The following is a 230,686-nucleotide window of genomic DNA, read 5'->3' as shown; positions in this document are numbered from 1 at the left end:
TGAAGAAGGCCTGACAATATCCCCACGTTCTCGCGACTGGGCGGCTTCGGCCGCCCTTTTCGTTTGCGGGCCGGCGGCCGAAGCGAATAGGCATGGACGTCGCGCGCCTGCACCCCTATCTCGATGTCAGCATCAGAAAGGGAAGACATGGGACAGCTCAACGCAGGCGTCGTGCCGGTCACGCCATTCCAGCAGAACTGCACGATCCTGTTCGACAACGACGACAAGACCGGCGTGGTCGTCGACCCGGGCGGGGACGTCGAGACCATCCTGGCGATCCTCAGCGACAGCGGCATCAAGATCACCGCGATCTGGCTCACCCACGGGCATATCGACCATGCCGGCGGCGCGATGGAACTGAAGGAGGCGCTCGGCGTCGAGATCGTCGGCCCGCATGAGGCCGACAAGCCCCTGCTCGACAACCTCGCGGTGCAGGCCCAGAAGTTCGGCATGGCCGGCAGCGTGCGCAACTGCGCGCCCGACAGGTTCCTGACCGAAGGCGAGACGGTGTCGTTCGGCAGTCACGTCTTCGAAGTTCTGCATTGCCCCGGCCATGCCCCCGGGCATGTCGTCTACTACAACCGCGCCGCCCGGTTTGCCCATGTCGGCGACGTGCTGTTCCAGGGCTCGATCGGCCGCACCGACCTCTATGGCGGCGACCATGAAGCGCTGATCCGCTCGATCAAGGAGAAGCTCTTGCCGCTGGGCGACGACGTCGGCTTCATCTGCGGTCACGGTCCCGGCGGCCGCTTCGGTGACGAGCGGCGCGGCAATCCCTACCTGGTCTGACGGCAGCATGACTCATCGGAAAACGAAAGCGGCGCCACAAGTGGCGCCGCTTTGTGTCTGGGCAGGGAACCCTGGTCGTAAGCGTCAGTTGGCGACGCAGAAATGCTGCTGGCCGTCATAGCCGGTGAACGTGCCGGTGCGCGGCTTGAAGCTGCGGTAGCGGTCCGAGCAGTACTCGTACCATTCCGGGGTCCACGGCTCGACCGACGAGTAGCCGCGGCCGTAGTTCTCGGAATAGATCACGCGCTGCTGCGGCGCCGGGCGGTAGTATTCCTGGCGATAGATGCGGCGCGGCTGCGGCTGGTAATCGTAGTCGTAGTAGTCGTCGTAGACCGGCCGCGAGCGGTTTGCGTTGCCGGCAATGACCGCGCCGGCGATCAGCCCGAGCGCACCGGCGGCGACGATCGCGCCAGTGTTGTCGCGGCGATGCTTGTAGTGCCTCCAGCCGTCGCCGGCCTGGGCCGCGGGCAGGGCGGCAAGGGTGGTGGCGGCAACGGCTGCCGACAGGACAATGGTCTTGATGATGCGGTTCATGTTCGGTCTCCTTCGCCGTCCGGCCCGTATCGAAGGACCGGAGATTGGCGTCGACTAGCTGTCTAAGGGACCCAGCCTGAACGCAAGCTGAACGAATTTACCGACGTTAACGCCGCTCGCCGGAGGCCAAGCGACGCCTCTCCGGCATACCGGTTTCGGACGCTTTACGAACGATCGGCCGGCGCGACGGGCTCCGGCCGCCCCCGGGGTCAGCCAACCGTCAGGTTGACGGCCTTGGGTCCCTTGCCGCGCTTGTCCGGCTCGGTATCGAACGTGACTTTCTGCCCATCCTCAAGACCGGGAAGACCCGACGCCTGCACGGCCGAGATATGGACGAAGACATCCTTCGCTCCGTCGTCCGGCGTGATGAAGCCGAAGCCTTTGGCATGATTGAAGAACTTGACGGTGCCGGTCTGCGGCATGGGAAACTCCTCTGATCCCATAAATTCCAGTCTCCGGGCCGGCAAATGCCCGAAGGTGAAATTTGTCGTTCATTTTTGAGTGATCGGCAAGCGAAACTTTTGCTGGCCGGCGCCGCTCCGAAGCGGCGCCGTTGCCGGGATTTGCGGGCTTCCTGGCCATTCGAAACCGGCTCGCCGGCTCAGTATTCGCAGTAGCGGATCGGGCCGATCTGGATGCAGGTGCCGGGCCGTGGCCGGTAGGGGTCGTAGCGGTCGTAGACCCTGATGCGGCAACTGGAACCGACGTGTCGATGGGTGACGCGCGCACCATATTGCGGCAGGTAGTGCCGCTCGACGCCGCGGTGGCAGTCCCTCACGACCGGTTGCCGAACGATGATCGGCCGGCAGTCGGGGCGGCGGTGCCGGTGCCATGCGGTCCGGCCAATTTCGGGGACGTAGTGGCGCACGACCTCCGGGTGGCAGCCGCGCACCTGCACGACCAGGCCGCTGTCCGACTGCGGCTCGCCTGCCGGCATGGCGGACGCCGGCCCGCCGTAGCCGAGTGCGGCGGCCAGCAGTGCTGCGCCGAGAAAATTCACGAATTTCATTTGTCGGCCTCCTCCTGTGCGGGGGCGGTCTGTGCCCCCGGGCAAACTATGCCATCAAATGGAAGGTTCAGCCAGCGTCGTCAGCCTGTGGTTGTGGCGGCTGCGGGGGAGGTGGTGCAAAGACAAAGGGCGCGGCGGTTGCCCGCCGCGCCCTTCGTTCAAGCGAACAGGTGAAACTCAGGCCGCGCGGAGGTTGACCGCCTTGGGGCCCTTGCCCATGCGGTCAGGCTCGACGTCGAAGGTGACCTTCTGGCCATCGACGAGCGTGCGCAGGCCCGAAGCCTCGATGGCGGAGATGTGCACGAACACGTCCTTCGCGCCGCCATCCGGCGTGATGAAGCCGAAGCCTTTGGTTGCGTTGAAGAATTTTACGGTACCGGTCTGGGCCATTGGGAGAACTCCTTCACCCTATCAGTGGTCTGGACCTGCCGACCGCCTGGCGTCGGCGGCAGATCGGTGGTTTTGCTTGGCGGTCATGCATTCGCGCACGGTAAAACCCCCCGCCGAGTAACGGGGTCGTCAGAGATTCACAGTATCGGGGAAAGGGTCGTGCCAAACGTTCCAGTCTCCGGGACAGCAAATGCCCGAGTAATGCTTGTATTGCATGGAAACGTGTAGGTTGCAAGCTGTCGCAGCAGCCGGCGACGCAGCGCCGGAAGTCGCGATTTCCGGCCTTCCGGGCAAACGCCGTCGGCAACGATGGGGACAAGCCGCGCGTGGGGGTTACAATCGCTGGAAGTCTTGTAAGGATCGTGCCGGCGGCAATCTTTCGCCGGGGGACGGGGGAACGAGGGAGAGTGACATGAGATTTTCGGCAAGCAGATTTGCCCGCAGGGCAGGGTTCCTGCCGCTGCTGGCGGTCGTGGCGGTGGCCTGCACGGTGGTCGTCGACGAAGGGCCCGGACCGCGGCCGCCGCGTCCCGGTCCGGGGCCGCAGTTCTGCACCCGCGAATACGATCCGGTCTGCGCGCGGCGTGGGGGCGAGCGCCAGACCTTCGCCAATGCCTGCATGGCCGAGGCCGCCGGCTACCGCATCATCCGCGGCGGCACCTGCCGGGCGGAAGGCGGCTGGGACGACGAAGGCGGACAGCAGTTCTGCACCAGGGAGTACCGGCCGGTCTGCGGCCAGCGCGGCGGCCAGCTGCGCACCTTCCCCAATGCCTGCGAGGCGGATTCCGCCGGCTTCCGCGTCGTCGACAGGGGCCCCTGCTAGAAGAAGGCGATCCGGCAGGCCTCCCGGCCCGAAGCTCCGGGAGGCGACAGGCCGAAGCGTCAGTTGGGCAGGAACTCGGTGGCGCGCCTGACCTCGCGCACCCGGCAGTCGTCGCCGACGTGGCGGTGGCGCAGCATCAGGCCCTCGATGCGGTGGATGCGGACGTCGCGGTGGCAATCCACCGGCTGGCGGCGCGGCAGGCGGTCGACCTCGACGAGTACCGGCCGGCAGGTCTCCGGAAGATGGTAGTGCGCTGCACGGCGCCCAATCTCCTCGACATAGCCGTCGCGCACGTCGCGATGGCAGCCTCCGACGTTGACGACCAGACCCGGCGTGGCGACCGGCAGCGGCATCGGCGCGGCCGTCGCGGGGAGGGCGCCCAAAACGAGCGCGACCACCAACGGCAAGGACGAGAACTTCATCTTGGCCTCCTGACTGTGGCCCCGACCTATGCACCGGGATCGACGCGCTGCAAGTGCGGCCCGCGCCGGCGGGGCAAATCTGCGGAGTCAGGGTTAGCGCAGGGTTGCCGAGGCAAGGCCCGTACCGCACGCCTTCGTGAGCAGGCCGAGCCTGCATTTCGACGCGCCTGCGGATAAGGTGCGGCCTCGGAACCGGGGACGACTCATGGGCGACAATCTTCATTCGATTTGGCTGAAAGACGCGCTGGTCTTCCTGTTCGCGGCCGGCGTGCTGGTGCCGCTGCTGCGCATGGCGCGGGTTCCCTCGGTGCTGGGCTTCCTCCTGGCCGGGCTGGCGCTCGGTCCCTTCGGCATGGGCGCGCTGGCCGAGAGCTGGCCGTGGCTCGGCCACCTGGCCTTTTCCGACCCGGAAGCCGCCAAGCCGTTTGCCGAGCTCGGCGTGCTGTTCCTGCTGTTCCTGCTCGGGCTGGAGCTGTCCTTCGAGAAGCTCTGGATGCTGCGGCGCCTGGTGTTTGGCGCCGGCACCTTCCAGGCGGTGGCGAGCGTCGCCGCGATCGCGGTCGTACTGGTGTTCGTGGGGCTCGACGGCCATGCCGCCCTGGCGGTGGGCCTGGCGCTGGCGCTGTCGTCGACGGCGATCGTCATGCAGACGCTGACCGAGGAGAAGCGCGCCACCGGGCCGGTGGGACGTTCGGCGCTCGCCGTGCTGCTGTTCCAGGACATGCTCGTCGCGCCGATCCTGATCCTGATCGGCTTCCTCGCGCCCGGCAGGGATGGGGGGCTGCTCGGTGCGCTGCTCGAGGCGCTCATCCAGGGCGGCATCGCGGTGGCGGCGATCCTGCTGTTCGGCCGCTTCGTGCTGAGGGACGCCTTCGGGCTCGCGGCAAGGGCCGGCGGCCGCGATTTCCTGATGGGGCTGACGCTGCTCACCATCGTCGGCGGCGCGGTGCTGACCGCGGCCGCCGGCCTGTCGCTGGCGCTCGGCGCCTTCCTTGCCGGGCTGCTGCTCGGCGAGACCGAATTCAAGCACCAGGCCGAGGTCGACCTCGAGCCGTTCAAGGGGCTGCTGCTCGGCCTGTTCTTCATGACGGTGGGGATCGGGCTCGACCTCGCCACCATGCTGGCCGGACTGCCTGTGGTGCTCGCGGGGCTTGCGGCGCTGCTGGCGCTCAAGGCGCTGGTGGCCGTCGCCGCCTGCCGCGCCTTCGGCGTCCGCCCCGCGCATGCGGTGGAGACCGCCTTCCTGCTGGCGCCGGCCGGCGAATTCGCCTTCGTCGTGGTCGCCACGGCGGCGAGCGGCGGCATCCTCGACGCCGCCACCGCCACCACCGTCACCGGGGTCGCCGGCCTGTCGATGCTTGCCAGCCCGCTGATGGCGCGGCTCGGCCGCAAGCTCGCCGATCGCTTCGAGGAGGCAGCCGGCGCGGATGTCGATCCTGCAACCTTTCCCGACCTCACCGGCCATGTGGTGATCGCGGGCTTCGGGCGGGTCGGCCGTACCATCGCGCACATGCTCGACGCCGAGGCCGCCGACATCGTGGCGCTGGAGCGCGATGCGGCCGTGGTGTCGCGCGAGCGCGCCGCCGGACGCAAGGTCTATCTCGGCGATGCCGCCCGGCCGGAGATCCTGAGCCATGCGGGCGCGGCAGGCGCCAGCATGTTCATCGTCACCGTCGACAATGCCCATGACGCCGCCGCGATGGTGCGGGCGGTGCGGCAGATGCGCCCCGACGCCCCGGTGCTGGCGCGAGCCCGCGACGCCGAGCACGCGCGCGAGCTGCATGCCGCGGGCGCCGACTTCGTCATTCCCGACGCGGTCGAGGCCGGGCTGCAACTCGCCGCCCGCGCGCTTTCCGAGTTCGGCTATGCCAGCGAGGTGCTCAGCGACCGCATCGCCGCAGTGCGGAACGCCGCCTACGGGCGCGCCGACGCGGCGTAGAGTATTTCCGCCTTTCTTCGAATCGCGGAAACGCTCTGTCTCCTTTGTTTTTGCGCAATTCCGGACGGAAAACCGCTGCGCAGCTTTGCTGGAATCGCTCCGGCCTCACCGTCTGCGCCGCTCGCGCGGCCGGCGCTTGACCGGCTCCACGGCGGCGGCCGAGGCTGCGTCGCGCAGCGCCGCCTGGCGGCGCTCGGCCATCATCCAGCCGAGGGCCAGCGCTTCGAAGCCGCCCTCCAGCCGGGCGAGAGCCCCGCCCGACCAGGAGGCGGCGCATGGCGGGCCGCCCTCGGCGATGGTTTCGGCGCGGCAGAGCCGGCCGCGCCGGCACATCGGGTCGGCGCAAAGCTCGGGCACGCCGGTTTCGGTGGCGATGTGGCGCGCCAGCGCCAGCATCTCGGCGCGCGGCCAAGGCGGGGTGGGGAACAGGCCGCCGAGCTGTCCCCGCAGGGTTCTCGCGGTTTCCTCGAGTTCGAGCGAGAGGAGGAATTGGTCGCGGTCGGTCATGGGCTGCATGGGGACTCCTTGGTGAAAAGGCCGGGACCGCGGGGCGTGCCGGTGCGGCACCGCGCCTCCCGCGAGGCCGGATCATGGGGTGGGAAGACGGGCGGTCGGCAGATCGCTCGTCAGTAGTGGAATATGCGGTCCACCGACCGTCCGTCCGGTGTCTGTCCCTCGGTCGGCCGGTCACAGGTCCGTCCCACGGTCTTTTCGTGGCCTGAACCCGCGGCTTCTCCGCACCCTCCGGCACACGCCATCTGCGGCGCGCGCCGGAGCAACGCCGGCCTGTCGACGGGCCCTCGGAGCCACGGCTACCGCAGCCGTGGCGGGAGGTCACCGCCGTCCTCCCTGATACCCGGTGCGCACCAGGTTCCCGCGAGGACAGTGCCGGAAGTATAGGCCGGGCGCTCCAGCCGGTGGAAAAGCCGGCCGAAGATTTTTTTGAAAGCCCAATCAGATCAGGCGCTTGGCGGAGATGGGCGCGGAAATTTATCCCACAGTGCCAGGGGTCCGTTCAGTTCTCCGTCTGGAGCGCCCCTAAAATGAGCCTTGCCCCAAGGGCTCCCATCACGCCGCCCGCGATCCTATCGACCCAGGCCTTGGAGCGCAGGTAGGCCGAGCGTGGTCCGGACGCCGAGAAGGCGACGGCAACGACGGCATACCACGACGCTTCGACGACGAAGACCAACGCGGGCAACGACAAGAGCAGCCATGTCGGTGCAGACGAAGGCAGGAACGCCACGAAGATGCTGGCGTAGACGATCGCCGTTTTCGGATTGCTGAGCTGTGTCGCCAGTCCGATCCCGAACGACCGGAACGCAGAGGAGGGACGCGTCGTGCCCGCGTCAGAAACGTCGAGAGGTTCCGTCGCGCCTCGCCATATGCGGACACCAATGTAGACGAGGTAGAGGCCGCCCAGAACGCGGAGCAGCAAGTACAGCGACTCCACCTGACGAAGGACGGTCACAAAGCCAAGCAGTGCCAAGGTCGCGAAGACCGCGCCGCCAAGGCCCATGCCCAAAGCCGATGCCAGTCCATCCCATCTGGACGACTTTACAGCGATGCGGGAAACGAGGACAAAACTCGGACCGGGGCTGACGGCGCCGACGAGAACCGCTCCAAGAATGCCATGGGCAAGCTCCTTTGATCGAGTGGAGTGCCCAGGCGAGCGGCCTAACGAATGACCCGCGCTCCCCGATGGTGATCCATCTGATTTCGCCAGTTACGCGGATGGTGTAACTCTACTGTCGCCTGCGATCCTGCGCAACAGGCTTCAATGGAGAGATGCGAGAACGACGGCCTTTGACAGAAGCGCACAGCACGCCAAGGCGACGACAGCTGAAGTCCGGGTGACCGTCAATTCTGTTGCTGCCTACGACAACGGAAACGGATGCTCGCCACGGCGAGGGCGAGTTCATGCTGAAGCTTCGCCGACGGCGGGCTTCAGGTCATTCGCCGGTCACGGCCGGACGCGGGAGGCTCGGACCCGCGACATCCGGTGGCTCGACAAAACGAAGCAAGCTGTCGGGAACCGCGCCGGTCGTTCGTCCTTTGGATGCAAAAGCACCATGCAAGAACCCGGAGCCCGCCAATGATCCCCACCATCACGGCCTTCGAACGGTCGCCCGACCGCGGCAGGGGACAGGCGCGCGACATGCGCGTTCGCTGGGCGCTCGAGGAAGTGGGCCAGTCCTATGACGTCCGCCTCGTCTCGTTCAGCGAGATGAAGCAGCCGGCGCATCGCGCGCTGCATCCGTTCGGGCAGATTCCGACCTATGAGGACGGCGATCTCGCCCTGTTCGAGTCGGGCGCGATCGTGCTGCACATAGCGGAGCGCCGTGCGGGCCTGCTGCCGGAGGATGAAAATGCCCGGGCGCGGGCGATCACATGGATGTTTGCAGCACTGAGCACGCTGGAGCCGCCGATCGTCGACCGGGAAATCGCCAAGCTCGTGGAGCGCGACGAGAGCTGGTACGAAAAGCGCCTGCCGATGGTCGAGGATCGCATCCGCGGGCGGCTCGGCGAACTGTCCGCCCGCCTCGGCGATGCCGACTGGCTCGACGGTGCGTTCAGCGCCGGCGACCTGCTGATAGTGATGGTGCTGCGCCGGTTGAACGGATCGGGGATACTGGACGAGTACCCGAACCTCGCCGCCTATGTGGCCCGTGGCGAGGCCAGGCCGGCGTTCAAGCGGGCCTTCGACGCCCAGTTGGCGGTTTTCACCGCCGCGTCAAAAGGCTGATGAGGGTACAGATTTCCGAAGCCCATCGACCGCCGCATTCGATATCGCCGCCGCGCATTGACTACCCATACCCGATTGGCTATGTGTCATCGCATAGCCAATCGGGTATGGGTCATGCCGCAGCTTCAGGATGCAATGTTCCGCGCGCTTGCCGATCCGACGCGCCGCGGGCTGTTCGAGCGGCTCTGCCGCGAGGGGGATACGACGGTGGTGGGGCTGCTCAGCGGGGCCGGCGTGTCGCAGCCGGTGGTTTCCAAGCATCTCAAGGTCCTCAAGGCCGCAGGCCTGGTGCGCGACCGGCACGAGGGCCGCTACACCTTTTACAGCGCCGAGCGCGACGGGCTGAGGTCGCTGATCGACTGGACGAGCCGGATGACCGGCTTCTGGAACGACCGCTTCGACGATCTCGACAACCTGCTCAGGAGGATGGATCAATGACCGAAACGATGGAAACGACGCGCGCGGTCGTGGTCGAGCGCGATTTTCCCTATCCGCCGGAGAAGCTGTGGCGGGCGCTGACCGAGCCGCACCTGATCGCCGAATGGCTGATGCGCAACGACTTCAGCCCCGAGGCCGGCCGCCGCTTCATGCTTTCCGCCGACTGGGGCCAGGTCGACTGCAAGGTCGAGACGGTCGAGCCGAACCGCTCGCTGTCCTACCGCTGGGACACCAAGGACTTGCGCAGCACGGTCACCTGGACGCTCGCCCCCACCGCGACGGGCACGAGCCTGCGCATGGAGCAGCGCGGCTTCACGCCAGAGCAGAAGTCCTATTTCCAGGGCGCGACCGTCGGATGGCCGCGCTTCATCGCCCAGCTGGGCGAGGTCGTCTCGAGGCTGGACTGACCCGATCGAAAACCGGGAGCATCGACATGAACCCATTGATCAGGACCATCCATCGCTGGACGTCGCTCGTCTTCTGCCTGATCGTCGCATCGATCTTCGCCGGCATGGCCGTCACCCAGCTGCCCGAATGGTTCTACTACCTGCCGCTGCCGCCGCTGGCCGTGCTGATCCCGACCGGCATCCATATGTTCTTCCTGCCCTATCCGAGCGGCCAGCCGAAGGGTGTGCCGGCCGCGAAGGGCAATGCCTGATGGCGGGGAGGGATCCTGGCGCTCCAAAACTCCTGTCCGGCGGCAACCCGCAGATCGCCAAGGGCTACGGCGACGCCGTCGTGCAGGCCTATATCGAGGCCATGCCCGGCTGGAAGTCCGGCGTCGGCCACCGCCTCGACGCGCTGATCTCGGAGGCGGTCCCGGGCGTGGCCAAGGCGGTGAAGTGGAACTCGCCCTTCTACGGCGTGGAACAGGGGAGCTGGTTCCTCGGCTTCCACTGCATGACCAGATACGTCAAGGTCGCGTTCTTCAAGGGCGCGCACCTCTCGCCGCTGCCGCCCGGCGCGTCGAAGCAGGCCGAGGTGCGCTATCTCGACATCCATGAGGACCGCCCGTTCGACGAGCGGCAGTTCTCCGACTGGGTGAGACAGGCAAGCGCCCTGCCGGGCGAGAGGACGTGAAGGGCCGGTCGACGGCGCGCAAAGCGCGGTGACATCACTGCGTTGCCGCGCTCAGGCGCTGCGCCTCGTAAGCTTGCATGTTCGCCAGGCTGACCCGCAGCAGCGGGGCGGATACGCCCGCGGACTGCGCCCGCATCAGCATGTCGCCGATGATGTGTTCATGTTCGGTCGGGCCATTGCGCGCCATGTCGCGGAACATCGAGGCGGTTCCTCGAGAGCCTCGTTCTGTCAAAGAGGAGACCATCTGCGCCATCGCCGCCGGGCGCGGCGCGCAGCCGTTGGCCGCGGCGGTTCCGGTGCATTCCGCGAGCATCTCGCGCGTGAGGGCCTCGCCTTCCGCGGCCGCCAGAACGGCGCCAACGGGAGCGCGCATCAATGTCGTCATGCCGGCATAGGTGGCGAGGAAGCTGAACTTTTCCCACATCTCCTGCACGATGGCGTCGCTCAACGAGGGCTCGAAGCCGCCGCGCTCGACGACCTTGTGGAGTGCCGAGGCGGCTTCGATCTGCTCGGGCATGCGCGTGCCGAAGATGAAGCGCTGCAGCGTATTGAGGTGCTGGATTTCTCCGGCTGCATTCGTCGTCACGCCGATGTGGCACAGCCCGCCCAAGACGCGCTCTCGGCCGAAGCGTGCGTCCAGAACGTCAAGCTGACGTATGCCGTTGAGGAGCGGCAGGATCAGCGTCGAAGGCCCGACAGCCGGCACTATGGCCTCCACGGCGCCATCCAGATCATAGGCCTTGCAGGCCAGCAGCACCGCGTCGAATGGCGAGCTCGCCTCCGTCAGCGTTTCGACAGGGATGCGGAGCTCTCCGAGCGGACTGTCGATGACAAGGCCCTGCCGCGCCAGCAGCCCGGCGCGCGCCGGCCTGACCAGAAATCGAACGTTGACACCGCCGGCAGCCAGCTTTCCGCCGAAATAGCCACCGATGCCGCCTGCCCCCAGCACGAGTATCCGCATGGCGCGTCTCCATTGTCATTGGGTCTCATCTACTATAGTAGAGCTGCCGTTCGCGCAATGCGTCGGCTTGTTGACGCGGAAAGCGGCCGATAGGATCGCGGGCAAGCAGACTGCGGCAGGGTGTTTGACAGGTTTGGCGAGACAAGATGAACCGTCTGGTGCGACAGGCCATTCGCCTGACGGTGAGATGTATCTGGCGGGCAATCTCCGCCGGATGCGCCTGGATGCCCGGCTGACGTCGGACCAGCTCGCCGAGCTGTCCGGCGTCAGCCGGGCGATGATCTCGAAGATCGAGCGTGGCGTGTCCGTGCCAACCGCGACCGTGCTTGGCAAGCTTGCGGCCGCCCTGCGGGTCAGCCTCTCGCAAATGCTCGGCGCGCCTCGTCCACGCGAACCGAAGCTGGTGAGGCGGTGCGAACAATCCGTCTTCCGCGACCCCGAAACCGGGTTCGAGCGTCGCTCGCTGTCGCCGCTATTCGTGGATGGAGCCGTCGACCTCGCTTTCAACATGCTGCCCGCCGGGCAATCTGCGTCCTTTCCCGCGCATCATGCCGGCGTGGAGGAGTATCTTGTCGTCCAGGACGGCACGCTGACGGTGTTGATCGACGGCGCGCGGCTTACGGTGGCAAGCGGCGACACGTTGTTCTTTGCATCGGACTGCGTCCATGAGTTTCGCAACGAAACCGACCGGCCCTTGAGTTTCTTCATCGTGATCGACGATCGCTCAAGACGCTAGGCTAGGCCGCGTTGGCAGTGGCGCTCCGTTGGCGGCGTCAGTCGTTGTCGTCGCGGCCGGCCGACTGGTCGCGCTTGCCGAGCAGGATCTCGCGCTTGCCGACATGATTGGGCGTGCCCACGATGCCTTCCTTTTCCATGCGCTCGACCAGCGAGGCGGCACGGTTGTAGCCGATGCCGAGGCGGCGCTGGATGTAGGAGGTGGAGCATTTCTTGTCGCGCAGCACGACCTTGACGGCCTCGTCGTAGATGTTGTCGCCGTCCTCGGCCGCCACCGACCCCTTGTCGAAGACAGGGCTGTCGTCGGCCTCGGGCGCCTCGTCGTCCTCGTCGGCGGTGACGGTCTCGAGATATTCGGGCCGCCCTTGCGCCTTGAGATGGGTGACGACGTGCTCGACCTCGGCATCCGAGACGAACGGGCCGTGGACGCGGGCGATGCGGCCGCCGCCGGCCATGTGCAGCATGTCGCCCTGGCCGAGCAGCTGCTCGGCGCCCTGTTCGCCCAAGATGGTGCGGCTGTCGATCTTGGAGGTGACCTGGAAGGAGATGCGGGTGGGGAAGTTGGCCTTGATGGTGCCGGTGATGACGTCGACCGAGGGGCGCTGGGTCGCCATGATGAGGTGGATACCGGCGGCGCGCGCCATCTGGGCGAGGCGCTGGATGGCGCCTTCGATCTCCTTGCCGGCGACCATCATCAGGTCGGCCATCTCGTCGACGATGACGACGATGTAGGGCATCGGCGCGAGGTCGATCTCCTGGTCCTCGAACAGCGGCTCGCCGGTGCCCTTCTCGAAGCCGGTCTGCACCTGCATGACGACGGTTTCGCCGTTGTCGCGGGCGGCGGCGGCGCGCTGGTTGTAGCCGTCGATGTTGCGGACGCCGAGGCGCGCCATCTTGCGGTAGCGGTCCTCCATCTCGCGCACCGCCCATTTCAGCGCGGTGACCGCCTTCTTGGGATCGGTGACGACGGGGGTGAGGAGGTGCGGGATGCCGTCGTAGATCGACAGCTCCAGCATCTTGGGGTCGACCATGATGAGGCGGCATTCCTCCGGCTTCAGCCGGTAGAGCAGCGAGAGGATCATGGTGTTGATGGCGACCGACTTGCCCGAGCCGGTGGTGCCGGCGACGAGCAGGTGAGGCATCTTGGCGAGTTCGGCGATGACCGGCTCGCCGCCGATGGTCTTGCCGAGGCAGAGCGCCAGCTTGCACGAGGTGTTGCGGAAGCCGTCGGACTCGATCAGTTCGCGGAAATAGACGGTCTCGCGCGTCTCGTTGGGCAGCTCGATGCCGATGACGTTGCGGCCGGGGATGACGGCGACGCGCGCCGAGATCGCCGACATGGAGCGGGCGATGTCGTCGGCGAGGCCGATGACGCGGGAGGACTTGACGCCCGGCGCCGGCTCGAACTCGTAGAGGGTGACGACGGGGCCGGGGCGGACATGGATGATCTCGCCCTTGACGCCAAAGTCCTCGAGCACGCTTTCGAGCAGGTCGGCGTTCTGCTCGAGCCGCTCCTGGGACATGTAGAAGCCCTGGCCCTCCGGCGGCAGCTGCAGCAATTCCTCCGAGGGCAGTTCGTAGGCTTCGCCGGAGCTGAAAGCCGCGAGCTTGCCGGCGATCGGCAGCGACGGCGCCTGGCGCTGCGCCGGCATGGTGATCTCGACGCTCCGGGCGGCGGGAACGGCGTCGTTGGCGGCGACGAGCGGTGCCGGCGCCCTGGCCTCGGCGGGCGTCGCCTCGACAGGCTCGGCCGCGACGGCCGGGGCTGTGACCACCGGCTCGGGGGCAGGGGCAGCCGGGGCTGGCGCGACCGTCGCTGGCGCAATGGCGGGCGTGGCGACCGGGGCAGGGCTTGCGGCCTGTGCGCCTTGCGCCGGCGACGGCCGTTCGATGACGCGGTAGAGCGCGGTGATCTCGGGGCCCGCAACCGGGCGCGGCTCGGGACGGCGGGCCGCCGGCGGCGTCGCCGGGGCGGGAGCGGCAGCCGCAGGAATGCGCCGCGCCTCGGCCGGCCGGACCTCGACGACATAGGGGGCGCCGAATTCGAAATAGGCGTGATCGGACAGATAGGACCAGCGCGTGTCGGTCACCGCGGGCCTGGCCGCGACGGGGGCCGGCTGGCGTGCGGCGGCTGCGGCGCGGGCCGCGGCCATGGCATGGGCGGTCGGCGCGGGCCGCGGTGCGGTGGCGAGCACCTGGGCGCTTTCGACGACGCGGTCGAGCGACGGACGGGCTGGCGAAGCGTTCGGGATCGGAGCGGCGGCTGCCGGGGGCGCCACCGGCGAATCGGGCAGGGCGGGCGCTTCGGCCGGCTGGGCAGCTTCCTCGACGGCGTGCTCGGCATCCTCGGGGCGGATTTTCTTGACCTCGCGGTCGGGCGTTCGGGTGAAGCGCACATTGGGCGCGAGGAAGAAATAGTCCTGCCAGCCCGGACGGGCGAACTCGCCCTCGCTGCCGCCGAAATTCGGGAAGACGTCGCCTTCCCTGGGCCTCATGTAGCTGTGTTCGTTGCCGCGCAGGCTGACGATGCGGCCGGCGAAATCGACCGCGTGGGCCTGGTCGCGCGCGGCCTCGCGGCGGTGCTGCTCGCCCTCCCCAGCTTCCGTGCCCGATAGATTTGCCCTGGGAAAACGCATGGATGCCATACTCAAGACTCGCCGGTTTGAACGCCCCCCGAGCAATAGGAACCGATGGTTAACAGTTCCTTCCGAAAACGCCGCTGGACGAGCCGAACAGACCCGTTTTGGTACAGCCGGCCGGGCACTCCCAAGCATTCCCAAGGGGTTGCCGGGCGAACAATTTTCTCGAGCCGGCCGGCCGGCTGCTAGAGCTCCTCGAGGGCGTCGCCGAAGGCCTCGATGCCCCTGAGCCGGGTGCGGCCCGCGGCCCCGGCACGCTCGATGGCGCGGGTGGCGAGCAGGTGGCAGATCGCCATCACCGCGACATGGTTGAACAGGGGGCCGGGGGCGAGGGTGTGGCAGCGGAAATGCCAGGCGGCGGACTGGCGGTGGGGCACGCCCTCGTCGGTGATGTAGAGGAGCTGCGCGCCGCTCTTTTCGATCGCCGCGAGAATCATGTCCATGCGGGCGATGCGCCGGCGCATGCCGAAGACGACGGCGACGTCGCCCCTGGCGACGCTGACGAGGTGCTCGCCGAGCGTCTGGCCGCCGCCGGGGATGGCGACGATGTTCTCGACCACCTGGGTCATCTGCCACTGCAGGTAATCGGCGAAGGGATGGCTCGAGCGGAAGCCGAGCACCCAGACCTTGCGGGTCGCCAGCATGGCGTCGACGACGGCGTCGATCTGGGCGTCGGTGATGTTGGCGAAGGTGCCCTCGATGTTGGCGATGCCCTGGGCGACGTGGGCGCCGAGCGACTGGGCGGCGGCGGCGTCGGTGGAGGTCGTCAGGAACAGGCGCGAGCCGGTCTGCTTCTCCTCGCGAGCATGGCGGCGCGCCTCCTCGTAGTTATCGTAGCCGAGGCGCTTGACGAAGCGCGACACGGTGGCGTTGGAGACATGGGCGAGGGCAGCGAGCTCCGAGGCCGAATAGCTGGCGAGCTCGCCGGGGAAGTCGCAGACGAAGTCGCCCAGCCGGCGCTCGGCAGGATGGAGGTCGTCCAGGGCTTCCCTGACGCGGAAGAGGAATGACCGTTCCTTGGATGCCATCATGCTGCTTTCGATTCCTTCGCTGCCGCGCAGATTTGCGCGTCTCGGGGCCGCTTCGCAAGTGCGTGCCGGGCGGGACGGCGAGGCGGATCGTTCCAAGCGGGCGCCCATTCGCCCAAGAATCACAAGAACATAGACTCCCGCTCCGAATTCCGGGGATGCCGGACGCGCGGACCCAAGTTCAGGCTATAAAACCTTATTTTCATATGATAGTTTTATGAAAATCAGTTTTCACGTCTGGTTCAGCCAAGGGAGGAGAAACCATGGCAGCGGAAGGTATGGTGCAATCCGGCAAGTCATCGCCGGTCATAAGACAATTGGAAACGTCGCTGAGCCGGATCGGCGTCACCGGCGCGCACAAGCAGATCATCGCGCTGGTGCTCATCGGCGTCCTGTTCGACGCCTTCGAGCAGAACACGATCGGCGTTTCGGGGCCGATGCTGAAGGCAAGCTGGGGGCTGACCGGCGCGGACATCGGCCTGCTCAACACGATCACCTTCGGCAGCGCGGCGATCGGCCGCCTGCTGTCGGGCATCCTCGGCGACCGCTACGGCCGCAGGGTGATGCTCACCTTCAACCTCCTGCTCTTCACCATCGGCTCGCTGGCCTGCGCGCTGGCGCCGAACTTCGCGGCACTCGCCATCGCGCGCGGCATCGTCGGCTTCGGCATCGGCGGCGAGATATCGACCGCGGTGACCATGCTGTCCGAGTTCTGCTCGCCGAAGTTCCGCGGCACCGCCGCGGGCCTCGTCAATGTCGGCGCCGGCGGTTTCGGCAATTTCCTGGCTCCTGCCTTCGGCCTGCTGATCTTCACCATCTTCCCGGGCGATAACGGCTGGCGCTGGCTGTTCGCCGCACTTGCGGTGCCGGCGCTGCTGGTGGTGTTCTACCGCCGCTTCGTGCCGGAGACGCCGCGCTTCCTCGCCTCGCAGGGCAGGATAGCGGAAGCCAACAAGGTGCTGTCGATCCTGGAATCGGGCACGCTGCGGCCGAAGAACCTCGTGGTGCGCGAATATCTCAAGGACGACACCGCGCAGGAAACCCCCACCAAAGGCGCCTGGAAGGAGCTGTTCCGCGCGCCCTTCATCGGCCGCACCATTCCCGTCGCCATCGCCATCCTGATGAGCTACGGCGCCCAGCTTTCGGTGCTCACCCTGATGCCGATCATCTTCGTGTCGATGGGCTACACGCTGCAGGGCAGCCTGCTCTACTCGATGATCATCCAGAGCGGCAGCGTGCTCGGCGCCATCGCCGCCTCGATGTTCGGCTACTACTTCCCGCGCAAGCGGGTGCTGACGGTGGGTGCCGTGTTCGCCTGCCTGGCGGCCATCTCGATCGCCTATCTTGGCACCAACATCTACCTGGTGCTGATGTTCGGCGCGATCTTCCAGTTCTTCGTGCTGCTGCTCAACACCTCGATCTGGATCTATGCGCCGGAACTGTTCCCGACCCGCATCCGCGCCTTCGGCGTCGCCTTCATCCTGGCGACGGGCTCGGCGGCCGGCTCGTTCGTGCCCACCATCTCGGGCGCGCTGTTCGACGCCTACGGCATGATCGGCGTGTTCGGCCTGGCGGCGGCGATGTACGCGGTCTTCGCCGTCTGCATCCAGATGGGGCCGGAGACCTACGGAATGTCCATGGAAGACCTGACGCAGCCGGCAGAGGTGGAAACGCCCGAGCCGTCGGTGCGGCGGGCTGAAGCAAGAGCGTAAATGATGAATGAGACGTCCCACATCCTGCTGATCAACCCCAACAGCTCGCATGCAACGAGCGACATGATGCATGCGATCGCTCGCAAGGCGGCGACAGGACGGATGGCCGTGGCAATCGCCACGGCCACCCGCAACCCGCCGATGATCGTCAACGGCCAGCAGCTCGAAGCCTCGGCCGAGCAGGTGATCGAGATCGGCTGCGAGCACGACGACGCGTGCATGGGCATCGTGGTCAGCGCCTTCGGCGATCCGGGGCTGGCCGCGCTCCGGCAGCGCGTCGGCGTGCCGGTGGTGGGCATCTGCGAGGCCTCGATGATCGAGGCCTCGCGCGGCGGCCGCAGGTTCGGCGTGGCAACCTCCACGCCCGACCTGACAGACGCCATCGCCGGGCGCGCCCGCGACCTGGGTCTCGGGCATCTCTACACCGGCATCCGCTGCACGCCGGGCGACCCGATCGCGGTGGCCGGCGACGAAAAGCTGCTCAGGCAGTCGCTGGGCGAGGCGGTGCGCGAATGCATCGAGCTCGACGGGGCCGAGGCGGTGATCATCGGCGGCGGCCCGCTGGGACAGGCGGCGGAGCAGCTGCAGCCGCTGTTCGAAACGCCCGTCATCGCGCCGATCCCCTGCGCGATCGAGCGGCTCATCGGCATGCTGCCGCAGCGCGCCGAAGTGGCCTGACGAAAGCCGGAGCCCGGTTTTCGAAGCGCGTCGTGGAGACATCCGCGGCGCGCTTTTTTGCATGGGGGCTCGGATCGTGCCGCAGGTCGAATGGACGGCCGCGACGGCTGCCGGCTGCATGCAGGGCGCCATTCTTCCGATGCAAGGGCCATTCCAGCCAGACCGTCGTCACAAATCGTGATCCCGGGCCAGGGACGCATTGGGGGACCGGCGACGTTGGCAGACCGGGTAACTCTGGTGGCAACCCGTCCAGGACACAACCAGAGGAGTAGCACGATGAGACGTTTGTTGATTGCCTGTGCCGCCCTGCTTGCGCTGGGAGGCGTCGCCAAGGCCGACGACCATCTGTTCAATGCGTTGCAGCACGGCCTCAGCCCCGACGGCCAGCCATTCCAGCCAAACCCGGCAGGCCACAGCGGCGATACCGCGGCGGGCCAGGGCAGCCCCTTTACCGGCGCCGACATGCAGACCCCGGCCACGGACAACGAAACGGCGGCCGACCACGCCAACGTGAAGGCGCGGGAAGCGAAATAGCGGCAAACGCTGCCCCGCCGGCGGCGGCCGGCGGGGCCAGTTCCGGACGGTTGCGAGAATGCCTGCCGCCTTCATTCCGCTGCGGACGAGCCGGGGACCGGAAGCGGCGCATGGCCATGGCGGGCGAAATGCGCCTGCAACGTCTTCTCCGACGCCGGCAATGGCTTCAAGGGCACGATCGGCTTCACTGCGGGATTGTAGGCCTTGGACCGGTGCTCGCCTGGGTGGCGCTAGACCCTATGCCCTAGGACGCAAGAGCTACGTCTTTGCGTGCATCAATCGGAGCCCGCGCGTGATAGTCTGCGCGCGGGAGAAACGGCGGCAACGCCAGATGCGCCCGCACGCCTCCGCAATCCAGGGAGGTCGAAATGGCATATTACGTTTACCTGGTGAACTTTACCGACCAAGGGGTGCGTACCGTTAAGGACACGACCAAGCGGGCCGACGCTTTCAGGGCCCTGGCCGAGAAGCTCGGCGGCAAGGTGCATACGCTGCTGTGGACCCTCGGCAAGCATGACGTGGTGACCGTCGTCGAAGCGCCCGACGATGCCGTCGCGACGGCGCTCAGCCTGTCGATATCGGAACGCGGCAACGTCAAGACCCAGACGCTGAGGGCCTTCGATGCCGCCGAGATGGGCAAGATCCTGGCCAAGATGGCCTGAGCCATCTCGCGGGCGGAAGCCGGGTTTTCCCAGGCTTCCGCCGTGTCATTTGCCGCAACGACGATCCTTCCGGCGCGACTTGGACGCCGGATGCGCGCAAGCGGGCGCTTGCGCCCGGCGCCCGTTCGGACGATGGTCCGGCATCCCAGGCGCATGCGGCATCGACTTGAACCATCACAACCCCAAGCACCGGCCCGATCCGGCAGCCTTCATCGCGGCGAACATGCGGATCGCCGCGGTTCCGGCGCTGCCCGGCCTCCGGCTCTACGCGGCGCATCCGGGTAGCGGGCTGCGGCGGCTGGCGGCCGGGCGGGGAGACGACGCCCCGCCGCCCTACTGGGCCTATCAATGGGCCGGCGGGCTGGCGCTTGCACGGCATTTCCACGCGCGGCCCGAAACGGTCGCGGGGCGCCGGGTGCTCGACCTCGGCGCCGGGTCCGGGCTCGTCGGCATCGCCGCGATGAGGGCAGGGGCGCGCAGCGTCATCGCCGCCGAGATCGATCCCAACGCGGTCGCCGCGATCGGCCTCAACGCGGCGCTGAACGGCATCGAACTCACGGTGCTGGCCGACGACATGCTCGGCGGGCCGCCGCCCGCCGTGGACCTCGTCGCGGCCGGAGACGTGTTCTACGACGCCGGCCTCGCGGACCGGGTGACCGGCTTCCTCGACCGCTGCCTGGCCGCGGGCATCGAGGTGCTGGTCGGCGACCCCGGCCGGCCCTGCCTGCCGCAGGCGCGGCTGAAGCCGGTCGCGGAATACGACGTGGCCGACGTCGGCCTGGCCAGCGGGACGGCAACCGTGCCGGGCGTAGTCCATGCTTTCGTCGCCTGACGACGTGGCTTGAACTGGAACTGAGGGCAGCCGCGGCGGGCCGCCCGGCCTGCAACCTTGGATTTTGAGATCGCCGCGCCCATATCTTCGGTATGGAGCTTTGAGCGTGGAACGCGCGCGTATGGCCCTTTTCGCCGCGGCGCTTGGCGTCGCCGCGATCCTGGGCCTCTCTCCCCCGAAAGCGGAGGAGGGCGGCCAGCCCCGGCTCGTGTTGACCGTCGAGATCGACGGCGCCATCGGACCCGCCAGCGCCAGGCTGCTCGATGAGGGACTGGCCGAGGCGAAGGAGCGCAAGGCCGAAGCCGTCATTCTGCAGATGAACACGCCGGGCGGGCTTGTCACCTCGATGCGCGAGATGATCGCCGACATTCTGGCGTCGCCGGTGCCGGTGATCGGCTATGTCGCGCCGTCGGGCGGGCATGCGGCGAGCGCAGGCACCTACATCCTCTATGCGACCCACGTGGCGGCGATGGCGCCGGGCACCAATATCGGGGCGGCGACGCCGGTCGAGCTCGGCGGACTGACGCCGTCGCTGCCCGGCGAGGACGGCAAGGACGCTGGCAAGGACCAGAAGGGGCAGCCCGCGCCGGCTTCGGGCGACGCCATGACGGCCAAGATCACCAACGATGCGGTGGCGCTGATCCGCAGCCTGGCGGAGCTGCGCGGCCGCAACGCCGAGTGGGCCGAGAAGGCGGTGCGCGAGGCGGCGAGCCTGTCGGCGAACGCGGCGCTCGAGCAGCGCGTCATCGAGTTCGTCGCCCGCGATACCGCCGAACTGCTGCAGATGAGCAACGGCAGGATCGTCGAGGCGGGCGGGACGAAGCGGCCGCTGGCGACCAGGGACGCCGCCGTCGAGAAAGTCGAGCCGGGCTGGCTGATCGAGCTCTTGTCGGTCATCACCGATCCCAACGTGGCGGTGATCCTGATGCTGATCGGCATCTACGGCCTGGTCTTCGAGTTCTCGACCCCCGGAGCGGTGGCGCCGGGCGTGATCGGCACGATCAGCCTGCTGCTCGGGCTCTATGCGCTCAACCTCCTGCCCATCAACTATGCCGGGCTGGGGCTGATGCTGCTCGGCCTCATCTTCCTGGTGATCGAGGCCTTCAACCCCACCGTGGTGCTGGGCCTCGGCGGGGTGACCGCGTTCCTGCTGGGCGCGGCGATGCTGCTCAAGGTCGATAGCCCCGGCTTCGAGCTGTCCTGGGTGGTGACGGGCACGGCCGCGGCCCTGTCGCTGGGCCTGGCGCTTTTGACCGGGAGCTACCTCTGGACGGCTCGCAGGCGACCGTCGCGCGTCGGCGCCCAGGCGATGCGCGGGCTGCCGGCCGAAATCCTCGACTGGTCCGGCGGCGAAGGCCATGTGCTCGCGCAGGGCGAGCGCTGGCGGGCGCGCGCCGCAGACAGCTTCGCACCGGGCGACACGGTCGAGGTCAAGGGCGTGAAGGACCTCGTGCTGCAGGTCGAGCGGCGCAAGCTGCGCCAGCCAAGCGACGGAGAACGGCCATGATCATCGGTTATGTGAGCTACCTTGCACTCGCGCTCATCATCGTCACCTTCCTTTCCGCCGCGATCCGCATCCTCAGGGAGTACGAGCGCGGCGTCATCTTCACGCTCGGCCGCTTCACCGGCGTCAAGGGCCCCGGACTCATCATCCTGATCCCCTTCGTCCAGCAGATGGTGCGGGTCGACCTGCGCGTCGTGGTGCAGGACGTGCCGCCGCAGGACGTGATCTCGCGCGACAACGTCTCGGTGAAGGTCAACGCGGTGCTTTATTTCCGCATCGTCGACGCCGAGCGGGCGATCATCCGCGTCGAGGATTTCATGGCGGCGACCAGCCAGCTGGCGCAGACCACGCTGCGCTCGGTGCTGGGCAAGCACGAGCTCGACGAGATGCTGGCCGAACGCGACCGGCTCAACGCCGACATCCAGGAGATCCTCGACCAGCAGACCGATGCCTGGGGCATCAAGGTGACCAATGTCGAGATCAAGCATGTCGACCTCAACGAGAGCATGGTGCGCGCCATCGCCAAGCAGGCCGAGGCCGAGCGGCTGCGGCGGGCCAAGGTGATCAACGCCGAGGGCGAGCAGCAGGCGGCCGAAAAGCTGGTCGAGGCGGGCCGGATGCTGGCGCAGGAGCCGCAGGCGATGCAGCTGCGCTATTTCGCGGCGCTGCACGACGTGGCCGGCGAGCGCTCGTCGACGGTGGTGTTCCCGGTGCCGATGGACCTGCTGGGGCATCTGAATTCGCGGCCGGCGGCGGAGGCACCTAAGCCGAAATGAGAGCCGTTCCGCCGCTGTCGCTGCTGGAGCAGGGAGGCGACTTGCAGTAGAATTCCAAGGCAATATTCACGGAGGTGGTGTCATGAATACCGTCCCTGAATGGCATCTCGTCGGCGACTGGTTCGACATCTGCAGTTGCGACATCCCCTGTCCATGCGAATTCGCCCAGGCACCCACCAACAATGCCTGCCAGGGCATGCTCGCCTGGCACATCCGCGAGGGGCATTTCGGCGATGTCATGCTCGACGGCCTGAGCCTGGTGGCGCTCGGCGCGTTCGAGGGCAACCTGTGGGCCGGCGAGGGCAAGGCGCGCATGGGCCTGTTCATCGACGAGCGGGCGGACGAACGCCAGCGCGAGGCGATCCAGGCGATCTTCGGCGGTCAGGCCGGCGGCTGGCCGGCGGCCTTCGCTTCGAATATCGGCGAGATGCGCGGCGTCGAGTTCGTGCCGATCACGTTCGAGGTCGCCGACGACCTCGCCTACTGGCATGCCGAGGTGCCGGGCCGCGTCATCGGGCGGGCCGAGGCCCTTTCGGGGCCGACCACGCCGCCGGGCATGCGGGTGCAGACCCTGAACCCGCCCGGATCCGAGGTCGGCCCCGGCCAGGTCGCGACCTGGGGCCATTCGACCAAGGTCAGGACCGACGGCTTCGGCTTCGACTGGACGGGCGAGAACCGCTCCAGCAAGCACATTCCGTTCGACTGGACGGGACCAGGTGCGGCATAGGCAATGGCCATGCCGTCGCAGACGGGCTGGCTCGACCGGCTGAGGCAGCTCAAGCGGCGCGGCCGGGCGCCGCTCGGCCTGCTGCTGTCGCTGCTCCTGCTGACCGTCGCGGCATGGTGGCTGACCCTCTACCATGCCGCCAGCATGGACATGTCGATGGGGCTCGCCGTCCGCGGCGGCACCAACGGCATGGCCTCCGGCGGCATGGCCGGCATGGCGATGTCGGGCATCGCCGCCAGCGGCTGGTCCTTTCCGGGCGCTGCTGTGTTCGTCGCGCTGTGGACGGTGATGATGGCGGCGATGATGCTGCCGGCGGCGGCGCCGATGATCTTCATGTTCGCCCAGGCGCAGGCACGGCGTGACCCGTCCGTCTCGGTGCCGACCTGGATCTTCGTGGCCGGCTACATCCTGGTCTGGGCGGCGGCCGGGCTCGGCGTCTACGTGGCGGTGCAGCTCGGCAGCGACGTCGCCACTGCACTTGCCCCCGACGCCAGGGCAAGATGGGCGCCGCTGGCGCTGGGGGCGACGATCGCGGCGGCCGGGCTCTACCAGTTCATGCCGGCGAAGCGGGTGTGCCTCAACCATTGCCGCTCGCCGCTGGCCTTCGTGGCGCTGCACTGGCGCGACGGCAGGCTGGGCGCGCTGCGCATGGGGCTCAGGCACGGCGGCTATTGCTTCGGCTGCTGCTGGGCGCTGTTTGCCGTGCTGGTGGCGGCGGGCACGACGAGCCTCGCCTGGATGCTGCTGCTGACCCTGGTGGTCTTCGCCGAGAAGCTGTTTGCGCACGGGCCGCGCATCGCCTCGGCGGTCGGCGCCGTGCTGATCGGGCTGGGCGTCGCCATCGGCAGCGGCGCGACCGCGATGCCGTGGGTTTCGTAAAGCCGGGGCTCGGGCGTCGGCCGATAGCGCCCATCGTCATGGTTGGCCTCACAGATGCGGCTACAACCATGTGTTCAAGAATATCGTCTATTTCGGGTTCGGCAGGCGGCCGCCCGGTCGATCATCCCGTGGCCGACCTGCGAGACGCCCAAGGGTCGCGCGGATTCGCGCTTGACCGGAAGCCGGTAAAGGATTACGACTGACGAAATTAGAAATTCGTCAGTCGTTAGTTGGACGCCTGGAATGAACGAAGTCGCCGAAAATACCGTGGATCTGGCGCGTCAGGAGACCGTGACGCGCATCCTCGATTCAGCCGAGCGGCTGTTCCGCCACTATGGCTACGCCAAGACCAACGTGGCCGACATCGCCCGCGACCTCGGCATGTCGCCGGCCAACATCTACCGATTCTTCGCCTCGAAGGTGGAGATCCACCAGGCGATCTGCGGCCGCATGCTCGGCGCGGTCTACCAGATGGCGTGCAACGTCCTGCGCGGGCCAGGCAGTGCCGAGGAGCGGCTGCGCCTTTACGTACACCAGCAGCACCAGCTGACGGTCGACACCATGCTCGACCAGCAGAAGGTGCACGAGATGGTGATCGTCGCCATGGAGCGCGACTGGCACGTCATCGAAAAACATGTCGACCGCATCCACGATCTCATGGCGGAAGTCATCGCCGAGGGGATCGCCGCGGGCGAATTCGTCGAACAGGACCCGGCCGTGGCGGCGCGATGTTTCGGCGCCGCGACGGTGACGCTGTGCCATCCGCAGATGGTGGCGCAGTGCCTTGCCAAGGAAAATCGGGCGTCCGCGGCGGAACTCGTCGAGTTCCTGATCGCGGCGCTCAAGAGGAACTAGAAGCGGCCCGCGGGCCATCCACAATCGGACATCATCGGGAGTGCGAACGATGCTTTCGTTCAAAAGCTTCAATACCAATTTGCGTCCTCTCTTCAGTCTCGCGCTCGTTTCGCTGATCGGCGCCGGGCTCGCGGCCTGCTCGGAGGCGAAGACCGAGACGGTCGAGGCGATCCGCCCGGTCAAGGTCGTCGAGATCGCCAAGACCGACACGACCCGCGAACTCAACTATTCCGGCGCGGTGAAGGCCCGTACCGAGATGAACCTCGGCTTCCGCGTCGGCGGCAAGATCACCGAGCGCGTCGCCAATATCGGCGACCGGGTGAAGCCGGGCGACCTGCTCGCCCGCATCGACCCGACCGACTACCAGCTTGCCGTCGCGAGCGCCGAGGCGAACCTTGCCGCAGCCGAGAAGCAGGTCGAGACGGCCAAGCTCGCCGACCAGCGCGCCGAGCAGCTCTTTGCCCGCAAGTTCGCCTCCGAGGCGCAGCGCGAGCAGGCTGCGCTCGCCTACAAGCAGGCGGCCTCGCAGCGCGACGCGGCACTTTCGTCGCTCCGGCAGGCGAAGAACCAGGTCGGCTATGCCGAGCTGCGCTCCGACCAGAGCGGCATCGTCACCGCGATCAACGCCGACACCGGCCAGGTGGTCGGCGCCGGCACGCCGGTGGTGACGGTCGCCGTCGACGGCGAGAAGGAAGTGCAGATCGCCGTGCCCGAGCTCGACATCGGCAAGTTCTCGCCCGGCAAGGCGGTCACGGTCAGCTTCTGGTCGGACGACAAGCTCGTCCTCGACGGCAAGGTGCGCGAGGTGGCCGGCAGCGCCGACCCGCAGTCGCGGACGTTCCCGGTGCGCGTCAGCCTGCCCGACGACGCCCGCGTGCTGCTCGGCATGACGGCGACGATAGCGGCGACGGTCGACAGCGGCGAGACCTTCGTGTCGATCCCGCTCAGCGCGCTCGCCAAGCAGGAGGGCAAGGAGATCGTCTGGGTCGTCGACGCGGCCAACGAGACGGTGCGCGCGCGGCCCATCAAGGTCGCCAACTTCGTCGACGACGGCGTCCAGGTGGCCGACGGCCTGAAGCCGGGCGACCTGGTGGTGGCCGCGGGAACGCAGTTCATGGCCGAGAACCTGAAGGTGAAGGTGCCGGCCGCCGAGCAGCGCGCGGCATCGAACGAAACGAACCACGCGGTTCGCTGAGACCGGAAATTTCGCGGAGCGGCGCGCCGACAGGCGTGCCGCAACCCTTGAACCTGCGCACTCGTGCCGGTCGACGGCCTCGTGCGCCAGATCGGAACCAAGGCCATGGCCAATTCCACCGAGGAAAAGAAGCCCTTCAACCTGTCGCGCTGGGCGATAGGCCATCCGAGCATCGCGCGCTTCCTGTTCGGGCTGATCATCATCGCCGGCGCGCTGGGGCTCATGCGCATGGGCCAGAGCGAGGACCCGGAATTCACCTTCCGCGTCATGGTCGTGCAGGCGGTCTGGCCCGGCGCCTCGATCGAGGAAATGCAGGACCAGGTGGTCAACAAGATCGAGCGCAAGCTGCAGGAGACCCCGCATCTCGACTGGGTAAAGTCCTACACCCGCGCCGGCAGCGCCATCATCACCGTGCAGGTGAAGGGCGACACCGACGCCGCCGAGGTGAAGGACGCCTTCTACCAGGTGCGCAAGAAGGTCGGCGACATCTCGGCCGAGCTGCCCAAGGGCCTGATCGGGCCGTTCTTCAACGACGAGTTCGGCGACACCTTCATCACGCTGCATTCGATCAGCGGCGACGGCTACAGCTATCCGGAACTGAAGAAGTTCGCCATCCAGGCGCGCGACGTGCTGCTGACCACGCCGGGCGTCGAGAAGGCGGTCATCCTCGGCGACCAGCCGCAGCGTATCTACATCGAAGTGTCGTCCAAGGCGCTGGCCGAGCGCGGCCTGACGCTCAACGATCTGCGCAACACCATTGCCGGCCAGAACAACATCGACCCGGCGGGCGCCGTCGACACCGGCACGCGCTCGGTCCGCATCTCGGTCGAGGGCGATCTCAGCAAGGCGTCGGATATTCGCGAACTCAGGCTGCGCGCCGGCACCCAGGTCACCAGGCTCGGCGACATCGCCACCGTGACCCCCGGCCTCGAAGACCCGTATTCGCGCAAGTTCCGTTTCAACGGCAAGGACAGCGTCCAGGTCGGCGTGGTGATGGCCAAGGGCTTCAACGTCACCGACGTCGGCAAGGCGGTGGAGGCGACCTACGAGCGCTTCGAGACCTCGCTGCCCTATGGCGTTGCCGTCGACCAGATCTCCAACCAGCCGGAGGTGGTGACCGAGGCGGTCGGCGAATTCATGAAGGCGCTGGTCGAGGCGCTCTTGATCGTGCTCGTCGTCTCGTTCCTGTCGATCGGCTGGCGCTCGGGCCTGGTCATCGCGATCACCATCCCGCTGGTGCTCGCGGCCACCTTCGCCATCATGTACGAGCTCGGCATCGACCTGCAGCGCATCTCGCTGGGCGCGCTGATCATCGCGCTGGGGCTGCTCGTCGACGATGCGATGATCGTCATCGAGATGATGGAGCGGAAGCTCGAGGAGGGGCTGGTCAAGATCGAGGCGGCGAGCTTCGCCTATTCGTCCACGGCCTTCCCGATGCTGACCGGCACGCTGATCACCACGGCCGGCTTCATTCCCGTCGGCTTCGCGGAATCGACCGCCGGCGAATATGTGCGCTCGCTGTTCTACGTCGTCGGCATAGCACTCGTGACGTCGTGGTTCGTGGCGGTCTATTTCACGCCGTGGCTGGGCAACATGATCCTGAAGCAGCGCAAGCACGCCGGCAGCCATCACGACGTGTTCGACACGCGCTTCTACCGCCGCCTGCGTTCGACGGTCGGCTGGGCGGTGCGGCACCGCATCATCGTGCTGGCGCTGACGCTGGTCGCCTTCTTCGGCTCGCTGTTCGCCTTCCAGTTCATCCCGCAGAACTTCTTCCCGCAGTCGTCGCGTCCGGAAATCCTGGTCGACCTCTGGCTGCCGGAAGGCACCAGCATCACGGAAGTGGAGAAGCAGGCCGAGGCGCTGGAAGCCAGGATGATGGACGATCCGGACAAAAAGTTCATCGCCACCTTCATCGGCGAGGGCGCGCCGCGCTTCTTCCTGCCGCTCGACCAGCAACTGCGCAACCCGAACTACGCCCAGCTGCTCGTGATGGCCAACGACGAGCCGGCGCGCGAGCGGCTGATCACCAAGATGCGGACCATCCTGGCCGAGGACTTCCCCTCAGTGCGCGGCAAGGTCGACCGCCTGTTCCTCGGCCCGCCCACCGGCTGGCCGGTGCAGCTGCGCGTCATGGGCCCCGACCGGGCCGAGGTGCGCCGCATCGCCGACCAGGTCAAGGCGAAGTTCGCCGAGAACCCTCAATTGACCGCCATCCACGACGACTGGCTCGAGCCGGTGCCGGCGATGAAGCTGGTGGTCGACCAGGACCGGGCGCGGGCGCTGGGCGTGACCTCGCAGCGCATCCGCCAGATGCTGCAGGCGACCATGTCGGGCGCGCCGCTCGACGACTTCCGCGACGGCGAGGAGACGGTGTCGATCGTCGCCCGCGAGCCGGAGGCCAACCGGCACCTGCTGTCGGCGGTCGACTCGGTCTACATCCCGACCGACTTCGGCGGTTTCGTGCCGCTGTCGCAGGTGGCCAAGGTGGTGCCGGTGATGGAGCAGGGCATCGAATGGCGCCGCGACCGCCTGCCGACGATCACCGTCAGGGCGACGCTGCCGGACGGCATCCAGCCGAACGACGTGACGATGAAGCTGTTCAGCGACCTCAAGCCGCTGCGCGACAGCCTCGCTGCCGGCTACAAGGTCGAGATCCAGGGCGGCGCCGAAGATGCCGCCGAGAGCCAGGCCTCGATCGCCGCCAAGGCACCGGTCATGCTCCTGGTCATCGTGCTGCTGCTCATGGTGCAGCTGCAGCACTTCGGCAAGTCGATGCTGGTGCTGGCGACCGGGCCGCTGGGCATCATCGGCGCTGCGGCGGCGCTGCTGATCAGCGGCGCGCCGTTCGGCTTCGTCGCGATCCTCGGCGTCATCGCGCTGCTCGGCATCATCATCCGCAACTCGATCATCCTGGTCGACCAGATCGACCAGGACATCGCCGCGGGCATCGAGCGCTCCGAGGCGATCATCGGCGCCGCCGTGCGCCGCTTCAGGCCGATCATGCTGACGGCGATGACGGCGGTGCTGGCGCTGATCCCGATCTCGCGCGGCGTGTTCTGGGGGCCGCTCGCCTATGCGATGATGGGCGGCATCCTGGTGGCGACGGTGCTGACCATCCTGGTGCTGCCCGCCGGCTACGCCCTGTTCTTCGGCCGCGAGCCGAAGAAGGCAAAAAGCGAGCCGGAGGGCGGCGATCGCGGCAACGTCGCCGAGATTCCGCACCGGCCGGCGCTGGCGGCCGAATGATCCAGCCGGCAATCGACAGTTTGGAAAGGCCGCCTCCGGGCGGCCTTTTCATTTGCCGATCCCGGGCGCAGGCATGTGGCGGCCGCCCCCATGCGGCGTCAGCGCCTGCATCGACATGGCGGAGAGGCAGCCGGCCTTCGACGGCGAATTTCCCGGGCGAGACGCGCTCCTACTTCACCGCGACGGCCGCGATATTGGCGGCGAGGTCGGCCGGGCTGATGCCGACCAACTGGCGGTACCGTTCGGGGTCCGTGGCGCCTTCGGTGACGATGAGAAGTGCGCGCGAGCTGGCGTCGAGGCCGATCGCGGCGCGCATTTCGGCATTGCGCGCGGCGCGGAACAGACCCGCCATCCCGGCGGCACCGCTCTCGCCGGCAACGACGACCGGATCGTGGCCGAGCGGACGGGCGAGCCGGTTCATGACCTCGACAGCGTCCTCGTCCTCGACGGTCATGAAGGCATCGGCGGTGCGCGCCAGGATGCGCCAGGCCAGCAGCGACGGCTCGTAGCATTCGAGCATCGCCATGACGGTCGGCTCGCCGTGCTCGATCTTGACCGGGTGGCCGGCACGCGCGGTCTCGAAGATGCAGGCGGCGCGGACCGGGTCGACGACGACGAAAGTCGGGCGCCGTTCGCCGAAGCGGTCCGCGAGATAGGCGGCGGTGGCGGCGGCGATGCCGCCCACGCCGGCCTGGACGAAGACATGGGTCGGCGGCGCGGGCAACTTGTCCAGCGCCTCGCGCATGATCGCGGTGTAGCCCTGCATGACCAGCCCGGGGATGCGCTCGTAGCCCGGCCACGACGTGTCGGAGACGACGGTCCAGCCATTCGCTTCGCAGACGCGGGCGGACTCGGCGACGGAATCGTCATAGGTGCCGGCGACGCGCACCATTTCGGCGCCGTAGCGGGCGATGGCCTCGACGCGGGCGTCGCTGACGCCGCCATGGACGAAGATCACCGAGCGGGCGCCGACCAGCTGCGCGCCTTGCGCGACCGAACGGCCGTGGTTGCCGTCGGTGGCGCAGCCGAAGGTCATCGCCACCGAGATGCTGGCCACTTCGGGGCTGTGCAGTTCGCCGATGCCGACCGGGCGGCCGAGTTCCTTTTCCGCCGCCTCCAGCACCAGGCGGATGACCGCATAGGCGCCGCCGAGCGCCTTGAAGCTGCCGAGGCCGAGGCGGTAGCCCTCGTCCTTGAGGTGGATGGCGCCGATGCCGAGCTCGGCGGCGAGCGCGGGCAGGGCGCGCAGCGGCGTGGCACGGTGGTTGGGCCGGTGCGACAGGAAGCGGGCCACCGTCTCGGCGGCCTCGACGCCGAGGGTTTCGGCGTCTTCCGGCATGAGCGGCTGGCGATGGTCGGGGTGCTGGTTGCGGATGAGCATGGTCTCGGCCTCCTGTGTCGGTGCATTGATATTGCAAGGAGGGTGAGAAAGGCGCTCTATTCCGGTGGTAATCGTGCAAGTTTGTTTCGTGGGGCGGCAATGGCGACGGAACTCGATGCGTTCGACCTGAAGATTCTCTCGATCCTGCAGCAGGACAACGCGACACCGCAGCGCGAGATCGGCGAGGCGGTGAACCTGTCGGCGCCGGCGGTGCAGCGGCGCATCAAGCGCATGGAAGAGGCTGGTGTGATCGCCGCCAACGTCGCGGTGGTCGATCCCGACAAGGCGGGGCGGCCGATCACCATCATCGTCGAGATCGCGGTGGAGAGCGAGCGTGTCGACCTGCTCGACGCGGTCAAGGCGAGCTTCGCCGCAGCACACGAGGTGCAGCAATGCTACTACGTCACCGGCGATGCCGATTTCGTGCTGGTGGTGACGGTGGCGTCGATGGCCGAATACGAGGCGCTGACCAGGCGGCTGTTCTTCGCCAATCCCAACATCAGGCGCTTTCGCACGCTGGTGGCGATGGACCGGGTGAAAGTCGGACTGAGCGTGCCGCTGATGTGAGAACCCGCCCGCCATGGGGCGGACGGGTTCTTGCCACGCTTGCGACGATCGTTATTTCTTGACCGGCGCGTTCATGGCCCAGGCGACGCCGAACGGGTCGCGCAACTGGCCCCAGCGGTCGCCCCAGAACATGACGTCGAGAGGCACGACGATCTCGCAACCTGCTTCGACCGCGCGCTTCCACCAGGCGTCGATGTCGTCGCCGAGGATGAGCTGCATGGTGTAGCCCTGGGCCTTTTCGTGCGGGTGGCCATGCTCGGGATAGGCATCGCACAGCATCAGCGACGAGCCGTTGATGTAGAGATGGCAGTGCATCGTGCGGCCCTGCTCGTCCGGCGGGTAGGCGAAGACCTGCTCGGCACCGAAGGCGCGCTTGTAGAATTCGGCCGCCTTGAAGGCGCCGTCGACCTGCAGATAGGCGATCAGGCCGCCAAGGACCTTCGGGGCAGGGTATTCGACTTTCTGGGCTTCCGACATTTCGTTCTCCGTTCCTCGGTTTGAACCAATCGCCGCAACGCGGCGCCTGTTTCGGGCATCATGGATAGCCGTGGACCGATGCCTCGCCTTGAAGACGAACTACGCCGGCCGAAGCCGACATGGCCGGCAGAACTTTTTTCAGCCGGGTGTGGGTAAGCTGAAGGCGCAAACGATGGCGCCTGCGAATCACCCCCACCCCTAACCCCTCCCCACAAGGGGGAGGGGGACTTGCTGCGTGCTCCCCCTCGCGAATACGTGGCTGCGCTATACCGCCGGGATCGCCTCGCCAGAGTCTCCCTCCCCCTTGTGGGGAGGGGTCAGGGGTGGGGGTGCGTCGCCGCACAAACGGACGAAAACAAATATTGCTTGAGCGCTGATCTTGGCGCGCGTTTGACGCCCCCGGCGGCATAGCGATTTAGAGGGGCCGCGTCCGACCGGCCCTGATTTCTGCAAGCGCCTTTTCAGCCAGCATGTCGAGCCTTCCGGCGGCCGCGTCTTCCGCGATCTGCCGATCCCAGCGTTCAGCCTGCAACTCTGCAAACCATGCGGCGAACTTCTTCAGCTCGTCCTTGGACAGAGCCTCAACGGATTTCTGAAGCTGCTCAAGCTTGGTCATGGGCGGAAGATACCATGGCTCCGGTCATGCGCAATTGATAGCCAGCGGTCTGCAATCACCCCCACCCCTAACCCCTCCCCACAAGGGGGAGGGGGATTTTGCTGCGTTCCCGCCTCGCGAATACATGGTTGCGCTGTGCCGCCGGAATGACCTCGCCAGAGTCTCCCTCCCCCTTGTGGGGAGGGGTCAGGGGTGGGGGTATCCAGCCATGAAATGTCGCGGTGCTACTGCCCCGGCCGTCCCGACTTGCCGGGTTTCTTCCTCTCGCGCGCGGCTTCGGCCGGGTCCTCGTAGGAGCCGGCGCCGATCTTGGCGCGCTTGATCGGCTTGACGCCTTCGACCGGCTTTTCGGTGCGACGCACCGTCATCTCGTCGAGGTCGTTCTTGCGAAACAGCGACTTGTTCTTTTCGCTCACGCTGTCGCCGCTGCGCGGCTCGCTCCGCGGGGGCGCGCCAACAGGCGCGGCGGCCGGTCGGCCGCCCGGGCTTCGCCCGTCGTCAGGCACACCATAATCCGAGCCATGCGCCTCGGCCGCCGACTGCTTCTTGAACAGCGAGCGCGAGACAGCCCCCGCCGGCGTCGCCATGTCGGTGCCGGGGCCCATGTCGTCGATATGCGGCTTGCGGAACAGGTTGGGCCGCGCGGCCTTCGCCGCCTCCTCGGCGGCGCGCGCCTCGTCGAGCTTGCGGAAGCGCTCCTGCTCCTCGGCCGTGCGGTGCTTGGCGACGCCCTTGTTGTGCTTGCCCTTCTCGCGGCCCGAAGCGGGGCTCTGGCCCTCGACTTCACGCGCCAGCGGATCGTCGGAGATGGCGAGCTCCATCTCGCGCAGGCGCTTGATCTCGTCGCGGATGCGAGCGGCCTTCTCGAAGTCGAGGTCGGCGGCGGCGTTGCGCATCTGCTTGTCGAGCGCGTCGAGATGGGCTTTTAGGTTGTTGCCGACCATGGCGCCGGCATCGTCGGTGAACTGCGAGATGTCGGCGCGGACGTGATCCTTCTCGTAGACGGACTCGAGAATGTCGGCGATGCGCGACTTGACGCTTTCCGGGGTGATGCCGTTGGCCTGGTTCCACAACATCTGCTTCTCGCGGCGGCGCGTGGTCTCGGCCATGGCGCGCTCCATCGAGCCGGTGACCTGGTCGGCGTAGAGGATGACCTTGCCGTCGACGTTACGCGCCGCGCGGCCGATGGTCTGGATCAGCGAGGTCTCGGAGCGCAGGAAACCTTCCTTGTCGGCGTCGAGGATGGCGACGAAACCACATTCGGGAATGTCGAGGCCTTCGCGCAAAAGGTTGATGCCGACCAGCACGTCGAAGGCGCCGAGGCGCAGGTCGCGGAGGATCTCGATGCGCTCCAGCGTGTCGATGTCTGAGTGCATGTAGCGGACGCGCACGCCGTTCTCGTGCAGGTATTCGGTCAGGTCCTCGGCCATCCGTTTGGTCAGCACGGTGACCAGCGTCCTGTAGCCGGCGGCCGTCGTCGCGCGGATCTCGCCGACGACGTCGTCGACCTGGGTCTTGGCCGGGCGCACCTCGACCGGTGGGTCGATCAGGCCGGTGGGGCGGATGACCTGCTCGGCGAAGACGCCGCCGGCTTCTTCCATCTCCCAGGCGCCCGGCGTGGCCGAGACGCCGATGGTGAGCGGGCGCATGGCGTCCCACTCCTCGAAACGCAGCGGCCGGTTGTCCATGCAGGAGGGCAGGCGGAAGCCGTATTCGGCCAGCGTCGCCTTGCGACGGAAGTCGCCTCGGTACATGCCGCCGATCTGCGGCACGGTGACGTGGCTTTCGTCGATGAAGACGAGCGCATTGTCGGGGATGTATTCGAACAGGGTCGGCGGCGGATCGCCGGGGCGGCGGCCGGTGAGGTAACGCGAATAGTTCTCGATGCCGGCGCAGGAGCCGGTGGCCTCCAGCATCTCCAGGTCGAAGCGGGTGCGCTGCTCCAGGCGCTGCGCCTCGAGCAGGCGGCCAGCCTTTTCAAGCTCTTGCAGGCGATGCTGCAGCTCTTCCTTGATCGACTTGATGGCCTGATTCAAGGTCGGGCGCGGCGTGACGTAGTGCGAGTTGGCGTAGATCTTCACGCTCTTCAGGTCGCCGGTCTTCTGGCCGGTGAGCGGGTCGAATTCGGTGATCTGCTCGATCTCGTCGCCGAACATCGAGATGCGCCAGGCCGAGTCTTCCAAGTGGGCAGGGAAGATCTCGATGGTGTCGCCGCGGACGCGGAACGAGCCGCGGACGAAGTTGATGTCCTGGCGCTTGTATTGCTGCGCCACGAGGTCGGCGAGCAGCTGGCGCTGGTCGAGCCGGTCGCCGACCTGCATCTGGAAGGTCATGGCCGTATAGGTCTCGACCGAACCGATACCGTAGATACAGGAGACCGAAGCGACGATGATGACGTCGTCGCGTTCGAGCAGCGATCGAGTCGCCGAGTGGCGCATGCGGTCGATCTGCTCGTTGATGGTCGATTCCTTCTCGATATAGGTGTCGGTGCGCGGGACGTAGGCCTCCGGCTGGTAGTAGTCGTAGTAGGAGACGAAATACTCGACCGCGTTGTCGGGGAAGAACTTCTTGAACTCGGCGTAGAGCTGGGCGGCCAGCGTCTTGTTGGGTGCGAGGATCAGCGCCGGACGCTGCGTCTCTTCGATCACCTTGGCCATGGTGAAGGTCTTGCCCGAGCCGGTGACGCCGAGCAGCACCTGGGTGCGCTCGGTCGAGTTCACGCCTTCGACGAGATCCTTGATGGCGGTTGGCTGGTCGCCGGCCGGCTCGAACTCCGACTGCATGACGATCTGGATGCCGCCCTCCGACTTTTCGGGCCGGGCCGGGCGGTGGGGAACCCATATCTCGCCGTTCTTGTGCAGCGGGTTGCCGCTCTCGATCAGCGCCGAAAGCGCCGCCACCGTGGCGGTGACGCCGGAGTTGGACAGCGAGGCCGCGTCTTCCAGCGAAATGTCGAGGCCGGCGACGGGGTTGAGGCCGGCGGCCGCGCGCTCCTTGGCGGAAGCCGCGCCGCCCATCGAGGTGCCGCGCGCCGAGCGGGTGGGGGCGGCGGAGCGCTCGGGGACTTTCTTGGGCGATTTTGCGGCTTGCCCCTCATCCCCCTGCCGGGACCTTCTCCCCGCAGGCGGGGAGAAGGGGGCAGCGTCGGCGCGGGAGCTTCCTCCTTCTCCCCGTCCTTCACGGGGAGAAGGTCCGGCAGGGGATGAGGGGCTGCGCTCGGCTTCCCGCGCGATCTCCTCGGCCCAGTCGGAGATCGAGCCGGACAATGGCGCGCCGGAGAATTCGGCCTGCGGGGCCTCGCCGAAGCCCGGGCGATGCAACGGTTCGGAGGCGTCGAGATAGGCGGTGACGCCATTGCCGCCGCGCTTGCTCGCGGCACGTCCAGAGGTCGCCGAAGGCGCATTCTTGTCGGGAGATTTGGCCATGACCGGAATATGGGCGGAGTTCGCCGAAATGGAAAGGGCGCGGCGCCGGAAAGCCGGCAGCCGCGCCGGCCGTCGGTCGGGTTCCTGACAACAGGTTGTCAGGAAGTGCTGCTCAGCGCGGGCAGGGGAGGCTGGCATTCGCCAAGATCGTGGCTAGGGGCCCGATGTCGTTGTCCTTTATGCCTGCGTACTGGACCGGGCAGGCCGGGCACTACGCGCTGCTGCGGCGATGTCTGTTTTAGTGGCGGCTGATGAATGCTACCTAGGCTCCGTCGTTTCGAGTCGGTGCCAGACGTGATTCCAAGACGTGTGTCGTTCAACCATATGTCGGCTGACATGAGGGCCGCGTGAGGATCGCGCATCTCGTGTCGCATGCCGCGCTGAACGGCGTCGCGACGAGCTCGCGGACGCTGATCCAGGCACAGCTCGACGCCGGGCACCAGGTCCTGCTGGTGCATTCGCGCAGTTCCTGGATCGAACGGCAGTCCTTCACGGGACCCATCGACATGTTGGCGTCGGACTTCGCCACCACGCCGGCGGAACTCCGCCGCGTCGGCTACGCCATCCGGGACTGGGGCCATGAGGTGGTGCATGCGCATGGCAGCCGCGGCAACAAGCACGCCATGGTGTATCGATGCGTGGCCGGAACGCCGATCGTCATGACCGCGCATACCAGGCAGCCGCAGCTGCCCTGGGCCTTCGCGCACGAGGTCATCGCGCCGAGCGCGCAGACGGCCGACTACTACCTGTCGCGCCTGCTGGTGCGGCGCAAGCACATGCATGTGGTGCCACACATGTTCGACATCCGCAGCGTGGAGCCGGCCAGCGACCCGCGACGGGCCGCGGCGCGCGAAAGCCTGGGGCTCAGGCCCGAGGCGTTCGTCATCGGTTCGGTCGGCGACATCTGTCCGCGCAAGAACCAGCTCGACATGGTGGCGGTGCTGTCCAGGCTCGTCGCGGCCGGCATCGACGCGGAGCTGCTCCTGATCGGCCTGTTCGCGGACTCGGCGCGGGAAGGGCTCTGGGGCGGGGCGCTCGGCGATCCGCTGGTGGCCAACCGGGTGCACCTGGTGGGCGAGCGAAACGACGCGGTCGCGCTGATGGGCGCCATGGACGCGTATCTGTGCACGTCGCGCATGGAGGAGGGGCCGATCGCCACGCTCGAGGCCATGGCTACCGAGCTGCCGGTGCTGACGACGGATGTCGGCTATTCGTCGGAACTGATCGTCGACGGCGAGAGCGGCTATCTGTCCGGCCATGGCGACGTGGACGCCATGGCCGGGCGGGCCGCTGTCCTGGCAGGCGATGCCGCCCTGCGCAACGCCATCGGCGCGGCGGCGCGGCGGGCGGTCGCCCGGCTGCAGCCGCCGGCGATCGTGTCGCGGATCGACCAGGTCTACCGGCTGGCGGCGGCACGGGCGCGGCAGAAACCTGCGCAAAAATGACCGTGGGCCGGTCGGGGCCAGCTTGCGGCAATGAATTGCTGCTACTGTGCAATTTTGCGGGACCCGCCCGTCCGTCCAGGACATGAGGTGCCCGATCGAATTGCCGGGCGCCGCGTGTCGAATTATCCGCTCTCCTACAAGATCTCCTGGCCGGCGCGCTTCCTGAAGCCGTCGGCGGCCGGCGATGCCTCCGGCTATCTGCCGGGCGAAGGCGCACTCATGCCGAGGCCGGCAAGATGCGTGCGGCTCGCCTTCGTCGGCGACATTTCGGCGGTGGCCAACAGGCGCGCGCCGGTTTGCGACGCGCAACTCGCCGCGCTTTTGGCCTCGGCCGACCTGGTGGTCGGCAATTGCGAGAGCCCGGTGGTCGGCAAGCCGAGCGCCAGGCTCGGCACGCGGCTCGGCACCCGCCATGCGATGACGGCCGATTTCCTGACCGACGTGCTTGCGGCGACCGGTATCGCGCCCGCGCGCCTGGTCCTGTCCCTGGCCAACAACCACGTGCTCGACCAGGGGATCGAAGGCTACGACGAGACCCGCGCGGCCCTGGCCAGGCTCGGCATCGCGACGATCGGGGCGGCGGCCGGGCTGCTTGCGGTGGCGGCCGGGCCGCTGCGGATCGGCCTTGCGGCCTACACGCAATGGCGCAACGCCGATGCCGCGGCTTTCAGCGGACGCGCGGTCATGGCCGATGCGTTCTTCGCCGCCAGCCGCGGCGGCATCGAAGGTGCGGAGGGCGTCGACCTCGTCTGCGCCGTGCCGCACTGGGACTGGGAGTTCCGTCACTTCCCGCGCGCGGCGACACGCGCCGAGGCGCGGCGGCTGGCGGATCTCGGCGTCGGCCTGGTGGCCGGTCACCATGCCCATGTGGTCCAGCCCCTGGAGCGGATCGGCGGGGCGCTGGTGGCCTACGGGCTCGGCGATTTCCTCGGCACGGCCTTCGCCCGCCAGCCATGGCCTGGGCGGATCGGGGCGATCCTGATGGTCGAGGTGAGCGCCGATGCCGGGACGCGCGGGCGGGTCGCGGGCTGGAGCATGGTGCCGCTGTTTCGCGAGCGGGACGGCGACCGCGAGCGCCTGGTGCCGCTGGAGACCGTCGGCGGGCGCCTCGGCGCCAAGGCGCGGGCGCGATGGGCCGGCCTGTTCGGCTGAGCACTCTGCTTCTCATTTCGATTCCGGTCTTGCGGCCATCCCCTTGTTTCCGAACGATTCCCTGTGGCAGGGTCGCGGCGGCCGGCGATGCGAATGCGGCGGAGCAGCGCCGCGACATTTGCCGAAAAGCCGCTATCATCGGCCGGCCGGGGCACACCGGCATGGGGGAGGGGCGAATGAGCGCAGCCGGTTTCATGCCTGACGAGGCGGTCATCGCGGGCATCAGGCGGGACATCGAGGCCTATGAGGCCGAGCGCACCGCGATCAGGCGTGCCACGATGTGGCGGTTGCCGCTCAGTCTTGGTGGACTGATCGCCGCCGTTGTTGTTTTGGCGCTGGTGCTCAACCTGATTTCGGATGTCAACGAGCAATGGCTTTCGACGCTGCATGTCTATCTCTATGTGGTCGCCTTTATCGCTGCCTTCTTCGTCTACTACCGTGCGAAGAGGCCTGCTGACGCCGCCAACGCGTCGTTTCGCAACAGGCTGCTGCCGATCGCCTTCGGATTCATCAAGAATTTTCGCCATGAGAAGGCGGTGATGCCGCCGTCCTTTGCGGTGCTGCCGAAAGCAACGGTCGGCGAGTACAATGTGATGGAAATCGACGACTCCATTTCAGGTATATTCGACGATTTCTACTTCGAGCTCTACGAAACCCTGCTGATACAGCGGACCGAAAAGTTCGATTCGACCACTTTCCAAGGCGTGATCGTGGCATTCGGACTGGAGAAGCCCTTTCCCGGCATTTTGATTGCGACGGTCCGTACCAATGCGGTCTTGAGCTTTTTCAGCGAGATCTTCGGCGGCGGATTGATGGAGGTCAGGTCGGGCGTGCAAGAACTGGACATGGCCTATGAATTCCGAACCGGCAATGTCGAGGCAGCGCAGCCCTTGGTGTCAGGCCAGATGGCGCAGGCGTTGAATTGGCTCAGGGAGGCCTGGCCGGGCGAACCGGCGCGTATCGCGCTCAAAGGCAAGGACGGTTTCCTCCTGCTGCCGGACAAGAGGAACTTCTTCGAGTTACCGGCCTCGAATGTGCCATTGGACTACAAGGCGCATATCGAGCCGATGATTGCAGACATGGCGACGATGCTGGCGATCACCGCGCTGGTGCGGAAGATGGGCGCCTGAGATCGGGTCTCGACCTCGGGCATATGCTTCAGCCGTATCGCAGCTTGAGGCCGACGATGGCGAGGATGAACACCAGCGTGATCGAGTTGGACAGGATCACCGGCAGCGAGCCGATGGCGACGCCGTAGACGATCCACAGCGAGATGCCGGTGGCAAGTGCCGCGTTGGTGCCGAGCGAGATGTCGCTGGTCTTGCGCTCCCGCAGGATCTTGAGGATCTGCGGCAGCCACGCAAGCGTGGTGAGGATGGCGGCAAGGGCGCCGACGATTTCGAACAACGGGTTCAAGGCAGGGGTTCCGGGCGCACGCGGCGTGCGGCGCGCACCTATGCCAGAATCGCGGCAGCCTGTGAAGCGGCCGCGGTGGCCTGGACCAAGCGTTGGGATGTATCAGATCGTCGCGGGGCGGAGCTGATAAGCTTGCGCCAGAACTTGCCGCGGCAAGTTTTTCCGGCCCGTTCGTGATCGCCCGAAAGCAAATCGGGCGCCGCGATGGCCCCGAGGTGACGGGCGTATGACGGGCCCGAGCCTTTGCGCGACACGGGCTAGCGACGTCCGGCGACCTTCGAAGCGTTCCGTCCATGCTCGGCTGCGTTCGAATGTGGCAGAAATAAGCCTATGATAATATTAGATAATTTCACTCAACGTGATTTGCGTTGCCGGGCATCGGCGGCCAGTTTCCATCTCGTCCGGCGGATACGGCGCCAAACGCCAGGTCCGCGAGGGCGAATACAGAACGGGAGTAAGATGACATGAAGAAGTTCCTTGCAACGACCGTCGCCTCGCTTGCCATCATGGGAGCGGCCTATGCCGCCGAGGTCGAGGGCACGGTCCAGTCGGTGGATCCGGCGACGCGCTCGATCACGCTGGAAGACGGCAAGACCTATGTCGTGCCCGAGAGCATTTCCGTGGAAGGCCTCGCGGCCGGCGCCAAGGTGAAGGTGACCGTGGACGACACCACCGGCGCCGTGACGGCGATCGAAAAGGCGTCCTAAGGACCAGAGCGTTTCCGCTTTGCTTCGAATCGCAGAAACGCTCTATCTCTTTGTTTTTGCGCAATTCCGGACGGAAAACCGCTCCGCACTTTTCCTGGAATTGCTCTAGACGCATGCCTGCTCCGCCGGCCCTGCCATGCGCCGTGCGGAGCGGACTGCGCGACACCTTCCAAGATAAACGCACCTGTACAACTCGGCCGTCTCCTTGGAGGCGGCCGTTTTTTCTACCGACGACGACATAATCGACTTTATGCACGTCGAAGTTGCTCTCCTCCTCTTTTGGATTTTTGTCGAATCACGGTCTATGCTGACAGGTGGTGCGGAGGAGAATGATGGCGATCCATCGCAGGCGGCGGGGGATTTCGCGGCGGCTGTTGCTCGGGGCTGTGGCCATGGGCGGGGCGGTCTACTGGACGGGTACCGCGCTGACGCGGCTTGCCCGCGCTCCCACGGGTCCGAAGAGCCTGGGGCGCATCGCCGATGTCGACGGCATGGCGCTGGCGGCCAAACCGCTCGACGCCGCTCCCGATTTCGACCCGGCTCTGAAATGGCTCGCCAAGGGCGGTGAGGTCAACGACGCCAGCGCGCTCTCGGCGACGCCGGTCTACGGCGTGGTCGAGGTGACGAGCGAGGCCGACGTCGCCCAGGCGCTGGCATTCGCACGCGACAACGGCCTCAAGGTGTCGATGGCCGGCGTGCGGCACTCGATGGGCGGGCACGCCTTCGACGACAACGCGCTCGTGCTGGACATGCGCAAGTTCAACAAGGTGAGCGTCAACGACATCCTGAAGACGATCACGGTCGAGCCGGGCGCCACCTGGCACGACATCCAGAACCTGCTGCATCCGCGCTTTGCGGTGAAGGCGATGCAGTCGACCGACATCTTCACCGTCGGCGGCTCGATCTCCGTCAATGCCCACGGCATGGACCACCAGGCCGGCTCGGTGGCCGGCTCGATCCGATCGCTGCGGGTGATGCTGGCGAGCGGCGAGGTGGTGACCGCCTCGCGCGCCATGAACGAGGACCTGTTCCGCCATGTGGTGGGCGGCTACGGCCTGTTCGGCGTGGTGGTGTCGGCGGTGCTGGAGGTCGTCGACAACGCCGTCTACCGGACCTCGCGCGAGATCATCCGCGCCGAGCGCTTTCCACGCATGTTCGAGCGGCAGATGGAGCCGGACAAGGGGCTGGGGCTGTTCTATGGCCACCTGTCGACGTCGCCGCTGAATTTCCTCGAGGACATGATCGTCTACCGCTACGACCAGGCGGCGGATGCCGCGCCGGCCTCCCAGCCCGCGCTGGGCGAGCCTGAGGGCGTGGAGACCAAGCGGCTGGTGATGAACCTCGCCAAGCAGGGCGGCCTGTTCCAATGGGCGAAATGGCTGGCCGAGAAGTATCTCGAGCCGCGGGCCGAGACCTGCACGGTGGCGCGCACGGCGGCGATGGGCGAGGGCGAGGCGTGCCTGGTGACGCGCAACAACCCGATGCACGATTCGGTGCCCTACCTGTTCAACGACCTCCAGGACGAGACCGACATCCTGCACGAATATTTCGTGCCGCGCGGCGAGTTCAACCTGTTCCTGGCCGCCGCGCGCAGGATCATCGCGGCCCAGCCGCTCGCCCTGCTCAACGCCTCGGTGCGCGTGGTGCATGGGGAGGACGTGGCACTCCCCTATGCGACGGAGCCGGCCTTCGCGCTGGTGCTCTACGTCAACCAGAGCGCGGACGAGGCGGGCAACCAGGCGATGCGGGCGCTGACCCGGGCGATGATCGACCTGACGCTGCGCCATCGCGGCCGCTTCTTCCTGCCCTACCAGCTGCACTATACCGGCCGGCAGCTGCTGGCGTCCTATCCGGAACTGCCGGACTTCCTCGCCCGCAAGCGCAGCTACGATCCGGATGAGCTGTTCACCTCGACCTTCTATCGCGCCATCAAGGCGATGGCCGCCGTCGACTGAGGCTCAGTAGTCGTAGACGTGCTCGAGGCGGGCGCCGGAGGCCGCGAGCGCGGGCAGCACGGTGTCGAGCTTGCGCACGGCCACAAGCAGGCCGGAGCGGCGGGCGGAAGGCTCGGCCGGGAGTTGGTAGGCGAAGAGCTGGCTCGCGCCCTCGGGCGTGGCCAGCGCCTCGCCGCTCAGCACCGTGACGAGGATCTCGTCGTTGCCGCCGATCTCGACGAAGCGCACGCCCTTGCCGACCAGGCGCGGGATCATGTCGGTGAAGACCTGGTAGCGGCGGGTGACGAAGACCGCCCCGTCGTCGCCGAGATCCTTCTCCAGCCGCGTGTCGGGCTCGCCTGCGATCGCTTCGGCAACCGGTCCCTTGGCCCAGACATGGATGTCGAGCAGGGCCGGATCCGAGGTGGCGGAAAGGCCGGCCTTGATGAGGTCGGCATAGGCCTGCTTGACGGAATAGGCGAAACCGAAGGCGAATTTGCGCTCGGCCATGCGTACCGGATCGTCGCCCGGGCCAGCGGCAAGCACCATCAGCCCGGCGCGCTTTTCGGCATAGGGGAATTCGTACCAGGGCACCTGGTCGAGGAAGGCGGCATACTCGCCGGCGGTGCGGGCGAGGTAGCGGTCGGCGGGGTCCGACGGTCCGCCGGTCATGTAGGTGATGCGGCCGACCGTGTTCTCGTAGGCCCACTGGAGGATATGCTCGATCGTGTGGCTGGTGCCGATGACGGCGAGCATCTGGTGGTTGGCGAAGTTGAACGGGTATTCGTCCGAGGCGCGGATGACGGTGGCATAGTCCTGCCAGAAGCGCCCGACATAGGCCCAGTAGGGGAAGTCGCCCGGATTGCCGCGTTCGACGAAGCCGGCGTATTCGCGCGCCGCATAGACGATCGCCCATTCGGGATAGGTGAGGAAGGTCGACTCCTCGGGCCGCTGGTAGCCTAGGATCTCGGCGCGGACCTGGCCGGCGAGCGCCGCGGGCGGGGCGCCTTCGGCGATCCCGGGCAGGGGCTTGCCGTCGACGGCGTCGGTGGTGAGGAAGCCGTAGGCGAGGCCGAGGACCGGGATAAGCAGAATCAGAACAACGACAAGGACGACCGCCTTGACGAGCCGCTTGAGCAGGCGGAGCAGGAACATGCCGGTTCAGGCCGAAGCGAGGGGCGCGCGCACGCGCCGCGACAGCCAGAAGCCGACGAAGACGGCGAAGCCGCCGATCGCCAGATGCGGGGCGTTGGCGAAGAAGCGGGTCGCCAGTTCGATGTCGTCGAAGGAGCGGAAGCCGTTGATGAAGATGCCGCCGTCAAGGTAGCCGGAGCCGGTGACCAGCCCAAGCACGCCGTCGAACAGGTAGACCGCGCCGAAAAGCTTGAAATAGAGCACCGACTGGCGGTGCGACACGAAGGCGGCGACAAGCGCCCAGACGCCGGAGAAGGCATGCAGCAGGTCGTCGTACCATTGCAGCGAGAACAGGCTGAAGAGATTGCCCTCGGCGTCGTTGAAGGCCGGCACGTAGCCGACGGCGACGACGAGGAAAAACAGCGCCGCGTAGGCGACGGCCAGCTTCTGGATCAGCGACATGTACCCGTTCCCCATATTGTGGCGCGATATTAGCCGATTCCCGGGCGAGGTGAACGGGTGGGGGAAAGTCGGCCGGGCTACGCGCTCGCCTCTTGCGCATTTCCTTCGACGGCCAACAATGTGGGGCATCGGCTGCCGGGGAGGGTTTTGGTTCGTGAAGCTAGGGGTGGTCAGGAATCCGGTGGCTGGCGGCGGGCGTCTGGGCGCCCACTGGGCGGAGGTGGCGGCAGCCCTTTCCGACCGCTTCGACGACGTCGAATTCCGCGAGACCGAGGAGCCGGGCGACGGTGCGGTGCTGGCGCGCGACCTGGTGGCGCTCGGCTGCGAGGTCGTCGTCGCTGCTGGCGGCGACGGCACGATCAGCGAGGTCGCCGACGGCATCCTGCAGATGCAGGCTGAAACCGGCAGGGGTGCGGTGCTGGGCGTGCTGCCCTGCGGCACCGGGCTAGACTTCGCGCGCGGGCTGGGCATCCCGGTCGACGCCAAGTCGGCCGTCGACCGCATCGCCGACGGTTCCGACCGGGTGATCGACGCGGGGCGCATCTCCTTCATCGAGGACCACGGCCGCCTGGCCAGCCGGCATTTCGTCAACATCGCCAGCCTCGGCATGTCGGGCGCGACGGTGCGGGCGGTCAACAACGACCGCCGCAAGGGCAGGGTGTCGGCCAAGGCGCTGTTCTTCTGGCGCACGGTGACGGAGTTCCTGCGCTACCGTTTCCAGGACGTGCGCATCACCGTCGACGACGGGGTGCCGGTCGAGGCCAAGGTGGCGCTGGTGGCGGTGGCGAACGAGAGGTTCTTCGGCGGCGGCATGATGATCGCGCCCGACGCCGTGCCCGACGACGGGCTGTTCGACATCGTCATCCTGCGGGCGGCGAGCAAGCTGCAGCTCATCTTCGACATCCGCCTGCTCTATGGCGGGCGCCACCGCAACCATCCGGCGATCACCATCCTGCGCGGCCGCAGGGTGACGGTGGAGCCGCTGGGCGACCCGCTGGCGAATGCGGCACTCGTCGACATAGACGGCGAGTCGCCGGGGCATATCCCGGCGACATACGAGATGGTGCCCAGGGCGCTGACGGTGAGGTGTTGAGCGAGGCGGTTCGGAGGTTGAGTCCGGAAGGCGGCGCAAGGGGCTGATTTTACAGGGGAGAGTGCGGGTCTGCGCCGCTCCCGTCTTGATGGATCGCGATCCTTCCCACCCCCTCTGCCCTGCAGGACCCACAAGGAGGAGATTGGCAGCTTCGGCCCGCCGTTCACCCCCACCCCGGACCTCCGGCCCGACCCTCCCCACAAGGGGAGGGTCAAGGTCGCGTTCACGGGAACAGCGGGTCGGGCGTCATCTCGAGATGCAGCGGGCCGCCGGTCCAGGGATGGGCCTCGCACACCGCCTCGTCGAGCTCGACGCCGAGGCCGGGCTCCTTCGACGGGATGACCCAGCCGTCCTGCCATTCGATCTTCTGCTTCAACAGATCGGCGTGGAAGCCGTCCCAGGTCTTGATCGATTCGAGGATCAGGAAGTTGGGCAGCGTGGCGGCGAGCTGGATGTTGGCGGCGCCGACGATCGGCCCGCAATAGCAGTGCGGCGCCACCTGGACGTGATAGGCCTCGGCCATGGCGGCGATCTTCTTGGTCTCGAGGATGCCGCCGGAGCGGCCGAGGTCCGGCTGCAGGATGGTGGCGGCGCGGTTCTCGATGACGCGGGCGAACTCCCACTTGGTGGTCAGCCGCTCGCCGGTGGCGATGGGGATCCTGGTGCCGCGCGCCACCTCGGCCATGACCTCGGGCATGTCCGGCGGCACCGGCTCCTCGAACCAGAGCGGGTCGTAGGGCTCGATGGCGCGCGCCATGCGCAGCGCGCCCGACGCGGTGAACTGGCCGTGGGTGCCGAACAGGATGTCGGCGGAGGTGCCGACCGCCTCGCGGATCGCCTTCACCATGCGCACGGAGAGGTCGATGTCCTGCAATCGCGGCTGGTGGCCGTCGAAGGCGGTGTAGGGGCCGGCCGGGTCGAGCTTCAGCGCGTTGAAGCCCTGGGCGACATAGGCGAGGGCCGTCTCGGCGGCGAGGTCGGGGTCGTTGTAGACGTTCTTGCTGCTCTCGGTCTCGCCGGGGAAGACGCTGCCGCTCCTCGGATAGAGGTAGGTGTAGGAGCGCAGCCGCTCGTGCACCTGGCCGCCGAGCAGCTTGTAGACCGGCTTGCCGGCCTCCTTGCCGATGATGTCCCAGCAGGCCATCTCCAGCGCCGACACGCAGCCCATCATCGAGATGTCGGGGCGCTGGCTGAACCCGGACGAATAGGCGCGGCGGAAGAAGGTCTCGATGTCGTGCGGGTCGTGGCCGACGAGATGGCGCGCCGCGCAGTCCTCGATCATCCTGGCGGTCACGTCGGGGCCGAAGGTGGCATTGTAGGCCTCGCCGTAGCCGACGACGTTGGAATCGGTGGTGAGCTTGACGAAGATGAAGTAGCGCCCGCCCGTCTGCGGCGGCGGGTTGTCGACCACGAAGGTCTTGACGTCGGTGATTTTCATGCGGGTTCCTCCCGGTGACCTAGGCTCGCCATGCGCTGCCCCTCATCCGCCTGCCGGCACCTTCTCCCCGTAATGACGGGGCGAAGGACGCAGCTCCGGCGTTGACGTCTCCCTCTCCCCGTCTTGAACGGGGAGAGGGTAAGGGTGAGGGGCTGCGCTGACACTCAAACTGCTCACCCCGCGTCCTCCAGCACCATCTCCGCACCCTTCCAGCCGGTCATGATCGCGGCGGCGTTGGTGTTGCCGGTGATGTTGTCGGGAAAGATCGAGGCGTCGATGACGCGCAAGGCCGAGATGCCGTGGACGCGCAGGCGCGGGTCGACCACGGAGGCCGTGGGGTCGGGGCCCATGCGGCAGGTCGAGACCGGGTGGTAGACGGTGCCCGAGCGCTTGCGGAAATCCTGAATCAAGTCGGCGTCGGAAGCGATTGACGGGCCTGGCAAAACCTCCTCCGCAATGACGTCGGCGATGGGCGGCATCGAGGCGAGCCTGCGCAGGAACTTGACCGCGTCGAGCATCTCGGCGACGTCGCTTTCGGCCGAAAACGCATTGACGGTGATGCGCGGGTGAACGGTGGGATCGGCCGCGCGGATCATGATCTCGCCGCGGCTCGCCGGGCGGCAGTTGGACAGACCGATGGAGAAGCCGGGGAAGGGGTCGGGCGTCAGGATCGGCCGCTCGCCGGCTTTGGGCAGGACGGTCGAGAAGACCTGGAAATAGAGCTGCATGTTGGGGCGGGCGCGGCTGCCATCGGTGCGGAAGAAGCCGCCGCCCTGGTTCATGCTCATCGACAGCGGGCCGGAGCGCAGCAGTAGGTACTGCATGCCGGCCAGCGCCTTGCCCCACCACGGGCGCAGCAGCTGGTTGAGGGTGGGCACCCTGGCCTTCCAGGTGTAGTTGATGCCCTGGTGGTCCTGCAGGTTGCGGCCGACATGCTCGCCGGCGTGGACGACGCCGATGCCGAGATCGCGCAGCAATGCGGCGGGGCCGACGCCGGAAAGCTGCAGCAGTTGCGGCGTGTTGACCGAGCCGCCGCAGAGGATGACCTCGCGGCCGGCGCGCACGGTCTTCGCCCGGCCGTTCTGCAAATACTCGACGCCGATCGCGCGCTTGCCCTCGAACAGGACCTTCGTTGCGAGCGCATGGGTCTCGACGCGGAGGTTGGCACGCTTCATCGCCGGGCGAAGGAAGGCGCGGGCCGCGGACATGCGGCGGCCGTCCCTGGTGGTGATTTGATAAACGCCGGCGCCCTCTTGGGCCTCGCCGTTGAAGTCCTGATTCAAACCCAGGCCCGCCTGCTGGGCTGCCGCGAGGAAGCGGAGGGTGAGCGGATGCACCTTCTTGCGGTTGTCGGTGACGTGCACCGGGCCGCCGGTGCCGCGCAGCGCGTCGCCGCCGGCCTCGTTGTCCTCGATCGCCTTGAAGGCGGGCAGGAGGTCGTCGAAGCCCCAGCCGGGATTGCCGGCGTCGCGCCAGTCATCGAAGTCCTCGCGCGCGCCGCGGATCCAGACCATGGCGTTGATCGAGCTCGATCCACCGAGGATTTTTCCACGCGGCCAATGGTCCTTGTTGCCGGCAAGCCCGGGGTCGGGCTCGGCGGCATAGTTCCAGTTCACCGCCGGGTCGAAGAAGGTCTTGCCGTAGCCGAGCGGCATCTGGACGAAGAAGCGGCGGTCGGTGCCGCCGGCCTCCAGCACCAGCACCGAATGGCGGCCGCTCGCCGACAGCCTTTCGGCGACGACGGAACCGGCCGAGCCCGAGCCGACGACAATGAAATCGAAAGTCTGCATGCGGGCCGTGGCCTGTCCTGTGTGATCGCTCGGCCAGACTATCCCGTGACGGGACGGCGACGGCGGCGGTTCCGGCATGGCCTGTGAAAAATGCGACCGGCGTCGCTTTCGCGATGTTTCGTTGACGCAGCGGCGGCTGCGACGATACGGGTGGGACGAGAACGAATCCAGGGAACGCAGATGGTGCAATATGCCGACGGCAGGCCGCAGGGCGAACTGACGCTGAGGACGCTCGCCATGCCCGCCGACGCAAACGCGGCCGGCGACATCTTCGGCGGCTGGGTCATGGCGCAGATGGACCTTGCCTGCGGCATCCGAGCCGCCGAGCGGGCCCGCGGCCGCGTGGTGACGGCGGCGGTCAAGGAGATGGCCTTCGCCAAGCCGATGAAGGTCGGCGACACGCTGTGCATCTACACCCATGTCGAGCGGGTGGGGCGGACCTCGATGACGCTCAAGGTCGAGGCCTGGGCGCAGCGCTACCTGTCGGAACTGATGGAGAAGGTGACAGACGCCGACTTCATCATGGTGGCGCTGGACGGGCAGGGCCGGCCGAAGCCGGTGCCGGCGGAGTAGGCTTCACTCTGATTTCGGAAGCTGGGCGCAGGTTGAAACAAGCAGCTCGTTCAGCTTCTCGGGGAAGGGCTGGCCAGGGCCATGGGCGAATTCGAAGATATCGGTCCTACCTTCATGTATCCGATAAAATTCGTACGAGTCGTCGAATATCTCTACCGATATCGGGGGTGAGCAGTCCCATCCGAGCTGGAGCGTTGGCCAATACCCCGGCCCGATATGCTCAGGCGGTGCCAGTCGCACTCTCGCATGTACGATGAAATCCTCAGCGTTTCTGATCGTCTCTGGCGAGAACTCGCGTTCCTTTGACCGGTACAGTTGATGCACGGCTTCCGACACTTCATTCCATCCGAGCCGCATGGCGATTCCGTTCACTGTGCCGTGGCGTCGAACTTCATCCGTGCCTCTGCCACGCGGCCCTGGTTGCTGCGCGCCCATTCGCCGAGCGCGTTGACGGGCACGAGGAGCTCACAGCCTAGCTCGGTCAGCTCGTAGTCGACGCGCGGCGGGATGGTCGGGAAGACGGTGCGGGTGACGAAGCCGTCGCGTTCGAGCCCGCGCAGGGTCGTGGTCAGCATCTTCTGCGAAATGCCGCCGACCGCATGGCGCAGCTCGTTGAAGCGCATCGGCCCGGCGCCGAGCTTGCCGACGACGAGCACGGTCCACTTGTCGCCGACCCGCTGCAGGATGTCGCTGACGGCCCGGCAGTCCTCGGTGCGGTGCGGGTGCCTCGGTTTCAAAAAAGTGCCTCCTTGTGCAGGCGTTATCCGGTTACCAATATAGTGTCGGTATCAATCAGATACCAGTTCCGCACCGGATACCAAGTTTCATACCGAAAGGTTCCTGCCATGTCCAAACCCAAGATCGCCATCGTCGTCGGCTCGACGCGCGCCGCCCGCTTCGCCGACGTGCCGGTGGAATGGTTCGCCAAGATCGCGAAGACCCACGCCGACGCCGAGTTCGAAGTCGTCGACCTGCGCGACTACCCGCTGCCCTTCTTCGACGAGGTGGCCTCCTCGGCCTGGGCGCCGTCGCAGAACGTCGTGGCGCAGCGCTGGCAGAAGAAGGTCGCCGAGTTCGACGGCTTCATCTTCACTGCCGCCGAATACAACCACGGCCCGACCGCGGTGCTGAAGAACGCGCTCGATTACGCCGCCAAGGAATGGAACAAGAAGCCGGCCGGTTTCATCGGCTATGGCGGCGTCGGCGGGGCGCGCGCCGTCGAGCAGCTGCGCATGCATGCCGTCGAGCTGCAGATGGCGCCGACCAAGGCCGCCGTGCACATCGTCTGGGCCGACTTCCTGGCCGTCCGCCAGGGCGAGAAGCAGCTCTCCGACTTCGAGCATCTCAACCAGTCCGCCAACGGGCTGATCGAGGAGATCACCTGGTGGGCCAGGGCGCTGAAGCTTGCCCGCGAGGCCGACCTCATCGCCGAAGAGGCCAAGGCCGCCTGAGCGGCGAATTCCTGAAATTCCTCCCAGGGACTGGGGCGGCGCAAGCCGCCCTTTTCTTTTGGGCCGATGCCAAGATCTGCCCCTCACCCCGTACCCTCTCCCGCAGGCGGGGAGTGGGGGCGTCAGCGTCGGCGCTTCATCCTTCTCCCCGTTCACGGGGAGAAGGTGCCGGCAGGCGGATGAGGGGTAGTTTTCGTGAGGTGCGGACGCTTCCTACCGGGCTCCGCGGTGCGTGCCGGGCAGGCGCGAGGCCAGCACCTTGTCGATGCGGCGGCCGTCGAGGTCGACCACCTCGAAGCGCCAGCCCTGGGCATCGACGCATTCGCCGGTCGCGGGCAGGTGGTGCAGGTGCGACAGCACGTAGCCCGCCACCGTCTCGTAGTCGCGGTTCTCGGGCAGGTCGATGCCGAGCAGGTCGGCCATCTCGTCGGCCTGCATGTAGCCGGCGAGCAGCCACGAGCCGTCCTCGCGCTGCACGGCGGTGTCGGCCTCGTCCTCGTCGAGGTCGGAACGGAAGACGCCGGTGATGGCTTCGAGGATGTCGGCGGGGGTGACGATGCCTTCGAAGTGGCCGTATTCGTCATGGACGAGCGCCATCGGCACGTCGGATTGCCTGAGCGTCGCGAGCACGTCGAGCGCGTCGGCCTGGTCGTGGACGATGGGCGCGGTGCGCACATGTTTGCGCGGGTCGAAGGCGCGGCCGGCGAGCAGGGCCGCGAGCAGCTCGCGGGTCTGCAGCACGCCGACCATGGCGTCGACGGAGCCTTCGCCGGCCGGCAGGCGCGAATGCTGGGTCTCCATCAGGAGCTTGCGGACGGCCGCCTCTTCGGCCTGCAGGTTGATCCAGTCGACTTCGGTGCGCGGGCTCATCACGGCGCGGACGGCGCGGTCGCCGAGCCGCATGACGCCGGCGATCATGCGGCGCTCGTCCGATTCGATGGTGCCGTGATGCTCGGCCTCGGCGACCAGCATCTTGATCTCCTCGTCGGTGACCTTTTCCTCGCTCTCGCCGCGCTGGCCGAGCAGCCAGAGCACGGATCGGCCGGAAATGTCGAGCAGCCAGACCAGCGGCAGGGCGATCCGGGCGAGCATCGCCATGGCCGGGGCGACGCGGACGGCGACGCCTTCGGGGTCGCGCAGGGCGATCTGCTTGGGCACGAGCTCGCCGATGATCAGCGAGGCATAGGTGATGATGGCGACGACGATGCCGACGCCGAGCGCGTTGGCGGCGCCGGCGCTGATGCCGTTGGCGGCGAGAACGCCTGCAAGGCGTTCGCCGAGCGTGGCGCCCGAGAAGGCGCCCGAGAGCACGCCGACCAGCGTGATGCCGATCTGCACGGACGACAGGAATTTGCCCGGGTCGGCGCCGAGTTCGAGGGCGCGTCCGGCACCACTGACGTTGCGGTCGATCATCGCCTTGAGGCGCGCCGGACGGGAAGAAACGATGGCAAGTTCGGACATTGCCAGGAGGCCGTTCACACAGATGAGGACGACCACGATACCGATTTCAGCGTAAAGCATAGCCGCCGCTCAATAGCATCTCGCCGGCAGGCTCGAAAAGATGCCTCGCACAACTCTTTCGGCGCAGTGCCGCTACTTGGCCGGGGCAAGTACGGCCACGACCATCTTGCCGTCGGTGAAATAGGGGTCGCCGGCGCCATTGCGGCCGTTGCGGGTGAAGCCGCTGCCGGGCTCGGTTCTCGACGACAGGATGCGGCCGGCGACCGAAAGGTCGGAAATCACCAGGCTGCGCTCGGCGTCGATGTCGGCGGCGATGTGGTGGGTGATCTCGGCCGTGTCGTGGCTGACGCCGACGCCGCGGTCGAAGGTGGCAGAGCCGTACCAGGTGGGGCGGCCGCTCTGGCTGCTGACGAAGGTGCGCCAGAAGCGGACATGATGGCGGGTGTCCGGGCTCTGCCCGGCGGGCTTCTCGAAGGCGAGGTCCTGGGGGCGGCCGTCGAACAGCAGCGTGCTGACCGGCGCGTCATGGTAGGGCCTGTCGAGCACGACGCTCTCGCCGATCTCCAGCGAGGATCCCAGCGACAGCGCGTCGGCACGGCTCCAGCCGGCGGCGATGAAGGCATCGATGACGTCCTGTTCCGAGCCGACCAAGGCGATGTTGATCGGGTCCCCGGGAATGCCCTGCGGCGTGGTCGTGACCAGGACGGGCGGCTTGATGCCGTCGCGCAGGATGCGGAAGGACCAGAATTCGGGAGCCGCGAAATAGGCGAGCCCGATATAGCTGGCGCAAAGGGCCGCGAACCACAGAGTGGCCTGTCTGTGCAGTTTGCCCCGAGCCATGGAATGCCGCCGCCAAGTTGCACCCCATTGTAACTCCGAACGGGTACGGGGTGCAAATCTTCGGATGTAGCGCGCTTTACAATGCGCCCATAGGTTGTTGGTAAGTGGTGCCGCAACGATGGGTCAGCGGCAGGCGCGATAGCCGTTGCGGCGCTGCTTGATGTCGAAATGGAAATGGTCGCGGTGGTCGTAATTGTAGCCGGGGCCGAGCACGGTGTTGAAGTAGTTGCAGCCGTCGGCGCGGATGGTGTTGAGGAAGCCGCGGGTGCGGAAGGCGAACAGCCCCGGCTTCTCGACGTCGATGTCGCGGCCGCTGTTGAGCTCGATGCGCATGATGTCGAGCGCGTTGCCCTTGCCGTGTTCCGACAGGGTCCGCGTGCCGGCGATCTTGCGGCAGGAATAGCTCGACCCCTGGTGGATGGTCTTGACGCCCGAGAAGTAGCGCAGGCGCGCGGCGGGCACGAGCTCGCGCTTGGTCCAGGCGGCGAAGCTGGCCGCCATGGCGCAGCTGACGGTGGCGGCGGGCTGCATCTTGACCGATCCGATGGCCGAAACCTTGACCGGATAGTCGATGCCGCAGGCAGCACCGTCCTGGATCGTCGGCAGGTCCTGGTATTTCACGCCGAGTTCCCTGAGATCGCTGCGGCACTGGACCTCGTCGGCCGGCATGACGGCGGGCACGCGCGGCTGGGGGGCCTGCGGCAGGGCGGAGGGGTCGTCGAGGCGCGGATAGGCGACCATCTGCGGATTGGACGGAACCAGCGTCTGCAGCCCCCGGGCGGGCACCAGCGAGGCGGTCTGGACCGGCGGCGGCGATTCGGCCGTGATCTCACCCATCTCCGCGGCCTGGGCGTCGAGCGTCGGTTCGACAGGCTGCGCATCCGGCATCGGATCGAGGCCGGCCTGGGGCGCGGACATCATCGCGCCCTCGGGCTCCGCGGCTACCGCGGCCGGCTCGGGCGCCACCTCGACGGGCGGCAGCGAGGCTGTCTGGGTGCCGACGTCGACCGCCGGCTTGAGGGCAAAGACGTCGCCGGTGGTGCAGGCCGCGACGACGACGCCGGTGAAGGCAAGGGAGGCCGCCAGCCGAAATGCGCGCGCGCGCACCAAGCTTCTCGTTTCGCCGGCGAAGGTGGCGATCGCGCGAAGATTTGCGGCCATGTTGGGCTCCTGTCCCCCTAAACCCCGAGCCTAACCGGCAAGGGTAAAGGAAAGATCAGCGTCGCAATTTACGGCTGGGGCCGAAATGCGGCCGGCCCTGTCCGGGCTCTAGTTTACTGGAAGCCCGGATTTGCCCGCGCGCTATTGGCAGAAGATGCCGCCGTTGCGGCGGGGGGCGAGATCGAGGTGCAGGTGGCGCGCGTGGTCGGCGTCGCTGCCCGGCCCCAGCACGGTCTTGAACCGGCCGCAGGCGGCCTTGCGGACCAGCATCAGGAACTTCGCGTTTTCCTCCGGCGGGGCAGGCTCGACAGCGATGGCCTTGCCCTTGGCCAGGGCGAAGCCGGCGATGTCGAGCGCGTTGCCGAAGGCGTGCTCCGAAAGCTTGCGGGTGCCGTTGCGCGGGCGGCAGACATAGGCCGAGGCCTGGACGATACCGGCGAGCTCCTGGCCGAAGGTGGATTTGGCGGCGGGCGCGACGATATCGGTGGCGAAGCGGGCGGTGGCTTCGGCGGTGGCGCAGTTGACGATGGCATCCGGCTCGACGTCGACCGACTTGGACAGGCGCGACAGCTTTATCGGGAAGGGCAGCGCACAGCCGTCGGCGCTGACCTCGGGGGCCGCCTCGTCGAAGGCGGCGCCGAGCGCCTCGAGGCGGCCGCGGCACGCGACTTCGGCCGGCGGCATCCTGGCGGGCCTGACCGCGCCGGAGCGCGGGTCGGGCAGCATCTTCGGCGGTGCCGGCGGGCCGAACGGCTCACGCGGCCTTTGCGGCAGGCGGTCGGCGCGCGGAGGGCGCGGCTGCGGGATCGGGATGGCGCCCTGCCGCACGCCGCCGGGCCTGGGCTCGGGCGGCGGAGGGGTGGGGGCGGCGCTCGGCAAGGGCGCCGTTTCGGGAAGCTCGACCGCAACGGCCGACGCCGGCAGCGGAACGCTCGCGACCGCGAAGCCGGCGATAGCGAATGTCAGGACCGGCAGAGACGGGGGGAAAGGCTTGCGGAAATGCATCGCCGACAACGGCGACCTGGCGGAAGGGTTGCCCGGGAACGCGCCGAAGGCGATCACATTCGGTGACGCACTTGTCACCGGAGCGGGAGGTGATGCCGGGTCAGGCGCCGAGCGCCTCGAGGCCTTCCTCGAGATAGGCGCCGAGCATCGGCATGCCCAGCAGGTATTTCGCGGTGCGGCGGTTGCCGCGAAGGCGGGCTTCGGCGACGGCGTCCGTCCACTCGGTGGCGTCGAAATCGCCGCGCCCCAGCCAGGCAAGTGCCACGAGCTCGGCCGCTTCGTCGACATTGAGGTCGTCGATCAGCTCGCGCAGCTCCTTCTCGGTGAGGTCTTCTTCCTCTTCCTCGGCAAGGCCGTCGTGATGGTGGTTGTCGCGCACGTCGCCGTCGAACTCGATTTCGTGCTCGGAGCCGTCCTCGTAGTCTTCGTTGACGGCGGCACTGATGGCTTTGGCCTTGAGGATGAACAGCCTAACGGTGTCCGGGCCGATGGCCAGTTCCCAATCCTTCTCGCGCCGCTGCTGCACGACCGTGCTCCAGGTATCGCCTCAGGTCTGCCTCCCGCGCAGATGATAGCGCATTTGGCCGCTACGTCATCAACTCGTTGTTTCGGGTGGAACCCGCATCTTGACATGGCCTCGGAGAGGGCGGAAAACCGCGCGCCCTTCCCCCAATGCGGACTTTCACATGGCTATGCTGCTGTCGCCGAAGATCTTTCCGGTGCTGATGCTGATCGCGTCCAATGTCTTCATGACCTTCGCATGGTACGGCCACTTGAAATTCAAGGCCGCACCGCTCTATGCGGCGGTCATCTTCAGCTGGCTCATCGCCTTCTTCGAATATTGGCTCGCCGTACCCGCCAACCGCGTCGGCCACGAGGTCTACTCGGCGGCCGAACTGAAGACGATGCAGGAGGTGATCACGCTCAGCGTCTTCGTCATCTTCTCGGTCTTCTACCTCAAGGAAGGAATCACCTGGAACCACGTCGCCGGCTTCGTGCTGATCGCCGGCGGGGCGGGGCTGATCTTCCGCGGCTGAGGCCGGACGAAACCGCGCCTCCCATGCGTTTGCCTCGCAGGAAAACGCATGGTGGAGGTAGCAATGCAGTCCCGTTATCTCAAGCTCATCGCAGGTGCGCTCGTGTCGCTGCCGCTGTTTGCAGCGCCCGTATTCCCGGCCGATAGCGGCGGCGGTGGCGGCGGAGGCGGTGGAACGTCGGGCGGCGGTGGCGGAAACGACGGCACCCAGGTGAAATGCCGCACCGGCCTCGTCTACAACACCCGCACCAAGAAGTGCCAGAAGCCACAGTCCGGCATGATCGACGACAACAGCCTCTATCTCGCCGGCCGGGCGCTGGCCATGGACGGCAAGTACGACGAGGCGATCAAGGTTTTGACGCTCGCCGCCGACAAGACCGACCCGCGCATCCTCAACTATCTCGGCTATTCGCACCGCAAGGCCGGACGCGTGCTGGTCGGTCTCGGCTACTACCAGGAGGCGATCCTCAACGATCCCGACTACATGCCGGTGCGCGAATATATGGGCGAGGCCCACCTGACGCTCGGCGACGTCGCCGGGGCCAGGCTGCAGCTGTCCGAGATCGAGAAGCGCTGCGGCAAGGGCTGCCGCGAATACGGCCTGCTTTCGGAGCAGATCGAGACCTATCTGCGTGGGTAAGGGAGTAGGGGAGTAGGGGAATAGGGGAGTAAGCGGCGACAATGTTTCGTTCCGCCCTCCATACTCCCCTACTCCCTTACTCCCCTGCCAACTTCGCGCCTCGAAGCTCCGGATGAAATCGCCTTCCCGTTGCGTTAATCTGCTTGGGCAGATCTCAGGAGGTGGCGATGCAGTCCCGATTTGCGAAGTTGCTTGCCGGCGCGACGGTGTCGCTGCCGCTGTTGGTTGGTCCCGTCCTCGCCGCAGGCGAGAGCGGCAGTTCGAACGCTCCGCCGAAATGCCGCACGGGGCTGGTCTACAACAGCAAGACCAAGAAGTGCGAACCGCCCAAATCGGGCATGCTCGACGACAACGACCTCTATCTCGCCGGCCGGGCGCTGGCCATGGACGGCAAATACGACGAGGCGATCAAGGTACTGACGCTCGCCGCCGACAAGACCGATCCGCGCATCCTCAACTATCTCGGCTATTCGCACCGCAAGGCGGGACGCGTGCTGGTCGGCCTCGGCTACTATCAGGAGGCCCTGCGCAACGATCCAGACTACACGCTGGTGCGCGAATATATGGGCGAGGCGCAGCTGATGCTGGGCGACGTGGCGGCCGCGCGCGTGCAGCTGTCCGAGATCGAGAAACGCTGCGGCAAGGGCTGCCGTGAATACGGCATGCTGGCGGAGCAGATCGAGGCCTATCTGCGCGGGTAAGGGAGTAGGGGAGTAAGGGAGTAGGGGAATAGGGGAATAGGGGAATAGGGGAATAGGGTGGACCGTCTGGCCGCCCTATTCCCTTACTCCCCTACTCCCTTCTTTCGACGTTCTCTAACAAATTTCGAATATGTAGTGTTGACTCAACCATAAATAGTATTAGCCTGCCTGCAATAATCCGGGGGCGGGGCGATGACCAGTCGTAGTCGATTGAGTCATTGGGCATTTTTCATTGCAGCAATTTTGGGCGTGGCTTCATGTGCCGCGCTGCCGCAGGACGACGACGTCAAAACCTTTGCCAATGCGGCGTCGGTGTCTTCGTCTGCAATGCAAAATGCCCTCGAAACAAATCGCATGCTGGCGGTCGGCGTCAGCCGCGAGCGCGAGAGCCTGGCGTATGCGTCGGGCAATCAGAACTACCAGCTGCGGTTGAAGGACCAGGACGCGGCTTTGATCGTGACCGCCGACAAGCAACTGGCCGTGCTCGCGGCATTGGGCGCCTATGCCAGGGCGCTCAGCCGGGCAGCGGACCAAGGCGTGACTGCGGAACTGGCAAGCGCCGCCAAGGAGATGACGTCGGCCGCGGCCGGCCTCGCGGCCGCGGCGTCGCCCTCCGCCGCCCCGATCGTCGAGCCGGCATTCAATCTCGGCGGCAACCTGATCGGGCTGGGCCTGAAGGATCGATACGCCCGGTCGATCCGAAACGTGATCAGGCAGTTTGACCCCGCGGTGCAGGATCTCGCAAAGAGGATGCCGGAAAGCCTGCGGACGGTTGCGCTCGAGACAAGAGGTCTGACCGAAAGGTACGAGACAATGCGGTTGGAGACGCTGGCTTCGATCAAGCGGGACCGGCGAATCGACCGGCTGCGACTCTACAAGGAGTACCTGGTCGCCCGCAGCGATGTGGACGGTGCCTTTGCCTTGCAAGAAAAACTGGAAGGCTTGGACGACGTGTTTTCCGGTCTGGCGGCCGCCCACAAGGCCTTGGCGACCGGCGAAGGCGACCCCGGCGAGCAGGTCCAGGCATTCGCGTCGGTGGCGAATGATCTCGCCGCCCTCATCAAGGCCGTAAACGAGGCGAGGTCAAGCAGATGAACTCGGACGAAATAGGCAGGCTGATAGCCAACCGGAACCGAAAGATACGCCGGTTGCTGTCGCACGGTGTCAGCGTGGCGCCCCAGGCGTTCGAGGCCGCCACGGGGCATGCCCGCGCCGTGGCGCTCAACCTGGTCGTCGAGCGGTCGCTGTCCAACAAGGCGGCGCGGGAGGCGCTGGCTTCCACCCATTCCGCACTGGCCGAACTTTCGCGCCGCAATCCCGGCATGCGGCCGCACTACAACCGCCTGATGGACGTCGTCCTCGTCGAACTTGCCAAACTCACCCAGATCGCGCTCGACAGCGAGAACTACCAACCCCTGACCGATGCCTTCAAGGGTGCAAAGGCCAAGCTCGACGACGCCTACCAGCAGGCAAGGAAGACCATTGCGGGCATGAAGAACGCTACCGCAATACTGGCCGCCTTCGGCGCGCTCGTCGGCGCGCTCTGACCGTTTTGACCTTGCCTGTTCTTTAGAGCGGATGGGGGCAGGGCGGCGGGTGTCCTGACGACTGCATTCCCGCCGCTCCAGCTGCGCGACGCCAGACGATTCCGCCCGGCTGCAAAATGCCCTAATCGCCCCGCGACAGCCGGATGATGGCGCCGTCGGCCTCGTCGGTCAGCAGCCAGACCGAGCCGTCGGGGGCGATGTCGACATCGCGGATGCGGCCGAAGGCGCCGTCGAGCATGCGCTCCTCGTCGAGGATCCTGCCCTTGGCGTCACGGTCGAGCCGGCTGAGCAGGCCGAATTTCAGCGAACCGACCAAGAGGTCGCCCTTCCATTCGGGAAACATCGCGCCTTGGTAGCTGGCGAGCCCCGAAGGGGCGATGGAGGGGTCCCAGTAGTAGAGCGGCTGCTCGTAGCCCGGCGCCGCGGTGCCGATGCCGATCTTTTCGCCCGAATATTCGACCCCGTAGCTGATCACCGGCCAGCCATAGTTCTTGCCCGCTTGCGGGCGATTGATCTCGTCGCCGCCGCGGGCGCCGTGCTCGGCGGTGACGAGGCCGCCCAGCACCGGGTCGAAGGTGGCGCCCTGGATGTTGCGATGGCCCTTGGACCAGATTTCCGGCGCCATCTTGCTGCCGTCGGGCGAGGGGTTGTCGGCCGGGATCGAGCCGTCGGCCTCGATGCGCAGCACCGCACCTGCGGTGTCCTGCATGTCCTGTGCCCGCTTCGCCTGGCCGCGGTCGCCGGTGGTGACGAACAGCGTGCCGTCGTCGTTGACGACGATGCGCGAGCCGAACTGCAGGCCGGACGAGGATTTCTTGGCCATCGAATAGATGACCCTGACATCCTCCAGCCGTGCGTCCGCGCCGTTGCGCACCAGCCTGGCGCGGGCCACGGCCGTTCCCGCACCGCCGCGGCCGGGTTCGGCATAGGAGAAGAAGATCGTGCCGGACCTGGCGAAGTCGCGGGCCACGGCGACGTCGAACAGCCCGCCCTGGCCGCGCGCCCACACCTCGGGAACGCCTTCCACCGGCTGCGAAAGCCCCGATTGGGTCAGGATGCGGATGCGGCCCGGCCGCTCGGTGACGATCGCCTCGCCATTGGGCAGGAAATCGAGGCCCCACGGGTTCTCGAGGCCGCCGGCGACGATGTCGGCGCGCAGCGCCACGGTCTCGGTTTCGAAGCTGCGGACCTGCGCGTCGGCCGGCGAAGCGACGGACAACAGCGCCGCGGCGAGGAGGGATGATTTCATCGTCATGATCGGGACATAGGTGAACGAACCGGACGGACAACGGCAGCAGAGCAACAAAGCGGTGCCATTTCAATCACAAGCGGGTGAGCTGCCGCGGCGTTGCATGCGAGTTGCGAACAGCTCTCGGAGAGCAGGCGCATTTTTTGACGTGAATTCTGCGGCAGGATTGCTATATTCGGATGAGATTGAGGTGAAACGGTTCCGTTAGCCGAGGCTTCCGGACCGTTTTCTTTTTTTGTGCCTCGCGGCGCCCAGGGCGGGCTGCGGGGCACGGGCCAGGAGAGGTCGACTATGAACAAGGTTCCGATGACGGCGGGTGGATTCGCGACGTTGAAGGAAGAGCTGCGCTGGCGCCAGCAGGAAGAGCGGCCCCGCATCATCGAAGCGATTTCCGAGGCCCGCTCGCACGGCGACCTTTCGGAGAACGCCGAGTATCACGCGGCCAAGGAATCGCAGAGCCTCAACGAGGGCCGGGTCCACGAGCTCGAGGACCTGATCGCCCGCGCCGAGGTGATCGACGTCACCAAGCTCAACGGCGACAAGATCAAGTTCGGCGCGACCGTCGTCTTGGTCGACGAGGACACCGAGGAAGAGAAGACCTACCAGATCGTCGGCGACCAGGAGGCGGACGTGAAGGCGGGCCGCATCTCGATCTCGTCGCCGATCGCGCGCGCGCTCATCGGCAAGGAAGTGGGCGACGCCATCGAGGTCAACGCGCCGGGCGGCGCGCGCGGCTACGAGATCGTCCAGATCCAGTTCATCTGAGGTCGTTGCGGATGGGCCTTGCGAGGCCGGAACAGGCAAACATGACCGTGATCGACGCCCCGGCCGGACGCGCCGGCGCGGTCGACATGGCGCGGGTGGAGGTGATCGCCCCCAACCTCAAGAAGCGCCTGTCGGGGGTGACCAGCACCATCGTGCAACTGGTGCCGCTGCAGGCGCGCGAGCTGGGCATTGCCGTGGTCGGCCCCGGGCTGCCGGACAATCTGCCGAAGATGCGCTGGTGGCAGCTGCCTTTGCTGCTCAGGCGCCCGGCTTCGGGGCGGCCGCGCATCTGGCATGCGCGACGCAACGTCGAGATGGTGGCGGGGCTTGTGCTGCGGCACGTCCTGCGCGCGCCGCTCAGGCTCGTCTTCACCTCCGCCGCCCAGCGCGACCACCGGCCCTTCACCAAGTGGCTGATCCGCCGGATGGACGGCGTGATCGCGACGAGCCGGCTCTCGGGGGGCTTCCTCGAGGTGCCGCACAAGGTGGTGATGCACGGGGTGGACCTCGACAAATTCCGTCCCGCGCGCGAGGCCGACGACCTATTCGCCGCCGCCGGCCTGCCGGGAAAATACGCCATCGGCTGCTTCGGCCGCGTGCGCCACCAGAAGGGCACCGACCTGTTCGTCGACGCCATGATCGCGCTGTTGCCCGACCATCCGGACTGGACCGCCGTGATCACCGGCCGGGTGACGGCCGAGCACAAGGGCTTCGCCGACGAGCTCAGCCGGCGGATCGATGCTGCGGGGCTTGCGGATCGCATTCTTTTTCTGGGCGAGGTGCCCGACATTGCGGTGTGGTACCGGCGCGTCGCGCTCTACGTGGCCCCCTCCCGCAACGAGGGTTTCGGGCTCACGCCGCTCGAGGCGATGGCATCGGCCACGGCGGTGGTGGCGAGCGACGCCGGCTCCTATTCGGAGATCGTCACGCCCGGTGCGACCGGCGCGGTGGTGGCGGCCGGCGACGGCGACGCCTTGCGCGAGGCGATCCGCCCCTATCTCGCCGATCCGGAACGGGCGCTGGCGCATGGCGCCAACGGCCTGGACGACGTGCGGGTCAGGTTTCGGCTCGAGGGCGAGGCGGCGGGGTTGCGGCAAGTTTACGAGAAAGTCTGGGCCACTTGCCATTGAGCTTGGAACATTTGTGATCTGCCGCACTCGTTGTCGACAAGGCAAGAACAAATTTCAGAGCGGACTGCGCGAGCCTTGAGTCCGGCGTGCCTAGGCAGATCGCAATTCAGAGCCATCTGGACATTTCCAGAATCGATATCGACAGAGCCTTGCCGGGCCGGCCACGTGTGTTTCACCGCTCCGATGAAGGCGTTAAACTGAGCGTGCCTTACGAGCAGTTCGATATTTTTGTCGTGGCGCGAGGCATGAAAGAGAGTGAAGCATGAAATTGTCGACCGGTGTGAAAAGAATATTTCGAAAAGCAAGGCATATTAGGCCATTTGGTGGCATTTACTTTAGCGATTTGAATAAGAGAATTTCAGGGTCGCAATTCATATTTATTCACTCAATCACCAATAATATCGGCGATTTGATGTCATGTCCGATTAAATACTTCAAGATGTTTGATGTCAAAAATTCATTTGAACTTAGTAGCAAGGAATTATTAGAGACAATTGGTTTCTATGGTGTTGATGCTGTATTGAATTGTTTAGATGGTAAGTTTGTTGTTTTTGGTGGTGGTGGCCTAATTGGCTTGGATCGTCATAATGTTCATGAAAGGGTTATTGATTTTCTATCGTTGTTTGCAGATCGCGGAGGGGACGTCGTTGTATGGGGGGCCGGCCACAACAGAATAGACGGATTCCGCGAGTGGTTGAGCGGGTCTGGGGCCAATCCATATCCGTCTGCGTTTGAGAGGTTTCGTCTGGTCGGCCTTCGGGACTATCCAAATCCTTATGATTGGGTTCCCTGTGTGAGCTGCATGCACCCCGTATTTGATGAGAAATTTACCAGTCGATATAAGTGCGTTGCTTTTCTTCACGGTCACGAATCGGACCATTTTGGGGAGGAATTCTCAAATATTCCCAATATGTTTAATATCAAGAAGGGAAATAGGGGCAGATCTGAGGTTTCATTCCTGGAGAGTATTAATTTCATTGGGTCTGGGGAGACTGTTGTTACGAATAGTTATCATGGTTTGTATTGGGCAACTTTATTGGGTAAGGAGGTTATTGCTATACAAAATTCCAGCAAATTCCTAAATTTCAAATACACGTATAGTAATTGCGAGAATTTCAGAGCTTGGAAAGATTACCTTGGAAGCGGGTGCACTCATGAGGATGCCCTGGACGAGTGCAGGAGAGCAAATGTGGCCTTCCAGAAAAAGTTTGAGATCCTGGTGGAGCGCTAGGCAGCCCAGCCTGAGGGTGACTCCCGCGGTCTAGAAGCGGGTGATCCGGTCATCTCTCAAGAGCGTCGCCCTATTGTTCGAATCCAACCATTGGTTCAGGCCGCGCTCTGCCCAAGTCAGCCGCTTGTTCCGAGTATTTTCCTTAACCTCATGGCTCCGCTGTTTCATGCCGGGAGTCACATATCCATGGTCATGATGGAGGTGAAGGGCGATCGTGGAGTAGCGGATATGCCGAGGATTTATGCCCACATGTCGCAAACGAAGGCCGAATTCCACGTCGAGGCCGCCATATTGCATGTCCTCGTTGAAGCCGTTGACCTGGATGGCCTGGCTCCGCAGGCAGGATGCGCTATGGCCATTCCAAGTTGGTGCTGCTGGAGTCAGCCGATTTAGCAATTCGTCCCAAGGGCTCGCAGCCATCAGCTTCAACAGTTTCGAGCTGAAGGGAATTCCCTGCCGCATTAGCCAGAACGCGCTGAACGCCTGCTGCCCGGCAATGTCGTCCTTTGTCAATGCCTCGGACAAGGGAAGGGGGAGCTTGAAATAGCCGCCGGTCAGGAACCGATCCGGCTGCGCCAACCGTGTGTGTACATCCACGAAATCACGGCGCGGCACGCAGTCGCCATCGGTCAGCAGGATGCGCTCGCCCTGTGCCACAGCGATCGCCTTGTTGAGGATCCGGCACTTCTGGAAGCCGTCGTCGGGCTGCCAAACGTGCACAATTGGGATCGGGCTGATTGGCGCCATCGTCGCGAGCATTTCGCGGGTTTCGTCGCTGGAGCCGTCGTCGGCGATCACGATCTCGAAATCATGGCGGCTCTGGTCGAAATAGCCCCACAGCACCTTCTGAAGCCAGGTCGGCGAATTGTAGGTGGAGATAATGACACTTGTCTGCATGCTTTTCGTCCTGGGCCTCACCGATCCCGTCAGCGCGAAATAGGAAACCCGTATTTCCTGACCATGTTTTGAATGCACCGGTCGTTGGCGCCGGTCAGGTTTTCGGCCTGCAATGACGTCGTCTGGCTGCCTGGCCAGTCAATGATCTTGATCTTCCCTGGCAGCTTCTCGCCAAGGTAGCCATTCATCCTCCACATCCAGTACAGCCATATATCGTCGGCGCTCGGGCTCAGGCTCGAGAAAAGCCCGATGTTGCACACGTCCTCATGGAAGCAGTCCGGCGGGTAGAGGACGCTGAGCACACCTGTCGGGAAGATGAGCGGAGATGCTGCAGCCTGCGCAATGTCGCGTTGCCAGTGCTTGTAGGGTGCTGGATCACCGTTGCCGTCCGCGACGATCCGGTGGGCGCGGTGGCATATGACATGCCTCTTGGAGGGATCGTACGCAGCGGCGAGCTTTTCTATACAGTCCGCTCGATAGTAGACGTCATCGTCCACGGTAATGACGAAGCAGTCCTTGTGGTGTTGCAGCGTCGGTATGATTTTCGTGTAAGCTCGCATGTCCGTGCAGGCGGCAATCTCAAGACCGTGACTGCGCAGCTCAAGTACATCCTCAGGTACCAGCGGGTAGTCTTCGTGGGAAACCCACAGGATGGTCGTGTCGGGGCGGACGGTCTGGAAAAGGATCGACCTCAGTGTGAACGCCAGCGTGTCGAAGCGAGCTCTGTAGCTGGTCAGGGAGACAATCAGTGGCTTGGGCAGGTTGTGTGCCCGTGCCTCATTGGTGGACACTGATCTACGATCAATTTCCGCCAATGCCCGCTTGACCCTGACGCTCTTTTTAAGTGCTTTGAACTTCGCCGGAATGTTGAGCATTCTGCTAGCCTTCCCAGTGCTTTCGCAGCCATCCCGTGTCGCCGATCCGGCGATACCAGCGCTGTCCGCCGCCTTCCAGAACCTCGCTCATCTTTGGGCTGCCGGCGAAGACAACGATGCGCGCGCCCGGCGGCAATGTCGGATCTTGCACGAAGCTCCTGAAATGACGGGGTACGCAGTGGTTCTTGAAGCTGACGCACCATTCACGCGGCCAGTATTGCAACTTTCCATGCGCTGCAAGCTGCGCGCTCTGGAATTGTTGCGAAATCTCGTAGCGGTCGAGCGCACCGGCCGGATCGGCGACGTAAGCATCGAAGATATAGGAGTGGGCCCCGATTTCGTAGCGAAACACGGAGCTGTTGCCCACTGACGCCAAGAAGCGATCCCGCTGCGGGTTGAGCTTGCGCAGTGGCTTGCTTCGGAACAGATCATCGTCCCGAATGATGAAGAACTCGCCCGGCTGATCGAAAAATGGGCTGAGATCGTCAACGACGACGAGGTCGAGGTCGAGGAAAAGTGCCGTGCCTTGCAGATCGGCCAGATCGCGCCGGAACAGCGCGAGCTTGCGCCAACGTCTGTCCTGCCGACCGCTGGGCAGGTCCAAAGCGGGGAGCGGCAATGTCTCGATGTCGTCGTCCAGCCCGGTGGTATCGTCGGTGAAGCAGACGAAGCGATGCGGGCGTTTCAAATGCCTGACGACGCCGCGACGCAGGTTGTTGACGTATTCAGGGCCGTAGAACGATCCCCATTTTATGCAGATCACATTAACTGCAGTGTCCAGACCTGAATTCGGCATTTTCCGTTCTGCTCCACTCACAGCCTGTTCACCAAACACGTTCATGAATACCCCAGTGGCTCGCCGCGAACCACATTCTAACCTTGAGAGCAGAGCCAGTGGCAATTCCGTACAGCTTCTTCTAGCCGGAATATGGTTTCTTCTAGCCGGAAAAGGCGCGGGTTCCATGGAAATTAGGTCAGTCCCGCTCAAATTGTCGTTTGAGCGCGCTGGCAGCCGATGTTCCCTTCGCCAGTGGGCGGAGCGGCGTCGCCGCCCCTAAATCCCCACCAGCCCCTCGTCCTTGACCTGCCTGATGGTGAGGGCGGTGCGCACCGTGTCGACGTTGGGCGAGGACGTCAGCTCGTCGATGACGAAGCTCTGGAAGCTGCCGAGGTCGGGGGCGACGCAGTGGAGCATGAAGTCGCTCTCGCCCGACACCATCCAGGCGCTGCGCACGATCGGCCAGTTGCGGGTGCGCTCGGCGAAGGATTTGAGGTCCGCCTCCGACTGCCGGTTGAGGCCGACCAGGCAGAAGGCGACGACGTCCATGCCGAGCGCCGGCGCGTTCAGCACCGCCCGGTAGCGCAGGATGATGCCTTCGTCCTCCAGCCGCTTGACCCGGCGCAGGCACGGCGGCGCCGAGATGCCGACGCGGCGCGACAGCTCCACATTGGTCATGCGGCCGTCGTCCTGCAGTTCGCGCAGGATCTTCCAGTCGATGGCGTCGAGGTCGGCCTTGATAGCCATGTGCGCTCCCGGATTCGCGCAAGAATCTTTCGTAAATCCGTCAATAGACCAGCCGCCGGACTTCGGAAACCCGAACCCTGCAAAATGCGGTTGCTTTCGGCGAGGTGCGATGCACCGGGGGACGGCCGCACCAACGCCGGCCTCGGGGCGCGCGACAACCGCCGCGGAACTTCGGAAACCGAGCTGCGCAAAGTGGCCATGCCTTCGCTGCGTACCGCCCCCTTCGTCGCTGCGTCGGACCACCTGCGCTTGCGCCGGATGCCAGCCTTCGGGCGTGACGACCCATCCGGGAGGCCGGGAAATCCGTGCGCCGCAGGATGCCGCCGGGCGATGCGTGAGCTGTTCTGCCCATGGCGGCACCGGGCCCGCTTCGCCGCGGCACCCGCGCCGAGCCATGCGCCAAAAGCAACCTTTCGGGGGAGTAACATCTTGTCGCCTTGCACGGGGCGGGGGTGAACCCCTAGATTAGGGGCGTTCTGCGCCCTGTTTCAGAGGGCGCGGGCCCGTTTCCATTGACCATGAAGGCTCTTCGATGACCGCCAAACATGCGCCCGTCCTCATCATCGGTTCCGGTCCGGCCGGATATACGGCGGCGATCTATGCGGCGCGCGCCATGCTGAAGCCCGTGCTCGTCGCCGGCATCCAGCAGGGCGGCCAGCTGATGATCACCACCGACGTGGAGAACTATCCGGGCTTCGCCGAGCCGATCCAGGGCCCGTGGCTGATGGAGCAGATGCGGCTGCAGGCCGAGCATGTCGGCACCGAAATCATCAACGACATCATCACCGAGGTCGACCTCGACGTGCGGCCGTTCAAGGCAAAGGGCGATTCCGGCACGCTCTACACCGCCGACGCGCTGATCATCGCCACCGGCGCCCAGGCCAAGTGGCTGGGCCTGCCCTCCGAGCAGGTGTTCCAGGGCTTCGGCGTGTCCGCCTGCGCCACCTGCGACGGCTTCTTCTACCGCGGCAAGGACGTGGTGGTGGTGGGCGGCGGCAATTCGGCGGTCGAGGAGGCGCTGTACCTCGCCAACCTCGCCAAGACGGTGACGGTGGTGCACCGCCGCGACCATTTCCGCGCCGAGCGCATCCTGCAGGAGCGGTTGTTCGCCAAGAACAACATCAAGGTGGTCTGGGACCACGCGGTGGACGAGATCGTGGGTGCGCCGGCGCAGAAGCCGCTGCCGCCGTCGGTCAACGGGGTGCGTCTCAAGAACGTGCACACCGGCACCATCACCGAGATGCCCACCGACGGCGTGTTCGTGGCGATCGGCCATGCGCCGGCGGTCGAGCTGTTCGTCGGCAAGCTGAAGCAGAAGCCGAACGGCTATCTGTGGACCGAGCCGAACTCGACGCGCACCAGCCTGCCGGGCGTGTTCGCCGCCGGCGACGTCACCGACGACGTCTACCGCCAGGCGGTCACCGCCGCCGGGCTCGGCTGCATGGCCGCGCTCGAAGCCGAAAAATACCTGGCCGGCATAGAAGTGCATCGCGAAGCGGCCGAATAAGGCCGGCCATACGCCAAACATAAGAGGGGAAACATGGCGTTGGATTGGGACAAGTTGCGCGTGTTCCACGCAGCGGCGGAGGCTGGCTCGTTCACGCATGCGGCCGAGACGCTCAGGCTGTCGCAGTCGGCGATCTCGCGCCAGGTCAGCGCGCTCGAGCACGACATCGGCGTGCCGCTGTTCCACCGCCATGCCCGCGGCCTGGTGCTGACCGAGCAGGGCGAGATGCTGTTCCGCACGGCGCACGACGTGCTGATGAAGCTCGAGACGATCAAGACGCGGCTGACCGAAACCAAGGACAAGCCCTCGGGCGTGCTGAGGGTGACGACAACGGTCGGCCTCGGCGCAGGCTGGCTCACCGACCGCATCCAGGAATTCCTCGAACTCTACCCCGACATCCAGCTGCAGCTCATCCTCGCCAACGAGGAACTGGACCTGACCATGCGGCAGGCCGATTGCGCCATCCGCCTGCGCCAGCCGCAGCAGCCGGACCTGATCCAGCGCCGCCTGTTCACGGTGCACTTCCACCTCTATGCCTCGCCGGCCTACGTCAACAAATACGGCAAGCCGGAAACGATCGCCGACCTCAAGAAGCATCGCATCGTCACCTTCGGCGTGCCGGTGCCTACGCATCTCAGCGAGCTCAACTGGCTGGAGACGGTCGGCGACTTCGAGGGCGGCCAGCGGGTGCCGACGCTGCAGATCAACGACATCCTGTCGATCAAGCGCGCCGTCCAGACCGGCGCCGGCATCGCCATGCTGCCCGACTACGTCATCGGCAAGGACGCGAACCTGGTGCAGCTCCTGCCCGAAACCGAGGTGCCGTCCTTCGACACCTATTTCGCCTATCCCGATGCGATGCGCGACCAGGCGAAGCTGCACGCCTTCCGCGACTTCATCATCGCCAAGGCGCGCAGCTGGGCCTACTGAGGTCCGGCCCCGCCGCCCCGCCAGGGCGTGAGGCGGGGCAGCCAGCCCGGCACGTGTCGGCGATAGGTTTCGTACTCGCTGCCGTAGCGGCGGGCGAGCACGGGCTCCTCGTAGAAATGTACGAAGAGCGTGAAGGCTGTCCCGACCGCCGCGGCGTAGACGGCGAGCGACGCGCTCCAGAACATCGACGCCTGGCCGAGGACGATCGACAGCACCGCGACGTACATCGGGTTGCGTACGTAGCGATAGGGGCCACCGACCACCAGCCGCTCGGTGGGGGCGACGGGCGCGGGCGTGCCGAGGCCCTCGAGCGCAAAGCGCGCGAAGGCGTGGAGCAGGACGGCGAGGCCTGCGGCGGCGAGAACGCCGCCGGCCGCCACCAGAGGGCCAGCGGCGAGCGGCGCGGCATAGCCGCCGACGAGCAGCCACGGCACCAGGCCGGCGACGACGCCGGGCGCGAGCACGAAGAAGACGGCGCTGCCGAGGAGTGCGGCTGGCTTGCGCAGGCGATGCCCTCCCATTGACCGGATTGCCGGGATATTGCCCATCTGCACCTTTCCGCCGCAAGCGCCGATTTCGCCTGCCCGATCCGGCGTCATTGCACTGCAGCGAAACCTTCCCGGATACTTTGGGGTTTTTGCGCAGTGCGGCAGGGCGTGGCGGGCGAAATTTGGCCGCCTTCGCCGGTTTTCTCTGGTCCTATGCGGTTTCTAACATTGTTGGACCACAGCTCGCGCCTTTTTGCATGAGTGCATTGCAAAATAGATGCTTGTTTATTGGGCATGGAGGGCACATATATTGACCATCTCCGGGGCGCGTTCCTCCTCCCATTAGCGCCCTCGAGTGTTCCCCTCTGGAGGTTTAGCCTTAATCGGCACTTCCAAACAAACTCAGCCGGATCTTCTTGGATCCGGCTTTTTTGTTGCCCGGATTCCGGGCGAGGCGCAGCAATGCCGCGGCGTCCCCCCAAGGGCGCGGTGCGTTCAACGAACGCACAAGGGACGCTCCAGATTTTCGGCTGCGGCAATCTTCTCCGCTTTCCGGTGATCTCACCTGAGGGCCGGATGTCAGCCGCGCAATGGGTCGTCGTCGCACGACGAGCCCGCGCATGCGCCCTTCGGAAAATCGGTTCCGATTGTCGGGTTCATGCACCAAACGTGCCGCGTAACAGTGACATGTAACATCAGGTAACATTCCCGGAACCGGCTGCCAGGACTAGGTTTTTCATGGACGCGGTGATTGGCGCCGTGGGAGATGGGGGCATCACCCGCAGCGCCAGGGCTCAGGCAAGGCGCCGCGTCCAGCAGTTTGCCGGTGGACTGACTATCGGCCACGATGCGGCGGACCTGCCGTCCCGCCTCCCGCGGAACGGTCCGCAAAAAAGCGGCGTCCTGGAATTTGCCAGGGCGCCGCTTTTGTTTTGTCGGCAGGCCTGCTCAGGTCGGGCTACGGCGCCGTGATTCCATATTTCGCAAGAGCGTCCGCGGGGAGAGCAGGCATGGGCGCAACGTTGGCGGCGAGACCGAGGATCCACACCGGCGGCTGCCTTTGCGGTGCCGTTCGTTTCGCGGCGGTCGGTCCGGCCGGCAAGCCGCACACCTGCTCTTGCCGCATGTGCCAGCGCCACACCGGAGCCTTGACCGCGGCCTGGGTGGAGTTCGACCGCGACAAGGTAAGCTGGACCGGGCCGGGCGGGGCGCCGTCGGTCTATCGCTCGTCGGACATGTCGAGCCGCGCCTTCTGCCCGGACTGCGGCAGCTCGCTCGGCGCCATCGACGATGCGCCCGTCGTGGCGTTGCTCCTGGGCACCTTCGACAAGCCCGGCGCGCTTGAATTCATGCCGACGGCCCACTCCTTCCCGAGCGGGCGGCCAAGATGGTGGCACGTCGAGGCGAAGGCCGGGTAGGAGCGGCGGCGGGGCTCACATGTAGAGCCTGGCCGGGTCCTTGCCGGCATAGAGGTGCGACACCTCGGCGGCGTAGCCGTTGAACAGCTGCGTCGGCACCAACTCGCCCGTCTGCAGCACGCGCTCCCTGGCCTGGCTCCAGCGCGGATGCGGCACCTCGGGGTTCACGTTGGCCCAGAAGCCGTATTCGCTCGGCTGGATCGCTTCCCACAGGCCGAGCGGCTGCTCGGCGACGAAGTCGATCTTGCGGATCGACTTGATCGACTTGAAGCCGTATTTCCACGGCAGCGCCAGGCGGATGGGCGCGCCGAACTGCCTGGCGAGCGGCTTGTCGTAGGCGCCGGTGACCAGGAAGGGCAGGTCGATCGCCGCTTCCTCGATGGTGACGCCCTCGACATAGGGCCAGGGGTAGAGGAAATCGTTCTGGCCCGGCGCCATCTTGGGGTCGAGGAAGGTCTCGAAGCGGATGAACTTCGCGTCCGACCTGGGATTGACCATCGCGACCAGCGACTTCAGCGGAAAGCCGCTCCAGGGAATGGTCATCGACCAGGCCTCGACGCAGCGGTGGCGATAGAGCCGCGTCTCCAGCGGGAACTTGCGGATCAGGTCGTCGATCGCGATCGTCATCGGCTTGTCGACCAGCCCGCCGATGGCGACCTCCCACGGCCGGGTCTGGAGCTGCTGGGCGTTGGCGGCGATCTCCTTGTAGGAGCCGTATTCGTAGAAGTTGTTGTAGTTGGCGTTGACCTCCTCGGGCGTCAGCGGCCGGTCGAGCTTGTAGGCCTCGTTGCGCCGGGCGGGGTAGAGGTCGGCGGTAGGGTCCTTCTCCTCGGCGCGGGCGCGGCGCGGCAGGGCGGCGGCCGCCAGGCCCAGCCCCATGCCGGCGAGTATGGCGCGGCGGTTGAGGAAGACGTCCTCGGGCGTGGCCAGCGCCTCGGAAATCGCCCAGCTCGGGCGGCGGTGAATGACTACCATCGCATATGCTCCTGTCCGGGGAAGGTTCGGCCTTCGGCGGCGCGAAATCAACGCTTACGCATTCACATACGTGTGCGAACGCCGCAGCGTTGCACTCCCTGCCATCAAGAGAACGTGAAGATGTTCCGGACGGCGCGATGGCCGTCCGGAAAGCTCTTCGGCTGCCTACGCCGCCTTGCCGGCCGACTGCATGGCCTCGTCGGCGAGGCGGCCGGTGAGCTCGGCCATGTGGTCGAACTCGGCGCGGTAGGTGGCGGCACCGGCGGTGGCCGAGCGCAGCTCGATGATGAGGTCGCCGATCTCGGACTGCGGCATGGTCGCCTCGACGACGTCCCAGCCCAGCCAGCCGTCGCGGGCGTCGTAGCCGAGGATCTGGCCGCGCCGCTGCGGCACCAGCGCGATGATGCGGGCGGTGGCATCCGAGGGCGTGAGGATCTCCACCTTCATGACCGGTTCGAGCAGCACCGGCGAGCAGGCGCCCATGCCCTCCTTCATGGCGATCTTGGCGGCCATTTGGAAGGCCATGTCGGAGGAATCGACCGTGTGGTACGAGCCGTCCGACAGGTTCACGGCGATATCGACGACGGGAAAGCCCAGCGGCCCGGTTTTCAGGAAGTCGCGCACGCCGGCCTCGACGGAGGGGATGTACTGCTTGGGCACGACGCCGCCGGTGATCGAGTCGGTGAACTCGAAGCCCGAACCACGCGGCAACGGCTTGATCTCGATGACCACGTCGCCGAACTGGCCGTGGCCGCCCGACTGCTTCTTGTGGCGGCCGCGCTGCTGGACGCCCTTGCGGATCGTCTCGCGATAGGGGACGGCGGGCGCGTGGCCCTCGATCGGGATCTGGTTGCGGCCCTCGAGCCGTTCCCTGACGACACGCAAATGCATCTCGCCGTGGCCTGACAGCACGGTTTCGGCCGAGTCCTGGTTGTGGTGCAGCGTCAGCGAGGGGTCCTCCTCGGCAAGCCGCTGGATGGCGGCCGACATCTTCACCTCGTCCTTGCGCTCCTTGGGCCTGAGCGCGAAGGCATAGACCGGCTTCGGCGGCTCGAGCCTGACCAGTTGCGTGGTGCCGCCCTTCGCCGTGGTCAGCGTCCGCCCCGTGGTCACGTTGTCGAGCTTGCCCAGCGCGACCGTGTCGCCGGCATTGGCGGACGGCAGCTTGGACTGGTCCTTGCCGAGCATGCGGTAGATGCCGGACACCTTGGCGGTGTCGGTGGCGTTGAGCCACAGCTCGGCCCCGTCGGCGACGCTGCCCGACAGGATGCGCGACACCGACAGCTTGCCGCCATGCGGCGTGTGGATGGTCTTCATCACCTGCACGACCGTGCCGTTGCCGTCGCCGGCGCCGAGCCGCTTGCGTGTCGCCTCCACGTCGGGCGCGTCGTGGCGGATGGCCTTGAGCAGGCGCAGCGCGCCGTTGCCCTTCTCGGCGGCGCCGATGAGCACCGGGACGACGGTGCCGTCGCGCAGGTCGGCGGCGAGGTCGTCGAATATCTCGTCCTTGGGCGGCTCGATTTCATCGAGCAGCTGCTCCATCAACTGGTCGTCGTGGTCGGCCAGGGTCTCGAGCATGGCGAAGCGGGCCTCGAGCTCGCGGGCCTTCTCGTCGCCGGGTATCTCGGCGATCTCGCTCTCGGCGTATTCGCGGTAGATGTAGGCGCGCTCCAGCGCCAGGTCGATCGAGCCGACGACGACGCCGTCCTTGCGCAGCGGGATCTGGCGCAGCAGCAGCGGCGCGCGGCTGGCCGGCTGCAAGAGCTTCAGCGTGTCGCGCACGCCGGCCGTGCCCTTGTCGACCTTGTTGAGGAAGAGGATGCGCGGCACGCCGAGATCGTCGAGCCTGCGCATGATGAGCTGGAGCGCCGGGATCTTCTTCTCGTCCGGCTCGGCGACGACGACGGCGAGGTCGCAGGCCGCCAGCACGGGTTCGGCCTCGAAGGCGAATTCGACGGAACCCGGGCAGTCGACGAAGGTGATGCTCTCGCCCATGAATTCGGTGGTGGCGAAGACGGCCTCGACGCTCATGGCGTGGGCCCTGGCCTCGGCCGAGTGGTCGGAGACGGTGTTTCCGGACGAGACCGGATGCTGCTTGGGGATCGTGCCCGTGCGGGCGAGAAGGGCTTCGAAGAGCGTGGTTTTACCGCTGGCGTAGGGACCGACGATGGCGATGCATTTCGGTCCCGTACGTCTTCCTCCGGCGCGACTACCCATGATCTGACCTCCACTCAGGCGTTTTGTCCCTGCAGCGGCGGCCGGCCTGTTCGACCGTCGCGGGCATTTTCTCGTCTCGGTAGGCCTCCCTAGCTGGCTTATCGAAACACGGCTTTGAAGGCAGGGCAAGGGGATGCCGCGGGCAATGCTGCCGTTGCGGCAGGCAAAACGGCCTGCGCTCCAAAAGCGGCAACAAATGTCGTGTTTGGCTTACGGACCGGCCGGCGCGCCAAACCATTATCCGGCGGGGGGATCATTGCGGCATCAAGTCACATCCATCTGGAGGAACTCAGCCTAATGTCCAATGAACTCGAGCATCTTGGCCGCCTCGTCGCGAGCGGGCAGCTGTCGCGCCGCGACTTTCTCGGCCGCGCGGCGGCACTCGGCGCCACGGCATTTTCGGCCAACGCGCTGCTCGGCAACGCGGCGCGCGCGCAGGCGCCCGCCAAGGGCGGGATACTGAAGGCAGGCATGGTCGGCGGCGCGGCCACCGACAGCCAGGACCCCGCTACCTGGGCGAGCCAGGTGCCCTATACGATCGGCCGCTGCTGGGGCGAGCAGATGCTGGAGGTGTCGCCGACGGGCGAGATCGAGCCCAGGTTGGCCGAGTCCTACGAGGCGTCCGACGACGCCAAGACCTGGCACTTCAAGATCCGCAAGGGCGTGACCTTCCACAATGGCAAGGACCTCACCCCCGCCGACGTGATGGCGACGCTGGAGCGGCACGCCGACGCCAACTCGAAATCGGCCGCGCTGGCCTTCGTCAGCCAGTTCGAAAGCATGAAGGTCGACGGCGACTATGTCGTGATCCAGCTCAAGGAGGCCAACGCCGACCTGCCATACGTGGTCAGCGACTTCCACCTGATGATCCAGCCCAATGGCGGCAAGGACGATCCGACCGCGGGCATCGGCACCGGGCCATACAAGTTGGTGGTCAACGAACCGGGCGTGCGCCACGGCGCCGAACTGACCAAGGGCTATTGGGGCTCCGACAAGCGCGGCCATGCCGACCAGGTCGAGATCGTCGTCATCAACGACGCCACGGCGCGCACGGCGGCCCTCCAGGGCGGCCAGGTCGACATGATCAACCGCGTCGAGCCGAAGATCGTGGATCTCATCAAGCGCGTGCCGGGCGTCGAGATCCGCAACGTGCCGGGCAAGGGGCATTATGTCTTCATTGCCCACTGCAACACCGCACCCTTCGACAACAACGACCTCAGGCTGGCGTTGAAATATGCGGTGGATCGCGAGGAGATGGTGCAGCGCATTCTCGGCGGCTATGGCTCGGTCGGCAACGACATGCCGGTGACCAAGGCATATGCGATGTTCCCGGAGGGCATCGAGCAGCGGAAGTACGATCCCGACAAGGCGGCCTTCCACTACAAGAAGTCGGGGCACGACGGGCCGATCCTGCTCAGGACATCCGACGTGGCGTTCCCCGGTGCCGTGGACGCCGCCCAGCTCTACCAGCAGAGTGCCGCCAAGGCGGGCATCCCCATCGAGGTCAAGCGCGAGCCCGGTGATGGCTACTGGTCGGAAGTGTGGAACAAGCAGCCTTTCTCGATGTCCTACTGGACCGGGCGCCCGACGCAGGACCAGGTCTACTCGATCGCCTATCTGTCGAAGGCCGAGTGGAACGACACCCGCTTCTTCCGCGAGGACTTCGACAAGCTGATCCTGGCCGCGCGCGGCGAACTCGACCAGGCCAAGCGCAAGGAACTCTACCGCCAGGCGGCAATCATCCTGCGCGACGAGGGCGGCATGATCGCGCCGATGTTCAACAACTACATCGACGCCACCGGCACCAAGGTGGGCGGCTGGGTCGACGACCCGAACGGCGAGCTGATGGGCGGCCACGCCCTGACCAAGTGCTGGGTCAACGCCTGAGGCAAAGGTCGATCGCGGAAGCTGGCGGGCGCGTGGCTCGCCCGCCAGCCCTTCGGGAACGAAAAAGCCCGGCAGGCGGTGCCTGCCGGGCTTTTTTCGCCAGGGGCCGGAGGGTCAGTCCTTGGCGTTGAGGTCGGTGCCGAGCGTATCCTTCACGAAGACCACGCCGATGATCAGCGTCATCGCGGCGATCGCGATCGGGTACCACAGGCCGTAGTAGATGTCGCCGGCCGCAGCGCTCATGGCGAATGCGGTTGCCGGCAGCAGGCCGCCGAACCAGCCGTTGCCGATATGGTAGGGCAGCGACATGCCGGTGTAGCGGATGCGGGTCGGGAACATCTCGACCAGGATCGCGGCGATCGGGCCGTAGACCATGGTCACGTAGACGACGAGGATGAACAGGATGCCGATGATCATCGGCCAGTTCACCGCGGCCGGATCGGCGACCATGGAATAGGCGCCGCCGCCGGCGATGCTGTAGACGGTGACGTCTGTGGCGCCGGCGGCTTCCTCGGCCGTCAGCAGCTTGTCCTTGACCGCCTGGTCGAGCGCAACCGTCGACTTCTCGCCGCCGCGGATGGCGGCCGCGTCGAGCTTGAGTTCCGGATTGGCGGCGACGAAGGCGTCGAGCTTCTGGTCGGCAACCTTGGCCGCACCGCGGACCAGCGGATAGCCGGCCGCGTGGAGAGCCATGTTGACCGCCTTGGTGAAGGCGCCGTCCTTGGCCTTGGCCTGGTCGCCGGCGGCAACCGCGTCATAGGACTCGACCGTCGTCTCGCCGACCTTGACGGTGGCCGCGGTGCCCGCAGCCGCCGTGGTGACGACGTCGTAGGGAACCGAGTTCTTGGTCAGGAACGAGGTGGCGATGTCGCAGGACGTGGTGAATTTCGCGGTACCCACCGGGTTGAACTGGAACTTGCAGTCGCCGGGTGCGGCGGTGACGGTGGCGCGAACGTCCTGCTGGGCGGTGGCGAGGGCCGGGTTTGCCGCCCAGGTCAGCGCCTTGAACAGCGGGAAGTAGGTGACGATGGCGAGCGCCAGGCCGGCCATGATGATCGGCTTGCGGCCGATCTTGTCGGACAGCCAGCCGAACAGCACGAAGAAGCCGGTGCCGAGCAGCAGCGAGATCGCGATCATGATGTTGACCGACTGCGCGTCGACCTTGAGCACGTTCTGCAGGAAGAACAGAGCGTAGAACTGGCCGGTGTACCAGACCACGGCCTGGCCGGCGGTGAGGCCGAGCAGCGCGAGCAGGGCGATGCGGGCATTCTTCCACTGGCCGAAGGCTTCCGACAGCGGCGCCTTGGAGCCCTTGCCCTCTTCCTTCATGCGCTGGAAGGTCGGAGATTCGTTGAGCGACAGGCGAATCCAGACCGAAATTCCGAGCAGCACGCAGGAGAGCAGGAACGGCACGCGCCAGCCCCAGGCGGCGAAGGCTTCCTTGCCGAGCCAGGACTGCACCACCAGGATGATCACCAGCGACAGGAACAGGCCGAGCGTCGCCGTCGTCTGGATCCACGAGGTGTAGTAGCCGCGACGGTCGTCGGGGGCGTGTTCGGCGACATAGGTCGCAGCCCCGCCATATTCACCGCCGAGTGCCAGGCCCTGCAGCATGCGCAACGCGATCAGGATGATCGGGGCGGCGATGCCGATGGAGGCCGAGCCGGGCAGCAGGCCGACGAAGAAAGTCGACAGGCCCATGATCAGGATGGTGACGAGGAAGGTGTACTTGCGGCCGACGAGGTCGCCGATGCGGCCGAACACAAGCGCGCCGAAGGGGCGCACGAGGAAGCCAGCGGCGAAGGCGAGCAGCGCGAAGATGTTGCGCGTCGCCTCGGGGTAGGAGGCGAAGAAGGTGGCGCCGATGAAGGCGGCGAGCGAACCGTACAGATAGAAATCGTACCATTCGAAGACGGTGCCGAGCGACGAGGCGAAGATGACCTTCTTCTCCTCGCGCGACATGCCTCGCCCTTGGCGGACGTCGGCGGTTGCCGAAATTGTCATATTTGTGTCTCCTCCCAGAGTGCCGGCGGTCACGGCCCGGAGACAGGTCTCCATGGGAAGCCGCCGAACCTAACGACTTCAAAGTGATAACGCCGGGAGGCGGACGCTATCCATCGCTGCTTTGGGATTATGACTTTGGTCGTAGGCGGTCTCCGGCGGCGATTTCGCGCCGCCGGAGGCGTCGGGAAGGGTCAGGCGGCCCGTTCCTCTTTCTCAACCAGATAGCCGCGATCGCGCAGCCACCGGGCGATGATGATCTCCACCATGGAGGACACCGAGCGGTGGTCGTCCTTGGCGGCCTTTACCAGTGCTTCCTTGAGATCGCGTTCGATACGGAAGCCGAGTGGATGAGTCTTGGACATGGTCGTTCCTGGTATTTTTCGGGATCGTCCGATCCCGGGGAATACGACCGGCAACTGGCGACGTAGTTTGCTCTGTTCAATCGCTGGCTGGTCGGTCGGGCGGCGCAGGTGGGGCGCGTTGCGCCGTTCAGACCAGGTGCGGAGGCGCACGCGGTGCGCTGGTGCGGCCGCGCAGGAGACCGAAATTGATGATCGTGGGGAAGGAGGCTTCGCCGGCCACACCGGACGACAGCGTATGGACCGCTGCCGGCGTGACGTGGTCAAGCCCGTGGATCTGGCATTCGGAAACGGTGTTGCAGGTGGGCTCGGCAGCCGTCAGCACCGTCTCGGCGTGCCCGGCATCCTCGGTGGTCGCGGTCAGGTGCGCCACCGGGATATGGATGCCCGCTCCGGCTTGGCTCGATGCAACCGCCGCCGTCAGTACAGCAAAGGTCGACAACAACAGCAAGAAGAAGTGCGTCAGCAGCCTTGTGCTGCTTCGACCCTGCTGCTGTTCCACACGCCGATACAATGCCTGCCCTCGGATGCCTCTGCACTGCTCCGTCAACAGCGACGGAAATAGTATGTCAGAGTAGCAGCATTCGGGCCGTGGCGGCAATATGCAAATGTATAACAGCGTATGAGATTTGGAGAATATATTAGCCGTCCCGAACGCTTCTCGCGGCGCAGGCGGCTAAAGGAAACCCGGCCGAAGCCGGGTTCCCAATCAGCCTATCCTGATTCTCAGGAGAGCGAAGCCGTGAAGCGCTGGATGCGGGTGCAGGCCTCTTCGAGGAGCTTCTCCGACGTGGCGTAGGAGATGCGGAAGTTCGGGCCAAGGCCGAAGGCCGAACCCTGCACGACGGCGACGCCTTCGGCCTCCAGCAACTCGGAGGTGAAGACGGCGTCGTCGGTGATCGCCTTGCCGCTTTGCGTCTTCTTGCCGATCAGCCCTTCGCAGGACGGGTAGACGTAGAAGGCGCCTTCCGGCGAGGGGCAGGAGATGCCGCGCGCCTGGTTGAGCATCGACACGACGAGGTCGCGGCGGGCCTGGAAGATCGCCTTGTTCTTGGCGATGAAGTCCTGCGGGCCGTTGAGCGCCTCGACCGAAGCCCACTGGGCGATGGTGCAGGCGCCCGAGGTCTGCTGGCCCTGGATCATGTCCATCGCCTTGATCAGCTGGATCGGACCCGCCGCGTAGCCGATGCGCCAGCCGGTCATGGCATAGGCCTTCGACACGCCGTTCATGGTCAGCGTGCGGTCGTAGAGGGCGGGCTCGACCTCGGCGATGGTCTTGAAGACGAAGTCGCCATAGGTGAGGTGCTCGTACATGTCGTCGGTCAGCACCCAGACCTGCGGGTGCTTGAGCAGAACGTCGGCAATGGCGCGCAGCTCGGCCTCGGTATAGGCCGCGCCCGACGGGTTGGACGGCGAGTTCATCACCAGCCACTTCGACTTCGGCGTGATCGCCTTCTCGAGTGCCGCGGCCGTCAGCTTGAAGCCGTTGGCGATGGTCGTCTCGGCGAAGGTCGGCGTGCCGCCGCAGAGCGCCACCATCTCAGGGTAGCTGACCCAGTACGGGGTGGGCACGATGACCTCGTCGCCGGGATTCAGCGTCGCCATGAAGGCGTTGAACAGGATCTGCTTGCCGCCGGTGCCGACGATGGTCTGCTCGGGCTTGTAGTCGAGGTTGTTCTCGCGCTTGAACTTCCTGGCGATCGCCTCGCGCAGCGGGGCGATGCCGGAAACCGGCGGGTACTTGGTCTCGCCGCGGCGGATCGCCTCGATCGCCGCATTCTTGATATTGTCGGGGGTGTCGAAATCCGGCTCGCCGGCACCGAGGCCGATGATGTCACGGCCGGCATTTTTCAGCTCGCGCGCTTTCTGCGTGACCGCGATGGTCGCGGAAGGCTTAACGCGGGAAAGGGCATCGGCAAGAAAGGCCATGACTTGGTGTCTCCGGTTCGAAGATGGCGCGGTCGCGCGACCGCGGGCTCTCGTGCATGATCCCGAAAACCGGGCCGATTTTCGGCAGGATCATGCACTGGTTCATTTCGTTACAGCGTCCTTTGCGCGCCCAAACGGACGCGCGGCGCTGTAATGTCGCATGACGCAAGGAATCGCAAGCGGATTGACGCTTTGGCCCACCTGATCCTGGCGGCTTAGCCGCGTGTTCTTGCCTGTGCACAACCGCGGGCGAGCGCCGGCAATGTTCAACTTTGATCTATCCCGTTAACCGGCGATCAAATCTTCAATGAGATTTTGGCCGGGCAATTTCGCCAGCATCCCGGAAATAGGACGGACCGTGTCGAAAAGCATCGGGCTCGCCCAAATTATCCGGCAGGACGACGCTTCGTCGACCGGCGTCTGGGGTGTATACACCCTGCAAAGTGCGTTCCAGCCGATCTTCTCGTTCGCGGACGGCAAGCTGACCGCCACTGCCTATGAGGGACTGATCAGGCCGTCCAGGCAGGGCGAACCGGTACCGCCGGGCGTCTTCTTCGCGAATGTCGACGGTGCCGACCGGCTGCAGATCGAAACGCTGACGCGGACCCTGCACCTGCTGAACGCCGCAGCCTTCCTGCCCGCGGACGCGGCGATCTTCATCAATTTCGATCCGTCGGTGTTCACCGACGCTTCCATCGCCGAGCTTGCGCTGCGCGACATGCGCCATGTGCTGAACGAAGCCGGCATCGATCCGCGCCGCGTCGTCTGCGAGGTCACCGAGAAGAAGCCGGCCTCCGAGGAGGCGCTGTTCGGCTTCGTCAGCGCGCTGAAGGCCAACGGCTTTCGCATAGCGGTCGACGACTTCGGCTCGGACGAATCCGACATCAAGCGGATCCGCAACCTCAAGCCCGACATCGTCAAGTTCGATGCCCACTGGATCAGCCGGCTGATGGAGTCGGGTGCCGGTTTCGCGCTGCTGAAGGAGATGGTGGCGAATTTCGAGGACAAGGGCATCCGCACCGTGTTCGAGGGGCTCGAGCAGAGCTGGCAGCTGCAGCTGGCCGAGCGTTCGGGCGCCTCGATGGTGCAGGGTTACGTGCTGGCGCTGCCGGAGATCGTGCCGGCGAATTTCTCCATCTATTCCGGGCAGGAGAACGCGTCCGGCCGCGATATCGCGGCGGCGGCCGATCCCGAGCCCGCGCATGTGCCGCAGGCGCGCGCCCAAAGACCGGGCCGCAGTTTCGGCAAGAGGACATATTCATGAGTGATCCGGTTTTCGGTTTCGGGGCCATTCCCGCCGACCTCGGCGACAAGATCGTTGCCGACGAGGTCGGGATCGAATTCGGCGTTCATGGCCGCTTCCGCCTGCGTTGCGCGATCCAGCCCGTGTTCAGGCACAGGGACGGGCGCCTGACGCCCGTGGCCGTGGATGCGCAGGTCGTGCCCTATCTGAACGGCCAGCCGGCTGCGCTTGCCGGTTTCGACGCCGAGGTGTCGGGCGAGGACCGCGCGCTGGTGGCGCGGATGGCCGTGGTGCTTGCGCTCGCCAACGTCCACAACATCGGCGTCGAAGGCGTGTCGCTGATCTTCCGGCCCGAGGCGGCCGCAGGCGCTGCGGCGGTGGAGGACCTGCGCTTCATGGTCCGGCGGCTGGCCGACGAGGGGGTCGAGGCGTCGCGGCTGATCTGCGAGGTCGACGGGACGGGTGCGGCCCTTGCCGCGGCGGCCAGTGCGCTCGGCCTGCGCCTCGCGTTGCGGGGCCGCGCGGGGGCCGACCCGGATCAGGACGCGGCCGGAAACCTGGGTGCGGATGTCGTCCGGCTCGGGCGCGCTTCCTTCGACCGCTTCTGCGCCGATGCGGCCACCGGCCGGCTGCTCAGGACGGTGGTTTCCGAATTCCGGGCGCGCGGCGCATCGGTGCTGGTCGACGGCATCGACAGCGAGAACCATCTCGAGGTCGCGCTCGCGGCAGGGGTCGACCTGCTTGCCGGCGACCTGCTCGAGCCGCCGGTGCTGGTCGGCAGCGCGATCGACGAGGGCGCGCGCGACACTTCGCGCTTCCGCCGGGGCGACTGCGTCGTCATCCCGCTGTTCGGCTGACCTCGTTTTCCCAAGCATGGCGGCCAGGGAGGGCTCTGGAAGGCGCTCCGGCTGGCGAAGGGTTTGCCGAGGAAAGACGGGCAAAGAAAAAGGCGGGGCAAAACCCCGCCTCATCGGTACCTGATCCTGGTTTCCCGAACCCGCGGCTCACGGCAATCTGCCGCATCGTCCGCCTGGTTCTCGGCCGGCGCATCTTGCAGCGCCGCGCATCGCTAGGACGCGCAGCAGGCGCTGCAAGAACTAGGTTCGTGCATGTACGGGCGTCTTGCCCGCGTCATGCACCTGCGCTGCCGTCAGTACATCCGTGACTTGCAGTGCGACCGGAGCCTGCGCTCCGGCGCCCTCGGATCAGATGGCCTTCAGAGCTCCGGCAGACGAGCGGCCCGTGCGACGGTCCTGCTCGATCTCGTAGCTGATCTTCTGGCCGTCGGCCAGGTCGGTCATGCCCGAACGCTGAAGAGCGGAGATGTGGACGAACACGTCGGCACCGCCGGCGTCGGGCTGAATGAAGCCGAAGCCCTTGGTTGCGTTGAACCACTTAACGGTTCCAGTAGCCATTACGATTATCCTTGGCGTTTGCAGTTGGTCTTGATCTGGCGAAATCACCCGATCGATGTATCGAGATTTTGGAGATAGACTGAGCAAACGCGAAAAAATCGCGGTATCTAGATCTGTCGGCCGAAATATCAACACGCCGCAAATAAGCCGTTGGGCGACATTTTGCAAGCCCCGCGCTGCGCCGGAGATGGTTCCGGCCGGGGCTGCGCCGTGTTTCGCAACCATTGCGGGCGAAGGATGTTATAGTGGTCGGGCAACGGCGCAAAAGGGCCGGCGCCTTTGGAGGTCGTCATGAAAACTCTACTGCTTGCCGCCTGCATGACCCTGATCGCGGCCGAGGCGCAGGCGATCTCGCGCTACAATTCGACCAGCATGAGCTGTGCGGAGACGCGCGACGTCGTTCGCTACGAGGGTGCGGTGATCCTGCGCTGGCGCTCGCCGACCTCGGGCGTGCAGCGCTTCGACCGCTACGTGCGCGACGACCGCTTCTGCCCTGCGGGCGAGGAGGCGCAGCGCGCCTTTGTGCCGACCGCCGATGCGCGGTCGTGCCCGGTGAACATCTGCAAGCGGATCGAACGCGACTTCTTCCGCTTCAAGCGCCGGCTGATCATTCCCGACTGAGCCCAAGGCAACCGTCTTGCTCTAGAAGCCGAACGACGCCTGGGCCGAGGGTGGCGGGCCTGTGCGGACGCCTTCGAGCGAAAGCATCCTTTCCTTGGTGGCCGAGCCGCCAGTGGCCGAGAAGCCGCCGATCTTGCCGCCGGCGGCGAGGATTCGATGGCAGGGGATGACCAGAGGCACCGGGTTGGCGCCAAGCGCCGTCCCGGTCTCGCGGAACAGGCCCTTGTGGCCGGACTTTTCCGCCAGCCCGCCATAGGTGGTGGTTTCGCCATAGCCGAGGCCGCGCGCGGCGGCATAGATGTCGCGGCGGAAGTCGTCGACGCCGGCGAGATCGACCGGCACGGCCGAGAAATCGACGTCCTCGCCCTCGGCATAGCGGCGGATGTCGGCGATCAGCGCGCCGATCCACTGCGGCACCGCGCGGCTCGCGTCGCTTTCGCCGGCGAGGCGCAGCAGGCGGCGTTCGGCCGCAGCCGCGGTCCTTTCGGGCAGGCAGGCGCGGATGAGCCCGGCGTCGCTCCAGGCCAGCGCCATGAAGCCGAGCGCGGTCTCGAACACCGCATGCCCGGGCCTGGGATAGGAGATCGTGGCGTCCATGGATGATCCCTGAAACCTTGCGTTGCCAAGTACAAACCGGGAACATGATCGCATGATCTGCGACCCGATGCCACCCGAAAACCGACAGTCGCTGTGGATTGCCGGGGCAGATGGCTTGCTGTAAGGAGAATCGGGCGGGACGACAATCATCAAACAGAGCTTGGCTTTGCCGTCATTCAAGACCCATCTGCTGATCTCGGCAGCTCTTTCTGTGGCTCTGCTTTCGGGCTGCCAGACCAATACTGCGGCGCTGAGCACCGATCTTGCGACCGGCACTGAGGTGGCGCTTGCCACCCAGGCGGACGCCGCCGCTTCCACCGAGGCCGGCGCCATGGCTTCGGCCGAGGCCGACATCGCGCTGCCCGAGACGGTGGCCGTGGTGCCGACGTCCTATGCGGGCGGGGAGGTGTCGCCGGCGACCGCCGTGCTCGCGGCTGCGACCGAAACGCCGGCTGCCTCCGGGGCCGCCCCGGCGACCGAGGCGGCGCAGGCGCAATTGCCCACAGCTGCCGCCTCTGTCGCGCCCGTCCATCCGTCCGATGCTTCCGCCACGGCGACCGTCGCGGCGGCTGCCGCTGCACCGACTGCATCCGCGACGCCGGCTGCCGCGACGCTGCCGGCCGACGCAAAACCCTCGGCGGCGGCATTTGCGGCGCCCATGGCCGGCGGCGAGATCGTCGCCGACGCGCAGGCAAAGCTCGTCGGCGAATTTCCGCCTGCACCTTCGCTGCCCGGCCAGATCCTGCCGGCGACGGCGCCGATCCCCGGCAGCTACCAGGTCGCCTCGCTGGGCGACGTGGCGCCCGGGAGTTTTGCCACCTCCTCCTATGCCGCGCCCGACACGCCTTCGGCGGCTTCGTCCAGCATGATCGACGCGCTGATCGCCAAATATGCCGCCGTCTACGAACTGCCGGAGCAGCTGGTGCGGCGCGTGGTCAGGCGCGAGAGCAATTTCCGCCCGATGGCGCGCAAGGGGCCGTATTGGGGGCTGATGCAGATCCGCCACGATACCGCGCGCGGCATGGGCTATGACGGCCCGCCCAGCGGCCTGCTCGACGCCGAGACCAACCTCAAATACGCGGTCAAGTATCTGCGTGGCGCGTTCCTCGTGGCCGACGGCAACGAGGACCAGGCGGACCGCCTCTACCAGCGCGGCTATTATTACGACGCCAAGCGCAAGGGCCTGCTCGACGAGACCGGCCTCGGCCGCGACCGCGTGCGCCGCCGGGCCGAAACCGCCCTGTGACGGCATCCGGGCCGGCGGAGAACGACGTCCGGCTGCGCCGGCTGCTGCCGGGCGAACTGAAGACGCCGCATTGGCCGCACGGCTTTGCGATGCGGACATTCGAGGCGGCCGACGCGCCGGCGCTGCATTCGCTCCTGGGGCTGGTCTTCGACGACGGCATGGACGGGCCGTTCGAGCAATGGTGGCCGCGGATTTCGGGCGACGCCGAGTTCGATCCGGAGCTGTGCTTCCTGGTTCTTGACTGCGAGGGCCGGCTCGCGGGCGCCGCCCTGTGCTGGACCAGCGCCTTCCTCAAGGACCTTGCCGTCCATCCCGATTTTCGCGGGCAAGGCATTGCCGAGGCGCTGCTGTGGCACGTCTTTGCCACCTTCGCCGCGCGCGGCGCGGGCCACGTCGACCTCAAGACCAACCTGATCGGCAATGCCGACGCTGTGCGCCTCTATCGCCGGCTCGGCATGGTGGAGGTGGGCTGGGGCGGGTGAGGGGCGCTTTCTCCCTCCGACACCCCCTCGTTGCGTTCGGCACCTCGCCTATCGAGGGGCGTTGCGCGCTGCCTCGGGCGACCCCACCCCGATCCGCTGCGCGGATCGACCCTCCCCTCAAGGGGGAGGGAAAGCGTCGCGCTTCCTCATCGCCACGCCCCGTTGCCGGTCTGGCCATTGTCAAAGAACGCTCCCTTGTCGGGAGGGAAGACGGGCGGCCGCGCGATCGCTCATCTTAAAAAAAAATCGTGCGGTCCCTTGAGCCCTTCGCTGTCGCTTCGGGCGTTCGTGGCTCAAAAAGCCAAGCAATTGGCTTTTTGCCCGCTGCGCGGGCCGCCTCTCACCCCGTCCGGCGATTTCCGTTCCCGTCCGTTCCGCTTCCGGCGGCAAGGGCATTTTCGCCCCGGCCCCACTAGCGCATCGCCCAGCGCATCCGGGCCGTAGTACCCGCAGGGGAACCCCTGGACGGAACCTCCCCGGACCACGAGCCACGTCAGCCCATGAGCGGAGGCGCCGGTTCCTCCCCGCATGCCACCGTCGCGACCGGCGTTCCCGCGGGAGGAACTGTGGGAAGCATACGGGAGGTTTTTGGGGTGTGGAAAAACGAGGCGGGCATTTCTGCGAATGATGCTGACAGATGGTGACAAACAATAGTGGCGATGCTGTATTGAGAGCCTCAAACAAGACGATATATGCCGATTTTCTTTCACATTGGTACCAAGGCTCCGGGGGGATTTATGGAATTACGCCAGAGATTTGCGAGGTGCTCAAGCGGCATCTGGGGACGACTTGCTGTGACTTTGGCAATAATTTGCGGATTGGTTGCCCCCGCAATGACGCAGGAGAAGGCCGCGTTAAGGATCGCCGTCGCTGGCCCGATGTCCGGCCCGTTTGCTCAGATGGGCGAACAGATGCGTCGAGGAGTGTTGCTGGCGGTCGAAGATATCAACGCACGCGGTGGCATTGATGGACGTAGTGTTGAACTCGATGTTGCCGACGACAGGGGAGATGGCGAGACGGCGCAAGCCGTGGCCAGGAATCTTGCCAAGTCCGGTGTGCAGTTCGTGATCGGCCATTTCAATTCCGGGGCATCAATCGCTGCTTCGGAAGTGTACGCCAAGATGGGTGTCTTCATGATCAGCCCTGCATCGACCAATCCGTTTTTCACAGAACGCAGCGGCAAGGCAAAGAAGCTTTGGAATACCCACCGGACATCGGGACGAGACGATGTTCAGGGTACCGTCCTGGGGCGCTACATTGCCGAAAAGTTTCCCGGCAGAAATGTTGCCGTGCTCGACGATGATACCCCATACGGGCAGGGACTGTCGTCCAAGGCATTGGCGGCACTGAAATCGGCCGGACAGCCTGCGACACTCTCAGCCTCGATTGAGCAAGGCCAGAAGGACTTCTCCGCGCTCGTCGCACGGATGAAGAACAAGCAAATCTCCGTTGTCTTCTTCGGAGGTCTCGACAAGGACATGGGGAGACTCGTGCAACAGTCCGACAAAGCAGGTTTGAAGCTGCAATTTGTTGCGGGGGACGGCGTCTATACCTTTGACTTTCCAAAAATAGCGGGCACGGCGGCGGAAGGCACGCTAATGGCCTTTTCCAAAGAAGATCGATCGGGTCCAGACGCGAAGGCCATCGTTGAGCGCTTCAGGGGGAAAGGTTTCGAGCCGGAGGCCTATACTCTAAAGGCCTATGCGGCAGTGCAGGTGATCGCCAAAGGTGCCGAAATTGCCGGCAATAGTGACCCCAAGGCGATCGCGAAAGCTATCAGGTCAGGGGCATCGATACCGACCGTATTAGGGCCGTTGACCTTCGACAGCAATGGGGATCGCCGCGAGCCAGATGTGGCGATTTATGCATGGCGAAAGGACGGTAGCGGCAATCTCGTGCCCGCTCAGATTGATTGATAAGTTGCCCTATCGCTGGTCGGTCATGGCGCTTTTCACCTCCACCGCCCACGCCCGCCCTTCGTCGCCACCCCAGAGCAGCCAGGCGACGTAGCCGGCCGAGGGGTTGTCGTCGTTGCCGAAGTTCTTCGCCCGCTTGTCGACCTCGTGGCGGGCGAAGAAGCTGACCATGCGCTTGACGGTGTGGGGTGTGAGCTCCCGGCGGGCGAGCAGTTCCTCGGCGCGGGCGACGCCGATCTCGGTGCCGCCGCGCCCAAACTGCTTTCTCAGCGCAAGGCCCTTGGCGGCGTTGTCGGCCACCACCTTCGGCGGCACGAGGCTGATGCCCGCCACCTCGCGGCGGATCTCGTCGAACGGGTCGTAGGCTTGTGGCATGCGGCGATTCCTGCGGAGAGGGCAGGGTAGCGGGATGGAGGTCGGATTGGGAGGGGCGGGCGGCGGTTGCGCGCGTCATGACCCCCACCCTTTATCCCTCCCCACAAGGGGAAGGGAGGGCGTCGGCGCCGCGCGTCACCTCGATCCTCATGGAATTGATGGATGGGCGGTCAAGGCTCCAGACGGCGTGCCGGATGTTTGCCCCGCCTCCGCCGCGCTCGGCACCTTCCCATCGAGGAAGGAGGGCGTCGCGCGCTGCCTTGGGCGACCCCACCCCGATCCGCTGCGCGGATCGACCCTCCCCTCGAGGGGGAGGGAAAGCCGCTCGCGGCCCCAGGCGACCCCACCGCGGGCGCAGGGGGCGCCGGGTTGTCTCACTTCGGAGGCGACGGGCGCGGGACACCGACGACCCCTTCTCCCACCGTGGGAGAAGGGGTCGAGCCGGGCCTCACTTCGAAACGTAGATGGAACAATTGCCCGTCGTCTTGAGCTTGTATTTCTTGCCGACCGAATTGCAGTTGGCGAGCGCCTGCTCTTCGGCGACCTTCTGTGACGGCGCGTTGTAGGCGCGGCCGCAGAACACGGCTTCGACATTGTAGCTCACGGCCGTCTGCGCGTAGGCGGAGTGGCCGGGGGCCGCGACATATTCCTGGTAGGCCTTCTTGCAGGGCCCCCCCGACTGTCCGAATTGCGCCGGATAGCGCTTGGTGCCGACCTTGCCGGCCAGCGATCCCGCATCCTTTGCCATCGCCGGCGCCAGCGCGGCCGCAACGATCACTCCCGCCAGCATCGACACCGATGCCAGCCGCACGAATTTCAGTCCCATTCCCTGCATCCCCCCTTTGGATGCACGAGATGTAGCTGCAATCCCTGCGTGTGAAAAGATGAAATGTCTGAGAAATTCATACATTTTCTGGGCGCTTGCTGGCGCGCGTCGTGACCCCCTCCCTTTATCCCTCCCCACAAGGGGGAGGGAGGCGCCGGCGTCGCGCCTCGCCTCGATCCTCATGGAATAGCTGGATGGCGGCTCCAGATGGCGCCGCAGGACTTTGAGCCGCCTTGCCGCGCTCGGCGCGTCCCCGTCGAGGCAGGAGGGGCGTCGCGCGCTGCCTCGGGCGGCCCCACCCCGATCCGCTGCGCGGATCGGCCCTCCCCTCGGGGGGAGGGAAGGCGGCGCGCCTTACGCGAAATAGTCCTGCAGCGGGCGGACTTCGAGCGAGCCGGCCTTGAGCGCGGCGATGGCCTCGGCAACGGCCGCGGCACCCGACAGCGTGGTGTAGTAGGGCACCTTCTGCATCAGCGTGGCGCGGCGGATCGACTTCGAGTCCGACACGGCCTTCTGGCCGTCGGTGGTGTTGAAGACGATCTGGATCTGGCGGTTGCGGATGGCGTCCTCGATGTGCGGACGGCCTTCGAGCACCTTGTTGATCTTCTCGGCCGGCACGCCGTTCTCGACGAGGAAGCGGGCGGTGCCGGAGGTGGCCAGAACCTTGAAGCCGAGTTCCGAGATGCGGCGCACGGCGCCCAGGATGCCCGCCTTGTCCTCGTCGCGGACCGAGACGAACAGCGTGCCCGAGCGCGGCAGGTCGACGCCGGCGCCGAGCTGGGCCTTGGCGAAGGCGAGCGCGTAGTCGCGGTCGAGGCCCATGACCTCGCCGGTCGACTTCATCTCCGGCCCGAGCAGGATGTCGACGCCGGGGAAGCGGGCAAACGGGAACACCGCTTCCTTGACCGCGATGTGGCCGGGATTGCGGGCATCGGGCTTGGCGCCATAGTGGGCGAAGGCATCGTCGAGGCTCTCGCCCGACATGATGCGGGCGGCGATCTTGGCGATCGGCTTGCCGACGGTCTTGGCGACGAAGGGCACGGTGCGCGAGGCGCGCGGGTTGACTTCGAGCACGTAGATGGTGCCGTCCTTGATGGCGTATTGCACGTTCATCAGGCCGCCGACATTGAGCGCGCGCGCCATCGCCGAGGTCTGGCGCTCGAGCTCGTCGACGAGTTCGGTGGAAAGCGAGTGAACCGGCAGCGAGCAGGCACTGTCGCCCGAATGGATGCCGGCTTCCTCGATGTGCTCCATGATGCCGGAGACGAAGGTCTCCTTGCCGTCGCAGAGGCAGTCGACGTCGACCTCGATGGCGCCCGACAGGTAGGTGTCGAACAAAAGCGGGTTCTTGCCGAGCAGGGTGTTGATCTGGCCGGTCTTGTCGTTGGGGTACTTCTGCTTGATGTCCTCGGGCACCAGGCCCGGCACGGTGTCGAGCAGGTAGGACTGCAGCATGCCCTCGTTGTGGATGATCTGCATGGCGCGGCCGCCGAGCACGTAGGACGGGCGCACGACCAGCGGGAAGCCGAGCTCGCCGGCAACGGTGCGGGCCTGTTCGACGGAGTAGGCGATGCCGTTCTTGGGCTGCTTGAGGTCGAGCTTGTGCAAGAGCTTCTGGAAGCGGTCGCGGTCCTCGGCGAGGTCGATCGCGTCGGGCGAGGTGCCGAGGATCGGGATGCCGGCCTTTTCGAGCGCATCCGCAAGCTTCAGCGGGGTCTGGCCGCCGAACTGAACGATGACGCCGTGCAGCGTGCCCGCGGCCTGTTCGGCGCGCAGGATCTCGAGCACGTCTTCGGCCGTCAGCGGCTCAAAGTAGAGACGGTCGGAGGTGTCGTAGTCGGTCGACACGGTCTCGGGGTTGCAGTTGACCATGATCGATTCATAGCCGGCCTCGCGCAGCGCATAGGCGGCATGCACGCAGCAATAGTCGAACTCGATGCCCTGGCCGATGCGGTTGGGGCCGCCGCCGAGGATGACGACCTTCTTCTTGTCCGAGACCTGGGCCTCGTCGGCCAGCGCGCCGGCGAAGGGCAGCTCGTAGGACGAGTACATGTAGGCGGTGGGCGAGGCGAACTCGGCGGCACAGGTGTCGATGCGCTTGTAGACCGGGTGGACGCCGAGCTTCTGGCGCTGCCTGGCGACCGCTTCGGCCTCGGTCCTGGTGAGCGAGGCGAGGCGGGCGTCGGAGAAGCCCATCGACTTCAGCATGCGCAGGTTTTCGGCATCCTGCGGCAGGCCGTGCTCGCGGACGCGGGCCTCCATGGCGATGATGCCGGCGATCTGCTCGAGGAACCACGGGTCGATCTTGCACATGGCGTGCACGTCTTCGAGCGAGGTGCCCATGCGGATCGCCTGGGCGACCATGCGCAGCCGGTCGGGCGTCGGCGTGCCGAGGGCGGCGCGGATGGCGTTGCGCTCGTCGCCATTGTCGCCGATGCCGGGGATCTCGATCTCGTCCAATCCCGTCAGGCCCGTTTCCAGTCCACGCAAAGCCTTCTGCAGCGATTCCTGGAAGGTGCGGCCGATGGCCATGACCTCGCCGACCGACTTCATGGCGGTGGTCAGGACCGGCTCGGCGCCGGGGAATTTTTCAAAGGCGAAGCGCGGGATCTTGGTGACGACGTAGTCGATGGTCGGCTCGAAGGAGGCGGGGGTGGCGCCGCCGGTGATGTCGTTCTCCAGCTCGTCGAGCGTGTAGCCGACGGCGAGCTTTGCGGCGATCTTGGCGATGGGGAAGCCGGTTGCCTTGGAGGCGAGCGCCGAGGAGCGCGACACGCGCGGGTTCATCTCGATGACGACAAGGCGGCCGTCGGCCGGGTTGACGGCGAACTGGACGTTGGAGCCGCCGGTCTCGACGCCGATCTCGCGCAGCACCGCGATCGAGGCGTTGCGCATCATCTGGTATTCCTTGTCGGTCAAGGTCAGCGCGGGCGCCACCGTGATCGAATCGCCGGTGTGCACGCCCATCGGGTCGATGTTCTCGATCGAGCAGACGATGATGCAGTTGTCGGCGCGGTCGCGCACGACCTCCATCTCGTATTCCTTCCAGCCGAGCACCGATTCCTCGATCAGCACTTCGGTGGTGGGGGAGGCGTCGAGACCGCTCTGGACGATGTCGAAGAATTCCTGGCGGTTGAAGGCGATGCCGCCGCCGGTGCCGCCCATGGTGAAGGACGGGCGGATGATGGCGGGCAGGCCGACATGGTCGAGCGCCTGGGCGGCGATCGCCATGCCATGGTTGATGTAGCGCTGCTTGCGGTCGCCTTCGCCGAGGTTCCACTGGGTTTCGAGCGCGTCGAGCGCGGCGTCGAGATTGGCCGGCGCCTCGAGCTTGAGGGCGGCGCGCTCGGCCTCGTGGCGCTTGCGGTCGGCATCCTTGACGTCGGTGGCGTTGGCCAGCATCGACTTAGGCGTTTCCAGCCCGATCTTGGCCATGGCCTCGCGGAACAGGGCGCGGTCCTCGGCCTTGTCGATGGCGTGCGCGTCGGCGCCGATCATCTCGACGTTGTAGCGGTCGAGCACGCCCATGCGGCGCAGCGAAAGTGCGGTGTTGAGAGCGGTCTGGCCGCCCATGGTGGGCAGCAGCGCGTCGGGGCGCTCCTTGGCGATGATCTTGGCGACCACTTCCGGCGTGATCGGCTCGATGTAGGTGGCGTCCGCCAGCTCCGGATCGGTCATGATCGTGGCCGGGTTGGAGTTGACCAGGATGACGCGGTAGCCCTCCTCGCGCAGGGCCTTGCAGGCCTGGGTGCCGGAGTAGTCGAACTCGCAGGCCTGGCCGATGACGATGGGACCGGCGCCGATGATCAGGATGGACTTGATGTCGGTGCGTCTTGGCATGGGTGCGGTCCGTAGGTAGGCCTGCGCGAAGAACCGGGACGGGATATTCCCGGCCGGTGCGCAAGTGAGAGTCAACTAGAGGCTAGGCGGGCCTTATAGGGGAAGGACGGGGAGGGGGGAACCCCGAAAATGCATGAATCCCTGATGTCGCAGCCGCTTGCGTCCGTCAACAAAACGTCGCTACCGAGAGTTATGATCCCAAGCTATACTTTGCGCCTTTCAGTAGTGCGGGGGATGGGGCTGTGGACATCCAAACCTTTGGCAACGTCGAACTTGTCGTTCGGGAAAGACTGAAGAAGACACGCCCGGAAATCGAAGAATCCCTGGCGCGGATCGCCGAAGGCAATCCGCTGGCCGCCGAGCCCCAGCGGCGGCGGCGCGTCGAGCGGCTGCAGGTCAAGGCGCAGCTCAGCCGCGAAGAAGCCGAGATGATCTCGACAGCGATCGAAGCGAGCGCCGCGCCGGCCAAAGCCGGGCGCAAGCCGGCCGCCGCCGCCAAGCCGGCGGGACCCGAAGCGATCCAGGGTTCCACGCTCGATTTCGTCGGCGTCGCCTTTCTCGAGCGCGGCCGGCGCGCTGCCGATGCGGTGGGCCGGGTGGCGTTCCTCAACGAGATGCCGCAGGGCACCGGCTTCCTGGTGGGGCCCAGCCTCTTCCTGACCAACCACCACGTCATCCCGACGCCGCAGGACGCGGCGCGCTTCCAGATCCAGTTCGACTATGAGCGCGACCGGCTGAACGAGCTGCGCATGCCGACGTCGTACCTGCTCGATCCGACGCTGTGCTTCGTCACCGACGGCATCGACGGGCTCGACTACACGCTGGTCGGCATCGGCGAACGCCGGCGTGGGCCCAGGCTGCTCGACGAGTTCGGCTTCCTGGTGCTTTCCAATGCCGGCGACAAGCACATGCTCGGCGAGATCGCCAACCTGGTCCAGCACCCCGACGGCCGCTTCAAGGAGCTGGTGCTGCGCGAGAACCATCTGGTGGCGCGCGACGAGACGCTGCACGTGCTGCACTACGTGGCCGACACCGAGCAGGGCTCGTCCGGCTCGCCGGTGTTCAACAACGAATGGGAACCGATCGCGCTGCATCACTGGGGCGGGCCGTGGCACGAGGTGATGGGGACCGACGGCCAGCCGCTCGCCAGGGAAATCAACGAAGGCATCCGCATCAGCGCCATAGTCGACGACCTGGAAAAGCGCCTGGACACGTTCGACGCGGCAAGCCGCGCGACGGTGTCGAAGCTGCTCGACACCTGGCAGGAGGCCGGGCGCCTGAAGCTGCAGCCCGCACCCTCGGGCGGAAGCGAGGCCGAAGGGCAGGCGCCGAAGCAGGCAGGCAAGTCGGATCGGCCGGTGGAGGACGCCGCCAGGTCGCGGCTCAATGCGGACGGCTCGGTGACGTGGACCTTTCCGATCGAGATCAACGTGCGCGCCCCGCTGGCCGCAGCGACTGTGGCCGGGGGCGCCAGCCCCGCCGGCGGCGACCGGGGCCCGCGCGCCGAGGCGGCGAGCTGGAAGACCGAGAATTTCGACGACCGCGGCGGCTACGAGCCGGGCTTCATCCCAGGCTTCGTCCTGCCGCTGCCGAACCACGCGGGCGCGCCGGGACGCGCGGCGCAGAACCAGTTGGCCAAGCCCGGCGACGATCCGTTCGAGCTGCGCTACCACCACTTCTCCGTGGTCATGAACGCGGCGCGGCGGCTTGCCTACTTTACCGCCTGCAACATCGACGGCGCGCGCATCAAGGCGATCAACCGCGACGACAAGTCGGTGATCGACGACCCGTCGCTGAAGGATCTCGGCATAGAGTCGCTCGGCGACCTCGGCGCGGAGGCCAGCGACGACTTCCGGCCCGACCGGCGCATCCTGCCCGAGGAGCAGATGAACCGGCCGTTCTACGAGAAGCAGAAGGTCGCGGGTTTTCCCGATCCGCAGTCGAACGAGCGCAAGGCGCGCATCTTCCAGAAGGGGCACATCACGCTCAGGGGCGATCCGGCCTGGGGCACCGACGCAGAGGCGGTGGCGGCCGAGCGCGACACGTTCTTCTACACCAATGCGGCGCCGCAGCTCGGCTTCTTCAACCAGGGCAGCGCGCTCGACCGGCCGGGTTCGAAGGGCAAGCTCAGGTGGCGCGCGGTCGAGACCTACGTGCTGCGCAACGCGGTGACGATGCGCAGCCGGGTCACGGTGTTTGCCGGACCGGTCTTCGCCGAGACCGACCCGCCCTACCGCTTCGGCAGCAAGGTGCCGCTGCGGTTCTGGAAGATCGCCGCGTGGAGCGATGGCAGCGACCTGCGCTCGATCGCGCTGCTGGCGGACCAGGGGCCGCTGATCGAGGTGATGCCGGAGGCGATGCTGGCGCGGGCCGAGGCGTTCGGCGACGACCTGGAACTGGCGCGCGTCTCGGAGTTTTTGACCACGGTGGCGGAAATCGAACGCCTGACCGGGCTCGACTTCGGCGCGGCCCTGCGCGAGGCCGACATCCGGGCCGGGCAGGAGGCGATGGGCAGGCCGGCGCAGACGCTGGAGGCTCAGGACCTGGCTCCGGCGCGCAAGGATTACGCCCGCCCGGCCAAAAGCGCGGCGCGCACGGCCAAGCCGGCGGCGAAGCCTCGGCGTTCGCGAAAATGAACCGGCGACGGTAAAGCGGCGCCGACAGCGGAGGACCTGCACTGCCTGGACAGCCGCGAGGACGACCATCTGGACCAAGCGCAGGTCGCCGGCTGGGTGAAGCAGGCCGGCGAATTGCCCGGAGAAATAATGTAGGCGGGAAGTGGAGGCGCGGCATGGCGGAGCGGACGCCAGGCCGGCAGCCTACCGGCAACCATGGAGAAGAGGACGAGGCCCATGGCAAAGAGGACGACCGGATCGCAGGAAGGCAACGGGGGAGCCCCTGCTTCCGAGCTGATCGACGCGCGAATCAACGAGCTGGACGATTGGCGCGGCGCGACGCTCACCAGGATCCGCAGCCTCATCAGGCAGGCCGATCCCGACGTGGTCGAGGAATGGAAGTGGGGGACCCCGGTGTGGTCGCATGGCGGCATCATCTGCACCGGCGAGGCCTACAAGAAGGCGGTGAAGACGACCTTCGCCAAGGGCGCCTCGCTCAAGGACCCTTCGGGCCTGTTCAACTCCAGCCTCGAAGGCAATACCAGGCGCGCCATCGACTTCCGCGAGGGCGAAGAGATCGATGAAGAGGCGTTGAAGGCGCTCATCCGTGCCGCCGTGGCCCTCAACACCTCGGGCTGAGCGGCCACTGGACTGCGGGTGCTGCAAGGCGCCGGAGCAGCCCTAAGCCGGCATGAAGCCGGTGCGCAGCGCGTGCGCCCATTCGGGACGGCCGGACTCATCGGCGCGGAGGGCGGCCGCCTCGTGGTCGTAGGCGACCGCGCGGAACTCGACGTTGACGATGGCGCCCGCGCCCTCGGTTTCGACCAGGCCGTAGCGCGCCAGCGGCGAGCCCTGCTCGGAAACATGCGCGGGGGCGGTGTCGTCGCGATAGGCCGGGTCGCCGACGCTGCCGGGATTGAACAGCATGCGCCCGTCGGGCAACCGCACCAGATCGGGACGGTGGCTGTGGCCGGAAAGCAGCAGGCGATGGGAGCGATCGATGCCGGCAAGCCGCTTCTCGATGAGCGAGAGCGGCGCCCGGGCCAGACGGCCGTCGGCAATCACTTCGGTGAGATAGCGCTCGTCGTGATCGGGGCGGGCATGGAAGGCGAGGATGCCGGGCGCCAGCTCCAGGGTCACGGGCAATGCCTCCAGCCAGTCGCGCTGGGCCGCCGTCAGGCGATCGCGGGCGAAGCGGTCGGATGGCCCCATTTCGGCGAGGGGATCGGTGGCCGCGCGGCGGTCGTGGTTGCCGCGCACGGTGGGCCAGTCGAGGTCCATCAGGCGCTCGATCGTTTCGCGCGGCCACAGCGGGCCGGAGACGAGGTCGCCGAGATTGACGGTCAGGTCGGCGCCGCCGCGGCGGGCCAGGTCGGTGAGAACGGCCTCGAGCGCGAGGAAATTGCCATGGATGTCGGCAAAAACGGCGATGCGCATCTTGCGGTCCTCCACGCCGGGGATGGCGGCGTCAGCCTTCCTCGCGCAGGCGTTCGAGCTGCGGGATGTCCTGTGCCGCCGTGACGATGGAATCGAGCAGGCCCGGGAAGCGGCGGTCGAGGTCGCCGCGCCGGAGCGTGATCAGCCGGCTGGTGCCCGACATCTCCGTGCTGGTGATGCCGGCCTCGCGCAGCTTGGCGAGGTGGTAGCTGAGATTGGTCTTGGAGCCGAAGTCGAGGAACTGGCCGCAGCTCATCGCCACGCCCTCGTTGCGGGCGAGATAACCGACAATGGCGAGCCTCGTCTGGTCGCCGAGCACGGCGAGCACGTTGGCGAGGCTGATCTGGTCGGCGGTGGGGTGGGGCAGGGACATGGGTCGAAGGTAGCTGCGGCGGTGTGTGGGTTCAAGGCGTGTCGCGGCCTGCTGACACGAGGCTGGCAGGAGGCCGACGGCGGCAGATTGACATGACGGCGGATCAAGTTCAATAGTTCAATGAATTTTGAACTAAGGATAGCGTCATGGACAAGCGCCTTATCTGGCTGGCGGTCGGCTCATTCGCCATGAGCACCGTCGGATTCGTGTTCTCGAGCCTGCTGCCGGCGATCGCCGGCGACGCCCATGTCTCCATACCGTTCGCGGGCTACCTCATCATGGCGTTCTCGCTCGCCTATGCCGTCGGCGCGCCGGTGCTGTCGGCGCTGGCGGGCGAGGTGGACCGCCGCCGCATCCTGGCCGCGACGATGCTCTTCTTCGTCGCCGGCAACCTGGTGGCGGCTTCGAGCTCGTCGTTCGCCGGGCTGCTGGTCGCCCAGATCATGATGGGCATGTCGGCGGGCCTCTATGCCGCCACGGCCCAGGCCACTGCCGTTTCGCTGGCCGGTGCGGAGCATCGGGCGCGGGCGATCGCGGTGGTCGTCGGCGGCACCACCTTCGCGGTGGCGCTCGGCGCGCCAGTCGGCTCGCTGATCGCCACCGTGTGGGGCTGGCGCGGCACCTTCGTTTCCATCGCCTTCCTGGCGCTGGTGTGCGCGGCGATCCTGTGGGTGCGGCTGCCGCGGGGATCGCGCGGCATCAAGCTGACGCTCGGCGAGCGCTTCACCGCGATCTCCAGGCCCGGCATCCTGCCGTCGCTCGTGGTGACGCTGCTCTATCTCGCCGGCGGCTTCACCGTGATCTCCTACATCGCGCCGCTGGCGCTCGAAGGAGCGGCGCTGCCGGCCATCGCGCTGCCGGGCATGCTGCTCGCCTTTGGCGCCGGTGCCGTGATCGGCAATTTGTCGAGCGGCTATCTCGCCGACCGGATCGGCGCGACGCGCATGGTGGTGCTGTCGCTGCTGATGTCGTCGGGCTTCTGCATCGCCATCGCCCTGACGCTGAAGCTCCTGCCGCACCACATCGCGGGGCCCGTGCTGATCGGCCTGATGGTGCCGTGGGGCATCATCGGCTGGGCGTTCCCGCCGGCGCAGGCGAGCCGCATCGTCGGCTTCGCGCCCGAACTCGCGCATCTGACGCTGTCGCTGAACGCCTCGGCGCTCTATTTCGGCATCGCCCTCGGCACCGTCATCGGCGGCCGGGTGCTGGAATTCGCGAAGCCTTCGGACCTCGGCCTGGTGGCGGCGGCCTTCCCGCTGGTGGCGCTGGCGGTGCTGGCCGCGAGCCGCCGCTCGGCGAGGCTGGCGGTAGCGGGCTGAAGTCTGGCGCAGGGCCGACGATGACCTGAAGGGCAATCGCCGAGCACGGGATTTGGACGTGGCGGCGGCCGGGAGCCGCCGCCCGGTCCGTCAGGCCGCCAGAACGAATTCGTACAGCAGCTTGAGATTCAGGGCCGCGATCACCACGGCGATCAGCATCGCCAGGCCGATCAGCCAGTGCGGGGCGACGAGCGCGCCCATCTTCTTCTTGCTGGCGGTGAACATGACCAGCGGGAAGACGGCGAAGGAGAGCTGCAGGCTGAGCACGACCTGGGTGAGGATCAACAGCTTGGCCGTGCCGGTTTCGCCGAACCAGATGGTGACGGCGGCGGCGGGCACTATGGCGATGCCCCTGGTGATGAGGCGGCGCAGCCATGGCGGCAGCTTGATGTGGAGGAAGCCCTCCATGACGATCTGCCCGGCAAGGGTGGCGGTCACCGTCGAATTGATGCCGCAGGCGAGCAGCGCGATGCCGAACAAGGTGGGTGCGACCGCGATGCCGAGCAGTGGCGCGAGCAGCGAATGGGCCTCGCCGATCTCGATGACGTCGGTGCGGCCGGAGGCGTAGAAGGTCGCCGCGGCGAGAATCAGGATCGAGGCGTTGATGAGCAGCGCGAACATCAGCGCGATGGTCGAATCCCAGGTGGCGTAGCGCAGCGCCTGCCGCTTCTCCGGCAGCGTCTCGCCATAGGCGCGCGTCTGGACGATGCCGGAATGCAGGTAGAGATTGTGCGGCATGACGGTGGCGCCGAGGATGCCGAGCGCGAGGTAGAGCATTTCGGGGTTGGTGACGATCTCGGTCGTCGGCGCGAAGCCGACGATGACGGCGCCCCAGTCCGGGTCGGCCAGGGCGACCTGGATGGCGAAGGAGACCGCGATGACGCCGAGCAGCGTGATGATCAGCGCCTCGACCCAGCGGAAGCCGAGCTTCTGCAGGTAGAGGATGAGGAAGACGTCGAGCGCGGTGATGACCACGCCGAGCTCGAGCGGGATGCCGAACAGGAGGTTGAGGCCGATGGCGGTGCCGATCACCTCGGCGATGTCGGTGGCGATGATGGCGATCTCGGCAAGCAGCCACAGGAAATAGGCGACGGGACGCGGGAAGGCGTCGCGGCAGGCCTGGGCGAGGTCGCGGCCCGAGGCGATGGCTAGGCGCGCGCACAGCGACTGCAGCACGATGGCCATGATGTTGGAGACCAGCGCCACGAAGAGCAGCGTGTAGCCGAAGCGCGAGCCGCCGGCGATGGAGGTCGCCCAGTTGCCGGGATCCATGTAGCCGACGGCGACCAGGTAGCCGGGGCCGATGAAGGCAACCGCCTTGCGCCAGGTCGGGCCGCTGCTGCGGACCGCGATGGAACGGTGGACCTCCGAGAGCGAGCCTTCGCCCCGGGCGGTTCGCCATCCGTTGATGTCCTCGGATGGCCGAGCAAGAGAGTCCACCGCCTGTCTCCAATCGCAGTTGCTAATCATTTGCAACAATACCGGATGGCGGCGCTTTGGCAAGCCCCTGCGGCGGTATGCCCGTCTGGAGTTATCCGGCAGTTGCCGGAATACATCAGCGATCCGTAAAATAGTTGATGCAAACAATCAGGAATTAGGCTATCGGCTCGCGCGTTCATTTGGCTGCGACAGAGGCGGCGGAGCGGGCGAGACAGAATGGCATTCCTGCAGGAGCTTGCGGCGCATGGCGCCCGGCCGGCGCTTATGTTTCCGGGCCGCCCGGCGATCACCTATGCCGAACTGGCGCGCCGCGTGGCGGAGACCGCCACCGCGTTCGGCGACGGCCGCAAGCTGGTGGCGGTCGAGGCCGCCAATTCCGAACATGCCATCATCGCCTATCTGGCGGCGCGTGCCGGCGGCCACGCGGTGGCGCTGCTTGCCCCCAACGATGCCGAGGCGTTCGCGGCCTTCGAGGAGGATTTCCGCCCCGAGGTCAGCGTGCGGGTTGTCGACGGGCGCTGGCGCCGGATCGAGCTTGGCGGGACGGGGGAGGCGCTGCATCCGGAGCTGGCGCTGCTCCTGGCGACATCCGGCAGCACTGGCAGGAAGCGCTTCGTCAGGCTGTCGCGGACCAATGTCGAAAGCAACGCCGAGGCGATCGCCTCCTATCTGGAACTCGCTTCCGACGATCGCGCGGCGCTGATCCTGCCGTTCCACTATTCCTACGGCCTGTCGGTGCTGAATTCGCATCTGGCGGTGGGGGCGGGGGTGTTCGTCGCGGCCAAGGGCGTCGCCGACCGCGGCTTCGCCGACGAGCTGCGGTGCGCCGAAGTCACCAACATCAGCGGCGTGCCCTATTCCTACGAGCTGATGCAGAAGACCGGCCTGCGGGTCGAGGACCTGCCGTCGCTGCGGTTCATGACGGTTGCCGGCGGGCGGATTTCGGCCGAACTCGCCGAGACGTTCCGGCGCCGGCTCGATGCCTCCGGACGGCGGCTGTTCCTGATGTACGGCCAGACGGAGGCCACCGCGCGCATCGCCTATGTGCCGCCCGAGGCGCTGGCGGAGAATCCCGACAGCATCGGCATCGCCATACCGGGCGGCGAACTGGCGCTGGCCGCCGCGAACGGGACGCGCATCGAGGGCTGTGGCGAGGCGGGCGAGCTGGTCTATCGCGGCCCCAACGTGATGATGGGCTACGCGCTCGGGCGGGCCGACCTGGCGCATGGCGCCGAGGTCCGTGAGTTGCGCACCGGCGACCTCGCCGAGCGCTGCGACAACGGCTTCTTCCGCGTCGTCGGGCGGCTCAAGCGGATGTCGAAGATCGCCGGGCTCAGGATCAGCCACGAGGCGGTCGAGCATGCGCTGAGGACGCAGGGCATCGAGGCGGCCGTTGCCGGCGACGACCGCCGGCTGGTCGCCGCCTTCTCGTCCGGCGAGGCGCCCGAGGCCGTGCGCAAGCTGATGATCGAGGCGAGCGGGCTGACCCCGCTGCATGTCGAGGCGGTGGCGGTCGAGGCGCTGCCGCGGCTGCCGTCGGGCAAGGTGGACTATCCGGCGATCGCGCGGCTCGGCGGGCAGGTGCAGAAGGCCGACGCCGGCGTGCTCGACGCCTTCGCCCGCGCCTTCTATCCGCGCCGGGTGACGCCGGTGGACAGCTTCGAGGCGCTGGGCGGGGATTCGCTGCTCTATGTGCAGCTGTCGCTGGTGCTCGAGCGCAAGCTGGGACGCATCCCGGAAGGCTGGGAGAAGATGCCGGTCGGGCAGCTCGCGCGGCTCGGGCGCCAGACCAGCCGCTGGCAGGTGGTGGACGTCGAACTGCTGATGCGGGCGGCGGCGATCCTGCTGATCGTCCTGCATCATGCGACGCTGTGGCCGATCCCCGGCGGGGCGGCGGCACTGGTCATGCTGGTCGGCTACGGGCTCGCGCGCTTCCATGGCGCGGCCCTGATGCGCGGCGAGACCTCGCGCCTCGTCAGGGCGCTGGCGGGCAACCTCGCCGTCTATGCGCCGATCGTCGCCGGCTTCTCCATCGCGCGCGGCGAGGTGCTGTGGCCGTCGGTCTTCCTCGTCGGCAATCTCGGCATCTTCGATCCCAAGCACATGCTGCCCTACCTCTACTGGTTCGTGGAAGCCTATGCGCAGATCATGCTGATCGTGGCCGGGCTGTTCTCGCTGGAGGCGGTGCGCCGGCATGCTTCGCGGAACCCGTTTTCGGCGGGATATGCCATGCTCGGCGCCACCGTGGCTCTCAAGTTCGTCGTGCCGGTGCTCTGGCCGGTGGGCGGGGTGCAGATCTTCACCGTGACCGACGTGCTCTACCTCGCCGCGTTCGGCTGGTGCGCGTTCTTCGCGCGCACGCCCAGCCAGCGGCTCGCCGTTTTCGCGGCGGCGGCCATTGCCTTTCCCGTCATGGCCTATTGGGGCGGCAACTGGGCCGGCTCCTGGGTCAAGTTCACGCTGCAGCTCGTCTGCGTGAGCGTGCTGCTCTACCTGCCGCGCGTCAGCGTGCCGAAACTGGTCGCCACACTGGCGCTGCCCGTGGCCGCCGCCGGGTACCACATTTACCTGTTCCACCGCCTGCTGCCGGAGATGTTCCTGCCGCAGCCCGGCCCACTGGCCTTCGATCCGCTCGTCTCCGGCGTCGCGGTGGCGATCGGCGTCGTCTCGGGGCTCGCCGCCTTCCAGGCTCAGAAGGCCGTCGCCGCCTGGCTCGCCACGCGCCGCAGCCGCGCCGCCGGGCCGGCGCCGGAGGTCCGGGCCGCACTCGCCGAGTAGCTCGCATCCAGACCGTTCCGATCGCGGCCTGGCCGCGCTGGCGCAGGAACGCGATCGTCTGAGAGCTGTCGCGGAACAACCCGGGGCTGGCTGCGTTGGGTGGCGCCGGGCCGGTGGCACAACCAAAAACCTTGTGACCGCCCCGGCGGTTGGGCTAATTGTCACATGGAAGCGGAGCGGCATCGCCGGCCGCATGCGACGAACATCGAGGATAGCCATATGCGCTGGAGAGGCCGCCGTCAGAGTGACAACGTCCAGGACGACCGCGGCGAGGGCGGCGGCGGCATGGGGCTGCCCGGCGGCTTCGGGCGCGGCGGACGCCTGCCCGTGGGGCCGAGGGTCGGCGGCAGTGGCTTGTCAGGCATCATCATCCTGGTCGTGCTGTTCTTCGCCCTGCGCGCCTGCGGCATCGACCCCATGCAGGTGCTGACCGACGGCGGCTCGGGATCGGGCGGCGGACAGGTCACCCAGGGCGGTGCGCCGGCGAACGACGAGATGACCCAGTTCGTCTCCACCGTGCTCGCCGAGACCGAGGACACCTGGAACGGCATCTTCCAGGCCGAGGGCCTGAAATACGAGGAGCCGAAGCTGGTGCTGTTCTCGGGCCAGGTGCGTTCGGCCTGCGGCTTCGCCTCGGCGGCATCGGGGCCGTTCTATTGCCCCGGCGACCGCAAGGTCTATCTCGACACCAGCTTCTTCGACCAGCTGGCGCGGCAGTTCGGCGCGGCCGGCGACTTCGCCCAGGCCTACGTCATCGCCCACGAGGTCGGCCACCACGTGCAGAACCTGACCGGCATCCTGCCCAAGTTCAACCAGATGCGCCAGCAGATGAGCGAGGCCGACGCCAACCAGATGTCGATGCGGGTGGAACTGCAGGCCGACTGCTTCGCCGGCGTCTGGGGCTACTACACCGACCAGAAGGGCATCCTCGAGAGCGGCGACGTCGAGGAGGCGCTGAACGCGGCGCAGCAGATCGGCGACGACACGCTGCAGAAGCGCATGCAGGGCTACGTCGTGCCCGAAAGCTTCAACCACGGCACCTCGGAGCAGCGGCAGCGTTGGTTCGCCGCCGGATTCAAGAGCGGCAAGCTGTCTTCCTGCGATACCTTCAACAACCCGATCTGAGCGGGCGCCGCCCGGATTGTCGTGACGTTCCGACGCCCCGGCTAGCCGGGGCGTCATTCGCTTAGGAGAGGGTGGGGATGGAGCGGCGCATCGAACTCGTGGCGGGAGGCCTGCAACTGTCGCGGTTGGTATTCGGGGCCTGGCGGCTCTTGAGCGGCGGCCGGCCGGAGCCGGAAGCAGTGGCCAGGCTGATCGGCACCGCCGTCGACCTCGGCCTGACCAGCTTCGACCATGCCGACATCTACGGCGACCATGGGGTCGAGGAAGCGTTCGGCGCCGGGCTCGCCCATTGGGGCGGCAGGCGCGAGGCGATCGAACTCGTCAGCAAATGCGGTATCATGCCGAAGTCGGCCAGCCGACCGGCCAACCGGCTGAAGCACTACGACACCAGTGCCGCGCACATCGCGGCCTCGGCCGAGCGGTCGCTGAAGAACCTCGGCACCGACTATCTCGACCTGTTGCTGATCCACCGCCCCGACCCGCTAATGGATGCGGACGAGACCGCGGCTGCGCTGGAGAAGCTGGTGGCGGCAGGCAAGGTCCGCGCTATTGGCGTGTCCAACTTCACGCCGGCGCAGTTCGACCTTCTGACCTCGCGGCTTTCCATTCCGCTCGTCACCAACCAGATCGAGCATTCGGTGCTGGAGACCTCGGCGCTGACCGATGGGCGCCTCGACCATGCGCAAAGGCTGCGTTACGCGCCGATGATCTGGTCGCCGCTGGGCGGCGGAACGCTGTTTGCCGGCGACGGCGCGCGCGAGCACCGGGTGCGGGCGGCGCTGACGCAGGTGGCGGCGGAAACCGGCGTGAACGACATTTCGACGGTCGCCATCGCCTGGCTGCTGCGGCATCCGGCACGGCTGGTACCGGTGCTGGGCACGATGAAGGCCGAGCGGCTGGCGATCTTGGCGCGCGCCGTCGACGTCGCGCTCGACCGCCGGCAATGGTTCTCGATCCTCTTGGCGAGCGAGGGCGGGCCGGTCCCGTAACGTTCCGACCGGGCGACCGGACCATCAAATCTTTTGATGTGTTCCTGTATTGTTCTTGTGTTCCGGGTCGCCTATAAGCGTCGTCCCGCTCGCCCCCGGCGGACCGCACTGCAAGCGAGGTCAACATGGTTGACGAAAGAACCGCGAAACGGGGCCTGGCGCTCGTCTTCACGACGCTGCTGCTCGATGTCATCGGCTTAGGCATCATCATGCCGGTGCTGCCGGCCTATCTGCAGGAGCTGACCGGCGTCGGCATCTCGGACGCGGCGATCGAGGGCGGCTGGCTGTTCTTCGTCTATGCGGCGATGCAGTTCCTGTTCGCGCCGCTGATCGGCAATCTCAGCGACCGTTTCGGCCGGCGGCCGGTGCTGCTCGCCTCGGTGCTGACATTCGCCATCGACAACCTGATCTGCGCCATCGCCTGGTCCTATCCGATGCTGTTCATCGGCCGCGTGCTGGCGGGCATCAGCGGCGCCAGCTATTCGACGGCCTCGGCCTTCATCGCCGACGTGTCGACCGACGAGAACCGGGCCAAGAACTTCGGCCTGCTCGGCATCGCCTTCGGCGTCGGCTTCGTGATCGGCCCCGTGCTCGGCGGCGTCCTGGGCGAGTTCGGCCCGCGCGTACCGTTCTTCTTCGCCGCCGGCCTTGCCTTCCTCAACTTCGTGGTCGGCTATTTCCTGCTGCCGGAGACGCTGACCCAGGAGCACCGCCGTCGATTCGAATGGAAGCGGGCCAATCCGCTCGGCGCGCTCAAGCAGATGCGCAACTACCACGGCATCGGCTGGATCGGGCTGGTGTTCCTCCTGATGACGCTCGGGCACATGATGTATCCGGCGGTGTGGTCGTTCGTCGGCAGCTATCGCTATGGCTGGAGCGAGCAGCAGATCGGCTTCTCGCTGGGCGTGTTCGGCATCGGCGGCGCGCTGGTGATGGCGCTGGTGCTGCCGCGCATCATCCCGAGGCTGGGCGAGTGGCGCACCGCCGTCGTCGGCCTCACCTTCTCCACCATCGCCGCCTTCGGCTATGCCGCGGCCTGGGAGGGCTGGATGATCTATGCGGTGATCGTGGCGACCTGCCTCGAGGCGCTGGCCGATCCGCCATTGCGCAGCCTGGCGGCGGCCAAGGTGCCGCCCTCGGCGCAGGGCGAACTGCAGGGCGCCATGACCAGCCTGTTCTCGATCACCAGCATCATCACGCCGCTGCTCTACACCTTCATCTTCGCCTGGTTCACCGGCCCGGATGCGCCGGTGCATTTCGCCGGCGCGCCCTATCTGCTCGGCGGCATCTTCATCGCCATGGCGCTGGCGGTGTTCGTGCTGAGGGTGCAGCGTCCCACCGTCTCTGCCGGGAGCGCCGCGACCTACCCGGCGGAGTAGGGGGCCGACCTCGGCCAAAAAGGCCTCGCAATGCGGGCATTGTCGGGCGAGGTCAGCGCATGGCCGCCTTCAGCGCTCGGCGAGCGCCGGTTCGCCCTGCCGTTCGCGGATCAGGTTGGCGAAGCGGCGGAAGAGGTAGTGCGAGTCCTGCGGGCCGGGCGAGGCCTCGGGATGGTGCTGGACCGAGAACACCGGCCGGCCGGTGAGCGCGATGCCGCAGTTGGAGCCGTCGAACAGCGAGACGTGGGTTTCCTCGACGCCCTCGGGCAGCGAGTCGGCGTCGACCGCGAAGCCGTGGTTCATCGACACGATCTCGACCTTGCCCGTGGTGTGGTCCTTGACCGGATGGTTGGCCCCATGATGGCCCTGGTGCATCTTCTGCGTCGTGCCGCCGAGCGCGAGCGCCAGCATCTGGTGGCCGAGGCAGATGCCGAAGACCGGCAGGTCGGTCTTGAGCAGGTCCTGGATCACCGGTACGGCATATTCGCCGGTCGCGGCGGGGTCGCCGGGGCCGTTGGACAGGAAGATGCCGTCCGGCTTCATCGCCAGGATGTCGTCGGCGCTGGTCTTGGCGGGAACCACGGTCACCTTGGCGCCGAGGCCGGCGAGCAGGCGCAGGATGTTGCGCTTGACGCCGAAATCGACGGCGACGACGTGCATGGTGGCTTGGCCGCGCTCGCCATAACCCTCGTTCCACACCCAGGGCGTCTCGGTCCACGACGAGGACTGGCCGGAGGTCACGTCCTTGGCGAGGTCGAGGCCGACGAGGCCAGACCAGGCGCGGGCCCGGGCCTTGAGGTTGTCGATGTCGAACTTGCCATCCGGCGCATGCGCGATGACGCCATTCGGCATGCCCTTTTCGCGGATCAGCGCGGTGAGCGCGCGGGTGTCGACGCCCGACATCGCGACGATGCCGCGGCGCTTCAGCCACTGGTCGAGATGGCCGGCGGCGCGGTAGTTCGAGGGGTTGGTGACGTCGGCCTTGAAGACGGCGCCGACCGCGCCGGCGCGGGCCGCCGGGTTGAGGTCCTCGATGTCCTCGTCGTTGGTGCCGATGTTGCCGATATGCGGGAAGGTGAAGGTGACGATCTGGCCGGCATAGGAGGGGTCGGTCAGGATCTCCTGGTAGCCGGTGAGGGCCGTGTTGAAGCACACTTCGGCGACAGCGCTGCCCGTCGCGCCCAGACCTCGGCCCGCGATCACCGTGCCGTCGGCGAGCACCAGGACTGCGGTCGGCGTTTCGGTTGCCCAGGGGGCGGTCTCTGAGGCCATAGGGTGCTCCTGCGTAACGGCGCCGCGGCTTGTAAAATGGCTCGGCAAGGGCCATTTCGCGCAGCGAAAAACACGGCGACCGCCAGCCGGCGAGTCCCGTGCACAAACCAAACAAGTCCTTGCAAGGCGCGGACAATAGGCGAAGGCCGCCTTTGGGTCAATGACTGGGGCGGAATTCGTGGCTAATAATTTTTCCTATTAAAAACAGGAAGTTGGCCGTTGTCATTGGGTTTGCCGGTGTGGCAGATCGGCGTTATTGTCTGCGACACCATCAGGAGTGACTGCCATGCGCGAGATGCTCGCCCAGGCGCTGAAGACCGCAATGAAGGCCGGCGACAAGCGCCGGACGTCGACGCTGAGGCTGATCCAGGCGGCGATCCACGACCGCGACATCGTCCAGCGCGGCGCCGGCAAGGAGCCCGTCTCGGACGAGGAGATCCTCCAGATCCTGACCAAGATGGTCAAGCAGCGGCAGGAATCGGCCAAGGCCTTCGAAGACGGCAACCGGCTGGAACTGGCCGCGCAGGAGCGCGAGGAAAGCGCCATCATCTCCGAATATCTGCCCAAGCAGATGGGCGAGGACGAGGTGCGCGAGGCGGCCAGGAAGGCGATCGCCGAGGTCGGCGCCGAAGGCCTGCGCGACATGGGCCGCGCCATGAACGCGCTCAAGGAGCGCTATCCGGGCCAGATGGATTTCGGCAAGGCCAGCGGCATCGTCAAGGAACTGCTGCAGTAGCGTTCAGATCGCCGGTCGTTCGGATCACGACGCCCCGCCTGCCGAGCAGAGCGGGGCGCTTCTCCATAGGGGCGCGTCACCCCGCCGGCAGGCGGTGGCGGATGATGGCAACGTGGAAGCTGGCGCCGTGGATCAGGGCGGCGTCGTTGAAGTCGAAGCGCGGGTTGTGCAAGGGCGCGGATGCCTCGCCATTGCCGATATAGGCAAAGCAGCCCGGCACATGGTCGAGGAAGCGGGCAAAGTCCTCCGAGGCTGTGACGAGTTCGCCCTTGCCGTTGATCGCCCGTGGCTCGAACACGCCGGCGGCAGCCGCAAGAGCCGCGGCGGTGGCGTCGGCGTCGTTGACCAGCGGCATGAACTCCCTGGCGTAAGCAACTGAAGCCGTGCAGTTGTAGGCGAGTGCGGTGCCCTCGGCGATGATGCGCATCTGGCGTTCGATCTCGGCGCTGACCTCGGGACGGAAGCTCCGGGCGTCGCCGAGGATGCGGGCGTGGCCGGGCAGGGCGTTGCGGGTACCGTCGGTGATGAGTTCGGTGACCGAGACGACCGCGACATCGGCCGGATTGAGCCGGCGCGAGGCGATGGTCTGCAGGTTGGTGACCACCGCGCAGGCCGCCACCAGCACCTCGCGTCCGACATGCGGGCGCGCGGCGTGGCCGCCGAGACCTTCCAGCACGATCTCGAAATTATCCTCGGCCGACATCAGCGGGCCGGGCCTGGTCTCGAAATGGCCGACCGGCAGGCCGGGCATGTTGTGCAGGCCGTAGATCTCGTCGAAGGGGAAACGCGCCATCAGGCGATCGTCGAGCATGGCGAGTGCGCCCTTGCCCCATTCCTCGGCGGGCTGGAAGACGAAGCGCACGGTGCCATCGAAACCGCCCTCGGCAGCGAGCATCCGGGCCGCGCCAAGCAGCATCGCGGTGTGGCCGTCATGGCCGCAGGCATGCATGACGCCTGACGTCTGCGAGGCGTAGGCGTGGCTCGACTGCTCGGCGATGCGCAGGGCGTCCATGTCGGCCCGGAGTGCCACGGCCCGGTTGCCACTGCCGCGCCTGAGCGTGCCGACGACACCGGTGCCGCCGATGCCCTCGACTACCTCGTCGAGGCCGAATTCGCGGAGTTTTTGGGCCACGAAGGCGCTGGTGCGCTTTTCCTCGAAGCCGAATTCGGGATGGCGGTGCAGGTCGCGGCGCCAGGCCGTCATGTCGGCGATGAGGGTTTTATGGTCGAGCGCGGCCATGTGCTGGTCCCCTGAGTTGGAGATCGAGCCTCGCGCGGATCGGGGTGGACAGGCAAGGGCCGGCGTTGAGACCAGTGTTCCCTTGTAACTTGAACGTCGCCGCACCTGCGACAATTGCAGAAAGGGCGCTCAGCTCGCCTTCAGCCGCGAGCCGCGCAGCAGGCCCTGCTCCTCCAGCACCGGATAGGCCATGGAGGCCAGCAGCGAGTTGATCTGCTTGAGGTCGCGGATGGTATCGAGGTGGATGGAGCTGGTCTCGACGCTCTTGATGGTTCCGTCTCGCAGCCTGAGGAAGTGGCTCTGGCTGGCTTCCTTCTCGACGTCGCGCAAGTGATCTTTTTCAAGCACCAGCTGGCGTGCGGTCTTGGGGTCGCGCGAGACGAGAACGTTGAAGGACAGCCGTGCATTGGCCAGCACCGCCTGGTGGAAGCTCAAAAGTTCGCGCCAGCCTTCGGTGGTGAATTCGAGGCCGCGGTCGAGCTTCTTCTGGACGTGGGCGAGCATGTTGCGGACGATGATGTCGCCGACCTGCTCGAGCTTGACGCAGGCGCCGATGAGTTCCTGGCAGCGCAGCGCCTCGTCCTCGGTCATCTGCCGGATGGTGGCCTTGGCGAGGTAGAGCTTGATTGCCGCATGCTTGCGGTCGACGCGGTCGTCGAGGGCGGCCAGCGCCTTGATCTTGTCGGCGTCGGCATCCTCATAGAGCTCGATGATGCGCTGGAGCATGATCTCGACGGTCTCACAGACGCGCACGACCTCACGAGTTGCGTTGGCGAGCGCCTGGGACGGCGTGTCGAGCGCCGCCTCGTTGAGGGCGCTCAGTTCCACCACCGCCATGTCCTTGGCGGCGTCCGGCTTGGTGCCGAGTGCGACGATCTTTTCCGAGGCGCTGTAGACCAGTTTTGCAAGCGGCAGGCCGGCGACCAGGATGATGCAGTTGAACAGGATGTGGGCGTTGATGATCTGGTCGGGCACGGTCGAGCCGAGGAAGGCGACCGGCGGCTTGACTATCAGGAAGAGCGTCAGCATGACCAGCGAGCCGGCGCCGCGCATCAGGAGATTGCCGACGGGCACCACGCGCACCGCGGGCTCAGCGCTGCGAGTGAGCAGGGGGGCGATGACCGAGCTGCCGAGATTGACGCCGAGCACCAGCACGATGCCGAGTTCCGGCGGCACCAGCCCGCGGCCGGCCAGCGTGACGATCAGGAGCACGGCTGCGATCGACGAGTGGAACAGCCAGGTGATCAGGGCGGCGAGCAGGTAGGCGGTGACCGGGTCGCCGCTGAAATAGTCGATGATGACGGGCAGCAGCTTGCTTTCGCGCAACGGCTCGGAGGCCTGGCCGACCATTTCCAGCGACAGCACCAGCAAGCCGATGCCGACGAGGATACGGCCGAACTGCTGCCACGAGCGGCGCTCGGTGGCGAGGAACATCGCGGTGCCCGCGGCAAGGCAGATCGGCACCAGAAGCGACAGATCGAAGGTCAGGAGCTTGATGACCAGGGCCGAGCCGATCTCGGCGCCGCGCACGGCGAGCTGTCCGGCCATGCCGCTGACGATGCCTGCGCCGGCGAAGGAGCCGACGAGCAGGGTGACGGCGGTCGAACTCTGCAACGCGATCGCGAGCGCAGTTCCCGCCAGCACCGCCATCAGCGGATTGCGCATCGTGTCGCGCAGCTTGTGGCGCAGCACGTCGCCATAGGCGCGCTCGACACCAGTACGCACCATGCGCGTGGCGAAGAGCAAAAGCGCGACCGCGCCGGCAAGATGGAGAAGGACGACCGAACCGCTCACCGGGCACACCTCACTGCGATTTGAGCCCGCTGTCGTGGCTTCGTTGCGCTTTGGCGAATCACTCTCATCACCATGACGATTAGATTAGCCGGATAATATTTTTCGTCCATATTGCACGGGTGTGCAAATGCGACAAGTGGCGACCCTTCATATGTAGGTACGCATGCGGCGGGATGTGGTTCCGTCACGACGCCCGGAAGACGCAATTTGGACGATTGCCAGCAGCGAGCCTGTGAAAACCGGGCATGGGTGCGAATAGGGGTCGCTGGCGGGCTGAGCCTTGCTTATATGAGGATGAACCAAGCAGGGCCCGATGCGCTTTTCCGACGGATTCTTGAGCGAGATACGCGACCGCGTGCCGATTTCGGCCGTGATCGGCCAGCGCGTGACCTGGGACCGCAAGAAGACCAACGCTTCGCGCGGCGACTACTGGGCCTGCTGTCCGTTCCACGGCGAGAAGTCGCCGTCCTTCCACTGCGAGGACCGCAAGGGCCGCTACCATTGCTTCGGTTGCGGGGTTACCGGCGACCATTTCCGCTTCCTCACCGAACTCGACGGGCTGAGCTTTCCAGAGGCGGTGGAGCGCATCGCCGAGATGGCGGGCGTGCCGATGCCGGCGCGCGACGCGCAGGAGGAGCGGCGCGAGCGCGAGCGCGCCAGCCTGACCGACGTCATGGAACTGGCGACCAAGTTCTTCGAGGAGCGGCTGCAGGGGTCTGACGGCGCCAAGGCCCGCGCCTACCTGCGCGACCGCGGGCTGACGCCGGCCACCCAACAATCGTTCCGGCTCGGCTACGCGCCCGACAGCCGCAACGCGCTGAAGGAGTTCCTTGCCTCGAAAGGCATCGAAAAAGTGCAGATGGAGGCCTGTGGGCTGACCGTGTTCGAGGACGTGCCGGTGTCCTATGACCGCTTCCGCGACCGCATCATGTTCCCGATCCCGGATTCGCGCGGGCGCATCATCGCCTTCGGCGGCCGCGCCATGTCGGCGGACGTGCCGGCCAAGTATCTCAACTCGCCGGAGACCGAGCTCTTCCACAAGGGCAACGTGCTCTACAACTTCGCCCGCGCCCGCAAGGCGCTGCAGAAGGGCGGGGCGGTCATCGCCGTCGAAGGCTACATGGACGTGATCGCGCTCGCGCAAGCCGGCTTCGAGAATGCGGTGGCGCCGCTCGGCACGGCGCTGACGGAAAACCAGCTCGACCTCTTGTGGCGCATGTCGGGCGAGCCGGTGCTGTGCTTCGACGGCGACAAGGCCGGCCTCAAGGCGGCCTACCGCGCCGCCGACATGGTGCTGCCGCTGGTCGCACCCGGCCACACGGCGCGCTTCGCGCTGCTTCCCGAGGGCAAGGATCCCGACGACCTGGTCAAGGCCGAGGGGCCGGAGGCGTTCCGCGCCGTGCTCGAAGCGGCGCGGCCGCTCGCCGACCTCGTCTGGATGCGCGAAACCTCCGGCGGCGTGTTCGACACGCCCGAGCGGCGGGCCGAGCTCGAGAAGACGCTGCGCGAGCTGACCGGCCGGATCAAGGACGAGAGCGTGCGTTTCCACTACCAGCAGGAGATGCGCGACCGCGTCCAGGGCTTCTTCGGCGGCCAGCGCGGCCGCCAGCAACGGCAGGGCGAGCGCGGCAAGGGCTTTGGCAAGAACGGCGGCCAGTGGGGCAAGGGCGGTGCGGGTGTTCAAGCTGGAAGGCTGACCATGTCCGAAAGCCTGCAGCGCTCGGCCATGGTCAAGCGCGCCGGCGGCATCCTGCCTTTACGTGAAACTTGCCTGGTGGTGGCGCTCGCCAACCACCCGATGCTGATCGACGAGAATTTCGACCACGTCGAAAGGCTTGACCTCAGCAACGCCGACCTCCGGCAACTGCACACCGTGCTCATCGATGCGATGGCTCACCACGAGGCCAACAATCGCGACGAGGTGGTGGGCGCCATCGGACGCGCCGGCTGCGCCGAAATCTGGGACCGGGCGGTGGCTCTGGTGCGCAAGGCGCGCCAGTGGACGGCGCTCGAGGATGCCGCGATCGAGGACGCGCGCGACGCCTTCGCGCAGGCGTTGCACTTGCACCGCAGCGCCCGCACCTTACATAAGGAGCTGAAACAGGCCGAAGCGGCGCTGGCCATCGATCCCACTGACGAGAACTTAAGGCATCTGGTGGAGATTCAGGCGCAGTTCCGCGACGTGCAGGCAACCGAAGCGCTTATCGAAGGCTTCGGCGTGTCGTCCGGCCGAACCGGGCGGAACTGAGGCGGGGCGTGTCCAGACCGCAAATGATTCGCCTTTTTGAGGCGAATCATGCGAGAGGCGCTTGACCTTCCGCCGGAATGACGGAATCAGGTCGATTCGAAAAGTTAACCGGCAGCCAGGCTGCCGATCGTGTCGATGGCCTGAAAATGCGGATTGGGCGCTTGTCACTGGACAGGAAGAGACTCCGCCACAGATATCAGGGTTAATCTGGACTTAACACAGGTGCAGCTACTGGCAGTTCAGGCGCAGGTTGGATGAGCGCATCTGATTTGCACTGTCCGAGAGTTTAAGCGGCTGACGGGCCGCCTGGAGAAAGCGAAGAATGGCGACAAAAGAAAAGGAAGAGGTCGAAACCGAACGCGAGGGCGCAACCGACGGCCCTCTGCTCGACCTTTCCGATGACGCTGTCAAGAAGATGATCAAGCTCGCAAAGAAGCGCGGCTATGTCACCATGGACGAGCTGAACGCGGTGCTGCCCTCGGAGGAGGTGACCTCCGAACAGATCGAAGACACGATGGCGATGCTCTCCGACATGGGCATCAACGTGGTCGAGGACGACGAGCAGGGCGAGGAAGCCGAGGCCGCCGAAGGCGATTCGGAAGAGGACGCCAACGAACTTGCCGAACAGACCGGCACGGCGGTTGCCACCACCACGACCAAGAAAGAGCCGACCGATCGTACCGACGACCCGGTGCGCATGTATCTGCGCGAGATGGGTTCGGTGGAGCTTCTGTCGCGCGAGGGCGAAATCGCCATCGCCAAGCGCATCGAGGCCGGCCGCGAGACCATGATCGCCGGGCTGTGCGAGAGCCCGCTGACCTTCCAGGCCATCATCATCTGGCGTGACGAGCTCAACGAAGCCAAGATCCTGCTGCGCGAGATCATCGATCTCGAGGCGACCTATGCCGGTCCGGAAGGCAAGCAGGCCCCGGTGGTCGAGCGCGTCGAGGAAGACGCCAAGCCGAAGGTCGACGAGAAGCCGCGCCGCCGCGGCGACGAGGAAGACGACATCACCAATGTCGGCGGCGATACCCGCGGCGAGGAAGAGGAAGAGGACGAGGACGAGGCCAGCCTGTCGCTGGCGGCCATGGAAGCAGAGCTTCGGCCGCAGGTGATGGAGACGCTCGACGTCATCGCCGACACCTACAAGAAACTCAGGAAGCTGCAGGACCAGCAGGTCGAGAACCGTCTCGCCGCTGCCGGCACGCTGTCGCCGAGCCAGGACCGCCGCCTCAAGGAGCTGAAAGACCAGCTCATCAAGGCGGTGAAGTCGCTGTCGCTCAACCAGGCCCGCATCGAGGCGCTGGTCGAGCAGCTCTACGACATCAACAAGCGCTTGGTGCAGAACGAGGGCAAGCTTCTGCGCCTCGCCGAAAGCTATGGCGTGCGCCGCGAAGAGTTCCTGCGCGAATACCAGGGTTCGGAACTAGACCCGAACTGGATCCGCTCGATCTCGAACCTGTCCAGCCGCGGCTGGAAGGAGTTTACCAAGAACGAGAAGGACGCGATCCGCGACCTGCGCGCCGAGATCCAGAACCTCGCCACCGAAACGGCGATCTCGATCCTGGAATTCCGCAAGATCGTCAACCAGGTGCAGAAGGGCGAGCGCGAGGCAGCGATCGCCAAGAAGGAAATGGTCGAGGCCAACCTGCGCCTCGTCATCTCGATCGCCAAGAAGTACACCAACCGCGGCCTGCAGTTCTTGGACCTGATCCAGGAAGGCAACATCGGCCTGATGAAGGCGGTCGACAAGTTCGAGTACCGCCGCGGCTACAAGTTCTCGACCTATGCCACATGGTGGATCAGGCAGGCGATCACCCGTTCGATCGCCGACCAGGCCCGCACCATCCGCATCCCGGTGCACATGATCGAGACGATCAACAAGATCGTGCGGACCTCGCGCCAGATGCTGCACGAGATCGGCCGCGAGCCGACGCCGGAAGAACTGGCCGAGAAGCTCGCCATGCCGCTCGAGAAGGTGCGCAAGGTGCTGAAGATCGCCAAGGAGCCGATCAGCCTCGAAACGCCCGTGGGCGACGAGGAGGATTCGCACCTCGGCGACTTCATCGAGGACAAGATGGCGATCCTGCCGATCGACGCGGCGATCCAGGCCAACCTGCGCGAGACCACCACGCGCGTGCTCGCCTCGCTGACCCCGCGCGAGGAACGCGTGCTGCGCATGCGCTTCGGCATCGGCATGAACACCGACCACACGCTCGAAGAGGTTGGCCAGCAGTTCTCGGTCACCCGCGAACGTATCCGCCAGATCGAGGCGAAGGCGCTGCGCAAGCTCAAGCACCCGAGCCGCAGCCGCAAGCTCAGAAGCTTCCTCGACAGCTGATCGGTTCCATATGTTCAAGAAAGCCCAGCTCCACAGCCGGGCTTTTTTCGTTCAAGCGCCTAATCTTCAGGGTCGCCGACGACGAGGTTGTATTCGGCCCATCTGGCCTCGGGGATCTCCTCGCCGACGCTGAATTCGAAAGCCGAAACGGCGCCGTCGGCAACCTCGCAATAGAACGTCACCGCGTGCCAGCGCTGGCCGGCCCGGAACGCGCCGCCTTCGGCGTGGATGGAGCCGCCCTCGATCTTCAGGTCGGCGGTTGCGTAGGGGGCCACCAGATCGGGACGGAATTCGGCTTTCCAGCGATGGATCTGCTCCATAGCTTCTATGTTGCAGAGCTGGATGGCGCGTTCGTCGGGGGAGAAGGTAGCGAGCGCCTGCCTGGCATCGCGGCTGCGCGGATTGGCCAGAACCTTTGCTGCGTAGAAGCTGCGTGCCGTGACCATGGCCGGGCGCGGCGCGGCGGAGGCCTCGGGTTCCGGGGCGGTTGCGGCATCGTCGGGAGGCGGGACGAGGGGCGCCTCGGCTTGGGATGGCGACTGGACTTTCGCCGGCTCAGGTGCGGGCGGAACCAGTTCGATCGGTACCGCCAGCTCGGCCGGCACCTTGAGCGGGTGTGGCCGTGGCAGCAGCAAGATGGCCGCCAGCAGCAGGGCATGCAGTGCCAGGGACGCGAGCCAGCTGGGGTCAAGTTTCACGGCAGGCGTCATGCGACTGGCTTTCAGATGCAGCCGGTTGGTTCGCCTGTCACTATGGCGCCATTGCGGCGCAGGGCATGGCTCCGCGCCTAGTTGCGCTTGCGCCTGCACAGGTAGACGACCGCCTGTGGCAGGCTACCGGCTTTTTCGGCATCACTGTCTAGCTGCTCCTGGTCGGGTCGCCGACCTCGGCGTTCAGGCGTATGGCTTCCCGGACGAGCCGTTCCGCAAGCCCAGCATCCACCGTGTCGCCTCCGAGAAATGTCATGGTGGCGAGTTCGTATTTGCCGCCGGCCTTCAGCCGTGGCTCGATCCCGCGCAGCCGCTTGCCGCGCCAGAAGCCGAAGAGGACGCGGGCTTCTTCCGCCCGGATCAGGAGGACGGGGCCGTTGGAAAAGCAGACGATGTGGCCCCATTTGATGCGCGCCTCGGGATCGCCCGCCGCGCGGGTGGCGGCGCGCAAGGCCTCGACGATCTCGCGGCGCCAGCCGTCGAGCGCCTCGACGTAGGCCTGTGGGCTCTCTGCCGGAACTTCCTTGCGCATGATCTGGCTGATCTCCCCTCGACGGGAAGCTATCCCGATCCCGGCGCCGGTGCCATGGTCCGTGCGCTCAGACCGAGCCGCCGGCGCGGCTGGGCGCTGGGCCGACATAGCGGGCGCGCGGGCGGATCAGCGCCTCCGAGGTCAGTTGCTCGATGGCATGCGCGACCCAGCCGGCCGAGCGGGCGATGGCGAAGAACGCCGTCTCGTGGCCGATCGGCAAGCCGAACGTCCGCACCATTACCGCCAGCGCATAGTCGATGTTGGGGTGGAGGCCGGTGGCTTCGGTGATGAGGGCAGGCGCCTCCACCGCAAGCCGCCTGTCGGCGCCGGCTTCGGCAAGCGTTGCCAGCAGGCTGTCGGCGCGCGGGTCGCCGTCGTGGTAGACGGTGTGGCCGAAGCCCGGGATGCGGTCGCCGATGGCGACGCGCTCGCGGATGTTGGCGGTGACGTCGGTCACGGCGAAATTCGCCACCATGTGGGCGGCCAGCGGTCCGGCGCCACCGTGCCTGGGGCCCTTGAGCGCCACCAGGCCCGCGATCAGCGCATCGTAGAGGTTGATCCCGGTGGAGGCGGCGCAGCGCACGGTCCAGGTCGAGGGGTTGAGCTCGTGGTCGGCGAGCAGCACCAGGGCGCGGCGAAAGACGGACTCGGCATGCGGATGGCCGCTTGCCCAGGCCGCCGCGACCTGGCGGTGGACCGGGGCGGGCGAGGGGCTGGTGCCCAGAATGCCGGCGGCCAGCAGGCGGATGGCCCGTGCGCCGACCTCGGCGCGGCCCTGGCGCGAACGGTTGAAGGCGCGGGGGTCGCTGCCGGCAGCCAGCGCCAGAATCGCGATCGCGCGGGGGATGGGCGCTTCGCCGGCCGCCGCCGCCGCGACGGTGCGCATGGTCTCGCTCGTCACCGGCAGGTTGTCGGCCGCGAAGGGATCGGCGCCGCTGATGTCCCACAGAAGTGTCGCCGCCTGTTCCAGGGTGGCGTGCTCGGACAGGGCGACGGCGTGGACGCCGCGGTAGATCGACCCTTCGCTGGTGATGGTCGAGATGGCGGAATCGAGCACCGGCGGCTCGGCTTCGCCGCCGCGCGCCGCACTGGCCGGCGCCCGCCGCGCCAGCAAGGCGCGCACGTCGTCGGCCCGGTAGCGCTTGGCGCGCGCGTCGTCGGACGGTTCCGAGCGGATCAGGCCGCGGCTGACATAGGCGTAGAGCGTGGCCTGTGACACGGCCAGTTCGCCGGCGGCCTCGCGGGCCGAGAGATAGAGCGGTTCTGCAGGATTTTTCATATTGATCAAGCTAATCAAGATTGATCAATATGAAAAGGGGCTCATCCTTGTTGCGACGCAACAGGGAGCTGACCATGACACTTCATCAAACCACCGCCGGCCTGGACGGGGTGACCGCAGCCGCGACCGCGCTTTCCCATGTGGACGGCGAGCGCGGCGAACTGATCATCGCCGGCAGCCGGGTGGCGGCGCTGGCCGACGAGACGGATTTCGAGGGCGTGGCCGCGCGCCTGCTTGCGGCAGCCGGGACGGAAGTCGCCGCCGGCCAACTGCGGGGGATGCTCGGCGGAGCCCGCGTCCGCGCCTTTGCGCGGCTGGAGAATATCCTGCCGGCGACGGACGGCCTGCCGCTCGGCGCCGGTTTCCGCGCCGCGGTCGCGGCCATCGACCGCGAGGAGGGGGTTGCCGACGAGGTCATGCTGCTGGGCGCGATGCCGGTGCTGGCTGCCGCGCTTGCGCGCCGGGCCGAGGGTCTCGCACCCGTTGCACCCGATGCCAAGCTTGGCCAGGCGGCAGATCTTTTGCGAATGCTTCGGGGCGAAGGCGCCAGTGCTGCGGAAGCCGCCGCGCTGGACGCCTATCTGGTCACGGTGAGCGACCACGGCATGAATGCCTCCACCTTCGCCGGACGCGTCGTCGCATCGACGCAGGCGGATCTCTTCATGGCCGTCACTGCCGCCTATTGCGCGCTCTCCGGCCTGCTGCACGGCGGTGCGCCGGCGCCGGTGCTCGACATGCTGGAGGCAATCGGCAGCGCCGACAAGATCGCGCCCTGGATCGATGCGGCCCTTGCGCGCGGCGACCGGCTGATGGGTTTCGGCCACCGCATCTACAAGGTGCGGGACCCGCGCGCCGACGTGCTGAAGCGGGCGGTGGGTACGCTTGGTTCCGAGGGAATGGATCTGGGGCTTGCCGCGGAAGTCGAGGCCTATGCCCGTGAAGCGCTCGCCCGCGCCAAGCCGGGCCGGCGGCTCGACACCAATGTCGAGTTCTACACGGCGATCCTGCTCGGCGCCCTGAAGATCCCCCGCGACGCCTTCACGCCGGTCTTCGCCGTGGGGCGCACGGCGGGCTGGGTGGCACATGCGCTGGAACAGCAGCGCACCGGCCGGCTGCTGCGTCCGGCCTCGGTCTATGTCGGGCCAATGCCGGGCTGACCTACGGCCGCGGCCGACTTCGCGACGCCTGAAAAAGGCCCCGTCAGTCCGGGGCCTTTCTTATCGAGGCGCTCACGCACCTTCCAGCCGCTCAAGGATCCGCTTCATCTGCTCGATCTCGGCCTGCTGGCTTGGCAGGATGTTGTCGTTGCACAAGGCGGCGATCTCCGGGTCGCTGAGCTTGGCGTTCTCGCACATCAGCAGCGCGCCCGAGTGGTGCGGGATCATCGACTTCAGGAACTGCACGTCGGCGATTGCCGTCTGGTCGCGGATCATGAACCACGCCGCGGCGAAGGCGATGACGGAGAAGGCTGCAATGGCGAGGTTCAACGCGCGGTTGGCATACATGGCACGCATCAGCACGAGTTCGATCAGCACCATCGGGAAGACCATCAGCGCGGCCATGTAGAACTGGTTGAAGTTGACGAAGACGTCTCCGAACGTGTTCACCATGGCGTACATGAGGATGAACATGGCGACGTAGGAGAGGGCGGCCATCGCCAGAAGACGAAGGTAGTTCTGCGTGGAATGATCTTGGTTTTTCATGGCATTTTCCTGCAGGTTGATCTTGCAGCCAAACTGCCTCATGGCGAAAAAGGTTCCGGGATAGTCGATTTATCGGCAGGCCGACCTGGCTCGCGCACTTTCAGTAGAGGCCGGGAAAGAGGCGCCAGGTGCGGCTAAAGTAGTCGTCGTACTGCTCGCCGAAATGCCGGCGCAGCAGGCGCTCCTCGGCTGCGATCCGCGCCAGCAGCGGCGGCAGGTTGAGCGCGGCGATCAGCACGCCCACGCCGGAGCGGAAGACGAGCGCCCAGCCGAGCGCGCCGACCAGAAGCCCGAGATAGCTCGGGTTGCGGACCACGCCGTAGATCCCGGTGGTGACCAGCGCGTGTCCGGGCTGGATGGCGACCAGCCCGCTGAAACGGCCGCCGAGCACGAACACCGGCCAGAGCCGCAACAGGCTGCCGACGAGGAGAATTGTGATGCCGGTCCAGCGCACGGCTTCGCCATCGATCGTCCAGAAATCGATGCTATCGGTGTAGGCAGGCACAAAGGCGCCGAGCAGGCCGAGCACGCCGAAGGCGGCGAGCACCCAGCGGTTGAAGCGGTCCTCCTCTTCGCCCGGGCTCAGGGTTCCGCCGCTGAACAGCGCGATCGCGGTGAGGACCACGGTAAGCGCGGCGGCCGTGGTGCGCGCCGCATTGGAGAAGAAGGTCGCAAATCCGCCCCCGCCGAGGATGGCGAGGCCCAGCATGACGACCGTTCCGGCAATGGCGGCCAGAGCCAGCCTGGGCGAGGGGATCATCGGCGCCTCCGTTATTGCGTGCACCCTGCAATAGCTAGGGCGTGGCGGCGCCATGTTCGACGGGAGCGAGGTTCGCGGGCATTGAGCGCCGGTGGTACAGGTCCGCCCCGGGGGTCCGGCGGTTGCGCTGCGTCGTCGGAAACCGGATGGCTTCCGTAGCGTCGTGCGTTCACCTATGGTGAGACTGGAAAGAGGGGGAGCAAGCCGCTCATGTCGATCGAGTTCCTGCTGACCACGCTGATCATCGTCGCCTCGCCCGGAACGGGCGTCGTCTACACGCTCGCGGCCGGGCTTTCGCGCGGCGGCAAGGCGAGCGTGCTCGCGGCCTTCGCCTGCACGCTGGGCATCGTGCCGCATCTGGTCGCCGCGTTGACCGGTCTGGCGGCATTGCTGCATGCCAGCGCGCTCGCCTTCGAGATCGTCAAATATGCCGGCGTCGCCTACCTCATCTACATGGCCTGGCAGAGCCTGCGCGAGAATGGCGCGCTCAAGATCGAGGCGCGCCCCGACAGCCGCAGCGCCCGCCAGGTGCTGGTCGACGGGGTGCTGATCAACCTGCTCAACCCCAAGCTGTCGATCTTCTTCGTCGCCTTCCTGCCGCAGTTCATCGCGCCCGGCGAGGCCAACGTGCTCGGGCGCATGCTCGAACTCTCCGGCGTGTTCATGCTCGCGACCTTCGTCATCTTCGCCATCTACGGCCTCTGCGCGGCCTCCGTACGCGACAAGGTTACGGGCAGCCCGCGGGTGATGGCCTGGATGCGGCGGAGCTTCGCCGCGGCCTTCGTGGCGCTCGGCGCCAAGCTGGCGCTGACCGAGCGCTGAGCCGGCACCATCCTTGCCGAGGGCCCGGCAGGAGAGGATACTTCCGCCGTCGGATGCATTGAGGGCGACGACCCGGATGCCCGCCCCGGCATTGTGCCGTGCTCCGTGGCGCCGGAGGGAGGTGTGCCGTGACCACTTACATCATGCTGATCAACTGGACCGACCAGGGGATGCGCGACGTCAAGGCGTCGCCGAAGCGGCTCGACGCGGCCAAGAAGCTGCTCGGCGACATGGGCGGGTCGTTCAAGGCCTTCTATCTGACCATGGGCGAGTGCGACATGGTGGCGGTGGCCGAGGCGCCGGACGACGCGGTGGTGGCGCGCTTCGCGCTCATACTCGGCCAGGCCGGCAACATCCGGACCCGCACGCTGAAGGCCTTCCCCGAACTAGCCTACCGGGAAATCATCGCCTCGCTGGGCTAGAGGGGCGGAGCGGACAACGAACTCACCAACGATGCATGTCGACCCGGTTTGCTTCGCAAACCACCTCTCCCCCGATCGACGGGGGAGAGGAAGGATGACGGCAAGATGAGCACGTGCCTTGCCTGACCAAACCGCTCGACGGCGCGAAGGGAAGCGAATAAGGTCCCGAAATACAACGGGAAACATGACATGTCGTTCTTGAAGAGGCTGTTCGGCGGAGGCGGCGGAGCCGAAGCCCAGGCGCCAGCCGCGGCCAAGGAAATTGAATACAAGGGCTTCGCCATCAAGGCCACGCCCTACAAGGAAGGCGGCCAGTTCCAGACCTGCGGCGTGGTTTCCAAGGAGGTCGACGGCGTCGTCAAGGAACACAAGTTCATCCGCGCCGACCGCTTCGCCGCGCTCGACGACGCCGTCGAGGTGTCGCTGACCAAGGGCCGGCAGCTGGTGGACGAGCAGGGCGAGCGCATGTTCGGCTGAACGCCGCGGGCATGCTCAGGAGACGGCCCGGCCAAGCTGCCGGGCCTTTTTGATTTCAGGATTTGCCAGACACCATCAGCCCGTCGATCAGCGCCGCGATCACTTCGAGCTGCTCGGCCACCGGGGCGCCGGCGTCGATGGCGAGCGCTGCCCGGTCGAAGGCCGCGGCGAGCAGGCCGGTGAGCGCCGCCAGCGGCAGCCTGCGCATCGCGCCGGCGCGCATGGCCATCGCCAGCCCCTCGCGCAGGGTGCGGTTGCCGTGGCGGCCGTCGATCTCGTCCATGCCGGCCCGGCCGAGCACCGCCGGTCCGTCGAGCAGCAGCAGCCGCGTGCGTCCGGGCGCCCGCATCGCCTCGAGATAGGCCCGGCTGCCGGCAAGCAGCGCCTCGCGGGGGCCGATCTCGTCGGGCGCCGCGCGCTCGATTTCCGCGGCGACGGTCGCGGCCTCTTGCTCCACCACGGCGCGGAACAGCGCCTCCTTGTCGGCAAAATGGTGATAGAGCGCGCCGCGCGTCACGCCGGCGGCCGCCACGATCTCGGGAGTGCCGGTCTCGGCATAGGTCTTCTCGGCGAAGAGCTTGCGCGCCGTCTCGATCAGCAGCGCCCGCATCGCCTCCGTGCGGTCGCGGTTCGAGCGCCGCTCCAGCTTCTCTTGCATACGTGCAGCCTGTATGTTAATTGAATCCACATGCAGATTGTATGTTTATTGCGAGGAGAAGGAAAGCCATGCGGACGACGAGCTATTATCCCGTGCTGATGACCGACGACGTGGCCGGCACCGCCGCCTTCTATGTCGAGCATTTCCGCTTCGAGCCGCTGTTTGAGAGCGACTGGTACGTGCACCTGCGCTCGACCGAGGACAAGCGCGTCAATCTCGGCATCGTCGACGGCGACCACGAGACCATCCCCGAGGAGGGGCGGGGGTGCGCCGGCGGGCTCCTGATCAATTTCGAGGTCAAGGACGTCGATGCGGTCTACGATCGCCTCGTGGCGGTGGGCCTGCCGATCCTGCGTTCGCTGCGCGACGAGGAGTTCGGCCAGCGCCACTTCATCACCCGCGACCCCAACGGCGTGCTGATCGACGTGATCAAGCCGATCCCGCCGAGCCAGGCGTTCCTGGCGCACTACGCACCGGAGGTGGTGCCGGTGTAGCGCGACGGCGGCCTGGCGCGGCGGCTGCCTAGACTTTCCGGTGTCGGATCACAGTCGCCAAGCCGGCAACTGCCACGATGACTCCGAGGATGAAGGGCGGAATGAAGTAGGCCAAGGCCTCGCTGTCTTCCCAGCGCAGGCGGAAACCGCGGCAGCCGGTCGGAATCATGCCGCAGGCGAACGCGTTGAGCCAGACCCATCCGACGAAGGTCGCCGCGCAGATCACGAGCCCTGCGGCAAACAGGAGATATCCGAACAAGCGCAGGGCAGCCTCGCGGGTGGCAGATGAGATGAAGATGGAGGTGCGGTCTCTTTCGGAGCGGCCGGCCGCGGCCGAAATCCTGCAATTCAGGCTGAGGCCGAAGCAATGCAACAGGCGCCCGGATAAAACAAGGCCCGGCCGCTGGAGGGGGGATTTCGGCCGGGCCCGTGTCTCCTTGGATGGAGACTGACGGGGCAGGGAACCACGTCAGCTATGTATTTGGCATCGAAATCCAGCGATTCAATGGCGAAAGCCGGGCAATTGGCCCGATCGCGCCCGATGCGGGGTCGCCGGAACCCCATCCGGCCCGCCGGGTGGCGAGCCGGACGGCGGTGCCTCAGTTGGCGCTGGCTACGGGCGCCACCAGCGGCGTGATGCGGCGGATGGCGACGCGACGGTTGTCGCGCTCCGGCGCCTCAGTCTTCACCTTGAGGTAGCGTTCGCCATAGCCCTGCGTCGACAGGTTCTCCGGCGGGATGCCGAAGACGTTGGTGAGCGCGTCCGCCACGGCCTCGGCGCGGCGGTCGGAAAGCGCCAGGTTGGCGACGTCCGAACCGACGGCATCGGTGTGGCCCTCGATGAGGAAGGTCTCGGCCGGGTTCTTCTTGAGCATGCGCTCCATGGCGTTGGCGACGCCCTCGAGCTTGGTGACCTCGCTCTCGGGGATCGAGGCCGAGCCGAACTCGAAGGTCAGCGTGTCGAGGTCGATGCGGCGGGCGATGTCGCGGACGCGGGCCGAGCGCTTGACCTCGTCGACCGAGTAGAGGCGCTTGACGCGCTCCACCGGCGGCTGCTCGAGGAAATCGTAGTAAGCCTCGGGGTCGTCGACATATTCGGCCTCGAGGATGTACTCGTCACGCGGGATGTGCAGCTCCAGCGGCGGCAGGTCGAGACCCGGATCGCGCCACTCGTCCATCTCCTCGTAGTAGCGGTCGTCGACATAGGTCAGCACGTATTCGCGGCCGTCGGGGGTGATGCGGGAACGCCGCACGATGTCGCCGTAGCGGTTGCGGATGGTGATGATCTGGTTGCCGTTGTCGCGGATGATCACCTCGCGGGTGCGGCCGCCGGGCAGCTCCTCATAGTAGACGTCCTGCGCGTTGCGGGTCAGGCGCGGCCGGTCGTTGCTTTCGACGATGATCTGGTTGTTGATCTCGATGATCAGCCGGTCGCCGATCTCGCGCACGACCTCGGTGCCCTCGGGCCGCGGGCGGCGGCGCAGGTCGATCTCGGGCGCACGTTCGAGTCGCGTGCCCTGCTCGGCCGTCACCGGCTTGATCTCCACCGGCTGGGCGGCCTCCTGGGCCTGCCTGTCGTCGGTCGGCGGCGGGCCGAGGTCGACGGGCGCCGGCTGAGGCTGCGCCGTCTGTTCGGCGGGCTGCTCCTGCTGTGCCGGCTGCTGGCCAGGCTTGAGCTTGCGTAGCGGCTTTCCTTGCTGCGCGGGCTGCTCGCCACCGGCCTGGGCGGGCGGCGCTTCCTTCTGGCTGTCGAGCAGCGGCGCCTCGTTCGGGTTCACCGGAGCCTCGCCCTGCTGGACGGGCTTCTGCTCGCCCTCCGCGGGCTTCTCGGCCTGGACCGGCTGTTCGGCACCCGGCTCGGCGGGTTTCTCGGCCTGCGCCGGAGCTTCGCCCGCGGGGGCCTCCGGGGTGGTGGGCAAGGGCGTCGCCTCGGCCGGCTTTTCAGCCTGTTCGGCCGGCTGCTCGGCAGGCGTCTGCTCCTGGGCGCGCAGCTTGCGCTTCTTCACCGGCTCCTCGCCCTGCTTTGCGGGCTCTTCCGCCTGCTTTGCGGGTTCCTCGGCCTGCGGCTGCGGTTCGGCCTGGATCGCCGGCTGCTCCTCCTGCTGTTCCTCGACCTTGCGCTTCAGCTTGCGGCTCGGCTGCGGCTCCTCGGCCTGCTGCGGCTGGGGCTCGGCCTCGGGTGTCGCCTGCTGCTGCTGTTCCTCGACCTTGCGCTTTAGCTTGCGGCTCGGCTGCGGCTCCTCGGCCTGCTGTGGCTGGGGCTCGGCCTCGGGTGTCGCCTGCTGCTGCTGTTCCTCGACCTTGCGCTTTAGCTTGCGGCTCGGCTGCGGCTCCTCGGCCTGCTGCGGCTGGGGCTCGGCCTCGGGCGCCGCCTGCTCCTGCTGCTGTTGCTCTTCGGCCTGGCGCTTCTTGCGGCGCGGCTGTTCGGGGGCGGCTTCCTGGCCGCCGCGGGCGGCGCAAGCTTCAGCCGACTCGCCTTCCTGGCATTCGACCTGCACCCGAATCAGCGGCAAAGCCCTGCCGGATGCCGCGGTCTCGACCATGGGCATCGCGCCCAGCGGCGCGGACGCCATGAACAGGCCGATGGCCGTGCCTGCGAGAATCCGTGACTGGCGTTTCATCGTTGGAAGTCTCCTCATATCGGGTTCGTATCGGGTCCCGTCTCCGCCCAAACATATGGAACCACTTATGGTTCCGTCCGGGCCGCACTCGCATCGCTTCCCGGCATTAGCCCGACAGCAAGATGGCAATATCGTGGTTTTCCGCGCTTGGCGATGGCCGGCGCCGTGCGTTGGCGCTTGACGTGGCCCGCCAGCCGCGCCAAATGCCGGGCCATGGAAGAGCCCTTCTGGAAGACGACGCCGCTGGAGGAGATGAGCCCGGCTCAGTGGGAATCGCTCTGCGATGGCTGCGGCAAGTGCTGCCTGTCGAAGCTCGAGGACGAGGACACCGGCGAGATCTACTGGACCAGCGTCGGCTGCCGCCTGTTCGACGGCGCCACCTGCCGCTGCCGGGACTATGCCAACCGGCTCGACAAGGTGTCCGACTGCGTCGGGCTGACGCCGGAGAACGTGCGCACCATCAGCTGGCTGCCGAGTACCTGCGCCTACCGCCTCGTGGCCGAGGGCCGCGACCTCTACTGGTGGCATCACCTCGTCTCGGGCAGCCGGGAGACCGTGCATGCGGCGGGCATGTCGGTGCGCGGCAGGCTGACGGCCTCGGAGGACGAACTGGCCGAGCCGGAAGACTATTTCGAGCACGTGCTCGAGGGCGAACCATAACCGTTTCTTGGGCGAACCATGCGCCAGATCATTCTCCAGGTAACCACCGGGCGGGCCGGGCAGAAACCTCTCTTGCAAAGGAAAAAGTAGGAAAACCAGTTAGTTACCGGATGAACCGAAGATGAACGCCAGGTTCGAAATCGGTTCAGCTTGGGTGGGGCATTGTGTGCCCATCGCTCAGGCGAAGAAGGTTTGACGGCCCCTAAGGAGACGACCATGTTCAACAAGATCAAGACTGCCACCATTTCCGCCCTCGTCGGCCTCGGCACCCTGGCCGCCATCCCGGCCAGCGCCCAGGCGGACGGGCTCTATCTCAACCTCGGCCAGGGCGAGCCGCGCGTCGGCGTCTATGTCCAGGACGGCTATCGCGACGACTACCGCAACGGCCGCTGGGACAACCGCGGCGAAGGCCGCTGGGACTACAGCCGCAACGACCGCCGCTGGGACCGCCGCTGCACGCCCGACCGCGCACTCGACAAGGCCGAACGCATGGGCATCCGCCGCGCCCGCATCGACGACGTCAACCGCCGCACCATCACCGTGCGCGGCCGCAAATATGGCGAGCGTGTCTTCGTGACCTTCGCCCGCGCTCCGAACTGCCCGGTCGTGCGCTGGTAAGGCCTTTCAGTAGCGGGAGCCCCCGTCCGTCGGACGGGCGCGGCTCCAAACAAAACCCCGGAGGCCTGGCCTCCGGGGTTTTTCGTTGTGCGACCGATTGGGCGCAGCGATTGGCGGCGCAGCCGGGCGATGCCCGGCCCGCGTCCGTCAGTTCTTCATTTCGAAGGTGACGTTGACCTGAACCTTGTAGCTGTTCTCGCCGGCCGCGACCGGAGCGGCACCGGCGGCGCTGTCGAAGCTCTTGGCCTGCATCGGCATCGGCGGGGGAGCGTAGGACTGGTCGGCGATCTCGAGCACGCGGCCGAGGCTGACGCCCGCCGCCGCCGCCAGAACCTTGGCCTTGTCGATGGCATCGGCCACGGCGCGCTTGCGCGCCTCGGCGATCACCTTGGAGGGGTTGTCGTTGGCGAAGGTGATGCCGCCGCCCTGGTTGACGCCGAGCGAGACGGACTTGTCGAGGATCTCGCCGGTCTTGGCGACGTCGCGGATGCGCACCGAAAGCGTGTTGGTGACCTGGTAGGCGACCAGTTCCGCCGTCTGGGTGCCGTCGGGCTTGTTGGTGTAGTTGTAGCGCGGCGAGATCTGGATCCCGGCCGTCTGCAGGTCGCGGTCCTCGACGCCGGCCGATTTCATGGCGGCGATGACGGCGGCCATGGCGTCGTTGTTGGCGTCGAGCGCCTCGCGCGCGGTCTTGGCCTCGCGCATCACCGACAACGACAGCAGCGCCAGATCGGGCGCCACGGTGGCTTCGCCTTCGCCGGTCACGACGATGCGCGGCGGCGGCGTGGTCTCGGCGCGGGCGGCGGCCGCGGGAAGCGCGAGAGCACTCGCGAGAGCGAGCGCTATGTATTTGCGATTCATAATATTCTCCATCTGGATGGCCCTTCCGGCCATGCCGAATAGGGGCGGATTATGGGTGGATTGCGGCGGAGCGCAAGAGCGTGGCGAAGATGGCTTGTCTCCGCCCGAAAAAGCCACTATCCAGCGCGCGTGGGGCCTGTAGCTCAATGGTTAGAGCCGGCGGCTCATAACCGCTTGGTTGGGGGTTCGAGTCCCTCCGGGCCCACCAATTTACCAATAAATTCAACTGCTTATATGGCGGTTAGCCAGCAAGGTTAGCCAGCCGCTTAGCCACGCGGCTTTTTGCCCACCAGTCGCGTCACCCGGTCCATGCCCTGGACTGCGAGGCGAATCTGCGGCGCTTCCCGCGAATACAGCTCGGCATGCTCGATATTGTCGTGGCCCAGCATCTCCATCAGCTGGCGCGTCGACGCCTCGGCTTTGGCGAGATACACGCCCAGCGACTTCCGCAGTCCATGCATGGTTAGGCCAGCCGGCAGCCCGCCAAGTTGGTCCAATGAGCCATGGCGCCAGTGAGCGACTTGGCCGAGGACGCCTCCCGTATCCAGTCTTCAGAACCGTGCCATCATCCACCTTGAGCGGGGCCAGTGCTTCGGCCAGCATTGGGGTAATCGGCAGGAACAGCTTCTTACCGCCGGCGCGCTTGGCGTTCTTCTCCTGGACAACCTCAAAACAGTCGATGATCCGCTCTTCGCCGTCGATGACGATCCGCTTCTGCACCCGCTGATCCCAACGAAGGCTGGCGACGCCGGTGCGGCCGATCTCCAGATCGTCACCGCTGGCGACGCTCGTCCGGTCCGAAGGACCGGTGTCGCCACTCAGGATGACCTGCTGGGCCGACACCGGCGCGCTCGCCAGCATCAAGCCCAAAGGCGCAACAACCATGGGAAGGCGGCGGCGGGACGGCTGGAAAGCCCCAGGCAGGCGGCGTTTGTTCGACATGGAACACCGCAATGATTCAAACGCCAAGCGACGTTCAGAGCTTCATGCTTGCGGCTGCCGGCACGATCATAAAGCGGTGGGCAAACGGGCCGCTTTTTCTGTCGCCGCACTTGGGGCGGCGACAGAACTGCTTTTCAGCATAGAGTCGGATCACCACTTATAGTTGAAGCCAACCGTGCCTTTTGCGGTGTAATTGTCGCCAGACGCGAGAGCATGCCCGTAGCTGGCCTCAGCAAAGACGCTGGCCTTGTCGTTCCAGGCATATGATCCGCCTGCACCAATCTCGCCCCACAGACGCTCGTTGTCCTGAGTAAGCGAGGTTCCGTCAACGTCGACCCCCACTCCGTTGAGGAACTGGTAGCTCAGATTGGTGATGGCGTAGACCTGCCGCCGTTCGGTGGTGCCGGCGTCGCTCTTCCAACTCGACACGTTCTCGAACCGGATGCCAAGGCGACCCTTCAGACTGTCTCCTTTGCCCATTGAGACAGCCGCACCGTTCTCGTCGGTGAAGCTATCGAAGTCGACATAGGTCCAAGCCAGTTGCGCCTGCGGCACGATCGACCAGTCTGAACCGAGGTCGAATCGCTTGCCCACTTCCTGACTTATCGTCGAGGACCAGCCGCCATTGTTGCCACCCGCCTTGTTGGACAGGTTGCTATCGTACCAGGTCAACTGCACGACGCTGTCGGCATAGAACCCGTCATTGCCAAGCCAGGTCAGGTTGCCACCGATGCCATAACCAGTCGTTGTGATCTTCCCATTGGCACGCAACGCCCCGGTGACGGGATCGCGGGTGGTATCGACATCCGTCCGCGATGTACCGACAGTGACATAGCCGCCCAACGTCAGGTCACCACTGCTGCCGTCGGAGACCACGCCCTCGTAACCGCCCTGAATGAAGCCAAGGCTTTGTGTAAAGGCCGAACCCGACACGGGATCGGCAGAGAAGTATTGCCCTCCGATCCGGCCCCAGGCGCCCGCGCCCGGCAGACCGCCCACCACCTGCGACTGGCCGTTGGACCAAAAGCGGTTGCCGGTGCGCTGCTGGAGCGTGCCCAGTGTCGCGTCGGCATAATTGGCCAGCGTCTGGCCATAGGCCAGTGAGGTCTGGGACGAGGCGTTGATCGCGTTCGTCGAACGAAGGAACCAGTCGTTGGCGTTGTTCCCGTCGGTACCCCCAAGGTACAACCCATAATCGAAGGCGCCGGCAGAGACCGCGTTGGCCAGTCTGAAGGCGTCAGCGTCCGAAGTGCCGCCTACGGTCACCACTTCAATGCCGTTGTTGGTTTGCGCGCCCAGGCCGCCCGCGTTGCGGATTGCCAGCGTCGTGCTACCGGTGGCATTGCCGGTGACAACCAGCCTGTCCGTCAGCGAGCTGTCGCTGCCCAGTTGCGTGTCGAGCACGACCGTTCCGCCATAGCCGGCATAGTTGCCGTTGATTGTGGTGACGTCGCCTGCCTGCTGGTCGCCCAAGGTGAGCAGACCGCCATTGTTGAAAGTACCGACATTTCCAAAGACGGTGTTCTGGGAGGTCGTGCTGTTGTTGGCAGCGATGATCGTGCCGGTGTTGTTGACACTGTTGCTGGTGGTCAGCGTGCCAAACTCGTTGGTGCCGCCAGCCGTGTTCCACGTACCCGAGTTGCGGACATCGTTGCCAAGGTTGCTGAGGGTAACAGTGCCGGTGATCAGGCCCGAATTGATGATCTGCGAAGACCCATTGGTAAAAATCGCCAGATCGGCGGATGCGGCGGAGCTATTCCGGACGGTGCCGGAATTGACAATGCTGATCCCGGTTCCGGCGGTCAGGGCACGGATGCCGTCGGTGGAACCCTCTGCAAGACCTGTCGATGTGATCGTCGTCAGACCCGTACCATGTTGCTCGGCATAGATGCCGTTTTGGCCGCCCGTCGTGTTGTTGGCGCTAATCGTCAAGAATGTTCCGAAAGCCTCGGCGTGAAGGCCGGCTCCAACCGCACCGATTGCCGTGCCGCTCGAGGTGACCGTGGTTCCGCCCGTCCCCAGGTTCGAAGCGAAGATGCCACGGTAACCAGTCGTGTCCACGGCATTGATCGTCATGTCCGTAGCCGTGCTTTGATTTACAGCATAGATGCCGGCAAACGAACCGCCCACAGCCTGGCCGGTCGACGTTATGTTCGTCACGCCACTGCCGTTGTTAAATACGGCAATGCCGCTGAAGGGGCCCTTCGTGTCGTTGGCGGTCACTGTGACGTCGGTACCAGCACTGTCGATCCTGAGGCCATCAACGCCAGTGCCGGTCAATGTGCCCGTAGACGTGACCGTTACAGCGCCCTGGCCATTGTTGATGGCATGTATGCCACGATCGCCGCCCAAGACGTCCCCACTCCCGGCGTCAATAACAAGACCGGTGGTATTGGCGCCATTCGTGACAGCAATACCCGTACCTCCGCCCTTAACGTCACCTGTGGCGGTAACCGTCGTCGACCCGGCGCCATTGTTCTGGACCAAGATGGCCTTGTCGGTGGCTGTGACGTCATTTACTGAAACAACGGCGTTGCCCGTACCATTATGGGACAACCAAACGCCTACGCCGCCGTTCGACGTAACATCATTCACGTTGATTGTCGCCGTCGTGCTCGATGCGGAGGTGCTGGCATAAAGCCCACCGACCGCATTTCCCGTAATCGATCCGTTGGACGTTACCGTGAGAGAACCGGCACCGGTGTTTGCAATGTCAATGCCGCCGCCAGCGCCCGAAATGACCGAGGCATTTTCATCGATGAAGCTCAAATCGCCGCTGCCGCGGATATAGAAAGCGTCGTTCCAGGTAGCGCCGGTGGCGTTGGTCAAGCCAAAACCCGGGGTTGTGGTTACCGTCCCCGCCCCAGGGAAAATGATGTTGTATCCCGAGTCACCGGCCGCTCCAGGGCCGGAGCAGGTTGTAATTGCGCCAACAGTCACGCAACTGCCAGCAAATGCCACACCCGTGGCGGAGACCAAGCCGCCAAGCGAGACCGCCGCGGCAATCGCGATGGTCGATGTGACCGCCCGTAGGTCACCAGAACCGCGCCCCACCCTCGAGATCGGGCTGCCCAGGTTGAAGTCACCCCGCGAACTGAAACGATTCTTGATGAAATTCTTGGTTGCAGGCTGATGCATAGGGGAGCCCCGTTGTTGAAAGTTCTCCCGAACATAATTTCTCCCCAGATTCGGCACAATTTCATAAGCTGTCACTATCTGACATGTACTGACTCTTACTGTCGGTCTTGCAATAAAATCTCAACATTGCGAGTAGGGATGATCCGAAATCCTTGATCAGAGTCAAAAATGTGATAGATGAGGCGAAGATTCTCAGTCGTGGCGTGTGCACGACGCTGGTTCTTGATCTTGCCGTGCGGGGGTATGGAGCTTTTCGCTCATTCTTGATGGGATGCAGGCAGTGATGGTCCGCTGTGCCTGAGCATCAGGGTATCATTTCGCGCCATGCCCTCTGTCGCCGCGCAGGATCTTGGCTTTTGGAAACCCGTAGGTCACGAAGGCCGCGCCCGTGCAATCGCTCATCTGCCATGAATTCCGCATGATGAAAAACTGCCGCCCTTTTGCGGCGCATGCCGTATGTGACTTCGAGTTCAGGCCACCCCTGGCGGGTTCGATGCGAAGGCACCGAGCCGGCTCCAACGGATGAACCGGTCCTATGTGGCGCAAGTATCGCGCCACATACAGGCCAATGCCGATCAAATGCCGCTCACGATACACCGACCCGCAATACGCTCTACGACAGCGGGAAGCGCCGATCGATCCGACGCATCCGCGCCTCCGATCGCGACAATACGGCGACGCCTTCGCACGTGGCCATTGAACCACTGGGCCACCGGCTCCGAAAGAGTAACGTAGGAAGCGCCAAGTATCTGAATAAATTGCAAATTGACAAAGGACAGAAGAAGACGACTCTAATCAGAGAAGGTAAAGCCAAGTCCGCGAATAGCGTGCAAGGGCAGTAGCATATTGGATTTTTTAGCTCTGCGGCGCAGGCGACTTATGATGGTGTCAAGGTGAGCATAGTTGAATTCATAGATGTCCGCATCCATGGCCTCGACAAGCGCGCTTCGCTCAACGGTGTTGCCGCGCTCGCGAAACAAGCATCCCAAGAGGCGACGCTCCGAGACGGTCAGCTGCAAGCGATTGCCCATGCCGTCGGTGAGGGTCCAGCCGCCCTCCACCAGTGCCCATCGTGGGGTTTGAGGGGGAGGCGCGGCCTTGCGATGGCTGTTGAGGCGGCTGTTGAGCGCGACCACCGTAGCTGCAAGCTCGCGGACATCTATGGGTTTGACGAGATAGACATCCGCACCGTTCTCAAGGCCGGCAATGCGGTCATTGATGGCCCCTCGGGCCGTGGCCATGATGATTCCGATCGATTGCGATGCCCGCAAATGGGCGGCAATGGACAGACCGTCTTCTCCATCCAGGCCGATGTCGAGGATAACGATCTGCGAGGGCTTGGACGCGTATGCCCGATACAAAGCCGCGGCACTTTGAAAGCCCTGTACGTTGAGGCCCAGTCCGGATAGGCCCAACACCATTTCTTCGCGGAAATCCTCATCGTCATCAACGAGATAAACGAGGGGAGCGATCGCAACGTCCCCTTGCTTAAACTCTTCTGCGAACATCAACGAATCCTCCATGCCGCAACACCGCATTATCCGATCTCATCTAATCATTTCGTTGTCCATCCTGTTTGCTTGCTTGGTGCCGCAGGCGTCCTGGGCGTTAATCTTGAACAATGAAGATGGTATCACGGCGCCAGTTTCACTTGGGGGGCACCTTTCGCTTCTTCGCGACCCCACCGGCGAGCTCACAATCGACGACATCGAATCGGGAGGTCCCAACATCCGTTTCGAACCAATTCCTTCGATGCTCACGGAGGGATATAGAAAGGGTGCGATCTGGGTGCGCTTCTCCTTGTCCGCCCCCTCGGCGTCCAGTCAATGGCTGCTAGAGGTGGAGCGGCCACTCATAGAGCATGTAATACTCTATGCGCCCGACGAGTCTGGGCGTTTGACCGTCTCGCCGGAGGGTGGTGAAGGCGGCGCTCGCGCATATCCTGCCCTCTTTCCAATCTCCGTGCCACCCGCGGAGCATCAATATTACATTCGATTCGAGTCGATGACTTCGATAACCACCTCGTTACGAGTCTGGCAAAAGCAAGGATACGAAGCAAACCGGCGGACCGACGATTGGATCATAGGGATTGTGGTTGGCGCTGTCGGGGCCATGATATGCGCCAATCTGCTGTATGCGGCCCGGCTCAGAGATTCCCTGTATCTTCTGTATGCTGCCGTGCTGGTGGAGTCGGGGATGTTGGCCATATTCCACCTGGGATATGCCTCCGAGCTTCTATACCTGTTGGCTCCACAACAGATTCATCGCATCTGGGGGGTCGTTGTATGCCTCTATAGCATCGTCATGGTGTTGTTCCTCGGCCGTTTGTTCGAGTTTCACCGACACTGGATTTGGGGGTGGTACATCGTGCAGGGAGTTGCCCTGCTGAACGGTATTGCCTTGATATTCTCAATCGCGGGGTACTATGGCGATGTCGGTTTTTTTGTATCGCGGCTGCAACAGTTGTCGCACATTTTCATTTCTTTCGTTGTAATATACCTTCTGTTTTTTAAAAAGCAAAAGCAGTATATTATGCCGGCAATTGCATTCGCAAGTGTGATAGGAATAATACTTTTAATGCAGGCGCAATATACTGGTGCGAATATTCTTCTTATAGATAGTTCTTTATCCAGATTGTTTGTTGCCGGAACGTTAATTCATCTAGCATTGCTGAGTGCGGCCGTAGCAAAACGGGCGCAGCTTGCCGAACGCGGCTTGAGTGAGGAAAAGGACCGCGTCATCGCCATGTCTCGCTCCGCCGAACAAAACCTGGCCTTCAAGGTGCAAGAGAAGACTGCAGAACTCGCTGAAAAGAATGCGTCGCTCAACGCCGAGATAGATCGACGTCACCTCCTCGAGATGAAGCTCATGCAATCCTTGAACTCCGTCAACGATGCCCTGGCTCAGCAAGGGGAGTTCATAGCCTTGGTATCGCACGAATTCCGAGGCCCCTTGGGCGTGATCGCAGCCTCCGCGCACAATCTATCGTTTTCGATAGACAAGAACGCCAGCGCCACAACGCTACGAATCGCCAAGATTCGACAGGCTGTCAAGAAGATGTCGATGTTGATCGAGAACGTCTTGGCCAGCGACCAAATTACCGCTGGAAGCACATCGCTCGCCAAGACCGAGATGCTTGATCTGAACGAAATACTTCTTATCGCCAAAACCGGGCTAGATGATGATGCCGCCAAACGTGTGGAATTTATTCCAGGCGAAGAAGCCGTATTGGAAGGTGATCGCAACTTGCTGGAGATATTGCTGCAAAACCTGATTCAGAATGCCCTGAAATACTCAACTAACAATAGCCCAGTGACGGTGCAGCTTTCGGTCGATGAAGATGCCGCATTCGTGGACGTGATAGACAGAGGCATTGGCGTTGCTCCCGATGACCGAGAGCGGATATTCCAAAAGTACTATCGCGCTGCTGGGCAAAGGGTAAACGGGTCTGGTTTGGGGCTGTACATTTCAAGAGAGATTGCTCGCCAGCACGGCGGGAATCTCGTACTGACCGCCAGCGATCCGCGCGGTTCGGCATTCCGCCTCTCCCTGCCTCTTAAACGGAGGGATCTCGACAATCCTGTACCCGGGGACTCCGCGTTGTCGGATCAAAGCAAAAGACAGACCTGAGTCAAATTTCGACAAAACGCCTCTGTCACTTGCTGCAATCGTGAACGCGTTGGTACGGACAAGAACAACCGGTTCGATAAGGTCGCGGTCGGCAGGTCAATCACTCCAACCGGTTTTCAGAATCTCGCCCAGCTCTGCGAAATAGGCTGGAACGAAACCGTCTCTAAGAGGCGCGAAGCCGTCCGTCCGTGCGGTTGCCGAATCTCCTGCGCACCGGTCAGGCAAGATGCAAAATGATCAACCGCCGCCGGCATCGAGCGGTTGGGCCGGCTCGATTTCTCTCTCGAGCTCGACGCGTGTCATGCGGTTCAAGATTGGACGGTAGTGCGAAAAAAGTTCCGTAGGCTGCATGTGGACTTCTCGGGCACGTTGGTGCGTTTGCCGGATTAAACTGGGCTGAACGGGGCGGCTTATACCGTCCCGACGTAGGACCGTATCGTCCCCCTGTAGCCTGTTCTGTGAAGCTGGTGGATTGACAATAGAGCGGCGACAGTCAATCGAATGGCTGAATTGCGCTTAATATATCATGGTCCTAATATTCGGTTCTGTACGGCAGGCTTGGGCTGCCGGGCGAATGGGAGGCGTGTGTGCGTCGTTGCGTCCCGTGTCGACGCAGCGGCGTATGCGCTGTTGGGAAATGTCCACTAGAAGAGCGTGAAGAGGTATGGCGGCCTAGTTTCGGCCCCCATGCCTCGTGTCCTGCCTGAATTGCTTGACAGCCAGAACAGCACCGGCCGGGGCATGGCGTGAACGCGCGTGCCCAACGGGGCAGGCCGCGCGCGAGCACGGAGGACGACCATGACGATCAGCTTCATTCTCAACGACGAGGCCGTAAACGACCAGACGACCGGCCTGCAAACCGGCGACAGCGGCGACGGCTTCACCGATACCGACGTGGCGTATTCCTCGCTGCCGGCTGCGTTCCGCACCTATCTCGAAACCACCCTCGGGCTGACGTCCACCTTCCCGACCAGCGTCGGGGTTGCGACCAAGGCGAATTCGGTCACCGTCAACGCCACCGCCGGCGCCCAGATCACCGGTGTCAAGTTCACCGACAGTGCCGGCGGCGCCCTCGACGGCGACGACAGCGGGCTCAACACCGTCGACGGCAAGGACATCCTGCTGTTCGCCGACGGAAACGACACCGTGATCGGCAAATATGACAGCGACGGCAACGGCAGCCTCGATGCGATCGCCTTCGTCATCTTCAAGCAGGAGATCATCAACGTCGGCGCCACCAGCGCCCAGGTGACGTTCAACATCGTCACCTACGTGCCGATCTTCCACGGCACCAGCACCGATCCCGACGACGCGGTCGACCTCGGCAACACGCTCAGGCTCGCGGCCAGCGAGAAGCTCGCCTTCAACTTCGGCGGCACGCCCTCCGGCGACCATCTCTTCACCATGGTCCAGTCCGGCACGACGGGCCTGATCGCGACGCCCGAGACCGAAGTGGTCAAGCTGCACATCTCGCAAGGCGGCGGGCCGACCACGCTCGGACTGTTCAACCAGATGATCGACCCGACCGAGACGCTGGTCGTCACCTTCGTCACCAACCCGAATGCCAACTTCACCGTGCCGAACCTCAGCCAGGGCGAGGCGGATCTCGAGACCAACATCCTGTTCGGCGGCCTGCAGACCATCTCCGGCGGTTCGGTGACGATCTCGCAGACCCAGGGCAACGACGCGGCCGGCATGCGGCTCACCGCCAGCATCGCGACCGGCACCACCGAATCGACCGGCAACAACTTCATCGCCGGCTACGCCGATGACGGCATCTCGACGATCACCGCGATCCGGGTGAAAGACGGTTCCGGCACGTTGCTGCTCAGCACCACCACCGACGTCACCACCCCGGTCAACGGCATTACCGTGGACTTCCGCGCCGACGGCACGGTCGACGTGCTCGGCCTCGAGGAGAACTACACGGTCGAATACGACGCCGGCACCCACCAGCGACTCAAGATCACCGGCCTTGCCGGCAAGTTCGACGTCGGCGGGATCGGCGTGGAGACGCCCGGCTCGGCCTCGGCCGCCGTCGGCCAGCAGATCGTGATCGAGGACGACGGGCCCGGCGTGAGCGCGAACGCGACCGCGTTGCTTGACGACGATGCGCTGACGGGCGGCAATGCCGGCGGCACCGGCGACGACACCAATGCGGCCAATACCTCCGGCACGCTGGGGCACGACTTCGGCACCGACGGCGCCGGTTCGATCGCCTTCCTGACGACCGGGGCGCCGTCCGGCTTCACCTACCAGCTGTCGGGCAACGACCTTTTGGTCAAGCAGGGTGCGACGACCGTGCTGACGGTGACGCTCAACACGACGAGCGGCGCCTATACGGTGACGCAGAACAATCCGATCCTTCACACGACCGGCCTGGACGAGAACAACCAGACCTTCACCATCACCTACCGCGTGACCGACGCGGATGGCGACACCGCCGACGGCACGCTCGGCGTCAATGTCGACGACGACACGCCGACGACCAGCGCGAACCTGACGGCATTGCTCGACGACGACGCACTGACCGGCGGCAATGCCGGCGGCACGGGCGACGACGCGGATGCGTCGAACACCTCCGGCACGCTGGGACATAGCTACGGCGCCGACGGAGCCGGATCGATCGCCTTCCTGACCACCGGAGCCCCGTCCGGCTTCACCTACCAGCTGTCGGGCAGCGACCTTTTGGTCAAGCAGGGTTCGACGACGGTGCTGACGGTGACGCTCAACGCAGTGACCGGCGCCTATACCGTGACGCAGAACAACCCGATCCTGCATGCAACGGGCCTGAACGAGAACAACCAGGCCTTCACGATCGCCTACCGGGTGACCGACGCGGACGGCGACACTGCCGACGGCACGCTCGGCGTCAATGTCGACGACGATACGCCGACGACCAGCGCGAACTTGACGGCACTGCTCGACGACGACGCGCTGACGGGCGGCAATGCCGGCGGCACGGGCGACGACGCGGATGCGTCCAACACTTCCGGCACGCTGGGCCATAGCTATGGCGCCGACGGAGCGGGCTCGATCGCCTTCCTGACCACCGGGGCGCCGTCCGGCTTCACCTACCAGCTGTCGGGCAGCGACCTTTTGGTCAAGCAGGGTTCGACGACGGTGCTGACGGTGACGCTCAACGCGGTGACCGGCGCCTATACCGTGACGCAGAACAACCCGATCCTGCATGCGACCGGCCTGGATGAGAACAACCAGGCCTTCACGATCGCCTACCAGGTGACCGATGCCGACGGCGACACCGCCAACGGTACGCTCGGCATCAACGTCGACGACGACACGCCGCTGATCGGGCCGATCTCGGACGGGCTGGTCGACTTCGCCGACGGGGATTCGGTCACCAATCCGCTCAACGGCCTGGTCGGCGCCGACGGGCCGGCGACCTACAGCGTCACCAGCTCGCCTGCGACGCTGACCATCTTCGACGGCACCTCCGCGGAGTTGACGTTGCTCAGGGACATCTCGGGCAACGGCACTGTCGTCACCTACTATGACGATGCGGACAACAGCGGCACGCTCAATGCCGGCGACACGTCGTTCTTCAAGCTGACGGTGACGGGCGGGAACTACACCTTCGAGGTGCTCGAGGATCCGCCGCCGGCGCAGGTCAACTTCACCTTCGACGGAACCCCGTCGGGCAACCACCTGTTCACGATGGTCCAGTCCGACGGAAGTGGCCTGGTGGCGACGCCTGAGACCGAGGTGATCAAGCTGCACATCTCGCAAGGCGGCGGGCCGACCACGCTCGGGGTGTTCAACCAGATGATCGACCCCAACGAGACGATGATGTTCACCTTCCTGAACAGCCCGAACTCGAACTTCACGGTGCCGAATCTCAGCCAGGGCGAGTCGGATCTCGAGACCAACATCCTGTTCGGCGACGTGAAGACGATCACCGGCGGCGAGGTCGCCATCTCGCAGACCCAGGGCAACGATCCGGCCGGAATGCGGCTGACCGCCTACAACACCAAGGGCGACGGCAGCGCCACCGAGCCGAGCGGCGACGGGTTCATCAACGGCTACACCAATGATCCCATCGCCGCGATCTCGGAGGTCAGGATTTTCGACGACACCGGTACGCTGCTGCTCACGGCCACCGGCGACGTTTCGACGCCCGTGAACGGCATCACGGTCGACTTCCTGGCCAGCGGCGAGGTCGAGGTGCGAGGGCTCGAGGACGACTACTTCATCGAGTACGACGCCGACTCGCACGAGCGGCTCAAGGTCACCGGCCTCGAAGGCAAGTTCGACATCGGACGGGTCGGCATTTCGCAGACGCAGCCGGCGCCGGACGAGGCGCTCGACTTCACCGTGCAGATCACCGATGCCGACGGGGATACCGCCAGCGACAGCTTCTCGATAGGGATCGATGGGACAGGGATCTTTGACGACAACCACGTCGACGGCGTCATCGCCTAGGCGGCAAGCGGCCGTGCGCCTTGCGGCGCACGGCCGCCACTTCGACCTGTCGCGGCGCGGGGGATGCTGCCATGCCGCGCAGTGAGCGTTCCTTCGCCGCGATCATGGCCGCGGTCAGGCGGCAGGCACCGGCGCTCGTCGTTTTCAGCCTGCTGTCCAACCTGCTCCTGCTGGTCGGTGCCCTCTATATGCTGCAGGTCTACGACCGGGTGCTGGCGAGCGGCTCCATGGACACGCTCATGCTGCTCACGGCGATGGCGCTCGCGGCCATCGCCGTCTACGGCCTGTTCGAGCAGGCTCGCCGGCTCATCCTCGGCCGCATCGGTGCCTGGCTCGAGAACGAGTTGTGCGGTCCCGTGATCCGCCGGTCGATGGACGCGCGGCTTGCCGGTGCCCCCGGCGCGGATGCGGGCCTCAAGGACATCGCCGACCTGCGCGCCTTCATCGGCGGCGACGGCATCCTGGCCTTTCTCGACGCACCCTGGACGCCGGTGTTCCTGGCGATCGTCTGGCTGCTGCATCCCGGGCTCGGCATGCTGGCGACGGGCGGTGCGGTGGCGCTCTTCGTCGCCGCGCTCGCCAACGACTTCCTCACGCGCGGGCGGCAGCAGCGCGCCACCCTGATAATGCGCCACAACCAGGCGGAGGCGCTACGCTATGTCGAGAGCGCCGAAACCATCGCCCCGCTGGGCATGACCGGCATGGTCCTGGCGCGCTGGCAGGCGCAGCGCCGCGACGCCCAGGCCGAGGGGCAGCGCCTCGCCGAGACGACCGTCGCCATCGTCAGCAGCACGCGCGCCCTGCGCCTCGCGCTGCAGGTGCTGATCCTCGGATTCGGGGCTTATTTCGTGCTGAGGGGACAGCTGACCGCCGGCGGCATGATCGCCGGGTCGATCATCCTCAGCCGCGCGCTCGCCCCGATCGAGCGCTCGATCGGCGGCTGGCGGAGCTTCGTATCGGCGCGAACCGCGCACCGGAACCTGAGCCGGCTGCTCGGCGCCGGCGACACGGTGGCGAACCCCGTCCAGCCGCCGCGGCCGCTTGGCAGGCTCGAAGCGCAGGAGCTGCAATACCGGGCGCCGGGATCGGGGGACCTCATCATCGACAACGTCTCTTTCGCGCTGGAGCCCGGCCAGACCTGCGCGGTCGTCGGGCCGTCCGGGGCCGGCAAGTCGAGCCTCTGCCGGCTGCTCGTCGGGGCCTGGAAGCCCTCCCACGGTCACGTGCGGCTCGACAGCGCCGAAATCGCGACATGGGACGCGGAGGACAGGGGCCGATATCTCGGATACCTGCCGCAGCAGGTGGAGCTCTTCCCGGGCACCGTGGCCGAAAACATTGCCCGCCTGCAGCAGGTCGAGAGCGCACCGGTCATCGCGGCGGCGAAGCTTGCCGGCATTCACGAGATGATCCTTCACCTGCCTGACGGCTACCAGACCGTCGTCGGCCTGCACGGCACCCGGATCTCGCTGGGACAGCGCCAGCGCATCGGGCTGGCGCGCGCGCTGTTCGGCGATCCGCCGCTGATCATTCTCGACGAGCCGAATTCGAACCTGGACAGCGACGGCGACCAGGCGCTGCTCCAGGCGCTCAGCCAGCTGAAGCAGCAGGGGCGGACGATCCTGATCGTCTCGCACCAGGTGATGCCGCTGCAATTGGCCGACAAGATCCTGGTCCTGAAGGAGGGCAGCGTCGCGATGTTCAACAGCCGCGACGAGGTGCTCAAGACGCTCGGCGGCGGCCGCCGCCACATGCGCGTCGTCTCGACCAGCGGCATGCTGAGCCGGCCGGCCCGCGGCCCGACGGCGGCGGAGTAGCGGCCATGTGGAATGAGGTCATCGCGCGATTGCAGCAGTACGCGGCCCTCGTGGAAGCCTGGTACGAGGAGGTCTTTACCGCGGCGGGCTGGGCCAATCCCGACGAGGCGGCGCGGATCGCCCTCTATGTGACGCTGATCGTGCTTGTGGGCTGCATCATGATGCTGCTCTGGCTGGCGCTTGCCGGCCCTTCGCCGAAAGCCGCCGATCCAAGCCTCGCGCAGGTGACACGCTGGCCCCGCAGGCTGGGCTATGCCGCGTTCCTGCTGCTCGTCGCCGGGTTCGGCGCCTGGTCGTCGACCGCGCCGCTGGCAAGCGCCGCCATCGCGCCCGCCGTCGTCAGCCCCGACGGCAGCCGCAAGACCATCCAGCATCTCGAAGGCGGTATCATCCGGACCATTCATGTCCGGGAGGGCGACCGGGTGACCAAGGGCCAGAAGCTGATCACGCTCGAGGACACGCAGGCCCGCGCCGGCCGCGACGAGTTGCGGGAGCGATTCGTCCACCTGCTTGCGACCGAGGCGCGCCTCGTCGCCGAGCAGACCGACGCGAGGGACATCGCGTTTCCCGAGGAGCTGAAGGCATTGGGGGTTTCCGAGGCCCATCCGACGATGCTGAGCCAGCGCGACCTTCTGCTCAGCCGGCGCGCCACCCTGGAGGGGCGAGACCGGATCCTGGGGCAGCGGGTCAAGCAACTGGAAGAGGAGATCGCCGGCCTGCACGAGATCATAGCGGCCCAGGACACGCAACTGATGCTGATCGGCAAGGAGATCAAGTCGGTCGAGGAGCTCTACGGCAAGGGGCTGGAACGCCTGCCGCGGCTCCTGGCGCTCCAGCGCGATCAGGCCGGGCTGCGGGCAGGGCAGGCGGCCAACCGGGCCGCGATCGCGCGGGACAAGCAGGAGATCGGCGAGGCGGAGATGCAGCTCCTGACGTTGAGCCAGGAGAACAAGGAGCGGGTGAACGAGGAATTGACGAAGGTGCGCGCCGGCCTGGCCGAACTGCGCAGCCAGCTGCCGTCGCGATCCGACGTCCTGAGCCGAACCGTGATAGAGGCGCCGATTGCCGGGACGGTGATGAACGTCCGGGTGACGACCGAAACCGGCGTGATCGGTGCGGGCGCGCCTCTGCTCGACATCGTGCCGGCGGAGAGCAAGCTCATCATCGACGCGAAGGTCAAGCCGATCGACATCGACACGGTCCGGCCGGGCATGAGGAGCCGCATCCTGCTGACCGCCTACAGGCAGCGCAACATGCCCCAGATCCACGGGGTGTTGCGGACCATCTCGGCGGACAGGCTGATCGACGAGCGTTCCGGCGAGCCGTATTTCCTGGCGAAGGTCGAGGTCGACCGGGCAGAGCTTGCGCGGATTCCGGGGGTGCGGTTGAGCCCTGGCATGCCCGCCGAGGTGATGATCCTGACGGGAGAGCAGACCGTGGCGGCCTATTTCCTCGGCCCGTTGCTCGAATCATTCTCCAGGAGTTTTCGCGAGAACTGAGCGCTGCCAATCTGATCGGACGGGCGTCAGGCGGCCTGTGCGACCAGCTGCTTGCGTTCGTAGGCCTTGAACAGCAGGACCAGTCCGAACAGGAAGGCTGACACGACGGCTGCCGCATACGGCAGCTGCGGCACCGATTCCGCCGGAAAGACGAACGGTAGCAGCGGGAAGGCATAGGCCGCCGGGATCCTGGCGGAGAAGATCCGGAGGATCAGGTAGACGATGGCCATGTCGAGCGCCGCGACCAGCACCCAGCTGTCGATGTTGAGGTAGAGGAGGGTGCCAATCGTTGCCGAAAGCGTCAGGACGGCAACCTGCTTCATTGCCATTTTCGCCATGTACATCGGCATCTGCAGCGACTCGTAGACCACGACGGTGATCGGCGGAATGACGGCCATCTGCGGATAGCCGGCAGCCACGGCGACGCCGACCCAGATCAGGTGCAGCACCAGGAACACCAGCATGTACCAATAGTTGACCGGGGCATCGCGCGGAACGCCCTTGTTCAGCCTGAAGAGGAGCACGCCCGCCATCAGCACCAGCGTGGTGGCGAAAATGGCGATCAGGAACGAAAAATGCGTCGCGTTGGTGACGATCGGCAGCACGCCGGTGGCGAGCGACGGAGCGAAATTGGACTTCATCAGCCGCAAAAGCGCCGCCATCAGGAACAGCACCAGGACGAGCTTGGCGATGTAGGGGATGTCGAACAGGTTGACGGTGAAGCCGATCACCGCGGTGGCGGACGGCGCGATGAAGATCTTCTCGGGCTGGCGCACCCAACCTTTCTCGCGATAGGCCCACAGGGCGACCGCCATGGCCGCGACCTCGGGGAGGATGATCTCGGCGTCGCCGACGACGGCTGCGGCAAGTACCATCGCGACGATGAATCCGATGGCGAGCAAATATGAAAGAGCTATGCCTCTTTCTTCCAAACCGGCCTGAAACACAATTACCTGCCTGACCCGCCGGCAGCGCCGACGGCCAAAATGGATCTTCAGCTACTCTTCGGGGGAACGAAGGGAAGACTTTCGCCCCGGAATGTGGGTGCCGAGAGGCTAGGCGTCAACGAGACGTTATGACGCTTGGAAGGTATGGGAAGGGGCGAGCCCGCCGGGTCCGTCCATGCGTGCCGGGGCCATACGCCGGCTACCTCCTTTTGGCTGCTTGCGGGACACCCGGTCATCTGCAGCATGATCGGCGGAACGCAACGACGCTCGACCACGGCGATGTTCGGCCACGAAATTTTCCCGAGCCCAAGCTCCCGGCTGCCCGGTCGTGCCGTGGCCGTCGGCGACCGCAGGCGGGGCGCCTGATCGATGCAACCGTCGCTGGTCGGTCTCATCGTTTGCGCGGGCGTGCTGCTGGCCGGCTACCTCGCGCGCGGGACGCTGATCGTCAGCCTCATCGCCTCGCTGGCCTTTGGCGCGACCGCGGTTGCGTCGGTGCCGGCGCTCGGCGGCTCGTCGCCGCTGATCTACACGCTGTTCGCCGCCATGCTGCTGACGGCGGTGGCGGGGCGCCGCCGCATATGGCGCGACCTAGGCACGGTGTTCGGCAGCATGCGGCCGCTCTGGGTCCTGGGCGGCCTCCTCGTCTACGCCGCCGTGGGGGCGTGGCTGTTCCCGCGCCTGTTCGCCGGACTGACGAGCGTCTTCGTCCAGTCGAAGCTGCGCCAGGGGGTGATCGAAACCGTGCTTGAGCCGGTATCGGCCAATATTTCCCAGACCGGCTATTTCCTCCTCGGCGGGTTCACCACCGTCGCGCTGTGCGTGCTCTTGCTGAACGAGAAGCGGATGGTCCAGGTGCGGCGTGGCTTCATGCTCTGGTGCGGCCTGCATGCCGGCATGGGCCTCGTCGACATCTTCGCGAAGGTCATCGGCGCGGGGGACGTGCTGCAGCCGATCCGGACGGCCAACTACGCCATGCTCACCAATGCCAGCGAGGCCGGCTTCTTCCGCATCGCCGGCGCCTATTCGGAAGCCTCGGCGTTCGGCACCGCATCGCTGGCGTGCCTCGCCTTCACCTATACCTACTGGCGCAAGACGGGCGCGCGGCTCGCCCGGTGGCTGTCGGTGCTGCTGCTCGTGCTGCTCATGCTGTCGACGTCGTCGACGGCCTATGCCGGCCTCGCCATCCTGCTAGTGCCGGTCGCCTACGCGCTGTCGCGTTCGATCCTGTCGGGCCGCCTCACCACCGACGAACTGCTCATCCTCGCCGCCCTGGTGGCGATGGCCACCGCAGCGCTCGCGATCGAACTCCACAGCCGCGGCTTCTTCGATCCCTTCCTTCGCCTGATCGAGGCGACGGTCACCAACAAGGCCCAGTCCGCGTCGGGCCAGGAGCGGGCCTACTGGAACGTCAAGAGCCTGCAGGCCTTCACCGACACGAGCGGCCTGGGCGTGGGCTTCGGCAGTTCGCGGGCGTCGAGCTGGGCCATCGCGGTGCTTTCGCAACTCGGCCTCATCGGCGCGCTGACCATGGCGACGCTGGTGGCCGTGCTGGTCCGCGGCATGGGGACGCTGCGGGGATGGATCGACGGCGAGACCGAGGCGGTGGTGGCGAGCGTACGCGCCAGTACGCTGGCCAGCATCGTGGTGGGGTCGCTGGTCAACGGAAGCGCCGATCCGGGGATGATCTTCTTCATCGGCCTGGCCGTGGTGATGGCGGCGCGCATGCATGCCAGGCGCAACAGACGAGCCGTGGTGCGGTCGTCGGCTGCGACGGCACTCGGCCGGCCCGTGCCGATCGCCTAGACGGGGCGCCGAAGGCGTACGCGTATACTCCGATTGGCGGCGTTTACGCCGCCACCGGCAGGGCTAAGCTTCGATGGGGTCACATCCGGGCGCGACGCTCATGCCGCATCTCAAGACACCCGCCATGGCCGGGTTGCATTTGAACCGGGCACCGGTCCATCCGGGCGCTCCGGGCCGGGAGCGCGTCCGCCACAGGGGTCGGAAATGGACAATCGCCTGACGTCCGGATGGCCGCAGGCCACCGATCCTCATGATGCCGGCGAGCGCGAATTCATCAGTTTTGCCGATATCTGGGCGTTCCTGAAGCAGTATGCGCGCATCATCGCTGGCTCGGTCGCGGCGGCCGTCTTCTGCGCCTGGTTCTATCTGGCGACGACGGATCCCGTCTACACCGCCATGACGCAGATCCTGATCGAGCCGAAGATCCCGCAACTGCTGCAGCAGCAGCAGACCGAAGTGAACCTGACCCTGGACACCGCGCAGGTCGAGAGCCACATCGCGGTGATGCGTTCGGAGAAGATCGCCAGCATCGTCATCAAGGAACTTGGCCTTCAGGACGATGCCGCCTTCAGGGCGCCGCCGCCGACGATCCTGGGGCGGTTCGCCAAGCTGGGACGGATGGCGGCCAACAGGATCGGGCTCGACGGCGAATGGCTGTTCGGGGGCAGCAGCGACCAGGCAGGGACTTCGGCCCAGCTCACCGATTTCGAGCGCGAACGGCTGACCATGTGGGCCTTCAGCGACAACCTCGACGTCCGCCGGGTTGGCGTCTCCTATGCGATCGCCATCGCTTTCCAGTCGCCGGATCCGGACATCGCGGCGAAGGTCGCCAATGCGACCGCCGACGTCTTCGTCCGCGAACAGCTCGAGACCAAGGCCGCCGCCGCGCGCGAAGGCGGCAGCTGGCTGGAGGATCGCCTGAACCAGCTCCGCGCCCAGATGAACGAGGCGACGCAGATCGCTCAGGAATTCCGCGCCAAGCACGACTACGACGTCGTGCCGCGCCCGGATGGAAGCGACGGCAGTGCCGGCGCCAGCGCGCCCACCCTCGAAGAGCTGGAGGTGACGGCCGACACCTATCGCAAGATGTATGAGAGCTTCCTCCAGGCCTACACCAATTCGGTCAGCCAGCAGTCCTATCCGGTGGCCGATGCGCGGGTGATCACCGAGGCGACGCGGCCCCTGGTGCCGAGCGCGCCGCGGCGCAAGCTGACGCTGGCCTTCGGCGCGCTTGCCGGGCTGATCTTCGGCGTAGGGGCGGCCTTCCTGCGGCACATGCTCGACCGGACCGTGCGGTCGGCCAAGCAATTGCGCGACGAGTTCGGGCTCGAATGCCTCGGCGAGTTGCCGGTCCTCTCCGGCAGGGGCGCCTCCGGAACGCTCGACGCGGTGGCGCTGACGCCGTCCTCGGCCTATGCCAACAGCCTAAGGCACGTCAAAACCGCCATCGGCCTCGCCGATTCCGCGCGTTCCCTGCACTGCATCGGCATCGTTTCGGCCCTGCCGTCCGACGGCAAGAGCACCTTCGCCAGCAACCTCGCGATGCTCTACTCGATGTGCGGCACGCGCACGCTGGTGATCGACGCCGACATCTTCCATTCGGTGCTGAGCCGATACCTGCTGCCGCAGCCCGCGACGACAGCCCCCGGCGCGGTTGGCAGCGGGCCGATAGAGCAGCACATCATGCTGACCAAGAACGCGACGTTCGACATGCTGCCGAGCCACGTCGTCGATGCCCGCGGCCTGCTGGGGCCGCGCAACATGCGGATCCTGATGCCGGAGCTGCAGGCCTACGACTTCGTCGTCGTCGACCTTCCGCCGCTGACCAGCGGCACCGACAGGCTGGCCACGGCGGCGCTGTTCGACGGCGTGATCGTGGTGGCCGAGTGGGGCAGGACGCCCGTCGACCTGTTCGGCGAGCTGGTCAGGTCGCTGCACGCGAGCAAGGCCTCGATCATCGGGGTGCTTTTGACCAATGCGCGCTCCGGGTCGACGGCGACCTACGGCCGCGGCTTCGACAACGCGCGCTGACGCGCGTCGAGGGTGCGCGGCCGCAAGCTTCAACCCTGAAACGGAAGGCCGACCGGCAGGATCCTGTCACCTGAGTGGCGGATACGGGGTAGGGGGCCGCACCCATCGCCCATGCCGGGCCGGCCTGCGGCTAATGCCTTAGGCTTAGGGGGGGAGGGGTGGCGCTTTGCGCCGTACGACCTTTGCCGTTCTTGCACGCAGATGCCCGTGGCTGGGAAGCTAAGGCCATGAACGCGACCGTCCGGGGCAGCCATGGCGATCAATGCTCTAGGTAAGCGAACACCGCGCCGCAACTTCGTGCAGGGCCTGAAGGACTGGGTGCGCGCCCATTCCCGACGCGAGCTTGCGGTGCGGCGCGGCAATGCCTGGGTTTCCCCGTCGGCCCAGCCATCGTTCGAGAAGCCGGCCGAGCCCGCGCCGAACGGCCAGCATCACCCGCTGGCGGCGACGCTCGCCCTTCCGCCGGCACCGCTGGGCGGCGGTTCGAAGCGCATCCTGGACCTCGTGGTCGCCGGCTGCGCGCTGGTCCTGGCTGCGCCGATCATGCTGGTCGTGGCGCTCTTGATCAGGCTGACGACGGGCGGGCCGGCGCTCTATTCGCACGTGCGGGTCGGTTTCCGCGGGCAGCCTTTCCACTGCTACAAGTTCCGGACGATGGTGACGGATGCCGACGAGGTGCTGAAGGCCTATCTCGTCAGCGATCCGGAAGCCGCCAGGCAGTGGGAAGAAAACAGGAAGCTGAAATGCGACCCGAGGATCACCTTCCTCGGCCGGTTGCTCAGGAAGTCGAGCATCGACGAGCTGCCGCAGCTGTTCAACATCCTGCGCGGCGAGATGAGCTGCGTGGGGCCGCGGCCGGTGATGGCGGACGAACTCTGCCGCTACGGCGAGGCCGCCGGCGACTACCTCTCGGCCAAGCCGGGGCTCACGGGGCTGTGGCAGGTGACGGGACGGAGCTGCACGGACTATGCCAAGCGTGTCGCGCTCGACAGCCACTATGTCCACAACTGGTCGCTGTGGGCCGATCTCGCCATCCTGGTGCGCACTGTCTTCGCCGTCATCAGGTTCGACGAGGCGTCTTAGTTGTCGCTTGTAGTCGACGCTATTCCGGACGGAAAACCGCTTCACACATCTGGAATAGCTCTCGTACCGGTCAATGGCCGCCGGCGCCGATGCGCCGCCACAGGTTCGCCAGGCTGAGCCCGACGAGATAGGCGCATTGCAGGGCAAGGACCGGAAACAACACCTTGGGGAGCAGGGGGCCGTCGAGCAGAAGGCCCGTCGTCAGGGCCGTCACGGCGGTCGCCGCGAGCAGGGCCGGCACGCGAAAGCTCAACCCCAGCAGGACGCCGAATACGCTGACAGTTACTATGCTCCAGAGCACGTTCGCTTCCTCCCTGGCGAATCATTGCATGGCGCTGTCCCACAGTGAAACATCTAGCCGCGGCGGCTAACAGTGATTTTTCCGCTTTTCCAACGTCGCGGGCCGCAGCAGGAGGCTGCGCGGCATCGGCTGGCCAGGGCGGGCACCGGTGCGGAGGCCGTCGCCCGCGCGCGCCGGGGCTACTGCGTCTCGCCGGCGCTCACGGCCCGGTCCGTGCCGGCGAGCGGCTGCGCCGTCGCCTCGGCGTCGGGGAGCGGCATCGCCGACGTTTCACCTTCCGCGGGCAGCGGCAGGCCGCCGTCGTCCAGCGAGGGCAGCGGGATCTTCACCTTGACCGTGTCGCCGGGCTCGACGGGCATCGCCTCCGTGGCCGCCACTTCGACCGACTTGCCGTCGGCTTCGGGCCGCACGATCGTGTAGATCGGCTCGATCTCTTCGGTGCGCGTGCGCAGGGCGAGAAGCCGCGGCGCGGTGACCTCGGAATCGTGCAGCAGCTGGACGGCCGTGTCGGTCTTGCGCGCGATGTCGTTGATCTGCGATTGCGTCTCGCGCAGCGACTGCGAGACCTCGGTCATGTGCTGGTTGTTGAGCGCGAGGATGGTGATGTCCGCGCGGCTGATCTCCTGCCTGGCGCGGAAGACGGCCGTTTCCGCCGACAGCCGGTCGCTGCGGACCTGGGCCAGGCTGCGCTCCAGCGCGATTTCGCGGGGGGCGGCGGAGAAACCCTTGTCGACCAGCGAGGACACGCCGGTGAGTTCCTTCTGCACCAGGGCGATCTGCTCGTCGTAGAGCGCCAGCTGGCCCTCGATCGATGACAGTTCCTTGTCCAGGAAGTCCTTCAGGTCGTTGAGTGCCTTGATCTGCGTCGCCAGGCCGTCCTTGCGGGCACGGAAGACCAGCACTTCCTGTTCCATCGCGAGCGCGACGGAACTGTCGTCCTTGCGGCGCGTGAGCTGGTCGGGAAAGGCGATGTCCTCGCCGCCGGCGAGCTCGGCCTGGAGGCGGGCCTTGCGGGCCAGGAGGTTGACGTTGGCGAGCGCCAGCAGGCCGATGTCGCCGCGGCCGGTGATCACCTCGCGTTCGAGCCGGGTGGTATTGTCCTCGCGGGTGCGCAGGCCGCCGGCGATGCTGACCGCCTGCAGCACCGTCAGTCCCGGCCTGTAGGGGAATTCGCCGGGCGTGGTCACCTGGCCGGTGATGTAGAAGGGCCTGAACTGCACGACCTCGACCGACACGTCCGGCGAGCGGCCGAGGCCCATGCGCTGCTCGAGCATGTTGCCGATCGCCACGCCGAGCGCGCCCGGCGCCTTGCCGGCGGCGTCGATCTCGCCCGCGAAAGGCAGCGCCAGCTTGCCGTCGGCGCCCACGGTGAACTGGTCGTTGAGCGCCGACCATTCGAAGATCACGTCCTTCGAAGCCCGCCATTCGTAGATCTTGAGGCGGACCTTGTCCTGCGGGCCGAGCAGGTATTCGGCCGAACGAGCCTGGCCGAGACCGAAAGGCGTCGCGCAGAGAGCGAGGGCTGCCGCAAGCGCGATCCTGCCGCACGTGCCCGAACCCGACCTCGTTGCACTGCATAGCGGTGAAAGCTGCATGTCCTACCCTCGCGCCTAGATCCTCAGGATGTATTCGGGCTCGATGCGTCCGGTGACGACATGGGCCATTGCCAGAAGGTTTCCGCGGAGCCTGCCGCGACGGTCGACATAGGGCTCCGGCCGCAGGCTGCGGACGATGTTGGCGGCGACGTTGCGCGCCATCAGCGGCAGCGCGAAGCTCGCCGGCACCGTGCCCTTGCGGATGAGGTAGACCGGGTTGACGACCTGCGAGTAGCCGAAGCGAACGCCGCTCACCCGCCCGGCCTTGAGGCCGAGATGCACGCCGACGATCGAGGAGATGCCGACCACGCGGCCGCGCGCGCGCAGCTGGCTGGTGAAGTCGATGTCCTCCTGCCAGCCGTAGAGCACCAGCCGCTCGTCGAAGCGGAGCTTGCCGATGCACGCGGCACGGATCGACATGTTGCAGCCATAGGCGCCGACATGGTCGGCGATCTCCGGCACGGCCGGGGCGGACGACTTGGCTTCCGCCAGCGCGGCCCTGGCCTCGCGCCAGTCGACGCCGGCGTTGCGGGCGCCGTCCATGACGGCGTGGCCCATGATGACGGCATAGTCCGGATGCTCCTCGAACCCGGCCTCGACGCGCTCCAGGTAATCGTCGGCGGGCACGAAGTCGTCGTCGAGGAAGGTGATCACGTCGAAGCGTTCGCCGGCATGTTCGAGCGCGGTGTTGCGCTGGGCGGTAAGGCCCTTCCTGCCGAAGACGGGGACGACCCGAAAGCGCGCCACCGGGGGGATATCGACATGTGTCGCGTCCGGCGCCGAGACCACGACCTCGTCGGGCGGCCGGGTCTGGCGCTCCAGATGCGCGAGCAGCAGGGCCAGCTGCTCGCTGCGTCCGAGCGTCGGTATTGCCACCACGATCCTCATGCCCAATCCCGTGCTGTGGGTCGACAAGGCCCGACCTCCGGACAGATTCATCCATGTCGAGCCTAGAGGGCCGGATGCCGGCGGGCAGCCTGCAAAAAAGGGGCGCCGGGGCCGGCGCATGCGCCGTTGGAGGTATGCCGCGGGACCGGCCGAGGTAGGTTCCATACCCCTTGGGCATAGACGCGCCGGCAACCCGATTGGCCAACTTGCCGGGCCGCCGGCGCAATCGGAGACTGTCGGGCAGTCCGCGGCTTCGAGAGTTCGACCTCATGCGCCACGCAAGTCCGACCGAACTGGTCACGGCCGAGCAATTCGCGTCGCCGTCGCGCCTCGACTTGCCGCAGGCGCGCCCGGCCGTGGAACACCGCGTGGCGATCGTGCACGACTGGTGCCCCGACTTCAGGGGAGGCGAGCGGGTGCTGGCGCAGATCTGCCGGCATTTTCCCAATGCCGACGTCTTCACCCTGTTCGACTTCCTGCCGGTCGAGGTGAAGGAACAGTATTTCCGCGACGTCGAATTCCACGCCTCGGTGGCCAACCGGCTGCCGAAGATCAGGAAATTCTACCGTTCGCTGTTCTTCCTCTGCCCGTTCCTCATCGAGCAGTTCGACGTGACTGCCTACGACATGGTGATCTCGTCGTCGGCGGCGTTCGCGCGCGGCGTGATCACCCGGCCCGACCAGCCGCACCTGTGCTACGTGCACAGCCCCGTGCGCTACGCCTGGGACGAGCAGTTCTCCTATCTCGCGCAGGGCAAGCTCGGCTTCGGGCCGAAGGGCATGCTGTTCCGCTACATGCTGCACCGGCTGAGGGAATGGGACACCCGCACCGCCCACGGCCCGGACCTGATGCTCGCCAATTCCAACTATGTGCGCTCGCGCATCAGGCACATCTATGGCCGCGACGCGCGCGTGGTGTTCCCGCCGGTGGCGCTCGACGAACTCGATTTCGTGGCCGACAAGCACGACTACTACGTCTCGGCCTCCTTCCTGGCGCCCTACAAGCGCACCGACCTCGTCATCCAGGCGTTCAACGAGATGCCGTCGCGGCGGCTGGTCATCGTCGGCGAAGGCCAGCAGTCCGCGGCGCTCAGGGCCATGGCCGGCCCCAATGTCAGCTTCGCCGGATATCTGCCGCGGCGCGACTATGTGAGGACCGTGGCCGAGGCGCGGGCCATGGTCTTCGCCGGATGCGAGGATTTCGGCATCGCGCTCGCCGAGGCGCAGGCCTGCGGCACCCCGCTGGTCGCCTTCGGCCGGGGAGGGGCTGTCGACATCGTCCGCAGGTTGGGCACGGCGGAACGGCCGACGGGAGTCCTGTTCGAACGGCAGACGGTCGCGGCACTGAGGCAGGCCGTCGAGCATTTCGAGGCGAACCGCGACCTCGTGGCGCCGGAGGCCTGCCGCGAGAACAGCGAGCGCTTCTCCGAAAGGCGTTTCGACAACGAGTTCCTGGACGCGGTGGGTGCGGTCCGCTCGCTGCAGGCCGTCACTGCATGATCACGTCCATCGCGGCTTCCTGCTGAAGTCCGCCAGCCTCCAGCATTGCCAGCAGATAGAGTTCGGCCGAGGTGTCCCAGCGGAACAGCGAGGTCCGCTGCCTGCCGCGGGCGATCATGTCCCGGCGGCGCTGGGACGAACGGTGCAGTTCCATGAAGCGGTCGAACCAGGCGTCGGCGTCGTCGGGCGAGGCGTAGAGGGCGGCGTCGCCGCAGATTTCGGGCAGGCTTGCCCGGTCCGACACGATCACCGGGCAGCCCAGGGCCATCGCCTCGAGCGGCGGCAGGCCGAAGCCCTCGGCGAAGGAGGGGAAGGCCAGGCACATCGAATCGCGCAGCAGGGCGGCCAGCTCGGCGTCGGTCAGCCGTCCCAGCCAGGAGAGGTTGGGCGCGTGCTCGGCGTCGGGCAGGTTGAAGACGCGCGCATCCGACATGCCGGCTATGGCCACGCGCAGGCCGACGGTATGCAGCCTGTCGGCCATGCCGACGATGAGGCCGGCGTTCTTGTGCGGTGCGCTGCTGCCGACAAGCACGATCGTGCCTTCGCCGGCGGCCATCTGCGTCTTCAGCGAATGCCGGGCCCGCCAACCCGCGGCGTGCTCGTGGCCGTTCGGCGCCACGAAGATCTTGCCCGGCGCGCAAATGCCGTGCCGGACGAGTTCGCGCGCCGAATGGTGCGATACGGTGGAAACGCACTCGGCCTTGCGGCCCAGGACGGGCAGCAGGACCCGGTAGAGCGCGCGGAAGCTTGGCGCATAGCTCTGCGGAAAGTTGCGCGTGTTGGTGTCGTGGATGCAGACGATGTGCTGGGCGGCCACGACGGGGCCGGTGTTGCAGAGGCTGAGCAGCCCGCCCTTGACGTGCATCGGCAGCATCAGCTGTTCCCAGGCGTGGCCGCGCAGATAGCCGACGACGCGGGCGCGCATGGCAGCGAGCTCGATGTCAACGATGGCGTCGGGCGGAACGAGCAGTTCGATGTCGAGATGGTCGGCTACAGCCGGGTGGGAGACGAGCAGCCGGTCGATTGCGCCGACGATTTCGCGTGCGTAGCGCTGCACGCCCGTCAACGGCTGGGCGAGGAAACGGCCGTTGATGGCCCAATGGCGCGCCATGAGCTTCCCGCGGGATGGGACTGCGGCTCCTACTCTGCCTTGAGGGGCGAGGGACGTCATTTCGGCCATTGGAACTGCCACCTGGCACGGGCTCAGCAGATCGGAGCCGCCGCACCTCCCAAGGAGGCGCGTGGGAGTAGGCCTGTACCTCCAAGGTGTGAAAGTCCGCATCCTCCGGCCATGTTAGGGTTCGGGACCAGACAGGCAGCGAAGCGGCGCGCTGAGGATCGGAGGACACCGACCGATGGGCGCAGCCAAGCTGCCGGGTTCGGGACGATGGCTGCTCAACGAGCAACGGATGGGCCTCACGCCGGTGCCATCCGCGAAGGCACAGGGCGAAACTGTCGCCCTTTCCCGCGGCCGCAGCCGCCGCTGGACCATCAACGGCGATTTCGTCAACCTGAACCCCAACGGCGTGGCGCGCTATGCCCGCGAAGTCACGCTCGCCCTCGATGCGCTGGTGGCCGAGGGCCATCCCTTGGCGCGCGGGCTGCATCTCGACCTCGTCGCGCCGCGCGCGGTGCAACTGCCGCTCGGCGCCATAGGCGTCCGCGTGGTTCCGGAATACGGCCGGCCGCGCCTGCCGCAGTTCTGGGTCCAGCTGCAGCTGCCGCGGCACGTGCCCGGCGGCCTGCTGAGCTTCTGCAATCTCGCGCCCGTCGTCCCGAGGCGGCACATCGTCTGCATCCACGACCTGCACACCATCATGATGCCGGAAAGCTACGGCCGGCTGTTCCGCTGGGCGCATCGCATCATGCTGCCGATCCTCGGCCGGCGCGCGGCGCGCATCACCACGGTCTCGCAGCTGTCGCGCCAGCACCTGGCCGCCTGGCACGTCGCCGCGGCGGAGAAGGTCACCGTCACCTATAACGGCGCCGATCATGCCGAACGCTGGGACGCCGGGCGCGCGCGACTGTGGGCCGAGACGGACAGGCCCTATGTGATGTGCCTGGGGCGCGACCAGAAATACAAGAACGTCGAACTGCTGCTCAGGCTCGCGCCGCTGCTCGACGCCATGGGCCTCGACGTCTGGATGGCCGGGGACATCGGCGAGGCCGAGCTCCTGCGCCACGTGTCGCCGCTGCCGGGCAACCTCAGGCGGCTGGGGCGGATCGGCGACGACGACTTCAAATGGGCGCTCGCGGGCGCGCTGTGCTTCCTGTTTCCCTCGCGCATCGAGGGCTTCGGCCTGCCGGCGGTGGAGGCGATGGTCGCCGGATGCCCGGTCGTCGCCTCGACCTCGCCCTGCCTGCCGGAAGTGTGCGGCGATGCGGCACTCTATGCCGATCCGGACGATCCGGACGCGTGGGCGGAGGCGATCCGCAGCCTGCAGTTCAGGCCGGATCTCAGGCGCAGCCTGGTCGAGGCCGGCCGCATCCGCGCCGGCAGCTACACCTGGCGCGGCATCGCCGAGACCTACCTCAGGCTCATGGCCGAGGTGGACATGACGGTGTCGTCCGAGGCGTGATCAGGCGGACGTGGGCTTGCGGTTGCCGGTCCTTTCCGCCGCGCCGCCCGTACCGTTCGACATCAGCAAATCCCGCCAGCGCGACAGGAACCGGGCCTTGGTGAAGGCCGCAGCCATCGTCCTGAGACGGTTGGCCGTCGCGGCCTTCTCCGCCGGGCTGCGCGCCAGTGCCGCATCGATGGCGTTGGCGATGGCTGCCGGATCGCCGGGCGGAACCTCGAAGCAGACCCCGTCGACGGCCTCGACCAGGGCGCTGCCGGCCGAGACGATCGGGAGCAGCCCCATGTAGGCCGCTTCCAGCGCGGGCATGCCGAATCCCTCCAGCAGGCTCGGCAGCAGGAAGGCTTCCGCATTGCCATAGAGCCAGCGCAGCTCGGCGTCCGGCACGTAATCGAGGATCCGGACGCCCGGCACGGTGCGCGCCAGCTCGACGATCTCCTCGTGACCCGCGCCCCTCGACCCGCAAAGGACATAGCGTACGCCCCGGCGATGGAAACCGCCGTCGCGGAACGCCCGCAGCGCGGTCGTCTGGTTCTTGCGGGTCTCGAAGGCGCCGACGGTCAGGATGAACGGCGGCGCGAGGCCGTCGACCGGCTCGGCAGGGCCTTCGAACAGTTCGCTGCGGACATAGAGCGGAATGGTCGTGAGGAAGCGGAAGTCCGACCCGTATAGGGAGACGAAGCTGTCGCGCGACCAGTTGCTGACGAAGACGACGCCGGGGCGGATGCGCGCGATCTTGCCGTAGGCGTGGCGGTAGCTCTCCACGGTGCCCGGATGGTAGAGCGCCGGATGGATGAGCGGCCCGGTATCGTGGCACAGGACGACGTCACCGGGCGCCAGCGTCGATCTCAGGACGTAGAGCGGGTCGAGGAACAGCCTGAAGCCGTCGCGGCCGACATCGTCGCGGATGAGCAAGCGCTCACTGCTTCCGGCGAAGCCGATCTCGGCCATCATCAGCCGTGCAGCCAGCTTGCGGAACAGCCCCTCCGGCGCATGGCGGCCGAGCCGCCAGTAGCGGACGTCGGCCACCTCGGGCACGAACGCGCGGCAGAGGTCCTTGGCGATGTGGTAGGCGCCGGTGCGGTTGACGACCGAAAGCGAGTTGTCGATCAGGACATGCGGTGCGCGGACGGTTCGGCCCGTCCGATCCGGCCGGCGGGATTCCAGATCATGTCCAATCAGGTCCGACGTCATCTGGTCAACCGCTCGCGGGATGGCTCGGCACAAGAAGCTAGCATTTCGACGGCGGCGCGACCCACTACACGTTGGAGGTAAGCACGCGGGCATGGGCGAAGGGCGGTCTTGCCGCGCGAGCATCGGCGCCGTCTCGGGTCGCTACGCCTTTTGTCTGCCGAGGTCGCCAGATTGGCGGGCCTGACAGGACCCGGATTTCCCGGAATGATGGCCTCCGGCGGTGTTGGGCGAGTTCGTGCCTGTTGATCTCAGGAGCTGGCTTATGCGTGCGACCGAGAGCCATCCCCAGGTGGCTATCCTCACTCCCGTGTTCAACGGCGAGCGCTTCCTCGACGAAACCATGCGGTGCGTGCAGGCGAGCGACTACCCCAATCTGGCGCATGTCGTCCTGGACAACGCCAGCACCGACCGCACCCCGGAGATCATCGCGAGCTATGGAGGCCGCCGCGTGCCCGTCGTGACGCGGCGCAATCCCGCCACCATCCCGCTGTGCGACAACCTCAATGCCGTCGCCGCCATGGCTCCGGCCACGGCGAAATATGTCCGCCTGCTCTGCGCCGACGATCTGATCGCCCCCACGGCGATCTCGCGCATGGTCGAGGTGGCGGAGCGCAGCGACGATATCGGTGTCGTCGGCTGCCTGTGCGCCGACGTCGGCAATCTCGGGTCGGAGCTCGATTCCGACATCGACGTGTTCCCAGGCCCCGCGGTGGTCCGGGCCTATCTGCGCCGCGAGACGATGGTGCTGTCGGGCACGCACCTGTTGTTTCGGAAGCGTGCCTTCGATGCCCGGCGCCCGCCTTACGATCCGACGATGGCCTCCTGCGACGCGGATTGCGCGATCAGGGTGTCGATGCGCGGTTCCTTCGGCTTCGTGCACGAGGTTCTCGCCACGTTCAGGCACCATGAGCACAGCCATTCGGCGACCGTCGCCACCGTCAACGGCGATCACCTGTTCGAGTGGCTGCTGCTGCTCGACAGATATGGGCCCCTGGTGATGAGCCGGGGCGAGTATCGGGATTGCCGCGGGCTCTACCGGAGGTATCTCCTGCGGCGGTCGCTGCTGCCGCTGATAAGGAACGGGAACCCGCGCCTGCTGGCACTGCAGACGAAGCGCCTCGCCGAAATCGGCGACGCGGCCGGGCCGTTCGACTTTGCCGCGGCATTGGGCGAATGGCTCTATTTCGTCGTCTCGGGCCAGAGGCATCGGGTCGGCGCTCCGCGCAAATCCCTGCCTAGAGGGCCCGAGAAGCCGATTTGTCCGTGAGTTCGGCGGCAATCGCCGGTTCGTCGGCCGGCAGCGCCACGCTGGCGAACAGCTCGCGCAGGTAGCCGATGTCGTACCAGAAGCGGAGGAAGAACTCCTGCCGCGGCGACGGGACGAAATATGCCAGGCCAAGCACCGGCAGCGAGGCGAGCAGCTTGAGCAGTGCGGCGGGCCGGACCCGCTCGCCCTGCATGCGCCTGATCTTCTGGTCGGTGATCCCGTCCCAATAGGCGCGGCGCGCGGCCCAGCCGCGCTCCAGGCGCTCCCGCGGGATCTTGTGGCCGACACGCATGCGTCCGTTATGGAGGATGGTCGCGCCCTGCTTGCGCAGGCATTCGACGACGAGCTTCTCCTCGCCGCTCAGCAGCACCTCGCCCATCCGGCCGAGCTGCGGCGAAAACGCGCCCACGGCAAGCAGCGGCTCGCGCCGGAAGATGACGTTTGCCCCCACGACGCCCACATTGCCATGGGAGGCGGCATCGCTTTCGACCTGCGTGAGCGACAGGAGCTGGCGCCAGCGGGGGCCGATGTGGCGGGATTGCCCGTCGGCACAAATGGGGTCCACCCGGCCGCCGACGATGGCGCAATCGGGCGGTGCCGAACGGACCGCATGCAGGGCCTCGTCGATCCAGTCGTCCGCCGCCACGACATCGTCGTCGAGATAGGCGATCCAGTCCGTACGGGTGGCGGCCAGCGCGGCGTTCCGGGCGGTCGCGAGCCCCGGCCTTTCGACCCGGATCAGGCTTGCCTGCGGCCATTGCGCGGTGGCTGCCGCGATCTTCAGCCTTTCGCTTTCCGAGGACGCGCTGTCGACCACGAGCACAGGGGGCATTGCCCGTTCGCGGCCGCCCAGCAGCGACTGCAGGCACTCGGCAAGGTCGGTGCTGCGATTGTGCGTGCAGATCGCTATGGTCAGCATCGATCGAGGCATTGGCGGTCCGACGTTTCGGGCTGTCCGCTGGCCGGACTATTGCCTGGCGTCACGGTTTTCTGGAACACGCTCCAGCCAGACCTCGCGCCACCAGGAATAGATGCTGCGGGGACACATCATCCGGTCATGGCTGTAGCAGCCATGGCACACGGCGTCTTCGAGTATGATGGCGGGCCTCTTCAGGCCGTGCAGCCGTCCGTCCTTTTCGTCGACGAACTTCTCGATCCTGGTCAGGACGCGGTAGGTCTTTCCGCAGGATGGCACCATGTCTGCGTCGAACTGGAGCCTGCCGTTGCCGCCGGTGATGTTCAGCGTCGCCAGGATCTCCTCATATGACTTCACCCTGACGAGTTCGCCCGGCTGAAGGTCGAGAGGCTCGCAAGGGGTGACCTGGTTGACCGCGAACTTGCCCTTCCTCGCCGGGAAGGGGAGGCCGCCGCGCAGTTTCTGGAACTGGTCGTAGAGCCACCGGCCCGGTTTTCCCAGCGTCCTGCGATGTGCCATCGTCAGCGTCACATAAGTCGCGTAGGCGAACGAGTGCCACATTTCCGAAGGCTTGGCGTTGCCGGACGTGAAGTCTTCCAGATACTGGCCGAAGCTCCACCATTTCAGCGCCGCTGAGTAGGCGAGCAGCCGCGTCGCCTGGCAGCTGTAGCGGCGCTGTTCCGGCGGCCGTCCGTCGCTGACGGCGTCCAGAAGCTGCTGTTCGGTGCAGTCCGCACGGCGTGGCGATGGCCTGGCCGCGGTCGGCGACGATGCCGTCTCGACGGGCTTCAGCCAGTCGTCCTTCCAGAACAGCAGGCATCCGGCCTGGCAGCCGCCGTGGGCGCTGCCATCGCAACGCAGGCTGAGGTGGACCGCGTTTTCGAGCTTCAGTCCCTTGTAGGCGCCCGACACGGTATCGCAGGACTTGTGAGCCCTCTTGTAGACGCGGAAGCGCTGCCCGCAATATTGCAGCATCTCCGGCATGAACGGCATGCTTTCCAGCTCGCCATTCGCATCGAGCGTCGCCAGGATCTCTTCCTTGCTCCTGACCTCGACCAGGTCGCCGGCACCGAAGATCGAGCTGCCGGCAAATCTGATGCTGCCGGCGGTGTTTTGGGCTGCGGCGGGGCCTTCTGCTTCTCTGGGCAGCACATGCGGGGCGGCTGTCATTCATGATCTCCGAGTTACCAGCAGCGCGAAAGGTTGCCGCCCGCATCCCGGCGACCCCCGCGGTGATTGCACAGCGCCGGATGTTATGTGCCGCGGCTTGAACGGGACATGAGCGCCACGACGTCATTTTGGTCGAGACTACGCCATAGGAATTACGGCCCGCGACACTGCATCGACCGTAGTCAGTACTGGAGCGGCAGCCCGCGGAAATGGGAACATCGAGCGGCCGGCGGGGCGCAAGCGCGCCCGCCGTGCGGCGTCGGAAAGGTCCGGTGTCTGGCCGAAAGGAACAAAGAAGGCATGACCCAACGGGCGGGTTCCCACTCTTTCAGAGCGCCGATCGCCGGCGTCTCCCGCCCCGTGGGACATGACGAGGCCGCTGCCTGCGTCCGGCAGGCGGACGGCCTCATCGACTGGCAAGCCCAACCCCCGCTCGGGACGGGTCTGGGCAAGATCGCGAACCGGTGTCTCAACGAGGACGGGGGATGAAGCCGGTGCTGCCAAGGCCGATGGCAGGCCGGCCAAACGGGGGTCGTGTAGCGACATGAACTTGAATGTCAGGGAATCGGCTGCCAGCCGCGACGACGCGCCGTCGGTGGCCGGCGAATACCACAGCGTCGCAAAGCTGCGGCACTCGAGCATCCGGGGCGGCATCGCCAAGCTGGCCAGCCAACTGGCCAACGTGGCGATCAGGCTGCTGTTCATCGCGATCCTGTCGCGCCTGATCCACCCTGCCGATTTCGGCCTGTTCACCATGGCCGTCGTGCTGGTCGGGTTGTTTCAGGCCATCGCAGGCGGGGGCATCGCCAGCGGCGCTATTCAGAACAAGGAGCTGACCGAGAGCCAGCTCTACTTCCTCTTCGTGTTCACGGTGCTTCTGTCGCTGCTCGTCTCCCTCGGCAGCTACGTGCTTTCGATGTTTGCGGCGCAGTTCTACCACGATCCGCGCATCTCTTCGCTCGTCCTGGCGCTGATACCCTCGTTCGTCCTGACGTCGATCGGTTCGGTCCCGGTCGCGCTGCTGCAGCGCCAGATGCGCTTTGGCGCAGTGGCCACGCTGGACGTCGTCTCGGGCCTGGTCAGCTCCGCTCTTGGCATAGCCCTGGCATTCATGGGCTACGGCTACTGGGCGCTCGTGGCCTCGGCGGTGGCATGGCCGGCGGTCAACAGCATCGGGGCATGGATCGTTTCGGGGTGGGTGCCGCGGCCATCTCGCGATGCGAGCGGCGTCAGGCCGCTGATCCACATGGGGGGGACGGTCGTCGTCAACACGATCGTCGTCTACCTGGCCTACAACCTGGAGAAGATGTTGCTGGGCCGCTACTGGGGCGCGGATGCGCTGGGTCTCTACGGACGGGCGAGCCAGCTGTCGACGCTGCCGCCCACCCAGCTCAGCCAGTCGATCGGACCGGTCGCGTTCGCCGCGCTCTCCAAGCTGCAGGATCAGCCGGACGGGCTCAGAAGGTACTTCTTCGACTTCTTCTACCTCATGAACTGCGCGACCGTGCCCACCTCGTTCCTGTTCCTGTTCTTCGCACCCGAGATCGTCGGGACGATACTTGGGCCGGAATGGGCCGGCGCGAACGAGGCTTTCCGCCTGCTGGCGCCGAGCGTGCTCTTTCTCGGGATGATGAACCCGCCCGGCTGGCTGCTCTTCGCGCTCGGGCTGCAGCGGCGGTCGCTGGCGATCGCGGTCGTCATCGCGATGCTGTGCATCGGCGCCTATCTGATCGGCCTGCCTTACGGGCCGAACGGGGTCTCCGCCGCCTATTCGGCGGTGCTGGCGCTGTGGCTGATCCCGCACCTGATGTGGTGCTTCCACGGCACGCCGATAAGGTTGGGGGACATCCTCCGGGCCGTCGGACCATCCCTGGTCGCCGGATTTGCAAGCGCGGCGACGGCCTTCGCGGCATTGCAGGCATTCGCAACGGGGGCGGGACCGGTCGTCCGCCTGATGCTCGCCTGCGGCCTCATGGGCCCCCTCCATCTCTTCATCCTGCTCGTCGTGCTCGGGCAGCGGCGAAGGTTCGTCGAACTCTACTCGGACATCAGGCTCAACTATGAGGCCGTGACATGAAGGACCATTGGCGAATTCCGGTGCGCGGCCTCGCTTCGGCCGTCCTCTGCTCCCTGTCGATCTGGGCATCGCCGGCGCGCGCGGACCTCATGTGGGGCGTGAACGGGCATCCGTTCACGGCCTATCCGGGGATCGGCATCGAGCGCCAGCTCGACTATCTCCGCGACCTCGGCGTCCGCTCTTACCGCGTCAACGTCACCGGCGCCGACACTGCCGAACGCCTCGCCGAACTGGTCGCCGCTGCCAGGCAGCGCTCGATCGACATCCTGCCCGTCCTCACGCCGGCCGGGCTCGACCTCGACAAATCCGCCCCGGACGAACTCTACGCCGGGGCGCGCAGGCTGGCGCTGGCGCTCGGCACCCGCTTCAAGTCCGACATACGCGTCTGGGAACTCGGCAACGAGATGGAGAATTATGCCATCATCCAGCCTTGCGAGCAGCGCGACGACGGCACCCAATATCCGTGCTCCTGGGGCCCGGCGGGCGGCGTCGAGGCGCTGGAGTATTATGGTCCGCGTTGGGTGAAGGTGAGTGCCGTGCTGAAAGGGCTTTCGGACGGCATGACCGAGGCCGACCCGACCATCCGCAAGGCGATGGGCACCGCCGGCTGGGGCCATACCGGGGCGTTCGAGCGCATGCGGAAGGACGGCATCGCCTGGGACATCACCGTCTGGCACATGTATGGCGAGGATCCCGAATGGGCCTTCGAGAAGCTCGCGCGCTACGACCGGCCGATATGGGTCACCGAATTCAACAATCCCTATGGCAGCCAGCGCAGCGAACAGCAGCAGGCCGAGGGGCTGAAATGGGCGATGTCGCGGCTGCGCCAGATGCAGCGAAAGTACCGGATCGAGGCGGCCCACATCTACGAGCTGATGGACGAGCCCTACTGGACCCCGAGCTTCGAGGCCGTCATGGGGCTGGTGCGGGTGACCGGCAGCGCCGAAAAGGGCTGGTGGCCCGGCGAGCCCAAGCCGGCCTATGCCATGGTCAGGGACCTGATCAGGGGGCCGCGGCCGCCGGCGCTGCCCTCGCGCGACTGCGATCTGAAGGCGATCCGGACGGTCGAGCCGATCGCGCGCCGGCAGGCGAGCTTCGGCTATTGCCTGGTGCTGGGCCGCAGCGACGGCGGCGACGACATGGCGCGCTGGGCCGGCGCGCTCGAGAGCGGCGAGGCGAGCTATTTCGACATGGCGATCGCGCTTCTGCGCTCTGACGAGTTCAGCGCGCGCTACACGCCGTTCAGCATGTCCGACCGCGCCTATGTGGGTTTTCTCTATCGCCTGCTGATGATGCGCGACGGCGACGCCTACGGGGTCGAGAGCTACGCCCGGCAGTTGCGGGCGGGAACCATGGCGCGCGAGGACGTGGCCATCGGCATGATGACGTCGAGCGAGTTCACCTTCAAATTCGCCGTCCAGCTCGGCAGGGACACGAGCGTGACCGGCGCGGTACCGCCGGGCTGAGCAGAGTCGTGCGTTCGAACGAACGCGAAGAGGGCGTCCAGCTCTTTGAATCTGGGGAATCTTTTGCGTTCAGGCACCGCTGCCTGAAGCTGGACGCTTCAGGTTCAGCCAACCGCCAGCGCCCCCGCGTCCGGTCCCGGCAATCGGCCTCTGAGCCCCGCGGGTGCATACTCCGCTGAAGCAGCGGTGTCCGCCAGGCACAGGGCTGCGACCATCAGGATTGCAAAAGGGGCGTCAGCGGGCTCGCGAGCCGCCGCTGACGCCAGCAGCCGGGCCGGATGTCCGTGACGCCAGGCTGGATGCTGCCGCTCCAGGCGGCCTTTGCCCTCACGCCATCGAATAGCGCGGCGTCTCGTGCGTCTCCGTTTCGAAGTGCCCGGCGATCCAGCATGTCGCGTCGTCGAGCGTTTCGAACAACTGGTGACAGCCGGTGAGGCGGCCGTAGCCCGTCTCGAGGAACCATCCCCCCTTGACCGAATAGAGTTCCTCGTCGACCTGCGTCAGCACGGCCACCAACTGGTTCGACCGCATCACCAGCAGGCCCTGTTCCCCGCCGTCGACTGTGCCCAAGCGAATGTCCAATAAGGAAAAATCACGCAAGTCGCTGCCACATGGCAGCATCGAAGTGTCCATCAGAGCAGCCCTCAATCCGCAAAACAGCTACTGCAATCACTTCACGCCCGTCCCGCATTGCAGACAGGTATATACATCCCACAACTTGCTCTGCATTTGTTAGCCGAAAGTGGCCACTACTTCAAGTGGTGAGCCACGTTCCAGGCACGAGTTCCTGTGGAAATCCCGGGTTTATCCCGTCAAACGGCCGGCCGAGAATTCGCAATTTTCCGTGATGCCGAACGCTGCTTCGTCTTCAAAGAAGGCGCAGCTTTCGGGCAAGGAACGCTTCGGCATGCTGTTCGGGCGCACGGCACTCCATGCCCCGCAACCGTGCCAGTCCCTGAAAAGTCCCCCTGTCGAACCAGTCCTTCGAGCGCTGCGTGCCGAAATGCTCGCGCAGCAAGTCCAGCTTCCTTTCCATCGTCTCGCTTGTTAACGGCACAAACACGTTTGGCCGGCCCAGGTCGCCGTCCCATTTGGGAATCTCGTATTCCAGGATCAGGTGGTCGCGGAACAGGTTCCAGGTGAGCTGGTTGACGACCCGATGGTCCTGGTGGGCGTCCGCCCGCGTGTGGGTCAGCACGAGATCGGGCGCCGCCCGGCCGCGCAGCTCGATCAGCCACTGCTTGATGGCCCGGAGCTGCTCCGGAAAATAGCTGTCCTCGAAGTCGGCGACCGCGATGCGCGCCTGCTCGGCACCGGCGAGGAAGGCCTGCGCGGAGGCCCTTGCCTCGGCGGCGCGCGCACCGGCCGCGCTCAGCACGCACCAGTCGACGCTGAGCCGGACACCCTGGGCGATCAGGCTAAGGATCGTGCCGCCGGCGCCGATCTCGATGTCGTCGGAATGCGCGCCCAGGCACAGCAGCGAAAGATGCTCGCCCTCCCGCGCCAGGCCCAGGCTCCTCATGAAGCGGCCTTGATGACGTTGCGCCTGGCGCGTTCGGCTCGCACGGCTGCATTCCACGGCATCTCGCCGTTCTCGACCATGTCCTCGAGCGACTGCCAGTCGCGCAGGGTGTCCATCGAGCGCCAGAAGCCCTCGTGCTTGTAGGCCATCAGCTTGTTGTCGGCGATCAGCCGCGCGAAGGGCTCGATCACCAGCTCCTCGCCGTCGTTCATGTAGTCGAAGATCTCCGGCCGGAAGATGAAGTAGCCGCCGTTGATCCAGATATCCGACGTGTCGGTGCCGCGCAGCGCACGGACCCGCCCGGTCTCGTCGATGTCGGCGAGGTGGTAGGTGAGGGGCGCGCGCACGGCCAGGAAGCAGCCATACATGCCGCTGGCCTCGAACCTGGCGAGCATGTCGTTGAGGTCGACGTCGGTGAGCCCGTCGGCATAGTTGGCCAGGAACATCTTCTCGTCCTTGACCTGGTTTCTCGCCGCCCACAGGCGCTCGCCGATGTTGCGCCAGATGCCGGTGTCGAGCAGCGTGACTCGCCAGTCCTTGACGCCTTCGTTGAGCAGCTGGATGTCCTTGCCGCCGCCCGAGACGACGCAGTCGGCGAAGGTCTGGGGCCGCGTGTTGAGGAAGAAATCCTTGATGACGTTGGCCTTGTAGCCGAGGCAGAGCACGAAGTCGTCGTGCCCGTAGTCGCTGTACCACTGCATCACGTGCCGCATGATCGGCTGAGGCCCGAGCGGGATCATCGGCTTGGGGATGCTTTCGGAATATTCGCGAATGCGGGTTCCGCGCCCGCCGCAGAAAAGCACGACCTTCATGTTGAACGCTCCGCCGGATCGATGATGGTGACGTAGGGGATGGGCACGACGAACTTCGCGCCCCACGCCGCGACGTGGGACATCTGCCGGATGATCTCGTCCTTGAGGTTCCACGGCAGGACCAGGATGTAGTCGGGCTTGGCGTCGTCGATGGCGGTGACGGGCCGGATCGGGATGTGCATGCCAGGGGTGAAACGGCCATGCTTGTAGGGGTTGCGGTCGACGGTGAAGTCGAGGAAGTCGGTGCCGATGCCGCAATAGTTGAGCAAGGTGTTGCCCTTGCCCGGCGCGCCGTAGCCGCAGATCCTCCTGCCTTCGTTCTTGGCCGAGATCAGGAAGGCCAGCAGGTCGCGCTTGGCCATGCAGGCCTTGTGGTCGAACGAGGCGTAGGTGGACATGTTGGTCAGCCCGTGGCGGCGCTCGCGGGCGACGATCTCGCCGACGCGCACCGAGACGGGGCGCCGAGCCTCCTCGTGGGTGAGATAGACGCGCAGCGATCCGCCGTGCGTCGGAAGCTCCTCGACGTCGACGAGGCGCAGGCCATGGCGCTGCGCCATCATGTCGATCGTCACCAGCGAGAAGTACGAGAAATGCTCGTGATAGATGGTGTCGAACTGGTTCTCGGCGATCAGCCGCTCGACATGCGGGAACTCGAGCGTGATCGTGCCTTCCGGCTTCAGCAGGAGCTTCATGCCGGCGACGAAGTCGTTGAGGTCGGGCACCTGGGCGAGCACGTTGTTGCCGATGATGAGATCGGCGGCAATGCCTTCCTCGACCAGCTGCAGCGCCAGCCGCTCGCCGAAGAAGTCGACGCGGGTCGGGATGCCCTTGTCGATCGCCGCGCGGGCGACGTTGGCGGCCGGCTCGATGCCGAGCACGGGAACGCCGAGCGGCCGGAAGTGCTGGAGCAGGTAGCCGTCGTTGCTGGCAAGCTCGACCGCGAGGCTGTCCTGGCCGAGGCCGAGCCGCTGGGTGATCGCCTCGCAGTAAAGCTTCGCATGCGCCACCCAGGTGGTCGAGAAGGACGAGAAATAGGCGTATTCGCTGAAGATCGCCTCGCGGCTCACATATTCCTTGAGCTGGACGAGATAACAGGTGTCGCAGACCAGCACTTTCAGCGGGAAATACTGCTCCATCTGGTCGACATCTTCGGCGCGCAGGAAGCTCTCGCAGGGCGGCGACATGCCGAGATCGACGAAGAGGTGGTTGAGGCGCGCGCCGCACAGGCGGCAGGCGGGCGCGAGATAGGGGTTGGCGACAGCAGAGTCCCTGCCGGCCTCGAGCCTGTGTACGTTCATGCTCTGCTCCAGTCCCCCGAGGTCGGCGCGTGGGTGGGTTCACGCCTGGCCGGCAATTCCTGGGCTTTCGATTGTGCCGGATGCGAGGATAGAGGCGGCGCCCCGCGGGTTCGATCTGCCCTTACGATCCGGGGCGTCATCCGATAGGGCGGTCGAGCCTTAGGCCGTGGAGCCAAAAGGCGGTGTCGGTGGTAGGCGAGACGGCGGCTCATCCCAAACGGGTATGCGGACCGTTCCGGCCTGCCTCCATCGGTTGAGGCGGGCTACCGCTTTGAACACCCTTCCGCGCTGGCCGGCGCGAGCCAAGAATCCTGGTTCGGGGACGTTCAGGGAGCGGGTGGAGCCGTGCGCTTCGTCGAGACCGAATTGAGCGGTGCGTGGCTCGTCGAGCCGGAGCCCGTCGCCGATGCGCGCGGCAGTTTCATGCGCACCTTCTGCGAGAACGAGTTCGCCGACCGCGGCCTCGAAACCCGCTTCGTCCAGCACAGCCAGTCGCATTCGATCCTGCGGGGCACGCTGCGCGGCATGCATTTCCAGCTCCCGCCGCATGGCGAGGTGAAGCTCGTCTCCTGCATCAGCGGCGCCATCTACGACGTCATCGTCGATCTGCGCCCGGCGTCGCCCACGCTGTACCAGTGGGTGGGGGTGGAACTGACGCCCGAGAACCGGCGCCAGATCTATGTACCCGAAGGGTTTGCCCACGGCTTCCAGACGCTCACCGACGATGCGGTGGTGTCCTACATGATCTCGCGGTTCTATGCGCCCATGGCCTCGGTCGGGGTGCGCTACGACGATCCGGTGCTCGCCATATACTGGCCGCTGCGGCCGACGGCGATGTCGGACAGGGACCGCGGCTGGCCGCTGCTTGATGGGAGCACCTAGGGCTTTGCGGGATCGGCGGCGTCCTTCACCAGGCCGTGGGTGCGCAACAGTTCGGCCGCCGCGGCGAGTTCGCCGAAGGCGAGGCCCGAGCGCTCGGCCATGGCGAGCAGCGAGTTTTCGCCGTCGGCGAGGTTGAGCACCCACAACAGCCCCATCGCGCTCAGGCCCGTCGCCTTGTCGCCGCCGAGCGCCGCATAGAGGCCACGGCGGCCGAGCTGCGGCTCGCCCTGGGGGCACAGGCTGAGCGGTGTCCAGTCGCCCTCGACGATTTCGATCGCCTCCATGACGATGCGGTGCGACCCCGCCAGGTGCTCCGGCCGGATGAAATCGAGGTCGTCGGCGGAGGTGTGGTACTGCGGAAAGGTGCCGAAGGCGCTGCGCTGAAACAGCCCGACCGGCAGGTTGAAGCCCGGCGAGCAGAACTGCCGCTCGTCGTAGCCATAGGGCGAGAAGTCGACGAGCTTCGCGCCGTCATGACCTCGCCCAAGCACGTGAGCCATCGCCCGGTCGATGAAGGCGTTGCCGCGGCGGCTGCGCTTGTAGGTCGGCCCGCCGCCATCGCCGACGCAGGACACGACCAGCCCGTGGTCGATGCGTGCTGCCGCGTCCTCGTTGCGCGACAGCCAGGCCAGCGCGCCGATCGTGCCGGGCGCGAACAGGAAGCGGTAGCTGTAGCGCGTCCGGCGCCCGCGCAGGCCGGCTGCGATCGTGGCCAGCAGCGCCAGGCCCGAGCAGTTGTCGTTGGCGAGCGAGGGATGGCAGATATGGGCGGATAGCAGGAATTCGCGGTCGGTCGCGCCGCGGTGGAGGTATTCGCCATAGCTCAGGTGGCCCGGCTTCAGCTCGGCGTCGATCTCCACCCGGTAGTCGCCCTCGGGCAGTGCGCCCAGGCTGTCGTGGGCCATGCAGAAACCCCAGTTCTCGACGTAGTAGGACGTCCGGTAGGGGATGAGGCCGGGCTGGTCCGGCAAGGTGTGGACGTGGCGCTTGAGCTCGTCCAGCGGCACCACGCCGCTGAAGGGGATGGAATAGTTCAGCACGTGCAGGTTGTTGTCGGCGAAGTCGAGCACCGTGCGGCCGGCGCTGTCCGTGATCGTGGCGCCGCGGATGTTCCATTCCTTGGGGATGGTCCAGTCGAAGGCGGCGGTGCCGGTGGCCACCTCGTGGCGGTCGAGGGGGATGGTCTCGGACAGGATGCCCAGCGTTTCGCGCACCCCGTTTCCGGTGATGCTGCGGCAAATCGGATAGAGCCTTGCGGCGAGCGCGTAGATCCGGGCGCCGATGTCCTCGGACGATTCTGGGGCGATGGATCCGTGGTGCTCCATGGCCCGTGTCAGCCGGCCATGGACCTCAGCGGCTCGGCCTCGGGCAGGAGCCGCATCCTGGCGTCGATGATGCCGCTCGCCATCAGGTGCCTGATGTGGCCGATGCGCTGGAAGCGCGGCCCCTCGAACTCGTCAAGCGTCAGCCCCGAGCCGGTATAGGCGGCAAAGAGCTGCTCGGCGCCGGCGCGGGCGTCCCATTTCGGCTGGAAGGCGGGCAGCCGGTCCGCGATCTTGTCGAAGCTGACGCGGTAGGAGCGGCTGTCGGGACCGGCGTCGGCGGCGAAATCCAGCTGGCAGCCGGGAACCACCTGGGCGACGATCTCGGCGATGTCGCGGATGCGGTAGTTGTGGGCCGTCTGGCCGACGTTGAAGGCCTGGTTATGGACGGCCTCGCGCGGCGCCTCCAGGCCGGCGATGAAGGCGCGGGAAATGTCCTCGATGTGCACGATCGGCCGCCACGGGCTGCCGTCCGACTTGAGCAGGATGACGCCTTGGGTGACCGCCCAGGCGACGAGGTTGTTGAGCACGATGTCGAAGCGCAGCCGCGGCGACAGCCCGTAGGCCGTGGCCGGACGGAAGTAGACCGGCTCGAAGCCGGCGTCGGCGAGCGGGGCGATGTCGCGCTCCGACATCACCTTCGACCAGCCATAGGGCGTGACCGGCTTCAATTCGCCGGTCTCGTCGATGATGTCGGCGCCGGCCTGGCCGTAGTTGCTGCAGGACGAGGCGTAGAGGAAGCGGCGGACGCCGGCGGCCTTGGCGGCGCGCGCCAGCCGCACGCTCGCCCGGTGGTTGATCTCGTAGGTCAGGTCGGGATCGAGATTGCCCAGCGGGTCGTTGGAAAGTGCGGCGAGATGGATCACCGCGTCGAAACCTTCGAGGTCCCGAGGCTCGGCGTCGCGGATGTCCTTGCGGATCCAGGGCACGGAAGGGGGGCTGCCGCCGGCATCGAAGGTGCAGCGCTGGTAGAGGTCGCTGTCGTAGCCGCTGACCTGGTGGCCGGCCGCGAGCAGCATCGGCGTCATGACCGAGCCGATGTAGCCCAGGTGCCCCGTGACGAGAACTTTCATCGCGTCCCCCATGTGCCGGCGCCGCCCCGGGGGCGGCTGCCATGTTCGGTGCCTGCGGCGCGGTGCCACGACACTCCGGGGGAAGTGTACATTTTCAGCCGCCGGCGATGCGTCGGCAATAAGACGGCCGTTCATCGTCCAATGGGGGTAGGGCTGGCCGCCGGCCATCGAATGGTCGGGCGCTGCACGGTTTTCGACGTGCAGAAGGCCGCTCGCAGCGATGCGGGCGGCCTTGGCTTGCGGTCTTGGCCGGGCGAAGCGTCAGACGTCGCCGGGGAAGAGATCGTTCAGCTTGTAGGCGACCTCGGTCCGGTTGGTGGCCTTGAGCTTCTTCATGATGTTGCGGATATGGACCTTCACCGTGCTCTCGCGCAGCTTCAGTTCATAGGCGATGATCTTGTTGGCCTTGCCCCGGCGCAGCGCCTGGACGACCTCGACCTGGCGCGACGTGAACATGCCGGCCAGCGGGCGAATCTCATGGCTGCTCGAGTCGATGAGATGACGCATGGCAAGCAGGCTGCTGGCGGGAACGAAAATGCCGCCGGCGATCGCAAGGTTGATCGCCTCGACGCAGACGTCCACCCCGACGGTCGTCGGAATGTAGCCGCGCGCGCCGCACTCCAGCGCCTTCATGATCTGCTTGAGCTCGTCGGTGTCGGCAAGGATGACGACCGGGACCGTCTTGAACTCGGCGGCAAGCCGCGAGATCTCGTTGGCCACGTTGGGATCCGCGGCCTTGCGGCCGCCGAGGTTGAGCAATATCGCCGACAGTGACGGATGCAGTTCCTTCTGCCTACGCCATTCGTCGATTGACCCAAGAGCCGTAACCTCCATGCCAAGGTCGTGATAGATCAAGGCCTTCGCCAGGCATTCGCGATCCAATGCTCTACTGTCGATTATGAGAAGACGTTCGTGGGGGCGGCGGTCGATCCCGCTGCCCGATACCACCAGTTCTACGCCGCTCCTCGTAAGCGCCGTGGATGAATTGCCGCTATGTCCTGTGTTGGTCTCCATTGGCCATACGCCCTTTCCGCACACAGATCGCCCCTTCAGCGATCAGCACACCCCATGAACAACTACCAAGTGCCGGCTTTCATCCCCCTGATACGACGCACATACATCCGCATTCCCGCAGAGGCGCCGCCTTGCTTCCTCTCCACGATGTCTCCTGGTCCCAATCAAGAGAACAACGAGCCACGATAACTCAGTTTATTCTTTTTTCATTAACATATGTTAACCAATATAGACGATACGATACATCGTATCATCTTATCGGGTGGTGGCTTTGTGGTGATCGTTCTTTGCGGGGACGTACAGCGTCCGGCCTAAGGTGGCATCAGCCTAAGGTATAACGCTGCGAACGCTGCTAGGAACATGCCCGGAGGCGAGCAACTTTTGTGGAGCCTGCGGCCAGCTATACTGCAGGTAGCCTTTGTCGAAGCCTGCAAGCTTTACGAGTTTCTGCCGGTTGAGGAACTCTACAGAGCCGGATCGAAACGAAACCATGTCCCGCTCGCGCAGCTCCCGGAGCGTTCTGTTGACGTGAATCTGCGTGAGCCCGAGGACATCGGCGAGATCGTGCTGCGTCAGCGGGCAGTCATAGCCCGACTGGGTGCCGTAGGCTCCGCCCGCGGCCAGCCGCTCTCCCAGCTCCAGCAGGAAATGGGCCGTGCGTTCGAGGGCGCTGCGGCGGCAGACGCTGGTCAGCCGCTCGGCCGCGATCTGATGCTGGCGGGCGACCATGCGCGAAAACAGGGCGCCCAGCGTCGCGTTGCGGTCGAGGGCCTTGGCGAACGCATGTCCGGGGATTTCGAAGATCGTCGCCGCGGTGACCGCTAAGAGGGAATTGACGCTGCCTCCATCGGTGGAGGGCAGGTCAAGCACATCCCCCTTGAGGGGAGTGTCGATTATCTGGCGGTTGCCGTTCGGCAGGTGGCGGCAGACGGAGGTCCAGCCCGACTGGACGATGAATATCCGGCTGTTGGTGTCGCCCTGGCGGCCCACAACCGTGTTTGTCGCATAGGTCCTTGCGGTGGAGTCGAGGAAATCGACGTCGGCACCGGCATGGCCGAGGGCAATACCTGTCGGCAGGGACTGAAAGAATTGAAGCAGCGTTTGCTCGGCCATCACTTCTACTGGATCTATCCGCAGTGAAGGGCGCTCGTCTCAGCCGCCGACCTTCATCGCGACTACGTCCCCATAGATCACAATACGCTCGGTGTTCGATCGACATCTGCCACGGCGAGCCGTCCCGGAAAGACGGAACGCCGAGGCCTCATCTGATATCATGTGCCCGAGGATGTCCATGGGGGTTATTGCCCGTAGGCATCTACGCCCATTGCACAATTTGACCTACGGGCCATGCAGGTCGGAAACTCGGGGTGCCTGCGTGACAAGCGCCAGCACATCACGCGGCCTGTCCGTGTCACCGAGCGCGACAGGATAGGGGAGCCGCGGACCCCCCGACCCCCACCGCCCAGCGGCTCTCCTATCGCGGCGCCTCGAATGCGCAGCCCCGGCGCCGCCGCTGACATTCCGAAACGTTGCGAAGCGCGTCCGCCGCGGCGACGAGCATGCGGGCGCGGCCGTCAGGCCGTCCCTATCGTCCGCATGTGGCGCAGGTCCGACGCATGGCTGTCGACATTGCCGTTGAACGCAGCGATCAGCCTGCGCGCCGCGATGCTGGCGATATGCGTGTGTGGAAGGCTGGCCTCCACCCTGCGCGCGGATTCGTAGACCTCGATGAGTATGGCGCGTTGCCTCGGCCCTAGGACGTCATGATCGACCAGGTCGCACATGGAACCCTCCTCTTCGCAGGAGCAAGTCGGCCTCCGCCAGGCAGGACGCCCCTGAAGAAGCAACCTTAGCAGGTTGCGGCTAAATTTGTAAGCAACGAGGAAGTGTGGCCCGGATCATTCGACATTTCAGGGTCGTCTCAATTCGAAGGATGCACACGACATTGTAGGTAGCCTCGGGAAAGATCGTCGTCCGATCGACGTCCTGGTGTCGTGTCGGCCGAGATGGCGACCCCCAACCCGAAGCGTATCAACCTCGCGCTCTTTCCGTCCCCATGACCCAAGACGAGTTGGTCGCCGCGCCGGGGCCACGGACCGACGTGGCCCCCGACTGCGCGCCTTGCCTAGGATCGCCTGCCGGTCATTCTGGGCGCAGGAAGCGGCCGTTGACCCAGCCTTCCTGGCCGCGATAGCGCACCTTGCACCAGTTCTGGCCGTCGAGGCAGCCGAGGTTGCGCAGCCCGCCCGCATCGAACGGGATCTCGCCGACGACGAAGCCGCGCGGCGACGGCGTCTCGCGCATGTTGAGCACGTCGTCGGGGCTGACGCCGACAACGCGCCAGGAGCGCGGTCCGGGCAGCGGCTCAGGACCGGGGCCGGGCTCGCCGCGCCCGAAGACGCTGACGCCGAGCGCGAAGGGAGCGGCACCGTTGCGGCGGGCTTCGGCGCGCATCAGGTAGATCTGGATCGTGTAGAGGCCCGAGGCGGACAGGCGCCCGTCCCATTGCGTCTGTTCGCGGGCGATGGCGCGGCCGCGCGGGTCGACGACGTTGAAATAGAGGAAGCGGTTGCGCGACCTGAGGTCGAGGCTCATGCGCTGGCCGGCCCGCGCCTCGAGCCGGTAGGAGGCGCTGATGCGGCCGAAGACGATGCCGCGCACCGTCGTCTGCGTTGCGCCGGGGCGCATGCGCAGCGTCTCGACGCGCTCCTGGGTTGCCGCGACCTGCGGCAGGGCCGGTGCAAAAGCCAGCATGAAGGCCAGAAAAAGACCTGTACGTCGCATCATCTTGGATCCCTCGAACGATAATCTGGCCCGATACTAGAGTATGTTGCCGAAAGCCGGGAGCCTGCTTTTGGGAAAGCCATGTTCCAAGAGGCAGAGCCCTAGCCAGTTCAATCGCGGGAGCTTCAGGGAAGCCCGCCGCGGCCTGCTCGGCCGCGACAGGCGTCGCCGTCAGAAGTTCTTGCCGACCTTGAGGCCAAGCCCGTGGCTCTGGCCGACGCCGCCGACGGCGGTGCGGTAGTCGAAACGCGCGGTCCAGTCGTTGCCGAGGGCTGCGTCCAGTGATGCTCCCAATGTCGCGTAGTCGCTGCCCTTGCTGTCGGTGCCGAAGACGTAGGGCAGGCCAACGGTGTCGGCATAGCCAAGGCTTACCTGGCTCGCCCCTTCGAAATCATGGACATATTCGATGCGGGCGCCCGGCTTCAAAACGCCCCAGTCGGTGGTGATCGCGTATTCGACGCGAAGTCCGGCGATGCCCGAAAGCGTGTCGACGGTCTGGCTGCCGTATTTCAGCAGATAGTCGCCGCTGCCGCTTTCGGTGAACCCCGAGAGCCACGACCTGGAAAAATCCAGCCTGCCATAGGGCGAGATCAGCCAGGCATCGTCACGCTTTTCATAGCTTGCGGTGATCGAGCCGAAAATCTGTCCGCCGCTGCGGTTGCCCGTGGCGAAGGTGCCGCCAGTCGCCTCATAGCGCGTGCTGGAGAAGTCGAGCCAACTGCCGCCGACGAGCCCGTCGAGATATGCCGACTTGAACGGCGAATAGCTTGCATAGACGGCACCGCTGTAGGCGTGCGCCCGGCTTTCGGTGCCGTTTGAGCCGATGTCGGTTGCGTCCCGGCCGTATCCGATGCCGAAACCCGCCACCAGCGACTGGGAGAAGCGGTAGTCGATGCCGCCGCTGACGCCGGCGGTGGTGTAGTCCAGGTTCAGCTTGCCGTCGTCGCGCTCGCCGAAATTGACGAAGCCGCCGGTCCACACGGCCAGCTTGCCGAGGTCGACCTCGACCGGCGGCTGCGCCGGCTGGCGGGTACTCTTGTCTTCGGCGTAGTTGTGCATGGCAAAGCCGCCGCCGGCCGCGCCCTCGGGAGCCTTGCCCAGCAGGTCCTCGAACCGCCGGTCCTCGTCGCTCTTGCCGTCGTTGCCGGAATAGCCAAGCCGCACCGCCATGCTGTTGCGGCGGCGCTCGCCTTCGTCGTGCAACTGCTCGAGCCGCGAATTGAAGTTCTGCGTCTGGCTGTCGGCGAAGCGCCTGGCGCTGTCGACTTGGGCGGTCAGAAGGCCGGCGACTTCGGCGTCCTTGGACGGATCGGGACGTCCGGTGACATCGAAGTAGATCATGGCCGGTGCGGACGCGGCAGAGGCATTTCTCAGCGTAAAGACGACGGTCGCCTCGCCTTCGAAGGTAATCGCCGCGTCGAAGGTGAGTTCGGTGCCGGTGATGGCCGCGGTGCCCGCGGCCGCCGGCGAAAACGAAACCAGTGCTGCCGCGGCAAACGGGCCACCCGTGGCTCCATCGCTCAGGTCGACCGTCACTTGTTTTCCTGCATCGACGCTGATGCGCCGCGAGACGGCAACCGGCGCCGGGGCGCCTACGGTGATCGAATATGCCTGCTTGGCCGTGAAGCCCAGGGTGTCCATCACCTTGATGGTGAAATTGAAGGCGCCCGTGGCGGTTGGCGTGCCCGATACGTTACCTGCAGGGCTTAGTGCCAACCCGTGGGGCAGTGCGTCTTCGCTGATGGCGAAGGTGTAGGGTGCCGTGCCTCCTTCGGCGCTCACCGCCTGCGAATAGGCAACGCCAAGAGTTGGGTTGGGAAGCGTTGCCGGCGCCAGGGAGATGGTCGGAGGGTTGGTCGCATAACTGTTGGACACGGCGCTGCTGCCCAAATTGCCCGCGACATCCGACACGGCCGAGGCGGCAAGCGTGATTGTGTTGTTCGGCGATGACCCGCCGGTCGCAGTGAGCGTGAAGGTCCAGACTATATTGTCGGACGTCGACAGTGCCGACGTGGTGCCGCCGGTCAGGCTCAGGTCAGTAAGGTCAAGACCGGTTACCGCCTCGGAAAAGGTGATCGTCACCGGTGACGTTTCCCCGTCTCTCAAGCTGGTGACTTCCACGTCGATCGTCGCGGTCGGCCCCGCGGTATCGATCGCGTAGTTGTTCGAATCGACGGTTCCGCTGCCGGTGTTGCCGGACGCGTTTTGCACGCCGGTCATGTCGAGCGAGATCAAGTTGCTGGCGTCGGACACGTTTGCCGAAGGGGTGAATGTCGCCGTCCAGGATACGCCGCCGTCCGAGGACGATACAGCCGAAAGTGCCCCGTTGCTGACTGTCAAATCGGCGTTGTTGAAGCCGGTCACCGCCTCCGAGAAGGTGATCGTCACCAGCGATGTCTCATCCGTTTTCAGCGCAGTGTTCACAACGACGACCGTTGCCGTCGGCTGCACCGTGTCGATGGTGAAATTGGCCGAATTGGTCATGCCAGTGCCAGCATTGCCGGCCACATCCGTCACGCCCGCATTGTTCAGCGTAAGCAGATTGGTCGCGTCGCTCACGCCTGCGTTGGGGTTGAACGTCGCCGTCCAGGTGATGCCGCCGTCCGACGAGGACACGGCCGACAGAGTCCCGTTCGGGACGGTGAGGTCGGCGTTGTCGAAGCCGGTCACCGCTTCCGAAAAGGTGATCGTCAGCAGCGACGTGTCGCCGGCGGCGAGGCTGGGGTCGGCCATGACGAGTGTTGCGGCAGGTCGCAGCGAGTCGATTGCGAAATTGTTGGAATAGGTTGTGCCGCTGCCAGGATTGCCGATCGTGTCCTCTACCAGGGTATTGTTCAGCGACATCACAACGGATGTTTCGGTGACGCCCGCTTCCGGGGTGAACATCGCTGTCCATGTCATGTTGTTGACCTGGACCAGATTCGACAGGGTGCCATATGCGACGTTCATTTCGGCAAGTAAAAGACCGGTCACTTCCTCGGAAAACGTGAACGTCACCTGCGCAGTCCGGCCGATGCCGATCTTGTCAGGGGCAACGGTGATCGTTGCTGTCGGCGGCACGGTGTCGATCTCATAATTGTTGGAATTGACGGTGCCGCTGCCGGCCTCGCCGCCTCCGTTTGCCACCCCTGTCACGTTCAGGGTGATCAGATTGGCAGAGTCGGTGATGCCCGCCGAAGGTGCGAATGTCGCCGTCCAGGTGATGCCGCCGTCCGAAGAGGAGACGGCCGTCAGGGCGCCGTTCGATACAATGAGGTCGGCGTTGTCAAAGCCGGTTACCTGCTCCGAAAAAGTGATCGTAACCAGCGAGGTGTCGCCAATCTTGAGCTCGATGTTTGAGACAACGACCGTTGCCGTGGGAGGTGCACTGAGGGCCATCGACGGCCAGAGCAGGGCCATGCAGAGTATCAGCATCATCCCTAGTCGCGCGCTGACCCACGCAATCGCCGCCGTTGCGCCTGCACGTCGCGTCGTCTGATGCTGCATCTGTCGCCCCCGCAAACCGCACTGTCGCACCTGTAGTCGGCGCGCCTGCGGTTCCATCCCCGATCCGATGACCTTCCGGCAAGAGCGGCGATTCATCTGCTTGGACAGAGATATTGGCTTTCGGGTCAGGTCAACAGAAGAATATGTTCATGGTCTCGCAAATAGATGGTCCAGATCGACCTTTACATCTTCTTGTGGAATATTGATTTACTAAAATATTCCATAGGCTGCACCGGCGGCAAAACTCAACCGCCGCTGATCGCGGTGAGCACGAAAACCTCGATGCCCGGCCGCAGCTTTGTCTTCAGCGTCGCGCGTTCGCCGTCGACGGCGCATGGATCATTGCCCGGCAGCTGTCGGCTCGAAGCTCACCTTGCAGCGCTGTCCGGCGGGTATCGCTCCGCCGGGGTTGGGCAGCGCCAGGCGGATGCCGAAGGTGCCGCTGGCGGCATCGAAGATGCGGTCGACCACGGTCACCTCGGCATCGATGCGCGTCTCGGCGGGCTGCTCGAGCGATACCGTACCACGTGTGCCCTTGGCGATTTTCCCCCACAGCGCGGTCGGGACATAAGCCTCGACATGCAGCGGATCGGTCTGGGCGATGGTCAGCACGGCACTGTCCTGGCGGACGAACTCGTCGGCCCGCAGGTTCTGTTCGACGACCACGCCATCGAGCGGGCTCCTGATGCTCTGGCGGGCGAGCAGCGCCTGCTGGCGTTCGAGCTCGATCGCCGCGAACCTCAGCCGCAGTTCCTCGGTGTCGAGGTCGCGCCTGGCGATCGCCACGATCGCTTCCAGTTCCTCGAGCTTGGACTGGGTGACGGCACCGGAATTCACCAGCTTCAGCGAGCGGTCGAGATTGGCCTGGGCCAGGTCGAGGCGGGTGCGCTGCGACTCCAGCGACGCGCGGGCGTTGGCCTGGGCCATGGCGAGCGCGACATTGGCCTCCTCGACGGTGGAATCGAGCCGGGCCAGCTCGTCGCCGCGCTTGACCTCGTCGCCGCGCCCCACCTTGACGAGCGCCAGCAGGCCGGTCACCGGGCTGCCCACCTGCACGCGCTGGGCCGGCTCGGCGACGCAGTCGAAGGTTTGCACTTCGGCCTGCGCCGGAAAGGCAGCGAGCGTGGCGGCGAAGAGGGCGAGGAAGGCAGGCTTCATGATCACTCCGGTCGGCCCGTGAAGGCCAGGGTGCGGGTCTGGTTTTCGTCCGATTTGAGCAGGTCCCGGCGCATGCCGGCATGGACGCGCTCGGCGCGGCGCTGGGCATGGCGCAGCAGCAGGCGGGCCGCCGTCTCGCCGAGCAGGGGTTCGGTCAGCCGGCAGCAACGCTTGAACAGTCCCGCGGCGGCGAACTCCATCAGCGGGTCGTCGAGCGACAGGATCGCCTGGAAGCAGCCCTTCTGACCCTGGCGGCCGCTGCGTCCGGCCAACTGGTCGTCGATACGGCGCGCCTCGTGGCGCTCGACCATGATGACGTGCAGGCCGCCAAGCGCCTCGATGTCGTCGGCGATGTGGATGTCGGTGCCGCGTCCGGCCATGTTGGTGACGACGGTGATGCGGCCGCGCTCGCCGGCAAGGGCCACGATCGCCGCCTCGGCGCTGTCCTGGGCGGCGTTCAGCACCTGGTGCGGCAGGCCGGCTTCCGCCAGGCGCTCGCTGGCGGCCACCGACGAGGCGACGGACCGGCAGCCCAGCAAGAGCGGCACGCCGCGCGCGTTGAGTTCCTTCACCCGCTCGATGACGGCGCGCCACTTCTGCTCGTCGGTAGCCAGCACCCGGTCCGTCAGGTTGACGCGCTGGCGCGGCCGGTGGGTCGGGACCGCGACCACCGGCAGGCGGTAGACCTGCCAGAACTCGCGCGCCACCTGGCGGCCGGTGCCGGTCATGCCCGAAAGGTGGGCATAGCGGCGGAAGAAGCGCTGGTAGGTCATGCGTGCGATGGTGGTGCGCCGCGCCGAGGGCGCGCAGCCCTCCTTGACCTCGATGATCTGGTGCTGGCCGTCGCTCCAGGCGCGGTCGGGCATGACGCGGCCGGTGTGTTCGTCGATGATCTGCACCTTGCCGTCGCGCACCAGATATTGCTCGCCGCGATGGAACAGGTGCAGCGCCGACAGGGCCTGGCGGGCCAGTTCCTCGCGCACGACCACGCCGCGCCACTCCTTGCCGCGCTCGTCGGCGAAGGCGGCGATGCGCTCGCGCCCCTCCGGCGTCAGGACGATGCGCTTCTGCGCCGATATCAGCACGTAGTCCCGGCCGGTCTCCAGCGAACGGGCAAGGCCTAGCGCTTCCTCGGCCGTGGCGGCGGAGATTTCGCCCTTGGCCTCGCCGGAGATGACCAGCGGCGTGCGCGCCTCGTCGACCAGCACGCTGTCGGCCTCGTCGACGATGGCGAAATGCAGGCCGCGCAGGCGCAGCTGATCGGTGCGCGGCCGCTTGCCCTGCAGCGCCTCCATCTTGAGCCTGAGGTTGCCGCCGTTCTGGCCGAGCACGATGCGGTCGCGCAAATAGTCGAAGGCGAGCTCCTTGTTGGTGCAATAGGTGATGTCGCAGGCATAGGCCGCGCGGCGCTGCTCGACCGACTGGCCGGCGACGACGACGCCGACGCTGAGGCCGAGCCAGTCGTAGATCGGCTTGGTGAGCTCGGCGTCGCGGCCGGCGAGATAGTCGTTGACGGTGACCACGTGCACCGGCAGGCCGGCAAGCGCCGCGGTCGCGGCACCCAGCGCGGCGGTCAGCGTCTTGCCTTCGCCGGTCGCCATCTCGGCCAGATAACCGCGCAGAAGCGCATAGGCGCCGATCATCTGAACGCCATAGTGCCGGCGGCCGCTGAGCCTGCCCGAGATTTCGCGGATGACGGCGAAGCTCTCCGCGACGACGCCCTCGGGAAAGCCCGGTTGGCGCTTGAGCGCCACTGAGGCCTTACGGCCGCGGACGCGCAACTCCTCGTCGGAGAGGGCGCGCATCTCGGCATCGCGTGCCTCGACCTTGGCGATGATGCCGGCCAGCTGCCGCGCGCGGCGCTTGCTGCCGGCGCCCTTGACGTAGGCTATGGCCTTTGCCGCATGATCGTCGAGCGTCGACTTCTTCTTGTCCGGGCGCTCGGCATAGAGGATCGGCCGCGGCGGCCTCAAGGTCGCTGCGTCATACATTGAACTGGCTCAGGAGGGTCTGGCGCAGGCCGCGCAGCCAGCGCCAGGCGACGGGTTCGCTGCCATGGTCGAAGCGCACGTGCACGCGGCTGCCGAGCAGGAGCTGGCGCTGCGGCTCGTCCGGTGCAAGGTCGAAGACGAATAGCGCTTCGAGCGCCCTGGGGCGATTGTCGGGGCCGCCGCTGCTGCGGACGGCGATCGTGCCGCCGCCTTCAGTGGACAGCGCCAGGCTCGGCAGGTCGAGCTGGGCCGCCGGCACCTCGCGGCTGATGCGCGCCGGCACGACATGGGCGGGATCGCTGGCATAGCGAATGTCGACCCTGGTCGTCCTGCCGCGCACCAGGTCGACCTCGCTCTGCGGGACGATGACGCGGAGCGCGGGCGTGGCGGAGGAGACGACGTAGCCGACGAGGTCGCCCTGGTTGATGTAGCGGCCGGGCAGGTTGGCGGCGTTGGGCAGGACGAAGCGGCCGCCGTCGCGTGCGCGGATCACAAGCGCATCGCGGCGGCGGACGCCGGAGGCGATGATACCCTCGACGTTGCGCAACTGCTGGAGCAGCATGTCGCCGGCCGTCCGGTCGGTGAACTGCACGGCGTCGTAGCGCAGCCTGAGCTCGGCCGCCTGCGCCTCCAGCAGCTTTACCCGGCCGTCGATCGACGGGTCGTTGAGGCGGATCAGCGGATCGCCTGCCGCAACGGTCGCGTCGGGCCTTGCAAGGATCTCGACGACGATGCCGCCGGTCTCGGCGCGGACCTGGGCGCGGTCGGGGATCCAGACCACGCCTTGGGCGATGGTGCCGTAGGGCAGGGGCACCAGCAGCAACAGCGCCAGTGCTGCGCCCGTGAGCCCACCGGTAAGCGCTATGGCGCGACCACGCCGGCCGTCGAGCCGTGGCGAGGTCAACAGGAACTTGGCGCCCTTGAACAGCGGCTGGACGAAGGTGTTGAACAGCGTCAGCAACGCCAGAAGCACGCCGATGAAGAACAGCTTGGATGCGACCAGCAGCGCGATCGTCAGGCTGAGCACCACCCGGTAGAGAAAGGCGAGCACGGCATAGCCGAACAGCCACTTGCGCTCGCCGCGCGCCGTCGCCGGATCGTCGACCTGCTCGACGCCGAGCAGATAGCGCTGGACCAGGTACCAGAAATACTTGTTGGAACGGTTGCCGAGATTGGGGATCTCGACCAGGTCGGCGAGGATGTAATAGGCGTCGAAGCGCAGCAGCGGGTTGCCGTTGAAGAAGATGGTCGAGACGCCGCCGATCAGCATGACGTTGAAGGCGATGGCGCGGGCAAGGCCCGGCTCGGCATTGACCCAGAAGATCATGGCGATTGCGGCAAGCGCGAACTCGACCATGATGCCGGCGCCGCTGACCAGCATGCGTCGCCATTTCTCGCGGAAGGCGGTCGAGGCGGTGGCGTCGACGTAGGGCGCGGGCATCAGCACGAGCAGCATGACGCCGACCTCATGCACCACCCCGCCGAAGGCCTTGGTGGCATAGGCGTGGCCGGCCTCGTGGATCGTCTTCACGAGCGGGTAGATGAGCACGATCATGGCGATGTTGGAGGCGCTGAGCAGCCGGTCGGTGCCGTCCGCGGTCAGTTCGGGCCAATGCATGACGGCGAGCACGATGGCTGTGGCGACGAGGGCCAGCCAGGCAATGAAGCCGTAGACGGTGAACAGCGGTCGTACCAGCGGCATGGTCGCATCGAGGAAGCCGTTGGGATCGAACAGCGGCAGCTTAAGCGACATCGGGTTGCGCAGCTTGCTGATCACCTCGCTGCGCGCCTGTTTCGCCGAGCGCTCGCCGAGTTCCTGGAAGTCGGGCGGCATGGCGCCCTGCAGCAGGTCGGAGCCGTGCAGCTGGGCGAGGAGCTGGATTGCCTCGTCCTGGGTCGGCGGATCGTCGCCGGCGCGGCGGCCGACCATGTCCCAGATCTCGCCCAGCGTGCGCTTGCCGTCCATCAGCGCAACGAACAGGTTGGACGAAGGGGACAGGCGGTGGAAGCGCCCGGTCTGGTGGTCCTGCAGCACGTACCAGACCTCGCCGCGGAAGCGCTGGCGGTGGATCTGGGCGTGGCTGCGTAGCCGCAGCCTCAGGTCGGCGACGCGGTACCAGGACGGACTGAACAGCGACTTCGCCATGCCGCCGCCTCAGGGCACCCAGCGCCAGGCGGCGAGCCGCATCCAGTCGGCCATCGGGCGCGTCCAGATCACGATCAGCGGCTCGGTGCCGATGGCGATCTTGGCGACGCCGATCATGCCGGGGCGCAGGCGCTCGGAACTGCCGGTCAGCGTGCCCTCGACCTGGAACAGGTTCTTGCCCTCGCGCGACTGCGACACCGGCGTGACCTTGGCGACTGTCACCGGAAAGGCCTGGTCGGGGAGGGAGGTGAAGACGACCTCGCCCGCCTGGCCGGCCGCGATCGCGGCGATCTCGCGCTCGTCGACCTGCATGACGACGCGGTAGCCGGTGAGCGGGGCGATCTCGAACAGCGTCTCGCCGCGGCTGACCGCGCCGCCGACGCGCTGGCTGAGGTCGCCCGACACCACCAGGCCGTCGAACGGGGCGGTCAGCTTGGTGCGGGCGATCTGCTCGTCGATCAGCCTGAGCTGCGCGTCGGCCTGGTCGATCTGGCTCTTCACGACGTTGATCGTCGCCGGCTGCCGGCTCGCAAGGGCGCGGTCGTATTCGAAGACGCGCTGCTGGCGCTCGGTCACCCAGCGCAGCCGCTCGAGGGAAAGCTCGCGGTCCTCGAGCGTGGCCAGGGTATCGCCGGCCTTGACGAATTCGCCCGCCCGTACGTTGGATTGCTGGATGTAGCCGTCATAGGCCGAAACCACGGCGCGGCGCTCTGAGCCCTCGATTTCGGCGTCGGCGTTGACGCGGTAGGTGTCGGTGGCGAAGGCGAAGAATGCGGAAGCGGCAACGAGGGCGGCGGCGACCAGCTTGCGGCCGATATAGCCGGGACCGAGCAGGCGCTTGGCCTGGAAGCCGAGCGCCTCCGCCGCCTTGACGACCAGCCAGCGGTCGTTGCGCCGCTTTTCCTCGAGAATGGGGCCGATCGCGGTGGCGATGACGTCGAGCAGGCGCACCGTCTCGGCTTCGAACGGATGGTCCTTGCCACGCTCGAAGGTGATGGCGCCGACGAAGCCGTCGACCACGAACAGCGGCACGGTGAAGATCTGGCCGTCATGCTGCATGCGGGCGAGTTCGCGATGCGCGGTGGTGGCGAGCGCGTCGTCGGGACCGATCGGATGGAGGATCGAGGTGCGCTGATCGATCGCCTCGTCCATGGCGGAGCCCACGGCCCGCACCAGGCTCATCTGGCGGCCGAACTGCGCCGTGTGCGAGATGGCCGCCAGCCTGGTCGTGCCGCGGCGGCGGAAGCCGATCGAGACGCGGGCACAGTCGAAGCGGATGGCAAGCTCCGTCGCGGCCGCCATGGCCGCTGCCGAAAAGCGCTCGTGCTCGAGCACGGTGGCGATGAAGTCGAGGGCTGCGGTCGACTGGTCGCGCCGGCTGCCGCTTGCCTCGGCGCCGATCCGACGCATGTGGTCGCGCAGCCAGGCGGCGCCCCATTGCAACTGGCGGATCGCGCCGCGCAGCTCTTCCTTGGCCTGCGCCGGCTGCGACAAGGACAGCGCCACCGCGACCACGGCGACGGTCTTGCCGCCGAGGCTCACCGGGTAGGCGACCGCGGGCTCGGCCTCGGAACCCGGGTTGGCCCCGCGCGCCACCGCGCGGCCTTCGCCGACTGCGAGGTCGGCGGTGGCCCTGAGATGCTCGGGCTCGCCATTGGCATCCGGCCAGGCGGCGAGCAGGCGGAAGCCGCTTCCGGCCGCCTCGCGCACGATGCCCGCGGCCGCCCCGGGGATCATCCCGCACTGGAGCGCCAGCCAGGCATTGGCGAGCTCGGCCGAAGTCCCTGCGTCATTCAGGCGTTGCCACAGCGCCGGTTCGAGCACGGCAGGGGGGCGTGCGAGTGCTTGCGCGTCCGCCTGCTCCTCGCTGTGCCTGGGGCTGCTCATCGGCTCCGCCCGTCACTCCACGTTGAGGGGGCCGTAGCGGCCTTCATGCTCGCGCAGCACGCCGCCGAGCACGGTCCAGAGCCGCTTGGCGGCCAGCGGCGTCAGGATGATGCGGTTCGACAGTTCGACCGTGACCGCGCCGCCGTCCTCGACGTTCCAGGTGCGGTTCGTGCCGAAGAACATGTCGACCTGCTCGCGCGTGCCCTGGACGTTGACGACATTGGCGAAATGCGTGCCCATGCCGTCTTCGATCCACTGCACGCCGCGTGTCTTGGCCTCGTCGCCGGAGGCCGCCTGCTTGCTCTTGTTGGTCATATGGTTCCCCGTCTTCGCCGTTCGGCGCACCGCCCAGGCGCAAAGATAGTCGAAGCCGCCTTCAGCGAATAGCCGCATCCACCGATTGCGTTAGCGACATGTTGCCAACCAATCCGTGCCGCGGCACGGGCGGCGGCTCAGAAACGATAGGCGAGGCCGATGCGGCCGGTCAGCAGCGACGGCTTGATCGCGACCTGCACGTCCTGCGAATTGCCGAGGACGATCTCGCTGGTCGCCTCCGTGTAGATTCCCTCGACGCGCAAGGTCAGCTTTTCGGTGAGCGCGGACTCGATGCCGGCGCCGACCTGGTAGGCCGCAAGCGTCTTGGTGCCGCCGTTGTCGAGGGCAAAGAAGTCCTCGTTGGCGTTCATAACCATGCCGGCGAAGCCGCCCTTCAGATAGACCAGGGTCGAAGGCGTCGCCACGTAGCCGATGCGCGCCGAGAGCGCATAGGTGGCTTCGAGCGTGCCGAAGAGGGTGGTGGCTCCGGTTCCGAACGAGTTCATCGAAGGATCGTCGAATTTCGCACCGACATAGGCGACTTCGGCCTCGGCGCCGATGACGAACCGGTCATCGAGCAGGAAGTCGTAGCCGGCGAAGCCGCCGAAGCCGAATGCGTCGCTGGAGAAGGGGCCGTTGGTAGCAACCGGATTGTCGATGACCTCGAGCGTCGACGAGCCGAAGCTGAAGGCACCGAAACCGCCGGCGTAGAAGCCGGAGAACTGCATGGCCGGCGCCGGTTCGACAGTCCGGGAGGAGCCGCCATGCGCCCCGAAACGATAGGACAGACCGGCGCTGACGACGAAGAACTTGGGATCGAAGGACTGATCGTCGGCGGTGGTGAATTCCTTTGTCGCGTCGATGTAGTTGGCCTCGATGCGGGCGGTCACGTTGTCGAAGAGGAAGGTCTCGGCGCCGATCCCGGCCTTGACGGCACCGACCGAGCCGTCGGCGTATTCAGACACGCCTTCCTCCGCCTTGAGCTGCATGGAAGCGTAGCCAAGCCGGCCATAGAAAAGCGAGTCGGGGGTGACCAGATAGCCGAGGCGGCCGGTGACCGAATAGGTCGACTTCACCTCGACCAGGGTGTTGTTCTGGCCACCGTTGAAGGGCGAATAGGCAGCATTGAGTTGCGTGTAGTCGAGTTCGAGGCCGGCAACCCAGCGGTTGGAGAACTGGTAGTCGAAGCCGCCCTGGACGCCGTAGTCGAAGTCCTCGTTGGAGAAATTGTAGTCGAGGTCAGACGGGAAGCTCGGAAAGATGTATCCCATGCTGCCCGACGCCATGCCGCCGTGCACGCCGATGTAGAATCCGGTCCAGTTCGGCGCTTCATTGGCGGCTTCCGGCGGCGGGGCAGCGACCACGTCGGCGGCGAGGGAGGGCCCGACCGCCAACAGAAGTGCGGTTCCGACTGCTAGCGTCGTCGACAAATTCTTCAGCATAGACATAAATCCCTCGCCCCTATAAGGACCGACTAACATGCGATTTCTGAATATGTCAAAGTAAAGATATGCCGGTGTGCTTGTTATCGCGGAGCGGCGCTGACGAGCGTGTGATTTCGGCAACGGTGTTGAAGTATGGTCATAGAATCGACCTTGGATTCGGTCGCGATGATCGAGGTGGCGGGCGTTGTGGTCGAGCATGGACGGCATGACATCCAGTAATTTCGCGATCGTAGACCGGTATCTCGCGACCGAATTGTCGGCGCGGGCACTGGCGCTGGCCTTTGCGCGGGGCTGGGTCGACAGCCTGCTCGAGCGGGAGCGGCTCGACGCGGCCGAACTGGCCGGGAAAGGGCGCATGGCTGCCGAGGCCGCCAGGGCCGTGCTGGATCTGCTGGCGGCCGCCGGCGTCGTGGAACTGGACGGCGGCTATCGCCTGACGACCGGTTTCAGGCAGGCGCTCGCGGCCCGCGACCTGCTCGAGGCAAAGCTGTGGTTCGCCAATCTCGTGGCGCCGGATGTCCACGAGCACTTCGAGGCTCTGCTCACGGACGTGCCCCGCTTCATGGCCAATGCCCGGGTGTTCGAGCTCTTCCGCTATGACAGGTGCCTCGAGGTCACCCCGGAGAACCTGGCGGCGACGCGGCGCTGGGTCGGCTACACGACGACGCTGACCAAATACGAGGCGCCGGCCGCGCTGACCCGGCTCGACCTCGCCGGGCACCGCAGCATGCTGGACATCGGCGGCAACAGCGGCGAGTTCGCGCGCCAGGCCTGTGCGCTGGCGCCGCATCTGCGGGCGACGGTGTTCGACCTGCCGGTGGTCTGCACGATCGGAACCGAGCATGTGGCCCGATTTGCCGAGGGCGTGCGCGTCCAGTTCCTGGCGGGCGACCTGCGCGGCCAGGACCTTCCCCGCGGCCACGACCTCGTCAGCTTCAAGTCGGTGCTCCACGACTGGCCGGAGGATCATGCCGCTGCCTTCCTGGGCAAGGCGGTCGAAGCGCTGGAGCCCGGTGGCCGGCTGGTCGTCTTCGAGCGCGGGCCGCTCAGGCTGGACGGCGCGCCGCTCTCCCATGCGATGGTGGCGAACCTGGTGTTCCTGCCGTTCTTCCGGTCACCGGAGTTCTACCGGGAGGTGCTGGCAGGCCTCGGCATGGCCGACATCGCGGTAGAATGGATCGAGCTCGAAATGCCCTTCTTCCTCGTCACCGCCCGGAAAGCAGCCCGATGAGAGCGCCGATCGTCGCCATCTCCGGCCACCCCGGCGGGGGCAAGACGACGCTGACCACGGCGCTAGCTAAGCGGCTCGGGGTGCCGGCGCTGTACTATGACGACTTCGAGACGATGACGAGCCGCCCGCCCGACGAGGTTCGCGACTGGATCGCGCGCGGTTCCGATTATGACGAGATCGGGCTCGGGCCGCTGATCGACAAGCTCCTGGGCCTCGCCCAGGCCACGCCGCGCCCGCGACTGGTGCTGCTGGACACACTGCTCGGGCGGGCGCATCGCGACAGCGGGCAGCTCGTCGACCTGCTGATCTGGATCGACACGCCTGCCGATATCGCGCTCGCCAGAAAGATCAGCGAGGCGGCGGGACGGGCCGCGCCGGCGGAAGCGTCGCAGTTCGTCGGCTGGCTGCGCTCCTATCTTGACCACTACCAGGGCTTCATCGCCGCCACCTACGAGCTGCAGCGCGAGCGCGTGCGGCCCGGCGCGGATGTGATCCTCGACGGCCGGCTCGACGCCGAAGCATTGGCAGAACAGGCGATGTCCGCGATACTGGCGCGGATGTGAGGGGCAGGGCGGTGGTTTTGCAAGGTGCCGGCGATCTGGTTGGCCTGACGATCGGCGCGCCCGGCCGCCACCTGCTGTCTATGATCGAGACGATGGACGTGCCCTTCGGGCTCGAACGTTCGGTCAAGCTCGGCAGCGGTGAGGTCAACGAGGACCGCTTCCTCGCCATCCTGCACAAGACCTCGCTGGGTGCCGACCCCGCCGCCAGGCTCGCATGGTTCGCAAGGCGTCTGGACATGCCGGACGCGATGTTCGACGTGCTCGACGCCGGCATCGGGCGGGCCGACATCGTCCAGTTCGGCTATGAGGGTGGGGCGGCCGGGGTCTTCAAGGTCTATCTCGAATTTCCCGCCGAGGTGCGCGCCGCCCGGCTCGCAGAGACGCCGCGGGCCGAGCCCGTGCTCGTGCACCTTGCGGTGAAGTGGCGGCCCGACAGGCCAGGGGATGCTGCCGTCTCGCGCTACGTCTGGCCTTCCGACGTGCGGGGAGCGGCCGCGCTCGCCGCCCGGCTCGCCGCCCCGCCGCCGGGCTTCGGCGGCCTGCCTTCGGCCGCGGCCGCCCGCGCGCTGGTCGAACGCGCCCGCCGGCGCTGCGAGCCCGACCAGGTGTTCTTCCTCGAAGTGGTGGAGGAGGGTTCGCGGCGCCGTTCCTTCGACGTCAATCTCTATGCAGCGGGGCTCGACGTGCGCGACGTCGGGCAGCCGCTGAGGCAGCTGGCGGACGCCTACGGCATAGCGCGGCCGACGATCGACGAGCTGCTGCTGCGGCTCGGCCCGGCCAGCCTCGGCCACATTTCAGGCGGGCTCGGACGCAGCGGCAAGGATTTCGCCACGCTCTATTTCGGCGTGACCGGACGAAAGGGGACCGGCCGTGAGCATGCTTGAGTGGGCGGCCCCGTCCGACCCCTATTTCGACTATTGCCTGTGGGACTACCAGCCGCTCGCGCCGACGGCGGGAAAGCTGCGCTCGGCGACGCTGCTTTGGCAGTCCTTCGAGGCGCTCGGCGCGCCGCCGCGGCTTGCCGAGATGGTGCGCGCCATCCGGCAGGAGATCGGCCCGTTCCGCACCGTCTGGGGCGTCAAGCAGCTCGGCGACCGCTACAGCTGGGAGCTCTATTTCTACGATTACGGGCGGCTGGAGCGCACGGTCTCGATCGAACGCGTGCTCGGCGCGCTGGCGCCTTTCGCGCGATCCGAACTCGGCCTGTCGTGGAAAAGGCCGTACTTCATGTTCTCGATCGACTTCGACCGCGAGTTGGGCGAGGGGTGGCGCGGCATCGACGAACTCAGCGTCTATATGGGCAATCCCAGCGGCCTGGTGTCGTCCGGGCTCTGCTACCAGCTGAGCAGGTCCGGCCTGCGCTTCGACAACCTCTACTACTTCTTCGACCGCGAGCAGAACTGGGAGGACATCGTCGGCAAGGTGGCCACTTCGGCACATCTCGATCTCGCCGGCCTGGACCCAAGCGCCATCCTCTGGCCCGAACTCTGCGACTGCGGCATCGTCGTCGTCGCCAACAAGAAGCACAATGACGGGGTGTATTTCTCCCGCATCCGCGTCGATCAACTGGCCTGGTTCGTCGAAAAGCTTGGCTATCCGCGGGAGATACGCGCGTTCATCAGTGAAAATGCCGGCCGTCTCGATCACATGCTCTATGACGTCGGCATCGACTACCGTATGATCGACGGGCGCATCGAGATCCTGAAGAGCGCCTATTACGGCATCGTCTGAGCGGCGGGACGACTGATGGCCATCTACGACCACTCCAAATACGTCTCGCTGACGATGGAATTCCGCTGCAATCTCGCCTGCAGGCACTGCATGATCGAGGGCACGATGGACAGGCTCGCGCCACAGAGCGACGAGATGTTCGAGCGGCTGCTCGAACACAACGCCCGCACCGGCGACTGGACCGGCCTGATCCTCACCGGCTCGGAGATCACGCTCCGGCGCGACCTGCCGGACCTGGCCAGGCGGGCGCGGGCCTCGGGCTTCGAGCACGTCCGCATCCAGACCCATGGCATGCATCTCGGCCGCGAGGCCTACAGCCGGCTCCTGGTCGACGCCGGCGTCGACGAGTTCTTTGTCAGCGTGGCGGGTTCGGACGCAGCCACGCACGACGCGATCACCACAGTGCCCGGCTCCTTCGACAAGACCCTTCGCGGGCTCGAGATCCTCGACCGCCACGAGGGTGTGGCGACCATCACCAACACGGTCGTGACCGAGGAGAGCTACCGTCTGCTGCCCGATCTGGTCGATGCGCTGGCCCATCTCGGGCGGCTCACCCAGATGGAGTTTTGGTTCTACTTCCCGATGAAGGAGACGGATGAGAAGGGGCTCATCGCCAACCATCTCAATGCCTTGCCCTACCTGAAGGAGGCGGTGCGCAAGGCGCGCGCGCTCGGGCGCGAAGTCGAAATCAAGAACTTTCCGCAATGCTTGCTCGGCTCAGATTCTATACTATTGGTCAATGATCAGCCGCAGTTGTTCATCGACCCCGCTTTCTGGGACGAATTCAGCCGAAACGGCTTCTATCAGTGCCCGCATCGCCAGAAATGCGTATCCAAGCAATGTCTTGGATTGAACACTGCCTATATCGAGCGGTTCGGCGATCACAAAGATGTGCTGGTGCCCATCACGCAGTAGTCGGCAGAAAAAATTGTCGCAGGTTGTATCGGCTCTTTTCAACTACTGATGCGCGATGTTACGTTGCGTTGTCTAGGGGCAGAATCTCATTAAAATTGTATGCGGGCGGCATGTCTAAGCAATTACTAATATACGAACGTGCAGTTCCGGTTTCGCGGCAGTCGCATGGCGACCTGTCGGTGAAGGTCGGCGGCGACTTCTCCTATGCGCGCCATGTGAACTCGGTGCCGCTGATGGCGGCGGAGTTCGCGCACGCGGCCGACGAATATGCGGTGGTGTTCGCGGGCCAGGGCGAGGACATCATCCCGGTCGTGCTGCTGGGCGTGCGCGACAACGAAAACCTCATCGTGGACGAAAAGGGCGCCTGGACCGGCAAGTACGTGCCGGCGTTCCTGCGGCGTTATCCATTCGTCTTCTCGAGCGACGACAACGGCGCCAACTTCACGCTCTGCGTCGACGAGGGCTTCGAGGGCTGCAACCGCGTCGGGCGCGGCGAGCGGCTGTTCGACAATGACGGGGAGCGCACGCAATATCTCGAAAGCGTGCTCGGCTTCCTGCAGGCCTACCAGGTGCAGTTCCACCGCACCCGAGGCCTGACCAAGCGCCTCAACGACCTCGGTTTGCTCGAGGCGATGCAGGCACGCTTTACCTTGCGCAACCGGCAGGTGCTGACGCTGTCGGGCTTTCTTGCGGTCAACCGGGAGCGTCTCAAGGCGCTGACCGGTGAACAGTTGGCGGAATTGCAGGCATACGACGATCTGGAATTGATTTACCTGCACCTCTTCTCGATGCGGCATCTGACCTCGACGGCGGAACGCATCGGCGCTGGGGCCGCAGGGGGCGAACAGTCAAACTCGGACGAACAGACCACTCAGGAACCGACCGCAGCCTAGGCTGTCCCGGGAGCGCGGGGGCGTTCCCGTTCGGTTTCGTGGGACAAAAGGGCTGGGGCCGCAAGGCTCCGGCCTGCGATGCGCGTAGGGCGAAGGGGGAAGGGCATGGCATTTCCGTTCAAGTCGGAAGGTATATCGGGGCGTCCGATATCGCATCGCCGCGCCAGATTGTCGGAGATCCTCTCGGCGAAGCTCGCAAGGCTCGCTCGCGGCTCGCGCGTCCAGCGCGAATTGGCCGACCGCGTCCGCCTGATCTTCGACCCGCTCGAGCCCCGCCTGCTGCTCAACGCCGACCTGAACGTCAACCTCGCGACCGACGGCAGCGACGTCGACCAGCAGATACTGGTGCGCCTGATCGAGCAGGTCGAGACGGTCAACAGCGTCGCCACCACCATCCAGCGCGTCGAGATCGTCGACCAGGCCCGCGGCGGCAAGGTGCTCGCCTTCGGCGACCTGAGCACGATTTCCGGCATCACCATCAGCGGCGGCTCGGGCAACGACACGCTGACCATCGACGAGGATTCGTTCGGCGGGCTGGCGCTCGCGCCGCAGATCGTATTCGACGGCGGCGACGGCAACGACCGCGTTGTCTTCGATTCTTCGGACGACGCCGATTGGACGCTCAACGGCAACAACGCCGGCAACGTCGTCGGCGACAAGGTCAAGGCTGCATTCACCAATACGGAAAACCTCGCCGGCGCGGCGGACAACGACGATACCTTCACGATACTTGCGGCGGGAAAGCTCTCCGGCGCCATCGACGGCGGCTACGGCGGCAAGGACACGATCGTATATTCCGGTGTGAGCGCCAGCACCGCGACGCTCGGCGCCAACGGCTCGGGCAGCATCACCTTCTCGAACCCGAACGGCTCGACGCTCGCCTTCGAGAACATGGAGCCCTTCGCCATCGGCGGCGGCGTCCAGGTGATCGATCGTTCCGCGGCCGTGGCCGCCGCCGCCAACAGGAACGTGACGGTTTCGAACCAGGCCGGCAGCCTGCGCCTCACCATCGACGGCATCAACAGCGACGTGACGCTGACCTCCTCCAAGGTCTGGCTCTATCTCGGCGACGCGGCCGCCACCACGACGATCAGCTCGCTGCCCAACCCGGCCAATTTCTCGCTGATGGTCGATGCCGGAGAGGAGATCGCCGTCAACGGCACGCTGACCTTGGCCGGCACGCTCGGCCTCAGCGCCGAGGACATCAACATCGGTTCGAGCGCGGACATCAGCGCGCTGTCCATCGACCTGCGCGCCATCGACCATGCGCGCGCGTCGGTAAACGCCGCGGGCGTCTCCGGCGCGACGCTGAGCGCCGGCGCGACCACGTCGGCGACGATCAGCGTCGCCGGCAAGCTGACGGCGACGAACGGCACCGTGAAGGTCGCGGCGCGTGCCGCCAACGTCGTGAAGATGTTCGGCAAGGTCGATCCGGCCGTGCGCAACATCGCCGCGACCCTCGACAACACCTCGACCGTGACGCTCGCGACGGGCGCCGCCATCAACGGCGCTGGCGTGTCGATCACCGCCGACACCGATGTCGACGTCGACATCATGCTGACCGAGGTGCCGATCCCGAATTTCCTCGGTCTCGGCGAGGTGACGGTGCCGAGCGGGCTGTTCGCCAACCTGCTGCCGTCGGGGATATTGCAGGGGCTTACGGTCAACGGCCAGATCGATCCCTTGTCCGAGGCCTTCACCGACCTCGTTTCGACCGGCATGCTGTCGATGCAGACGCTGGGCGAGGCCCTCAAGAACTCCGTCGATTTTTCCAACGCCAAGGTCAATTCCGACGTCACGGTCACCAACGACACGTCGGTGACGGTGGCTGCCGGCGCAAAGATCACCCAGACCGGCGGGACGGCCGGCGGCGCGACCGAAGTGAGCGTCGCGGCTGCCGACGACAGCGCCGTGCGGGTCAAGATCCAGACCGAGAAGGACGCCTTCCTGCCGGCGCTGGCAACGATCGTGGTCTTCTCGGCGATCGATTCCGACGTCAACGTGACCCGCACCACCCAAGTCGTCGTCGGTCCGGCGACGGGCGCGGTGTCGACCAAACCTACTGTCGTCGTCGCGGACGGCGACGTAGCCATCGCCGCCGGCAATGGCGGCGAGGTGCGCAACGAGATCGCCTCCAACAGCATCGGCTCGGTCACCAACGAGGCGGGCGAGACTACCACCGCGCTGGTGCGCGGCGTGACGATTGAAGCCGGCGGGCTCGACGTCTCGGCGGAGAGCGACACGATCTACCGCGCGACGAGCCTGGATTCGGAAAACCGCGTCACCGGCGGCACGACCGCGGGCATCGACGAGAGCGCGATCGCCGCGGGCTCCGGCGGCGTGGCGATCATTGCCGCCGACCGCTCCGAGTTCGAATCCACCGCGCTGCCCTTCCAGCCGCGGATGACGGAGACGGACGCCAAGGCCAAGAAGCAAATCGCCCGCGTCAGCTCGATCAACGAGGTGGAGAAGACCACCGCGGCCACGATCTCCGAAACCACCGTCACCAGCGCCGGCGGCGTCGCGGTCTCGGCGATCAACGAGACCAAGGTTTCGGCCTTCGCCGTTTCGGTGCCGCTCGAAGAGATTCCGGAGGCGGGCGATCCGGCCTTCGATCCCACCAGCTCCGTCCAGGCCAAGAAGGTCAATGCGGGCGTGCTGGTCGCCAACATCGTCAACGGTTCGACGCTGGCGACGATGTCGGCGAGCGAGGTGACGGCCACCGCCGGCGACGTCAAGGTCGAGGCGGTGGACGACACGTTCCTCGACGCCACCATCTACGTGAACATCGACGGGCGCGGCGGCGTCGGCCGCCTGCTCAAGGGCGGCGCCAAGGCGGTGACCGGCCTCGAGGCGATGAACATCGTCGGCTTCAAAGTGCCGGGCCTGGCGCAGGCGACGCTCGACGCCATCCTCGGCACCTCGTTCTGGACCGATCAGCAGCAGGTGCAGGTCAAGGCGTCGATCACCGATTCCATCGTTTCCGCGGCCGGCGCGCTGCTGGTGGCGGCGGCGTCCAGGGGCGTGGTCAACGCGACGGTGTCGAACACCTCGCGCGCCGAGGCCACGGGGCTGCTCAAGATCAGCGCCAAGGCGATGGGCCTGGCGCTTGCCACCAACCAGGTGAGTCGCCAGGCTTCCGCGGTGATCGATGGTGGGGCCGCCAACAAGGCGGTCACGGCCGGAGGCGCAGTCGAGGTCACAGCGGTCGACGACACCACCGTCAATTCCAATGTCAAGATCGTGGCGTCGGCGACGGCATCGAGCGACGGCGGGCTGCATTCGGCGGAACGCACCATCGACGGACTCTTCGGCATCGCCGTGGGCGGCGACCGCAAGCTTGGGGACGGGCTGGTGGTTCCGGTCGCCTACGGCACCACGGTCGGGCTCGACTACGACGCCATCACCGACGGCTTCAAGCAGCCGATCACGGTCAAGACTGGCGACATCGTCGCGGTCGCCAAGCTCGGCGAGCCGGGCAAGCTCTACAAATATGTCGGGCCGTCGAAGACCATCAATTTCAAGCTCAACGATCCGGCCCGCAACTTCGCCGATACCAACTACTGGCAGCCGATCTCGGGCGAGCCGGGACAGGTCTATACCTATCTCGGCGCCGACAATCCGACGCTCAACCTGCAAACGGTCGACTTCACCGACCGCGACCTCTGGAAACCCCAGACCGACTATTCGGTCGTCACCGACAAGTACAATATCAAGTCGTCGGCCGGCGCGGCCACGGGCGCGGCGCTGGTGTTCAACGACGTCCGCGGCGGCGCGGTCGCGCTCATTCGCAAGGTCGACCTGGAGGCCGGCAGCGTCGCCGTCACTGCCGAGTCGATCGGCAAGATCGAGGCCAATGCCGACATCCTCAACGATGTCACGGGCGGCGCCCCGTTCAACCAGGACAAGCTCATCGAGAAGGTCGCGCCCAAGGGCGCCAAGGGCTTCCTGTTCAAGAAGATGGTCGGCGGCGGCAACTCGACCAAGGCCCAGGCCGCCGTCGTCGCGACCAACCTGATCCAGGGGCAGACCTCGGCCAAGATCGAGGACAGCAAGCTCGGTACCGCCGCGGACAAGATCGGCGACGTCACGGTCCGGGCGGAGAACAGCTCCCAGATCGTCTCGGAGAACTCGACGGTTGCCACCGGCAAGAACCTCAACAAGGCGTCTGCCTTCCAGATCGCCAACAACACCATCGGCTGGGAACGCGGCAACCTGCTGTTCAACACGGTCGAGACCCTGCTCGGCGACATCGTCGACGATTCGGCCGAACTCGCCGGCCAGCCCAACATCCAGCTCCGCACGGAAAACCCGTTCAAGGTCGAGGCTGTCATCAGCGACACCGACGTCGCTTCGGACGGCGCGGTGTCGGTGGAGGCGCTGTCGGAGGCGGTGATCACCGCTACGATCGACAACGAGGCATCGGCTGCCTACGAGGCACTGTTCGACGGCAAGGTGAGCAGCACCGGCGCCGTCATTGCCGGCAACAAGGTGAGCAGCGCTGCCACGGCCAAGATCAGCGGCGGCACGATGACGGCCACCACCGTCTCGGTGAAGGCCGAGGACAAGGCGGCGATCGACGCGACCACCGGCCTGGGCGTCGCCGCCGAACTCGACAACACCAATGGCACCGACATCGTCAACAAGATCGCGGGCAACATCCTCGACGACTACGACTACACGACCAAGTCGGGCACCCCGCGGCTCAACCTTGGCGACACGGTGCGCGTCAGCGAGACCTATCCGGGCCAGGGCGAAAAGGGCGCGATCTATAAATACATGGGGCCGGACAACAGTCCGGTGAACCTCGCCACGGCCAACTTCAACGATTTCGGCCTGTGGAAGAAGCTCAACACCGAGGACCTCATCCCTGCCTCCATGGTCAAGACGGGCCTTCTTGCGCTCGGCATGGACGAGAAGCAGGTCGTCGGCGGCGCCGCCGGCAAGGGCGGCATCTTCGCCCGCAACCAGGTCAAGTCGAATGTCGAGGCGGCTCTTGCGGGCACCTCGGTCACGACCATCGGCGACGTGAGCGTCGAGGCGAAGGAATCGGCCACCATCAAGGCTGTCGACACCAGCGTCATCGACGGCTGGGACAGCACCGCCGGCATCTCGGTGTCCAATACCGTGCAGGGCGGCGCAAAGGCCGCCGTCGAGGACAGCTCCGTCACGACGGGCGCCAGCGGCGACCTCAAGGTTTCCGCCGCCACAGAGGCTAAGATCGACGCCACCGCGCTCAGCAAGCTCACCAGCTCGGGCAAGACGATCGGCTTCGTCATCGCCTTCAACGCGGTCGGCTACGAGCCCGGCAACCTGCTGTTCGACGCGGTCGACACGCTGATCGGCTCGCCCGAGATCGGCAAGGCGCTCAAGGCCGAGACGCCGGTTCTGACCACCGCCTACGTCAAGAATTCCAATGTCGACGTCGGCGGCGACATCACGCTTGTCGCCGTCAATGCCGCCGGGATCACCTCGGTGCTCGGTGCCGAATCGCGCATGGAGTGGGAGAACGATTTCGCGGCCGGCGCCAAGTACGGCGTCAGCGGCACGGCGGCCAGCGCCATCCTCGCCAGCAACAAGGTGAGCGCGGGCGCCTCGGCCTATTTCGACAACAGCGCCGCGGTCGACGGCTCCGGCAACCCGACCAAGACCGTCAAAGCGGGTGGTTCGGTCTCGGCAGAGGTCGAGAACGAGGCCAGGATCTCCGCCGACATCAAGGTGGTGGCGACGGCCCTGCCGGCCAGCACGCTGAACGCGCTGACCGACATGATCGGCAACATCGCCGACCGCATGGGCGCGGGCGACTACAACTACACCACCAAGTCGGGCACCAGGACCGTCGACGAGGGCGACAAGGTGCGCGTCGCGCTGGACTACCTCGATGCGGAGGTAGACCTCGACGCGGTCACCGACGGCAGTGCGGCCGTCAACATCATCAGGGGCGACCGGGTCGAGACCGGCGGCAAGGTCTACCGCTATCTCGGCAATTCGCCGATCACGACGCGCGCCGGCATCAATGTCGCAGACGGCGCGCTGTGGCAGGAGATGGACGTCAATTCGGGCGAGGTCTACGAATATATCGGCGAGACGCCGCTCGCCTCCGTCGACCTGACCACGGTCGACTATGGCGACACCAACCAGTGGAAGCAGCTGCGGACGTCCGACTTCAAGGACATCTTCTTCCCCGAACTCGGCAACATCGTCGCCACCAATGCCAAGGCGATCGGCCTCGCCATCGCCTACAACGACGTGCGCGGCGACGCCCAAGCCTACATCAAGGGCACCAAGGTCGACGCGGGCAGCGGCGTGAAGGTCGCGGCCAAGGGTGCGGCCACCATCACCGCCTACACCACCAGCACGGTCTCGGCATCAGGCGGCAGCAGCATCAACGGCCAGGGCAAGGTTATCGGCTTCACCGGCCAGATCGCAACCAATGTGGTGCTGGGCAAGACGCAGGCCACGATCGAGGACAGCAACGTCAAGGCTGGTGGCAACGTCGTGGTGACGGCGGAGAACGAGGCCCGCATCGACGCCCGGCTCTATTCGTCGGGCAATTCGGCCGGAACGGCGGCCGGCATCACGCTCGCCTACAACTCGGTGGGCTGGGAAGCGCAGAACCTCCTGTTCAACACCCTCGACACGCTGGTCGGTGCCCCCTATCTCGCCGACAACGCCTTCGACGGCAACATCGGCGCCGACGCAACCGCCTCTATCCTCAAGAGCACCGTCGACGCCACCGGCAAGATACAGGTCTCGGCCGAGTCGGACGCGCAGATCAACGCCACCGTCAGCAATGCCGCGGTGACCGAGAGCTCGGCGCTCTACGGCGCGGCCGGTTCCTCCTACGGCGCCATCATCGCCTCGAACAAGGTTTCAGGTGCGGCGAGGGCCACGATCGACAATTCCGGCGCCGCGGGGCGGACCATCAAGGCCGGCCGCGGCGTGTCGGTGACCGCCGACGATGCCGTGGGCATCTATTCCAACGCCAAGCTGGTCGCCTCGACGACGGTGACCAGCGACGGCGGTGCAGGCATCATCCAGGAAACGCTGAACGATCTGTTCCCGGCGGACTACGACAACCGGGAGGATGACGGGCTCGGCACCAAGGTCCGCAACATCAAGTTCGGCGACCGCGTGCGCATCGCCGACGACTATATCGGCAACATCGCCATCGACCTCAACAACGTGCTGCCGCCGTCGAAATTCCCGATCAGCAACGGCGACGCGGTCCGCTTCGAGGGTGTGGGCGGCGAGGCCGGCGCGATCTACAAGTATATCGGCGACGACGATGTCATCGACCTCGAGGCGCTGGTCGATGCCGGACTGCAAAATCTCGATCCGGCGAAGTGGACCAAGGTCGGCGGCAATGCCGGCAGCATCTACATCTTCATGGGCTCGAACGCGCTCGGGCAAGGCCTCGACCTCGCCCAGACGGATTTCACCGACCTCGGCCTGTGGAAGGAAGCGCCCGAAGCGACGCTGCTGCTGCAGGAGCTGAACCTGTCGGCGGCGCCGGCCAAGTCGGTCGGCGGCCTGGTCGTGATGAACGACGTGCGCGGCGGCTCGTCGGCGACGATCACCAATGCCAGCGTGACCGCGACGGCCGGCGACGTCGACGTCGTGGCGCTCGAGAGTGCCGTCATGACCGCCAAGGTCGACAGCGCCATCTCGTCCTCGGGCGGCAGTTCCGTCGACTGGGACGGCGACGGCAAGACCGGGGCTGCCGACACCAATCCCGGCACCAAGAAGACACCGGGCGCGCCCGCCGACCCGGCGGCCGACACCACGCCGGCCGGGCAGGAGAACAACACCGACAAGGTGCTGTCGATCAACGGCACGATTGCCACCAACCTGGTGCAGAGCAGCGCGGTCGCCAAGATCTCGGGCAGCAGCATCACCGCCAGTGGCAGCGGCGCGAACGGCGGCAACGTCACCGTCGCGGCCGAGAACGTCTCCAGCATCGACGCCGACACCAAGAGTTCGGCCTACACGACCGGCGGCGATTCCGTCGGCGTGACGCTGGCCTTCAACACGATCGGCTGGAAAGCCACCAACGTGCTGTTCAACGGCGTCGACGCACTTCTGGGCGCCGACACGATCGCCGACGCCTTCGGCGGGCGGAATCCGTCCTTCACCGAGGCGGGCATCGTCAATTCGAACATTTCGGCAGGCGGCGACCTGTCGGTCACGGCCGACAACCGCGCGACCATCGACGCCGAGGTAGGCAACGAGGTGACCTCGCAGGCCACTTCGATCAGCGGCACCGACGGTAAGGCAATCGGCTTCGTCATCGCCTCCAACAAGGTCGCGAGCGAAGCCAGGGCCTATGTCGACAACAGTGCTGCCGTCGACGGCAACGGCGACGCCACGGCGAGCGTCAGCGCCGCGGGGGTGACCGTCAGGGGCACCGACGACGCCTCGATCAAGTCGACTGGCACCATGAAGGCGCTGGCCGAGATCAAGAACGACTACGGCATCAGCATCCTGGCCAACCTCGCCAAGACGGCGGCCGAGAACTACAAGTTCACCACCAAGTCGGGCTCGCAGGCGGTCACCTCCGGCGACCTCGTCTATATCGACACCGATGTCGGGGCCAACGGCCCCAAGGCGGGCGAGATCTGGGTCTACAACGGCTCGGACAAGACGGTCGACTTCGGTACCGAGGACTTCTCCAGCGGCTGGCAGAAATATGTCGTCGGCGACATCATCGACTGGGTGAACGACAACATCGTTCCGAGCCTTGCCGGCGGCAGCGCCGTGGGTGTCGGCGCCATTGCGATCCGCAACGACATCGACAGCGGTGCCACTGCGAAACTCACCAGCGTCGATCTCAACGCTACCCAGAACGTCCGCATCGAGGCGAAGCAGACCAGCTCGATCGTCGCCGACACCACCGCGCGCGTCGAGGTCACCGGCAGCGCCAAGGGCAATTCCATCGACATCAACGGCGTGATCGCCACCAACAACGTGCTGAACTACGCCAAGGCGACGGTCACGGACAGCGACGTGACGGGCGCGAAGCTCGACGTGCTCGCCGAGGGCGGCGCCACGATCAAGGCCAAGATCGATGCCGACACCATCGCCAAGCAGGCGGCGGCCGGGGTCATCCTTGCCTTCAACACGGTCGGGCTCGAAGGCCAGAACTTCCTGTTCAACACCGTCGACGCGCTGCTCGGCACCAATCTGGTGGACGAGATCTATGGCGTCGACGAGAATGCGCAGATCCAGGCGCTGATCACGTCGTCGAAGATCGACATGACCGGCGACGTCCTGGTCTCGGCCAAGGCGAGCCAGACGATCTCGTCGGAAATCTCCAATTATGTCAGAACCTTGCGCGGCGGCGCGCCGACCGCGGTCAGCGTCGGCGGCGTGTTTGCGTTGAATCGCGTCTATGCGGTGGTCGATGCGTCGGTGACGAATTCGGCCGACATCGACGCCGATGGCAGCTTCACCGTCTCCGCCACCAACACGAGCGAGATCACCTCGAGCGTCGTGGCCCCGGTGATCGCCATCAACTACACCTACGGCCAGAATCCCGACGGCAAGTCGGTTTCGATCGCCCCGGTGGTGTCGCGCAATGCGGTCGACGCGAAGGTCAAGGCGTCGATCGACGGCGTTGCCGATCTCGATGCGGGCAGCGTCAAGGTCGAGGCGAGCCAGGCCGGCAAGATCGACGCGACGGCCGCCGCGGCCGCGGTGTCGGTGGCTGCCGGCACCGGCGCCGGCCTTGCCGTCGGCGTGGCCGGAACCATCGCCTTCAACACCATCGTGGGGGCGGTTGAAGCCTTCATCGCCGACAGCGATGTCGGCACGGCGGGTGACGTCGTCGTGTCGGCGACCAACAGCGCCGACATCGATGCCAGGATTGCGGCTGCCGCAGCCTCGGTGGCGGGCGGTTTCTCGGGCTCGGGCACTGCGGTTGCCGTCGGCATCGTGCTTGCCTTCAACTACGTCGGCTACACCGGCAGCGTCGCCCAGGCGGGCGTCGCCAAGCCGCTCAAGACCGACGCGCGCATCAGCAATTCGACGGTCTCGGGAAGGAGCGTCTCGGTGCTGGCCAAGTCCAGCCAGAGCATCGACGCCACGACCGTCGCCGCTTCCGTCGCCATCGGTCTGTCCGGCTCCGGCAACGGCACCAGCTTCAGCGCCGGCGGTGTGTTCGTCCAGAACAGCATCGCCGCCGACACGATCGCTGCGATCGACGGCGGCGACAGCGGCCGCTCCAAGGTCACCGCGACCGGCGGCCCCATCGTCGTCGATGCCGAGAACACCAGCCAGATCACCTCGCTGTCGGCTGCGGCCACGATCGCCGCGTCGTTCGCGGCGAGCAACGCCACAGCAGTCTCGATCGGCCTCGACATCGCCTTCAACGACATCAAGGGCAGCGTCGGCGCCAAGGTCAGCGACGCGACGCTGAGTGCGACCGGCGCGATCACCGTCGACGCTGAAAACAAGGCCAAGGTGTCGGCGACGGCCGTCGCGGCCTCGGCCTCCCTCAGCATCTCCGGCGGACGTTCGATCGCCTTCAGCGGCGCTGGCGCGACCGCAAAGAACGAGATCGACGTCGACACCGAGGCGTCGATCACCGACAGCGTGATCTCGCAGAGCGGCAGCGTCACGGTCGAGGCGTCGGCAGAGCAGGAAATTTCCGCCCAGGTGCTTGCCGCTTCGGCGGCCGTCGGCATCGGCTCGACCGGCATCGGGGCGTCGATCGGCGTCGCCTTGGCGTTCAACAAGATCGGCAACGGGGCCGGCGACCGGTCGAAGGTGCTAGCCTTCATCAAGGACAGTGCCGTCAAGTCGGCCGGCACGCTCACCGTTTCCGCATTGTCCGACCAGGACATCGACGCCCTCGTGGCGGCGGGTTCGGTCGCCATCGCGGGTGGTTCGACCGGGGTCGCGGCCACCGGCGCTGGCGCGGGGGCCAAGAACGAGATTGCGGTCGCCACCCAGGCCTATGTCGAGGGCGATGGCACCACCGACGCCGCCCAGGGTGTGACCGCCGGCCTCAGCGCCGCGGCGATGCTGATCACGGCCGAAGACAGGTCCGACATTGCCGCCTTCGTCGGCGCCGCTTCGATCGGCTTTGCCGTGGGCAGCACGGGCGTCAGCCTGTCGATCGGGCTGTCCTATGCCGAAAACATCATCGGCAACGACATCTACGCCGGCGTGCGGAGCGCCAATGACGGGGTGACGGCCACGTCGGCCACCGGCATCACCATCCGCGCCAAGGACGCCTCGAAGATCGAGGCGAAGTCGGTGGCCGCGTCCTTCGCGGCAGCCTTCGGCTCGACCGGCATCGCGCTTTCGGGCGCCGGCGCCGTCGCCAGGAACACCATCAACACCGACACCAATGCCGTGATCTTCGGCTCCAGGGTCACGAGCCAGGGCGCGGTCACGGTAGAGGCCCTGTCCACCGCCAGGATCGAGGCGATCATCGCCGCGCTCGCGGGCGCGGTTGGCGCGGGCGCGACGGGCGTGGGGGCGGCCATCGGCATCTCGGTCGCCATCAACACGATCGGCGACTGGAACGTACCGGTCATCCCCAACAGCAACGAGGCCGACGTGTTCGTCTCGCCGTCGCTGCGCGCCAACGGCGCCAGCGGCGTGCGCGCCTCCATCGGCGAAAGCGACGTCACGGCCGAGGGCACGCTCTCGGTCATGGCCAATTCGGAGCAGGCGATCAAGGCGACGGTGCTCGCGGGTGCAGTGGCGCTCGCCGCCGGCAGCGTCGGCGTCGGCGTCGGCGGTTCGGGCGTCTACACCGAAAACATGATCGCGGTGGCGACCGACGCCCTGATCATCGGCAAGTCGGGCGATCTCGCCACGATCCGGGCGGCAAATGTCGTCCTCGACGCCAGGAACAAGTCCAGCATCGAAGCGCTTGCCGGTGCCGCGTCCGTCGCCGGGGCGGTGGGTGCGACCGGTGTCGGCGTTTCGGTCGGCATCTCGATCGCCAAGAACACCATCGCCAACGACGTCAACGCCTATCTGAGATATGCCGATGTCGCCGTGACGGACATCCCGGTCCACGACCCGGTCTACGTCCTGGTCAACGACAAATTTGAGCTGCAGAATCCGCCGTCGCCTGCCAACGCGCCGACACCCGGCACGATCACCGTGAGGGCGGTGCAGGAAGCCACGATCAAGGCCGAGACATTCGCGGCCTCGATTGCGGTCGCGGGCGGCGGCATCGGCGTTGCGGTTTCCGGCGGCGGCGCCGGCGCCTCCAACGTCATACTCGGCGGCACGCGGGCATTTGCCGAAAGCAGCCTCCTGAAGTCTGGCGGCGACATCGTCTTCGACGCCACGAACACTTCCTCGATCAAGGCGCTGGTGGCGGCCGTGGCCGGCAGCGCGGCGGGTGGCGGCGTGGCCGTTGCCGCCGCCATCGGTGCCGGCATCGCTTTCAACAATATCGGCTTCAACCATGCCGGCACCCGCATGCCGGTCGAAGTGCAGGCCTATCTTTCGGAGACGAGCGTCGACAGCTGGGGCGATCTGGACGTCAAGGCAAGGTCCAGCCAGACCGTCGATGCGACGGTCGCGGCGGGTGCGGTGGCCGTGTCCGCCGGCAAGTTCGCCTTCGGCCTGACCGGAGCGGGTGCCTCGACGAAGAACAAGATCGCCGCCCAGGTCGACGCCTATGTCGACGGCGACGGCGCCAACAACGCGATCAAGGTCGCGACGCTCGACATCGACGCCGCCGACACCTCGTCGATCACGGCGTTTGCCGGCGCGGCTTCGGTTTCGCTGGCCATCGGCCTCGGCGCCGGCTCGGTGTCGATCGGCGTTGCCGAAGCGGTCAACCTCATCGACAACCGGGTTTCGGCCTATCTGCAAAATGCCGGCAACGTGGTCGTCACCGGCCAGATCCCGGTCCAGTCCAACGGCTATATCTATCGCAACACCGTCTTGCGCCCCGGCACCGGCGTCAAGGTCGGTGGCGTCATGGTTCCGGCGATATACGACCGTGTCCTGCCGGCCTATGGCACGGCCAGCGGTTCGCTCAACGTTTCGGCGCGCGAGAACGCCACGCTGAAGTCGCAAGCCTTCATGGCCTCGGTCGCCGCCGCCGCCGGCATCGGCGGCGCGATCGCCGGGGGCGGGGCGGTTACCCAAAATACCGTGACGTCGCAGACCTCGGCCTGGATCTCATCGAGCGCCTTGCAGGTCAACGGCGACATCGGCGTCTCGGCCGTGGACGTCACCAGCGTCGAATCCGTGGTCGCTGCCGCCGCGCTCGCGGTAGGCCTGATCAGCGTTGCCGCCTCCGGTGCTTCCGCCGTGTCGCAGGTCGACAGCCAGGTGTCCGCGCGGATCGATGGCTCGACCGTCAAGGCGCGCGACGTCGTGGTCGAGGCCAAGGCGACGCCCAAGGCCTTCTCGGATGCCCAGGGCGTGAACGCAGGCACGCTGGCTGTCGGCGTGTCCGAGGCCAAGTCGAAGGTCGGTACCCGGGTCAATGCGACGACCTCGAACACGACCTATGTCGTCGACAATCTGCGTATCGCTGCGGCCCAGACCTTGCCAGCGGCCGGCGATACGGCCGCCGCGCGGGCGCAAGGCCTGGCCGGTGCCCTGATCGGCGTCGATTCCACCATCACCGAGGCGCTGAACACCAGCACGGTGCGGGCGCTCATCGGCGCCGGCGTCGCGATCACGGCCGCGCGCGCGGTCAGCATCGCCGCGCAGAACGACAGCCGCCAGAAGGCGGAATCGGACAGTGCCGCCTACGGCCTGATCGCAGCCGGCGCCACGATTGCGTCGGCCAAGTCGCTGCCGCGCCAGGAAAACGGCTTGGATGTCGCCAACACCCTGGCCCAGGTGGGCGCCTCGACCGTCATCAATGCCGGCAGCCTGAACATCACGGCGGTTGGCTCGGACAACAACTACGCCAGCGCCAACCCCGGCTCCGGCGGCCTCGTCGCGGCGGCGGCGGCGGTGGCCAAGACCGAAACGCGCGCCTACACGCAGGCGGCGCTCGGCGATGGCGCCAAGGTCAACCTCAGCAAGGCGGCGACGCAGCGCTTTGACGAAAGCGACCTCGAATTCGAGCTCTACAAGAGCAAGGCCGGCCGCCTCTCGATCAGCGCCGACCACCGGACCGAAGCCAATATCGGCATCAAGACCAGCGCCTATGGGTTGCTGGCCGGTTCGGGCGCCGAGGCCTACAACAAGATCACGTCGAATGTCGACGCCATCGTCGGCGCGGGCGCGGTCGTCAACGCCGGTGCCATCGCGGTGAGCGCGATCAACCGGTTCGACAAGCCGAGCCTCAGCGGCGGCAATGTCGACGGCAGCACCGGCGGCCTGTTCACGGGCGCCGGCGTCAGCAGCAAGACGGACCTGGTGCTGAACACCAAGGTCACTGTCAGCGACAACGCCAGGCTCACGGTCACCGGCAGCTCGCTCGACGCGGGCGAATTTTCGCTCAAGGCATTGAACAAGATCTTCTACCGCGAGAACGTCGCCTACAAGGGCGGCGGCCTGGGCTCCGGCATCGGCGCCGAAAGCAAGCTCGACGCCGAGAATCTGTCTGCCACCGTGCAGCTCGGCAGCAACCCGGCGGCGACGACTTCGAACGGCGTCGTACTCAAGACCGCGGGGCAGGTTGAACTGGCGGCCAACACCAGTGCCGACGCGCGGGTGGATACCAGCGTCGACAACTATGGCGGCGTCACCGTCTCGGTGGCCAACGCGACGATTCTGCTCAGCCCCGACAACAACATCTTCGTGGGCCGCGGCGCCACGATCGAGGCGCTGCGCGACGTCAACATGCTGGCCGGCATGGATGCCAACTTCAACCATGACGACTACAAGCTCGGTGTCTATGCCGATACCTTCGCCGGCAGCGTGATCCCGATCGACAAGGTCACGGCCGACGTCTTCCTGTTCCAGTCGAACAACATCACCATCGCCTCCCAGGCGCTGGTGCGTTCGGGCGGCAACGTGCGCCTGTTCGCCGACCGCTTCGGCCTGGCGCAGATGACTGCGCAGGGCAAGGCGACCAACTGGGCGTCGTCGCTGATGGGGGCCATTGACAGCGCGCTCGGCGGCAAGGCGCACGAGCAGTTCGACGGCACCGCCAGCACGGAAGCGCATGCGGTGGTGACCGTCGACGGGACGGTGCAGACCGGCATCAACCGCACCGTCAATGTCGTCATCGACAGGATCGCGGGCGACGCGGCAAACCCGGTGATCGAATATCGCGGCGGCGAGGCCGACGGGTCGGGCGCGGAAAACGTGACGCTCGGCATCGGCCAGCGGCCGTTGCAGGCGAACTACTTCGACGAGATCGTCAACGCCCGCGCCAAGATGGCCGAATATCGAAGCAACGCGGACCTCGTGGCGTTCTACGAGAGCGAGATCAGACGGCTGGAGCGGGAGCTTCTGTTCCTCGGCCTGGGCGAATGGAAGGACGACCCGAACGGGCTCAAGGATGAGAACGGCAACCCGAAGCAGGTGCTGGTGCCGGTCCAGAAGCAGGTGCTGACCATCACGGTGGCGCCGATCTATGCGGCCGCCGGCTATATCGACATCCGCGCCGACGTGCTCACCGGCAACGGCAAGCTCGACGCGCCGGGCGACGTCAAGGTCATCATCGAGAACAAGACCAAGGCGTTCCTGAACATCGCCGGCGTCTTCATTCCCGAAAACAACGGCGGCGTCTTCCTCAACGGATTCCAGAACAAGATCTCCGACTACGCGGTTGCCGACGGTCCGAACAAGAAGGTGATCGAGTTCAACCTCGCCAATGTCGCGGGGGACAACGAGGCCAATCGCGGCAACGACCCGTGGTTCGTGTATTCGCCCTCGGGGACGAATCTGCAGATCACCAAGACCGAAGGCACCGAAGTCGACGCCAAGGTCACCATCACCAACAGCTGGGTGCGCGGCAACGATCCGAGCCCCTGGCCGGGCATCATCGTTTCCGGCGACATCAATGCCATCACCGCCGACGTCAAGATCGACAATTCGGTCGGTTCCGGCGACATCACCATCAACGGCAACATCCGCAGCGCGTCGCTCGACGTGATCACCTTCGGCATGGTGGTGATCGACCTGCCGGCTGGCAGCGTGCTGAACACCGGCGGCGACCCCTATGCCGCGTGGAAGCAGATCACCAACCCGGACGGGATGGGGCCGGCGAGCCCCACCGACATCGCCAACGAACTGGCCAGGACGCCCCAAAAGGGCATCTACGCCAGCCGCATCTCGATCAATGCCGAGTACATCAACCTCAACGGGCTGATCCAGAGCGGCTACGAGGACTATATCCTCGACATCGACGCGGACACCCAGGCCGAGATCGAGCAGATCAAGAAGGACATCGCCTCGGGCAAGCTGCAGCCTGGCCTGATCGCGCTCAAGACAGTGACCTTCAATGAATTCAAGGCGTTCTGGGATTCGGTCAATGGTCGCGTGTTCCTGCAGGAGTTCCGCACGCCGGGCGGATCGATCACGATCACCGGCAAGCTGATGAACACCGGCAAGGGCGCGATCAAGGCGCTCGGCGGCTACGTCAACGTCACGGTCAACAATTCGACCGACTATGACGTGGTCATCCAGCGCATCGACGTCACCCAGCGCGGCGCCGGCACGATCATCCTCAACGACAAGGCCAAGCCCTATCTCAGCAACGGCCAGGCGGTCGAGGGCAGCTACACCCAGACCTGGTACCAGACCAACGCCGACGGCAGCGTCGACGTGCGTGTCACCCCGTTCGTGCCGCAGACGGTTGCGCCGACGCCGGGGGTGCCGACCAGCGGTTCGGCGCAACCCAACAAGAAGATGGTTTCGGCGCTCGGAAGCGGTGTGCTGGGCGCAGCCGTCAACAGCGATGGCGCCTTCGACTACAAGGCGGACTACCAGATCAAGCAGGGCTGGCGTTACGGCTGGTCGGTGGCGAGCGTCCAGAGGGATCGCGTCACCGACACCTACGGCACCTCTTCGTGGATCGGCATCGATGCCCTGGCCAGGGATCCGGACGCGCTGCGCAGCAGCGTGCGCGAGGTGCTGGAACAGCCGACGCTGGTGCCCGGCAGCGACTACTTCTTCGAAAGCAACATCAGCGATCCGTACAAGTACGACAGTGCGACCTATGTCCTGAATTCGACAGGGCCGGTGCCCGGCAACAAATGGACGACCAGCACCTGGTACGGCAAGAAGACCTACTGGCAGGAATACGTCACCGAAACGAGCACGCGCACCGTCGCCACCAATTCGATCGAGGCCGACCGGCCGGTCGCCATCGAGTTCCTCGGCTATGAGGAAGCGACCGTGAAGATCAACTCGACCGGCGCCGGCAAGGTGCTGATCGAAGGCGGCATCCTCAACGACACCGGCCTGACCCAGATCGTGTCGCAGACGGTCATCGAGGCTACCAACGAGAACTCGGTTGTGCAGGGCGTGCGCATCGACCTCGATGCGGACCAGGGCATCGGCACCGGCGTCTTCGCCATGCAGATCGACCTCGTCGACCAGTATCCCGTCGGCTTCAAGGGCGTGAACCAGCCGACCACCGCCTATGCCTATCTCAAGGCCTATTCGTCCGGCGGCGATATCCGCATCAACGAGAAGTCGGGCGACATGTCGATCTACTCGGTGGAGGCGGCGAAGGGCGACGTGTTCCTTTCCGCGCATGCCGGCATCGTCGTCGCGGACCGTGCCGACGGCAGCTACTGGGCCGGCGTGGTCAAGGGCAACAACATCACGCTGGTCGCCGACCATTATGTCGGCGCGGCCGGCACGCTGCCGTCGGGCGCGCTCGGCGGCATCGGCAACAGCACTGCCCGCACGCTTCAGCTCGATTCCGGCCTGAGCACCGAGGGTCGAGTCAACATCAAGGCACAAGGCAATGTTTTCGTTTCGGAAATCGCCGGCGACATGCGCGTCGAGCGGATCGAGACGGCCAACAATGTCTACATCAAGGTGGCTGCCGGATCGCTGATCGACGCCGACTATGTGACGGTCAAGGACCAGCGCGCCTATGACGAGCTGAAGAATGGCGTGTGGAGTGACCTGCAGCTCACCACCAGCACCGGCGTCCAGGACAAGATCAACGCCCTGCTGTCGGGCTACGAGTCCGGCGTGCGCCAGGAGTACGACACCTATTGGCGCCTGCGCAGCCAGTTCGACGGATCGACGGTGAAGCTCACGGCCAGCGAACGGGCGGCCTTGGAGGCGCAGTACGGCGCCGGCGCCGAGGCGGCGATCGCGACGCTGGAGGCGACCCGCACCGCGCAATATCTCGTGCTCAAGGACAAGTACGACAGCTACGGCGACGTCTGGCGGACCGACATCGACACCGCCTACGCGCTCTATTGGACCTATCGCCGGACGCAGGCGAATCCGGCCGCCTACGATCCCGCGCATGCGATTCCGGTGACGGCGACCGAAAGTGCGGTGATCGCCGAACGGCTGCGCGTCGCCGGCATCGATGCGCTGCAGGTCGAGGCGAGGACGCTGTACACCACTGAGGGCACGGCAAGCCTGCGCACCGAGGGCGAGGCGTCCGCGGGCGCGGCCGGGCTGACCGGAGACGAGCTCGAAGCCTATCTCTCCAACTATGTGGCCATGCGGCTCGAGGAGTATGTCTCCTCGCGCATCGGCGACTACGTGCTCGACAATTTGCAGGACTATATCGACGCAAGGCAGGGTGCTGAGGAGGCGGCCCTGTCGGCGGCCAAGACCGCCGACTACCGCGATCTCGACAAGATGTTCGGGCGCCTGGACGAAACCGCCGAGGACACGGTTCGCATCAATGGCCAGAAGTTCCTGTTCGCCGTCGGCAGCAAGGCGAGCGACCTGTCCTCGACCATCAAGGTCTGGACCGAGGACGAGCTCCTGCGCGCCTTCGGCGCCGGCCTCACCAAGTCCGTCAGCGATACGGAAGTGGTGGAGGAGCAGCCCAACGTCATCGGCAAGAATGTCACGATCGAGACCGCAAAGTCGGTCGGCAACGTGCAGGGCGAAACGGTCATCGACCTCGGCGACGGAAGCCAGCAGAAGGCTCTGACCGACGATGAGCGCGTGGCGCTGGCGGCGGCCGAACGCCAGGACGTCATCTTCATCAAGGGCTACGAGACGGGCCGCAGCAACGCTGCCACCTTCCTCTCGGGGGCCGGCGTGACCTTCGCCAACGAAGACGGACGCGGCACGCTGACCCTTGCGGGCGGCACTTGGCTGTCCGGCATGTTCAAGGCGGGCGACCTCATCTATGTCGAAGGCTCGTCGCAGAACGGCCCGGCTACCGGGAACACCTATTTCAAGATCGACAAGATCGTCGGCGACAAGATCATCCTGGTCGAAGGCCAGACGGTCACTGCTGAAATCGCGACGGGGCTCAAGGTCGGTGTGGCGCAGTTCGCCAGTGCCTTCATCGACCAGGCCAAGGTCAGCTTCGGCAATACCGGCAGCAACGGCACGATCAAGCTCGCGACCGGCGCCTGGCCGGCGGGCATGTTCAAGCCCGGCGACCTCATCTATGTCGGCGGCAAGACCAGGAACGAGACCCAGGACAACGCCTATTTCACCGTCAAGTCGGTCAGCGGCGACACCATCACGCTCGCGGACGGAGAGACGCTGACCGTCGAATTCGGCAGCACCGTCAACATCGGCGTGGTGCTCGACGACCCGATGGATACGCAGGCGCGCCTCACCAAGGTGCTGATCAACCGCCGCGAGGATGTCGACGTCACCGTCTCCGACGTGTTGACGGTCCGGTCGGGCGAAGCCGTCTATCTCGGCTCCAGGGAAAGCATCAAGCTCGGCAGCATCGTGGCCGGCGCGGAGGTGGCGACGGGCGACACGATCCGCATCAAGGTCGACGGCAACATCACCAACGGGCTCGGCGCCGGCGGCGGCGTCAATCTCGACGGCCGCGACATCCTGCTCGAAGCCGGCCAGGGCCGCATCGGCGACGCCGGCAATGCGGTTACGGTGACGATGCGCGGCGAGGGCGGTCTGACCGCGCGTGCCCGCGACGACGTGCGCATCACCGCACCGACCTCGAACCTGCGCCTGGAATCCGTCTATTCGCGCAGTGGCGATGCCATCCTGACGGCGACGGAGGGCTCGATCCTCGACGCCATCGACGGCTCGACCTCGACCAAGGTAGAGGCGCGACGCATCCTGCTGACGGCGGGCGGCACGATCGGCACCGCCGGCAACGCGCTGGAAATCGATGTCACCGGCGAGGTCAACAACGATGCCGGAGCCGAGCGCGTCGACGACGGCACGATCATGGCCACGGCGGCCGGCTCGATCTTCCTGACCGAGACCCGCGGCGACATGAACGTGCGCGGCATCACCTCGACCGGAGGCGACGTCGAACTCGCGGCTGCGGCTGGCCGCATCCTGGATGCCGAGCTTCCGACGGGCTTCCAGCCCGACGGCACGCCCATCCGTACCCGGGCCGACGTCACCGGGCGCAGCGTCACGCTGCGCGCCCTGCTCGACGTCGGCGCGTTCGGCGACGAGTTGGAGATCAACAGTTCGGTCGGCGCGAACGGCACGGTGAACGCCTATACCGAGATGGGCAGCGTCTATCTCGTCGAGGCCGCCGGCGACATGATCCTCGGCGAGGTCAAGACCGGCCTGTTCAATGCCGCCGCCTTCGAGGACGCGGTGGCGTTCCTCACCGTACTCAACGGCAGCATGCTCAACGGCCGCACCGACGGGCAGGCCAACGTCGTCTCCCGCCGGGCCTATCTGTTCGCCAGCCGCGACATCGGCCAGAGCAGCAAGAGCGTGATGACCCAGGTCCGCAATCTCGAATCCTGGTCGCGCGACAACACCACCTGGATCCATAACCTCGGCGCGCTCATCGTCGGCGGGGTGCGCAGCGACATTTCCGGCGTCAGCGCCGGCGGCAGCGCCTTCATCAGGGCGTCGAGCCCGATCACGATCACGGAGGACAGCACGGTCGAGAAAGACGAACTCGTGTTCGTGGCGACCGACAAGGCCGGTGGCGACGACGACATCGTCGTCGAGGCCGGCGTGAAGCTGGTGGCGACCGTGGGTGAGGTGCGCCTGCTCGCGGGCGACGACGTGCTGGTCGATGTCACGGCGACCATCGAAGCCAAGACCAGGATCGTCATCGCCGGCGACTATCAGGATCCCGGCCTCAGCGATCCGGATGCCGGCACGGGCTCGTCGATACGGCTCTACGGCTCCTTCCAGGCCCCGACGATCGAGGTGACGGGCGGCGCCGACGGCGACGACATCCTGCTCGACGTCGCGGCCCTGCGCGGCAACAGCTTCGTGCGCGGCGGCGCGGGCGAGGACAGGATCGTCGTCGACGGGCTGCCGACGATGGACACCTATCAGGGCGTCACCGTCTCCGGTGCCTTCGCCAAGGATGCCAACGGCCGCGACCTGCGCGACGAACTCACTATCGACGGGCAGGGCGGCACGGACGCCGTGATCGTCAACATCGACGGCGCCTCCGATTATGTGATGAACGTCTACGACAGCGGCGCCTCCGACGACGGCGTCGACACGCTGACCATCGAAGGCACGGCGGCGGCCGACAGCTTCCTGTTCCGCAGGAACTTCATCGCCAACATGCGGCCGCTGGCCGGCGGCGGCTATGCGCCGGCGCTTGAGCGCATCAACTACAACGCCAGCATCAACGGCCGCGTCGTCGTCAACGGCAATGCCGGCAACGACAGTTTCTACTTCGACGACAATGCCGCAATCCTGACCGTCGATGGCGGGCTCGGCGACGACTTCTTCCAGGTCGGCCAGGTGTTCGGCAGCTCCCGCAACGAGAAGATCGGCCCCGACGGCAGTCTCGATCCGAACGGCAACTACGCCATCACCCCGGTCGAAGACCGTTTCTCGACGATCAAGACCACGCTCGGCTACCTGTCGAAGGGCATCACGCTGCCGGCCGTGCTCTACGGTGGCGACGGCAACGACAAGTTCAGCGTCTATTCGAACTACGCCGATCTCAGGCTGGAGGGCGAGGACGGCAACGACGAATTCGTCATTCGCGCCTTCGCGCTGGCCGACGGCGTCAACGTCAGGCTCAACGGCGGCGCCGGCGACGACATCATCCAGTACAACGTCAACGCGCCGGTCAGCATCGACGGTGGCGCCGGCTTCGACAAGGTCGTGGTGCTCGGCACCGAACTGAACGACGTGTTCGTCATCACCAAGGACGGCGTCTACGGCGCGGGGCTCACCGTGCGCGTCGCCAATGCCGAGGCGATCGACGTCGACGGTCTCGAGGGCGACGACACCTTCTACGTGCTGTCGACGGCGAGCGACATCGTCACCACCCTCATCGGCGGCCGCGGCAGCGACACCTTCAACGTCGCCGGCGACGTCACCAAGACGGTCGTGTCGGACGACGGCAACGGCGGCAGCGGCACGGTCAGCCACACGGTCAAGAGCGACGACCCGCGCTACAACGGCCTGTTCGTCCGCGGGCTCGACTTCAAGGCCAAGGGCGACAGCAGCGCCGCGGTGGACACCGCAGACGGGCTCAAGGTCCGCGAGGGCGACGAGAGTTCGATCGACAGCTACAAGCTGACCCTGCCGGCGGCGCCGCTCGCCGGAACCATCGCCTATGTCACCGTCTCGGCGGCGCAGGCGTCCGCGGCGCTGCGCGACAAGAACGGCAAGACCGTGCTGGTGTCGCTCGATGGCGTCAATTTCTCGGAATCGCTGACGGTTGCGTTCGACAGCGGCAATTGGAGCAGCGGCGTCACGATCTATGTGAAGGCCGAGGACGATGGCGCCCGCGAGGGGCAGGCGGTCGTGGCGATCAGCCACTCGGTCATCCATGTCGACGGCAGCGGAAATGCGCTGACGCCTCCGGCTGAGGGCCAGTTCGACGGCTACCAGATACCGAACGTGCTGGTGACGGTCATCGACGACGACAAGCCGGACGTGCTGATCACCGAATCGAGCGGCTCGACGGGCGTGCGCGAGGGCGATGCAGCCGGCGACAACTACACAGTGGAACTCACCAAGCCGCCGGCAGCGGGCGAGATCGTCACCGTCAAGCTGACCGCGGGCAGCCAGCTCAGCCTCTCGGTCACCGAGATCAAGTTCGCCCTGGCGGCCGACCCGGCCAACGGAATCTTCGCCTGGAACGAGGCGCAGACGGTCACCGTTACCTCGGTCAACGACGGCGTTGCCGAAAACAGGCTGGTCCAGCTCATCCAGCACTCGGTGGAATCGAGCGCCCAGGACGGCGTCTATGCGGGCGCCGAGAGCCAGGAAGTGCGCGTCGACGTGGCCGATGCCGATACGGCGGGCGTCGAGATCATCGAGACCGACGGCAGCACCAGCGTGTCGCAGGCCGGCGAGACCGACAGCTACCAGATCGTGCTGACGGCGGCGCCGACCGCGCCGGTCAAGGTATACATAAACATCGACGGCCAGGCTAAGGTCGACATGACCGCCCCCGGCAACCTGGTGCAGCAGGACGCCAACGGTTATTTCGTCGCGTTCGATGCCGGAAACTGGAATGTCCCGGTCACCGTCAACCTGGTGTTCGACGGCACCGTCCAGGCTCCGCCGAACGGCATCCGTGCCTTCTCGCAGCAGCCGCACGATCTCAGCCGCATCAACGGTCCGCTGAACATCGTCGGCGGCGTCGGCGCCACCGACCGCTCGCTGACGGTGGCGGTGGCGCTGCCGACGGAAGCCAACCACCCGGTTGCAGTCGATTCCGGCGAGAACGGTGAAGGCGACGTCGACCAACTCGTGGTGTTCAGCGACACGGCGCAGGCGCCGCTCTCGGGCGTGCTCACGCAGAACACGATCACCGGCCTCGGCATGCCCTCCGAGCCGCTGATGGTCGACTACAATGACGGCAAACCGCCCGTGCCGGTGGCGCGCGGCATCACCTACAATGGCGTCGGCGTCGTCGAAGTGCTGCTCGGCACCGCCAACGACAGCTTCGTCATCGAAAGCACCGCGAAAGACACGCTGACGGTGGTCCATGGCGGCGGCGGCGCCGACACGCTGAGCGTGGTCGACAGCACCGGCCCCGTGGTCCTGTTCGGCGACACTTCGGCCGACGGCAAGCGCTACGGCGCTACGCCGGAGGCGCCCAACGGCACGGCCTACAGGTTCGTCAACTATGGCGCCGACACGATCGACGCCTCGGGCGCCAAGGGGGTGGTGGTCATCGACGGCGGCGCCGGCAACGACACGCTCACCGGCGGCCAGGGCACCAGTTTCATCGCCGGCGGCACCGGCGACGACCGGATCACCGGCGGCACCGGCAGGAACTGGATCATCGGCGACGCGGCCTTCAACGTCGGCTACCTGACGCGAACCGTCATCATCGACGACGACGGTCTCGACGCGCAGGGCCAGCCCGAGACGGCAGGCGCCGACGTGATCACAAGTGGCGACAGCGACGACGTGATCATCGGCGACTATGGCATCATCGCCCAGGTGCCGACGATCGCCGGTTCGACGCTGCAAGTCCTGCCCGGCACGCTCGACATGATGAACGACCGTACCGTGATCCTGGTCAGCACCAGCAATCCGGCGCTGGGTGGCAACGACCAGATTGATGCCGGCTCCGGCAAGAATATCATCTTCGGCGGCACCGGCGACGACACGCTGACCGCAGGCGACGGCGACAGCGTCATCCTCGGCGACAACGGCATGGCGCTGTTCGACGAGGCAGGCCTGCGCGTGCGCGTCGAAACCATGGATACCGCCTATGGCGGCGCGGACATGATCACGGTCGCGGCGGGCGACCACGTGGTGATGGGCGGCTCGGGCGGCGACAAGATCGCGGCCGGCGGCGGCGACCACGTCATCCTCGGCGACAACGGCAAGGCGATCTATGTCGCCGGCGGCCTCGCTTCGGTTCGCAGCGGCTGGGACCAGTATGACGGTGCCGACGAGATCGAGGCCGGCAACGGCAGCAGCGTCGTCTTCGGCGGCGGAGCCGGCGACAACATCAAGATCGGCACCGGCAGCAGCGTCGTCTTCGGCGACAGCGGCTATGCCGAGTTCCAGGGCACGCTGCCGACGCTCGCCTATTCGATCGACACCGACAAGGGCGGCGCCGATACGATCGAGACCGGCGACGGCGACCAGATCGTGGTCGGCGGCGCGTTCGGCGACACGATCACCACGGGCGGCGGCTCGGACATCGTCTTCGGCGACAATGCCCGCCTCGAATTCGCGATCAAGGTGGTCAACAACGTGAATGTGGCCGACCTGCAGCGCGGCCTGACCATCGATCCGCTGCTTGGCGGCGCCGACACCATCAGGGCTGGCGGCGCGAACGACATCGTCATCGGCGGTACGGGCGGCGACACGATCTATGGCGGCGCCGGCAATGATCGCCTGTTCGGCGACCATGCGATGTTCAGCCTCGACAATGCCGAAAGTCAGCGCGTCATCTCGGTCTATGTCGGCGCCGGCGACGGCGGCGGCAACGACACCATCTACGGCGACGACGGCAACGACATCGTCGTCGGCCAGCAGGGCGACGACACGCTCTATGGCGGTGCCGGCGACGACGACATCACCGGCGGCAGCAACGTCGTCGGCGCCGCCGACGGCAACGACACCATCGACGGCGGTGCCGGCGAAGACGTGCTGATCGGCGACAACGGCATCATCGCCCGCGGCGTGGTTGGCGGCACGAGCTGGAAGAACACGGTCTGGCGGCTCAACCCGGCCATCCCCGGCAAGGCGCCGTCGCTTCTGCGCGAGGTCGTCCTGTTCGACCTCGCAGACGGTGTCGCCGGCAACGACACCATCCGCGGTGGTGCCGACGACGACCGCATCTTCGGCCAGCGTGGCAACGATACGCTCTATGGCGACGACGGCATCGACGAGATCGTCGGCGGCCTCGGCGCCGATACGATCGATGGCGGCGCCGGCAACGACATCGTGCTCGGCGATGCGGGCCAGATCCTGCGGGCGTTCAACCCCGACGGTTCGGCCGTGCTCAACAGCGACGGCAGCTGGCATCGCAACGTCGTGCTCGAGGAGGTGGCGACCATCACCGGCATGGTGGCGCTGAGCTCCAACAAGACGATCTCGCGCAACGGCCTGTCGATGCAGCTCTTGTCGCCCGATGTCCTGCTGCTCGGCGGCATCGGCACCAACGTGCCGTCGGCGCCCACCCCCTGGAACACCCAGGCGATCGGCCTCGACCTCGAGGCGGCCTATGACGACGTCATCACCGGCGGCGACGGCAACGACGTGATCTTCGGCCAGCGCGGCAACGACACGCTGAACGGCGGCGGCGGCGACGATACCATCTTTGGCGACCGTGCCTCCAACACCAGCGGCTTCAACACCGACCTGCCCAAGATCGTCAACGCGTTCCGCGTCGTCGGCGCGGCGCAGGGCATCAACGTCACGCTGCCGTTCGGCGGCGAGCTGGTCGTGCCGGCAGCCAACCTCTTGCCGGCCGAGCTTACGAATGCCATGCCGCAGATCGAGCTCTACCCGACAGCGGAAGGCTTCCTCGGCGAGTTCGCCGGCAAGAACACCATCACCATGGCGGGCAATCAGAGCTTCAAGGCGTTTGCCTCGCTGATCGGCGACGTCACCCGCATCAGCGATCTTGCCTATGGCAACGACACCATCGACGGCGGCACGGGCAGGGACACCATCTTCGGCGATGACGGCCGCGTGACGGCGATTGCCGAAACCTCGCTGACGGTGATCGACAAGGAGATCGCGGGCCTGTCGGTATCCTTGCGCGACCTTTTGACCGACTTCTCGTCGCTGGGCTTTGCCCAGAACGCCCTCGACGCCACGCCGGGCGCTGCGGCGATCGACGTGGTGATCGGAAAGGACACCATCAACGGCGGCGACGACGACGACACCATCTTCGGCGACAGCGGCATCGTGGTCGTGCCGGCGAGCCAGCTGGTGCTCGAGGCCGCCGATGCCAAGGCGGCCGCGCTCAAGCTCTACAACTGGCTGATGGACTTCCAGACGGTCGTGGCCGACACCTCCTATGTCGCGCACGCCGCCGGCGAAAAGGTGGTGCTGGACTTCGGTGCCAGGACCAATCCGGGCGGGGCGGTCTTCGTGCCAGGCCAGACGGCGCTGCGCCAGGCCACCCATCGCCTCGTCATCGGCAAGGACACGATCTCGGGCGGTGCCGGATCCGACCTCGTGGTCGGCGATCACGGCGTCGTCAACGTGCCTTTGGTCACCTCGGCAACGGCCGCCAGGCCTGCCAGCCTTACGACCACGAAGCTTGCCGCGATCAATGCAGCGCTGGCGGCCCAGGACCAGAGCCGCACGGCGGCGCTCGTTGCCCATATCGGCCGCGACCACGCGATCGACGCCACGGTCAACAAGGCCGGCGACTGGCTGTTCGGCAACGGCCTGGGCTACGGTCTCGATGTCGGCAACGACACCATCTATGGCAACGACGGCGGCGACGTGCTGATCGGCGACGTGGCGCTCATAGAGCAGCCGATGATGGGCATCGGCCACACCGGGACCACCCAGGCGGTCATCGCAAGCGGCCTGCAGAACGCCTTCTTCCGAACGCTGGACAGGCTCTATCTCGGCAACTTGAGCGGCGGTACGGCGAGGGCGGAGGCCTGGGGCGTGCAATCCAAGCTCACCTCGGGCAAGACCAAGGACTGGTCGATCAACGGCTCGGTCAACGGCTGGTTGCTCGATGCGGCTGACAAGCGCCAGTCCAGGCGTCCCGGATTCGATTTCATCGTGCTCAACAGCGATCTGATCGACGGCGGCGCCGGCAACGACGTCGTGTTCGGCGACATGGCGGCCATCCTGCCGATCGTCGAGAAGACCGGCCAGCCGGGCATGATCGAGAAGATGCGGGTGCTGCCGGTCGGCGAGACCGGCGCGACGCTGACGGCGACGCTGCGCTATATCTACAACTTCGGCCTCTACGGCTACCTGCACGGGACGCCGCTGACCGACGTCACCCGCGTGTCGCTGTATCGGGTCGATGCCGATACCATCGTCGGCGGCGACGGCAACGACGTGCTCTACGGCCTGCTCGGCGACGACAATATTGCCGCTGGAGCCGGCGACGACCAGCTTTCGGGCGGCGCGGGCTACGATACGGTCAATGGCGGTGCCGGCACCAACATTCTCGGCTTCGATCGGCGCCGCGACAAGGCCGTGGCCGGCGGGGGAAGGGACATCGTGCGCCAGACGCTCGACGCCTCGTCGAGCAGCCTGGTGCTCGGACGGTCCTGGATCAGCCCGCTGACCGCCGGCATCGGCGCCCATGTTGCCAACGCAGTCGGCACGCTCAATCCCGCCGGCATGAATGTCGTCCGGGTGGGTGGCGCGGCGGCGCCAGGTGCCGGAATGTCGACCACGTCGCGCAATGTCGGCTTCGTCACTGAGGCCCAGGTCTGGGATTCGCAGGTCGATCGCAGCTTCGCGGCGAGCGTCGGAAGCGAGATTCTGGCTCACCAGGACACCCCGAACCTATCGGTTCCTGCGGAGCTTTCGCCGCTCCAGGCGCTGGCCTTCTCGCCGCTGTCGCCGAACGACATCATCGCCGGCATCCGCAGCGGCAGTATCGTGGTCAGGGTCGGCGAGGAGGAAGAAGTCGCGCCCTATCTCGACCTCGACGTGCTGCTGTTCGACGAGAACACCGACAGCTTCGTCGCCGGCCGTGGCAGCGACGACGACATCGCCTTCTATTGAGGCATCGCTGCGCGGGTGGGTTTGCGCCCGCGCAGCTCCAACTGCCGTCGGTCGCGTCAGGGACAGCGGCCATGGGCGTCCCCGATGCCTTCGTTCGAACGCACGGCGCTGAGGCGGCCGGCTGCCATCCGGAATCCGGAAATGCCATCAGCGCCTTGTTCGGAAACGATATTTTCGTCGTGTGAGGCGTGGCCCTGCCGGTTCCGATCGGGTCTCAGCCGCCGCTGATCGCGGTGAGCACGAAAACCTCGATGCCCGGCCGCAGCTTTGTCTTCAGCGTCGCGCGTTCGCCGTCGACGAAGACGTTCATGTGCCGGCGGATGGCGGGACGGCTGTCGCAGATGCGGTCGCGCATGCCGGGCCAGCGGCGGTCGAGTTCGTCGACCATCTCCCTGACGGTGGCGGCCATCATCTCGACACGGCGCGACGAGCCGGGGAAGAGGTCGGCCAGCGCGCCGGGCAGGCGCACGACGACCGGTCCGGTCCCTGCTTCCGGTCGATGGTCGGGGTCTTGCCGGTCGAGCATGTCCGCCATCCCAGTCTCAGCCGTCGACGACGAGCGTCTCCACCGACAGGATCGAGGGCAGGTGCTGGGCGACGCTCGTCCAGCTCTCGCCTTCGTCGGCGCTGGCGAACAGCGCCCCCGAACTGGTGCCGAAATAGACGCCCGCGGGCTCCAGCCGGTCGGTCGACATCGCCTGGCGCAGCACGCCGATATAGGCGTTCTCCTGCGGCAGGCCGTTGCGCAGCGCCTGCCATTCGCGGCCGCCGTTCCGCGTGCGCCAGACCGCGGCCTTGGCGTCGGGCACGAAGCGGCCGGCGCTGTCGCCGTTGAGCGGCACCAGATAGAGCGTTTCGGGATCGCGCGGGTGTGCCGCGGCCGGGAAGCCGAAGGTCGAGGGCAGGCCCTTCTCGATGCTCTGCCAGTGCTTGCCTCCGTCGTCGGAGCGGTACATGCCGCAATGGTTCTGCTGGTAGAGCCGGTTTGACATGCCGGGCGCCATGACCAGGTTGTGCACGCACTGGCCGAATTCCGGATAATTCTCGCCCTCGGGCAGGAAGTCGGCGCGGGTGCCGTGGTTACGCGGCTCCCAGGTCCGGCCGCCGTCGGCGGTGTGGAACACGCCCGCCGCCGAGATGCCGACCCAGATGCGGTCCTGGTCGTTGGGATCGACGACCAGCGAATGCAGGATCAGGCCGGCGCCGCCGGGGTTCCAGTGCGGCCGGGAAGGGTGCTTCTGCAGGCCCTCGACGTTCTGCCAGCTCTGGCCTGCGTCGTCGCTGCGGAACAGGCCGGCCGGCTGCACGCCGGCATAGAGACTGCCATTGCCCGTGGCCAGGCTCCACACCGCCTTGATCGGCTCCTCGCCTTCGGCATAGGCGAGGCCCTCGCTCGAATGCGTCCAGGTCCCGCCGAGATCGGTCGACTTCCACACCGCCGGGCCGAACCACTCGTTGCCGCCCGCGCCATAGATCGTGCCCGTCTGCTGGTCGGCGATGACGTGGTTCATCGGCCAGGTTTCACAGAACGGGCCGCGCAGCTTCCATGAGCGCCTCGCGGCGTCGCTCTCGGCGATGAAGGCGCCTTTCTTGGTGCCGAGCAGGACAAGGATCTTGCGTGCCATTGATCTCCTCCCCAGGAGCCCGATCTTCAGAGGTCGAATCCGGATCGGCGGCTATCCCTTTCAATTGCTTCGCGTTTTTCGGCCGGTCGTGGACGTCCGTTCGCTGCTTTCGGCGGCGTCCTCGCCTCGGCGGGCGCGGGCAGGCAGGTAGATTAGCGGCAAAGGCCGCGCCGCAACAGCCGAAGCCGACAATCTGCTGACAAAGTGGACTGCGGCCGGGTCGCCGGCCGAACTGCCGCTAGAGCGGACATTCGGGTTGACAGTGCGCCATAATTCAATACCCGTCGTCCCAGGTTTCAGACGTTTCCTCGAAAGGATCGAGCAATGACGATCAACGTGGCACCGGTGGGCCTGGCGCGCGAGCTGATCGAGCGGCAGAAGTCTGGCAAGCCGATCCGCATCGGCCTGATCGGCTCGGGCGAGATGGGCACCGACATCGTGGCGCGGGTGGCGCACATGCCCGGCATTGAGGTCGGCGCGATCTCCGAGCTCAACCTGCCCAACGCCCACCGCGCCGTCGACATCGCCTACCAGGAGAAGGGCCATGCGCGTGAAGTGGCCTCCGGCTCGGCTTTGAGCGAGGCCATCGAGGCCGGCAAGGTCGCCGTCACCAACGACGCCGACCTGATCCTCGACAGCGGCCTGATCGACGTCGTCATCGACGCCACCGGCGTGCCTGCCGTCGGCGCCGAGATCGGCCTGCGCGCCATGGAGCACGGCAAGCACCTGGTGATGATGAACGTCGAGGCCGACGTCACCATCGGCGCCTATCTCAAGAGCGAGGCCGACCGGCTCGGCGTCACCTATTCGCTCGGTGCCGGTGACGAGCCGTCGTCGTGCATGGAGCTGATCGAGTTCGTCTCGGCGATGGGCCACACCATCGTCGCCGCCGGCAAGGGCAAGAACAACCCGCTCAACATCGACGCGGTTCCCCACGACTATGCCGAGGAGGCTCGGCGCCGCAACATGAACGTGCGCATGCTGGTCGAGTTCGTCGACGGCTCCAAGACCATGGTCGAGATGGCGGCGATCGCCAACGCCACGGGGCTCGTCCCCGACAAGGCGGGCATGCACGGCCCGGCGGCGACGCTGCCGGAACTCAACAAGGTGCTGGTCCCCGAAAAGGACGGCGGCGTGCTCTCCAAGGTCGGCGTCGTCGACTATTCGATCGGCAAGGGGGTGGCGCCGGGCGTCTTCGTCATCGCCGACATGTCGCATCCGCGCATCCGCGAGCGCATGGAGGACCTGAAGATGGGCCACGGCCCGTATTTCACCTTCCACCGGCCCTATCACCTGACCTCGCTCGAGGTGCCGCTGACCTGCGCCCGCGTCGTACTGCACGGCAAGGCCGACATGGTGCCGCTGGCAAGGCCGGTGGCCGACGTCTGCGCGGTGGCCAAGAAGGATCTGAAGCCCGGCGACGCGCTCGACGCGATCGGCGAATACAGCTACCGCGCCTGGATCATGACGGCGCCCGAGGCGCGTAGCGCCAAGGCCATCCCCTGCGGCCTGCTGCAGGGCGGCACGGTCACCGCCCCGATCAGGAAGGGCGAGCTCATCACCACCGCCAACGCCGAAGTCGCGCCGGGCTCCAAGATCGCCGAGCTCAGGGCCAGGCAGGACCGGCTGGTGTATGGCGAATAGCCCGTACGCCGCGCGTCGAGAAGGACGTGCGGAACGGCTCGGCGTCTAGGCCTGTCGGCAAGCTGCAAGGATCGCTTCCCGCAGGTCCTCTCCGGCGATCGGCTTGTGAAGGATGCGGGCGCCGCTCGCGTTCACTTCCTTCAGCCGTTCCGGCGAGGTGTCGCCGGTGATGATGATGGCCGGCACGGGGCGGCCGACATAGGCCTTGAGGGCCTGGATCGCCTCGAAGCCGGTGGCGCCGTCGGCGAGGCGGTAGTCGGCGACGATCAGGTCGATCGGTGCCTTTCCGGCTTTCGAAGCCTGCGCGTGGGCGCCTTGCGCCTCGGCGGCGGAGCGGCCGGCATAGACACGATGTCCCTCGAGGGTAAGCAGTTGCACCATGGCGTCGAGCACGTCGCTCTCGTCCTCGACGACCATGATGCCGGCGGTGACACCGACATGGGCGATTTGCTCGACCGGCCGGGGCGATGTCGCCACTGCGCGGACACTGGGGACCGTCACCGAAAACAGCGAGCCGCGTCCGGGTTTCGAGTCAAGCCTGAGCGGATGCTTCAGCAGTCCGGCCGTGCGCCGCACGATAGCCAGCCCCAGGCCAAGCCCCTGCGTCCTGTCCCGCGCCGGGTTCTGCAGCTGCACGAATTCCTCGAAGACCATCGCCTGCTGGTCCCGGGGGATGCCGGGGCCGGTGTCCAGGACCTGTATCTCCGCCATGTCGCCGCGCCTGCGGCAGCCGAGCAGGATGCGGCCTTGCGTGGTGTAGCGAAACGCATTCGACAAAAGGTTGTTCAGGATGCGCCTCAGCATCATCGGGTCGCTCTCGACCTTGAGGCGGCTGTCGACCACGCGCCATTCCAGGCCGCGCTGCCTGGCCTCTTCGGCAAACTCGCCGTGAAGATCGCGGAACAGCTCGCGCAGTGCCACCGTCTCCGGGGTCACCGTGACGATGCCCGCGTCGAGCTTGGAGATGTCGAGCAGCCCGTTCAGCAGCCCGCCGAGGTTGCCGACGACGGATTTTGCCCGGCCCGCCAGGCTGCGGGCATCGGCCGAAGGCACGTCGCCGCGCTGCCCCAGCACGGCCAGCGTGGAGACCAGCAGGCTCAAGGCGTGGATCGGCTGGCGCAGGTCGTGGCTGGCGGCGGCGAGAAAGCGCGTCTTGGCGCGGTCGGCCGATTGTGCCCGGTCGCGCTGCTCCTGCAGATGCAGGACCAAGTCCTCGTTCTCCAGCCGCAGGCTGATGGTTTCGCGCAGCATGCGATAGGTGATGCGGCAGTAGTAGAAATTGATGGCCACGAGTGACGCCAGCAGGAACAGGAAGGCGCCGGAGATGTCGCTTTCGGTGGTGATGCTGCGGACGGCGACCGGCAGGGCCGTTGCGAGGATCGACCCGATGAGGGCCGGCGGGAACGCCGAGAGCGACGGCACGGTGCCGCAGACGAGACCGGTCAGCACGATGACGGTGAAGGAAAGCACGATCGGCGCCTCGGGAAGGAAGCCGGCCCAGCCGAGCCCGCCCCACAGCAGGCCCGAGACCCACGAAAATCCCGCTGCGAGCCACGCCCAGCGCAGCATCGATCCGGAATCCCTGTTGCGGCCGAAAAAGCGGCGGGACGCCAGGACGCGGATCGCGGTCAGCAGATAGAGCGCGCCGAGCCATGCCGCGAGCCAGGTTACGGACACGGCGCTGCTGAGGACGTAGACGGCCGCGAGCGAAATGACGATGTTGGAGATGACCACGCCGTAGGAGTTACGATACAGAAGCTCGATGAGAGCTTGGCGTATCTTGTCTTCCTGCATGGTATTTCCCCAATTGCCGTATAGATGCTAGGACGGTTGATCTATAGGCAACTTGTTTCCCATCGGTTGTCGACTGAACATTTTCTTGCCCGTTTTTGGATGACGACCGGATGAATCGCTTGCTGACCGCCATCATCGCCGACGACCACGCCATCGTTCGTGAAGGCCTCAAGCTGCTCATCTCGGTGATGGACAATGTGACGGTGGTTGCCGAGGCCGCGGACGGCGAAGCCCTGTTGAGGCAGGTGCGGGACACGCGCGCGGACCTTTTGATCCTCGACCTCGGCATGCCGGGCATTCCCGGAATCCAGTTCATCTCCGACATAAGGCAGCTTGCGCCTCGAACGAAGGTCCTGGTGCTGACCGCGAATGTCGAGCCGAGGACGGTGCGCGCTGCGATCGAGGCGGGGGCCAGCGCCTATCTGACCAAGGACGGCGACCCCGAGGAACTCGGCGCGGCTATCGAGGCTGTGAAGACGGGCGGAACCTATCTGGCGCGAACCGTTCGCTTCGCGGTCAGCGAACCGTCCCGACAGGCCGTTCCCATGCAGGAGGTGCTCTCGCCGATCCCGCTGACGCGGCGGGAGCGGCAAATCCTGGCGCTGGTCGCGCATGGCATGACCGCGCGCGAGGTCGCCGAACGGCTGGGCATCAGCCCCCTGACCGTCCGCAAGCACCGGGAAAACCTGATGCGTAAGCTCGATCTCCATAGCGCTGCCGAATTGACCGGTTACGCGGTTCGCCTGGGACTGCCCGCGGGCTGACCCGGTCGTCCGGCGGCGCCGATAACATTGCCTTAACCATCCAAAGCGTGGGCGAAAGCGCGCGCGACCTAAATACGGCATCTGCCGTATGTTTTCGCACGGGCCTCACGCCTATTCCTCCCAGCGGCTTGGTCGTACGGGGAGGAGCCGTCATGCTGTCGCTGGTCCTGTTGGTTCCGTTTGCCGTCGCAACGCTTGCTTTCGCTGTCATGCCGGGGCCGGCGATACTCTTCATGACCGCTCAAACCCTGACCTATGGCCGGCGGGCGGGATTGAGGGCCGCCCTCGGCATCCACATCGGCTGCTATGCCCATATCGTCGCGGCTACCGTCGGCCTGGCGTCGCTGATCGTACAGGCACCGACGGTCTACGCGGCAATCAAGCTGGCCGGAGCGGGCTATCTGGTCTGGCTCGGGCTCACCATGTTGCTGGGCTGGAACAAGGCATCCGGGAAGGGCAGCCCGGCCGCGAATACCCTGCGCGACAGCATCGTGGTGGAAGTCCTCAATCCGAAGACGGCGCTGTTCTTCCTGACCTTCCTGCCGCAATTCGTCGACCCGTCGGCGTCGATGCCGCTGTGGCTGCAGTTCATGGCCCTCGGCATGATCGTCAACCTCGTCTTCTCGGCGGCCGACGTGGCTGCCGTGGGCATCGCCTCCTTCGCCCACGGCCGGTTGAGCGCCGGCAGGGCGGAATGGGTGATCCCCAAGGCCTGCGGCTCCATCCTGATCGGACTTGGCGTGGCACTCGTCGGTTTCTACCAGTGACATGCCGGCAGCCGAAGGGCTGTGCCGCGCAGGGTCAAAACGCTGTCATCGTCGGCTTCAGGAAACCAGACCTGGTTCTCCGTCCAAAGGTGAAGCGACGGCCTGCCGCTTTCGCGCTTCGACCACGATGTGTACGGCGACGGCGGCGAACACGATCAGCCCTCCGGCGATCGTGCTCATGCCGGGGGTCTCGCCGAAGGCTAGCCATACCCAGAGCGGGGCCAGCGGCGCGTCGAGCGAGCCGATGAGCGCTGTTTCGATCGCCGGCAGCAGCCGCGCGCCAAGCGTGAACAGGGCAAGGCCGACTGCCGAGTTCACCAGGCCGAACAGGGCCAGGATGGACAGGTCGTATCCGGAGACCGCGAGCGGCTCGCCAAAAGGCCAGCAGACCAACCCGCTCAGCAGTGCGGAAAGGCAGGCGGCCGGCATGGTGGGAATGTCGTGGAACCGTCTCGCGATGACCATCATCGCTGCCATGCACAAGGTCATTGCGAGGGCCAGCAGATCTCCGAATAGGCCGCCCTCGGTGCCCAGGCCGACCATCAGGGCAACGCCGGCCAGGGCGGCTATGCTGGCTATGACGGCATTTCTCGACGGTCTTTCCCGCATCAGCAGCCAGCCGAGCGCTGCGGCGATGAACGGCACCGTGGCATAGATCACCGCGACGTGGGCAACCGTCGTGTGCCTGAGCGACGTGACGAACAGCACCATGCCGACCGCCGACACGATGGCATACAGCCAGCCGGGCCAGGCCATGGTCCGCGCGACGCGCCAGGCATTGTGGCGCTCCATGGCAAGGATCACCACGGCGATGCCGATGGTGCCGAAGATGCCGCGCCAGGCAAGCATCGTCCAACCGTCCAGGGCGGCGAGGAGGCGGGTGAAGAACCCCGCCGTGCTCCACGCAATCGCCGATCCCGTGATCAGGGCGAGACCGAGCCTGTATTCGGCGACGTTCATGGCTGACCTCCGTCCGCACCGGGCGAGGCGCGCTTGTTCTTCCAGTCGCCGGTCGTGTTCCACCAGCGATTGGGGTTGGCGTTGTCGTCGAGACCCCTGGACCGCGCGGTGACTATGGTCTGGAGCCTGATCACCGGCTCCTGATAGCTGTGCGACTCGAAAATCGTCTCGATCACTCTTTCGATGAGCCGCTGTTCGTCGGGGAGTTCGAACGATACCTCCACCGTGCCAGGCCGCTTGCGAAGCGCCGCCTCCGGCCCCGCGGCCGCGCCGTCGAGCGGCCGGTATCGCTCGATGCCTGGCCCTGACTGCCACGCATTGCTGTCGTAGTTCCCCATGGTCAGCGGCGTGATCTGCACCACCTCGGCCATGATGCGGTCCACGTCCTCGGACGGCGCCTGAAACGTAAGCAGGCACATCCGCTCCATCCTTACCGACGTCATTTCAAATGCCTGGTCGACCATGGATGCCCTCGCAGCTGATTGATCGCCAGCCTAGCTGTGCCATGCTGACACCTAGTGTCAGCATGCTCATGCTAAAAGTCGAACATGTGCAGGACGAACCGTGATGGGACGATCGAGCCGGCTGTTCGAGATCATCCAGATGCTGAGACGGGCAGCGGGGCCGGTCTCGGCGGGCGCTATCGCTGAAACCCTGGAGGTCAGCCAGAGGACCATCTATCGCGACATCGTGGCGTTGCAGGCAATGCGAGTTCCCATCGATGGCGAGGCCGGCGTCGGCTACGTCATGCAGCCGGGCTTCGACCTGCCGCCCATGATGTTCACGGCCGACGAGGTGGAGGCCATCGTCGTCGGCCTGTCACTCATCGGGCGTACCGGCGATGCCGGGCTTCTGGCAGCGGCGTCCCGCGTCGGCAGCAAGATCGCCGACGTCCTTCCCGATATCGTAGGCAGCCGCATCGAGCGATCGCCCCTTCACGTCTCGCATTGGAACGCCATTCCTCCAGCTTCGGTGGAATATCGCGTCATACGCGAGGCGATCAGGGAGGAGCGCAGGCTTCACCTGCACTATCGGGACGCGGAAGCACGCATCATCGAGCGCCTCATCCTCCCGATCGCGCTGGTCTACTACGTGGACAATGTCCTGCTCGCCGCTTGGTGCGAGCTGCGGCAGGATTTTCGGCATTTCCGTATAGACCGGATGAGCGCCTGCGTCGCGACCGAAAGCCTGTTCAAAGGCAAGGGCGAACGCCTCCGTGCCGAATGGCAGGCGCGGCATGAGCTGTTCTCGGCCTCCTGACCGTCAGGTAGGTCCGGTCCGGGTGGCCAGCTGCCCGCCCGGGGCATGTTCAGCGCCGGTAGATCACCGGGAACCAGTCTTCGCGCAGCTTCTCGCCCGGCCGCATGCCGTGGCCGGGGAAGGGCGGCGAGGTACGCCCGGGGCGCTCGACGTAATGGGCGTCGTCGCCCATCAGCCGCAGCGAGAAGGCGCGGCGCCGCGACTTGCTCTCGTTGCCGCGGGCGCCGTGGAGCG

General features: G+C 66.2%; 182 protein-coding genes, 1 tRNA gene and 1 riboswitch (2 of these 184 running past the window's edge). Of the genes, 92 read left to right on the top strand and 91 right to left on the bottom strand.

All coding sequences use genetic code 11. The features are described from left to right. Positions 1-14, top strand: the 3' end of a protein-coding gene (locus tag J2X50_RS03895; RefSeq protein WP_429091715.1) for a hypothetical protein. 280 nt of this gene lie to the left of the window's left edge; only the last 14 of its 294 coding nucleotides appear in the window; its start codon lies beyond the left edge, outside the window; its stop codon occupies positions 12-14. A gap of 133 nt (positions 15-147) precedes the next feature. After that, positions 148-789 carry an MBL fold metallo-hydrolase gene (locus J2X50_RS03890; protein ID WP_429091713.1) on the top strand — a complete coding sequence of 214 codons (642 nt, stop codon included), beginning with the start codon at positions 148-150 and terminating at the stop codon, positions 787-789. 84 nt (positions 790-873) lie between these two features. On the opposite strand, the gene J2X50_RS03885 is transcribed toward J2X50_RS03890, so the two are convergent. From J2X50_RS03885 to J2X50_RS03870, 4 genes are all read right to left on the bottom strand, one after another. Further along, positions 874-1,323: a BA14K family protein gene (locus J2X50_RS03885; protein WP_429091711.1), complete on the bottom strand. Its 450-nt coding sequence runs from the start codon at positions 1,321-1,323 to the stop codon at positions 874-876. Positions 1,324-1,532: 209 nt separating this feature from the next. Next, the gene (locus J2X50_RS03880; protein ID WP_024925394.1) at positions 1,533-1,745 is read right to left on the bottom strand and encodes a cold-shock protein; all 213 of its coding nucleotides are present in this window, start codon (positions 1,743-1,745) and stop codon (positions 1,533-1,535) included. A gap of 179 nt (positions 1,746-1,924) precedes the next feature. Beyond that, entirely contained in the window at positions 1,925-2,332 is a 408-nt protein-coding gene (locus J2X50_RS03875; RefSeq protein WP_429091709.1) for a hypothetical protein, read from the bottom strand. 177 nt (positions 2,333-2,509) lie between these two features. After that, on the bottom strand, positions 2,510-2,722 hold the full coding sequence (locus tag J2X50_RS03870) for a cold-shock protein (RefSeq protein ID WP_006202520.1): 213 nt from the start codon (positions 2,720-2,722) through the stop codon (positions 2,510-2,512). Between the two features lie 412 nt (positions 2,723-3,134). Here J2X50_RS03870 and J2X50_RS03865 point away from each other — a divergent pair, with 412 nt between their 5' ends. Then, entirely contained in the window at positions 3,135-3,545 is a 411-nt protein-coding gene (locus J2X50_RS03865) for a Kazal-type serine protease inhibitor family protein (RefSeq protein ID WP_340038299.1), read from the top strand. A 59-nt stretch (positions 3,546-3,604) separates the two neighbouring features. On the opposite strand, the gene J2X50_RS03860 is transcribed toward J2X50_RS03865, so the two are convergent. Beyond that, positions 3,605-3,967 carry a hypothetical protein gene (locus J2X50_RS03860; protein ID WP_429091676.1) on the bottom strand — a complete coding sequence of 121 codons (363 nt, stop codon included), beginning with the start codon at positions 3,965-3,967 and terminating at the stop codon, positions 3,605-3,607. Positions 3,968-4,172: 205 nt separating this feature from the next. On the opposite strand from J2X50_RS03860, the gene J2X50_RS03855 reads away from it, so the two are divergent. Continuing rightward, entirely contained in the window at positions 4,173-5,906 is a 1,734-nt protein-coding gene (locus J2X50_RS03855) for a cation:proton antiporter (protein WP_429091675.1), read from the top strand. 105 nt (positions 5,907-6,011) lie between these two features. Here J2X50_RS03855 and J2X50_RS03850 read toward each other — a convergent pair whose 3' ends face one another. Together J2X50_RS03850 and J2X50_RS03845 are read right to left on the bottom strand one after the other, a co-directional pair. After that, complete coding sequence (locus J2X50_RS03850; protein WP_429091673.1) at positions 6,012-6,422, bottom strand: hypothetical protein; 411 nt, start codon at positions 6,420-6,422, stop codon at positions 6,012-6,014. A 499-nt stretch (positions 6,423-6,921) separates the two neighbouring features. Further along, the gene (locus J2X50_RS03845) at positions 6,922-7,533 is read right to left on the bottom strand and encodes a LysE family translocator (RefSeq protein ID WP_429091852.1); all 612 of its coding nucleotides are present in this window, start codon (positions 7,531-7,533) and stop codon (positions 6,922-6,924) included. A gap of 25 nt (positions 7,534-7,558) precedes the next feature. Continuing rightward, a riboswitch (ZMP/ZTP riboswitch) is annotated at positions 7,559-7,643 on the bottom strand. 355 nt (positions 7,644-7,998) lie between these two features. Between J2X50_RS03845 and J2X50_RS03840 the strand changes: the two genes are divergently transcribed. The 5 genes from J2X50_RS03840 to J2X50_RS03820 all read left to right on the top strand — a co-directional run bounded on the left by J2X50_RS03840 (position 7,999) and on the right by J2X50_RS03820 (position 10,167). Next, complete coding sequence (locus J2X50_RS03840) at positions 7,999-8,649, top strand: glutathione S-transferase family protein (protein ID WP_429091670.1); 651 nt, start codon at positions 7,999-8,001, stop codon at positions 8,647-8,649. 114 nt (positions 8,650-8,763) lie between these two features. Further along, entirely contained in the window at positions 8,764-9,087 is a 324-nt protein-coding gene (locus J2X50_RS03835; protein ID WP_429091668.1) for an ArsR/SmtB family transcription factor, read from the top strand. Next, entirely contained in the window at positions 9,084-9,494 is a 411-nt protein-coding gene (locus tag J2X50_RS03830; protein WP_429091665.1) for an SRPBCC family protein, read from the top strand. Before J2X50_RS03835 ends, J2X50_RS03830 begins: the two co-directional genes overlap by 4 nt. A 26-nt stretch (positions 9,495-9,520) precedes the next feature. Then, positions 9,521-9,745 (top strand): hypothetical protein, encoded by a 225-nt coding sequence (locus J2X50_RS03825; RefSeq protein WP_429091662.1) that lies wholly within the window; start codon positions 9,521-9,523, stop codon positions 9,743-9,745. Continuing rightward, positions 9,745-10,167, top strand: a complete 423-nt coding sequence (locus J2X50_RS03820; RefSeq protein ID WP_429091660.1) for a DUF1801 domain-containing protein — start codon at positions 9,745-9,747, stop codon at positions 10,165-10,167. Before J2X50_RS03825 ends, J2X50_RS03820 begins: the two co-directional genes overlap by 1 nt. A 34-nt stretch (positions 10,168-10,201) precedes the next feature. On the opposite strand, the gene J2X50_RS03815 is transcribed toward J2X50_RS03820, so the two are convergent. Further along, entirely contained in the window at positions 10,202-11,128 is a 927-nt protein-coding gene (locus J2X50_RS03815; protein ID WP_429091658.1) for a ketopantoate reductase family protein, read from the bottom strand. Between the two features lie 187 nt (positions 11,129-11,315). Between J2X50_RS03815 and J2X50_RS03810 the strand changes: the two genes are divergently transcribed. Next, positions 11,316-11,864, top strand: coding sequence for a helix-turn-helix domain-containing protein (locus tag J2X50_RS03810; protein WP_429091655.1), 549 nt, complete (start codon positions 11,316-11,318; stop codon positions 11,862-11,864). 37 nt (positions 11,865-11,901) lie between these two features. Here J2X50_RS03810 and J2X50_RS03805 read toward each other — a convergent pair whose 3' ends face one another. Together J2X50_RS03805 and J2X50_RS03800 are read right to left on the bottom strand one after the other, a co-directional pair. Continuing rightward, complete coding sequence (locus J2X50_RS03805) at positions 11,902-14,508, bottom strand: DNA translocase FtsK (protein ID WP_429091652.1); 2,607 nt, start codon at positions 14,506-14,508, stop codon at positions 11,902-11,904. 179 nt (positions 14,509-14,687) lie between these two features. Beyond that, a complete protein-coding gene (locus J2X50_RS03800; protein ID WP_429091850.1) occupies positions 14,688-15,530 on the bottom strand; it encodes a MurR/RpiR family transcriptional regulator in 843 nt (280 codons plus the stop codon). A 263-nt stretch (positions 15,531-15,793) separates the two neighbouring features. Here J2X50_RS03800 and J2X50_RS03795 point away from each other — a divergent pair, with 263 nt between their 5' ends. From J2X50_RS03795 to J2X50_RS03740, 12 genes are all read left to right on the top strand, one after another. After that, positions 15,794-17,242, top strand: a complete 1,449-nt coding sequence (locus J2X50_RS03795; RefSeq protein ID WP_429091649.1) for an MFS transporter — start codon at positions 15,794-15,796, stop codon at positions 17,240-17,242. Positions 17,243-17,245: 3 nt separating this feature from the next. After that, positions 17,246-17,920 (top strand): aspartate/glutamate racemase family protein, encoded by a 675-nt coding sequence (locus J2X50_RS03790; protein WP_429091646.1) that lies wholly within the window; start codon positions 17,246-17,248, stop codon positions 17,918-17,920. A 276-nt stretch (positions 17,921-18,196) separates the two neighbouring features. After that, on the top strand, positions 18,197-18,454 hold the full coding sequence (locus J2X50_RS03785) for a hypothetical protein (protein ID WP_429091644.1): 258 nt from the start codon (positions 18,197-18,199) through the stop codon (positions 18,452-18,454). 368 nt (positions 18,455-18,822) lie between these two features. Then, positions 18,823-19,116, top strand: coding sequence for a GYD domain-containing protein (locus tag J2X50_RS03780; protein ID WP_429091641.1), 294 nt, complete (start codon positions 18,823-18,825; stop codon positions 19,114-19,116). Positions 19,117-19,282: 166 nt separating this feature from the next. Beyond that, positions 19,283-19,948 (top strand): class I SAM-dependent methyltransferase, encoded by a 666-nt coding sequence (locus J2X50_RS03775; protein WP_429091638.1) that lies wholly within the window; start codon positions 19,283-19,285, stop codon positions 19,946-19,948. 121 nt (positions 19,949-20,069) lie between these two features. Further along, the gene (locus J2X50_RS03770; protein ID WP_429091636.1) at positions 20,070-21,455 is read left to right on the top strand and encodes an NfeD family protein; all 1,386 of its coding nucleotides are present in this window, start codon (positions 20,070-20,072) and stop codon (positions 21,453-21,455) included. Further along, positions 21,452-22,228: a slipin family protein gene (locus J2X50_RS03765; RefSeq protein WP_429091633.1), complete on the top strand. Its 777-nt coding sequence runs from the start codon at positions 21,452-21,454 to the stop codon at positions 22,226-22,228. The genes J2X50_RS03770 and J2X50_RS03765 overlap by 4 nt, the downstream gene beginning before the upstream one ends. Before the next feature lie 82 nt (positions 22,229-22,310). Further along, on the top strand, positions 22,311-22,955 hold the full coding sequence (locus J2X50_RS03760) for a DUF1326 domain-containing protein (protein WP_429091630.1): 645 nt from the start codon (positions 22,311-22,313) through the stop codon (positions 22,953-22,955). A gap of 9 nt (positions 22,956-22,964) precedes the next feature. Beyond that, a complete protein-coding gene (locus J2X50_RS03755) occupies positions 22,965-23,834 on the top strand; it encodes a DUF2182 domain-containing protein (RefSeq protein WP_429091628.1) in 870 nt (289 codons plus the stop codon). A gap of 243 nt (positions 23,835-24,077) precedes the next feature. Further along, positions 24,078-24,689 (top strand): TetR family transcriptional regulator, encoded by a 612-nt coding sequence (locus J2X50_RS03750; protein WP_429091625.1) that lies wholly within the window; start codon positions 24,078-24,080, stop codon positions 24,687-24,689. Positions 24,690-24,738: 49 nt separating this feature from the next. Further along, complete coding sequence (locus J2X50_RS03745; protein ID WP_429091623.1) at positions 24,739-25,884, top strand: efflux RND transporter periplasmic adaptor subunit; 1,146 nt, start codon at positions 24,739-24,741, stop codon at positions 25,882-25,884. 105 nt (positions 25,885-25,989) lie between these two features. Further along, positions 25,990-29,133: an efflux RND transporter permease subunit gene (locus J2X50_RS03740; RefSeq protein WP_429091621.1), complete on the top strand. Its 3,144-nt coding sequence runs from the start codon at positions 25,990-25,992 to the stop codon at positions 29,131-29,133. Positions 29,134-29,302: 169 nt separating this feature from the next. Here J2X50_RS03740 and J2X50_RS03735 read toward each other — a convergent pair whose 3' ends face one another. Next, positions 29,303-30,514: a diaminopropionate ammonia-lyase gene (locus J2X50_RS03735; RefSeq protein ID WP_429091618.1), complete on the bottom strand. Its 1,212-nt coding sequence runs from the start codon at positions 30,512-30,514 to the stop codon at positions 29,303-29,305. A 99-nt stretch (positions 30,515-30,613) separates the two neighbouring features. On the opposite strand from J2X50_RS03735, the gene J2X50_RS03730 reads away from it, so the two are divergent. Then, positions 30,614-31,081, top strand: a complete 468-nt coding sequence (locus J2X50_RS03730) for an Lrp/AsnC family transcriptional regulator (RefSeq protein WP_429091615.1) — start codon at positions 30,614-30,616, stop codon at positions 31,079-31,081. Between the two features lie 51 nt (positions 31,082-31,132). Here the strand turns inward: J2X50_RS03730 and J2X50_RS03725 are convergent, their stop codons facing one another. From J2X50_RS03725 to uvrB, 3 genes are all read right to left on the bottom strand, one after another. Further along, positions 31,133-31,558 (bottom strand): VOC family protein, encoded by a 426-nt coding sequence (locus J2X50_RS03725; RefSeq protein WP_429091612.1) that lies wholly within the window; start codon positions 31,556-31,558, stop codon positions 31,133-31,135. 415 nt (positions 31,559-31,973) lie between these two features. After that, entirely contained in the window at positions 31,974-32,174 is a 201-nt protein-coding gene (locus J2X50_RS03720; protein ID WP_429091611.1) for a hypothetical protein, read from the bottom strand. 224 nt (positions 32,175-32,398) lie between these two features. Next, positions 32,399-35,599 (bottom strand): excinuclease ABC subunit UvrB, encoded by a 3,201-nt coding sequence (gene uvrB / locus J2X50_RS03715; RefSeq protein WP_429091608.1) that lies wholly within the window; start codon positions 35,597-35,599, stop codon positions 32,399-32,401. Positions 35,600-35,946: 347 nt separating this feature from the next. Between uvrB and J2X50_RS03710 the strand changes: the two genes are divergently transcribed. The 3 genes from J2X50_RS03710 to J2X50_RS03700 all read left to right on the top strand — a co-directional run bounded on the left by J2X50_RS03710 (position 35,947) and on the right by J2X50_RS03700 (position 39,326). Continuing rightward, a complete protein-coding gene (locus J2X50_RS03710) occupies positions 35,947-37,044 on the top strand; it encodes a glycosyltransferase family 4 protein (protein WP_429091605.1) in 1,098 nt (365 codons plus the stop codon). Between the two features lie 114 nt (positions 37,045-37,158). After that, complete coding sequence (locus J2X50_RS03705) at positions 37,159-38,196, top strand: CapA family protein (RefSeq protein WP_429091848.1); 1,038 nt, start codon at positions 37,159-37,161, stop codon at positions 38,194-38,196. A gap of 176 nt (positions 38,197-38,372) precedes the next feature. Beyond that, positions 38,373-39,326, top strand: coding sequence for a DUF3137 domain-containing protein (locus J2X50_RS03700; protein WP_429091603.1), 954 nt, complete (start codon positions 38,373-38,375; stop codon positions 39,324-39,326). A gap of 28 nt (positions 39,327-39,354) precedes the next feature. Here J2X50_RS03700 and J2X50_RS03695 read toward each other — a convergent pair whose 3' ends face one another. Beyond that, positions 39,355-39,612 (bottom strand): SemiSWEET family sugar transporter, encoded by a 258-nt coding sequence (locus tag J2X50_RS03695; protein ID WP_340038269.1) that lies wholly within the window; start codon positions 39,610-39,612, stop codon positions 39,355-39,357. 464 nt (positions 39,613-40,076) lie between these two features. Here J2X50_RS03695 and J2X50_RS03690 point away from each other — a divergent pair, with 464 nt between their 5' ends. Together J2X50_RS03690 and J2X50_RS03685 are read left to right on the top strand one after the other, a co-directional pair. Further along, complete coding sequence (locus J2X50_RS03690) at positions 40,077-40,319, top strand: DUF1344 domain-containing protein (RefSeq protein ID WP_429091601.1); 243 nt, start codon at positions 40,077-40,079, stop codon at positions 40,317-40,319. 332 nt (positions 40,320-40,651) lie between these two features. Continuing rightward, a complete protein-coding gene (locus J2X50_RS03685; protein WP_429091599.1) occupies positions 40,652-42,274 on the top strand; it encodes an FAD-binding oxidoreductase in 1,623 nt (540 codons plus the stop codon). Positions 42,275-42,277: 3 nt separating this feature from the next. Here J2X50_RS03685 and J2X50_RS03680 read toward each other — a convergent pair whose 3' ends face one another. Beyond that, the gene (locus J2X50_RS03680; protein WP_429091596.1) at positions 42,278-43,408 is read right to left on the bottom strand and encodes a hypothetical protein; all 1,131 of its coding nucleotides are present in this window, start codon (positions 43,406-43,408) and stop codon (positions 42,278-42,280) included. A 6-nt stretch (positions 43,409-43,414) separates the two neighbouring features. Further along, positions 43,415-43,849 carry a DUF4383 domain-containing protein gene (locus J2X50_RS03675; protein ID WP_429091593.1) on the bottom strand — a complete coding sequence of 145 codons (435 nt, stop codon included), beginning with the start codon at positions 43,847-43,849 and terminating at the stop codon, positions 43,415-43,417. A gap of 154 nt (positions 43,850-44,003) precedes the next feature. On the opposite strand from J2X50_RS03675, the gene J2X50_RS03670 reads away from it, so the two are divergent. Then, complete coding sequence (locus tag J2X50_RS03670) at positions 44,004-44,942, top strand: diacylglycerol/lipid kinase family protein (protein WP_429091590.1); 939 nt, start codon at positions 44,004-44,006, stop codon at positions 44,940-44,942. Between the two features lie 223 nt (positions 44,943-45,165). Here J2X50_RS03670 and J2X50_RS03665 read toward each other — a convergent pair whose 3' ends face one another. Both J2X50_RS03665 and J2X50_RS03660 read right to left on the bottom strand, forming a co-directional pair. After that, positions 45,166-46,380: a mandelate racemase/muconate lactonizing enzyme family protein gene (locus J2X50_RS03665; RefSeq protein WP_429091587.1), complete on the bottom strand. Its 1,215-nt coding sequence runs from the start codon at positions 46,378-46,380 to the stop codon at positions 45,166-45,168. A 173-nt stretch (positions 46,381-46,553) separates the two neighbouring features. Then, positions 46,554-48,170: a GMC family oxidoreductase gene (locus tag J2X50_RS03660; protein ID WP_429091584.1), complete on the bottom strand. Its 1,617-nt coding sequence runs from the start codon at positions 48,168-48,170 to the stop codon at positions 46,554-46,556. A gap of 180 nt (positions 48,171-48,350) precedes the next feature. Between J2X50_RS03660 and J2X50_RS03655 the strand changes: the two genes are divergently transcribed. Next, on the top strand, positions 48,351-48,743 hold the full coding sequence (locus tag J2X50_RS03655) for an acyl-CoA thioesterase (RefSeq protein WP_340038261.1): 393 nt from the start codon (positions 48,351-48,353) through the stop codon (positions 48,741-48,743). Between the two features lie 368 nt (positions 48,744-49,111). On the opposite strand, the gene J2X50_RS03650 is transcribed toward J2X50_RS03655, so the two are convergent. Continuing rightward, positions 49,112-49,480 carry a winged helix-turn-helix transcriptional regulator gene (locus J2X50_RS03650; protein WP_429091581.1) on the bottom strand — a complete coding sequence of 123 codons (369 nt, stop codon included), beginning with the start codon at positions 49,478-49,480 and terminating at the stop codon, positions 49,112-49,114. 108 nt (positions 49,481-49,588) lie between these two features. Here J2X50_RS03650 and J2X50_RS03645 point away from each other — a divergent pair, with 108 nt between their 5' ends. Continuing rightward, positions 49,589-50,194: an NADPH-dependent FMN reductase gene (locus tag J2X50_RS03645; protein WP_429091578.1), complete on the top strand. Its 606-nt coding sequence runs from the start codon at positions 49,589-49,591 to the stop codon at positions 50,192-50,194. 213 nt (positions 50,195-50,407) lie between these two features. On the opposite strand, the gene J2X50_RS03640 is transcribed toward J2X50_RS03645, so the two are convergent. The 5 genes from J2X50_RS03640 to J2X50_RS03620 form a co-directional block, all read right to left on the bottom strand. Then, complete coding sequence (locus J2X50_RS03640; RefSeq protein WP_429091576.1) at positions 50,408-51,715, bottom strand: hemolysin family protein; 1,308 nt, start codon at positions 51,713-51,715, stop codon at positions 50,408-50,410. 72 nt (positions 51,716-51,787) lie between these two features. Further along, positions 51,788-52,495, bottom strand: a complete 708-nt coding sequence (locus J2X50_RS03635; protein ID WP_429091573.1) for an LssY C-terminal domain-containing protein — start codon at positions 52,493-52,495, stop codon at positions 51,788-51,790. 123 nt (positions 52,496-52,618) lie between these two features. Beyond that, positions 52,619-53,656, bottom strand: a complete 1,038-nt coding sequence (locus J2X50_RS03630) for an extensin family protein (protein ID WP_429091570.1) — start codon at positions 53,654-53,656, stop codon at positions 52,619-52,621. Between the two features lie 141 nt (positions 53,657-53,797). Beyond that, positions 53,798-54,661, bottom strand: coding sequence for an extensin family protein (locus tag J2X50_RS03625; protein WP_429091568.1), 864 nt, complete (start codon positions 54,659-54,661; stop codon positions 53,798-53,800). Between the two features lie 100 nt (positions 54,662-54,761). Then, complete coding sequence (locus J2X50_RS03620) at positions 54,762-55,187, bottom strand: DUF3775 domain-containing protein (protein WP_340038255.1); 426 nt, start codon at positions 55,185-55,187, stop codon at positions 54,762-54,764. A gap of 160 nt (positions 55,188-55,347) precedes the next feature. On the opposite strand from J2X50_RS03620, the gene J2X50_RS03615 reads away from it, so the two are divergent. The 5 genes from J2X50_RS03615 (at position 55,348) to J2X50_RS03595 (ending at position 58,585) form a co-directional block, all read left to right on the top strand. Beyond that, positions 55,348-55,698 (top strand): DMT family protein, encoded by a 351-nt coding sequence (locus J2X50_RS03615; protein ID WP_340038254.1) that lies wholly within the window; start codon positions 55,348-55,350, stop codon positions 55,696-55,698. Positions 55,699-55,761: 63 nt separating this feature from the next. Further along, on the top strand, positions 55,762-56,337 hold the full coding sequence (locus tag J2X50_RS03610; protein ID WP_429091564.1) for a tetratricopeptide repeat protein: 576 nt from the start codon (positions 55,762-55,764) through the stop codon (positions 56,335-56,337). Between the two features lie 167 nt (positions 56,338-56,504). Continuing rightward, on the top strand, positions 56,505-57,038 hold the full coding sequence (locus tag J2X50_RS03605) for a tetratricopeptide repeat protein (RefSeq protein WP_429091561.1): 534 nt from the start codon (positions 56,505-56,507) through the stop codon (positions 57,036-57,038). Positions 57,039-57,230: 192 nt separating this feature from the next. Next, a complete protein-coding gene (locus tag J2X50_RS03600; protein WP_429091558.1) occupies positions 57,231-58,133 on the top strand; it encodes a hypothetical protein in 903 nt (300 codons plus the stop codon). Next, complete coding sequence (locus J2X50_RS03595; protein ID WP_429091555.1) at positions 58,130-58,585, top strand: hypothetical protein; 456 nt, start codon at positions 58,130-58,132, stop codon at positions 58,583-58,585. The genes J2X50_RS03600 and J2X50_RS03595 overlap by 4 nt, the downstream gene beginning before the upstream one ends. A 121-nt stretch (positions 58,586-58,706) precedes the next feature. On the opposite strand, the gene J2X50_RS03590 is transcribed toward J2X50_RS03595, so the two are convergent. Beyond that, the gene (locus J2X50_RS03590) at positions 58,707-59,840 is read right to left on the bottom strand and encodes a PQQ-dependent sugar dehydrogenase (protein WP_429091553.1); all 1,134 of its coding nucleotides are present in this window, start codon (positions 59,838-59,840) and stop codon (positions 58,707-58,709) included. Between the two features lie 285 nt (positions 59,841-60,125). Here J2X50_RS03590 and greA point away from each other — a divergent pair, with 285 nt between their 5' ends. From greA to J2X50_RS03570, 4 genes are all read left to right on the top strand, one after another. Further along, a complete protein-coding gene (greA, locus tag J2X50_RS03585; RefSeq protein ID WP_429091550.1) occupies positions 60,126-60,599 on the top strand; it encodes a transcription elongation factor GreA in 474 nt (157 codons plus the stop codon). Between the two features lie 41 nt (positions 60,600-60,640). Then, on the top strand, positions 60,641-61,729 hold the full coding sequence (locus tag J2X50_RS03580) for a glycosyltransferase family 4 protein (RefSeq protein ID WP_429091547.1): 1,089 nt from the start codon (positions 60,641-60,643) through the stop codon (positions 61,727-61,729). Positions 61,730-61,815: 86 nt separating this feature from the next. Beyond that, positions 61,816-61,995 (top strand): hypothetical protein, encoded by a 180-nt coding sequence (locus J2X50_RS03575; RefSeq protein WP_429091545.1) that lies wholly within the window; start codon positions 61,816-61,818, stop codon positions 61,993-61,995. After that, the gene (locus tag J2X50_RS03570) at positions 61,992-62,960 is read left to right on the top strand and encodes a hypothetical protein (RefSeq protein ID WP_429091542.1); all 969 of its coding nucleotides are present in this window, start codon (positions 61,992-61,994) and stop codon (positions 62,958-62,960) included. The genes J2X50_RS03575 and J2X50_RS03570 overlap by 4 nt, the downstream gene beginning before the upstream one ends. 30 nt (positions 62,961-62,990) lie before the next feature. Here the strand turns inward: J2X50_RS03570 and J2X50_RS03565 are convergent, their stop codons facing one another. From J2X50_RS03565 to J2X50_RS03550, 4 genes are all read right to left on the bottom strand, one after another. Then, positions 62,991-63,857 (bottom strand): glycosyltransferase family 2 protein, encoded by an 867-nt coding sequence (locus J2X50_RS03565; protein WP_429091539.1) that lies wholly within the window; start codon positions 63,855-63,857, stop codon positions 62,991-62,993. Positions 63,858-63,886: 29 nt separating this feature from the next. Beyond that, entirely contained in the window at positions 63,887-64,732 is an 846-nt protein-coding gene (locus tag J2X50_RS03560; protein ID WP_429091537.1) for a hypothetical protein, read from the bottom strand. A 4-nt stretch (positions 64,733-64,736) separates the two neighbouring features. Then, positions 64,737-65,573 carry a hypothetical protein gene (locus J2X50_RS03555; RefSeq protein ID WP_429091534.1) on the bottom strand — a complete coding sequence of 279 codons (837 nt, stop codon included), beginning with the start codon at positions 65,571-65,573 and terminating at the stop codon, positions 64,737-64,739. Positions 65,574-65,786: 213 nt separating this feature from the next. Next, a complete protein-coding gene (locus J2X50_RS03550) occupies positions 65,787-66,257 on the bottom strand; it encodes an Lrp/AsnC family transcriptional regulator (protein ID WP_429091531.1) in 471 nt (156 codons plus the stop codon). Between the two features lie 532 nt (positions 66,258-66,789). Between J2X50_RS03550 and trxB the strand changes: the two genes are divergently transcribed. Together trxB and J2X50_RS03540 are read left to right on the top strand one after the other, a co-directional pair. Continuing rightward, entirely contained in the window at positions 66,790-67,764 is a 975-nt protein-coding gene (trxB, locus tag J2X50_RS03545; RefSeq protein WP_429091529.1) for a thioredoxin-disulfide reductase, read from the top strand. Between the two features lie 33 nt (positions 67,765-67,797). Next, a complete protein-coding gene (locus J2X50_RS03540; RefSeq protein WP_429091526.1) occupies positions 67,798-68,694 on the top strand; it encodes a LysR family transcriptional regulator in 897 nt (298 codons plus the stop codon). Here the strand turns inward: J2X50_RS03540 and J2X50_RS03535 are convergent. After that, positions 68,688-69,200: a methyltransferase family protein gene (locus J2X50_RS03535; RefSeq protein ID WP_429091846.1), complete on the bottom strand. Its 513-nt coding sequence runs from the start codon at positions 69,198-69,200 to the stop codon at positions 68,688-68,690. The genes J2X50_RS03540 and J2X50_RS03535 overlap by 7 nt on opposite strands. Before the next feature lie 992 nt (positions 69,201-70,192). On the opposite strand from J2X50_RS03535, the gene J2X50_RS03530 reads away from it, so the two are divergent. Beyond that, a complete protein-coding gene (locus J2X50_RS03530) occupies positions 70,193-70,600 on the top strand; it encodes a GFA family protein (protein ID WP_429091523.1) in 408 nt (135 codons plus the stop codon). A 15-nt stretch (positions 70,601-70,615) separates the two neighbouring features. Here the strand turns inward: J2X50_RS03530 and msrP are convergent, their stop codons facing one another. Together msrP and J2X50_RS03520 are read right to left on the bottom strand one after the other, a co-directional pair. Then, entirely contained in the window at positions 70,616-71,575 is a 960-nt protein-coding gene (gene msrP / locus J2X50_RS03525; protein ID WP_429091520.1) for a protein-methionine-sulfoxide reductase catalytic subunit MsrP, read from the bottom strand. 165 nt (positions 71,576-71,740) lie between these two features. Further along, complete coding sequence (locus tag J2X50_RS03520; RefSeq protein WP_429091517.1) at positions 71,741-73,792, bottom strand: elongation factor G; 2,052 nt, start codon at positions 73,790-73,792, stop codon at positions 71,741-71,743. 297 nt (positions 73,793-74,089) lie between these two features. Here J2X50_RS03520 and J2X50_RS03515 point away from each other — a divergent pair, with 297 nt between their 5' ends. Then, complete coding sequence (locus tag J2X50_RS03515) at positions 74,090-75,679, top strand: ABC transporter substrate-binding protein (protein WP_429091514.1); 1,590 nt, start codon at positions 74,090-74,092, stop codon at positions 75,677-75,679. A 114-nt stretch (positions 75,680-75,793) separates the two neighbouring features. Here the strand turns inward: J2X50_RS03515 and J2X50_RS03510 are convergent, their stop codons facing one another. The 4 genes from J2X50_RS03510 to J2X50_RS03495 all read right to left on the bottom strand — a co-directional run bounded on the left by J2X50_RS03510 (position 75,794) and on the right by J2X50_RS03495 (position 79,971). Then, positions 75,794-77,683, bottom strand: a complete 1,890-nt coding sequence (locus tag J2X50_RS03510; protein ID WP_429091511.1) for an MFS transporter — start codon at positions 77,681-77,683, stop codon at positions 75,794-75,796. A 191-nt stretch (positions 77,684-77,874) separates the two neighbouring features. Next, complete coding sequence (locus tag J2X50_RS03505; protein WP_018428911.1) at positions 77,875-78,045, bottom strand: hypothetical protein; 171 nt, start codon at positions 78,043-78,045, stop codon at positions 77,875-77,877. 127 nt (positions 78,046-78,172) lie between these two features. Further along, positions 78,173-78,544, bottom strand: coding sequence for a hypothetical protein (locus J2X50_RS03500; protein WP_429091508.1), 372 nt, complete (start codon positions 78,542-78,544; stop codon positions 78,173-78,175). A gap of 224 nt (positions 78,545-78,768) precedes the next feature. Further along, positions 78,769-79,971 carry a pyridoxal phosphate-dependent aminotransferase gene (locus J2X50_RS03495; protein ID WP_429091506.1) on the bottom strand — a complete coding sequence of 401 codons (1,203 nt, stop codon included), beginning with the start codon at positions 79,969-79,971 and terminating at the stop codon, positions 78,769-78,771. A 358-nt stretch (positions 79,972-80,329) separates the two neighbouring features. Between J2X50_RS03495 and J2X50_RS03490 the strand changes: the two genes are divergently transcribed. Together J2X50_RS03490 and J2X50_RS03485 are read left to right on the top strand one after the other, a co-directional pair. Continuing rightward, positions 80,330-81,235, top strand: a complete 906-nt coding sequence (locus J2X50_RS03490) for an EAL domain-containing protein (protein WP_429091503.1) — start codon at positions 80,330-80,332, stop codon at positions 81,233-81,235. Next, positions 81,232-82,071, top strand: coding sequence for a hypothetical protein (locus tag J2X50_RS03485; protein ID WP_429091500.1), 840 nt, complete (start codon positions 81,232-81,234; stop codon positions 82,069-82,071). The genes J2X50_RS03490 and J2X50_RS03485 overlap by 4 nt, the downstream gene beginning before the upstream one ends. Positions 82,072-82,419: 348 nt before the next feature. Here the strand turns inward: J2X50_RS03485 and J2X50_RS03480 are convergent, their stop codons facing one another. Beyond that, positions 82,420-82,629 (bottom strand): cold-shock protein, encoded by a 210-nt coding sequence (locus tag J2X50_RS03480; RefSeq protein ID WP_340038229.1) that lies wholly within the window; start codon positions 82,627-82,629, stop codon positions 82,420-82,422. Between the two features lie 291 nt (positions 82,630-82,920). Here J2X50_RS03480 and J2X50_RS03475 point away from each other — a divergent pair, with 291 nt between their 5' ends. Further along, complete coding sequence (locus tag J2X50_RS03475) at positions 82,921-83,250, top strand: hypothetical protein (RefSeq protein ID WP_429091498.1); 330 nt, start codon at positions 82,921-82,923, stop codon at positions 83,248-83,250. Between the two features lie 21 nt (positions 83,251-83,271). On the opposite strand, the gene J2X50_RS03470 is transcribed toward J2X50_RS03475, so the two are convergent. Next, on the bottom strand, positions 83,272-83,847 hold the full coding sequence (locus tag J2X50_RS03470; protein WP_429091495.1) for a methylated-DNA--[protein]-cysteine S-methyltransferase: 576 nt from the start codon (positions 83,845-83,847) through the stop codon (positions 83,272-83,274). A gap of 166 nt (positions 83,848-84,013) precedes the next feature. Between J2X50_RS03470 and J2X50_RS03465 the strand changes: the two genes are divergently transcribed. From J2X50_RS03465 to J2X50_RS03455, 3 genes are all read left to right on the top strand, one after another. Continuing rightward, complete coding sequence (locus J2X50_RS03465) at positions 84,014-85,093, top strand: transglycosylase SLT domain-containing protein (protein WP_429091493.1); 1,080 nt, start codon at positions 84,014-84,016, stop codon at positions 85,091-85,093. After that, entirely contained in the window at positions 85,090-85,575 is a 486-nt protein-coding gene (locus tag J2X50_RS03460; protein WP_429091490.1) for a GNAT family N-acetyltransferase, read from the top strand. Before J2X50_RS03465 ends, J2X50_RS03460 begins: the two co-directional genes overlap by 4 nt. An 833-nt stretch (positions 85,576-86,408) precedes the next feature. Continuing rightward, a complete protein-coding gene (locus J2X50_RS03455; protein WP_429091488.1) occupies positions 86,409-87,491 on the top strand; it encodes a branched-chain amino acid ABC transporter substrate-binding protein in 1,083 nt (360 codons plus the stop codon). A 9-nt stretch (positions 87,492-87,500) separates the two neighbouring features. Here J2X50_RS03455 and J2X50_RS03450 read toward each other — a convergent pair whose 3' ends face one another. The 3 genes from J2X50_RS03450 to carB all read right to left on the bottom strand — a co-directional run bounded on the left by J2X50_RS03450 (position 87,501) and on the right by carB (position 92,532). Further along, a complete protein-coding gene (locus J2X50_RS03450; protein WP_429091486.1) occupies positions 87,501-87,866 on the bottom strand; it encodes a hypothetical protein in 366 nt (121 codons plus the stop codon). A gap of 448 nt (positions 87,867-88,314) precedes the next feature. Beyond that, on the bottom strand, positions 88,315-88,692 hold the full coding sequence (locus J2X50_RS03445; RefSeq protein ID WP_429091483.1) for a hypothetical protein: 378 nt from the start codon (positions 88,690-88,692) through the stop codon (positions 88,315-88,317). A gap of 354 nt (positions 88,693-89,046) precedes the next feature. Next, on the bottom strand, positions 89,047-92,532 hold the full coding sequence (carB, locus tag J2X50_RS03440) for a carbamoyl-phosphate synthase large subunit (RefSeq protein ID WP_429091480.1): 3,486 nt from the start codon (positions 92,530-92,532) through the stop codon (positions 89,047-89,049). A 242-nt stretch (positions 92,533-92,774) separates the two neighbouring features. On the opposite strand from carB, the gene J2X50_RS03435 reads away from it, so the two are divergent. Continuing rightward, on the top strand, positions 92,775-95,168 hold the full coding sequence (locus J2X50_RS03435; RefSeq protein ID WP_429091477.1) for a DNA/RNA non-specific endonuclease: 2,394 nt from the start codon (positions 92,775-92,777) through the stop codon (positions 95,166-95,168). A 216-nt stretch (positions 95,169-95,384) separates the two neighbouring features. After that, positions 95,385-95,786, top strand: coding sequence for a DUF1801 domain-containing protein (locus J2X50_RS03430; RefSeq protein WP_429091475.1), 402 nt, complete (start codon positions 95,385-95,387; stop codon positions 95,784-95,786). Positions 95,787-95,828: 42 nt separating this feature from the next. On the opposite strand, the gene J2X50_RS03425 is transcribed toward J2X50_RS03430, so the two are convergent. Both J2X50_RS03425 and J2X50_RS03420 read right to left on the bottom strand, forming a co-directional pair. Then, complete coding sequence (locus J2X50_RS03425) at positions 95,829-96,584, bottom strand: metallophosphoesterase family protein (RefSeq protein ID WP_429091473.1); 756 nt, start codon at positions 96,582-96,584, stop codon at positions 95,829-95,831. 31 nt (positions 96,585-96,615) lie between these two features. After that, positions 96,616-96,957 (bottom strand): ArsR/SmtB family transcription factor, encoded by a 342-nt coding sequence (locus J2X50_RS03420; protein ID WP_429091470.1) that lies wholly within the window; start codon positions 96,955-96,957, stop codon positions 96,616-96,618. A 146-nt stretch (positions 96,958-97,103) separates the two neighbouring features. On the opposite strand from J2X50_RS03420, the gene J2X50_RS03415 reads away from it, so the two are divergent. Next, entirely contained in the window at positions 97,104-98,276 is a 1,173-nt protein-coding gene (locus J2X50_RS03415) for an MFS transporter (RefSeq protein ID WP_429091467.1), read from the top strand. Between the two features lie 90 nt (positions 98,277-98,366). On the opposite strand, the gene J2X50_RS03410 is transcribed toward J2X50_RS03415, so the two are convergent. Continuing rightward, positions 98,367-99,746 carry an Nramp family divalent metal transporter gene (locus J2X50_RS03410; protein ID WP_429091464.1) on the bottom strand — a complete coding sequence of 460 codons (1,380 nt, stop codon included), beginning with the start codon at positions 99,744-99,746 and terminating at the stop codon, positions 98,367-98,369. Between the two features lie 186 nt (positions 99,747-99,932). Here J2X50_RS03410 and J2X50_RS03405 point away from each other — a divergent pair, with 186 nt between their 5' ends. The 4 genes from J2X50_RS03405 to J2X50_RS03390 all read left to right on the top strand — a co-directional run bounded on the left by J2X50_RS03405 (position 99,933) and on the right by J2X50_RS03390 (position 105,987). Further along, a complete protein-coding gene (locus J2X50_RS03405) occupies positions 99,933-102,494 on the top strand; it encodes an AMP-binding protein (protein ID WP_429091461.1) in 2,562 nt (853 codons plus the stop codon). Positions 102,495-102,713: 219 nt separating this feature from the next. After that, complete coding sequence (gene ypfJ, locus J2X50_RS03400) at positions 102,714-103,619, top strand: KPN_02809 family neutral zinc metallopeptidase (protein ID WP_429091458.1); 906 nt, start codon at positions 102,714-102,716, stop codon at positions 103,617-103,619. A 77-nt stretch (positions 103,620-103,696) separates the two neighbouring features. After that, on the top strand, positions 103,697-104,608 hold the full coding sequence (locus J2X50_RS03395) for an aldo/keto reductase (RefSeq protein ID WP_429091455.1): 912 nt from the start codon (positions 103,697-103,699) through the stop codon (positions 104,606-104,608). A gap of 125 nt (positions 104,609-104,733) precedes the next feature. After that, positions 104,734-105,987, top strand: a complete 1,254-nt coding sequence (locus J2X50_RS03390) for a TCR/Tet family MFS transporter (protein ID WP_429091453.1) — start codon at positions 104,734-104,736, stop codon at positions 105,985-105,987. Between the two features lie 69 nt (positions 105,988-106,056). On the opposite strand, the gene carA is transcribed toward J2X50_RS03390, so the two are convergent. Further along, positions 106,057-107,259 carry a glutamine-hydrolyzing carbamoyl-phosphate synthase small subunit gene (gene carA / locus J2X50_RS03385; RefSeq protein ID WP_429091450.1) on the bottom strand — a complete coding sequence of 401 codons (1,203 nt, stop codon included), beginning with the start codon at positions 107,257-107,259 and terminating at the stop codon, positions 106,057-106,059. A 286-nt stretch (positions 107,260-107,545) separates the two neighbouring features. Here carA and J2X50_RS03380 point away from each other — a divergent pair, with 286 nt between their 5' ends. After that, entirely contained in the window at positions 107,546-107,995 is a 450-nt protein-coding gene (locus J2X50_RS03380; RefSeq protein ID WP_429091448.1) for a GatB/YqeY domain-containing protein, read from the top strand. A gap of 76 nt (positions 107,996-108,071) precedes the next feature. Here J2X50_RS03380 and J2X50_RS03375 read toward each other — a convergent pair whose 3' ends face one another. Further along, on the bottom strand, positions 108,072-109,235 hold the full coding sequence (locus tag J2X50_RS03375; protein ID WP_429091445.1) for an amidohydrolase: 1,164 nt from the start codon (positions 109,233-109,235) through the stop codon (positions 108,072-108,074). A 129-nt stretch (positions 109,236-109,364) separates the two neighbouring features. Next, on the bottom strand, positions 109,365-111,029 hold the full coding sequence (locus J2X50_RS03370; protein ID WP_429091443.1) for a Na/Pi cotransporter family protein: 1,665 nt from the start codon (positions 111,027-111,029) through the stop codon (positions 109,365-109,367). A gap of 313 nt (positions 111,030-111,342) precedes the next feature. Between J2X50_RS03370 and dnaG the strand changes: the two genes are divergently transcribed. Next, positions 111,343-113,277: a DNA primase gene (gene dnaG / locus J2X50_RS03365; protein WP_429091440.1), complete on the top strand. Its 1,935-nt coding sequence runs from the start codon at positions 111,343-111,345 to the stop codon at positions 113,275-113,277. Between the two features lie 322 nt (positions 113,278-113,599). Then, on the top strand, positions 113,600-115,618 hold the full coding sequence (gene rpoD, locus J2X50_RS03360) for an RNA polymerase sigma factor RpoD (protein WP_429091437.1): 2,019 nt from the start codon (positions 113,600-113,602) through the stop codon (positions 115,616-115,618). A 59-nt stretch (positions 115,619-115,677) separates the two neighbouring features. Here the strand turns inward: rpoD and J2X50_RS03355 are convergent, their stop codons facing one another. The 3 genes from J2X50_RS03355 to J2X50_RS03345 all read right to left on the bottom strand — a co-directional run bounded on the left by J2X50_RS03355 (position 115,678) and on the right by J2X50_RS03345 (position 118,139). After that, positions 115,678-116,328, bottom strand: coding sequence for a DUF930 domain-containing protein (locus J2X50_RS03355; protein WP_429091434.1), 651 nt, complete (start codon positions 116,326-116,328; stop codon positions 115,678-115,680). 148 nt (positions 116,329-116,476) lie between these two features. After that, positions 116,477-116,860 carry a DUF1801 domain-containing protein gene (locus J2X50_RS03350; RefSeq protein ID WP_429091433.1) on the bottom strand — a complete coding sequence of 128 codons (384 nt, stop codon included), beginning with the start codon at positions 116,858-116,860 and terminating at the stop codon, positions 116,477-116,479. A 67-nt stretch (positions 116,861-116,927) separates the two neighbouring features. Continuing rightward, positions 116,928-118,139 carry a citrate synthase family protein gene (locus J2X50_RS03345; protein WP_429091430.1) on the bottom strand — a complete coding sequence of 404 codons (1,212 nt, stop codon included), beginning with the start codon at positions 118,137-118,139 and terminating at the stop codon, positions 116,928-116,930. Positions 118,140-118,213: 74 nt separating this feature from the next. Between J2X50_RS03345 and J2X50_RS03340 the strand changes: the two genes are divergently transcribed. After that, positions 118,214-119,296: a citrate synthase gene (locus J2X50_RS03340; protein ID WP_429091427.1), complete on the top strand. Its 1,083-nt coding sequence runs from the start codon at positions 118,214-118,216 to the stop codon at positions 119,294-119,296. 72 nt (positions 119,297-119,368) lie between these two features. Here J2X50_RS03340 and J2X50_RS03335 read toward each other — a convergent pair whose 3' ends face one another. Next, the gene (locus tag J2X50_RS03335) at positions 119,369-119,842 is read right to left on the bottom strand and encodes a DUF305 domain-containing protein (RefSeq protein ID WP_429091425.1); all 474 of its coding nucleotides are present in this window, start codon (positions 119,840-119,842) and stop codon (positions 119,369-119,371) included. 100 nt (positions 119,843-119,942) lie between these two features. Next, on the bottom strand, positions 119,943-120,602 hold the full coding sequence (locus J2X50_RS03330; protein ID WP_429091423.1) for a methyltransferase family protein: 660 nt from the start codon (positions 120,600-120,602) through the stop codon (positions 119,943-119,945). Positions 120,603-120,812: 210 nt separating this feature from the next. On the opposite strand from J2X50_RS03330, the gene J2X50_RS03325 reads away from it, so the two are divergent. The 3 genes from J2X50_RS03325 to J2X50_RS03315 all read left to right on the top strand — a co-directional run bounded on the left by J2X50_RS03325 (position 120,813) and on the right by J2X50_RS03315 (position 122,323). Further along, positions 120,813-121,424 (top strand): LysE family translocator, encoded by a 612-nt coding sequence (locus J2X50_RS03325; RefSeq protein ID WP_429091420.1) that lies wholly within the window; start codon positions 120,813-120,815, stop codon positions 121,422-121,424. 128 nt (positions 121,425-121,552) lie between these two features. Continuing rightward, complete coding sequence (locus J2X50_RS03320) at positions 121,553-121,846, top strand: GYD domain-containing protein (protein ID WP_340038195.1); 294 nt, start codon at positions 121,553-121,555, stop codon at positions 121,844-121,846. Between the two features lie 189 nt (positions 121,847-122,035). After that, complete coding sequence (locus J2X50_RS03315) at positions 122,036-122,323, top strand: HlyU family transcriptional regulator (RefSeq protein WP_429091417.1); 288 nt, start codon at positions 122,036-122,038, stop codon at positions 122,321-122,323. 55 nt (positions 122,324-122,378) lie between these two features. Here the strand turns inward: J2X50_RS03315 and J2X50_RS03310 are convergent, their stop codons facing one another. After that, a complete protein-coding gene (locus J2X50_RS03310; protein ID WP_429091414.1) occupies positions 122,379-122,981 on the bottom strand; it encodes a TetR/AcrR family transcriptional regulator in 603 nt (200 codons plus the stop codon). Between the two features lie 68 nt (positions 122,982-123,049). Here J2X50_RS03310 and J2X50_RS03305 point away from each other — a divergent pair, with 68 nt between their 5' ends. Next, positions 123,050-123,475, top strand: coding sequence for a VOC family protein (locus J2X50_RS03305; protein WP_429091411.1), 426 nt, complete (start codon positions 123,050-123,052; stop codon positions 123,473-123,475). Between the two features lie 28 nt (positions 123,476-123,503). On the opposite strand, the gene J2X50_RS03300 is transcribed toward J2X50_RS03305, so the two are convergent. After that, positions 123,504-123,734 (bottom strand): hypothetical protein, encoded by a 231-nt coding sequence (locus J2X50_RS03300; RefSeq protein WP_347967780.1) that lies wholly within the window; start codon positions 123,732-123,734, stop codon positions 123,504-123,506. 340 nt (positions 123,735-124,074) lie between these two features. Continuing rightward, the gene (locus tag J2X50_RS03295) at positions 124,075-126,096 is read right to left on the bottom strand and encodes an OmpA family protein (protein ID WP_429091408.1); all 2,022 of its coding nucleotides are present in this window, start codon (positions 126,094-126,096) and stop codon (positions 124,075-124,077) included. A gap of 213 nt (positions 126,097-126,309) precedes the next feature. Here J2X50_RS03295 and J2X50_RS03290 point away from each other — a divergent pair, with 213 nt between their 5' ends. Further along, entirely contained in the window at positions 126,310-126,756 is a 447-nt protein-coding gene (locus J2X50_RS03290) for a YcgN family cysteine cluster protein (protein ID WP_347967782.1), read from the top strand. A gap of 216 nt (positions 126,757-126,972) precedes the next feature. Beyond that, a complete protein-coding gene (locus J2X50_RS03285) occupies positions 126,973-127,374 on the top strand; it encodes a hypothetical protein (protein ID WP_429091405.1) in 402 nt (133 codons plus the stop codon). 147 nt (positions 127,375-127,521) lie between these two features. Here J2X50_RS03285 and J2X50_RS03280 read toward each other — a convergent pair whose 3' ends face one another. Then, positions 127,522-128,235, bottom strand: coding sequence for an SIMPL domain-containing protein (locus J2X50_RS03280; protein WP_429091402.1), 714 nt, complete (start codon positions 128,233-128,235; stop codon positions 127,522-127,524). A gap of 132 nt (positions 128,236-128,367) precedes the next feature. Between J2X50_RS03280 and J2X50_RS03275 the strand changes: the two genes are divergently transcribed. Then, a tRNA-Ile gene (locus J2X50_RS03275) sits at positions 128,368-128,443 on the top strand. A gap of 58 nt (positions 128,444-128,501) precedes the next feature. Here the strand turns inward: J2X50_RS03275 and J2X50_RS03270 are convergent. From J2X50_RS03270 to J2X50_RS03260, 3 genes are all read right to left on the bottom strand, one after another. Continuing rightward, the gene (locus tag J2X50_RS03270) at positions 128,502-128,696 is read right to left on the bottom strand and encodes a tyrosine-type recombinase/integrase (protein WP_429091399.1); all 195 of its coding nucleotides are present in this window, start codon (positions 128,694-128,696) and stop codon (positions 128,502-128,504) included. Positions 128,697-129,327: 631 nt separating this feature from the next. Next, positions 129,328-132,315, bottom strand: coding sequence for an autotransporter outer membrane beta-barrel domain-containing protein (locus J2X50_RS03265; RefSeq protein WP_429091397.1), 2,988 nt, complete (start codon positions 132,313-132,315; stop codon positions 129,328-129,330). 791 nt (positions 132,316-133,106) lie between these two features. Beyond that, on the bottom strand, positions 133,107-133,823 hold the full coding sequence (locus J2X50_RS03260) for a response regulator transcription factor (protein WP_429091395.1): 717 nt from the start codon (positions 133,821-133,823) through the stop codon (positions 133,107-133,109). 106 nt (positions 133,824-133,929) lie between these two features. On the opposite strand from J2X50_RS03260, the gene J2X50_RS03255 reads away from it, so the two are divergent. The 4 genes from J2X50_RS03255 to J2X50_RS03240 all read left to right on the top strand — a co-directional run bounded on the left by J2X50_RS03255 (position 133,930) and on the right by J2X50_RS03240 (position 143,698). Continuing rightward, on the top strand, positions 133,930-135,945 hold the full coding sequence (locus tag J2X50_RS03255) for a sensor histidine kinase (RefSeq protein ID WP_429091394.1): 2,016 nt from the start codon (positions 133,930-133,932) through the stop codon (positions 135,943-135,945). Between the two features lie 798 nt (positions 135,946-136,743). Further along, entirely contained in the window at positions 136,744-140,385 is a 3,642-nt protein-coding gene (locus J2X50_RS03250) for a beta strand repeat-containing protein (protein ID WP_429091392.1), read from the top strand. Between the two features lie 71 nt (positions 140,386-140,456). Next, entirely contained in the window at positions 140,457-142,199 is a 1,743-nt protein-coding gene (locus J2X50_RS03245) for a type I secretion system permease/ATPase (protein WP_429091390.1), read from the top strand. Between the two features lie 5 nt (positions 142,200-142,204). Beyond that, a complete protein-coding gene (locus J2X50_RS03240; protein ID WP_429091388.1) occupies positions 142,205-143,698 on the top strand; it encodes an HlyD family type I secretion periplasmic adaptor subunit in 1,494 nt (497 codons plus the stop codon). Between the two features lie 26 nt (positions 143,699-143,724). Here the strand turns inward: J2X50_RS03240 and J2X50_RS03235 are convergent, their stop codons facing one another. Then, the gene (locus J2X50_RS03235; protein WP_429091387.1) at positions 143,725-144,573 is read right to left on the bottom strand and encodes a hypothetical protein; all 849 of its coding nucleotides are present in this window, start codon (positions 144,571-144,573) and stop codon (positions 143,725-143,727) included. Between the two features lie 441 nt (positions 144,574-145,014). On the opposite strand from J2X50_RS03235, the gene J2X50_RS03230 reads away from it, so the two are divergent. The 3 genes from J2X50_RS03230 (at position 145,015) to J2X50_RS03220 (ending at position 149,565) form a co-directional block, all read left to right on the top strand. Continuing rightward, positions 145,015-146,451 (top strand): hypothetical protein, encoded by a 1,437-nt coding sequence (locus J2X50_RS03230; protein ID WP_429091385.1) that lies wholly within the window; start codon positions 145,015-145,017, stop codon positions 146,449-146,451. Between the two features lie 204 nt (positions 146,452-146,655). Further along, positions 146,656-148,482 carry a GNVR domain-containing protein gene (locus tag J2X50_RS03225; RefSeq protein WP_429091384.1) on the top strand — a complete coding sequence of 609 codons (1,827 nt, stop codon included), beginning with the start codon at positions 146,656-146,658 and terminating at the stop codon, positions 148,480-148,482. A gap of 252 nt (positions 148,483-148,734) precedes the next feature. After that, positions 148,735-149,565 carry a sugar transferase gene (locus J2X50_RS03220; protein WP_429091383.1) on the top strand — a complete coding sequence of 277 codons (831 nt, stop codon included), beginning with the start codon at positions 148,735-148,737 and terminating at the stop codon, positions 149,563-149,565. A 70-nt stretch (positions 149,566-149,635) separates the two neighbouring features. Here J2X50_RS03220 and J2X50_RS03215 read toward each other — a convergent pair whose 3' ends face one another. The 3 genes from J2X50_RS03215 to J2X50_RS03205 all read right to left on the bottom strand — a co-directional run bounded on the left by J2X50_RS03215 (position 149,636) and on the right by J2X50_RS03205 (position 152,349). Beyond that, positions 149,636-149,866 (bottom strand): hypothetical protein, encoded by a 231-nt coding sequence (locus J2X50_RS03215; RefSeq protein WP_429091381.1) that lies wholly within the window; start codon positions 149,864-149,866, stop codon positions 149,636-149,638. Between the two features lie 179 nt (positions 149,867-150,045). Next, positions 150,046-151,461 carry a polysaccharide biosynthesis/export family protein gene (locus J2X50_RS03210; RefSeq protein ID WP_429091379.1) on the bottom strand — a complete coding sequence of 472 codons (1,416 nt, stop codon included), beginning with the start codon at positions 151,459-151,461 and terminating at the stop codon, positions 150,046-150,048. Positions 151,462-151,476: 15 nt separating this feature from the next. After that, positions 151,477-152,349 carry a glycosyltransferase family 2 protein gene (locus J2X50_RS03205; RefSeq protein WP_429091844.1) on the bottom strand — a complete coding sequence of 291 codons (873 nt, stop codon included), beginning with the start codon at positions 152,347-152,349 and terminating at the stop codon, positions 151,477-151,479. Positions 152,350-152,618: 269 nt separating this feature from the next. Between J2X50_RS03205 and J2X50_RS03200 the strand changes: the two genes are divergently transcribed. Next, positions 152,619-153,848, top strand: a complete 1,230-nt coding sequence (locus tag J2X50_RS03200; protein WP_429091378.1) for a glycosyltransferase — start codon at positions 152,619-152,621, stop codon at positions 153,846-153,848. On the opposite strand, the gene J2X50_RS03195 is transcribed toward J2X50_RS03200, so the two are convergent. Next, positions 153,838-154,959, bottom strand: coding sequence for a glycosyltransferase family 4 protein (locus tag J2X50_RS03195; RefSeq protein ID WP_429091376.1), 1,122 nt, complete (start codon positions 154,957-154,959; stop codon positions 153,838-153,840). The two genes, J2X50_RS03200 and J2X50_RS03195, sit on opposite strands and share 11 nt — an antisense overlap. Positions 154,960-155,203: 244 nt before the next feature. On the opposite strand from J2X50_RS03195, the gene J2X50_RS03190 reads away from it, so the two are divergent. Further along, the gene (locus J2X50_RS03190) at positions 155,204-156,427 is read left to right on the top strand and encodes a glycosyltransferase family 4 protein (protein WP_429091374.1); all 1,224 of its coding nucleotides are present in this window, start codon (positions 155,204-155,206) and stop codon (positions 156,425-156,427) included. Here the strand turns inward: J2X50_RS03190 and J2X50_RS03185 are convergent, their stop codons facing one another. Continuing rightward, positions 156,428-157,621 (bottom strand): glycosyltransferase, encoded by a 1,194-nt coding sequence (locus J2X50_RS03185; protein ID WP_429091373.1) that lies wholly within the window; start codon positions 157,619-157,621, stop codon positions 156,428-156,430. It abuts the gene before it with no gap. 262 nt (positions 157,622-157,883) lie between these two features. On the opposite strand from J2X50_RS03185, the gene J2X50_RS03180 reads away from it, so the two are divergent. Beyond that, positions 157,884-158,888: a glycosyltransferase family A protein gene (locus J2X50_RS03180; protein ID WP_429091371.1), complete on the top strand. Its 1,005-nt coding sequence runs from the start codon at positions 157,884-157,886 to the stop codon at positions 158,886-158,888. Here the strand turns inward: J2X50_RS03180 and J2X50_RS03175 are convergent. Continuing rightward, the gene (locus J2X50_RS03175; RefSeq protein ID WP_429091370.1) at positions 158,857-159,819 is read right to left on the bottom strand and encodes a glycosyltransferase; all 963 of its coding nucleotides are present in this window, start codon (positions 159,817-159,819) and stop codon (positions 158,857-158,859) included. The two genes, J2X50_RS03180 and J2X50_RS03175, sit on opposite strands and share 32 nt — an antisense overlap. 36 nt (positions 159,820-159,855) lie before the next feature. After that, entirely contained in the window at positions 159,856-160,974 is a 1,119-nt protein-coding gene (locus J2X50_RS03170; protein WP_429091368.1) for a hypothetical protein, read from the bottom strand. A gap of 544 nt (positions 160,975-161,518) precedes the next feature. Here J2X50_RS03170 and J2X50_RS03165 point away from each other — a divergent pair. After that, on the top strand, positions 161,519-163,051 hold the full coding sequence (locus J2X50_RS03165) for a lipopolysaccharide biosynthesis protein (RefSeq protein ID WP_429091366.1): 1,533 nt from the start codon (positions 161,519-161,521) through the stop codon (positions 163,049-163,051). Further along, complete coding sequence (locus tag J2X50_RS03160; protein WP_429091364.1) at positions 163,048-164,517, top strand: DUF4214 domain-containing protein; 1,470 nt, start codon at positions 163,048-163,050, stop codon at positions 164,515-164,517. The genes J2X50_RS03165 and J2X50_RS03160 overlap by 4 nt, the downstream gene beginning before the upstream one ends. A 327-nt stretch (positions 164,518-164,844) precedes the next feature. Here J2X50_RS03160 and J2X50_RS03155 read toward each other — a convergent pair whose 3' ends face one another. The 4 genes from J2X50_RS03155 to J2X50_RS03140 all read right to left on the bottom strand — a co-directional run bounded on the left by J2X50_RS03155 (position 164,845) and on the right by J2X50_RS03140 (position 168,149). Beyond that, positions 164,845-165,087 (bottom strand): hypothetical protein, encoded by a 243-nt coding sequence (locus J2X50_RS03155; protein ID WP_429091362.1) that lies wholly within the window; start codon positions 165,085-165,087, stop codon positions 164,845-164,847. A gap of 298 nt (positions 165,088-165,385) precedes the next feature. Then, positions 165,386-166,039 carry a PIG-L deacetylase family protein gene (locus J2X50_RS03150; RefSeq protein ID WP_429091360.1) on the bottom strand — a complete coding sequence of 218 codons (654 nt, stop codon included), beginning with the start codon at positions 166,037-166,039 and terminating at the stop codon, positions 165,386-165,388. Further along, a complete protein-coding gene (locus J2X50_RS03145; RefSeq protein WP_429091358.1) occupies positions 166,036-166,851 on the bottom strand; it encodes a sugar phosphate nucleotidyltransferase in 816 nt (271 codons plus the stop codon). The genes J2X50_RS03150 and J2X50_RS03145 overlap by 4 nt, the downstream gene beginning before the upstream one ends. Next, on the bottom strand, positions 166,848-168,149 hold the full coding sequence (locus tag J2X50_RS03140; RefSeq protein WP_429091357.1) for a methyltransferase domain-containing protein: 1,302 nt from the start codon (positions 168,147-168,149) through the stop codon (positions 166,848-166,850). The genes J2X50_RS03145 and J2X50_RS03140 overlap by 4 nt, the downstream gene beginning before the upstream one ends. Before the next feature lie 345 nt (positions 168,150-168,494). Between J2X50_RS03140 and rfbC the strand changes: the two genes are divergently transcribed. Further along, the gene (gene rfbC, locus J2X50_RS03135) at positions 168,495-169,031 is read left to right on the top strand and encodes a dTDP-4-dehydrorhamnose 3,5-epimerase (protein WP_429091355.1); all 537 of its coding nucleotides are present in this window, start codon (positions 168,495-168,497) and stop codon (positions 169,029-169,031) included. On the opposite strand, the gene J2X50_RS03130 is transcribed toward rfbC, so the two are convergent. The 13 genes from J2X50_RS03130 to J2X50_RS03070 form a co-directional block, all read right to left on the bottom strand. Further along, entirely contained in the window at positions 169,028-170,356 is a 1,329-nt protein-coding gene (locus tag J2X50_RS03130) for a DUF4910 domain-containing protein (protein WP_429091353.1), read from the bottom strand. The two genes, rfbC and J2X50_RS03130, sit on opposite strands and share 4 nt — an antisense overlap. Positions 170,357-170,364: 8 nt before the next feature. Beyond that, positions 170,365-171,426 (bottom strand): NAD-dependent epimerase/dehydratase family protein, encoded by a 1,062-nt coding sequence (locus J2X50_RS03125; protein ID WP_429091351.1) that lies wholly within the window; start codon positions 171,424-171,426, stop codon positions 170,365-170,367. A 261-nt stretch (positions 171,427-171,687) separates the two neighbouring features. Further along, positions 171,688-172,440 (bottom strand): LuxR C-terminal-related transcriptional regulator, encoded by a 753-nt coding sequence (locus tag J2X50_RS03120; protein WP_429091349.1) that lies wholly within the window; start codon positions 172,438-172,440, stop codon positions 171,688-171,690. 327 nt (positions 172,441-172,767) lie between these two features. Beyond that, positions 172,768-173,553, bottom strand: coding sequence for a Crp/Fnr family transcriptional regulator (locus J2X50_RS03115; protein ID WP_429091347.1), 786 nt, complete (start codon positions 173,551-173,553; stop codon positions 172,768-172,770). Between the two features lie 461 nt (positions 173,554-174,014). Next, positions 174,015-174,224 (bottom strand): hypothetical protein, encoded by a 210-nt coding sequence (locus tag J2X50_RS03110; protein WP_340038133.1) that lies wholly within the window; start codon positions 174,222-174,224, stop codon positions 174,015-174,017. A 358-nt stretch (positions 174,225-174,582) separates the two neighbouring features. After that, positions 174,583-175,227 carry an SH3 domain-containing protein gene (locus tag J2X50_RS03105; RefSeq protein ID WP_429091345.1) on the bottom strand — a complete coding sequence of 215 codons (645 nt, stop codon included), beginning with the start codon at positions 175,225-175,227 and terminating at the stop codon, positions 174,583-174,585. A 168-nt stretch (positions 175,228-175,395) separates the two neighbouring features. Continuing rightward, positions 175,396-178,710, bottom strand: a complete 3,315-nt coding sequence (locus J2X50_RS03100) for an Ig-like domain-containing protein (RefSeq protein ID WP_429091343.1) — start codon at positions 178,708-178,710, stop codon at positions 175,396-175,398. A gap of 339 nt (positions 178,711-179,049) precedes the next feature. Beyond that, on the bottom strand, positions 179,050-179,868 hold the full coding sequence (locus J2X50_RS03095; RefSeq protein ID WP_429091342.1) for an efflux RND transporter periplasmic adaptor subunit: 819 nt from the start codon (positions 179,866-179,868) through the stop codon (positions 179,050-179,052). A 2-nt stretch (positions 179,869-179,870) separates the two neighbouring features. After that, positions 179,871-181,859 carry a preprotein translocase subunit SecA gene (locus J2X50_RS03090; RefSeq protein WP_429091340.1) on the bottom strand — a complete coding sequence of 663 codons (1,989 nt, stop codon included), beginning with the start codon at positions 181,857-181,859 and terminating at the stop codon, positions 179,871-179,873. Next, a complete protein-coding gene (locus tag J2X50_RS03085; RefSeq protein ID WP_429091339.1) occupies positions 181,852-184,005 on the bottom strand; it encodes a peptidase M50 in 2,154 nt (717 codons plus the stop codon). Before J2X50_RS03085 ends, J2X50_RS03090 begins: the two co-directional genes overlap by 8 nt. 9 nt (positions 184,006-184,014) lie before the next feature. Continuing rightward, positions 184,015-185,892 carry an efflux RND transporter periplasmic adaptor subunit gene (locus J2X50_RS03080; protein WP_429091337.1) on the bottom strand — a complete coding sequence of 626 codons (1,878 nt, stop codon included), beginning with the start codon at positions 185,890-185,892 and terminating at the stop codon, positions 184,015-184,017. A gap of 12 nt (positions 185,893-185,904) precedes the next feature. Beyond that, entirely contained in the window at positions 185,905-186,207 is a 303-nt protein-coding gene (locus J2X50_RS03075) for a DUF3467 domain-containing protein (RefSeq protein ID WP_340038125.1), read from the bottom strand. Positions 186,208-186,344: 137 nt separating this feature from the next. Continuing rightward, positions 186,345-187,649, bottom strand: coding sequence for an outer membrane protein (locus tag J2X50_RS03070; RefSeq protein WP_429091335.1), 1,305 nt, complete (start codon positions 187,647-187,649; stop codon positions 186,345-186,347). A 208-nt stretch (positions 187,650-187,857) separates the two neighbouring features. Between J2X50_RS03070 and J2X50_RS03065 the strand changes: the two genes are divergently transcribed. From J2X50_RS03065 to J2X50_RS03035, 7 genes are all read left to right on the top strand, one after another. Beyond that, a complete protein-coding gene (locus J2X50_RS03065) occupies positions 187,858-188,883 on the top strand; it encodes a methyltransferase (protein WP_429091333.1) in 1,026 nt (341 codons plus the stop codon). Continuing rightward, positions 188,880-189,446, top strand: a complete 567-nt coding sequence (locus J2X50_RS03060) for a uridine kinase (protein WP_429091331.1) — start codon at positions 188,880-188,882, stop codon at positions 189,444-189,446. Before J2X50_RS03065 ends, J2X50_RS03060 begins: the two co-directional genes overlap by 4 nt. Before the next feature lie 11 nt (positions 189,447-189,457). Beyond that, positions 189,458-190,330, top strand: coding sequence for a hypothetical protein (locus tag J2X50_RS03055; RefSeq protein ID WP_429091329.1), 873 nt, complete (start codon positions 189,458-189,460; stop codon positions 190,328-190,330). Further along, entirely contained in the window at positions 190,323-191,177 is an 855-nt protein-coding gene (locus J2X50_RS03050; protein ID WP_429091842.1) for a hypothetical protein, read from the top strand. Before J2X50_RS03055 ends, J2X50_RS03050 begins: the two co-directional genes overlap by 8 nt. Positions 191,178-191,192: 15 nt before the next feature. Further along, positions 191,193-192,092: a radical SAM protein gene (locus J2X50_RS03045; protein ID WP_429091327.1), complete on the top strand. Its 900-nt coding sequence runs from the start codon at positions 191,193-191,195 to the stop codon at positions 192,090-192,092. A 110-nt stretch (positions 192,093-192,202) separates the two neighbouring features. Continuing rightward, positions 192,203-192,985: a SapC family protein gene (locus tag J2X50_RS03040; RefSeq protein WP_429091325.1), complete on the top strand. Its 783-nt coding sequence runs from the start codon at positions 192,203-192,205 to the stop codon at positions 192,983-192,985. 105 nt (positions 192,986-193,090) lie between these two features. Continuing rightward, entirely contained in the window at positions 193,091-221,638 is a 28,548-nt protein-coding gene (locus J2X50_RS03035; RefSeq protein ID WP_429091324.1) for an LEPR-XLL domain-containing protein, read from the top strand. 214 nt (positions 221,639-221,852) lie between these two features. Here the strand turns inward: J2X50_RS03035 and J2X50_RS03030 are convergent, their stop codons facing one another. Further along, entirely contained in the window at positions 221,853-222,164 is a 312-nt protein-coding gene (locus J2X50_RS03030; protein ID WP_429091322.1) for a MoaD/ThiS family protein, read from the bottom strand. A gap of 16 nt (positions 222,165-222,180) precedes the next feature. Continuing rightward, the gene (locus J2X50_RS03025; protein ID WP_429091321.1) at positions 222,181-223,263 is read right to left on the bottom strand and encodes a WD40/YVTN/BNR-like repeat-containing protein; all 1,083 of its coding nucleotides are present in this window, start codon (positions 223,261-223,263) and stop codon (positions 222,181-222,183) included. A gap of 324 nt (positions 223,264-223,587) precedes the next feature. Here J2X50_RS03025 and J2X50_RS03020 point away from each other — a divergent pair, with 324 nt between their 5' ends. Then, the gene (locus J2X50_RS03020) at positions 223,588-224,907 is read left to right on the top strand and encodes an NAD(P)H-dependent oxidoreductase (protein ID WP_429091319.1); all 1,320 of its coding nucleotides are present in this window, start codon (positions 223,588-223,590) and stop codon (positions 224,905-224,907) included. 45 nt (positions 224,908-224,952) lie between these two features. Here J2X50_RS03020 and J2X50_RS03015 read toward each other — a convergent pair whose 3' ends face one another. Beyond that, a complete protein-coding gene (locus tag J2X50_RS03015; protein WP_429091318.1) occupies positions 224,953-226,701 on the bottom strand; it encodes a hybrid sensor histidine kinase/response regulator in 1,749 nt (582 codons plus the stop codon). A gap of 110 nt (positions 226,702-226,811) precedes the next feature. Here J2X50_RS03015 and J2X50_RS03010 point away from each other — a divergent pair, with 110 nt between their 5' ends. Both J2X50_RS03010 and J2X50_RS03005 read left to right on the top strand, forming a co-directional pair. After that, positions 226,812-227,465: a response regulator gene (locus tag J2X50_RS03010; RefSeq protein ID WP_429091316.1), complete on the top strand. Its 654-nt coding sequence runs from the start codon at positions 226,812-226,814 to the stop codon at positions 227,463-227,465. A 152-nt stretch (positions 227,466-227,617) separates the two neighbouring features. Further along, positions 227,618-228,232 carry a LysE family translocator gene (locus tag J2X50_RS03005; protein ID WP_429091315.1) on the top strand — a complete coding sequence of 205 codons (615 nt, stop codon included), beginning with the start codon at positions 227,618-227,620 and terminating at the stop codon, positions 228,230-228,232. Between the two features lie 57 nt (positions 228,233-228,289). On the opposite strand, the gene J2X50_RS03000 is transcribed toward J2X50_RS03005, so the two are convergent. Together J2X50_RS03000 and J2X50_RS02995 are read right to left on the bottom strand one after the other, a co-directional pair. Beyond that, entirely contained in the window at positions 228,290-229,192 is a 903-nt protein-coding gene (locus tag J2X50_RS03000; RefSeq protein ID WP_429091313.1) for a DMT family transporter, read from the bottom strand. Further along, positions 229,189-229,656 (bottom strand): hypothetical protein, encoded by a 468-nt coding sequence (locus J2X50_RS02995; RefSeq protein WP_429091311.1) that lies wholly within the window; start codon positions 229,654-229,656, stop codon positions 229,189-229,191. Before J2X50_RS02995 ends, J2X50_RS03000 begins: the two co-directional genes overlap by 4 nt. A 103-nt stretch (positions 229,657-229,759) precedes the next feature. Here J2X50_RS02995 and J2X50_RS02990 point away from each other — a divergent pair, with 103 nt between their 5' ends. Next, positions 229,760-230,452: a helix-turn-helix transcriptional regulator gene (locus tag J2X50_RS02990; RefSeq protein ID WP_429091309.1), complete on the top strand. Its 693-nt coding sequence runs from the start codon at positions 229,760-229,762 to the stop codon at positions 230,450-230,452. Positions 230,453-230,501: 49 nt separating this feature from the next. On the opposite strand, the gene J2X50_RS02985 is transcribed toward J2X50_RS02990, so the two are convergent. Then, a protein-coding gene (locus tag J2X50_RS02985; protein ID WP_429091307.1) for a phytanoyl-CoA dioxygenase family protein crosses the window boundary here: on the bottom strand, positions 230,502-230,686 show its end. Its footprint extends 613 nt past the window's final position; only the last 185 of its 798 coding nucleotides appear in the window; the start codon falls outside the window, past its right edge; its stop codon occupies positions 230,502-230,504.

It is taken from the genome of Aminobacter sp. BE322, assembly GCF_050433525.1.
Classification (GTDB): Bacteria; Pseudomonadota; Alphaproteobacteria; order Rhizobiales; family Rhizobiaceae; genus Aminobacter.
The sequence above is the reverse complement of the archived record's forward strand: the minus strand, read 5'-3'. Positions and strand labels throughout refer to the sequence as shown.

Coding starts and splice junctions, on each gene's coding strand:
- J2X50_RS03890 (WP_429091713.1), top strand. CDS start 148: ATGGGACAGCTCAACGCAGGCGTCGTGCCGGTCACGCCATTCCAGCAG.
- J2X50_RS03885 (WP_429091711.1), bottom strand. CDS start 1,323: ATGAACCGCATCATCAAGACCATTGTCCTGTCGGCAGCCGTTGCCGCC.
- J2X50_RS03880 (WP_024925394.1), bottom strand. CDS start 1,745: ATGCCGCAGACCGGCACCGTCAAGTTCTTCAATCATGCCAAAGGCTTC.
- J2X50_RS03875 (WP_429091709.1), bottom strand. CDS start 2,332: ATGAAATTCGTGAATTTTCTCGGCGCAGCACTGCTGGCCGCCGCACTC.
- J2X50_RS03870 (WP_006202520.1), bottom strand. CDS start 2,722: ATGGCCCAGACCGGTACCGTAAAATTCTTCAACGCAACCAAAGGCTTC.
- J2X50_RS03865 (WP_340038299.1), top strand. CDS start 3,135: ATGAGATTTTCGGCAAGCAGATTTGCCCGCAGGGCAGGGTTCCTGCCG.
- J2X50_RS03860 (WP_429091676.1), bottom strand. CDS start 3,967: ATGAAGTTCTCGTCCTTGCCGTTGGTGGTCGCGCTCGTTTTGGGCGCC.
- J2X50_RS03855 (WP_429091675.1), top strand. CDS start 4,173: ATGGGCGACAATCTTCATTCGATTTGGCTGAAAGACGCGCTGGTCTTC.
- J2X50_RS03850 (WP_429091673.1), bottom strand. CDS start 6,422: ATGCAGCCCATGACCGACCGCGACCAATTCCTCCTCTCGCTCGAACTC.
- J2X50_RS03840 (WP_429091670.1), top strand. CDS start 7,999: ATGATCCCCACCATCACGGCCTTCGAACGGTCGCCCGACCGCGGCAGG.
- J2X50_RS03835 (WP_429091668.1), top strand. CDS start 8,764: ATGCCGCAGCTTCAGGATGCAATGTTCCGCGCGCTTGCCGATCCGACG.
- J2X50_RS03830 (WP_429091665.1), top strand. CDS start 9,084: ATGACCGAAACGATGGAAACGACGCGCGCGGTCGTGGTCGAGCGCGAT.
- J2X50_RS03825 (WP_429091662.1), top strand. CDS start 9,521: ATGAACCCATTGATCAGGACCATCCATCGCTGGACGTCGCTCGTCTTC.
- J2X50_RS03820 (WP_429091660.1), top strand. CDS start 9,745: ATGGCGGGGAGGGATCCTGGCGCTCCAAAACTCCTGTCCGGCGGCAAC.
- J2X50_RS03815 (WP_429091658.1), bottom strand. CDS start 11,128: ATGCGGATACTCGTGCTGGGGGCAGGCGGCATCGGTGGCTATTTCGGC.
- J2X50_RS03810 (WP_429091655.1), top strand. CDS start 11,316: ATGTATCTGGCGGGCAATCTCCGCCGGATGCGCCTGGATGCCCGGCTG.
- J2X50_RS03805 (WP_429091652.1), bottom strand. CDS start 14,508: ATGGCATCCATGCGTTTTCCCAGGGCAAATCTATCGGGCACGGAAGCT.
- J2X50_RS03800 (WP_429091850.1), bottom strand. CDS start 15,530: ATGGCATCCAAGGAACGGTCATTCCTCTTCCGCGTCAGGGAAGCCCTG.
- J2X50_RS03795 (WP_429091649.1), top strand. CDS start 15,794: ATGGCAGCGGAAGGTATGGTGCAATCCGGCAAGTCATCGCCGGTCATA.
- J2X50_RS03790 (WP_429091646.1), top strand. CDS start 17,246: ATGAATGAGACGTCCCACATCCTGCTGATCAACCCCAACAGCTCGCAT.
- J2X50_RS03785 (WP_429091644.1), top strand. CDS start 18,197: ATGAGACGTTTGTTGATTGCCTGTGCCGCCCTGCTTGCGCTGGGAGGC.
- J2X50_RS03780 (WP_429091641.1), top strand. CDS start 18,823: ATGGCATATTACGTTTACCTGGTGAACTTTACCGACCAAGGGGTGCGT.
- J2X50_RS03770 (WP_429091636.1), top strand. CDS start 20,070: ATGGCCCTTTTCGCCGCGGCGCTTGGCGTCGCCGCGATCCTGGGCCTC.
- J2X50_RS03765 (WP_429091633.1), top strand. CDS start 21,452: ATGATCATCGGTTATGTGAGCTACCTTGCACTCGCGCTCATCATCGTC.
- J2X50_RS03760 (WP_429091630.1), top strand. CDS start 22,311: ATGAATACCGTCCCTGAATGGCATCTCGTCGGCGACTGGTTCGACATC.
- J2X50_RS03755 (WP_429091628.1), top strand. CDS start 22,965: ATGCCGTCGCAGACGGGCTGGCTCGACCGGCTGAGGCAGCTCAAGCGG.
- J2X50_RS03750 (WP_429091625.1), top strand. CDS start 24,078: ATGAACGAAGTCGCCGAAAATACCGTGGATCTGGCGCGTCAGGAGACC.
- J2X50_RS03745 (WP_429091623.1), top strand. CDS start 24,739: ATGCTTTCGTTCAAAAGCTTCAATACCAATTTGCGTCCTCTCTTCAGT.
- J2X50_RS03740 (WP_429091621.1), top strand. CDS start 25,990: ATGGCCAATTCCACCGAGGAAAAGAAGCCCTTCAACCTGTCGCGCTGG.
- J2X50_RS03735 (WP_429091618.1), bottom strand. CDS start 30,514: ATGCTCATCCGCAACCAGCACCCCGACCATCGCCAGCCGCTCATGCCG.
- J2X50_RS03730 (WP_429091615.1), top strand. CDS start 30,614: ATGGCGACGGAACTCGATGCGTTCGACCTGAAGATTCTCTCGATCCTG.
- J2X50_RS03725 (WP_429091612.1), bottom strand. CDS start 31,558: ATGTCGGAAGCCCAGAAAGTCGAATACCCTGCCCCGAAGGTCCTTGGC.
- J2X50_RS03720 (WP_429091611.1), bottom strand. CDS start 32,174: ATGACCAAGCTTGAGCAGCTTCAGAAATCCGTTGAGGCTCTGTCCAAG.
- uvrB (WP_429091608.1), bottom strand. CDS start 35,599: ATGGCCAAATCTCCCGACAAGAATGCGCCTTCGGCGACCTCTGGACGT.
- J2X50_RS03700 (WP_429091603.1), top strand. CDS start 38,373: ATGAGCGCAGCCGGTTTCATGCCTGACGAGGCGGTCATCGCGGGCATC.
- J2X50_RS03690 (WP_429091601.1), top strand. CDS start 40,077: ATGAAGAAGTTCCTTGCAACGACCGTCGCCTCGCTTGCCATCATGGGA.
- J2X50_RS03685 (WP_429091599.1), top strand. CDS start 40,652: ATGGCGATCCATCGCAGGCGGCGGGGGATTTCGCGGCGGCTGTTGCTC.
- J2X50_RS03680 (WP_429091596.1), bottom strand. CDS start 43,408: ATGTTCCTGCTCCGCCTGCTCAAGCGGCTCGTCAAGGCGGTCGTCCTT.
- J2X50_RS03675 (WP_429091593.1), bottom strand. CDS start 43,849: ATGTCGCTGATCCAGAAGCTGGCCGTCGCCTACGCGGCGCTGTTTTTC.
- J2X50_RS03665 (WP_429091587.1), bottom strand. CDS start 46,380: ATGAAAATCACCGACGTCAAGACCTTCGTGGTCGACAACCCGCCGCCG.
- J2X50_RS03660 (WP_429091584.1), bottom strand. CDS start 48,170: ATGCAGACTTTCGATTTCATTGTCGTCGGCTCGGGCTCGGCCGGTTCC.
- J2X50_RS03655 (WP_340038261.1), top strand. CDS start 48,351: ATGGTGCAATATGCCGACGGCAGGCCGCAGGGCGAACTGACGCTGAGG.
- J2X50_RS03645 (WP_429091578.1), top strand. CDS start 49,589: ATGTCCAAACCCAAGATCGCCATCGTCGTCGGCTCGACGCGCGCCGCC.
- J2X50_RS03640 (WP_429091576.1), bottom strand. CDS start 51,715: ATGCTTTACGCTGAAATCGGTATCGTGGTCGTCCTCATCTGTGTGAAC.
- J2X50_RS03635 (WP_429091573.1), bottom strand. CDS start 52,495: ATGGCTCGGGGCAAACTGCACAGACAGGCCACTCTGTGGTTCGCGGCC.
- J2X50_RS03630 (WP_429091570.1), bottom strand. CDS start 53,656: ATGGCCGCAAATCTTCGCGCGATCGCCACCTTCGCCGGCGAAACGAGA.
- J2X50_RS03625 (WP_429091568.1), bottom strand. CDS start 54,661: ATGCATTTCCGCAAGCCTTTCCCCCCGTCTCTGCCGGTCCTGACATTC.
- J2X50_RS03615 (WP_340038254.1), top strand. CDS start 55,348: ATGGCTATGCTGCTGTCGCCGAAGATCTTTCCGGTGCTGATGCTGATC.
- J2X50_RS03610 (WP_429091564.1), top strand. CDS start 55,762: ATGCAGTCCCGTTATCTCAAGCTCATCGCAGGTGCGCTCGTGTCGCTG.
- J2X50_RS03605 (WP_429091561.1), top strand. CDS start 56,505: ATGCAGTCCCGATTTGCGAAGTTGCTTGCCGGCGCGACGGTGTCGCTG.
- J2X50_RS03600 (WP_429091558.1), top strand. CDS start 57,231: ATGACCAGTCGTAGTCGATTGAGTCATTGGGCATTTTTCATTGCAGCA.
- J2X50_RS03595 (WP_429091555.1), top strand. CDS start 58,130: ATGAACTCGGACGAAATAGGCAGGCTGATAGCCAACCGGAACCGAAAG.
- J2X50_RS03590 (WP_429091553.1), bottom strand. CDS start 59,840: ATGACGATGAAATCATCCCTCCTCGCCGCGGCGCTGTTGTCCGTCGCT.
- greA (WP_429091550.1), top strand. CDS start 60,126: ATGAACAAGGTTCCGATGACGGCGGGTGGATTCGCGACGTTGAAGGAA.
- J2X50_RS03580 (WP_429091547.1), top strand. CDS start 60,641: ATGACCGTGATCGACGCCCCGGCCGGACGCGCCGGCGCGGTCGACATG.
- J2X50_RS03570 (WP_429091542.1), top strand. CDS start 61,992: ATGAAATTGTCGACCGGTGTGAAAAGAATATTTCGAAAAGCAAGGCAT.
- J2X50_RS03565 (WP_429091539.1), bottom strand. CDS start 63,857: ATGCAGACAAGTGTCATTATCTCCACCTACAATTCGCCGACCTGGCTT.
- J2X50_RS03560 (WP_429091537.1), bottom strand. CDS start 64,732: ATGCTCAACATTCCGGCGAAGTTCAAAGCACTTAAAAAGAGCGTCAGG.
- J2X50_RS03555 (WP_429091534.1), bottom strand. CDS start 65,573: ATGAACGTGTTTGGTGAACAGGCTGTGAGTGGAGCAGAACGGAAAATG.
- J2X50_RS03550 (WP_429091531.1), bottom strand. CDS start 66,257: ATGGCTATCAAGGCCGACCTCGACGCCATCGACTGGAAGATCCTGCGC.
- trxB (WP_429091529.1), top strand. CDS start 66,790: ATGACCGCCAAACATGCGCCCGTCCTCATCATCGGTTCCGGTCCGGCC.
- J2X50_RS03540 (WP_429091526.1), top strand. CDS start 67,798: ATGGCGTTGGATTGGGACAAGTTGCGCGTGTTCCACGCAGCGGCGGAG.
- J2X50_RS03530 (WP_429091523.1), top strand. CDS start 70,193: ATGGGCGCAACGTTGGCGGCGAGACCGAGGATCCACACCGGCGGCTGC.
- msrP (WP_429091520.1), bottom strand. CDS start 71,575: ATGGTAGTCATTCACCGCCGCCCGAGCTGGGCGATTTCCGAGGCGCTG.
- J2X50_RS03520 (WP_429091517.1), bottom strand. CDS start 73,792: ATGGGTAGTCGCGCCGGAGGAAGACGTACGGGACCGAAATGCATCGCC.
- J2X50_RS03515 (WP_429091514.1), top strand. CDS start 74,090: ATGTCCAATGAACTCGAGCATCTTGGCCGCCTCGTCGCGAGCGGGCAG.
- J2X50_RS03510 (WP_429091511.1), bottom strand. CDS start 77,683: ATGACAATTTCGGCAACCGCCGACGTCCGCCAAGGGCGAGGCATGTCG.
- J2X50_RS03505 (WP_018428911.1), bottom strand. CDS start 78,045: ATGTCCAAGACTCATCCACTCGGCTTCCGTATCGAACGCGATCTCAAG.
- J2X50_RS03495 (WP_429091506.1), bottom strand. CDS start 79,971: ATGGCCTTTCTTGCCGATGCCCTTTCCCGCGTTAAGCCTTCCGCGACC.
- J2X50_RS03485 (WP_429091500.1), top strand. CDS start 81,232: ATGAGTGATCCGGTTTTCGGTTTCGGGGCCATTCCCGCCGACCTCGGC.
- J2X50_RS03480 (WP_340038229.1), bottom strand. CDS start 82,629: ATGGCTACTGGAACCGTTAAGTGGTTCAACGCAACCAAGGGCTTCGGC.
- J2X50_RS03475 (WP_429091498.1), top strand. CDS start 82,921: ATGAAAACTCTACTGCTTGCCGCCTGCATGACCCTGATCGCGGCCGAG.
- J2X50_RS03470 (WP_429091495.1), bottom strand. CDS start 83,847: ATGGACGCCACGATCTCCTATCCCAGGCCCGGGCATGCGGTGTTCGAG.
- J2X50_RS03455 (WP_429091488.1), top strand. CDS start 86,409: ATGACGCAGGAGAAGGCCGCGTTAAGGATCGCCGTCGCTGGCCCGATG.
- J2X50_RS03450 (WP_429091486.1), bottom strand. CDS start 87,866: ATGCCACAAGCCTACGACCCGTTCGACGAGATCCGCCGCGAGGTGGCG.
- J2X50_RS03445 (WP_429091483.1), bottom strand. CDS start 88,692: ATGGGACTGAAATTCGTGCGGCTGGCATCGGTGTCGATGCTGGCGGGA.
- carB (WP_429091480.1), bottom strand. CDS start 92,532: ATGCCAAGACGCACCGACATCAAGTCCATCCTGATCATCGGCGCCGGT.
- J2X50_RS03430 (WP_429091475.1), top strand. CDS start 95,385: ATGGCAAAGAGGACGACCGGATCGCAGGAAGGCAACGGGGGAGCCCCT.
- J2X50_RS03425 (WP_429091473.1), bottom strand. CDS start 96,584: ATGCGCATCGCCGTTTTTGCCGACATCCATGGCAATTTCCTCGCGCTC.
- J2X50_RS03420 (WP_429091470.1), bottom strand. CDS start 96,957: ATGTCCCTGCCCCACCCCACCGCCGACCAGATCAGCCTCGCCAACGTG.
- J2X50_RS03415 (WP_429091467.1), top strand. CDS start 97,104: ATGGACAAGCGCCTTATCTGGCTGGCGGTCGGCTCATTCGCCATGAGC.
- J2X50_RS03410 (WP_429091464.1), bottom strand. CDS start 99,746: ATGATTAGCAACTGCGATTGGAGACAGGCGGTGGACTCTCTTGCTCGG.
- J2X50_RS03405 (WP_429091461.1), top strand. CDS start 99,933: ATGGCATTCCTGCAGGAGCTTGCGGCGCATGGCGCCCGGCCGGCGCTT.
- ypfJ (WP_429091458.1), top strand. CDS start 102,714: ATGCGCTGGAGAGGCCGCCGTCAGAGTGACAACGTCCAGGACGACCGC.
- J2X50_RS03395 (WP_429091455.1), top strand. CDS start 103,697: ATGGAGCGGCGCATCGAACTCGTGGCGGGAGGCCTGCAACTGTCGCGG.
- J2X50_RS03390 (WP_429091453.1), top strand. CDS start 104,734: ATGGTTGACGAAAGAACCGCGAAACGGGGCCTGGCGCTCGTCTTCACG.
- carA (WP_429091450.1), bottom strand. CDS start 107,259: ATGGCCTCAGAGACCGCCCCCTGGGCAACCGAAACGCCGACCGCAGTC.
- J2X50_RS03380 (WP_429091448.1), top strand. CDS start 107,546: ATGCGCGAGATGCTCGCCCAGGCGCTGAAGACCGCAATGAAGGCCGGC.
- J2X50_RS03375 (WP_429091445.1), bottom strand. CDS start 109,235: ATGGCCGCGCTCGACCATAAAACCCTCATCGCCGACATGACGGCCTGG.
- dnaG (WP_429091440.1), top strand. CDS start 111,343: ATGCGCTTTTCCGACGGATTCTTGAGCGAGATACGCGACCGCGTGCCG.
- rpoD (WP_429091437.1), top strand. CDS start 113,600: ATGGCGACAAAAGAAAAGGAAGAGGTCGAAACCGAACGCGAGGGCGCA.
- J2X50_RS03355 (WP_429091434.1), bottom strand. CDS start 116,328: ATGACGCCTGCCGTGAAACTTGACCCCAGCTGGCTCGCGTCCCTGGCA.
- J2X50_RS03350 (WP_429091433.1), bottom strand. CDS start 116,860: ATGCGCAAGGAAGTTCCGGCAGAGAGCCCACAGGCCTACGTCGAGGCG.
- J2X50_RS03345 (WP_429091430.1), bottom strand. CDS start 118,139: ATGAAAAATCCTGCAGAACCGCTCTATCTCTCGGCCCGCGAGGCCGCC.
- J2X50_RS03340 (WP_429091427.1), top strand. CDS start 118,214: ATGACACTTCATCAAACCACCGCCGGCCTGGACGGGGTGACCGCAGCC.
- J2X50_RS03335 (WP_429091425.1), bottom strand. CDS start 119,842: ATGAAAAACCAAGATCATTCCACGCAGAACTACCTTCGTCTTCTGGCG.
- J2X50_RS03330 (WP_429091423.1), bottom strand. CDS start 120,602: ATGATCCCCTCGCCCAGGCTGGCTCTGGCCGCCATTGCCGGAACGGTC.
- J2X50_RS03325 (WP_429091420.1), top strand. CDS start 120,813: ATGTCGATCGAGTTCCTGCTGACCACGCTGATCATCGTCGCCTCGCCC.
- J2X50_RS03315 (WP_429091417.1), top strand. CDS start 122,036: ATGTCGTTCTTGAAGAGGCTGTTCGGCGGAGGCGGCGGAGCCGAAGCC.
- J2X50_RS03310 (WP_429091414.1), bottom strand. CDS start 122,981: ATGCAAGAGAAGCTGGAGCGGCGCTCGAACCGCGACCGCACGGAGGCG.
- J2X50_RS03305 (WP_429091411.1), top strand. CDS start 123,050: ATGCGGACGACGAGCTATTATCCCGTGCTGATGACCGACGACGTGGCC.
- J2X50_RS03295 (WP_429091408.1), bottom strand. CDS start 126,096: ATGAAACGCCAGTCACGGATTCTCGCAGGCACGGCCATCGGCCTGTTC.
- J2X50_RS03290 (WP_347967782.1), top strand. CDS start 126,310: ATGGAAGAGCCCTTCTGGAAGACGACGCCGCTGGAGGAGATGAGCCCG.
- J2X50_RS03285 (WP_429091405.1), top strand. CDS start 126,973: ATGTTCAACAAGATCAAGACTGCCACCATTTCCGCCCTCGTCGGCCTC.
- J2X50_RS03280 (WP_429091402.1), bottom strand. CDS start 128,235: ATGAATCGCAAATACATAGCGCTCGCTCTCGCGAGTGCTCTCGCGCTT.
- J2X50_RS03270 (WP_429091399.1), bottom strand. CDS start 128,696: ATGCATGGACTGCGGAAGTCGCTGGGCGTGTATCTCGCCAAAGCCGAG.
- J2X50_RS03265 (WP_429091397.1), bottom strand. CDS start 132,315: ATGCATCAGCCTGCAACCAAGAATTTCATCAAGAATCGTTTCAGTTCG.
- J2X50_RS03260 (WP_429091395.1), bottom strand. CDS start 133,823: ATGTTCGCAGAAGAGTTTAAGCAAGGGGACGTTGCGATCGCTCCCCTC.
- J2X50_RS03250 (WP_429091392.1), top strand. CDS start 136,744: ATGACGATCAGCTTCATTCTCAACGACGAGGCCGTAAACGACCAGACG.
- J2X50_RS03245 (WP_429091390.1), top strand. CDS start 140,457: ATGCCGCGCAGTGAGCGTTCCTTCGCCGCGATCATGGCCGCGGTCAGG.
- J2X50_RS03240 (WP_429091388.1), top strand. CDS start 142,205: ATGTGGAATGAGGTCATCGCGCGATTGCAGCAGTACGCGGCCCTCGTG.
- J2X50_RS03235 (WP_429091387.1), bottom strand. CDS start 144,573: ATGGTACTTGCCGCAGCCGTCGTCGGCGACGCCGAGATCATCCTCCCC.
- J2X50_RS03230 (WP_429091385.1), top strand. CDS start 145,015: ATGCAACCGTCGCTGGTCGGTCTCATCGTTTGCGCGGGCGTGCTGCTG.
- J2X50_RS03225 (WP_429091384.1), top strand. CDS start 146,656: ATGGACAATCGCCTGACGTCCGGATGGCCGCAGGCCACCGATCCTCAT.
- J2X50_RS03220 (WP_429091383.1), top strand. CDS start 148,735: ATGGCGATCAATGCTCTAGGTAAGCGAACACCGCGCCGCAACTTCGTG.
- J2X50_RS03210 (WP_429091379.1), bottom strand. CDS start 151,461: ATGCAGCTTTCACCGCTATGCAGTGCAACGAGGTCGGGTTCGGGCACG.
- J2X50_RS03205 (WP_429091844.1), bottom strand. CDS start 152,349: ATGAGGATCGTGGTGGCAATACCGACGCTCGGACGCAGCGAGCAGCTG.
- J2X50_RS03200 (WP_429091378.1), top strand. CDS start 152,619: ATGCGCCACGCAAGTCCGACCGAACTGGTCACGGCCGAGCAATTCGCG.
- J2X50_RS03195 (WP_429091376.1), bottom strand. CDS start 154,959: ATGGCGCGCCATTGGGCCATCAACGGCCGTTTCCTCGCCCAGCCGTTG.
- J2X50_RS03190 (WP_429091374.1), top strand. CDS start 155,204: ATGGGCGCAGCCAAGCTGCCGGGTTCGGGACGATGGCTGCTCAACGAG.
- J2X50_RS03185 (WP_429091373.1), bottom strand. CDS start 157,621: ATGACGTCGGACCTGATTGGACATGATCTGGAATCCCGCCGGCCGGAT.
- J2X50_RS03180 (WP_429091371.1), top strand. CDS start 157,884: ATGCGTGCGACCGAGAGCCATCCCCAGGTGGCTATCCTCACTCCCGTG.
- J2X50_RS03175 (WP_429091370.1), bottom strand. CDS start 159,819: ATGCCTCGATCGATGCTGACCATAGCGATCTGCACGCACAATCGCAGC.
- J2X50_RS03170 (WP_429091368.1), bottom strand. CDS start 160,974: ATGACAGCCGCCCCGCATGTGCTGCCCAGAGAAGCAGAAGGCCCCGCC.
- J2X50_RS03165 (WP_429091366.1), top strand. CDS start 161,519: ATGAACTTGAATGTCAGGGAATCGGCTGCCAGCCGCGACGACGCGCCG.
- J2X50_RS03160 (WP_429091364.1), top strand. CDS start 163,048: ATGAAGGACCATTGGCGAATTCCGGTGCGCGGCCTCGCTTCGGCCGTC.
- J2X50_RS03150 (WP_429091360.1), bottom strand. CDS start 166,039: ATGAGGAGCCTGGGCCTGGCGCGGGAGGGCGAGCATCTTTCGCTGCTG.
- J2X50_RS03145 (WP_429091358.1), bottom strand. CDS start 166,851: ATGAAGGTCGTGCTTTTCTGCGGCGGGCGCGGAACCCGCATTCGCGAA.
- J2X50_RS03140 (WP_429091357.1), bottom strand. CDS start 168,149: ATGAACGTACACAGGCTCGAGGCCGGCAGGGACTCTGCTGTCGCCAAC.
- J2X50_RS03130 (WP_429091353.1), bottom strand. CDS start 170,356: ATGGAGCACCACGGATCCATCGCCCCAGAATCGTCCGAGGACATCGGC.
- J2X50_RS03125 (WP_429091351.1), bottom strand. CDS start 171,426: ATGAAAGTTCTCGTCACGGGGCACCTGGGCTACATCGGCTCGGTCATG.
- J2X50_RS03120 (WP_429091349.1), bottom strand. CDS start 172,440: ATGGAGACCAACACAGGACATAGCGGCAATTCATCCACGGCGCTTACG.
- J2X50_RS03115 (WP_429091347.1), bottom strand. CDS start 173,553: ATGGCCGAGCAAACGCTGCTTCAATTCTTTCAGTCCCTGCCGACAGGT.
- J2X50_RS03110 (WP_340038133.1), bottom strand. CDS start 174,224: ATGTGCGACCTGGTCGATCATGACGTCCTAGGGCCGAGGCAACGCGCC.
- J2X50_RS03105 (WP_429091345.1), bottom strand. CDS start 175,227: ATGATGCGACGTACAGGTCTTTTTCTGGCCTTCATGCTGGCTTTTGCA.
- J2X50_RS03100 (WP_429091343.1), bottom strand. CDS start 178,710: ATGCAGCATCAGACGACGCGACGTGCAGGCGCAACGGCGGCGATTGCG.
- J2X50_RS03095 (WP_429091342.1), bottom strand. CDS start 179,868: ATGAAGCCTGCCTTCCTCGCCCTCTTCGCCGCCACGCTCGCTGCCTTT.
- J2X50_RS03090 (WP_429091340.1), bottom strand. CDS start 181,859: ATGTATGACGCAGCGACCTTGAGGCCGCCGCGGCCGATCCTCTATGCC.
- J2X50_RS03085 (WP_429091339.1), bottom strand. CDS start 184,005: ATGGCGAAGTCGCTGTTCAGTCCGTCCTGGTACCGCGTCGCCGACCTG.
- J2X50_RS03080 (WP_429091337.1), bottom strand. CDS start 185,892: ATGAGCAGCCCCAGGCACAGCGAGGAGCAGGCGGACGCGCAAGCACTC.
- J2X50_RS03075 (WP_340038125.1), bottom strand. CDS start 186,207: ATGACCAACAAGAGCAAGCAGGCGGCCTCCGGCGACGAGGCCAAGACA.
- J2X50_RS03070 (WP_429091335.1), bottom strand. CDS start 187,649: ATGCTGAAGAATTTGTCGACGACGCTAGCAGTCGGAACCGCACTTCTG.
- J2X50_RS03065 (WP_429091333.1), top strand. CDS start 187,858: ATGACATCCAGTAATTTCGCGATCGTAGACCGGTATCTCGCGACCGAA.
- J2X50_RS03060 (WP_429091331.1), top strand. CDS start 188,880: ATGAGAGCGCCGATCGTCGCCATCTCCGGCCACCCCGGCGGGGGCAAG.
- J2X50_RS03050 (WP_429091842.1), top strand. CDS start 190,323: ATGCTTGAGTGGGCGGCCCCGTCCGACCCCTATTTCGACTATTGCCTG.
- J2X50_RS03045 (WP_429091327.1), top strand. CDS start 191,193: ATGGCCATCTACGACCACTCCAAATACGTCTCGCTGACGATGGAATTC.
- J2X50_RS03040 (WP_429091325.1), top strand. CDS start 192,203: ATGTCTAAGCAATTACTAATATACGAACGTGCAGTTCCGGTTTCGCGG.
- J2X50_RS03035 (WP_429091324.1), top strand. CDS start 193,091: ATGGCATTTCCGTTCAAGTCGGAAGGTATATCGGGGCGTCCGATATCG.
- J2X50_RS03030 (WP_429091322.1), bottom strand. CDS start 222,164: ATGCTCGACCGGCAAGACCCCGACCATCGACCGGAAGCAGGGACCGGA.
- J2X50_RS03025 (WP_429091321.1), bottom strand. CDS start 223,263: ATGGCACGCAAGATCCTTGTCCTGCTCGGCACCAAGAAAGGCGCCTTC.
- J2X50_RS03020 (WP_429091319.1), top strand. CDS start 223,588: ATGACGATCAACGTGGCACCGGTGGGCCTGGCGCGCGAGCTGATCGAG.
- J2X50_RS03015 (WP_429091318.1), bottom strand. CDS start 226,701: ATGCAGGAAGACAAGATACGCCAAGCTCTCATCGAGCTTCTGTATCGT.
- J2X50_RS03010 (WP_429091316.1), top strand. CDS start 226,812: ATGAATCGCTTGCTGACCGCCATCATCGCCGACGACCACGCCATCGTT.
- J2X50_RS03005 (WP_429091315.1), top strand. CDS start 227,618: ATGCTGTCGCTGGTCCTGTTGGTTCCGTTTGCCGTCGCAACGCTTGCT.
- J2X50_RS03000 (WP_429091313.1), bottom strand. CDS start 229,192: ATGAACGTCGCCGAATACAGGCTCGGTCTCGCCCTGATCACGGGATCG.
- J2X50_RS02995 (WP_429091311.1), bottom strand. CDS start 229,656: ATGGTCGACCAGGCATTTGAAATGACGTCGGTAAGGATGGAGCGGATG.
- J2X50_RS02990 (WP_429091309.1), top strand. CDS start 229,760: ATGGGACGATCGAGCCGGCTGTTCGAGATCATCCAGATGCTGAGACGG.